This is a genomic window from Paenibacillus sp. HW567, assembly GCF_000374185.1.
GTDB lineage: Bacteria > Bacillota > Bacilli > Paenibacillales > Paenibacillaceae > Paenibacillus_AQ.
This window is the reverse complement of the sequence record NZ_KB910518.1, coordinates 4,679,730-4,910,415: the sequence shown is the minus strand read 5'-3', so window position 1 is coordinate 4,910,415 and position 230,686 is coordinate 4,679,730. Positions and strand designations below refer to the sequence as shown.

Here is a 230,686-nt window from a genome sequence, read left to right as displayed (position 1 = left end):
TCATAACCCTTGCCGATCTCCTCCCAGGCCACTTCCTTGTCACACACTGGACATTTGCGCACATACGACAGCGGACTGCCGCATTCCTTGTGGATATAGCGCAGCGAGATGTCCTTGTCCTCCGTGGCGGAGAACATTTTGACCGGAACATGAACAAGGCCGAAGCTGATCGCTCCTTTCCAAACCGTATGCATGGTTATCGCCTCCTGAGTCTAAGTGCTTTGGCTTAGTATGGGATGGCCGGACCTATTCTAGCCTGATGCATTTTTTGCGCAGGTTGGGAAAAAATAAGCCCGGGGTGTTAAGGATAAACTGCGCAAAATCCCCGCCAGCGGCACACTAGTGAAGTGGAGGAACAGTATGGAAAAAGGATGGAATGACTGGATCGACGCCCTAACGGAGCAGGATATTCCGGCAGAGGTCGTCGATTGGGAGAACATTGTGAAGTCCTCGGATGAAGATGAGCTGGCTGGTGATTCCCGGCACCTTGATGCCGAATCGACCATCGGCGAGCCGCCTGCGGCAAAAGAATAGGGAAACGTGCTGCTCACAAAACTCAAGCGTATGCTTGCGGAGTGAGTTTTGTACGAAGTTATTCATGGAAGTCTATGCTATACAAAACTTTAAGCCTATGCTTCCGAAGTGAGTTTTGTACGAAGTTATTCATGGAAGTCTATGCTATACAAAACTTTAAGGAGACTCAAAAAAATGGACGTACAGCGTGCGAAGGCGATTTACGCCTCCAAGGATATGATTTCCGTGCATCTGGACGGGAAGCCGGTATGGATTGAGCATGTGGATGCTGACAATGGGATGGCAACGGTACAGGTGGGCACCCGGCCAGGCAATACCCACACAGTAGGAGTCGAGCGGCTGGAGGAGCAGGATAGCTGAGCTGTTTTTGTCCGAAGGGCGTTGTTGAAGTAGGGGATTGACGCTAATTGTGTACAGGGACAGTAGACATCCACGCCGCTCGTTCGCGGCACTTCAGACGATGAAGTTGCATAGAAGGCCCTCAATTTGGCTTCGCCCAATTCTAGGCTTGTCTAACCTTGTCCTCTGTTCAGACATGGTTTATTTCAGGATAGAACCGTGCGGACAGTGGAAGACAGAGCGGGAGATAGTTGTACTTTCTGCAGTTAAAAAGCGATATTTTTACGCAGATCAGACTTTAATTGTATTTGCCGCAGCTAAATTTAACTCAAAAGGCACTGCGGAGCAATATGAGATTTTTTAACTGTATGATCTGCAATAAAAACCGCTCTTTCGCTTGCTTCGCCTGATTTAAGTGTAAAGAGTGCAACTAGCATTATCGCTCTGCGCCGGGCAAGCAGCAGCATGCAAAAACCGATTGAGGGGATGTACCCGTTCAATCGGTTTTTTTGTGGCCGCTTTGCAATGCTTCCTCTACTATTAAGCGGGCACAACCGGCAGCTCGGCGCCATCCCGTATAAACACGGGAATCTGCTCCAGCGGGGCTTCCACGCTTAAGGTACAGCCTCCAGCGGTCATCTCGCCGGTATGGACATTGGTCCATACCGCTCCCTCGGGTAAATACACCTTGCGGCTGCGTTCACCGGCATACAGCACAGGGGCTACAAGGAGACCGGGACCGAACATATATTGATCATCGGCTTCCCAGGCTGCAGCATCCTTAGGAAAATCATAAAAAAGCGGGCGCATGGGCGGTGTACCCTTGTCATGGGCTTCCTGCATTAAGCCAGCAATATAAGGACGCAGCCTTTCCCGCATGAAAAGATGCGCCTTCAGGATGTCGTAGGCTTCCTCGCCATAGCTCCAAATCTCGTTATCTGCACCGCTTGGGCAGATCCCTCCGCCGCTTGTGCCCAGCGGCTTGCCGGCATGGTCCTTGCCGCCGTGATCGCGGTCGCCGTGCAGGCGGAAGACGGGGCAGAATACGCCGTACTGGAACCAGCGGATCAGACATTCCCTGAAGCCGGGATCGTCCGGGTTGCCTCCATGAAAGCCGCCGATATCGGTGGTCCACCAGGGAATGCCGGCAATGGACATATTCAGTCCGGCTCTTACCTGAATGCGCAGGGTTTCAAAGTTGGAGGCGATATCGCCCGACCAGGCAAGGGCGCCGTAGCGCTGGCTGCCCGCCCAGGCCGCACGCACCAGATTCATAATATTTGATTGCCCTGAGGCCTGCATGCCCTCATAGAAGGTCCGGCTGTATTGGCTCGGGTACAGGTTGGCCACCTGCTGGCTGGAGCCCAGGTGATAACGGTAAATGTCGTGATCGTAAACGGTGAATTCCGGCTCGGCCTCGTCCAGCCAAAAGATGCGGATGCCTTTGTCATAATAATTGGTGCGGATCACCTTCCAGAGGAATTGTCTGGCTTCGGGATGAGTAGCGTCAAAGATGGAGCATTGGCCCAAAAAGTTGAACTGTGTGCGCACACCGCGGTCACTGCGGACGAGGTAGCCTTTTTCAATCATTTCTTGGTAATTTTCACTTTCGGTCTGAACGGTGGGCCAGACGGAAACCATCAGCTCAATGCCCATCTCTCTAAGTTCCTTCACCATACCCTCGGGGTCCGGCCAGTATTCGGGATCGAATTTCCAGTCTCCCTGGTTGGTCCAATGAAAGAAATCTACCACGATGACCGAAATGGGCAGCTCTCTGCGCTTGTATTCCCGTGCCACCTCCAGCAATTCAGCTTGGGTCTGATACCGCAGCTTGCACTGCCAGAATCCTGTTCCGTACTCCGGCATGACGGGGACAGTTCCGGTCGCCAGGGCGTAAGACTCCTCGATCTCTGCGGGGGTATCTCCGGCCGTAATCCAATAATCAAGCTGTTTGGCTGAGGGGGCGCTCCATTCCGTGATGTTCAGATTGAAATTCACCCGCCCCACCGCCGGATTGTGCCACAGGAAGCCATAGCCCAGACTGGACAGCACAAAAGGCACACTGGTCTGGCTGTTGCGGTGCGTCAGCTCAAGCTGACAGCCTTTGAGGTTGAGGAAGGGCTGCTGATACTGCCCCATGCCAAACAGCTTTTCTTGCGGATCGGATTCCAGGCGCAGCGTCACCTGATAGTCGCTGCTTCCGGGATGCGCTCTCAGCTCATGTCCGGCATATTTGAGCTGATACGTATTTTTGTATTCCCGGAGCAGCACTTCGCCTTTTTGATTATAAAAGGTAATCTGCCCTTCCTTCGTGATCTCGGCCTTAATTTTGCCATTAACGATGCTTGCAGCATCCCGGTCCCAATTGATCGCCGCTTGAACCTTCGGGGCAGGCAGCAGCGCCCAATCATCATCACGCACGATGTCGCAGGATATGCGTACACGCAGGGCATTCTCCCCCCACGGTTCAATCCATAGCTGCTCGGAATCGTACTCCCGGATCAGCCGGGAGCCTTCTTGCTTGAACATTTCCTCAACCTCCATCGCATCATATTATGCTGTATATCTGCGTTTACGCTTGCTTGCAGGCACTTTATAATGGGATTATATATGCTGATCAAGGGTTCTAACATATCGCAAATTACGCATCTATCATACGATATTACGTTTTTGAAAAGAGGGGGTATCGGGATGGCACATTCGGCATCGCAGCAGCAGCATCGGCATAGGCATCGGGAGCATACACATATACCGGACCTTACCTTTCCCATGAACAGCTTTCATATTTGTGAGCCGGAAATGCCGCTGATTCCCCTGCATTGGCATGAGCACCTGGAATGGATGGTGATCCTGAAAGGCAGCTTCCGTGTTCAGGTCGGTTCTGCATCCCGGACTTTGCACGCGGGAGAAGCGGCTTTTGTAAATGTCCGGCAGATTCATGCCGCATTTCCCGAGGAAGAGGGCAGTGAGCTGTATGCGGTCGTCTTCAATGAAGCGCTGCTGCGCAATAGCTCAATGGACAGTACGGAGGCCCGGTACATCGCCCCTTTGCTGAGCGGGAGCAGGAGTCTGCCGGAATTTTATACTTTGGAGATGGCGGCCACCGGTGAAGTTCGGGCCTGCATCGTTGGCATCGTCTCCAGCTTCCGGCTTAAGCAGCAGGGATATGAGCTTTTGGTCAAAGCTGGTCTGCTGGGCGTGCTGGGGCATGCGTTTCAATTGGCGGACGACAGTGAGGCACGCGGCCGGAGCAGCCGTCCGGAGGGCGTGATCCACCCGCTTCTTGTCCATTTGAGCAGCCGTTTCACAGAGGCGTTGACCGTAGGGGAGGCGGCGCAAATCTGCTGCATCAGCCCGAATTACCTATGCTATATTTTCAAAAAAGCCACGGGAAAAACACTGGTGGAGTATATCAACATGCTGCGGATTCATGAGGCGGTTACCCTGCTGCGCAGCGGGGAGGGCTACTCTGTCGAGCAGGTCGGGCACAGGGTGGGCTTTTCAAATTCTACGTATTTCGGGAGAGTGTTCAGAAAATTCAAGGGTATCACACCTGGAGAGTATGCCAGACGTATGGAGCTTGCTGCCAAAACGAATGCTGCTCCTGCGGAGTCGCCGTCATAGCTGACACAGAGGTTGACGGCTGCAGGGTGTACCCCCTATATTGAACTTGTGAAAATGACGAAAAGAGATGATTCTCATGCGCCCTATAGTCCTTGGCGTTTGTTCGGCGCTGTTCTTTGCTGTTACCTTTGTGCTTAACCGGAAAATGGAGCTGGCGGGTGGAAGCTGGGCATGGAGCGCTTCGCTGCGCTATTTATTTACGTTGCCGTTTCTGCTGGCCATTGTGGCTGCACGGGGCAGGCTGAGGCCGTTATTGACCGCCATGAAGGAGCGTCTGTCCTCCTGGCTGCTATGGGGAACAGTAGGGTTTGGCCTGTTTTATGCCCCGATGTGTTTTGCGGCTGCTTATGCTCCCGGCTGGCTGACGGCAGGAACCTGGCAGATTACGATTATCTCCGGTTCGCTGCTTGCCCCCTTCTTCGGACAATGGGTCGACGGGCCTGACGGAAGACTTTACATACGTGGCAAAATCCCTCTGCATGGCCTGGGCCTGTCCCTGATTATCTTAGCGGGTGTGGCGCTGCTTCAGGTGGAGCATGCCCGGCAGCTTGAACCAGGCCAAGTGCTGCTGGGCATAATGCCTGTGCTGCTTGCATCCTTCGCCTATCCGCTCGGAAACCGTAAAATGATGGAGCTGTGCGGCGAGCGGCTGGACGTGTTTCAGCGGATTCTCGGCATGACACTGGCGAGTCTGCCGTTCTGGCTACTGCTTGGGCTGTATGGCCTCGCTGGCAGCGGCCTGCCATCCTCTTCTCAGGTGGGGCAGTCGCTGTTCGTTGCGTTATCCTCGGGAATTGTGGCTACGGTTCTTTTTTTTCGGGCTACAGATATGGTGCGCAGCAGTATGGGAGGACTTGCGGCTGTAGAGGCTACGCAATCCCTGGAGGTGCTGTTCGCTTTGGCAGGTGAAATGCTGATTCTATCTGCACCAGTGCCTTCACTGCTGTCATGGACCGGGATTGCTGTGATTATTATCGGCATGGTTCTGCACAGTATGTTCTCGCAGCGTTATAGCAGTGAAATTTCCGTCCCGTTGAGCACGCCGAACCCCGTCTCTTCGCTTGCAGCCGAAGGCAAGGAGTAGAGCACAGTTGTTGCGGGAAAAGTACCATACCGATATAATTGAAAGTATTGTTACCTTGTAAGGTTGATCCGGTAAGCCATAATCTAAAAGGGTGGTAGTTGCAGCTTGAACAATAACATTGAAACGGTGTTCACTTACCGTTCATATAGCCTGCAGGATACGGAGCTGCTCGCGGCTGAATTGGCCGCCGCCGCAGCGGCAGGCATGGTTATCGGGCTGGACGGCGATTTGGGCGCAGGGAAGACGGCGTTCTCGCAGAGCTTTGCCCGCCATTTGGGGGTGGAGGGGATCGTCAGCAGCCCCACATTCACCATTATCAAGGAATATGAGGGGCGGCTGCCGCTATATCATATGGATGTCTACCGCATCTCGCTTCACGAAGCGGACGAGCTGGGGCTGGACGAGTATTTCTACGGGCAGGGCGTCTGCCTGGTGGAATGGAGCAGTATCATTACGGAGTTGATGCCTGAGCGGCATCTGCATATAAAGCTTGCAACCATCGGACCGCAGGAACGTCTGATTACGGTAACCGGAAGAGGAGAGCCTTACGGTGAGGTGTGCCGGGCTCTGATCCAGAAGTGGGGTAAAGATAATGACGAATCAAAATAAAGAGCCGCGCAAGCGGTTTTTGGCGCTGGATACATCAACGGCTGTCCTTGGGGTAGCCGTAACTGAAGAAGGCAAGCTGCTGCACGAGATGAATGCTTCCGGTGAACGGAATCATTCCGTTCATCTGCTGCCGATTATTGAGCAGGCGCTGCAGGCTACCGCTACTACTCCCGCGATGATCGGCGGAATTGCCGTTGGTGTTGGCCCGGGATCGTATACGGGCACACGCATTGCCGTGACCGCGGCCAAGACATTGGCCTGGGCCTGGAAGGTGCCAGTGGCCGGCGTGTCCAGCCTGCACGCGCTGGCCTGGGGCGGATGGACTGCCGCCCGGGCGCAGGAGGCGGCAGGCGGATTACCGGCAGCGGTTGGAACGTCCGGGCCCGGCCCGGACTGGATTGTACCGCTGCTGGATGCACGCCGGGGACAAGCCTACACCGCGCTGTTCGCTGCGGACGGGGAAGGAGCGCCCCGGCGGCTTGCGCCCGATGCCATCCGGCTGATGGGTGACTGGGTGCCCGATCTAGCTAAGCGGCTGGAGCAGGCAGAAGCTCTAGGCAGGAAGCCGCGTGTCATTTGGTTTGTCGGAGAGACTCAGCTTCACGGCAGTGAGGAGTCCCTTCGCCCGCTGATGAATGCAGGCTATGTGCAGTCTGTGCCTTACGAGCTGGAAGGCCGCTGGGCCGGCTATCTGGGTGAGGAGCGCCTGCAGGCGGGAAGCGACGATCTGCATGCCTTGATCCCGAACTATACTCAGTTATCCGAAGCGGAAGCGAATCTGCGCCGCAGCAGTGAAGGGAGCCTGAACCTCAAATGATGGAATCGGAGCCTGCAAAAGACCAGGGAACGGAGCTTGTTTTCCGCCTGATGAGGCTTGAGGATATTCCCGAAATTCTGATTATTGAGCGGGAAGCCTTCACGATGCCTTGGACGGAAGAAGCCTTCCGTAATGAGCTGACGCATAATCATTTTGCTAAATATATGGTAATGGAGCTGTATGGGCGTATTATCGGCTATGCGGGAATGTGGGCGATTGTCGACGAAGCGCATGTGACGAATATCGCTTTGCTTGCAGCGTACCGGGGACGCAAATGGGGCGACCGGCTGCTGGAGGAGCTGATGAGGACGGCTGCTTTTCTCGGCATGAAGTCCATTACGCTGGAGGTGCGGGTCTCGAACGAGGTGGCCCAGAATTTATACCGCAAAAAAGGCTTCCGGCCGGCAGGCACCCGCAAGGGCTATTATTCGGACAATCGTGAGGATGCGCTTATTATGTGGGCGGATCTGCCCGAGTATGGGGAGCAAGGCAAGATGGAAGGAAGCGTGGATTTGAAATGAAGACAGAAACGGGCGCAAATCAGCCTGATCTTATATTGGCTATTGAAACGAGCTGTGATGAGACTTCGGTTGCGGTCGTAAAAGACGGCAGCGAGGTGCTCGCGAATATTATCTCCAGCCAGATCGAAACGCATCGCGCGTTCGGCGGCGTAGTGCCGGAGGTGGCTTCCCGCAAGCATGTGGAGGTCATTACTCTGGTGATTGAGGAGGCGCTGGAAGCGGCGGGTGTTCAGCCGGAGGAGCTGACGGCGGTTGCGGTAACACAGGGCCCGGGCCTGGTCGGGGCGCTGCTGGTTGGTGTTGTGGCGGCCAAAAGCCTCGCGCTGGCCTGGGGCAAGCCGCTGATCGGCACACATCATATTGCCGGACATATCTATGCTAACCGGCTGGTCAAGGAGCTGCAATATCCTTGCATGACCCTTGTCGTGTCCGGGGGACATACGGAGCTGGTCAATATGCAGCGGGAAGGCGAGTTCCAGATAATCGGCCGCACCCGGGATGATGCCGTGGGCGAAGCCTATGACAAGGTAGCCCGGGCGCTTGGTTTTCCGTATCCGGGCGGTCCCCATGTGGACCGGCTGGCCCATGAAGCGGCTGAAGCTGTGCCGCTTCCGCGCGTCTGGCTGGAGCCGGGTTCGTATGATTTCAGCTTCAGCGGCCTGAAATCGGCCGTGCTGAACGTGGTGAACCAGAGCAAGATGAAGGGACTTACGCCGGATGTGGCCGGGATTGCCCGCGGCTTCCAGGAATCCGTTGTCGAGGTTCTCGTCGAGAAGGCCGTCCGTGCGGTTAGGGCCTGCAAGGCCAAGCAGCTTCTGCTCAGCGGCGGCGTTGCCGCGAACAAAGGGCTGCGTGAAGCGCTGGCCGCCCGCTGCCAGAGGGAGGGGATCGAGCTGATTATTCCGCCACCGGTCTACTGCACCGATAATGCGGCGATGATCGGTGCCGCCGCCTACGTGAAATGGCGGCATAATGGCGGCACACCGCTGGATATGGTGGCCGACCCCGGGTTCTCGCTGGAGAAATGGTCGGTAACGGCCTATTGACAGCTTTTGGAGAAGGCGGGTATAATCAGTTCAATCATTATCTATAATTTGAACAAACGCGATGAATGGAAGCAGTAAGGAACCTCCGGGATTAGAGAGCTGCGGGTGGGTGCAACGCAGTCGAAGGAGACCTGAACTCGTCCGGGAGCGGAGCGGTGGAAGCAGCATGGGCCAGCGGCGGATAAGCGGCTGGATCTTTCGTACACCGTTACGGTTTGCCTCCGTAAGAGGGTAGCCCTGTAAGCGAAGGAAGAACAAGCGATTGCTTCCCATACCTTGCATGGCTGTAGAGTGGATATCATTGGCACAAGCTAAGCGCTGGCTGAACCGTGATGTCAACAAGAGTGGTACCGCGAAGGTTAACAGCCTGTCGTCTCTTGAATGAGATGGCAGGCTTTTTTGCGTAGTTTTTCATAGAGTACACGCAATGAACGGGAGTAGTAAATGATGAAGGTGAACAGAGAGCTGCGGGGTGGTGCGACGCAGTCACCGGAGGCATTGAATCTCGCCCGGGAGCGGAGCGGCGGAAATGCATGGTGTATGCTGCTACGGATGTCCCCGTTAACGGACCCTCATGAAGCACAGCGGTTCAAATGGAACCGGTGCGGCAGCATGGGGAAGAGCTGGGCGCAGCTTGGAGCTTTGCTGTTACAGAAGGCCATGCGTCAAAAAGAGTGGTACCGCGGAGGGGGAACCCGCCGTCTCTTGAATGAGATGGCGGGTTTTTTGCGTTGTTCAGGTGGTGCTTCATAAGCAGGTACTATCCTGAAGAAACGTTTGAGAGTGAAGGCTGTCTGCATAGCCTGCAGATCGTTCACTCTCTACTTGCTGCCGGCAGCAGTGGGCGGGGAATCAGCAGGGCCGCAAGTCGACGTGCGGTGCTGTGCAAGGAACTTGAAGTGACGATGTGAATAGAAGTTAAACACACAATAACTTGCAGGAGGGTGTAACATGATTATTCCGGTAAAAAAACGTATTCAGATTTTCGACACAACGCTGCGTGACGGTGAGCAGGCTCCCGGTGCCAGCCTGACGCCTGAGCAGAAGATCATTCTGGCCTATAAGCTGGCCGAGCTGGGTGTCGATGTGCTGGAACCGGGTTTTCCGGTATCCAGTCCAGGGGATTTTGCTGCGGTAGAGACAATCTCCCGCAAGGTGCAGGGCATGGAAATCTGCGGGTTTGCCCGCGCGGTCAAGGGCGATATTGATGCTGCGGTGCGGGCGACCCGGGATGCGGAGCGGCGGCGCATTCATCTGTTCATTTCGTCTTCAGATATCCATCTGCGCCATCAACTGCGCAAGAGCCGGGCGGAAGTGGTGGCCGTTGCCCGTGAGATGACTGCCTACGCCCGGCAGTTCTGCGAGGTTGTGGAGTTCACCGCTATGGATGCCGCACGGACAGGAATTGATGATCTGATCGAGATGGTCGAGGCGGTCATCGCGGAAGGCGCAACGATCATTAATTTGCCGGATACGGTAGGGTATGCGCTCCCGCAGGAGTACGGGGAGATGTTCCGGCGCGTTCGGCTTGGGGCCAGAGGCGGCGGGCGCGTGAGCTACAGCGCCCATTGCCATAACGATTTGGGTCTTGCTGTAGCCAACAGCCTTGCGGCTATTGAAGGCGGGGCGACCCAAATTGAAGTAACCGTCAATGGCGTGGGGGAGCGTACCGGCAACTGTGCGCTGGAAGAGCTGGTGATGGCGCTGGAGACCCGGGGGGATGCCCTTGGCGCGGAGACGGGAATTGTGCTGGATAAGCTGTACGACACTTCACGGATGGTCAGCGGGGCGATGCACTTTCCGATTGCCTATAACAAGCCCGTTGTTGGCAGAAACGCGTTCCAGCATGAATCGGGGATTCATCAGGACGGGCTGCTGAAGGACCGCAGCACGTATGAGATTATGGACCCGGAGCGGCTGGGCATTCCGCGCAGCATGATCATTCTGGGCAAGCATTCCGGCAGACATGCGCTGAGGGACCGCGCGGCGAAGTATGGCATTGCCCTGAATAGCGCAGAGCTGGATGCGCTGTATGAATCGTTCAAAGAGCTGGCCGACCGCCAAAAGGCCGTCAGCGACGATGAATTGCTGCGGATGGTCAGCAGCACAACCGGCCGTGAGGCCCAGGTCTATGAGCTGGGCGAGGTTCAGGTGCTGGCTGGCAGCGCCCCGCGCCGTGTCGCTGCCGTTACGGTGCGCCACCTGAGAAGCGGCACAGAAACCTCCTATACCAGCACCGGAGACGGGCCGCTTGAGGCGGTGATATCGGCGATCGGACAGGGCATTGCCGAGGAGATAGACTTTGCGGGACTTGAGCTGCATTCGCTGGGCAGCGGCGAGAACGCCCAGGCCGAGGCTGCGGTTATGGTCGAATGGGCAGGGAATAAATTCAGGGGAACCGCCATTCATCAGGATATTGTAATGGCGGCTGGCCTCGCTTATATCGCGGCCTGTAATTCAGCATTGCTTTCCGCTGAAGAGGCTTCCGCTGCCTCAGAATAGACAAATTGCGAGTCCTCGGCCCGGCAGAGGTGAACGGGAAGAGGACTCGGCTATTTCAGCAGCCTTCCGCGAAGTGCTGTTTTTTTGAAAATATAAGCGTATTTATTGGTTTTACGCTATAACTTAACCGTCCTTTTCAGGACGGCGTAGCCGTTTCTACTTGCGTAAAAAAAGCAGCATTTTTTAGCGGCAGCACCTTTTGTCAAGCTGTGGACAACGTTATCCACATATTCTGTCTTCGTTGTGTAAAAAGCGTGTAAAATCAGCAATAACGGCATTTTTTTGGACCCTGGAAACGCAGGTTTACTAATAAACAATTCCTTGTGCGAATTGTGGATAATGTGGATAGTTCCGTGGATAAAAAGTCCTTGACAAGGAAAAGCGTGATTTTACGCATAAAAAAAGGCCGCAGGGGCCTTTTTAAGCAGTGAGTTATGCACGAAAATTGTGGATTTAGTTGTGGATAACTATATATGAACAAATCGGGAACAGTTCAAAAATATTTATTTTACATCTTTACATTATTCGTCAGCAAGGTTTTCCCATTCGCTAAATAAATTTCCAAGCTGATCTTTTTTGAGCTTCAGATCGCTTTCATGCGCTTGAAGTGCGAGATAATCCTGAAAAACCTCGGGTTTGGTCATTTCATCCTCAATATTGGCGATAGCCTCTTCCAGTCCCGCAATGTTCTCTTCAAGCTCAGAGATTCGCCGCAGGCGGTTGCGTTCCTCGCGTTTGGCCTGTTTGTCCGCTTCGTAGGAGAGAGCCGTGCCTTTTTCCGGTGCTGCGGCTTCATTCTCTGCAGTCTTGGTGACCTTGGCAGAGGCAAGCTCGGCTTGCTCTAGGGCAATTGCTTCAAGCTCCTGTTTTTTCTCGATATAGTCATCGTAATTGCCCAGGTATTGATCAATCCCGCCGGGGTGCAGCTCCAGCACGCGTTCCGCCATTTTGTTCAGGAAGTAACGGTCATGGGAGATGAACAGCAGCGTACCTTCAAAATCAATCAGCGCGGACTCCAGCACCTCGCGGCTGACCAGATCCAGGTGGTTGGTGGGCTCATCGAGAATAAGCATATTGGCGCCGCGCAGCATGAGCTTGGAAAGCGCAACCCGCGCTTTTTCACCGCCGCTTAATGCCGCAACCTTCTTCTGAACATCCTCACCGCTGAAGAGAAAATTACCCAGAATCGTGCGGATTCGCGCTTCCTCCAGCATCGGATATTCGCTCCATAGCTCCTCCAGTACCGTATTGCGCGGATTGAGCCGTGTCTGCTCCTGATCGTAATAGGCGATCTTCACTTTCGTTCCCCAGTTTACAGTCCCGGTGGAAGGCTCACGGGTGCCGGTCATGCACTGCAGCAGCGTCGATTTGCCGATGCCGTTCGGGCCGATCAATGCAGCCGTCTCTCCCCGGCGAAGCTCAAAGGAGGCATTCTGGAACAGCGGCGCTTTGTCCTCACTGAAGGATACCGCAACGTTCCGTACCTGCAGCACCTCCTTACCGGACATGAAATCCGGCTCGAAGGAGAAGCTGGCTTTTTTCAAATCGCCCAGCGGCTTGTCGATGCGCTCCATTTTGTCCAGTGCCTTGCGCCGGCTCTGCGCCCGTTTGGTCGTGGAAGCACGTACGATGTTGCGCTGCACGAAGTCCTCCATCCGGGAAATCTCGTCCTGCTGCTTCTCATATTGCTTCAGGCGGATTTCATATTCCGCAGCCTTCAGATCCACATACCGGCTGTAATTGCCTGTGTACCGCCGGGACTGGTGGCGTTCGATTTCAACGATTGTAGTGACCAGACGGTCGAGAAAATAACGGTCATGGGAGACAACCAGGATGCCTCCGGCATAGCTGCGCAGATAATCCTCCAGCCAGGTTAGTGTTTCGATATCGAGATGGTTGGTCGGCTCATCCAGCATGAGCAGATCGGGAGCCTGAAGCAAAATGCGGGCCAGAGCCAGCCGGGTCTTCTGTCCCCCGCTCAGTGTGGAAATAGGCGTATCCGGGGAGAACTCGCCAAAGCCCATGCCGTGCAGGACGCTGCGTATCCGGGTGTTCATTTCATAGCCGCCGTGATCCTTGAACCAATCCGAGCGTTTGGCGTAGCGCTCCAGCACATCCTCGTAACGCTTCGGATCATCCGCCAGCTTAGGGTCGGCAATATCAGCCTCAAGCTGGCGAAGCTCCGCTTCCGCTTCCAGCAGCGGCGCGAATACGGCCAGCATCTCCTCTTGAATGGTTTTGTCCGACTGCAGCCCGCTGTTCTGGGCCAGGTAGCCGACGGTGGTTTCCTTGGATTTATGAATTTGTCCGCTGTCATAGGACATTTCACCTGCGATAATCTGCAGAAAGGTGGATTTGCCAGCCCCGTTGACCCCGACAAGGCCCACCCGTTCCTTCTCGTTAACCTGCAGGCTGATGCCGTCCAGCACACTCTGTATTCCATATGATTTTGTAATTCCTGTCGCTTGAAGAAGCATACCGATGAAACCTCCGCCCTTGCATATTTCACCGTGGCGGATACCGCCCGGCTGTACAAAAAAACCTTATTCTATAGTTTACATGAAAAGCGTTTGCCGCGCGAGGGGACGAACCAGGATCAAGCCAGGGTCCAGCGGAACAGTAATCACGGGAGATAAGGACGGGAGAACGTCATTGTAATGCCATTGTAACGCTTACGAGGAGGAGAATAGCGCTGTATGTTTCCTATAACAACCTTATTTATACAACCTTGGCGAACCGGGGGGAAGAGTGGTAAACTGAGTTTACAAACTATGATAAGCTAGCATATAACGGAAGAGGAGGCGGCTTCGAATGACGGGCAACACTGCGCCGTTGGCCGGACTCAAACGGGAGCTGCGTGCGGAGAGAATTGCTGTCCGTGACAGACTGCCGCAAGAGGAGAGAGCTGCCTTGTCCGCTCTGGCCTGCAAGCATGCCTGGGAATGGCTTGAGATGGAAGGAGCGGCTTCGCTGCTTGCCTATGTGCCTTTCCGTTCCGAGCTGGACTGCCGTCCGCTGGTTACGGAGGCTTGGGCGCAAGGCCGCGAGGTGCGGCTGCCCCGGGTGAATGCAGCAGCCGGAACGATGAGTTTTCATGCGGTACGTTCTTGGGAAGAACTGGAACCGGGAGCCTATGGTATATTAGAACCGTCAGCAGCAGGCGGAGGTTTGCCGGAAACGGATGATCCCCGGCTGCCGGATGTCGTTTTTGTACCTGGACTTGCTTTTGATATCAAGGGTGGCCGGCTTGGCTATGGACGGGGTTATTATGACCGTCTGCGGGCTTCATGGGAGCAGCGCACCCCGCTGTCCGGGAAGTCTCCGGTGTGGATCGGACTGGCGTTCGGAGAGCAGTTGGTTTCTGAAGTACCGATGGATGATCATGATGCCTATATGGATATGCTGATTACGGAAGACGGCATATTTCACTGCCGGAAGGAGCACAATTCATGGAGTTAAGCCATTTCAATGAGCAGGGCCGGGCGCGCATGGTAGATGTGAGCGACAAGGAGGTTACCCACAGGTCAGCTTCGGCGCGGAGCAGTGTGGAGATGGCCCCTGGAACGCTTGCGGCGGTCAAGGCGGGCCGGATCGGCAAAGGAGATGTGCTTGCGGTCGCCCAGGTCGCCGGAATTATGGCCGCCAAAAAAACCGCCGACTGGATTCCAATGTGCCATCCGCTGCCGCTTACCGGTATTGATATCCGCTTCTGGGATAACAGCGAAGATCAGCTATATATAGAAGCAACCGTCAAGACGACCGGAAAGACCGGAGTGGAGATGGAGGCGCTGACCGCCGTTTCGGCGGCTGCTCTGACCGTATATGACATGTGCAAGGCGCTGCAAAAGGACATGATTATCGGCCCGACGCTGCTTGTACATAAGAGCGGAGGCAAAAGTGGAGATTACGCGCTGGAGGATTGAGAACAGCAAGAGGCTCTATACGCGGAAGGCGCTTAATGGCCGCATTCGTGCGGTGTCTATACATAGCACATACAGAGGGAGGGACAACCTATGGCGTGGAGAACAGCAATCCTGACGGCCAGCGACAAGGGGGCCAGGGGCGAACGGGAAGACACGAGCGCCCAGGTTATTCGGGAACTGGTGGAGGAGGAGCTTGGAGGCGAGATTGTCGAATACCGGATCGTGCCCGACGAGCAGGATGAGATTATTGCCGCATTGATTGAATTGACAGATTATTTCCAGGCGGATCTGGTGCTGACCACCGGAGGCACCGAGCTTGCGATCCGTGATGTTACGCCGGAGGCAACACGGCGTGTGATTGAGCGGGAGGTTCCCGGACTCTCCGAGGCTATGCGGAGTACAGTTATACAGAAGAACCGCGCGGTCATGCTGTTCCGCGGCATTTGCGGCATTCGCGGAAGAACGCTGATTGTGAATTTGCCCGGCACGCCGAAGGGTGTGCATGAGAATCTGGCAGCGATCATGGATCAGTTGCCCGAAGCGTTGCTGATGGTAACCGGCCAGTACCGGCAATAGTTGTATCTCCTATTCCGTTATGTCGCAAGGAATTGTCAGTGATCTCTGATGGATGTGTGACATAAGTTATGGTATTATTAATCTACTGTTAACGATATCATGAATGAGCGGACAGAGTGACAAGGAGGAATAACAAATGCTAAATGGGATTGGTGCTCCCGGAATTATTTTGCTGGTCATCCTGGCACTGCTGCTCTTTGGTCCGAACAAGCTGCCTGAGCTGGGCCGTGCCGTCGGACGGACTTTCCGTGAATTCAAGGACGGTGCGCGTGAAATTATCAGCGAGCCTGAAGCTGCCAAGAAGAGCGAAGCGCCAATGCCGGCAGCCCCGCAGACGATGGCGGCAGAACCGCCGCAGGATAAACGTCTGCCGGAATAAATTACATCCTTTTACGCGGGGGCGTTCTCTCAGTGCTGCTTCAGACTGGGGAACGCCTCTTTTTTTAGAAACGGCTCTTAACTCATCAATCTTATTACATAAGCCATCGGGTGGTGTCAGTCATGTCTCAGGAAGCGGAAGAAATGTCAGTGGTGGATCATCTTACGGAGCTGCGCAGAAGGATCATCTACGTGCTGATTGTATTTGTGGCCGGGCTGGTAGGCGGACTGTTCGTCGCCAAGCCCATTTATCTGTATCTGATCAGTGCTGATACGGTGCAGGGCTTCGTCCTGCATGCGTTCTCCTTTTGGGACGGCATCGGGATGTACATGAAAATCGCTATGGCGGTATCTCTGACGGTCTCTGTTCCGTTTATTGTCTATCAATTATGGGCATTCGTCAGCCCCGGACTGCGGCCGGTTGAGCGGAGCGCCGCTCTGCGTTACGTGCCTTATGTGTTCGTTCTTTTTATACTCGGCATTGCGTTTGCCTATTATATTGTGTTCCCTATGGCGCTGTCGTTCACCATCTCGATCACCCGGGGCATGGGACTTGAGGAAACCTATGGCATTGCCCAGTATTTCGGCTTCATGTTCAGTCTCGTCATTCCGCTGGCACTGCTGTTTGAGCTGCCGCTGATTGTTATGTTTCTGACTAAGCTGAGAATTCTCAACCCGCTTCGGTTGCGTAAAATGCGCCGGTACGCTTATTTCGCGCTCGTTTTTATCGCTGTGGTCATCACACCGCCCGATTTCATCTCGGATTTTCTGGTGACGATTCCCCTGCTGATTCTGTATGAATTCAGCGTGTTTCTGTCCGCTTTTGTCTACCGCAAGCAGTTGGCCTTGGACAATGAGCGGGAGGCGCGTTACATCAGGACGGAGTAGTCCCGGTAGGGAGCTTGTCCACGCAAGGGGGCTCCGCCGCCGCGGCCGGTTGCAGCAGTCTGGATTGAATTCTGCCTACGACCAGAAAAGCGGACATCAGCACAAGGAAAAGCACGGCACCTCCCCATAGGTCCAGCAGCAGTCCGCCCATCAGCGGTCCCAGTGCCCTGGAGACCTGCGGTCCCAGGCCGAAAAGGGCAAAAGAGTATCCACGTGCTTCCACAGGCGCAAGCTCGGAGATGGCCTTCTGGATATGTGGTCCATGCAGCATTTCACCTGTAGAGAACATTAGTTCTGTTAACAATAAAACAATCAGCGAAGGTGCAAATCCATATCCCAGGGTTACTCCCGCAAACAGCAGATAGGCGATGCTGAGCATCCGCCGGGCAGTGAAACGGGCAGTCGCTCTGGCAATCCACAATTGCAGCAGAATGACGGTAATTCCGTTGAAGGTGAGCAGAAGGGTGAGTACCGCCTGATAATTGCCGAAATGGGTCTGTAAATGAAAAGGTAGTGTGGAATCAACCTGTGCATACAGAAAGCCAAGAGGTAAATAGCAGAGTGTCAGTAGCAGAATAACCCTAAACTCCGGACTTCTGAAGGAGGACAGGAGTGTTGCTGCGGAGTCTATGCCCGTTGAAGCTGGAGGCGGTACCGTTCCTAGCTTGCTCCACAGTAACAAGGTATACAAGGCCAGAAATAGGGCGGCAAGCCAGAAGACGACATGAATGTTCCAATTGAACAGCATCAGTCCCAGAGCAGGTCCAAGCGCAGCGCCGAAATTAAGCGCCATGTGAAGCAGTGCATAAACCTCCGCCCGCTGCTCCGGCTTCACGATATCGGAAATCTGGGCATTTGCGGCGGGTTGGAACAGAGCGGAGCCAATGCCGTTCAGCATCGAAGCCAAGGCGAAGAAGACCACTCCTTCTGCGATGGCATAACCGGCCATAGATACGGTCTGCAGCAGTAAGGAGACAATCATGACCGGCTTGCGTCCGTAACGGTCGCTGAGATTGCCTCCGTACATTCCAGCAGCTATTCCACACAGAGGCTGTAGAGTAGTAATCAGAATAGGCAGCAGGATAGCACCACCCATTTGGTCATGGAGATATAGGACTAAGAACGGTCGGATCATGAACATCGTCAGTGAGCTTAGCACAGTTCCGGTAAATTGAATCCATACTGCAGGCTCATAGCTTCGGAGAAAGCCCTGGACTGTTGGGCGTTTTTTCATTGGGTGAACTCCTTCCTGGTGCGGTGAGCACAATTGGAGTATACTGACCCTTTTTTAGATCGTAAAATTAAGGTTTATAATACCGTGATTAGTATTTACTAATAGTTAGGCGTGCTCGATTCTTGCCGGAAGGAGAGACTAAGTGACATTACTTCAATTGCAGGTATTCGCTGCCGCAGCGGAGTCCAAGAGCTTCACCAAGGCAGCCGAAATTCTTGCTTTTACCCAATCTGCCGTATCACAGATGATTCGAAGTCTCGAAAAAGAGCTTGGAATCGTCCTATTCCACCGCAGCCACCAGGGGATTGTCCTGACCCGGGACGGGGAAGCCATGCTGAAGCATGCAGGTCTGATCCTACATACCATTCAGCTTATGAAAGAGGAGGCCGCGCTTGCCGGGGAGCTGCAGACGGGAACCCTGCGGATTGGCGCCACGCCTGATATTGCCTGCCGCTTTGTACCGGGGCTGTCTGCTGCGTTCAAACAATCTTTTCCCAGGGTAGAGCTTGTCATATTCGAAGGGGAATCGGAGGAAATCAACAACTGGATCTCCGATGGCATCATAGATATTGGCATCACTATGTTTCCGTCTGCATCATTGTCCACAGTGCCTCTAATCAAAGATGACATGGTCGTGGTTCTGCCGGAGAAGCATGGGCTGGGGGGAGAGGCAGCTTTAAGCTTCGAACAGTTGGGAGATCGCTGCTTTATTATGCCGGGAGATAAGGATTTGCAGAAGCTGCTGGTATCGCATAATTCTTGCTTCAATGTGACGATTGAGGTCAAGGACATCAATACGATTCAGGCCATGGTTCAAGAAAACTTTGGCATTTCCATCCTGCCCAAATTCTATATAACCCGGATGAGCGCCAAGCTGCCCATTATTCCTTTGCAGCCTCCATTATCCCAGGAGGTTGTGCTTGCAATGAGGAACAAAGACTGCATTCCGGCACTGTCCCAGGCTTTTATCAGGACTAGTCTGGATTATGTGCGCGCTCACAGGAAGGATGCAGCCCTGCCCGACAAATAGGGCATATTTTGCCCTCGGGTGGATAGAATGTTAGAGAGTATGGGGCGGACAAGCGCGCAAACCAGATTTTTCCCAAAAACAAATAGGATTTTACGCAAAAGGACTTGAAATCCGGCTTCAAGTTGAGTATCATAAAAATTGTTGTTAGCACTACAGAGTGTTGAGTGCTAACGCTGCTAAGCCGTAACAATCTGCGGTATCCAAATTATGTTTTCAAGGTAAACAACATATTCAAAGGAGGCTATTTTTTCATGATCAAACCATTAGGTGAACGCGTATTGGTAGAACCAAGCGAGCAAGAGCAAACAACTGCTTTCGGGATTGTGCTTCCGGACTCCTCCAAGGAGAAGCCGCAAGAAGGTAAAATCATCGCTGTAGGCAGCGGTGCCCTGAAAGACGGAGTGCGTGTGCCGCTGGAAGTTAAAGAAGGCGACCGTGTGCTGTTCTCAAAATATGCCGGAACTGAAATCAAATACGAAGGCAAAGAATATTTGATTATGAAAGAAAGCGACATCCACGCGATTCTCGACTAATCGGAGAGCCGTTCATAAGTGATAACGAACATACTTATACAAAATTGGCTGATGCTTTCGAAGTGAGTTTTGAACGAAGTCACTCAGGAAGTAACGCTAACAAAACTTTTAGGAGGTTAATTACACAATGGCAAAAGAAATTAAATTCAGTGAAGATGCCCGCCGCGCAATGCTGCGCGGGGTAGATGCTTTGGCGAACGCCGTAAAAGTTACACTTGGACCAAAAGGCCGCAACGTGGTGCTGGAGAAGAAATTCGGCAGCCCGCTGATCACTAACGACGGTGTAACCATCGCCAAAGAAATCGAGCTTGAGGATGCATTCGAGAACATGGGCGCACAGCTCGTTAAAGAAGTAGCCACCAAAACCAACGATGTAGCCGGTGACGGTACTACAACTGCAACTGTTCTGGCTCAAGCCATGATCCGCGAAGGTCTGAAGAATGTAACTGCAGGCGCTAACCCAATGGTTATCCGCAAAGGGATCGACAAAGCGGTTAAAGCTGCTGTAACTGAACTGCAAAGCATCGCTAAACCAATTGAAGATTCCCAAGCCATCGCTCAAGTAGCTGCAATCTCTGCTGCTGACGAAGAAGTGGGCAAGCTGATTGCTGAAGCTATGGAAAAAGTGGGCAAAGACGGCGTTATCACCGTTGAAGAATCCCGCGGCTTCCTGACTGAGCTTGAAGTGGTAGAAGGCATGCAGTTCGACCGCGGCTACATTTCCCCGTACATGATTACTGATACGGACAAAATGGAAGCTGTTCTGGAGAATCCGTACATCCTGATCACTGACAAGAAAATCAGCAGCACACAGGAAATCCTGCCACTGCTTGAGAAGATCGTTCAACAGGCGCGTCCGCTTGTGATCATCGCTGAAGACATCGAAGGCGAAGCTCAAGCCATGCTGATCGTGAACAAGCTGCGCGGAACGTTCAACGCTGTCGCTGTTAAAGCTCCTGGCTTCGGCGACCGCCGTGAAGCTATGCTGCAGGATATCGCTGCTCTGACAGGCGGCCAAGTGATCACTGAGAAGCTTGGACTCGACCTGAAAAGCACTTCTATCGACCAGCTTGGTAACGCCCGTCAAGTGCGCGTAACCAAAGAAAACACTACAATCGTAGACGGAAGCGGCGACAAAGCGGACATCAATGCACGTGTAAGCCAAATCCGTTCCCAATTGGAAGAAACCACTTCCGAATTCGACAAAGAAAAACTGCAGGAGCGTCTGGCTAAACTTGCTGGCGGCGTAGCCGTTGTCAAAGTAGGCGCTGCAACTGAAACCGAGCTTAAAGAGCGTAAGCTGCGCATCGAAGACGCCCTGAACGCAACCCGCGCTGCGGTTGAAGAAGGTATCGTATCCGGTGGGGGTACAGCTCTTGTGAACGTATATAATGCTGTTGCTGCTGTAGAAGTAAGCGGCGACGAAAAAACTGGCGTGAACATCGTACTGCGCGCTCTGGAAGAGCCAGTTCGCACTATTGCTGCCAACGCTGGTCAAGAAGGTTCCGTTATCGTGGACCGCTTGAAAAAAGAAAAAATCGGCATCGGCTACAACGCTGCTACCGATGAATGGGTGAACATGTTCGAAGCAGGGATCGTTGACCCTGCGAAGGTAACCCGGTATGCGCTGCAGAACGCAGCGTCCGTAGCTGCAATGTTCCTGACCACCGAAGCGGTTATCGCTGACAAGCCAGAGCCTGAAAAAGCAGGCGGCATGCCTGATATGGGCGGTATGGGTGGCATGGGCGGCATGATGTAAGACAGCGAAAAACCCTTGCTATAACAAGGGTTTAGCTGTTAGGGGAGGTCATTTCCCCACATTTTCCCCACACGGGGTAACATAATTAGAGGCTTCTCATGAGTTCACTGAACTTGTGGGAAGCTTCTTTTTTCATGGTCTTGGTTACATGTAGGTATACGCTGCGGGTGGTGTCGTCGTCCTTATGACCCAGCCGTTCCATAATCTCCGTCAACCCTACGCCAGCCTCTGCCATTAGGGATGTATGCGTGTGGCGCAGGGAATGGGGAGTCAGCTTCTCATTCAAACCGGCCAGCTTCAGCAGCCGCCTCATGCGGTTCTCTATAGTCTTGATGAACTCCGGGTAGCCGACATTCAGTACATCCGTCTTGGCGAATATGAAATCTCCATCGTGGTAGATCTTTCGGTATTCCATTTTGATTGTATTCTGCTTCGCGCGGTGCTTCTTCAATTCATCAATTACAAGCTTATCCAGATCAATGGTCCGTTTCGAGCTCTTGGTCTTCGGGGTAAGCAGCTCATATTCTCTGGTCCTATTCGTGGGGTTGTAATAGGTTCTGCTGATGTTGACGCTATGCTCTTTCTCATCGAGATCCGACCAGCGAAGCGCACATAATTCCCCGGCGCGCATCCCACTGTAGGCCAGTGTCAAGAAGATCGGGTAATCCTGCTCCAGCCCCTGTTCCTTTGCCGTCTGCAAGAATTTGGCAAGCTGCTCCTTCTCCAGGTACTTGATGGCTGATTCCTCTTGTTCGACTTCCTCCAGTGTCTTCCGGACGCGCGGCACCTTGGCATATAATGTCGGGTTCGTCTTAATCTCATCCAACTCCATAGCCTTAGTGAAGATCATCCGGCCGGTGGTGTGTACGCCGGAGACGGTGTTATCACCTAAGCCTTCTTTCTTCAAGGCGGTGAGGGCTGCTTGATACTTCTTCTTGGTGATGTCCCGCAGTTTAAGATTGCCGAAATATTTCATCAGCTTATCAGATTCATGTTTCCGCACCCGGAGTGAGCTGACCTTTACAGTAGGGCCGTAAATCTCAAGCCACGTCTTAACGAAATCCTTAAACAGGGTATTCTTTTCATCAACATAGCTCCCACGCTCGTATTCGGTCATAAGCTCCGCGCAGGCCTTGATCGCCTCCCGCTTGGTCTTGAAGCCGCCGACTTCCTTTTGCTTCCGCTTATTGGTAACTGGATCGCGCCCGATGTCCAGTGTGAAGGACCAGGTAGCCCCACAGGTGCATTTCTTTCCTTCTTCGCATTTGCAGCCGCGCTTTCTGTAGTAGCCTGCCATGTTATGAGCCTCCTTGTGATCGTTCCGTATTGAGCGATAGAACTGTACATTTCAGAACGTTTGTAGTTGAGGAGTGTATTTGTACCTCTCTGCGTAGTCAGGTTGTAATTCCTGACTATAACGTCACAAATTACGGCTTAAAATGCGTGTTTGGGGGAAACTATCCTCAAGAGTGTGTCGCAAACACGCATGCTGTCTCTATTCGCCTTCAGGAAGAAGCGTGTTTCCCTTCTGAAGCTTCCGCTCAACCTTCTTAACATCTTCGTGCACCGGCAGGTTCTCCGGCATGGTTCCGCCTAATTCCTTAATGGTTTGCCGCACCTTGGCCCCGACATCATAATGAGCGCGGTTAGCGTTATCTTTACCCTGGATATCCTCCCGGCGTATTTTGTCTTCGGCTTGTGTTGCCCGGAAGAGGTTGGCTGCCAGTTCGGTGCTGCCCATGTGATCAAGAATCTTCTGCGATTTTTTGAGGCCTTTGCGGCTGTGGATGCCCTTAGCGTCCAGTCCGCCATATAACCCTTTATACCCGTGATTCTGGAACACGGCGAAATCGACTGTGGTGAGCACGCCAGCCTGATACGCTGCATCTGCCAGTTGGGTATTATGCTTGCGCAGCTCATCCCGCAGCATAACACGCCGCTGCTCTTCTGTGGCTTGCTCAAAGACTTCCTGTTTCCGGGTCTGGACGGCAAAGTATGTTTGACCCAGGGCAACAATCTCCTTGGAGGGGTCGGCGTTCTGTATGATGAGGTAGCAGGCGTAGCGGGATAAGCGATAGTCTTTCAACGGGCGCATAGCTCCTGAACCGATTTGAACCATTTTGCGCACCTGAGCAAAATGGTCATCTTCTAGCTGACCACTATTCCTACATGCTATCTTTGCTTTCTCAATTGTGGATTCAAAATTCCGGAAATTGAGGTATTCCAAAATCAATTGAAGATCTCGGGCAGACCAGTATTCATTGCCGTTCTCATCTTCCTGGCGTGCTTGTTCAAACGGGGTTTCGTGTTCATTAGTTGGCTTGTTCGTCATAATATTTCAGCTCCTTAAGGGATAATAGATAATAGAGTAACACGATTAGGCGTTCTGCATGAGCTATTTTTTCCATTGCGATAGAAGGTGCTTTCGCGTGCAGGGCACGCAAAACCCATCACCACAAGGGAATATTAGGTTTTGTGCGAGCTTCGCACAAAATTGAAACTGTGTGAACATTTTTCTTCACGCGGTGAAGAAAATAAAGATTCACTTGGAAGCACTGATACCCCTATTTTCATTACCCGGCAATGAAGTCGATTCAATATTGTAGTTAATGCCGAGCTTCAGCAAAAACATCAGAAGCCGGACCGACTGTTCACCGAAGCTCGGTGGAAAATTATTTTCAGTCGTCAAGCGACCATAAAGAGAGTTTCGTACGCCGGGCGGACAAAACCATTTTACCAACCGTTGGTGAAAACTATGTCCAAGTAAGATCCAGGCTTTCCGTCACCGCATGACGGAAACGTTCCTCGCCATCTTGGCGATTTTGTACCAGCTTCGCACGGAACTCCTGTTTTGTTCACCGCGTGAACAGAACTACTAAAGATCCTTACAGAGCATTGCAGAGTTTTCACTGCCGGGCAGTAAATACCCTTGACTGCATCCTTAGAGTTTTTGCTGCTCGGTAGCAAAAACTCATTTCGCTTAGTTTTCAGCGCCTAGTGCCGAAAACTCATTCTAGATCTTTAGCCGGCTGCAGCCTTGCATGCATACGTAAAAAATCAACCAAAGGCATTTTCAAATATGCATCATGTTTTCTAAGCACACGTATTAATACCGGTTCTAATGCGTCTGCAATGGCTTGGATGGGATCACCTTCTACGGGAACAAATTCGATTTCAATTTCAGGGCGCTTTCTGGTCTTTCTCGTATTTGTCATGGTTCATAGCTCCTTAATGCAGGATTTATCCCCCATATGCCGAATTATGGTGTGGGAGGTGAATATTCATGTCATTTAGGTTTGATAGACAGCACTTGACCGGTCAGCAAAAAGCAATTGCTACCCAAAGGGACAGAACAAGTGAAGCCATCGGGAAAACTCAGCCCACTAAATCTAAAGTGCAAGAAATGGTCGAATTCATTGGTGAAAATCAAATCTTTGACTTGGTCATTACAAGACATGAGCCTGAGCAGTCGGGATATGGGAATCATAACTCCATGCAAGTAGTCATCGATGGTGGCGGTTATGTTAGCATTCCAGAATTATCTTTTAAAGGTGTTCTTGCCGAAGAAGTCATTGAGTCTGTAGGAGAAAAGCAGGCTAAAATGAAGTTTAATGATAGTGGAAATCCGATACAACTGAGTATTATAAAGCGCCATGTGTGAGCCCCTAACCGGTGCTTTTTCTATGCCTGAATAAAATAAGAAACGTAATTACAGTGAACTATTATCATTTCCTATTTTTCAATCTCACGGTCCAATTTTGGACCATCACCTTATTTGCTTCGCTTTACCTCCCTGTCTTCTGATCGCCCTTCCAGCCATTCAATGAATACGGCTCGTGATACAAACAACCGTCGTCCAACCCGGGCAGCGTGGAAAACTCCTGAATTTAATAAGAGGTACACCTGGTTCTCTCCAATGCCTAAAAACTTTTGAATATCAGCAGGGGAGAGTACCGGCGGCAGAAGATTCTCCGTTCTCGTAATATCGTACCGCGACGATCCTTCCGGTGTAGGAACAGCCACAGGCTCTCCTCGAGGTCTTATATTCACCGTCACCTCGATTTTCATTTCCTTCAGCTCCTGCAGGGCAGCAAACAGTAAATCGGCAGCGGGTGAACTGCTTGTAGCTTCACTGCTCATCGGCCGGCTCTGCGTTGATGTGCTTGTAAAGCACTTCATCAAGATTGGTTGCGATTACTCCATGCTTACGATAGACCTTCATCATTTCATCCCGTACTAAATTCTTCACGATGGCTGCAGACTGCTCTGGTGTAGCAACATTGACAAATTCAACTTTGAAACGTTTCTTCACAGAACTAATCCCCTCCGGATTTATTGTATCGGCAGTCGATCCTTGACCATCCCTTTTAAGAGTTGTTGCAACTGTTGTTTCTCTTCTTCCGTTAAACGAATGCCTTCATAATTCACATCACACATTGCAATTACATAAGCCAAGTCGGTATCTAGTGGCGGAAATTTAGAGTCTTTGATTTCTTTAAGTAGTGCCATTTTCTTTTCATAGGCTTTCTGCTCTTCACTTTTTGGGAGTGATGCAATAATTTCACCGTGATTTCCTGAGAAGTGAAAATTAAAGTACTCTTTGTCTTCTGAAAAATTGAACTTTTCCTGGTTGTGTTCTGCATTCATGACTGAGCTCCTTTATTAATTTCTCGATGATAGGTAAATATAGAGGGCGCGGTTTATGTGTAATTTTACCTATGCTCTATGTAAGGACGGCTGTACAGGGCTTGCAAAGCGTCTCGTGAGGCGTATTAGTATATCGTAGTGATGGAACAGGCTGATTGTAGGGAACAATTCACTTCTCAAGGTCAATTATTGGGCGGCGCTTAATTATTTCCGTGATTTTCACTGTGATGTTCATTCCATACTCGCGCTTTGCTAGATCTTGAATCCCTCGTTCCATCCACTCATTGAGAGGCTTTGTTCCGTTAATCTCCCGTATATTGAAGTGCTTCTCTTTCTTCGTGGGATCAGCTCCTTTATCTTGTATACCTCCTTCTTTGTAACCTTTTTCTTTCATTGGTTGCTGTGCTGGCTGCTCGGGAAAATCCTGCTGGTTTTTATTGTCCTCAATCCCTTGCTGGGTGCGGGGTTCTGATGGTTATTCGGATTTATTTGGGGCAACTCGTCCGTCAGTTAGTGCATCAAGAAAAAGGGTAATTAACTTCCGATCATTCTTGGATAGAGGAATCCTTTTATATGTTAGGTCATCGTTTGTGGATAGAATATACTCTAATTCATCCTCAGATAATTCATGGGCAGTCATCCAAATGTCGCTTGCAAGATCACTCTTGGCTATTGAGTCATTTAAGTTTTTAATTTTTGTAATAATGCTGAGTTTATTATCGTCCTCCGAAAGTTCAATGTGTTTTTCTATAACTTCTCTAATTTGTTGGGGTATAGAATCGTCAGGATTTACTAAGGCACTTTTGTATATCCAGTTTATGTACTCTTCCAAATAAGTGTTTTGCTCCTCTTTTGCAGTCTCAGTTTCATCCTCTGACCTTTTGGGGAGGTGTCCAGCCTCTTCCATCATTTCAATTAAATCTGCTCCTAATGGTTTGTATAGAAGTTTTAAGATATCCGGAGACGGAACACCCTGAACACCTCTTTCTCCTCTTTCAAGTTGAGATAAATAAGAATATGACAATCCGATTTCTTTACCTAATTCTTTAAGTGTAAGGCCTTTTTTCTTTCGAAGACTTCGTAAATATTGACCGAATGATTCAGCGATTTTAAACACGTCCTTTTAAACTAATATTTGAAGCGATTATACAATGAATTGCACTAAATGCGCAATTAATAAAATAAATGTTGCAACAAGCGCAAAAATGAGCTATATTAATTCCACAGGTTGCAACATTAGGAGGTGGAGAAATGAAAATTAGAGTAAAAGATCCAGCACAATTAAATGAACTCATCATGATTAAAGGGTTTTACAAAACAGAGTTTGGCAGAGAGATTGGCATGTCTGGTCCGATGACTACCCAAATCACGAACGGGGATCGCAGCCCATCACCACGTACGGCTAAGCGCATTTGTGAAGTACTTGAATGCGACTGGTCAGAATTATTCGAGATTGTCAAAACGCCGCAGCAAGCAGCCAAGTAACCAGCACCATCACACAATTCATCATTCCCCGCACCACCCGAGTGTAAGCACACCCCGAGGCTCCCGGCCGCTATTCCGTGCTTAGATAATCGGCAAATACAGATTTAGAAGGAGACAAACGATCATGACAACACCAGCCAAGCCCGCTGCCGTCCAGATCCCGGCACATCTGCTCACGGATCGCTACTGGCGCGCATTAAATCACCTGTTCACCCAGCACTGCCTGCTGCAGCGGTACCTGACCACTCAATACTTTGATATGGAAGAAGGTACGGTCGATTCCGCAGCGCTTAAGCGGCTGTCCCGGCCGTGGAGCCAATCGGAGAAATTTATGCTCAACCTGGCGCTGCACTTGTTCAATGAGCGGCTGGCAAAGGTGAACCTTTCCGATATGGACTATCTGGACGAATTTAATAAGCGGCTCGTAATTGAGGCGTTGCGGTCGCGTTTTGGATAATGGCTGTTCCGCCCCTTGTGATAAGTCAGTTATCAGGGGTTAGCTGCTAATTCGCGACGTTCGACAGGCAAAATAAAGATAGGAGGATGAATTAATGCAGTATTCAGCGGAAGAAAGGGAAACGACATGTGTCTATGACTACATCGCTGGTACCTGGACCGTTTATACCTGTGTTCCAACTCATATGACCAAGCTTCGCAAAATAGCTCAACCAATTTGGGAAGAAAAAGACGGCGACCGTGTAACCGCAGCTAAATGGTTGCTCAAGTCTAACCAAGTCAGATTCGCACAAGAGATGGTGTCAAAAATGACCGACGAACAAAAGCAAGCCGCTTCATTGCGTTTGAAGCATTATAACCAAAAACGCGACGATAACGTTGTAAACTAGCACTCATAACTCATATTAGGAAGTGATATAACATGGAACGCAAAGATTTTCCTATTGTCCTTCAAGCAAAACATGTTACGGAGATTCTCGGTGTAGCAAAATCCACTACCTACGAACTGTTCGCCAGTCCAGGATTCCCATTGCTGCAGTTGAATGGCCGGAAGCTGGTTTATAGAGATTCCTTTTTCGAATGGTTGGATGCCAAGCAGAAGGCGGCGCAATGAGCAGGGCAGGGCAGCGATTCATAAGCCTACGCCTGCTGGAGCTGCTAGGGACTCTGACTGCCAAGCGCGTCGAGATGGAGCGAGTTGGTATCCAGCTTGAGCTGATGGCCGACCTGTACGAGAAGATAGGTAACGCCCTGTTTGAACTTAACGGTATTGATCCGGCGCGGGCGAATACGCTTTGGCTCACATTGGAGGATTACCTGTCCGGCCGTATTAAGAATTACGAACTGCTAAGCCTGCTGGTAGGAGCGGCGGCATACTGATATAACTCCACATGGGACAATGCGTGAAGATAAGAGGGATGGTGGTGATGTGGCGCGGCCTAGAAAAGAAGGTATGGATTACTTCTCTCATGATACGGATGCGGTAAATGATGAGAAGATTGAAGCCATGCGGGCAATGTTCGGGAATGACGGTTACGCATTTTATTTTATAATGCTGGAACGTATTTACCGATCAAGTGTGCCGGAGCTGGATCTATCAAAGAAGGTGTTTAAAGCTTCCATAATCGGCAAGTTAATGGTTGACGAGAAAAGGTTCAATCAAATGATGGATGCCGCGTTCGATATTGAGCTCTTTGATCGGCAAGCCTATGAACAGCGAATGGTTATTACCAGCAATGGAATACGTAAGAGATCGCAAGAAGTTCAGCAGCTCCGGGACCGTTGGAGAAAGAAGAAAGACAAGGGGGGCGATAATTCGAATGATGGGGAAGAGGGGCCATAAGTTTTCCCCAGAGAATTCCACGGAGAAAACGGGGGTAGTAATGCCACAAAGTAAAGTAAAGGAAAGAAAAGAAAAGAAAAAAGATATTAAAAGATACATCGATTTTCCAATCGACGATCATGTTTTTCTAAACATTTATAATTCTGAATTCAGAAGAGCGATGAAAAAGGAGCACCCTCAGGTAACAGAGCAACAACTTTTACACATCATGCATCATATTGAATCGCTACAGGAATGGGAAGTGACTGCTGAGGAGTTCAGGGAACAGGTGAGAGATCACTTTGAACATCTGCCTGAGGGTAACAATGGTAGCTTCTTAGCCTTCATTCCATCGTTTATGAGGCGATTTGAAATTCCATATACAGGGTTTGATAAATGGTAATGAGTCACCTCAAAACAAAAAAAAGCTCTCCGCAGCGGGAGAGCAAGAGTCGTATTATCACCCACAAACTATATCACAAAGGGTGATCAGAAGTGAAGATATTAGATAATCTGCCGGCATGTGTAAAGCATGAGATCAGAGCCAAGGTTGAAACTGAGCTTGAGCGATATCGGATGTGGAAATTCATCACTTTCCAGGAGAGAGAAGCCTCCCTTACTGCCGCATTGTCAGATACGCCCAAAGAATTCACTGGCGCTGTAAGTGATCAGACGGGAAATATAGCAACGTACAACGTCGATGAGCGTGAGCGCCGCCGCCAGTTCTGTGAATGGATTGAGTTGGCGGTTAGCAGGCTGCCGCGAAGAGAAAGGCAGATCATTACGGATCGCTACATGCAAAGAGAAACAATCTTTGATTACGTAGTGTTCAATCAACTCCTAGATCCGCCCCTCAGTGAGGTTACTTACTACAAAGTGAAGAACAGGGCAATGGCAATGCTGGTCTTATCACTGAACATAGAGGTTGAAGGGCTGCAGGACATATTCTAACGATCGGAGGCGCGGAAGCTTGAAACAAAGAGTAGTCATGTCAAAGCAGGACGAAGAGCAAATTGTGAAATTCTTATACAAAGCCGGTATTCACATCAATATGGAAATGAAGCTCAAAGGACTGGAAGAGCTGCAGCAAGCAGTGCAGAAGTTGGAGATGACAGAAGCAGAGATCATTACCCGCAAATACTTGGCGCGAGAATCCGACTACACCAGTCACCAGGCAATCTATAAAGACTTGGGGATGAGCCCAGGTTCATACAAGAAGCATCGGCTGAGGGCACTCACTAAGCTAGCTGGGGAGATGGAAATCAGGAAATTCTAGTAAAGGGCTGTTCCTGAAAGGAGGTGTTGAACTTGTCAATGGAGGAGCTGGCTTACCGCTGGCGGCATAATGCCCGTCAGTACAACGTCATAATTCGCAACATTAAGCGGGGGGAGTACAGAAGGTAGGCTTCTATGGTATCTGTTCGAATTTCAGCTTTCGTAACATGCAAAACTTAACTCAAAATCGAAGGAGATAGAGAACGATGGAGCAACGTAAAAGCATGATTGAAATGCAATGGCAAATCACAGAGGGTGGAAGGCTGATTCCTTTCAAGCAGTACTTGGAAGATACCGTCCAAGACCGCATCTCCGCTCATTTGATGGCAAATGAACTGGAGGAGACACTAAGCGCAGCAGCCGCGCCAGATGCGCAATGGACCGATGTTGTCGATTACATCGCTCCTATTGCTGGCTGGGTATTATGTGAGGCGGTGGAGACTGACAGAGAACTGTACAACGAGCTTGTTTATTCTCTTAAAAATGCATTTGTTCGCTTGAGAGATATGTTAACGGTGGAACGGCAGGGTGAGAAGGTGTTTGAACTGGACCGCGATCATGTCGATTTCCTTGATGATCTGGACAGATTCATTCAAACACTCGTTGGAGGCGGATGTGCAGTCAAGAATGTAAACAGTTCAGGTAAAGGACAGTACATCATCACTGTCGGAAAGGCTGAATAAATAAGATTGGGGGAAACGCTATGGATAATACCATTACATTGAATCGGAATTCCACCCGGGCGTATCATTCCAAGTATTTAGCTCAATGTGCCGTGTCAAAAGGCCGGCATATGATTACCTTGCGAGAAGCACGTGAGAATGTAAAGCGATCAACGAAGGAAGCAGCTGTAGCTGCAGGCATCACAGAGCGGACATTGAAGAGATGGGAGATTGACTGCGGGAGAGTTGACGCGTTTGCATTAGGTCGCCTTTGCATATTTTACGGCGTTTCGATGGATCACATTTTTCCAGGTAAAGCAACTGACCTGCTGGCGGCGAGAATGGAGGTAAGCATTGTGGAGAAGAAGACATTTGAAATTGATGACCTAATCGTAGTCTTGAAGCAAATGGGTCGTGATACAACAGAGCTTGAGAATTTCGTTGAAGAGATCAGAAAGAGCAGGGAAGCCGAAACGAAGAACGCCTCCAGTGCGCCAACACAGGAGACGTTAAGTATGTAGCTTATGTAATTGTTTCCCAATGAGGCAATTATACTGCATTTCACTTATAGGTTGCAACTATTAAATTCTATTCAATTATTGTTAGGAGGAATAAGTCTGTGTGCAAAATCAGTCTAGTGGAAAGGGCGAGACCGCCCACATCGATTCTTAGCTGTATTTCGTGTGATTTTCAGTATGAATTACAAGCTCTAGTACCAAGTGAGGGTAAATGTAGCAAGTCGGAAGTGACCAGCTAACTATAAACGAACAGGGAGAGATTAAGCATGTTCAAAAACAAAGATTGGAAAGAATTGATGCAGGAGTTTAAAGATAAAGTTGATAAGCGGGAAGTCTTGATCCAAAGCAATATTGATGGACTTCAGGAGAAAGTCGAGGTCATTAAAGGGAAAATTAAGGACAATGCTGACAAAATGATTGAGGCAGAAATGAATGAGGATACCAATGGATTAGAGAAATTCAAAAAAGAAAATCGTAAACTTCGGCTTGACCTTGAAGAGATCCAGGACTCAATTGCTGGGTATGAAACTCAAATAGGAACTTCTCGAAATTTATTTGTTAAGGACTTGGATAAGATTCGGGATGCTGCTAATAAAGCTGAGGAAGAAAGAATTCGCTGGACCGATGAAATTGTTTCTAAACGGAAGGACTTGGAGTCGGAAATTAAGGAAATTGAGAAACAGATCAGTGAAATTAACAATGAGCTTATATTCAGCAGAGCTGTCACAGAACAATTGGAGTACTCCTCTTATCTTATTTATATTGATCCAAGGTCTAAATCGCTTAAAGACTACGAGAAAAAGAGCTTTATAAATTCTTGGTTGTCAGGTGACAGTTTAGATAGATATTTCAAATAAGATATATAACCGAAATCATATTGGCGCGGTGCTCATAGATTGTACTCTATTTCTAAATCTGAAAGGAATGAACAATGTGGCAACTACCACGGCAGCAATGCTCCGGGATATACAGCAGTTCCAGCAGTGGAAGGCCAAGAACCATGTGAAGCAGGGCAAGGCATACCTGTTTCGTGGAGCTGCGGTCATGACTCGAGGGAAGAAGCGGACCAATAAGGGATAAGCAAAACCAGTTGGATCACGACGCCCGCTGATGATTTTGGGTCCTCCCAGGGCTTCAGAAAGAATGCGGGTGCGCGTGAGCCCGAAAAACGTGCAGATTTTTATTTGAAAATTCACTTCCGTTTCCATTTCGGAAGACTAGAATTACGAAACTGCATGATTTTTCTTCAAATAATGACTTTAAAATGCCATCTTCTGCCTGATCGAAAAAAGCGGAAGTGGCATACTCGCTATTAGCAGGAAGTAACCGGCAGAAAGGAGCGGTTCTTTGAACACTATTCCTCTCACAAACCAAATTCAACTTTTGACTGAATATTCAGAGTACAGGAATGCGCAACTCATCAAGAAAATATCCGGGCTGAACAATGCCAAGGCACAGAAGCTCGTTGAGCGGGAGCTGCCGGAAATACTGGCCCTAAATTTTGTTCAGTTGCAGCAGTGTATCCAGTTACGGAATCAAGTAGCCTTCGAAGGAGCCAATATATTCCGTCAGCAGATACCGGCCAGAGGTGAAATTATATCAATTATGGCTTCGCTGGAGGAGCTGTCCAAGAATCGTATTGCTGCTGCCCTTAACATGGAGCACTTGGCCCAGCAGTACGGAATATTGATTACCGCTAAGATTTTAGGCGATGCGTTAAGCCGCCGTAAGGTGCGTAGGATGATTTCAGATTCCGATCTGGCGTATTTCAGGTCGCTGCCGCAGGATGATCAAATTTCAGTGAAGGTCTTTGTCGAGGCCTTGAAACCAATTCCTATGAGCAGCATCTGAGGTTGAAAATAGGATGGGTTTATTAATTATAGGAATTTCCTATGAAGGGGGTGATGCTAATAAAAATATTTGTAATATCAAAATGAAAAGAGGTGAACATTTATGTCAGGTAAAGAATACCAAATAGCATTTGAGCTAAAAGCAAAGCTTGAGAGTTCGTATACAGGTTCCATGCGAAAGGTGATGGATAATCTCAACAATCTGGAAACCACTGCGCGTGCGATCGAAGGAATCCGTATCTCAGGCGATATGGTACGTCCCCTGCGGGAAGGTTTGCAGGCAGTAGAGCGTGAGTTTGATCAACTGCGCCGCATTCCGCGGATTGATGGCATATTTACGGAGACCGTCAAGGAGCTCAAAGAGGCTGTCAAGGAGTCGCAGCAGTTGAGCCGTAACCTTCAGGAGATCGCTCGCATTCGGATGCCCTCCAACATGTTCGGTAATGACTTGCAGCGCTATACCCGCGACATGCAGGATCTTGAGCGGCGCATGCGGGAGATCAATGACATTCAAAGACCGCAGCCTGGTGATTCTGGCGGCGGCGGTGGAGAGGCTGGGGGCGGAGACAGTTCTGGGGCATGGGCTTTAGACGGAGCTGCTCTTGCTGGTGGTGCCGGTGTTGCAGTTGTTGGTGGGTTAGCCCTCGCTGGGCACGCCGTTTTCTCCTTTTCAGAAGAATATCAGGAGGCTATGAATCAATTGCAGGCGAGTACAAACTCTTCTGCAGAACAGATGAAGGGTTTTAGCGCCATTGCGGAAAACCTGTATAACCAAAACATGGGTGAAGGATTTTATGATGTTGCGGAGAGTATGAGTGCCGTCCGTAAAGTTACTCAACTCACTGGATCTGATCTGGAGTCTACAACCAAAAATGCTATGGTGTATGCCGATGTCTTTAATGAAGATATCTCCGAATCTGTTAAAGCTGCGGATACGATGATGAAGAACTTTGGCATTACATCGACAGAGGCATATAATCTTTTAGCTCAAGGGGCTTCTGGTCCATTATCAAAGAGCATGGACCTGTTGGACACAGCCAATGAATATAGCGTCTATTTTGCAAAATTAGGTTTCTCTGCAAACCAGATGTTCGACACTTTCGCAGCAGGTATGGAAGCTGGGGCATTTTCACTGGATAAAGTGGGAGACGGAATTAAAGAATTTGGTATCCGAACTAAAGATGGGTCGAAAACCTCACTCGAAGCATACAAAGCAATCGGGTTAAATGGTGCTCAAATGACTAAAGAATTTAATGAAGGTGGTAAGACGGCACAGGAGGCTTTCTTGAAGACTGCGAAGGCGATAAAAGCGATCAAAAATCCAGTTGTCGCAAATGCGGTGTCCGTCCAATTGTTCGGAACACAAGCGGAGGACCTTGAGTCGCGAGTAGTTAAGGCAATGACCTCGGCAAAGCGCCAGTTCGACATGACAAAGAATACGATGGAGGAGATCGGCAAGGTCAAATACAATACAATTGGTCAAGCCTTCGGCGGGATCGGCAGAACGTTGCAAACCAGCCTGATCCTCCCAATCTCGAAAAAACTATTACCTATATTTTCAGGACTTGCTGACAAAATGACAGACTGGGTGCCCGCTGTTATGGGGGCGTTCGGTAAAGTTGGGGATGCTGTTTCTGACACCGTTGGAGTGATAAGCAAAATTATATCAAGTGGATTCAGTGATCAGGGCGCAGCGGCATCAATCAATTTTTTAGACAGGATGGGCCTTGACTTCTCCACGGCTACTCAGGTTGTAAATACCGTAAAAAGCATTTTTGGCAGTATCAGTGGAGTTGTTGAGAATGGGAAAAAAATGTTCTCGGGACAGCTTGATATAGCCGGATTGTTTGGCATTACGGGTGGCGATATGAATGGAGTTATCTCTGGCTTTAAAGACATCTTTGGAAATCTCAAAGACTACTTTTCTGACTTTATTGGCAATCTGGTGGGGCTCTGGCCTTCGATTCAAAAAATGTTTGGTTCTGTAATGTCGCTTATTCCCAAACTCCTGCCGATATTTGGAGCTATTGGGAGGGCGGCTGTAACAGGATTTCAGGCAATATACAAGTCGATTATCCCTATAATTACCTATCTATCCAGCATGCTCTGGCCGATTATCAGCAAGATATTCACATTCCTGTCCACTCAGGTATTTCCACGGGTGGCGTCGATGATAGCAGGATTAGTGCCGCCGATTATGGTTGTGGTAGGTAAGGCAGGCGAAATGCTGGGATCAATCGGCACAGCGATAACCCGGGCGTTCTCGGTGGTTAAGCCTGTTTTGGACGCTGTATTTGCGGCCTTTAATTTTATATGGCCCAATATCAAAAATGTCGTAATGAACACTGTCGATTTGATAGGGGGCATCATAAAAGGGCTTCTGAAGTCATTGGGCGGGATCATTGACTTTGTCACTGGTGTATTTTCGGGAAACTGGAGCAAGGCATGGCAAGGTATTAAGGATATCTTCTCAGGCATATTTGACGGCCTTGGAGCAATCCTAACCTTTCCGATTAACGTAGCTATTGACGCTATCAATACAGCTATTCGGGGCATTAACAAAGTGAGTTTTGACGTGCCTGATTGGGTCCCTGGGATCGGCGGGGATACATTTGGGGTAAGCATACCGGAAATTCCAAAACTCGGCGGCTATGCGACTGGTGGTTATGTGGACAGTCCAGAACTGGCTTGGGTTGGTGAAGGTCGTTCGCCGGAGTGGATCATCCCAGAAAATAATTCAGCGAGATCACAGGGGCTTCTACAGGCGGCTAACCGGAGTATGGGCGGCGGAAATGCAAACACCGACAACAGTAAAATGGTGATCAACTATAACCCAACCATCATTATCGAAGGGAATGCTGACAAAGCTACGGTTGATATGGCTGTTAAGGCTGGACATGACGATTTTGACAAGCGTATGAAAGGTTGGAATCAGCAGAAAGCGAGGGTGAGCTTATCCACATGACCTATACCAGGATACAAGGTAAACAATCGAGGGGGAAACCACATGAACAAAAGTCAGCACGAAAAGATTCAAATTGAGTTGAAGGATTATTTAGAGAAAATCCCTAAATCAATAATTTTAGATTTCATCATTAGGGACGCGTTAGCTTCTGGCCGTGATCTTTCAGATATTTTAAACATCCGCTCCCAAGTTCCAAATATCATGAACTCGGTCGATCCTAAATTAACAGAAGGAGATTCATTTATGAGCAAATACACGGAAGAACAACGAATTAAGGACCTGGAGAGCATCCGGACATCTCGTAACGGCCATATCATTGATGCAGCAATTAAGAGCGGGCAGGTCGCGGGACATGCAGCGTTGGAAACAATCAAAGGGAATTATCATCTTACTGATGAAGAGGCCGCAGAAATCGATTCAGCTGTAATGATTGAAGAAGCACACAGGCTTATAGCTAGGCGGAATGGGAATATGCCGCAGGCCCGGGATCGAAATAATCAGCGTCAACCTTATATGTCGGACCGGGAACGGATAGATGCGATTGTAACTGCTGTTAATTGGGATTAAGAAAACGAAGGAGCCTTTGACCGTTAGGGCTCCTTTCCTTATATATTGGTAGTATGAACACCGCATCAATTCTGAACCGAGATTCTTAACTATATCATCACGAAAATCAATTTCTGGATAGTGGGTAGGGTATTTGTACATAAACAGTGCGGAGAAACAGTAATTCCCTATAAATGATTGGGATTATGCACTCTGGCTTTGGTTGGTAGCTTTTTGGTTTTAGTGGAGGATTTTGAGATAAATTGTAGAATAATAAATAATATTACACAGCAGAAAGAGGAGGGGTTAATTTGGACAATGAAGTTATATTGAAGGCAACACATAAAGGTGTTCTAAACATAGCTGATAAAAAATTAAGTTGCGCCGTTCTTGAAGATGGTACACGAATCATTTCAATAGCTGCAGTTTTCAGAGCATTTGGCAGAACTAAGCGAGGCAGATTAAAGGATGAAGTGCGCGTAGCAGATATGCCGGATTTGCCAAGCTTTATTGATGCGAATAACCTTGTTCCTTTTATCAACGATGAATTAAAAGAATTTCTTAAACCAGTTAGTTATATGAATGGGAAAAAGGTATTTCAAGGGTATCGCGCTCAGATAATACCTCTTATGTGCAATGTATATTTGGAAGCAAGGGACCAGAAAAAACTAACAAAGCAGCAGGAACCAATTGCTATTGTCAGTGATATACTTGTCCGAAGCTTGGCGAAAATAGGAATACTGGCCTTAATAGATGAAGCAACTGGTTACCAAGATGTTAGAGAAAGAAATGAACTCCAGAAGATATTAAAGGCATATATTAGCGAAGAACTATTGCCATGGACTAAAAGATTCCCAGATGAATTTTATAAAGAGATTTTTAGATTAAATGGCTGGGCTTATGATCCCGGAAGTATCAGTCGTCCTGGGATTATAGGAAAGTGGACAAATCAATTAGTCTATGAGCAATTACCGTCCGGTGTATTGGAAGAGCTAAAACAAGTGAATCCTCCTAATGAGAAAGGAAATAGAAAAAATAGACATCATCAGCATTTATCATTAGATATTGGTAATTCGCATCTTGAAAAGCAGTTAGTTTCAGTTATCACTCTAATGAATGTTTCTGGTAGTTGGGGAAGATTTATGACTTTATTTAGGAAAAAATATGGAGGACAACAGGAATTCGATTTTGAAGATAACTGATTCATACGAACATTATTCAGTAGTGCCCCTGTTTAATTACATACAAACTATCTTATGAAGGAATCGATAATTAACGGCTTACTTTGGCAGTGTTGAACTGGGAATGATCATTGAGTACTAAAATCAAAGTCCTTTAGAGTTGAAAATATTAATGGTTCGCACCCCGCCAGTAATGATGGGGTGTTTTTCTAACTCTGGGAAGTGTGAGTGCTGTTTTGCTTCGTTGATCGTCTGCGGGGGGACTCTCAGCCGCTCAGCAACTTTAGCTTCAGAGTCTGTTTTTTCAGGACTCCCACCTTCCGGTTGGTTTTTGCCGCCCGGCGGCAGAAACTCATCTCGGAGCACTTCTTTAGCGAACTCCTCTTTTGGCCAGAGATTCCACATCCTCGTTTTACAGTGGGCTCTTTGAGCGCCTTCTTGACCTCCCGCAGCTCCTTGACGGTCATGCTTTCGACCTTCTTGGATTCACCAGTTGAAGGGACGATGTGTTCCTGATCAACGAAATCCGAGCGGTCTACCGATTCGGGAAGTGAGAGCATTTCGAATATTTTGCCGACCTGTATATCTCGCGACGTCGCGAGGTTTCCAAATTAATCAACAGCTTGAATGAATTTCTGTGCCGTTTGATGCGACATATCTATTTCAGATAACCAGGCCATCCATTGCCCATGAGCCAAGTCGTTCTCTTTCACATGCTTCAGCCTCTTGCCGATCTTAAAGGTATTTCTTAGTCAGCAACGAAAACTGCACTTTCCGTGGTACATGCCCTGATTCAGAACGCTCGATGTCGTGCGTTTCAAATGCCACGACGTCGTGACATTCAGAACGGTAGATATCTATCGTTCTAGACCTTATGGAGTTTTGAAAGCAGCAGATCCTAGCTGATTTAGTCGAATGACCTTGCAGGATTTATCTTCCATACGCCGAATTATGGTTGTGGGAGGTGAACAGAGAATGGGTTTTGCAAATATACCGCTGCAATATAAAGTGGAGACTCGACAAGGTTTGGTTTTTCCTAACAACCAAGACGAACTCCAGTTTTTTTTGAATGAACAGTATCGACAAGGCTGGAAGCTGGTCAGCAGTACGCCACAGTATGACAATGGCACCTTCGAGTATACTGTTTATGTGTTTGAGAATATCAAAAAGTAATTGTAGAAGCACCCTAATCGGTGCTTTTTCTATGCCTGCATTCATGAATATTCATGCGAATTATGCACACTTTATGTATGCTCTTGGGGGTGAATTAACCCCCACAAAACTACATACCTTGAGGGGGAGGATTAACCCCCAGTGAGGGGGAGAGTTGTCCCCCAATAGAGGGGGAGAATTAGCCCCCCAAGAAAGAAAGAAAGAAAATCTTAAAGAAATATAAAGATATATATAAGAGATACGTTTTCTCTTATGCATATACAACCGCATATTCGTATGCATAAAGGCTGCTCATAAAAGAGCGGCCTATTTGTATTCCATAGAAAGAAGGTGAGCCATTGAAAAGATTCAGCAATAAGCTCCACGTCATGCTATTGATTGTCCTGATCATTGCAATCAGCCTGGACATAATGAACGGCTGGAAAGAGAAGCAGCTTAATCAGAGGTACGAGGATTCTCTTAAACGATACGAGCAGGCCAATAGGGAATATACCGAGTATCTGGAGAGCACCAAGGCCAGCATTGAGGAAAGAGTTAGGCAGATAGAAGGCGTCACTAATGACTGACATTGATGCGGTGTTAAGGAAGGAATGGGATGAACAGTTCTGCCCAAAGTGTAGATGGAATCTCAAAGGCTCGAAGCCACAGCGGCACTGTACTCATTGCGACTATACAGAAGCAGCCAAGCCTGCAGTAAGGCATGAATGCAATGGCAGACCTTCATCCTGGATGGACGTTCATATTGAATATGACCCAGGGGATAAGGAGTGGGGATTGGTTGTTGACGGTCATTGGTGCAAAACAATCGAATACTGTCCGCATTGTGGTATTCAATTAACTGTAGACAATGACGGAAATACGCCAGAATCTGGCTGAAATCTGGAATTTGGGTCCCTCTGAGACTTAAAAAAGAATGCGGGTGCGCGTGAGCCCGAAAACCATGCAGATTTTATTTTTGGAAATCACTTTCCCTTCCCTTACATGTCGACGTAATATGAGCGCCACTGAAGCCTGTTTCAGCTGCAACTGGATAAAATTACTTCTATTAAATGTAAATAAAACTGCCTTGGAGTAATCTGATAATTTCTACTGTAAATAATGCCGCAAAAAGGAAAGTAAATGAATGGGAAAGGGGAAAGTATTGTTTGTTTTGCATTGAAAGAAGGAAAGCCGACTCCATAAGCCAATTAATAATATAATGAGATAACTACAAGTTTGATTTTTACTGTTGTCATAACTTAAGATTATGGGATGTGGTCAATCTGTTAACTTTGGTGGAGTACATAGCAAAGAGGAAAAAAGAAGATAGTCTCAATGAATTTAACTATGAACTGCAAAGCGAAAATATTAGGATATCTGTGAATTATGTATTTGAATACTATAATGATTATTTGGGCAATAATCCAGAAAATCAGAAAACAATTCTCTATTCCGAGAAGCTTGAAAAGTACCGTCAACAACTCGGACAGTACGAATTCGATACCCAAGAATGGCTGATAAAAATCTTCGACAATCACGGAAATCAAATGAATCGAATTATAACGAACTTTTTAAAACGGCAGGATATGTTCTTGCTATATAATTCAGATAGTGAATTTAGAAGTTTATCATACCAATGCTATTCTCAGCTTATAAAGAAATATCCCTATCTGAGCGATCAGACAGAAATGATTTTCATCTTCATAAAAGAACAGCACAAAATAGAGAGTCAAAAACACCTCCCTGCGGAAAACATTATCATTACTGAAGAAGTTTCACAGTGGATTGATGACATCTGGGAAAGGCATGGAGTTAATCTAATGGCTTTTGCTGAGAAATGGGTTACTGATTTTTGGGATAATCCGAAGCTGTGGCCAACTTCACATAGAAAGAAAAGTAATAATTCGTGGCGTGAGTATGAATATGATTACAAGCAAGCCGGAAACTTGTTTAACCTTGATGCACTTTATAGAAAGATGCCAAAAAAGCCGTATCTAAGAGGGAAAAAGCAGGAACTCGAGACCTTGCTTCTGTACTGTTATCTACAGAATGTAGAGTATGATGAACAATATTGGTCAGAGTATTTATTGAGGGTGTCGTCTTAGGTTTCTTTCCCCACACATTTCCCCACAGGTGCATTTCTAAACAGGGAAATTCAACGGATTAATAGGACTGGAAATGCTGATATATCGGACATTTTCAGATCTTAAATAAGCATAAAACAGCCGAAAACTATGGGCGGCATGATGTAAGACAACTAAAACCCCTTGCTTGAGCAAGGGGCTTTAGTCTTTAGCATCAGCTAAGAGTAACAGTTAGGTAATAAACGATCATTTTAGAGGTTTTTCATGAGTTCTTTGAACTTTTGAGAAGCCTCTTTTTCTTTTGGGTTTATCAAAAAAGGTGTGCAATCCACGATGGGCGGCACACCTTCTACTGATTTTCTGTTTTATTACATATTGACTGCTTTAAGGAAATAAGTGTTCGTCTTTTTGTCCACTTCAAATTCTAGAAAAATACTGAATGAAGATATGAAGAAGCCGGGTAAATCTATTTTATAGCACAGGGTAGTAGAGTTTTCGTATTTTTCAGTCCAGGTTGAATCTACTCTTACATCATTGAGTGTTGCACTCTTTAGAATACCCGCATATTTCGTAATAATCGTACTATCATTGAGTTTGACTTCCCCGGCAATGGTTTTGGCTATATTGTCCTTGGTTCTTTTTTTGTAGCCCATATCATAGTCATTTAAATCATCAATCACATATTTATCCACCAAAGCATTAATACCGGAGTTTGATCCAGAGGTTAAGGCATTTCCGTAAGCTTGGATAAAAGCCAACGCTACTGGTTTATATTTTTCACTTGAAGCTGAGAGATCATGATTGGCAGGCAACGAGAGCACTCCGCTTGGAAGGCTGTTTGGCTGGGAAGCCGGAACACTCGATGTTGGTGCAGTTGGTGCAGTTGGTGCTGCAGTTGCAGTTGGGGTTGTTGTAGTTGATGTTGTTGTAGTTGGCGAAGCGTCGTTGTAAGGTTCTCCGGCAGTGGCACCGCCCGTGGTAATTGCAACTGTTTTACTGCTGCCGTTCCATAGGACTTCTGCATTCATTGCTTCACCGACCGCCTTGGCGGGAAGGTAGGTAGAACCATTGTAGACTAGAGGCGAGATTGTATTTCCATTAGCATCCTTAGGGGTCCAGGAAGAGCCATTCACAGTAAATTTAATATTACTATTAAGGTAAGCTTGTACTAAAGAAACCCCGTTTGAAGCATAGACTCCGACAGCCCCGCATAATAATCCGGTAGCCAAAATGGAAGAGACAAATACTTTTTTTGAAATATGCATAGATGATAATCCTCCTAAAACATTATGTATTATGTTGACCTATTTACTTTGAACTTTAGTATTTCATTTTTTTCCTTTCTATATAATTTATAGTACATTAGTATTATCGACATCTATAATGTTATTTTTAAGGTATGCTTCATATTATCTACATTCAATTAACAATGGTGATAATCACTTATATATCAAGAGCTTTCCGGCCCATAAAAAGAAGAGACCTCTCATAAGTTCTGTGAACTTTTGAAAGGTCTCTTTCTTTAATTATGCCAGTAGGGAAAGAGGTGATCCATCCCGTCCTCTAACGAATAGACCTGTCGTCATCCGCCAGATAATGGTCTTCAAGCTCAATAAATTCAGGAGAACGGTGGGCGGCCATCATGCCGTGATAGCTGATATCGAGGCCCAGTTCTTCCTCTTCCTCGGTTGAGCGGACGTGAACCAGCTTACCGATCAGCTTCAGGCCGCACCAGGTGGTTGCAAATCCCCAACCGGCCAGTACCAGCAGTCCAAGAAGCTGCACGCCGAGCTGATGCCAGCCGCCTCCATAGAACAGTCCTCCATCGGTGGCGAACAAACCTACGGCTATGGTTCCCCAAGCGCCGGACACGGCATGCACCGGAAAGGCGCCCACCGGATCATCAATACGGCGTGCTTCCAGCCAGTTGGTGGCCGCCATCATGAGCAGGCCGGACACAGCGCCGATCAGAATGGCTGCTCCGTCACTGACGAACGCGCAGCCGGCGGTAATTCCCACCAGACCGGCAAGCGAGCCGTTAATAACAGATGGAGCGTCCGAACGCTGATAGCGGAACAAGGTATAAATCAGTGTGATTCCGCCGCCAGCCGCCGCTGACAGCATGGTGGTAATCGCGATGTGCCCGATCCTTACATCGGTAGCGCTTAAGGTGCTTCCGGCGTTAAAGCCGAACCAGCCGAACCAGAGAAGGAAGGCGCCGACGGAAGCGAGCGGCAGGTTGCTCGGCAGGGCAACGGTGCTGTTCCCGGCCTGAGTGAATTTGCCCTTTCTTGGGCCGATGACGATAGCCGCCGCCAGGGCAGAGAATCCGCCAAGCGCATGAATGACCGCGGAGCCGGCGAAGTCCCGCAGACCAAGCTGATTCAGCCAGCCGCCGCCCCAGGCCCAGTGTCCGCCTAAGGGATAGATCAGGCCGGTCATTAGAATGATGTACAGCAGGTAAGCGCGGAAGTTAATCCGCTCGGCAACCGCGCCTGATACGATGGAGATAACCGCAATGGTAAAGGCCGCCTGGAAGAGCCAGAAGGTGTCGATGGAGACAGTGAAATGGAGATTGGAGAGATCACCGCCCAGCAGAAAGCCGCTCGTGCCGACCAAGCCGCCGGCGTCTTTTCCATACATGAGTCCAAATCCGAAAATATAAAAAATCAGCGTTCCTATTGTTATATCGGCGAACACCTTCATGATGATGTTCACGCTGTTCTTGTATCGTACAAAACCGGCCTCCAGCAGGGCAAAACCGCCCTCCATCAGCAAAATCATAGCGGCGCTTAATACGACCCAAATCGTATCCAGTCCTCCGCCCAGCGACTCCAGCGTCAAATTCATTTCTACAATGCCTCCATGCCCCTAATGATTTTGATTTCACGTATAATCTCAGGTGACAGCGGGATCTCTTCCGTTGCCGGGTGAGTGTTCAGAAGCAGCAAGACCTCATTCAATTCCTGAATGCTTCTTTTCATGCTGTCAATTTGTTTAAAACGGTCTTTTACGTGAACTATATATTCTACGGCTGTATGATGGCTCGCCGGATGACCTGCAAACCATTTGCGGATTGGGGAGAGGGATTGGTACATTGCTTCTTCTGCTTGCCTTTTTTGTTCATACTTGTTAATTTTATCTTTGATCGCCCCGATTTCATCCTCTTTCTTGGCCTTGAGGCGTTCGATGAGGTGTATTATTTCTTCTGTAGACAGGCGATAAACAACATTTTGGTATACTTCATCTACAATAATCATGTCAGGTCTCCTTACATGAAAAGTCATAGACTGATTATATGGACAATGTTAATTCAAGTCAACAGGTTTTTACAACCAAGCGCCGTAGCAGGCATTCTGACGGTTTTAAGATCAATTTCTAATAGAAAGGATAATGATTATGACCTACTCACAGATCTCCCATAACTCAGGAAATGCCTCCGAAATTCTCTATTTGGAACAGCAGATTGAGGTCGTCCGGCAAGAGATCAAGCGGGCTAAAGCTGCGGGACTGCAAGAGGAGCTGGACCAGGCGAATAACAAGCTGGATGAACTTGAAGCTGAGCTGGATAAGCTTGCTGATTAGCGTCATAGCCTGGACCAGAGTAGCTTCATTAAACCGAATATAGTCCATCTCGGTCAGTGTATCATCTATTGTCCTTTGTCTGCTGCTTCTATAGGGTTATTCTTGCAAAGCCTTAAATTATGAAATGACAGGAGCGATAGCGACATGGATGCATTAGTCAGAGCATTGCCCCGTAAGTTGACGATTACGATGTGGGACTTTTCCTGGTATACGATGACACTGCCGGGAGAGCCGTATCATGATCTGGCGTCAAGGTTTAAGGAGGCGGTAGAGCGGGGCTATAACACCGTGCGGATTTGCGCGATGCCGTTCATGCTGTTCACGGAACGGGGCGAGAGGCCGGGACCCTTGAAGCTGGGGAATTTAGGGGAAGTGGGACAGCGTACCCGATGGTACAACTGCAAAGGGGGAGCGGAGCTGGACGGACATGCACAGTTGCTGGAGCTGTTCCATCAGGCGAAGGAGCATGGCTGTTATCTTATTCTCTCCTCCTGGGAGTACCAGCAGAGTCCAAGCTTTCTTGAACAACCGGAGCTGCGTGACGAGCTTGCGGCTGTTCACCCGGAAGAACGGTTCATGGCCATCGCCAGATCCATGCATCAGTTGCTCAGCTTTGTGAAAGAGCACGGATATGCCGGACAAATTGCCTATGCCGAGCTGCATAACGAAGTGGAATTCGGACAACTGACCGCAGTGGCCCTGCAAAAAGGCATCCCTGAAACGGCAACGCCGAAGGTTGTGGAAGCCATGAAACCTTATATTGAGGAAGCGATTGCCTTTCTCCGCGAAAAGCACCCGGATGTGCTGATTAGCACCAGCTACACATTGAATGAGGCATACCCGAAAGCGTATGTTGCCCGGAACATGCAGGTGGCCCATTTTCACCTTTATGTAAAAGGCATGCTGGACGAACTAATGGATCTGGCGGGGATCAACGATGAATTTGCGGACTTCCCCAATGCTTTCGTAGAATCCTTGCTTCGGCCGGAAGCGCCTTCATTTGAGGAGTGGAAGCTGCCTCCGGGACAGGAATGGCGGATGGAGGGCAATCCGGTGGGCATGAAGCTCATCTATTTGCATGATTGGGCGGATACAGAGCAATGGGATTTGTTTTTGTATGAGCGATACGGGGCCCATAAGCTTGCTATGCTGCAAAAGATAGATACAAGGTTCGAAGAGGTTGAGGATTTTGCGCGCCATACGGATCTTCCCATCGTTATTGGAGAGGGCTATTTGGGATATACGCCGCTGCATGCCAATTTCGAAGAGGGGCCGGTTGGCAAGTTCATCGCTGAATACGCGCTGCGCAAGGGCATGTCTCTGGGCTTCTGGGGGATGATCCTATGCTCAAATTGGGCTCCGCATCATCCCTTCTGGTCAGATATCGCCTGGCAGCGCAAATGGAATCAATTTATTCTGGATTCGGAGTAGCTGTTGGAAAATCAACGGGCTAGCCCTCTTTTGCGGAGGGCTTTTTCGTATTATTTGGGGTTTTGCCATGTTAAGCAAATGCGACCGAAAAGCATACATTGATAAGTGACTCATTTTGCATATAAATATGGAGAAATTTTGTAGAAAAAGGATTATGATAGTAAGGTGTGAAATTCAAGGTTTTTCTTTGATTATTTTAATATTAAATAGTTAATTTTGTTAGGGGGAATTTATGAGCATGCTACCAGAATCATTTTTAATTTCAGAACTTAAAAGGAAGTCTGAGGAAGTAGAAAAAAATATAAAGTTTGATTATATTGGAAAGTTGAAGTCTTTAAAAGATACCGTTACTCAACAAGTAAGTTATGTGAACGTTTTATTTCCAGAATATACACCGCACGACAATGAATATCATTTTAAGAATTTGTTTAATATTACAGATGATATTTTAGGGGAAAAGATTATTGAAAAATTAAACGTAAATGAACTATTTATTCTTGCGAGTGCTTTGTATGCACATGACTGGGGGATGGCTGTGAGTCCTTCAGAAAAAAATATAATTATGGGGAATAACACGACTAATACCGTTCCTGAAAATATTATTTTATTACAAGATGAAACGCAAAGTTTTCAAGATTTCCTAAAAGAACAAGATTACAAAGGAAAGCCTGATGAAGTCTCAGATGAGTTATGGAGGGAGTATGTCAGAAAAACTCATGCTTTAAGAAGTGGTGTGAGAGTTAATCATTTTTTTAAAGAAAATTCTGGATTGGCAGAAGCAGTAAAAAGAGCATGCGAGGGACATTGGTTGAATTTTCAAGACATACGAAACAATAATATCTACCCTAGAGACTATAGTGTACTATTTTCAATAGTAAATTTAAGAGCAATATCAATTTATGTAAGATTAATTGATTTACTAGACATATCGGAGGATAGAACCCCATATGTTTTATGGAAATTTGTATCCCCTGAAAATGAGTTTTCTAATAACGAATGGTTAAAGCACCGTGCTTTGAGTTCAGTGAAATCTACAGACTACCTGGGAACAAGAATAATAAAAATTGATGGAAAAACAGAGGACCACGAAGTGTATGCATCATTACAAGATTTGAAGCAATGGTGTGACGATCAATTTAGAGATTGTATTGATGTTTTAGCAGAAATGAATGATACGAATCATATCCTAGATATATCTCATATTCATTGGAATATTGTTACGGCGGGGTTTGAACCCAGTTCTATAAAATTTAATTTTGATAGAGAAAGATTATTTGAAATATTGGGAGAACAAATATATGGTGATGATCCATATGTTTTTTTAAGGGAATTGCTTCAAAATAGTGTTGATGCACTAAAATTAAGACAAGCAATTCTAGCTAAAAGAGGGATGACATTAAATGACGGTTTTATTAAAGTTGAAGTGAAAAAGGTAAATGAAAATGAATTGATAATTGTTTGGAATGATAATGGTGTCGGAATGAATGAATACATAATAGCTAATTATTTATCAATTGCAGGGAAAAGTTTTTATAGTAGTAAAGACTTTGATAAGATTGGAATTAAGATGGACGTAATATCAAAATTTGGAATAGGGATATTGAGTTGTTTTACTCTAGCTGAAAAAATTGAAATTACTACATATAGAGAGCCTTATATAGAACCTAATAGTAAGTTAATTAATATTTCAATTCCCGCATACAATAAATATTTTCGTATTAGTAGCAAAACTCCTCAGCTTTATGAAGATGTTAAGCCAGGTACTACGTTTAAAATATTCATATCTTCGAAAAAAAATACCAATCAAAATGATAACTCACCTAAGTTGGAATCAGTATATCAATACTTATCAAAAATCGCGGGATTTGTTGAATTCCCTATTCTAGTAGAAGAAATGAATAAGAAGAAACTCATAATTCATCCAAAAGTTTGCAAAGGAATAAATTTTGAACAAATTAAGTTGAAGTATAGTGATTATGAGGTTGAATATATTGATTTATCGTACAACAAAAGTGTTTTTCTTGCCCAAGACATAAGACATGTAAAAGAATTTTTTTCAGAAGAGGCTTTTTCATTAGACGAAGATGTTGGCATTGATGGAATAGAGGGAGTTATTTCTTTCATAGTACCCAGAGAAGAGAAGGGGAATTTTATTTATGAAGATTACCATGGAACATGGATCGAAGAAGAGCGTAACACTGAAAGAAGGTTAAGTCTTAGAGTTGATAGTAATAAAAATATCATGGAGATTTCCACGAGTTGTAAGATAGATCCTACATGTTCTGTGTATAAAGATGGGATACTAGTTTCTGATGTTATTGATTATGGAGACTTCAAGCAAGGAGCTATAAAGCCTAGAATAATTATTAACGTTAAAGATCCTAAGAATGAAATAAATATATCCAGAACCTTTCTTACTAAAAAGGAGGACATTTCCAAAAGGGTAACTCATAAAGTGTGGGATTTTTTAATTCAGCGTTATCTAACTGAATTTAAACATACGGATCCATTAAGTGCTTATAAGCTCCTCGGCAAAATCATTACAGTCTATGGAGTTAGTGGAAAATATATCTTGGAACATGTTCCGGCAAATAATTTATTCCAACCTATTTTGGGGACGAGAGGAAAGTATATTTTTCTGAGTCTTGAAGAACTTAAAGGTCAGCCTGTATATGATTTATTAGGGATGTCTTCTATGATGGATAGTACATGGTTGAGAAATATTGGTTCTACTGAAAACTATAGGGGGGGTTACAATTCGTGGATTGGTGAAAATATTTTGATTGCCGACAATGAATATGGTACAAATTATTATACTCGTAAAAATGTTGATTTTTTAAGGAAATTTATTAACGAAAATTATTTTTGTGCTCAAGTGGACTTTATAGATTTTGGTTTTGATAATATTATGCCATTAATGCAAAGAAAATGGGTTCTAAATTCAAAATTTGATGATGAACTAACTAACGAACAAATTAATGATGTATTAATGAAAATGAAGGAAATGGAGACTGAAATATCAGAAAAAGAAATTTATATTTTTCACAAGCATATAAGTAGTATTAATAGAAAAATTAATGCTGGAAGTTTTCGATTCTATTATTTTAATTCCTTTAAAGAAAAGTTTGCTTATGGTACATATGCCTATAATTTATCAAATATGAAGTGTAGAAAATTCTTAAGTATACTAGCGCACATATTATTGATTTGTCAATCTAAGGATATATCTCAAGAAAAACTAGGAATGATTAATGATAGCATTGAAAATATTACTTTTTTATATAGAGAGGATGTTATTGCATATACAGAAATAATTTATAGTTGGAAACAATTTCTGAATTCATTAAATAATATGTCAATGTTGAATTTTGAGGTGGAAGAAATAATGCCTTCTGAGGAGGATTTCGTTGAGGGTTCTATAGGATTGGGGGGCAATGGAGCATTTACTATTGATAATTATTTGTGGAAGCGTAGGGGAGAAGGGCTGAATGGAGAGGAATTACCAGATTTCGGTGAGATAGTACATGATTAAGATTGGTTAATTCAGATTATAAAGTTCTTAACGTAAGATAGTGGTCGCATTTTTCTGCTGTTTCTTAAGGTTCTATACAGAAATTAGGCTTTTCGTGAGTCCAATTGAATTCATGAAAAGCCTATTTAATTAAATGTTAAAATACTGACATATAAGCGAGGTGTGCCGGTTGAGCGAAAAGAACAGAACGGAGCTTGCCACCTTTGCGGGCGGCTGCTTTTGGTGCATGATCAAGCCCTTTGACGAACTGCCGGGCATCGTCTCGTTGGTATCCGGGTATACGGGCGGGCACACGGCAAATCCGACTTATGAGGAAGTTGGTACAGAAACGACAGGGCATGTGGAGGCTGTGCAGATTACGTTTGAGCCGGAGCTGTTCCCGTATGAGCGGCTGCTGGACATTTACTGGCAATTGATTGATCCGACCGACAAGGGCGGTCAGTTCATGGACAGGGGCTATTCCTACCGGACGGCGATCTTCGTGCACAGTGAGGAGCAGCGGGAGAAGGCGGAGGCATCCAAGGCGGCGCTTCAGGCGAGTAAAAGATTCAAGGCACCGATTGTGACGGAGATTCTCCCGGCGGGGCCCTTCTATTCGGCGGAAGCACTGCACCAGAATTATTATAAAACCCATCCACTCGATTATAAGCTCTATCTAAAGGGCTCAGGCCGGGATGAATTCCTGGAGAAGCACTGGAACGGCCCTGAGGATCAAAAGCGCTTGCGCGATCAACTGACCCGGCTGCAGTATGAGGTAACGCAGCATAAGGCGACAGAGCCGCCGTATGAGAATGCGTACTGGAATGAATTCCGTGAAGGCGTTTATGTCGATGTAATCAGCGGTGACCCGTTGTTTCAATCGGCGGACAAGTTCGACTCTGCCACCGGCTGGCCCAGTTTCACCGCACCGGTTGCCGAAGGGCTGATCCGGCGGGAAGCCGACTACAGCGGCGGCGAGGTGCGGACCGCGCTGCGCAGCAGGCTGAGCGGGGCATACCTTGGGCATTTATTCTTCGATGGGCCGGAGCCGGCCAAGTTGCATTACCGGGTGAACTCCGCCGCGCTGCGGTTTATTCCGGAGGCGGAGCTGGTAGAGAACGGACTGGAGCGGTATCTATAGTTGTTATATGGACATGGAGGAAAATAATTCCTTATGTCGAATGAGTAGTTGAACGATACTTAAGCCAGGGCTTGAATATCTGCAACTAAACGACAAGGTGGAGAGAATATGATCAAAAGGGTACTGCTGCTATTACTGGCTGCCGTGCTGGCTTCTCCGGTTCTGACTGTGGACGCCAAAGCAGTTTCAGATCTTAGCAATGCCCCGGAGCTGCGCATTAGAGTTGGCAAGATAGCCTATACGAATCCTGCGGTGCCGCTGACAATCTACTGGGCGAAGTATGAGCAGGGGCTGTATAAGACAGTGGCAACTCCAGACGAGGTGAAAACTTATCCGGTGTTTATAGGAGCGTATAAGTATAGAAATGTGCTGTTTGAAAATGATAAAACCATCTATTTTTTGAAGTACACGCAGTACCCTTATGGTGATATCTACAAGCTGGAGATGCCTTCCAAAGCACTAACGCGCTTGACCTTTACAGGCGGAATAGATGGCTTTGCCCTCAAAAATGACAGCCTCTATTATTTTACGGGCAGCATGACTACCGAACCAGGTGTGTACCGGATGCCGCTGGATGGCAAAAAGCCTGCGGTTAAAATCAACCCGGCAATGCTGGACACGGGAGATAAAAGCTATCGTTATTATTTTGGCAGTGCGGATATGTCACTCCCGTATCTTTATTTTCCACTGCTTCGGCAGAAATGGCCTGCTGCAGGAGAACAGTATATTGACCAAGAAGAGGTTGAGCAGGATTTCGAGGAAGCAGTATCTCAATATGAGGTTAACGATTCAGACTATTTGGGAGACAGGGATGCCGATATTTTCATGTTCACTGAGCGGGATGAAGAGAGCGGCAACTCTTATCTGCATTTGTACAACAAGGGCAAAGAGACGGTGCGAAAGGTAAAAGATTGGGTTATCGAGCCGGTGGATATTTTGCATGGCTGGGTTTATTTTACGGTGGATAATGAGGAATCGGATAAAGGGGGATTGTTCGCCATCCGGCCTGACGGATCGGGCTTGCGCCAAGTCGGGAACAGTGACCTGTCAGCCAGCTATTACTTGGGCAGCATAAAAGGGTATTTGGTGTTCGAACATTATAATGAGCTTAAATTAATGATTGTTAAAGAGTAGAACATATCGCTATGGCTGGGACATATAATATTACAGATCCAGTGTTATATAAGATCACATGTCAGATTGACAAATGAGGCCGGCAAGTATATATTCTACTCAGCGATATATAGTTTTTAGTCAACAGAATGTGGCTGGGAGATCAGGAAACGGGCGTTTCCTAGTTTCAGTTGCATTTTTTTTATGCTTTTGGATCAAATCACACCAATTACGCCCAAGAATCGAGGAGAATTACGGTATGGGGGAACCTCTGGCATCATCATTTCCAATTGGTAAATTAGCCATTCTGCTGGCTGTTCTGCAGGAGCATGAATGGAAAAAAGTTGTCGAGCAGGAGCTGGATTCGCGGGATTTCCGCTACACGATTGGCCGGGTGGGTGCCATGGATATGATCAAGGTGATCGCTGCCATTGAGACGGCGGCCAAGAACAATCATATTATTGACGCGAATTCCTACCGTGAAGTTCACTCACTCTATCATGCCATCATTGAGACGATTCAGAGCATTGGACGCGGAATTGTGCAATTCGGTGATATTCTGCGTACGGTGGGGCTTACGTTTGCCATCGTCAGGGGAAACAGATCGGGTGACCGCCCGCATGAAGGGGAATGGATCGCAGTGTGTGCCTACGGTACCATCGGCGCTCCCAAAAAAGGGTTCGAGCATGAAGCCATTGGCTTTGGTTTTAATCATATTTAATGGCAGTAGCTTTTGAAGAAGCGCCTTAACGGATCAAGCCGTAATTTAGTTATTAGTGATATAGAAGCCGGTACCTCTTATTAGGGTATGGGCTTTTTCTATTACTCGTAAAGCAGGTGAGGCTCATGTTAGAAATAGCCAATCAATCCGTAATCATTCATGGGAATTCCTTAACGATTGAGGAAGTTGTCCAGGTAGCCCGTCATTACAAAAATGTGGATCTAGCTGAGGAAAGCTGCCGAAAGGTCAATCATACGCGCAAATATGTGGAGAAGCTCCTGCAGGAGAAAAAAGTAGTGTACGGCTTAACCACAGGCTTCGGAAAATTCAGCGATACGTACATCTCCCCGGAGGATACGAAGGCGCTGCAGCTCAATCTGATTCGCAGCCATAGCTGCGGCATTGGCGCACCGCTGCCCGAGGATGTCGTCCGCGCCATCCTTTTATTAAGAATCAACGCTCTGTCCCTCGGCTATTCCGGCATTCGCCTGGAGGTTATCCGGCTAATGGTGGAAATGCTTAATCGCAACGTAGTACCGGTGATCCCCGAAAAAGGCTCCTTGGGCGCGAGCGGCGACCTGGCTCCACTATCGCATATGGTGCTTGTTCTGATTGGCGAGGGGGAGGCCTATTACCAAGGTCAGCGTATGCCCGGTGCCGGGGCACTGGCGAAGGCGGGGCTTACGCCAATTGTGCTGGAGGCCAAGGAAGGGCTGGCCCTGATCAACGGCACGCAGGTAATGACTGCAGTCGGCACGCTGGCCTGCTGGGATGCGCTGAATCTGGCGAACTGGGCCGATTGCGCAGCAGCGTTGACGTGTGAGGCGCTGCGTGCGGTTAAGGAAGCTTTTGATCCGGCAACGCATATTGTCCGTCCGCATAAAGGGCAGAAGCAGGTGGCCGATAATATCCGTCATTTGACCGCCGGCAGCAGACTCATGACCCATCAGGGGGAACTTAGAGTGCAGGATGCCTATTCGCTGCGCTGTACGCCGCAGGTGCATGGTGCGAGCCGCGATGCTCTGGCTTATATTGCGGAAAAGCTGGAGATTGAGATCAACTCGGCGACGGACAATCCGCTGATCTTCCCTGATGAGGAGAAGGTGATCTCCGGCGGCAACTTCCACGGGCAGCCGATTGCGCTGGCGATGGACCATTTGTCCATCAGCGCTGCGGAGCTGGCGAATATCTCCGAGCGCCGGATTGAGCGGATGGTTAATCCGCATTTGAACGAAGGCCTGCCTCCGTTTCTGGCGAAGAACGGCGGCCTGCAGTCCGGCTTCATGATCGCGCAATATGCGGCGGCGGCTGTGGTGTCGGAGAATAAATCGCTGGCCCATCCCGCCAGTGTGGATTCCATCCCTTCTTCCGGCAACCAGGAGGATCATGTGAGCATGGGCACGATTGGCGCGCGGAAAGCGAAGCAGATTGTGGATAATGCCTATGCCGTACTGGCGATTGAGCTGCTGTGCGGGGCGCAGGCCATCGACTTCAGAAGTCCGCAGCAGCCCGGCCAGGGAACGAAATGGCTGTATGACCGCTGCCGGGAGCAGGTTGCTTTTGTAGATGCGGACCGGGTCCTCTCCGGCGACTTCGCTGTTATTGCGGAGTGGATGAAGGAGCCGGGTGTGCTGGAGGAGTTATTTGCACTTGTGCCTTTTCATACCTATAAAAGCTGAGGTTGAAAAAATAACAAAAGGGTTGGAGTAACGGAGGGGATTTTGGAACTGTAGGAGCGTTAGAGTCCGCCTTTGTCTCCGGATTTCAACTGCTGCAAGCAGTATAAATCAAGAAATCTGGAGACAACAGCGGCCGGAAGTCCAAACATCACCGCAGTTACGACTACAACCGATATGGAAATCCTCAAGTTCAGCTTTCCATCACCTAACCGAAGGGAGATCAACGAATATGAGCATACACGAAGCAAGAGTCGTCCGCGCGCCAAGGGGGAATCAGCTAAATACGAAAGGCTGGGTACAGGAAGCGGCGCTGCGCATGCTGATGAACAATCTCGATCCCGAAGTGGCGGAGCATCCCGCGCGGCTGGTTGTCTATGGCGGAATCGGCAAGGCTGCGCGCAACTGGGAGAGCTTTGATGCTATCGTACACTCGCTGCAAACGCTGGAGGACAACGAGACCCTGCTGATCCAATCCGGCAAGCCGGTGGCCATCTTCCGCACACATCAGGATGCCCCGCGGGTGCTGATTGCGAATTCCAACCTGGTTCCAGCCTGGGCGAACTGGGAGACCTTTCACGAGCTGGACCGGAAAGGGCTGATGATGTACGGGCAAATGACCGCCGGAAGCTGGATTTATATTGGGACGCAAGGAATTGTGCAGGGGACCTATGAGACCTTTGCGGAATGCGCCAGACAGCATTTCGGCGGCACGCTCAAAGGAACGATTACCCTTAGTGCCGGCCTTGGCGGAATGGGTGGCGCGCAGCCGCTGGCCGTAACCATGAACGACGGGGTGTTCATCGGCATTGATGTGGACCGGACCCGGATCGAGAAACGCATCCAGTCCCGGTATTGCGACATCCTGGTTGAGACGCTGGAAGAGGCCTTAGCCAAGGCTGAAGCCGCCAAAAGCGAAGGGCGTCCGCTCTCCATCGGCCTCCTGGGCAATGCGGCGGAGCTGCTGCCGCGCATGCTTGCCCAGGGTTTTGTGCCGGATATCCTGACCGATCAGACCTCGGCCCATGATCCGCTGAACGGGTATATACCGGCCGGGTTTTCCGTTGAGACAGGCCGACAGCTACGGGCAGAGAACCCGCTGGAATACGTTGCCTTGGCGAAAAAGAGCATTGCCCGTCACGTCGAAGCCATGCTTGCATTGCAAAGCAAAGGGGCAGTTACCTTTGACTACGGCAACAACATCCGTCAGGTTGCCTATGATGAAGGCGTACAGCAGGCTTTTGACTTCCCCGGCTTTGTGCCCGCCTATATCCGCCCGCAATTTTGCGAAGGGAAGGGACCCTTCCGCTGGGTGGCGTTGTCCGGCGATCCTGAGGATATTTATAAAACCGATGCTGCGATAATGCGGGAGTTCCCTGAGAATGAAGGTCTGCAGCGCTGGATACGCCTCGCTCAGGAGAAGGTTTCCTTCCAAGGGCTTCCGGCCCGCATTTGCTGGCTTGGTTATGGCGAACGGGCAAGATTTGGCCGGATTATCAATGACATGGTGGCTTCGGGGGAACTGTCTGCACCTATTGTGATTGGCAGGGATCATCTGGACGCGGGGTCGGTGGCTTCTCCGAACCGGGAGACCGAGGCTATGCGGGACGGCAGCGATGCCGTGTCCGACTGGCCGCTCCTGAATGCGATGGTCAATACAGCGGCAGGTGCCAGTTGGGTATCGCTTCACCACGGCGGGGGAGTAGGGATGGGATATTCCCAGCATGCCGGGATGGTGGTTGTGGCAGACGGAACGAAAGAGGCGGAAGCCAGGCTTACGCGGGTGCTGACCTCAGATCCCGGCATGGGGGTTGTCCGCCATGCGGATGCCGGATATCCGCTTGCCGTAGAGACGGCACGGTCCAAAGGAATCCGCATGCCCATGCTGGGCGGGCCGGAAAAGGAGTTATAACATGATCTACATTCATAGCGCAGCCCAGATTGCCACTCTTGCCGGAGCCAGCACAAAGCCGAAAACGGGCAAGGAGATGGAGGAGCTTGATCTGATCGAGGACGGAGGCATCGTCATTGAAGAGGGAGTCTTCACCTTCGTGGGCAGCAGCGAAGAGGCCTGCCGTTATGTGGCGGAGCACTCCGGTGACCGGGAAGTTACAGTACTGTCCGCTGAAGGCAAAACAATCACTCCGGGGCTGATTGATCCCCATACCCATGTCGTGTTTGCCGGTTCAAGAGAGTTTGAGCTGAATATGCGCCTTCAGGGTGCTAAATACATGGATATTTTGAATGCCGGCGGCGGAATTCTCTATTCAACTGAGCGTACCCGTGAAGCGACGGAGGAGCAGTTGATGGCCGAAACCGTGAAACGGCTGGACCGTTTTCTCGAATATGGCGTAACGACCATCGAAGCTAAGAGTGGGTACGGCTTGCGGCTGGAGGAGGAAATGAAGCAGTTGCGGGTAGCGCAGCGTCTGAACGCTTCCCATCCTATAGATTTGGTGTCAACGTTTATGGGCGCTCATGCTGTGCCTGTGGAGTATAAAGGGGACGCGGATGCTTTTGTCCGAACCATTATCGGGGAGATGATCCCGGCGGTGGCCCGGCAGGGCTTGGCGGAGTTCTGCGACGTATTCTGTGAAGAGGGTGTGTTCACCGTGGAGCAGTCCCGGGACATTTTGCTGGCTGGGCAAAAGTGGGGGCTGAAGTCCAAAATCCACGCCGACGAGTTGGTGTCCTACGGTGGAGCGGAGCTGGCGGCTGAGCTTGGAGCCGTATCGGCGGACCATCTGCTGCATGCCTCCGAAGCGGGCATTCAGCAGATGGCAGAGGCCGGGGTGATCGCTGTTCTTCTGCCGGGCACAGCCTTTTTCCTGATGGCCCAGCCTGCCAATGCCCGGGCGATGATCGCTGCCGGAGTCCCTGTCGCATTATCGACGGACCGGAATCCCGGCTCATCGCCAACGGAATCGCTGCCTTTTATTATGAATCTGGCCTGCTTAACGATGAAGATGACACCAGCAGAGGTGCTGGCAGCTTGCACGATCAATGCCGCTCATGCCATTGGCCGGGCCGGCACGATCGGCAGCATCGAAGTCGGCAAGCAGGCCGACCTTGTGATGTTCGACGCACCTAACTATCTCTATTTGCAGTATCACTATGCAGTTAATCTGGTGGATACCGTGCTTAAAAAGGGAGAAGCCGTTATTCAGGGCGGAAGGAGGGTACAGGGATGAATGAGCTGCGGAAGGATGAGCTGCCCTATGATCAACTGCGGATCAATGTTTCCCGGCTTCAGGGCAACCTCCGGGAGTTAGGGCTGTTCGGACTGAATGAGGCTACAGGCGGACTGGATCGCACTACGTTTACTGCGGCTGAGCTTGCCGCGCGGGAATGGCTCAAAGCGGAGCTGCTCCGTTTGCATTTGGCTGTCAGGGTGGATGCAGCGGCAAATATTTGGGCTGTGAGGAAGGGGTCAGGCGAGGTAGACGCCTTGGATGGTTCAGTTGCTCAAGGTAATCCGGACTTGTCAGATGCCTTGGATAGCTCAACAGCTCTAGAGTTTCCGGACGTTACACGTGCTTCGGACAGTTCAGCGAATTCAGTCCATCCAGGCGGCAATTCATTCCCCCATACCTTTGCTGCCACCCTCCCCGTGATCGCGTTCGGCTCCCATATTGATACCGTTCCGAACGGGGGCAAATACGATGGCGCGCTGGGTGTGCTGCTGGCATTGGAGGTCATGGCCGTACTGGAGGAACATAAGGTCGTTACCCGCCACCCTCTGGAGCTGGTGTCCTTCAGTGCTGAGGAGCCGAATCCGTTCGGGCTGTCCACTTTTGGCAGCAGGGCGGTGGCGGGGAAGCTGGGGCAGAAGGACCTTGCGGGTGTCCGCAATAATCAGGGCGAGCTGCTAACAGAGGCGCTGCGCCAGGCGGGCGGTGATCCTGAGCATTTTGATGCTGCGCGGCGGAGGCCGGAGGAGCTGGCGGCTTTTCTCGAGGTTCATATTGAACAAGGAAAAAGACTGCTTGACCGCAATATCCCCGCAGGGGTCGTAACGGCAATAACCGGCATTTACCGTGAAGAGATCACTGTCGTGGGCGAAGCCAATCATGCGGGCACAACCTTGATGGGCGACCGCAAGGATGCGCTGATGGGCGCTTCCGAAATTATGCTGGCCTTTGAAGCCGTCTGCCGGAACCATCCGGCGGATGAAGTGGTGGGCACGATTGGCCGGATCAGCAATGAACCGAATGCGGCGAATATTATCCCGGAAAAGGTCCAATTTCATCTGGAGATCAGAGGGGAGCAGCGCGCACAAATTCAGGAGGTGCTGGAGAACTGGGGGAAGCTTGCCTTGTCCATTGCGGATAGCCGCGGCCTGCGCCTGGAACGCCGCCTGATTCTGGATCAAAACCCTGAGCCGATGGATTCCCTGGTCATTGATTTGTGTGCCGGACAGGCGGCGAAGCTGGATTACAGCAGCCTGAAGCTTGGCAGCATGGCCGGTCACGATGCTACACATATGGCTTCTCTGACGAGAGCGGGAATGCTGTTCGTGCCCAGCCTGGGCGGCAAAAGCCACTGTCCTGAAGAGGAAAGCCGGATTGAGGATATTGAGAAGGTTGGCAACGTATTGCTGCAGTCCATTCTCACACTGGATCAAGAATTGAATCGTTAGGGGGACAAAGTCATTGCGCGATTTATACTCAGCGGATGCGGTGTACACGCAGGGAGAATTTAAGATGAACTACGCTTTACTAGTGGAAAACGGGAAGATTGCGGATGTGGGCGGCCGCGACGAATTAATGCAGCGTTACCCGGATGCCCGGCAGATCCAATGGGAGGGCAAAGCCATCGTGCCCGGCACCGTTAATTCGCACAATCATTCCTTTCAGAGTCTGCTGCGCGGGATTGCAGTCGATAAGCCCTTTCTGGAATGGCGGGATCAGGCGCTGTACCGGTATTCACCGCTTTTGGATGAAGAGGCTATTTATACCGGGGCTTTGCTCGCTTTTGGGGAAATGCTGCGGTACGGAGTGACAACGGTGTGTGATTTCTTCTACGTGCATAACGGCGGCACTGCCTATGACGAAGCAGTCATTCGGGCGGCGGGCGATCTGGGTATTCGCCTGGTTTTTGCCCGCACGATGTACGATTGGGCTGGTGCGCCGCTGTCTTATCGGGAGACGGTGCCCGAAGCGGTGGAGCGTACGCGGTCACTTGCCAAAAAATATCAGGGAAATCCTATGGTCACCATTCACCCGGCACCCCACAGTCCGCATGCGGCTTCGCCGGAGATGATCCAGGCGGGTCACCGGCTGGCGGTGGAGCTGGATACACCCTACCACATCCATGTAGCCGAGGAAATGTTCGAGGTAGAGGAGATTTTGCACGATTACGGGCTTCGGCCTGTGCATTATCTGGACTCGCTGGGTGTGCTCGACGAGCGGATGATTGCGATTCATTTGGTATGGCTGGAGAATTCCGAGATTGAACTGATCGGCCGCAGACGCGGCTCACTGGCGTACTGTCCATCCAGCAACATGTTCCTGGCAGATGGAGTGACCCGGATACCCGATCTGCTTCAGGCAGGGGTCAGAGTGACCCTTGGAACGGACGGGGGCTGCAGCAACAACCGGATCAGCGTGTATGAGGAGATGCGGATGTGTGCGCTTTTGCAAAAAGTCAGCCGCTTGGACGGCACCTGCATCACCGCCGAACAGGTCTACCGGATGGGAACCTCCAGCGCCGGCGACATCCTGCGGATGCCAATCGGGTCGATTGAAGCCGGGCAGCATGCCGATTTTGCCGCACTGGATATGCAGGATCTTTCCCTGGCCCCTAAAAAAGAGCTGTTCGCCAACATGGTATATGCCATGCAGCCCGGAGCCGTAACAACAGTAGTTGTAGGCGGGAAAATCGTCTTCGAGCACGGCAAACTATTAACTGTATCCGAGTCCGCCATCGGTGGACGTGTGGACCGGCTGTTTGAGAAGTGGGATAATCTGGCCTGAGGCTTGGACCTGAGGTCAATGCGAAGAGCAGACGAAGGAGTAGCCGTAAGGGGTGCTTCTTCGTTTTTTGCTGTTCTTTTTCGGTCTCAGGATGGAGGGATAAATCCATCATCAGACGGGTAATGCATACGCCAGTATCCTTTATACTACGGATAAAGCTTGGTAATCCGGCCTACTGAAAATCCGTTCACGTGAGGTGAAGTTGAAAACCATGAATGCAAATCATAATCAACGAATTCTCTATGCGGCTTTCGACGATGAAATTCAATTACCGGTCCTGGATATTACTCATCCCCTTTTCAACGCAAGTATTGATGAACAGGCATATCATTTAAGCTGCCTCAAGTCAGCCCGGAGCATTGAAGCATTAAAGAAGATGCCTGGCTTTATCCGAAACCTCTTTGTGAAAATGTCGAATGTGGACAATTCCTACCTCAGCGGCATGCGTACTTTGCTGTATAAGCTTGGCTCCGGCTTAAGCCGGGAGATAAAATTAGGCTTCCGGGACAAGTGGGCGGTGAAGCAAACCTCTTTCATGGGACTTCGGATCAGGCTGAGGGATTTATGCCGGCTTCAGTCGAAAAATTTGCTGCCTCAGCTCAAGCAATTCCCTGAACGGAATCTTTGCTTCTTCAATATCGCTGGAGGGGCTGCCACCGACAGCATTAACACCCTGATTCTAATTCAGGAATGTGACCCGGAATTACTCAAGAGACGGAAAATTGAGATCAACATCTTAGACATTGATCTCTACGGCCCCAATTATGCTAAACGGTGCATCGACGTTTTGCAGCAGCCCGGGGAGCGCTTCCATGGTCTGGATATTACCCTCAATACTGTTCATTATGACTGGAGCCAACCGGAGGCGCTGCTAAAGCTGAGTTTAGAACGTTCCGGCTGGATTCAGCTCTGTTCATCGGAAGGCGGTCTTTTTGAGTACGGTTCGGATTCAGCTATCATTGAAAATTTAAACCATTTCTTTATCAACTCCCCGGCGGATGCCCGGGTCACGGGTTCATTAATTTTCGACAGGGTGCATGTAAATCCGGGATACCTGGGCTTTACAGAGTTTATTGGCGTGCAAATCCGATATCTTGGGCTTGAGGGGTTGCAGCGAATTTTAACCCAAACCTCGTGGGTATTGGAAGAATCCCATAAAATTGATACGATCTATATTCTATTTACATTGAAGAAAGCGTGGTAACAGGCAGGTTAGTGAAACCACACAGTTTTTGTGACGTATAATCAATATTCAAATTTTTCCCATACGGCTCTTACGGAGGTGAACTTGACTGGAGCATATTTATGATTTGATTCAATTGGCATTCACAATCGCTCTCATCTCTTCTATAGTGTTAATTCCATACACCTATATTTCCTTACAGAAGATACACTGGAATCATGAAATTGCTGCAGCCGGTTCAACTTGGTTTGTGGCTGTCAGACTGTCGCAACCGAGCAGTATTCAGCGGTGGATAGTACGTACCGTCAGACGAAGAGAAGCGCCTGATGAAGACGACGATGGTCCTTCCCTACATTGATATTCCATACTTTCAATTAGGGAGGACAACGATGAAAAAGATTGTATTGCTCCAAAAATGGGCGAAGCCCATTCTCGTTATGTTGATTGGGATTATTCCGATCATTGTGCTCAGCGGGTGTTCGGCAGCAGCCCAATCCAACTCGATTAATGCCGATTCACCAGGGATACTTAACCACTTTTTTATTTATCCCTTTTCACTCTTGATCCAATTCTTTGCGAATGCATTTCACGGAAACTACGGATTATCAATCGTGCTGATGACCTTCATCATCAGACTTGCGATCATGCCGCTTATGATGAATCAAACCAAGAAACAAATGGATATGAAAGAAAAGATGGCCGTCCTTCAGCCGGAGTTAACTGCACTTAAGGAGAAGTATAAGGACGACGTAAGCAGCGATGCAAAAAAACAGCAGCAAGACGAGATGATGCAGCTCTACCAGAAGCATCAATTTAATCCCTTAAACATGGGATGTTTACCAATGCTTCTCCAATGGCCGATCACCCTCGCATTTTACTACGCCCTTGTCGTACCCCAGAGATTGCAGCTCACGATTTTCTGTGGTTCAGCTTGGGCAAAACAGATATGATTTTACCGCTTATTGCCGCTGCAGTGTATTACGTTCAGTTCCGCGTGTCTCAATCCGTTTCAGCGCAGAATCAGCAAAATCAAAATAACCAAATGGCTTTTATCGGATTGTTGTCACCGGTCATGATGGGTATATTTGCTTTTCAGATGCCCGCCGCGTTACCGTTATATTGGGCGGTTGGCGGCATATTCATTATCGTGCAAACAATCTTACTCAATAAATTGTACAAGAAGCCAAATGTAGCGGGTAAAAACCTACCCATCGGTGTAGAAGATTAATAAAGTTGAACCAGTCATACAACAATACTAACAACAAGGCATCCGAGGCGCGACCTCAAATGCCTTGTTTTTTATTAAGATATATACCTTGAATTACGTGCGGACCGGGGGGTAAGCTCTATTTTCACGGGGCCTGAGAGGGAAGGCGTTCAGGTAATCACTAACAAATATGTACCCGGCTATTATAATCGCTCCTTGCCGAAGCAGCATGTGGACCAGTATAGCTCGGGTTTTAAGTTAATTCTTCCTGAATAACGCTGTCAATAAGAAGGATTCACCAAATAATGAGCTAGGTTGTTCGATTTTTTGCATACGTCTAATTTCAATTAATTCAAAGTCCTTAAAGATGGCTTTAATTTTTTCTTCGGTATAACCTAATCCGCCTTTTAGGCTTCGTTGTCGATATACTTCCCAATCCGTCATGTCTGCACCCATGTCTCCTAATGCAAAGCATGTTAAGGCGAAATACCCGCCCGGCTTCAGGCTTTTGATCACCATATTGAGGAAGCTAACTCTACGATGCGGTAAAATATGATGGAAACATCCACTGTCATAAATAAAGTCGTAGATTTCCGACTCAATTTTGAGGTCGAAAATATTTTGGCAAAGAAAATTAATATCAACATTAGCTGTTTTAGCGCGTTCTATTCCCCAGTGTATTGCTTCTTGAGAAATATCTATGGCATCAACGAAGCAACCATGTTTAGCCATATAGATAGCATTTCTACCAGCCCCACAGCCTAATTCAAGAACCCTTCCAGTTAAGATACGTCCTTGATGAAAGTATTGAACTAAGTTTTCATCAGGTGCGGTTACAAAAAAAGGGATGCCTTTATTTCTGTCTGAATAAAATTTATCCCACCACTGTCCTTCTTCTCTAAAGAAGGAGTCAAGCATATTTAGAATATCCTCTACACTATGGATAGATTCAGCAGTAGTCATAGATAATTATTCCTCCTTTTGAATATGCTTTAATCATGAATATTGATGGAGAGACTTGGGTAAGCGGTTGTGAGTTCATTTTTTCGTAAATCCAGTCTGCTACGGTCGAAACCTACTCCAAACAAATCATGTTCCGGCATAAAAGTAACACTTGTACCGGATTCATTAGATATTCCCACTGTCATTAAACCAGACTGAGGAACACCATGCCTATATTCTTGCCGGAAAATCTTGCCGTCACGGCGAATTTCAACTGTGAGTTTCAGTGAAAGTGCATTAACTACTGCAATGCTTATACCCTTTTCGGCTCCAGGAACTTGAAATGGCGCATTACTATTAAACCGATCGACGTCAGTTAGAATAGATTGGACAACTGGTATATCTGTGTCAGGAAGTGCTCCAACAGGTATGCCTCTTCCGTTATCCGTAATAGTGACACTTCCATCACCATGTAGGAAGATGTCAACTTCACTGCACTGTCCTGCTTTATGCTCAAGTATTGAGTTTTCTACAACTGCCCAAAGAAGGTGATGCATATCGAAGTCCTGTTGTGTCCCCAAATACATCCCCGCATTATTACGTGTTTCCATCATGTCGATATAGTCACTGGTATCCAGCAAGTCACCGACAGACGCTAACAACAAAAGAAGCGGAAGGCAACGGTGAGAAGGAAAGGCATACTTTCCACCGGGTTCTTGGACTAATAGATCTGCCCCTAGTAACGCCTTCAGATGATGGTAAAGTTGACCAGTTGTACCCATGTTTAAACGGTCAACAAGTTCTGAGCCAGAAAGAGGTTCATTAAGAACAGATCTTAATATGTCTAATCGTTGCTTATTGCCAAGTGCAGCTAGAACTTTTGCGGCTTTCTCGCTGTTTATTCCAAGTAATTGTTGCATTCGGCGTTCTTGCGGTTCCCATCTAACCCGTTGTCCGTTTAGATAAAGATGACCGGAATAAAAAATAGCACTTGGGTCAATTTCCTCATTAACTGAATCTTTATGTTTAGTCTCAGGAAGATTCATTGCTGGTTTTCGTTCTAAAAGAAACTGATGAACTACTTGTTGAAGGTCCGCCATTTGCTTTTTCAGTAAATCAATTTCACTACTTAAGTCACGAGATACGATTTGGGGTCACCAACCTTTACTTGTAATGTTATTACGGTATTACGTAATTATTATATTACGTAATTAAACGTATGTAAATAAATATGATAATTACATACTCCAGAAAAAGAAAATGACACTTCAAAAAGAAAAAAATCAACATTAAATCCGATAACATCGCTGCCAAAAAGCTTTGCAGGAGAGTCAAACGATATTAGCCGTACGGATGATCATCTGTACGGCTAAAGATGCGTTCCGTCCTCCTCCCCGACTTAAGTCCAGCCGCGGGACCAGTCCGCAGACCATTTTGTTTGCGCTGCAGAAGGAATAAACTTGAAAAAGAGTTGGTTGACGGAAAAATGAGGCTGCCCGATTGGCGGCGGATAATAAGGAGCAGATGATAACGATGCGCAAAACAAGAGTGCTGATTCTCTCGGAGGGATTCGGAAGCGGTCATACTCAGGCTGGTTACGCTCTGGCTGCCGGATTAAAAAAGATGGACCGGAACATTCGAACGAAGGTGATGGAGCTGGGCTCTTTTTTAAATCCTACCGCGGCTCCTTTAATTTTGTCCGCATATCGAACGGCTGTGAATACAAGTCCGGCCCTGGTCGGCATGATGTACCGCATGAAATCTGAAAAGCCGGTCGGTCGCTTCTCCTGGATGGCGCTGCACACAATGTTCTATCATCAAACGGCCCAGATCATAGAACAGTTGCAGCCCGACCTGATCATCTGTACGCATCCCATTCCCAGCGCAATCATTTCCAGGCTGAAGAGGTCCGGCATGGACATTCCGCTCTACACGGTGATTACCGATTATGATGCGCACAGTTCATGGATTACGCCCGGAGTGGATCACTACCTCGTATCCGCGCCGGAAGTGCGCGCTTTACTGATCGAGCGCGGCATTAAGCCGGAAGCTGTTCAGGCGACGGGCATTCCGGTGCACCCCGATTTCTGGAACGTCCGGGACAAACAGACTGTAAGAAAAGAACTGGCCATCAAGGATATGCCTACCGTGTTTGTGATGGGGGGCGGCTGGGGACTGTTATTCAAAGAGGATTTCATTGCCAGGTTTGCCGCCTGGAAGGAGCGTGTGCAGATCGTATGCTGTGTGGGAAGCAACGCTAAACTGGCCGCCAAGCTGCGGAATGATCCCCGTTTTGACCATCCCAACATCATCGTGCTCGGGTATACCCGCGAGATCAGCAAATGGATGGATGCAGCCGACCTGCTGATTACCAAGCCAGGCGGTATGACCTGTACCGAAGGGTTGGTTAAGGGGCTGCCGATGCTGTTTTTTGAATCCCTGCCCGGGCAGGAAACCAAAAACTGCGAATATTTTGTCAAAAGCGGATATGGTGAAGTGCTGGCTTCCGGGGATGCATTGGACATATGGTTCCACCGGGTTGCGGGCGAAAGCGCGGGGAGCAGCGGCTGCGGGAAAGTAAAAAGACTGAATCCGCAGCCTGTCTACAAGCCGGAACGCTGCGCACAGACGGTAATGCAATTGCTGCAGCCGGCATCCGGCTCTGTGCCGGATCATGAACAGATGAAGGAGCCGCGACTGGCCGGACAAATGGCAAATTAATCGGCACCGGATTCTTTCCATTGTATTCATTGCCGTTGACAAAACATTTAACTAGGTTTAGTATTGAAAAAAATTAAAAGCGGCACACCATTAAAAACTTAATAATTCACAAGCTATGATTGCTATGGATCACACTATAGCAGGAGCAGCTTCTGGAGAGACCGTGGAAATTCCACGGCGCCGAAGGGTTCACAATCTCAGGCAAAAGGACAGAAGAGTACTGAATAATTTATTTGTTATTCTGATAATCATCGGAATAGCATATATTATTTGTTATTCTGATGACCCGGAGATTGGAGCGTATCCAATCTCTTTTTTTATTGGCATTTTGGCTTGTTCATTGTTTCACATGGAAGAAATATTGAGGGGGAGCTACACTTGGCACAACAGGAGCTAAAGAGAGATTTAGAGAACCGGCATGTTCAGCTTATTGCAATTGGCGGCACGATTGGCACCGGATTATTTCTGGGATCGGGTAAAGCTATTCAACTGGCGGGGCCGTCCATTATTTTTGCTTATTTAATCGTGGGTATTGCTGTTTTTTTCGTGATGCGGGCGCTAGGGGAGCTCCTGTTGTCTAAAGCGGGATATCAATCTTTTACGGACATTGCCGAAGATTATCTTGGACCGCGCGCAGCGTTTATCACCGGATGGACCTATTGGTTTTGCTGGATCATGACGGCTATGGCTGATATTATCGCTGTCGGGGTATATGTGCAATATTGGTTTGATATCCCGCAATGGATACCTGCTGTCATATGTCTAATTATTTTATTGGGACTAAATCTATTAACGGTAAAAAATTTCGGGGAACTGGAATTCTGGTTTGCGCTAATTAAGGTAGTGACTATCCTCGCATTAATTGCCATTGGGGTTGTTTTGCTGGTCATCGGCTTCAAAACAGATGCAGGAGCGGTTACGCTAAAAAACATTTGGGGTCATGGAGGAATATTTCCGAACGGAATTTCCGGTTTTCTGCTTTCCTTCCAGATGGTTGTGTTTGCCTTTGTGGGTGTGGAATTAGTGGGGGTATCGGCAGCAGAAACAGCTAATCCGGAAAAAAATATTCCATCGGCCATCAATAAAATCCCTTTAAGAATTCTTTTCTTCTACGTTGGGGCAATTATTGCCTTATTATGCATTAATCCGTGGACAGAGCTGAATCCGTCAGAAAGTCCTTTTGTTAAAACATTCAGTTTAGTGGGGATACCGATTGCCGCGGGAATTATTAATTTTGTCGTATTAACTTCAGCCGCTTCCGCTTGTAACAGCGGGATGTTCTCAACAAGCCGGATTCTATATAATTTGGGCAGGAATAACCAGGCTCCAGCCAGTTTTGCAAAGCTGAATAAAAATCATGTACCCAGCAGCGCGTTATTAACATCTACGCTTGTCCTATCCGTGGGAGCTCTATTGAGCAAGCTTATTCCGGGGCAAGCCTTTGGCATCGTGACAACGATCAGTGCCATCTGTTTTATATGGGTGTGGGGTATCGTTCTGATCTGCCATTTACGGTATAAGAGAACGAAGCCGGAATTACAGGCAAAATCGAAATTTAAAGCTCCCTTCACCCCGTTTATTAATTACGTTGTCCTGGCGTTGTTTGCAATCATCCTTATAATCATGCTATTTGCAAAAGATACACGCCCGGCCTTATTGCTGACACCTGTATGGTTTTTTCTTTTATTGGCTTTGTATTCGGTAAATCGAAGAAAGCGGGAAGAGGACCATAAAGCTTCAGTGCAGAGCCGGCAATCCGTGGATGTGTAACTGGGTTACCATGAATTACCACAAAACCATTTTGCGTATGCTTCGTCCAACTGTGTAGGAGTAAATCTATATACAAGGTGATGAACATATGATTAAGCGAAATGCTGCACTTCTGTCTCTGCTAACCCTCACACTCTGTTCCTCCGGCGTTATCCATGCAGATGCCCGGCCGCAGGCCGAAGCCCGGACGATCTCCGTCTATCTGGACGGACAGCGGCTTGAGCCCGGAGTGCCGCCGCTGAACCTGAACGGGACAGTGCTCGTGCCGATGCGCGGATTGTTCGAAGCGCAAGGGGCCAAGCTGATCTGGAACAACGCGGACAAAATCGTCACCGCAACCAAGGCGGATACCACGCTTACCTACCGTATCGGGGCGCTGACTGCGGATTTGAACGGGCGGACACTGAGCGTGGAGGTTCCCGGCCAAATTGCCGGAAATTCGGCATTGATCCCGCTGCGCTTCGTCAGCGAGGCCTTGGGCAGTAAGGTAGACTGGGTGCCGAGCACCCAATCTGTGCAAATCTCCTCCGGGATTACTTATGAAACCTCGATTCTCCGTGGAGTCAACCTGCGCAGCTTGCCGGATGCGAAGAGTAATCCTGTTAGCCCGGAGCTGCTCTCCGCAGGTACGAAGGTGCATGTGGAGAGCGTTGCCGATGCGCTGTGGCTGAAGGTGAGAACCGGAGACAACCAGACAGGCTACATCTCAGCCAAACCGCAATATACCGATTACACCAGCACTTTGCTCGCGGACAAGCAAGCGGAGGCGCTGATTGCTTACGGCAAGACCTTCCTCGGCACACCGTATGAATTCGGCGCTTCAACTGACCAGACCGCAACCTTCGACTGCTCTTCCTTTGTGAAGCGCGTATTCGAGGATATCTTGTCCATTAAGCTCCCCCGCGCATCCTATGATCAGGCGAAGGAGGGCAGGGAGGTAGGGCTGAATGAGCTGCGTCCGGGAGATCTGCTGTTCTTCAGCGCCCGCGGCTTGAACATCGGTCATGTAGCGATATACGCGGGGAACAATCAACTTCTGCATACGTACTCCACGAAACTAAACGTGCATGTAGAGGCCTTCGATGGCCAGTGGAAGAAGCGGTTCGTAACCGCCCGCAGAATTTTATAGGCCAGCACCCAATCAAAAGATGAATACCAAAAGAACCCGGCAGATTCTGCCGGGTTCTTTCACATAAATAAATTGCACGCAAATATGCAATGTGGTATGCTAAAAACGAGTTTTGATTTTTTTATGTATAAAGTCATAAGTATAACATCTTATTTATACCTTAATCTTACCATGCGGATTAGGGGTTTGTCAAATGTTCTTTTTCGTATTCTGAGTAGACTGAAAAGGAGTGTGTTCAGGAGCATGATTAATGCAAATGATTGGCAGCAAGAACAGGAGCGGCTTAATGAGGTTGCAGATAAGCTGCGGTTGAGAATCGCGGAATGGGAACCGGAGGTTGACGGGCTGCGGGATCAGGTAGCGGACATCCGCAAGCGCTTCTGGGAGGAAGTTTCGGTCAACACGAGCACAGACGAAGATTTCGAAGAGACCTTTTACAGTATAAAGCAGCAGGAGGCGTTGTTGTCCGAACGGGAGCGGAGCCACCGGCTGCGGTTGCAGCGCTACAAAAGCATGAAACGGCTGCTGCCGTCCCCCTACTTTGGGCGTATTGATTTTCAGGAAGAGGGAACGGGCTTCAGCGAGCAAATTTATATCGGAGTTTCGTCCTTCTTGGATGCAGATGGTATGAGCTTTCTGGTGTATGACTGGCGGACACCCATTGCAAGTATGTATTACGATCATTCCCCAGGGGAGGCTGCCTATGAAACGCCGGGCGGAACGATTACGGGGGCAATGACGCTGAAGCGGCAATATCAGATTCAGGGCGGTCAGCTCCGGAATGTGTTCGACACAAGCTTAACCATTGGCGACGAGCTGCTTCAGCAGGTGCTTGGCAAGGGAGCAGACTCGCAAATGAGGAGCATCGTGGCGACCATTCAAAAGGAGCAGAACGCCATTATCCGCAACGACAAGAGCCGTATGCTCATTGTGCAGGGGGCGGCCGGCAGCGGAAAGACGTCTGCGGCGTTGCAACGGGTAGCGTATTTATTGTATAAACACCGGGATAAGCTCAGGGCGGACCAGATCGTTCTTTTTTCGCCTAATCCGATGTTTAACAGTTATGTATCCACGGTACTTCCCGAGCTAGGTGAGGAGAACATGCAGCAGACAACCTTTCAGGAATATCTTGAGTACTGGCTTGGGTCGGCGGTGCGGCTGGAGGACCCATTCGAGCAGATCGAATATGTACTGGCGTCAGAATTCTCGCAGGGCTATGAAGCAAGGAGGAGCGGGATGCAGTTCAAGGCGTCCGAAGCCTACTTGCATGACCTCCAGAACTATGCGCTGTGGCTGGAAAAGGAAGGCATGCTATTCCGTAGTATCCGATTCCGGGACCGGGAGCTAATTAGCGTGGAGCAAATGACCTTGCAATTTTACAGCTATGACAGCTCTATCCGCCTGGTTAATCGCATCGGTCTGCTGCAGGAATGGCTGCTGCGGGAGCTGGCTTCGCTGGAGCGGCGGGAGCAGGAGGAGCCCTGGGTTCAGGATGAACTCGATTATCTTGACAATGAGCAATATGCTGAAGCCTATAGTGCGCTGCTTAAGAAGTATCAGCGGGAGGTGGCTGTCTTCGATTTTGCCGAACAGTATGAGGAGCTTTATGGCGAGTTTCGCCAGAAGGAGCTGGGGGAGGAGAATGTCTTCGACTTTGCCATCCAGGAAGAAGAGCTGCTGCGCCGGATGATCGTGAAGGAACACTTCAAACCGCTGAGACGGGATGTGAAGCGGTTCTTGTTCATAGATATGATTGGGCTGTACGATCAGGTGTTCAGTGATGCCGCCTCTTACCGGATAATGACGAACGGGACCGAAGTTCCCGCTGAGTGGCCGGAAATCTGCGAGCAAACGAAAGAGAAGCTGAGCCGGCTTGAGCTGTTCTATGAGGATGCAACTCCGTTCCTTTATTTAAAAGAACTCGTAGAGGGCCGACGGATAAACACGGAGGTGCGGCATCTTTTTGTCGATGAAGGCCAGGATTATTCGCCGTTCCAATACATGTTCCTCAAGCGGCTGTTTCCCCGCGCCCGGATGACAGTGCTCGGTGACTTCGGCCAAGCGATCTTTCCCCAGGCAACGAATCTGCACGAGGCGGAGTCGCCGCTGATCCGGCTGTACGGTGAAGCTGAAACGAGCCTGATCCGCCTTGTCCGAAGCTACCGCTCGACCCGCGAGATTGTGGAGTTTACGAAGCTGCTGCTGCCGGGCGGGGAGATTGTGCCTTTTGACAGGAGCGGCAGGAAGCCGTATCTGTTCAAGACCGCCAGCAGGGAAAAGCGGGCGCTGCGAATCATGGAGGACCTTGCGGCGCTTAAGGCGGAAGGCTTCGACTCCATTGCCGTCATTACGAAAACTGCAGCCGAAAGCCGCGAGGTCTATGAAGCATTGACGGCACAGGGGTGTGGAGAACTGCGGCTAATTACCAAGGAGACGCTCATCTTTGAGAAGGGAACGCTGGTTATCCCCGCTTATCTCGCCAAGGGAGTTGAATTCGACGCCGTGCTGATGTACGATGCCTCTTCGCAGACATATCACCGGGAGAATGAGCGGAAGCTGTTTTATACAGCATGTACTCGGGCCATGCATCGGCTGCTGCTCTATACGACAGGGGAATGGACACCGTACATCCGGGCGTTGGATAAGTCCTTTTACGAGGCGGGTCAATAAAAGATTGACTGATTGTAAGGAGTGAACGGCAGCAGCGCTTACGTTGAATGAGTTAATGAAGAGGCCCCCCTTCATAATGAAGAGGAGCCTCTTAAATTTCATTGCCTTATTGTTAATTGTCCTTCGAGTGTCTTTCCCCAACCTGGAAGTCAGCCTCGTGCTCGAACATATATTTTACGGTCATCGGAGCCTGTCCCGTCAGCTTCTTGAAGTCGTCTGTGAAATTATCCATTTTGCCTAAGCGGATTGCTTCGCCGAAGGTGACCATGCCTTCAGAGGAGAAGGGGGCTTCCGAGTCCTTTTGAAATACACCGTCTGTTGTTCTAGGAACCCCCAGGGCGTCAAAGATTGCATAATTCTCTTCATCCGTGATCGGTTCATAGGTGACGTGATTACCCGTTGCTGCATTTCCAATTTCGATAAAATCGGTGATGGTCATTAATTCAGGACCGTTAATATTCAGCACCGCTTCATGATAAGCGCTTGAGGCCAGTGCGTAGGCTACGGCTTTGGCGCAGTCTTTTCGTGAAATGTAGGCCATCTTACCGTCAGCCTGGTTGTTCTTAAGTGTTCCGCCTGCCTTCACATAAGTGAAGTAATTGGTAATCATGGCTTCCGCGTACTGGGAGTTGCGCAGGGCGATATAGTCCAGTCCGGTGCTGCGGATGTACTCTTCTGTATAAGCATGGTCGATCTTCTCGACGCTTGGATTGGATTCGTCAGCGGCGTTGACGAGCGAAGTGTAGATGATTTGCTGTACTCCGGCTTGTTTCGCGGCATCGACCACATTTTTGTGTGCATGCTGGCGTTTCTCCCCAACAAAAGGCATGGAGATCAAAGCGACTTTATCGGCATTGGCAAAAGCTTCAGCAAGACCGTCCGGTGAATTAAAGTTGGTCACATGCGTTTCAATGCCTTGCCCTGCATACTCTTCAAGAGCTGCCGGATTATAGGCACATAAGATAATTTGGTCTTTGTCCACCAATTCCAATAAATATTTGGCGGCTTGCTGCCCCAGATTGCCGTCCACACCCGTTAACAATAGCTTGCCCATGATTGTCGTCACTCCTTGTTCGATTGATTACACCTCTATAGTATGTGAAAAAAAGAACAAAGTCTAACGCATAAAACTTATGGACCATTGCTATTTCGCATGCCGGATTTGGTGCAGAAAAGACTGCAGTGCCGGATTGGTATTGCTTTTCAGATAGCCTGCTTCGATTTTGAACGTATGATGTGAATCCTCAATCGGGATTAACCGCACTTCTTCCTGAAGATAAGCGAGCGGGTGGTTGTCCGGGAAGAAGCCAATTAGATTTTCGGTGATAATGTAAAATAACTCGGTTTCCACATCATCGGCGGTTCGCAGGATGTTCGGCTGGTAGCCATCTTCAATCGCATGCTGGAGCATCAAATAATAGGAATTGCCGATTGCAGCCGGATTCAGCATGACGAGCGGATATGCATATAATTCATCCTTGGAGATAGATTCGCGGTGGAACAGAGGGTGCTGATTGCTCACCGCTACGCAATACCGGCCGCTGTATAGGGTATAGGTTCGAATCCCCTCTTGTCCTGCAAACTCTGAATCGAAGGCGATGGCAATGTCATAGATGCCTTTTTGCAAATACGCGGCAACATCCTTCAGCAGTACTTTATCCAGTTCAAGCTTAATATCGGGATGGTTTTCCTTAAATGAAGGAATCAGCTTCAGCAGGCTCTGGATATCCGTCATTGCAGCGTATTCAATGCTCAAGACTTGGGTGTTATACTTTTGGAAATTCTCCATATTCGTTCTCATATGAGTATATTGCTTCCAGAGCACCACGGCTTCTCCATAGAATAGCCATCCGGCTTTGGTCGGCTCAATCGGAATTTGTTTTCTGTCAATCAATTGGACGTTGAACTCGTCTTCGAGCGAGGCTATTTGCTGGCTGATCGTTGTCTGCGATACGTAATTCTTTTTTGCGGTTTCCGTAAAATTTCTGCATTCAACGAGATCAATGAAATATTTGATTCTTCTAATATTCATCTGGGGCCTCCGGCTGTACAGGTTAATTTGATTATAGCCTATCTGGATATAGAGGCAAAAACAGTCTATCATATATGCTAAAGACTATTTAATGGATAGCTGACTACAGTTCGTATAAGGAGATTAGATGGATAATTCGATAAATATTCTCGTAGCCGAGGACGACAGTGATATCAGCCGGCTGCTGTGCAATATTATAAGAAAAAGCGGTTACACGCCACAGCCTGCCTTCTCCGGAACGGAGGCGCTGCTCTATCTGGAGCAACGGCAGTGGAGCATGGTACTGCTGGATTTGATGCTGCCGGGGATGACGGGCGAAGAGCTGCTCAAATGGATCCGCTTGCGGGGAGGCGTGCCAGTCATTATCATTTCAGCCAAGGGTGAGCAGCAGACCAAGGTGTCAGCGCTGCGTGGAGGTGCGGATGACTTCATTACGAAGCCTTTCGATATCGAGGAGGTATCGGCACGGATTGATTCCCATCTGCGCCGGTATGCGCAGATTGCTTCGCCGGCTGTGCAGAGCGTGCTTCAGCATAAGGGACTTGTGCTTGACCACGACTCCAAAACGGTGACGGCAGAGGGGGCCGAGGTTGCACTGACCGCCCGGGAGTATAAGATTCTCACACTGCTTCTATCGGCACCGAAAAAGGTATTCACGAAAGCGAATCTATACGAAGGCGTATGGGATGAGCCATACTACGGAGACGATAATACGGTCAACGTCCATATGAGCAATTTGCGGAGCAAGCTTGCGAAGGCTGCGCCCGGCAGCGAATTTATCGAGACGGTATGGGGCATGGGCTACCGGCTAAAGCCTTAAGACATTCTTAAGAATTGGCTTTAGCTCCTCTTAAGTTTTGGTTTCTATACTTGGTCTATCACATAAAGGAGGCCAAGACTGCGATGAGTGAATATGTATTGCAAACGAATCAATTATCTAAGAAGTTCAAAGGCAGCGTAGCGCTGGATAAAGTGAATTTGTCTATCCGCAAAGGCTCTATATATGGCTTTATTGGGCAGAACGGAGCCGGGAAATCGACGCTGATGCGCATCGTTACCGGACTTGCCTTTCCGTCCGAGGGAACGATCGAGCTGTTCGGCGCCAGCGACGAGCGGGCGTTGACCCAGGCCCGTAAGCGGATGGGCTTGATCATCGAGAGCCCCTCGTTGTTCCCCCATATGACTGCCGCCGAGAATCTGGAGGTGAACCGGCTCCTTCGGGGCATCCCCGGCACAGACTGCGTCGCAAGGATGCTGGAATTGGTCAGACTGCAGGGAACAGGCAGGAAGAAAGTGAAGAATTTCTCGCTTGGCATGAAGCAGCGGCTGGGTCTGGCAATTGCCATGCTAAGCGATCCGGAATTCCTAATTCTGGATGAGCCGACCAACGGTCTTGATCCGATGAGCGTTATCGAAATGCGCGAGCTGCTCATGCAGCTCAACCATGAACGGGGGATCACGATTCTGATCTCCAGCCACATTCTGAGCGAGCTGCATTTGCTGGCAAGCCATTACGGCATCATTCATAACGGCAAGTTACTGGAGCAGCTTACTGCACAGGAATTGAATGATAAATGTCAGCAATACGTATATATCAAAGCGGATAATTCGGATAAGGCGGCAACGGTTATCCAGAATAAATTGGGTACCAACGATTTCGAAGTGATGCCGGATGGCGCCATCAAGCTGTATAGCTGCATCGAACAGCCGGGCAAAGTATCGTCGGCGTTATTCTCCGCAGGACTGGAAATTGAGCAGTTCATGCCGATGGGCGAAGACCTGGAGAGCTATTTCATGAAGCGGATCGGGGGTGCCGGGCATGTATAATCTGATCCGATCCGAGCTGTTCAAGCTGCGCAAGGACAGGTCATTCCGGGTGCTGCTGCTCGTAACCGCCGTTCTATCATTGGCATATCCGCTGCTCTACTATTTTGACAATAAATCCAGCGGAGATCCACAGTTCACAGGAGTCGAATTTCTGCTTAAATTTATTGCAGGCAATGCCTATCTGATCAAATTCGGCGTAGCAGCACTGGCCGGATTCTTCATCGCCAGCGAGTATTCGACAGGGGTCATGAAGACGATCGCATCGTCGGGCAATGATAGAGGGCGATTGTTCACCGCCAAGCTGATTGGGTTCTCGGCTGGAGCCATGGCTATCTCTCTGGTATTCCCGATCGTAAGCACGACCGAAGTATCGCTGCTTGCAGGTTTCGGTCATCTGCCGGAGGGGGTTGACGCGTTGTTCATACCGCGGACCCTCGGACTAACCCTGCTGTACACTTCCGGCTATGCGGCGATCGGGGCGCTGTTCACTGCCGTATTCACCGAAAGCGGCAAGACGATTGGCTTCTCGATGATTTTCTTCCTGATGATTGATACAATTTTGGGGGGCTTGGGTGAGTACGTGCCATTCTTTACTACGGTATACGATTATTCTATCTTCAAGCTGCTGGGCGATATCGGCAAGCCCACTATCGACAGCGGCGATCTGCCAGCGCTCCTGCTCGTGCCATTGCTGACGATTGTCGTAGCCGGGCTGCTTGGAATTCTCGTGTTCCGCAGAAAAGAAATTAAATAATAATGAGAGGGGCGGAGGAGATGTGCTTATCATAACGCTCATAGCGGTTACGGTGGCGGGTCTCCTGTTTGCCCGTCTGCTGCTGATGAGGCGGGAGCTGGGGCGGATGACAGAACAACTGAGCCATTATAATAAACGGACAACGGGTAAAAAAATAGACGTGACCCTGTTCGACCGGAGGCTCGAAGCGCTTGCGGGTCAAATTAATCGCCAATCCGACCTCGTCGTCGATGCGGAAGCCCGCAGAAGACGAACGGAGAATGAGCTGCGGCAGGCGGTTGCGAACATTTCCCATGATATCCGTACTCCGCTGACCTCTATATTTGGCTATATACAATTGCTCGAAGATGAGCCAATAACGCCTGAGGAGAAGCTCGAATACCTCACAATCGTTAAGAACCGCACGAGACGGCTTCAAGCGCTATTGAACGATTTCTTTGAGCTGTCGCTAATCGAGTCTTCCGATTATCAGCTTAAAACCGAACGGATCGGAATGACTGTCCTCCTGTCAGACATTCTGGTCGGTTTCTACGATCGGTTCAACGAACGGGACATCACGCCGGACATCCGGCTGCCGCAGGACGCCGTGGTTGTATATGCCGATGAATCAGCCGTGCGGAGGGTTGTTGAGAATCTGTTTATCAATACTGCCAAACATGCGTCCGGCCATGTGGAGATCATCTTCGAACAGCGGGGGAAGACCGCCGAATTGAGGATCGTGAATGAAGCGAAGGAACTATCCGACATGGATGTGAGGCTGCTCTTCGACCGTTTCTATACAGTCGACCGCACCCGATCCGCCCAAGGATCGGGACTTGGTCTGTCCATCGCCAAAAGTCTGATGGAGAAGATGAACGGCACGCTGACAGCGGAGCTGCACGGAGGCAACCTAACGATGATCTGCCGTTGGAAACTGTGATCAGTAAAGTTTATGACAGGATCACTACAAACGCACATTGAAATTTGTTTGATATCAAACTATAATAGGATTATGAAAACCAGAGATGCGATATCATTGATATCAAAGATTAGAGAAAAGGTAAACCGGCTTTTTGTAGAAGAGATGTCCAGTAGCGGCATAGATGGAATTGTAACTTCGCATGGGGACATCATATACGCTCTATACAATAAACCAAAAATGAGTATGGCAGAGATTGCTGACAAGATTGGCAGGGATAAGTCCACCATTACAGCCCTTGTTGACAAATTGGTGAAGCTTGAATATGTGGCAAAAGAGAAGGATACCAAGGATACAAGGGTTGTCTATGTAACTTTAACCAGCAAGGGGGAGGCATTGAAACCCGTATTTGAAGCTATATCAGCAAAGGTTCTGGGTGTTTTTTACCTGCATGTCTCAGAAACTGAAAAGAAAGAACTGACGAGAATTTTAAATAAGATTTATATGAATTTCTAATTTTTTTTAGTTATATAGTTTGATGTCAAACTATATCCCGTGAGGAGGAATAATCATGAAGGATTACACTAAACTATTACCTCAGCATATTGAAAAATATATTGGAGAAAACGATTTGTTTGTAGAAATATTCGGGGGCGGAGCAGAAGCAACTGCACAAAGACCCCCGCTTCTATTCGTGCATGGCGCTTATACGGGAAGCTGGATGTGGAGCAAGTACATTCCCCATTTTGTAAATGGGGGGTGGAAATGCTACGTAATGAATATGAGAAGTCATTACAAAAGCAGGGCGATGGACATGACGAAGGTAACCTTCGAGGATTATTTGGAGGATATTAAGGAGGCTATTGCCGAGTGCAATGAACCTCCAATAGTCATCGCGTTCAGCATGGGTGGAATACTCAGTCAAAAGCTGGCTGAGACAGTTAAGCTCGCCGGGCTGGTATTAATTGATACCAGTATAAGCAAGGAAGTAAATGAAATCGTGCCATATAAAGAAACAGTTGAAATTACATCCTCCACCATATTGCCAGCCCCAGTACGGGAAGAACATTCAAGCATTGATGAATCGACGGATGATATTGCTTTTCAAAAGAAGTATTTGTCGATGGAATCATTAAAAGCAATGCGTGCTTGTGGTTGTTGGCTCAGAGGAACAAAGGGAATCTCCATAAATAGCCGCCTGATTACTTGCCCGTGCCTGGTGATTAAAGCAATATTGGAAGAGGATGATGAAAAAAGAGGCAGAGGGACCGCGGAACAATTCAATGCCGAGTATACTGGACTGCCCAACACAACTCATACTGGCCTGCTTGTAGGGCAAAGGTATATGGAGGCAGCAGATAGAATAATAGATTGGTTGCAACGGTTTTGAAAATCGGGTCCTGGGAGGAGGTGCGAACCCTTGCACATAAGAACGCTGACTGCCGCTGACGCGGAGATCTACCGGGAGCTCCGGCTGCTGTCGCTGCGGAAATCCCCGGAAGCTTTTCTCAGCTCCTATGAGTCGGAGTCGAAGCTATCCATCGTTACCACTAGAATTAGGCTGGAGCCGTCGGACGATCGTTTCACTCTGGGCGCTTTTGACGATAAGGAGAAGCTTGTGGGCATGGTAACCTTTTTCCGCGAGAACAGGCCCAAAATCAATCATAAAGCACATGTATATTCCGTATATGTTCATCCCGATGCCCGGAAGCAGGGGCTGGGCCGCTTGCTGATGCTGGAGCTGATTAGCCGGGCCAAGGTGATGCCGGGGCTGGAAATCCTTACGCTGACCTTAACCTCCACCAATCTTCCCGCCAAAAAGCTGTATGAATCGCTCGGTTTCATCTGTTATGGAACGGAGCCGAAGGCAATGAAGCTGGGGGAGGCATATCTGGACGAGGACTTGATGACCCTGCCGCTGTCGCCAGAGCTGTAGACGTTTGGAAAATACAGGCATAATTACCGCTCCCGCAAGCATAAGCTTGGTCTATACGACCTGTCCGCAAAAGGGGTTGAAGACTTGGCAACTGCGCTTCTGGGGAGCTTTTTATCGGCTATGGCTACGGTGCTTGGAGTGGTTCCCATTCTGTTTGTCAGAAGATTATCCGAGCTATGGAAGGATGTGCTGGTCGCCTTCACCGCCGGAATTATGGTATCCGCGTCGACCTTCGGCTTAATGCCGCAGGCCATCAAGGAATCGGGAATCATCGGGCTTACCCTTGGGCTGATTACCGGTGTGCTGCTGCTTGATCTGATCGAGAATAATATCCCGCATATTGATGTCGAGAATAAACCGGGTTACGCCAATATGGATTCCAAAGCGCTGCTTGTGTTGATTGCGCTGTTCATTCATAACATTCCCGAAGGGCTTAGTACAGGCTTCAGCTATGCCAGTGAGCAGACGAGCCTTGGACCTATGGTGGCAATTGCCATCGGGGCGCAAAATATGCCGGAAGGCCTCATTCTGGCTGTCTTTCTGATGAACTCCCGGGCTACACGCCGAAAAGCGCTGTCTATGGCTGCGCTAACCGGCCTCATGGAGATGGTGTCGGCGGTGATTGGCTATTTTACAGCCAGCTATGTGCAGAATGTAGTCGGTTACGGTCTGGCTTTTGCCGCAGGCGCGATGCTCTTCATCGTCTACAAGGAGCTGATCCCTGAGAGCCACGGACACGGATATGAACGCCCCTCAACGTATTCATTTATCTTCGGTCTGCTGGCGATGGTGTATATTACGCAAGTGTTTGGGTGAGGATGGGCGGAAAATGATAAAAGAGGCTGCTCCTGAACTGTTATGATCTAACAGTTACAGAAACAGCCTCTTCGCCATGTATATTCTTACCGGTGCTGCGCATACCGGTTGCTCTTGCTGGCAGCACGAACAGCAGCCAGCTCTGCCGGAGAGAGCGGGGCGGCTTCAGCCGCCGCCGCATTCAGCCGAAGCTGCTCCAGGCTGCCCGCGCCCGGGATGATGGCGGCGACTGCCGGGTTCGCCAGCGGATAATGCAGCGCCGTCTCCGTCAGGGTGCGGGAGCCGGAGGTCTGATGGAGAAGCTGCTCATGCAGATTTGCCAGTTCTTCGCTGCTGTAGCCAAGATACTCCCGGTTAGCTTTACTGGCGCCATGTTCGGTTAATATGCCGCTTGCCAGTGGTCCCCGGGCGATCACACTGATGCCCTTCTGCTCCAGCAGGGGCAGAACCTCTTCCTCGGGGCGCCGGTCCAGGATGCTGTACTGGCTCATGACACTGACAATATTGGAACGGGAGACGTATTCCCTGATTACATTCGGGCGGATGGAGGAGATGCCGTAATAGCGGATTAGTCCTTCTTGCTTCAACTCCTCGAAGGCTTCAATGGTCTCGTCAATCGGGTCCTCGATGGTACCGCCGTGCAACTGGTACAGGTCGATATAATCCGTCTGCAGTCTGCGCAGGCTCTCTTTTATTGCCGATTTAATATAGGCCCTGGAAGGGTCCCAAGTCCAGCCCTCCTGTCCGGGAGCTCTGCGGTTGCCGACTTTGGTGGCGAGGATAACATCCGCCCGGCGTCGGCGCAGTGCCTGCCCGATGATCTCTTCATTCCGTCCGCTATCATAGAGATCGGCGGTATCCAGAAAGTTGACGCCCCGCTCAAGCGCCTCATGAATAATTGGAATGGCCTTAGCCCCGTCAGTCCCCAGGGACATGCAGCCGAGACCCATAGTACTCACGTATAACTCGGAATTTCCTAAACGGTTCTTGTTCATCGGCGTTCCTCCGTCACTTTTCCCCTATTAATAAATTATTCAAGTTCACCTTATATAGTTTTGTGTACATTATAGCATTCCCGCAGCAAAAGACGGCAATAGAGCGCCCCTACAGCTTGCTTGGTAGCCGTGGGGACGCTATTGCCGTCTTTGTGTGTGTATGTGTTCAGCTTATCCCCGCAAAATGGACTCGATTTGCTCCAGCTCTTCCGCGCTCAGCTCCGGTGCGTTCAAGGAGGCTACGGCATCCTCGATCTGGCTGACCTTGCTCGCGCCGATCAGGGCCGAAGTGACTTTACCGCCGCGAAGCACCCACGATAAGGCGAGCTGTGACATCTTCTGCCCGCGTGAAGCAGCCAGCTCATTCAGCTTGCTTACCTTGCCGATGACCTCGGCGGTAATTTCCTTCTCGGAGAGGAACACGCTTGGTCCGGCCGCACGGGAATCAGGGGTGATTCCGTTCAGGTAGCGGTCGGTCAGGATGCCTTTTTGCAGCGGGGAGAAGGCGATGGTGCCGATGCCTTCCTCAGCCAGCACATCCTGCAGCCCGTCCTCGATCCAGCGTGACATCATGGAATAATTCGGCTGATGGATCAGGCAAGGCGTGCCGAGGCGGCGGAGAATCTGCGCCGCTTCCCGCGCTTCCTCGGCCTTATAATTGGAGATGCCGACATACAGCGCTTTGCCCTGGCGCACAAGCAGATCCAGCGCGGCCATTGTTTCTTCCAGCGGTGTATTCGGGTCCGGGCGGTGATGATAAAAAATATCCACATAGTCCAGCCCCATCCGCTTCAGGCTCTGGTCGAGACTGGAGACAAGATATTTCTTCGAGCCCCAATCACCGTAGGGTCCCGGCCACATGTAATAGCCGGCTTTGCTGGAGATGATCAGCTCGTCGCGGTAGGCGGCGAAGTCTTTTTGGAGAATTTGCCCAAAGCTCTCTTCGGCAGAACCTGCGGGCGGGCCGTAGTTGTTGGCAAGGTCGAAGTGGGTAATACCGAGATCGAAGGCGCGTCTGATCATGGCACGGCCGTTCTCGAACACATCGTTGCCGCCGAAATTATGCCACAGCCCAAGCGAGATCGCCGGGAGAAGCAGGCCGCTGCGGCCGGTACGGTTGTATTTCATATTCGCATAACGTTCAGGATTAGCGTTGTACATTTTTTTACCTCCTAAGAGTTTGGTTAGCGATTACCCCATTGCGTTACTTCCTGCATTGACTTCGTACAAACCGGCATCGTGAGCATTCGCTTAAGTAAGCAAATGGTTCACCAAGTTACTTCTTGCAAAACTAGTAGATCGTCAGACTCTGCATGCTGGAGTTCAAACGATGCTCCGCCAAATGGAGCAGGGCGTAGAGATCACGCTGGCGGCGTATCAGGCCTCGCGAACAGAGTCATCTCCTGATTGGATGAGTCTGCCCATTTTGTAGCGGACTGAGCCGCTCTTATTTCTACTGGAGGTCCTTTTTCCGCGAGTGAACGGACTCCAGCGCCTTTATGGGCGGACATTCACCCCAAATCTACCTGACGAAGAGGTGATAAGTGCCCGACGAATCCCTCTCTCCCCAAACCGCGATGGCTCTATCTAAGCCACAGATTTAGAACTCCTACTGGCACTGGCATCGTAACATAGACTTAAGTTTTTGTAAGCGTGATCATTGCCGAATAGAGAGAGGAGCGCCCAGCTCTCTAGTATTGCCGGATTCCAGCAGTTGAATCATCGTGAGTCATGTGAAAGTACGGGTTGCTTATGCTCCGGGTCACGCTCTTATTGTAGCGGATAGGCGGCGGCAAACGTATGTCAGCAAGGAAGATTTTTATAGAACAATGTCGTTATTGGCGTGGCGGATGCGGTATTCCTTGGGAGAGCAGCCCTTGACCTTCTTGAACATGCGCGAAAAAAGCAGCGGGTCCTGATAGCCGACAGAACGTGATATTTCACCAATCGTACAGCTCGTGTCCGTCAGCAGCTCGCATGCTTTGGCGATACGGAAGTTGAGCAGATATTGCTGCGGCGGCAGGCCAACGGTCTTTTTGAACAACGCGGATAAATATTTGCGGTCAAGCTTCAGGGAGGAGGACATCATCTCCACGGTGACATTTTCACAGTAATGGGCATGCAGGTAGTGGAGACATTGCTCGACGTAGAGGCTCTTTTGACGTGGAATAGGGATAATATCCGCCGCCGCCGGAACCGTGCGCAGCAGCAGACCAAAGAACTCATACATCATAGCTTTCAGCGGAAAATCAAGGCTGTCCGTGTTGTCTGCCGCAAGGGTAAGCCGGTCGTACAGGGTGGGCATAAGCTGATCATCCATCGGGAAGACGGGGTGCTCAGGCGTGAGAGAGGTTTTGGACAGCAGGTACCCCATTTCTTCTCCCGTAAAAGCAATCCACGAATACGTCCAGGGCTGATCCGTATCCGCTGCATAATGGGTAACGATATGTGGATAAGTCAGGAAGGCCTGTCCAGGCTGCAAAATGTGGGTTTCTTCACCGACAGCCACTTTGCCGGTACCTTCATGGATGAAGTGGATTTTGTAGATGTCGCGCACGCCGGGGCCAACGCTATGTCCGGGAGCACACTGCTCACGTCCCCAATAATGCAGATGCAGATCGGGATTGCCCCGGAAGGGGCGTTCTGGATTATATTTGAATATGGCCATGCTTCAGCCTCTTTTCATTTACCCCTATTATACAATAGAATCATCAAGGCTGATGAACCCAAACGCTGCCATTCTAATCAAAGGGCGGTAGTGAATTGATCGGGCAACAGGACACTGTATGTCGGGCAGGTGCAAAGTCCGCAAAAAGCCCCGGCCCCCGGGCAGAGGATGGGACTTGATGGAAGGAGCAGCAGGTGGAGCGGGACGGGAAGGGACTTGGCGGGGAATGGTTACAACGCAGAAGGATTGTGAGTGGGGAGAGTAACTTTTTTTGAGGGGGCTTTAGGCTTCTAAATTAAGCTTCCATTCTGAGCATAACCAGCTCTTCCACCGGCTCGCCGTTCACCAGATGCTCTTCAACAATCCGCGCCACATCGTCTGTAGTCACATTGTAATACCAGATGCCGTCGGGATACACAATCACAAACGGTCCGTTGCCGCACAGTCCGAGACAGCTTGTTTTATTGAGTTTGACCGTTTTATTGATGCCGCGCTCTACGAGCTGTTCCTTGAATTCCTGCATAACCTCTTCCACATCCTGATTGTTGCAGTGCTCGCTGCAGCAGAACAGCAGGTGTTTCTTAAGCACCTTCAAGCGCATATTCATCGCTGTGCCTCCTTGTTAATGTGAATATTGTTTACACATCTTACGAGGAGTATAGTCTCTTTTGCAGCTTCTGTAATGGGGTTGTGCGCAATGTTCCTAAAGGCTTAACAAATGGAAAAAAACCATGAAATTGGCGTTAGATTACCTGACTCTTGTCCGGGAGTTTTGATGAAAATGTGTCTTGATTCGAGGTGGAGCGTAGGGGGAAAATAGCAAAGGGTTCCCGCGTCTTGCAGTGGACGTGTGGGAACCCTTTGCTAAATTTTCTGGATGGAACCAGCCGCTTAAAGTACAGAGTAACCGTTTCTGCGTGTATGCACAGCTTCAGCGGAGCTGGATCAGATCAGCGCTGCATTCTGATGGCTGGCAGCCACCTGCGGGATTTCCTTGCCCGGCAGAAAATGAATGCTGCGGATGTAACGGATGGTGCGGCTCTGCGCCCGCATAATGACAGAATGGGTCTCGGCGCGGTCCTTGCCGATGAAGCGGACTCCGTTCAGGAACTCGCCGGAGGTTACCCCGGTCGCCGCGAAGATAACGTCGCCGGTGCCGACCATATCCTCCATCGACAGCACGCGGGTCGGATTGTCCAGCCCCATCATCAAGCAGCGCTGCAGCTCGAGGGGACCCTCCGGCAGCAGCTTGCCTTGCAGCTCCCCGCCGAGGCATTTCAGCGCAGCGGCCGCGAGCACGCCTTCGGGCGCTCCGCCGGAGCCCATGTACAGATCGACCTCGCTGTCCGGCAGCGCCGCCGCGATAGCTCCGGCCACATCGCCGTGGCCGATCAGCTTGACGCGCACGCCGAGCCTGCGCAGGCTGGCGATCAGCTTCTCATGCCGCTTGCGGTCCAGCACCATCACCGTCAGCTCGGAGAGCGCTTTGCCGGTGATGAGGCTGGCCTTGCGCAGCGTGACCTCAGCCGGGTCTTCGATGCTGAGCCTGCCGGCCAGCTCGGGTCCGCAGGCCAGCTTCTCCATGTAAATGTCGGGCGCATGCAGCAAGCTGCCCCGGTCCGCAATAGCGATAACCGACTGGGCATTGTGCAGACCGCAGGCCACCACCTCCGTGCCTTCCAGCGGATCAACGGCGACATCGACCGAAGGGCCGTTCCGGTTGCCGACGCGCTCCCCGATATAGAGCATCGGCGCTTCATCCATCTCGCCTTCGCCGATGACCACAGTCCCGTCAATGGAGACGGAATCAAACATGGAACGGATGGCAGTCGTGGCTGCATCATCCGCAGCATTTTTATCGCCCCGGCCAATCCAGCGGGCGGAGGATAAGGCGCCCAATTCAGTTACCCGTACAATTTCCAGTGCCAATTCGCGTTCCATTATGATTTCCCTCCAGTATGTTTTTTGTATCTTATGGAGAATCGGAAATATGCCCCATAATAATGCCTGCTGTTTCTTCAATGGCTTTGTTGGTGATATCAATGACCGGACACCCTAGTTTGGCGAACAGCGCCGCAGCGTATTCCATTTCCTCCGTGATGCGTTCCAGACTGGCGTACTGCGAGCCAGCCGGGAGACCGAGTTGCTTGAGCCGCTCTGAGCGGATGGTCAGCATGTACTCGGGTTTCATGGTAAGTCCGATCAGCCGGTTCGGCGGCAGGCTCATGAGCTGCTGGGGCGGACCGATCTCCGGGACAATCGGGTAGTTTACGACCTTTTTGCCCCGGTGGGCCAGGAAAATGCTGAGCGGAGTCTTGGAGGTGCGCGACATGCCCAGCAGCACAATATCCGCCTTCAGCATTGCGCCAAGATCACGCCCGTCGTCACAGGCAACGGTGAATTCAATCGCCTCGATCCGGCGGAAATAGTCTTCGTCGAGCTGGTGCAGCAGCCCGGGCCGCGCCTGCGGCGCATCGTCGAAGGTGTCAATGAAGGCTTGCATCATCGGGCCCATAATATCAACAATCCGCAGGTCGAGGCGCACCGCTTCCTCACGGATCATCTCCCGAAGCTCGGGCTGAACCAGCGTATAGGCGACAAAACCTTGCAACTGTGCAGTCTCCTCCATCAGCTTCCGCAATTCGTCTTCATGTCTTACATTGCCGTATCTTCTGATTGTGACGCGCTGATTCTGGAATTGGTGGATGACGGCCTGCACAACAGCCTCCGCTGTATCCCCTATAGAATCAGAGCAAATCGTAATGAAATGTGAGGATGGCTCCATGCTTTTTGAATTCCTCCCGTTATCCTTTGGCTTCAAGATCGAGGAGAAGTTTGACGATGGAAGTTTTGGTCAGCCGGCCTACCACATCCAGCCGCAGGCCCGCATCTTCCCCAGCACCGGGAATAACCACCGGCAAACTGTCTACCTCATGAAAAATCATTTTTTGCGCGGCATCAAGCACCGTATCTTCGGGAGAAACCGTCACCACCTTGGGCTGGCGGGTCATCACCATGCTCACGGGCATGGACACCGCGCCGGGATTGCCCAGCGTAACCTTCAAAAAATCCTTGCGTGAAGCCACGCCGGTCAGCTTGCCCTCGCCATCGCAGATGATCAGTGTGCCTACATCCTGCAGGAACAGCGTAACTACGGCATCCTGAATCGTTGTAGTTTCGCGGATGATGATCGGAATGCTCTGAATGTCCTTGACCCTGGTTTCCTGCAGCAGATAGCCGTTGCCAAGGCGTTCTGAAGCTTTTTTACCGGGAAAATATCCGACCTTGGGTTTGGCGTCAATGTACTCCAGCATAACGAGCACGGACAAGTCCGAGCGGATCGTCGGCTTGCTGAGGTTGAGCTGTTCCGCAATTTGCTCGGCGGTAATCGGCGCTCTTTTTTTCACAATATCAATAATTTGCAGTTGACGGGATGTCAGTTCGATCACAGGTTCCCTCCACTTTCCGAGTACATTCAGGCTGCCTTTCTTGAGAAAAGGAGCACCGTGCGCGGATTCCCCCTCTCATTCATACGTCTTAATAGGATTTATAACCCTTAACTTGCTTATATAATACGCAATAATAATCGTGAATGCAATATATAATACGTCATATATAATTATTTTGTGAAAAATAGACGGGTTCCGCACTTAGCGGGCAGCCTGTGCTCCGGTTGAGGATTAGCCGTTGCCGAGCTTAGGGGGAATGCTGCGCGTTTCGAAGACTGGGGACTTTATTTGTAAAAGAGTACTTTACTGTCGTCGCGGCGGACACCGCAGTCCGGAAGGCTGCTCGATAGCGCCGCCCCTCGGCGCGCAAGCCAACACAACGGCAGAAACGCCGTTGTTGGAGGGACCGTGGGTAGTTTGCGCGGAAATAACGGCAGAAACGCCGTTGTTGGAGGGACTGTGGCTAGTTAGCGCGGAAGTAACGGCAGAAACGCCGTTGTTGGAGGGACTGTGGGTAGTTTGCGCGGAAGTAACGGCAGAAACGCCGTTGTTGGAGGGACCGTGGTTGTTTTGCGCGGAATTAACGGCAGAAGTGCCGCTGTTGGAGGGGCCGTGGGTAGTTTGCGCGAAAATAACGGCAGAAACGCCGTTGTTGGAGGGACCGTGGGTAGTTTGCGCGGAAGTAACGGCAGAAACGCCGTTGTTGAAGGGACCGTGGGTAGTTTGCGCGGAAGTAACGGCAGAAACGCCGTTGTTGGAGGGACTGTGGGTAGTTTGCGCGGAAGTAACGGCAGAAACGCCGTTGTTGGAGGGACTGTGGGTAGTTTGCGCGGAAGTAGCGGCAGAAACGCCGTTGTTGAAGGGACCGTGGGTAGTTTGCGCGGAAGTAACGGCAGAAATGCCGTTGTTGAAGGGACCGTGGGTAGTTTGCGCGGAAGTAACGGCAAAAACGCCGTTGTTAGAGGGACTGTGGGTAGTTTGCGCGAAAATAACGGCAGAAACGCCGTTGTTGAAGGGACCGTGGTTAGTCTGCGCGGAAGTAACGGCAGAACTGCCGTTGTTAGCGCGAACCCCAGAGGTACTATACTGGCCTTTACACCATCCCCCTCGGGCCCGCGCCAATCTCAGCCCGGCAGGCCTACAAAATTTGCTTCCGCGGATAAGTCCCATCTGCCGCCGACTGTGCCTGCGGGGTGCTCCGCTTTGGTTTGAGCAGCAGTTGCTTCAGTGCGCCAGCGTTAACTAGAATGGTGCCGGCAATGATGGTGAACACGCCAAGCACAGTAATCCAGGTAACAGTCTCCCCGTAGAACAGGAAACCTACACCTACCGCAATCGGCGGGGAGATGTATAGCCAGGTGGACGGAAAGACGGGATTGGTCTTTGCAACCAGCCAGTAGAACAGCGTATGCGCAACCATGGAGCCGACAACCGTCAGGTAGAGCAGGGAGCCGGCTGTTTTGAAGGACAGAAACACCTCAGGCTGCACTTTTTCCGTGAACAGGGACAGAATGAACAACAACACTCCCCCATGCATCATCTGTGCGGCATTCAGGGCAACGGGCGACTCGCTTTTTAAAGTGGTGGTAACTTTTTTGGAATAGATCGCTCCCGCCGCGTAGCCGCATTCGCCGATCAGAATAACACCGCAGCCGATGAGCCATAGAGGAGAGACATCTACTGCAAGGCCCGGCAGAACCAGCAGCAATACGCCGGTGAAGCCGATGATGCAGCCGATCAGCGAGTAGGCGGGAGCTTTTTGCCGGAGAAAAGCGGTCTGCATCAGCAGAATCATCATCGGACCGGTAGCCGACAGCACGGCGGCGAACCCCGAGGAGACATATTGCTCGGACCAATACAGCGCGGAGAATGTTCCGAAGGTCAAAGCGGCGCCGGTGAGGAGCATTTCTTTGCGCAGGAGCAGGGCGAAGCTGGCTTTGCCTCTAATGACCATGAAGAGGAAGAGAACGGCACCCGCCATGAAAAAACGCAACCCCGCCGAGAAAAAAGGAGGCGCACCGGCGTCCACGCCGATTTTGATAGCCAGGAAGGTGGTGCCAAAAATAAGACAGACGAGCGAATAAGCGAGCATAATCATGTTCAGTTCCCCTTTGTGATGGTGTGTGGCAATCGGTTGAAGTATTTTGTTAATCATCATATAGGGTGGTGGACAGAACAGATTATAGGTAACAGAACAGTTGAGATGCGATATGGTGTACAATAGGTCCATGAAGAAGCTGATGGAGACGGAAATTGGATCTAGCTGTTAGCGCAAGCATGGTGGAGGGAGCGGCAGACTTATGAAAAAAGCGGCAGGTGCAGAACAGAGCAACCCCTTGTTCCGCCAGGTGTACCAGCACATGGAGAACCGGATGGAGCGCGGGGAATGGAAGGCCCATGATAAGCTGCCGTCGATCCGGCTGCTGGCCGAGGAGCTGAAGGTCCATAGGCTTACGGTATTCAAGGCTTACCGGGAGCTGACCGAGGATGGCAAGGTGTATGTAAAAGACAAATCCGGCTATTATGTGGCCCAAGGCGGGGGAACGGCGGACAAGACGGGTGAGGGAGCGAATGTAGCTTCATACGTGCTGGCGAATCCGATGTCCGATATTCAGCGCATGCCCGCAAGCTATCAGTTCTCGCAGGCGCTGATTGATCCGGGGCTGCTGCCCAATTTATTCCTGTCCGAGTATGTAAAAAAAGTATTCGACCTCTACCCGAAGGTGATGGGAACCTATTCCTCCGTGCAGGGGGATGAGGAGCTTCGGGAGACGCTTAGCCGTCATTTTCAGAAGCAGCACCGGCTGCAGCTATCGCCGCGCGAACTGCTGATTACCTCGGGCGGGCAGCAGGCGATCAATCTGATCGCGGGCATTGTGCTCGGTCCGATGGATGCTGTGCTGGTGGAGCGGCCGACGTACAGCGTGGCTATGGATATTTTTCGGCGCCTTGGGGCGCGGCTGGTGCCGGTGGAGATTACCCCGCAGGGCTATAATCTGCAGCAGGTCGAAGAACTGATGCGCAGTCACCGGCCGCGGATGTTCTACATGAATCCGACACATCACAATCCGACCGGCTACACGGTTCCGGCGCAGCAGCGCAAGCTACTGGTCGAATTGGCAGAACGCTACCGCTGCCTGCTGGTGGAGGATGATCCGTTCCGCGATATGTATTTCGAGGAGGAGCCGCCACCGCCTTTTTTTGCCTATGATACGGAGGGCTGGGTGATCTATATCGGCAGCTTCAGCAAATATGTCGCCCCGGGCCTGCGAATCTGCGCAGTGGGCTGCCGTTATCCATTTATGGAGCGGCTGATTACCGCCAAATCGCTGGCGGACAACGGCACGCCGATTCTGAATCAGAAAATCTTCCTGCATTATTACACCACGCCGCGCCTGCAGCAGCATCTCGGCAAGCTGCGGATCGCGCTCCAGGTGTACAAGGAGATCATGGAGGAGGAGCTGGCTGCCACGGGCTGGGAATGGACGCCGCCGCAAGGCGGGCTGAACCTGTGGGTGAAGCTGCCGGAGCATATTTCTGCCGCCGCGCTGCTTGCCCGCTGTATGGAAGAGTCCATTTCCTTTGTCCCGGGAGAAATTCTCGATCCGCTGGGGGACATGAAGTCCTGGCTGCGCCTCAGCTACTCCTTCGCCAGCGAAAATGTGCTGCGCGAAGGGGTGCGCCGTCTTGCGGCGCTCGCGCGGGAGTTTTGACAGGGTGGCAGCGTTGTGCATCGCAGGCGTGGACGGAGCGTAAAGGGTGCAAAGCACCTAAGCCCCCAAGCCCCCAAGCTCCTAAGTCCCCAAGCACCCGAGCCCCCAAGCGCCCAAGTCCCTAACCATCCCCCCAATAAAAGCTTGAAGCCAATTCTACTGCACTCTGTGCAGCAGAATCAGGCAAAATAGGGGCTAAAAGCGATTCTACTGCACTCTGTGCAGCAGAATTCCGGAATACAGCCAATTTGCGAGGGTTGCTCGAAAATCTATTGTACAAAATACATCAGAAGCTATATTTACAACATGTAATGTTCAATCTAATGTATCAAATACAATAGACATTCATGCCGCTCGTTCGCGGCACTTCAGACGATGAAATTTCATAGAAGGCCCTCAATTTGGCTTCGCCAAATTCGCGGCTTCCATAACAATGTCCTCTGTGCGGACATCGTTATTTCGGATAGATTAGCAATACAGACTGAATCAGAAGCTCTTTCAGAAGCTTAAGTGTACTTTGTACAACTATATTGCTCAATTCTGCGCCCAACAGGACTTTAATTGTATTCTGTGCAACTAGAATCACCTAAACTCAGGCGTATGGCGATATTTCGGCGTATTAGTTGCAGAACTGCAATTAAAAGTAATATTAGTCTTCAAATGCTGATTTTAAGTGTACGGAGTGCAATTAAGCAGTGGGAGAGCAGGGAGAGTGGGGGGAGCCGTCAGTTTTTCACAATTGAAATTCACTAGGTGTCCTCCTAGCCTATCCGCGCCCCAACTCGCCACGCCCCAACTCGCCACGCCCCAACTCGCCACGCCCCAACTCGCCACGCCCCCGCTCATCCACGCCCCAACTCATCCACTCCCCAACCCGCCCCCGCTCCCAAGCACTTGGATTCCCCATCCCCAATGTACAGCGCCCCCTAAATCCAAAGGTCCCAAGGGACGAATGTGCGCATCTGAAAAAGTAAGATTTTTCATCCATTTTACAAACTTTGTATATATCATACTCTGTTTAACATTAGATAGATTTCCAGAAAATATCCCCCTAATATTTTTACTCTAGTATGAGGTAGTAAAACAAACTTAAGGAGGGTATATATGAGTTCTCAGAAAAAGAATAGATTCAAGACTGCGTTGACCGTAACTGCGGCAGGTGCGCTTTTGGCTACGGGTGTAGTGAGTACACAGCCTGCAAAACAGGCAGAAGCAGCGACCTCACAGACGAAGAATGTTGTTCTCTTTGTCGGGGATGGCATGGGGACGGCAGCACGCAATGCGATTCGGCTGGCAACGGTAGGCGAAAAAGGCAAATTGGCTATGGACGATATGCCTTACGTGGGTTTGATTCATACGAGCTCTACAGTACCTGTTACAGATTCGGCTGCATCAGCCACGGCATATGCCAGTGGGGTGAAAACATATAACGGCGCAATCGGCATGGATCCCGACAAAAAATCGGTTGCCACCATTGCGGAATACGCTAAAAATGCCGGTAAATCCACAGGCGTGGTAACAACCAGCCAGATTACGGATGCTACAGGTGCCGCATTTGGCGCACACGTGGAAGACCGCTCGAAGCAAAGCGACATCGCGCTGCAGCTTTTGACAAAGAGCAAAGTGGATGTACTGCTTGGCGGCGGCGAGGATTTCTGGTATCCGGCAGGAGAAGCAGGCAAGTTCCCGGACGCACCGGCTGAAGATCCTTCGGAGAAGAGCAAGGGAACACAGGGCAATCTGGTTGAAAAAGCAAAATCGCTTGGATACAACTACGTATCGACCAAGGACGGTCTGAAGCAGGCCAAGAGCGGCAAGCTGCTCGGACTGTTCGCCAACGAGGAAATGTTCCAGCAGAATGAAGAAGGCAAAGGGGATATCTATAGCCCGGTAGTTTCTCTCGCAGAGATGACCCAGAAGGCGATTGACACGCTGTCAACGAACAAAAAGGGTTTTTTCCTGATGGTAGAGGAAGAAGGCACAGATGAATTTGCCCACAAAAACAATGCCAAAATGACGATCAAATCCGGCCAGGAGCTGGATAAAGCGGTTCAGGTCGCCAAAACTTTCGCCAAAAAGAACCCCGACACCCTGGTCCTGGTGCTTGCCGATCATGAAACCGGCGGACTTTCCATTGAACCGGTAGACGCTGAGGATGAATCGGGAGATGGCATCTCCAAAGAGGACGGTCCTTTTGCAATTGCCAATTCCAAAGCTAACTTTGTTGTGGATTGGACAACCTCCGGCCATACTGCAGTTGATATTCCGGTTACCGCTATGGGCAAAAACGCCCAGCTCTTCACTGGAGTGTTTGAGAACACTGCCGTGTTCGACAAGCTCATGCAGGCTTATGGCTTCAAAGTGAAAAAATAATAGGGCAATTGAGAGGAGAAATGACCTCTCTTGCCTATGGGCTGGCCGGAATTCCGGCCGGCTTTTCTTTTTCAATACATACTCCATAGAAGCTGGACAAAAGAACTGCCAGAAGGCAGGAGTGGCGGAGGGGAAGTCTGGATACTTACGGGGCGGTAGCGGCCTAAGCCAAATTTGTTAATTCTAAAGTCCAGTTTATCCGGCACCTGACCATAATTGACAGTCTGCCAAGCAATCGCGAACAGATTGCAGGGGAGGTAAGCTTGAGGAATTGCTAGGATCGGGCACATGAAAAACGCCTTCACAGTTCAAGCTGCGAAGGCGTTTTTTCGTGTGCGTTACACCCAGCCGAACAAGCGGGCTGCCTGTGCAACGGCAAAGGTTACGGAAATGGCAATGGCAAGCGGAATGACGGCGGAGAGCACCGCCCATTTCATGCTGCGGGTCTCCTTGTAGATATTTATAAGCGTGGTGCCGCAAGGATAGTGAAGCAGGGAGAAGAGCATCATATTAAGCGCGGTCAGCCAGGTCCAGCCGTGACTTACGAAGATGTCTTTGATGCTGCCGAGACCATCGACATCAACCATTGCACCGGAGGACATGTACCCCATGAGCAGAATCGGCAGCACAATTTCATTGGCCGGCAGCCCCAGGATAAAGGCCATAATAATGAAGCCGTCCAGCCCGAGCAGCCCGGCAAAAGGATCAAAGAAAGCCGCCATATGATTAAGTACGCTGTCCCCGCCAATGAATACGTTGCCGAGAATCCAGGTGATGATTCCCGCAGGAGCGGCAACAACGATGGCCCGGGTCAGCACGTTCAGGGATTTTTCCTTGGAGGAGATAAGTATGGTCTTCCAGATTTGCGGGCGGCGGTATGGCGGAAGCTCCAGAGTATAATGGGTAGGCACTCCCCGCAGCGCGGTCTTTGACATGACCCAGGAGACGGTCAAGGTAACAATTATGCCGATTAGCACGATTCCCATCAGTACAAGGGCCGTAGACAAAGTACGTAGTGCACCTGCGGCAGCACCTCCTACCATGAATAGGGAGGAGAGCAGAATCAGCGTCGGCCAGCGCCCGTTGCAGGGAACAAAGTTATTCGTCAGAATGGCCAGCATCCGTTCCCGGGGCGATTCGATAATGCGGGTGGAGAGAATGGCGGCAGCATTGCAGCCAAAGCCCATCGACATCGTTAAGGCTTGCTTGCCGTGGCCGCCCGATTTTTTGAACAGCCGGTCCATGTTAAAAGCCACGCGCGGCAGATAGCCGAAATTCTCCAGCAGCGCGAACACCGGGAAGAAAATCATCATGGGCGGCAGCATGACGCTGATAACCCAGGAGGTTCCACGGTACAGTCCCAGCACGAGCACGCCATGCAGCCAGGAGGGAGCGTTCAGCGCTTCAAACCCGGCGGTCAGATAACCCCCGATCCAGCCGAAAAGGGAAGCCAGCCAGCCCGAAGGGTAGTTCGCTCCGGCAATCGTAATCCAGAATACCAGACCGAGTCCGGCAAGCATAATGGGGAAACCCCAGATTTTGGAGGTAACGATATTGTCCAGCTTATAAGTGCTGGTGAGCTTCTTTTGGTCCTGATAGGCAACGGCATCACGGCAAATGCCCGCCGACACCCCATAAATGCCGCTGACGATCTCATCGCGGATCGCGCCCTTGTCCGCCAGCCTCTTCGCTGCCGACAGCAGGGAATCCATAGCGTCCGTTCCTTTAATGGCATGCGGTGACTCCATGATTTACAACCTCCTTTGCTCCGGGAATAGGTTTGCGGTTCATATTGGCCTTGAGTGAGGCGAGCAGGCTGTCGTCACCGTCCAGTAGCCGCAGGGCAATCCAGCGCGCCGGATATTTGGAACCAAACGTCTGCTCCACGACAGGAGCAAGCTCGGTTATGCTCTGTTCGATCTCATCGCTGTAGGCGATGCGCAGCGGCGGTGCTGTGAATGCTCCGGTGGCAACACGCTCAATCTGGTCCAGCAGCGCTTCGATGCCGATTTTGTTCCGGGCCGAAATCGCCACAACGGGCACACCCAGCCGCTTCGCGATGGCCTTGAGATTGATGGTGATGCCCAGCCTCCGGGCCTCATCAATCAGGTTGATGCAGATGACGGTCCGCCCGGTAATCTCCAGCACCTGTAATGCAAGATTGAGATTGCGCTCCAGCGAAGTTGCGTCCAGTACCACTAGCGTCACATCCGGCTGCTCGAAAATAATATAATCCCGCGCGGCCTCCTCATCGGCAGAATTGGAGTACAGTGAATAAGTGCCGGGAAGGTCAACCGCCCGGTAGGTGTGGTCCTTGTGTGTGAACCCGCCTTCGGCCGTGATGACGGTTTTGCCCGCCCAGTTGCCCGTGTGCTGGCGCAGGCCGGTCAGCAGGTTGAAGAGCGTGCTTTTTCCGGTATTGGGGTTGCCTGCAAACGCGACAGTAAATTGACTCATCCTTCTCCACCTCCAATGATTTCTCCGTAGATCAGCGAACTTTCTTCCCGGCGCAGGGCAATAGTCGTATTGCTTACCCGAAAAGCCGTAGGGTCTCCGAGCGGGCTGCGCCGCAGAACCTCAACGGCATTGCCGACCACAAATCCGAGATCGAGCAGTCTTCTCCGCAGCACCCCCTGCACGTCGATGCCTGTGATCACCAGCTTGTTGCCGTTCAGCGCTTCAGACAACGGAATAGAAGCTCCAGTCATAACATCTCCTTCTTTCGTATATGGGTTAGTATAATTATGCATTAGGGATAGATTCTTGTACTCTTCCACAATAGTAGTATACGTGAATAATTTTGTCCTAGCAACAAAAAAGTTTCCTTAGGGAAAAATATTTTGCGGAGATCTGGATGAAGTGGAGGTATGGGCGTTGCTGGAGGCTGTGAGGAGGGGGATTGTGGGAGTTACAAAACAAGGTGGATTATGGGACTTGTGGAGTTGGAGTAAAGAGAGGATAAGGGGTGGAGGAGTAGCTGAAGGTACTGGAGTAATATGATGGAAAAAGGGGGCGGAGCCGAGGAACAACGGCAGAACTGCCGCTGTTGGAGTGCCGCTGGCAGGAACGGGGTGGAACAACGGCAAAAGCGCCGTTGTTGGAGTGTCGCTGGCAGGAACGGGGTGTAACAACGGCAAAAGCGCCGTTGTTGGAGTGTCGCTGGCAGGAACGGGGTGGAACAACGGCAGAACTGCCGTTGTTGGAGTGCCAGTGGCAGGAACGGGGTGGAACAACGGCAGAACTGCCGTTGTTGGAGTGTCGGTGGCAGGAACGGGGTGGAACAACGGCAAAAGCGCCGTTGTTGGAGTGTCGCTGGCAGGAACGGAGTGGAACAACGGCATAATTGCCGTTGTTGGAGTGCCAGTGGCAGGAACGGGGTGGAACAACGGCAGAACTGCCGTTGTTGGAGTGCCAGTGGCAGGAACGGGGTGGAACAACGGCAAAAGCGCCGCTGTTGGAGTGCCGCTGGCAGGAACGGGGGGGAACAACGGCAGAACTGCCGCTGTTGGAGTGCCAGTGGCAGGAACGGGGTGGAACAACGGCAAAAGTGCCGTTGTTGGAGTGCTGCTGGCAGGAACGGGGTGTAACAACGGCAAAAGTGCCGTTGTTGGAGTGCTGCCAGCGGGAACCGCAGCCCGCGCAGCCGGAAATGGCACAACCAACGAAAAAACCGTCGTTGGTTGTGCCTGTGTACACGCGGCCGTGCTCCGCGTACATCTCTCAAGACCGGTACTTTTCCCTCAGAGTACCTGTTTTTCTTTCCAGAGCCAGCTCCGCTTTTTCAGCGCTCCAGCCCTGCTCCCTCAAAGCTCCACTTCGCCAGCTAGCTCAAGCTGCATGGCCTATCCACGTCCCTGCTCTACCAGGGGCCTACCTACTCCCCGCTGCTAAATTCAAGGGTGCGGCCGGTCTCGACCAGCGTTTTGATGTTGCTTAGGATCTGCCACCAGGCACTGTCGCTGGCCGCATAGAAGGGGTCGTCCGGATGCCAGCCGTCGTGGGTCAGCGTCAGCTTGGTGCAGCCGCCAGCGGGCTTGAGCCGCCAGGTGATGCGGGATTCATAAGGTTCTCCCCCCTTAAGGTAGGAAGGGCCGACCTTGTGTATGAAGCTCAAGACTTGCTCAGGAATATACTCCAGAAGTGTGCCGTAGACATGGACGGTTCCATCGCCCTCTGCCCCCGGACCGACATATTCCAGCAGTTCTCCCCGCTTGAAGCTGGAACGGATCACGCAGCCGTAATAGATTTGCTTAACTTGCTCCGGAGCAATCAGGCTCTGCCACACCTGCGCCGGGGTACCGCCAACATAGAACTCATATTTCAATTCTTTCATCTTAATCATTCATATTCCTCCCTGAAGGTGTCTTCACCTCTATCTTCACCCTGTCTACACTATACAAAAGGATCACTGACAGCTACGGTCAGTGATCCTGGGGAAGCGGATTATTTCGAATAATGTGCTGCAATATCTGTGGCTACGGCAGCGATTTTCTGCTTCAAGGCTGCCGGTTCAACGATGGTCAGCGACCTCCCGTAAGGCAGGAGGAAGTAAGGGGCGTAGCTATTTACAGCGGCTTCGTCCAGCAGAAACCGCGCCGCTTCACTGCTGCGCTGCTCCAGTGTGTGGCCGAACAGCCAATGGCTGCAGAGTTCATTTAATACTCTCTCTGGAGCCTCAATGACAACGGAAATCAGCTCTTCTGTTTTGTCCTGATCCGGCAGCAGGCCCTGCAGCAGAAATTCCCGCGCCGAGAAGCCGGCGGGGCGGAGGAAGCTTGCGCCTGTCCGCTGCAGCCTGGCGATCCGGTCCACCCGAAAGCTGCGAATCTGCTGGCGCAGATGGCAGAAGCCCGCGAAGTACCACTGGCCCTTCCACAGCACCAGCCCGTAGGGATCAACGCAACGGAAGGAAGGCGCATCGCCGTTGCCTTTGCGGTACTCCATCTCCAGCGTCAAGCTGCCCGAAGTAGAGCTCTCAAGCTCGCCCAGGAGATGCTCAAGCGGTGCGGCCGGTGAATGCAGCGTCTCCAGGCCGCTGCCTTGGCGCTCCATCTGCGATTGCTGTTCGGCGTTGCTGTACCGCTTGAGCTTGGCAAGCGCACCGTCAAGGGCCTCCACATAAGGATACCCGCTTCCCCGGGCGAACGCGGAGGCCTGTACAAGCGCCCGCCGTTCCCCGTCGTCGAAGAAGAGCGGTGCGGCGCTGAAATGCTCCGGCAGGCTATAGCCGCCGCCCGGACCGGCGTCCGCAATCAAGGGAACGCCGCTGGCGCATAGCGCGTCAATATAGCGGTAGATCGAGCGCACGCTTAGCTCCAGCTCCTCCGCCAGCTCTGCGGCGGTTCTTCTGCGTTGCTTCAGCATCCACAGAATGGACAACATCTGGTCGGCTTTGGCCATATTCTAGCGGGTCCCTCCTGTGTTAGACCATCATTTTCTTCAGACTGTGAATATAACGTGATCTAACAATGATAAAATAAATGGTTTGAGCGGTTAAAAATGCAGCTACCGTAACCAGAATCGGCACGGTGACATTACGGATGTTGACTTGGTACAGCACTGTGCGGATGACTACAAGCGTTTGTATGGCAGCGACAAGAATGGGAATGTAGAACAGCAACGCGATCTGGCAGGTGGCCGAAGATGACATTTCTCTGCCGCTCAGACCGATTTTTGACAGGCCATGGTACATTCTCATATCTGCGTTCAGCTCCGTATGCAGCTTGAAATAGAGAAAGCTGGCGGACGAGAGCGAGAAAATCAAAGCGATAAAGATTCCAATAAAGCTCAGCATGGAGGTGCTCTGCTTGGAAGCCATATAGTTATCTGCCCGGGCGGTGATTGAGGTATTCCAGTCGTCCACCTTGGTATTTCTGTCCTGGCTCCAATTCACCAGCTTGCTTGAAATGACAGCCTCGGGTGCACCTGCTTTCGGCAGTGAGTCGCCCCACGCCGGGATGGTATAGAAATAATTCTCCACCAGGGCGGAGCCGCTCAGCGTGGACGCAGCTTGTTCATATAAACGGTCACTTACAATCAATACCGTCTGAGCATACTGGCCGAAAGGCATCACATCCGGCTTCTGCACCTGCTTCAGCGTAAGCTGTTGTCCGTTCAATCCGGGTAAGGCTACCTTCTGGCCGGCATCATAGGTAAAAGATATAAAATGCGGATTGATAAGCAGATCCGCCTCATCATCCGCCACAGGAGGCAGCCGGGGATAATCCATCAGATCCGCCAGCTTATTAAAACGGGAGAGCGGAAGCAATTCGATGCCGTTCAGCTTGTCCTTGCCCTCGGATTTGATGGAACTGCGGAGGAACTGGACCGAGTTCTCTGTATACTGAACGCCTGATTTGTTCAGCGTGCTGCGGATTTCCTGCAGCCCGGCGTCAGCCTCTGCCCCATTATAAATCTTATAGGAAATTGCAAAGGAATTATTGATATAAGCTGATCTGTTCGCCTGGTTGATCGACAGCAGGAATCCGGCGGACATACAGGCCAGCGAGGTAACGACAGTGACTAGAAACAGCATCCGCGCGTTGTCCTTGATCTTATAGCTCATTTCGGAGACCCATAGCAGATTGGTCCCGCGCCATAGCCTTTTCCGGCTTTTTTTCAAGAGGCGCATGCCCAGCACAGACAGTTGCGAATAGAAAAGATAAGTGCCGGGAATCCCGGTAAAAGCTGCTGCCAGCAGATTGGAGGGAGACAACGGGCTATTGAGGGCAATAACACCAGCGGTCAACAGGGCCAGCCCAAGAATCGACAGCAGCCAAGAGACCTTGGGCTCCTTCTTCGGCTTGACGCTGCCCTTCAGCAGCTCAAGCACCTGGTTTTTGCGGATGAACAGCAGGGTGAAGACCGAACTAACCAGGAAAAGGGCAATAAAACAAACAGAAGTAAGAACCATCGCCTTCACCGGCCAATAAAAGGGCAGCTTGTCAATGCCGATCACAGTGGTGCTGAGCAGCAGGAACAGCTTGGACAGCAGCATTCCTCCGGCCATCCCGCTCACAATTGACAGCAGGCCGATCAGCATATTTTCCAGCAGAATCAGCCGGTTGATCTGCCCCGGACGTGCGCCAAGGATCGTCAGAATCCCAAATTCCAGATTGCGCGATTTAAGAAAGGCGCTGCTCGAGTAGAGCACGAAGAAGAAAGCAAAGATGAACACGATGTATGAAGCAATCTTCATGCCGGCGGCCGAATTTGCTCCCATTGCTACAGACGCAACTCCCGGATGATAAATAAACACCGAATAGGAAAAGAATATCATAACCATAAAGGCGCTGCTCAGAAAAAAGGCCATGTACGCGCGCGCATTGCGCCGCACATTGTTAAACGCGAATTGAGGAAAGCTCATGGCCGTTCCCTCCCCAGAATGAAAGTGTGTCGATAATCTTCTGGAAGAAGGCCTGGCGGTTGTCTCCACGATGAATTTCCGCCGCCAGCTTGCCGTCCTTGATGAAGACGATACGGTGGCAATAGCTCGCCGCCAGCGGATCATGCGTAACCAGCATCAGTGTGGTGCCTTCCCTGCGGTTGATATCCTCCAGCGATTCCATCACAATCCGCGAGGAATTGGAATCCAGCGCACCGGTAGGCTCATCGGCCAGCAGAATTGCCGGCTCCGAGATGATCGCCCGGGCAATGGCTGTCCGCTGGCGCTGCCCGCCGGAAATTTCGTAGGTCCGCTTGTTCAGAATATCCTTGATATTCAGGCGGGCCGCCACCTTCCCCAGCAGGGCGTCCATTTCGGCCAGCTTGCGGTTGTCGAGGGTCAGAGGCAAAACAATATTTTCCGCCACAGTCAAGGTCTCCAGCAGATTAAAGTCCTGGAACACAAAGCCGAGCTGTCTGCGGCGAAACAGGGCCAGCTCCTTCTTCTTCATCCGATAGGGATTGCTCCCGCCGATCTTTACCTCGCCCGAGGAGGGCTGGTCAATCGTGGAGACCATGTTGAGCAGAGTGGTTTTGCCGCTGCCCGAAGGTCCCATAACCCCGACGAACTCACCTTGCTCGATACTGAGATGAATATCGGTGAGAGCCTGTGTATGCACTTTGCCGGGATATACTTTATTCAGAGCGGTAACCTCAAGTACATTCATTCTATTCATTCCTTCCTGCCGGAAACGAGGGGTGTCATTCTTGTTATCAGGCCGCCGTTTCCGCTTCTGTTACCGAGTTTACAGGAAGAGCACCGGGGGTGCTATGGTTTTACCTTAACATTACCTTACAGCGTGTTTAAGGTTACGTTCGTACTTAAGCGGAGTGCTTAGACCGTCTACGCAGGAGGATGGAAACCGCCAGAAGCAGGGGAATGCCCGCCTGAAATATCGGATCAATCTTAAGGCTTGGTCCCAAGCCGATGGCAATGTGCTGCGTATAGTCTCTCTCCAGAAAGGAGGCGCCATAAATGACCGCACCCACGGGAAAACACCACCATTTTGCCGATTTCCCGGTCAGCTCTGCCACTGCTTTAACCGAACAATAGAAGAATAACATCATCTTGATCAGCAGGCCGATGAAGAGCTGAATCGTAACCAGAATGTCAAGGCGCTCGATAAACTTCAGAATGGATAGGGTGCGTACCGCTTTTAAAAAGGGCAATTCGCTGAATCCCGCCACCGTCGGTCCCAGGACTGCAACGTTGAGGACATTCATGAAAATCAGAAAAATGCTGATCAGAATATAAGCGGTGATGGTGTTTTTTACAGGTACACCGGGCGTATCCCACAAGGACCACAGCATTAGGAACACAATCATTTGGCCGAAGGGAAAAGAAACAACCTCCGGCAGCGCGGCCTGTATAACCGGCAGCAGTCCGTCATCCAGAACAGGGGTCAGGCGGCTGAAGTCCAAGGAACCCATGATGCCAAGCAGCAAAATTAGCAGAACATAAAAGAAAAGCAGCAGCGGCAAAAGAACCTCCGGCAGGAGAAAGATAACTTCGGCCCCTTTCCATATGGCATATAACGCAATGGATATAAAAATCAGCATGGTGATAGCCATCGGGGTCTTCGGCAGCAGCGACATCGCCGTCAGCTCGCCTAAATCGCGGACATTGCGCATGGACTCGTAGGCAAAATAAAGGCTGTAGATTCCGCCGAGAGCGGAGCCGGCAATACGCCCCAAATGAGCTTGAAGCATGCCGATAAGGCTGGAATCCGGAGAACGCTGCTGAATCCACATCAGGAGCAGAAGCAGAATGAAGCCGGCTGCAGAGCCGATGCACATGACCAGCCAGGAATCCTGCTTGGCTTTGCTGCCAAGCAGAAACAGCGGCGTGCTGCCGATCTCAAACAGCATGATCATAAACGAGAATTGCAGGGCAGACACCTGATCTTTTTTTTGCATAAGCGGGGTTCAGCCTCCTAACCATTTGATAATTGCCCTGCCGGCAGGCTGGAAGAATGCAATATACAGGGTAGACACCCCTATATGTGGAGCTCCGGTAATGCCTGAAATGTTAACATAGGCACAGTAGAGCATAATGCAGCCGAACCATAGCCTGTGGCCCCTGCGGCCCTTTCCGTTCAGCAGGGTGCAGCCCCGCCAGTAAGCGAGACCATAAAGCCCAAGAATGACAGCTATTTTCATAGGGCCAGCTCCTTTATTTCTTGTGAACTGATTCGAAGGATTTGCTGCTGAGGCCCGTCCGTACAATTTTCATTGAGACATGGGGGCGGATTTCGATATTCTGGAACACGGTGTCCCAGCTCTTATCGTTCTGAATTTGCTTCCAGCGCTTGCGGTCGCTGCGGTGAATTTTCACTGCAAAGCCAGTGACATCAGCCCCAAGCTCCCGAACCTTCGTCCAGGAATTGTTGACAAACCCCAGCACCTGCTGCTCAATGGATTGTTCCATTTCCGTAATGGAGGCACGGTTATTCAGATCCATGACACTTCCAATCTCGAAGAGCGTTCCGCTTCCTTTAATATCCACATCCATGATGTAATGGTCCTTTTCCCATTTGGGATGAACGGAGGTGGTTGAATGCTGGAGTAGAAAAGAGGCATCGGCCTTGTTGCTTGTACCAGGGCGGGAAGGGAACGCGATCGTAGTGCTTTTTATTTTATCCGTCAGAAACGTTAAGCCGAAGGCTTGCTGCTGCGTCAGCCAGCCTATCAGCTTTTCACCCTTCAGTACGCCTAGCCTGCCTAGAGCCAGACGTGAGGGCAGATCGGTACGGGTGGTTTCATCGGACTTATTCATAATTTCATTCCCGGTAAGCAGAATCTCGGGAAGGATCGCGCTCCCCGAATCCGAAGAAAGACCCATTGCCAGCTCAAACATCCGGGTCCCGGGGTAATAAGAGAGCAGCCGGGATTCCTGCTCAATCATCAACTGGATACCGGCTCCCTGATTCTTGGTCATCTGCATAAGCTGATCCAGAATATTGCCGGCCTCGCCTTTAGCAATAAATACATATACCGTTTCCCGGGCATCCTGCTCGCGGAGAAACATATCAATTAATTGATTCACACCGTGCCTGGCCAGGCCTTCTCCCAGTACGGTAATTCTGGAGTGGGAGAAGAACATTTCACGTGTGCTGGTCAGATTGGTTTTTTCAATAGCTTCCATTATCGTTCTACCCTTCACTGTAAAGGTAATAAACGGAGGAGAGCTTGTGCTTCCGCTTGTACTGCCCCCCATGCCGCTCGCCCCGGAGGAGGGGGTGATTACCTGATAGGTAGCCTTCCACTGCCCATCTTCCCAATCGTATGCCGAACCGGAAACAATACCGAGCGCAGTAAGCTCCCGGTCATCCCAGCATCCGCTGAGCAGCGTCGACAAGAGGGGGAGACATAGCAGCAGGCATAGTGCTTTTTTCCACAAGCTCATGTTCTCAGCCCCTTTTCGATCCGGATTTATGTAACCGGTTCAGCAACAATGCCCCGAGTGGAACAAACACATTGAACAGGTAGAAGACCAGAAAATGTCCTTCCTTGTTGTAGAGATTTAATTTGGACGAGCTCTGCCAGGTATACAGGCATTCCAAAGCGATCACCAGACCCAGCGCACCGATAAATGGCTTGCTGCTGTTCACCCGAAAGGTTTGCTTGAAGCACTCTACGGTAACAAACAGAAAAATGGAGAACTTGAGGTAGAAGGAAAGCACCCAGTAGGAGATAAAGAGAATATCCAAATTCTCTACGAAGTTTCCAATATGGACGATACTGATGGCTAAAAATCCCGGATAAGCGCTAAGCTTGATTAAATCCGCTCCAAATACCATCAGCGTCAGAACCAAGACAAACATCATCATTCCCAAGAATAGAAGAATGCCGGTCCAGCCTATAATGCGGGCTTTCTGCGGATTTTTGAGATAAGGGGCCAGGAACAGCAGCACGCTCACTTCAGAGATCAATGCAACGCTTGCGGTACTGCCTAGTGTCAATTCCGCCAGAGAGTGGTCAAATACCGGCAGCAGATGATGTACATTCATTTCATTGGACAAACCGAATATGGCCAGCGGCACAAAGAACAGAAACAGCAGGATGACGAGGATATTTACCCTGGCAATGGCTTCAAGGCCTTGTCTGACTATATAAATGCTGATGAACACGATCAGGAGGGTCATCACTGTGACAGGGGTGTTGATGAGAACATAATCCTTAATGAAATTCACGAATTCACGCAGGATCACCGACGTAGCATCCAGATAGAACTGCAGCATGAAGAGGCCAAGGATAGTGGCGATGAGGGGGGAGCTTTTCTCCCCGATCCAGTCCAGAAAGGGTGCACCTTTATTATGCCGGATGGCTGTACCGACAATTGCGGCAATGCCAAGCCCGGCCAGGGCCGACAAAAGAAGGGCCAGCGGCGAGTCTTGCTCCGCATAGCTGCTGATGGACAACGGAAGCACGATAACAGCAGTCGGCAGGATTATACTGGCGACCAGCATGGCTGCCTGGGTGGTGCCGATTTTTCCGTTCAAGCCGGATTCTCTCCTTTCGGGTTTTGGTCTGATCCTTGTCTGCGCGTTTCTTTTCCCAAATTGGTCTTGGGGCGCAAAGTCATATTCCACAGAGGAACGCGGACGAATACATCCTTCAGGTAGCGGGGAACCATTGGTGCGACCGGGGAAAGGTAGGGTACGCCAAAAGAGCGCATCCCCGCCATATGAATCAGCAGCACCAACAAAAAGGACATGATCCCGAACAGGCCGAGTGTCGCGGCAATAAGCATCATGATAAATCGGATTAAACGGATTGAGTTGGCGATGGCCAGAGACGGAATCACGAAATTGGAGATGGCGGTAAAAGAAACGACAATAACCATAGCCGCGCTGACGAGACCGGCCTGAACTGCGGACTGGCCCAGCACCAGCGCGCCAACAATCGAAATGGCCGGACCGATGGTCCGCGGCATGCGGACCCCGGCTTCACGCAGCACATCGAAGGTCAGCTCCATCAGCAGCGCCTCCACAAGCGCCGGCAGCGGCACACCTTTACGCTGGGCGGCGAGGCTGATCAGCAGGGTGGTCGGCAGCATTTCCTGGTGAAAGGTGGTGACGGCGATATATATCGCCGGCAGCAGCATGGATACGAAGAATGCCGAGTACCGGATTAGCCGCAGGAAAGAGGAGATATCATAACGCTGATAATAGTCCTCGCTGGATTGAAAAAAGTTGAAGAAGGTAGAAGGCGCCAACAGCGCAAAGGGAGTACCGTCAATAATGATCCCGATCTGCCCTTCCAGAATCCCTCCCGCAAGCGCATCCGGGCGCTCTGTGTTCTGGATAGTCGGAAAGGGTGTCAGCCCCCCGTCCTGGATGAACTCCTCAATATAATTGCTCTCCAGAATACTGTCCGTATTGATCGCATTCAGCCGCCGGCGGACCTCTGCAAGCACCTGCTCGCTGGCAATGCCATGCAGATACACAAGGGCAATGCCGGTTTGGGTGCGCTGTCCGATTTTATACTCTTCGATTCTGAGATCAGAGGTTTTGAGTCTGCGCCGCAGCATAGCGGTTCCTGTTCGCAGGTTCTCCGTGAAGCCCTCCTTGGGACCGCGGATGACGCCCTGCGAGGTCGGCTCATTGATGCTTCGTTTCTCCCAGCCCGAGGTATCGGCAGCCAGAGCTGTCTGTAGTCCGTTGAACAAGATGAGCGTGTAGCCGTCAAACAGCATGGGCAACAGAGCCTTTAATGTTTTTGCTTCTTTCACGCCCCCAACCGGCAGCATTTGATCCTTAATCATGCTGTAGGCATCTTCGGGAGTAATGTAGGTGCGTTTCAGAGTCGCCTTTTCCATCAAAGGCTGCAGGACCGCCTGATTGACCATGTCCGCATTGACCAACCCGTCAATATATATAAAAGCCAGGGAGAGCGAGCTTAGCGGTTCATTCGTGAATCTGCGGAATACAACGTCTGAGCTCTGGCCAATCAGCCTGCTTATTTCCTGCAAATTGACCTCCAGTGACAAATCAAGAGGCAGCGGCGCAGGCAAGGTCTCCTCTTCGGGATCACTTGTGCTCTTGCGGGCAATTTGCTGCTTTTTTGGCATCGTAACGCCTCCGTTCTGCTGCAATCTGGGTGCTCTGGGGATATTATCCCCTGACCTCTGATTCCTTATTCTGGCTGCAGAGCAGCGTTATCTTCATTTCCAGCACAAAAAGGCCATCCCGAAGCCACCCGGCCCCTGAGCTAACCTTTTGTTCAAATATGCTGTTTGCTAGACCGGCTCCGCCTGCTCCCTCAGGCTGGATGCCGCGCTAAAAGTAATCCGCACCGTGGTCCCCTCGCCCGGACGGGATGCCAGCTCAACCTTATGGCCGAGCCGGCTGCAAATCTCCCGGACCAAATAAAGGCCCATTCCGGTCGATTCATGATATTGCCGTCCGCGCTCACCGGTGAAATATGGATTGAATACCCGCTTCAGGTCTTCAGAGGAGATGCCGATGCCCTCGTCTTGAATGCTAAGAACGATTTCCTTATCTGTGCGCTGTGCGGAGACAGTAACGGTCTTGCCCGAACCGGAGGTATAGTTCACCGCATTGACCAGGAGTTGTGTCAGCATGAACATCAGCCATTTGGCATCACTGTACACTATGAGTTCGGCATCCACCCGGATGTCCGCCTTAATTCCGCGGCGGATGAACAGCTTGCGGTTCTCCGCGACCGTTTCGCCCACGATTCTGCGCAGCGGCAGGGCCTCCGCCTGGAAGTCCTCCGCAAACCTCTCCAGCCGGGAGGTGTAAATGACCATTTCCAGCCCCTTGCGCAGCCGTTCCAGCTCCTCCTGGATGCTGGCCGCTTCCTTCTCGTCCAGATCCTGAAGTGTAAGCTGGATCACGGAGAGCGGCGTCTTCATCTGGTGTACCCAGCGGTTGATGAAGACAATATGCTGATCCATCCGGCGGATATGCTCCTGGAGCTGCTCCTGGTAGTGGCGGTGGGTAAGCTGCAGCGCTTCTTCCACCGCTTCGGGGAGCGGTGCATCGCCGAGTGGCGCGGGCAGCTCTCCGGGAGCGGCGTCTGGATGGCTTAGACGGTTATACAGCTTGTAGTGCTCGACATACCGGTACGCCAGATAGATAAGAAGAACTGCGGCACTAAGTGCCATTCCATACAGGATGATAGATAAAGGTCTGGATTCTCCCGACAGATAGTACAGGACCGGAACCAGAAGCATCTGTACCAGGTAGAAGAGCAGCAGCGGCCGCTGGTCTTTGAGGAACAGCTTCATGGGGGGTCTCCGGGAAGGCTTATCCGGTAGCCCGCCCCTCGAACCGTCTCTACAATCTCTCCCAGCCCCAGCTCCTTGAGCTTCCGCCGAACCCGGGTAATGTAGACGTTCAGTGTATTATCATCAATAAAATGCTGATCCTTCCACATCAGATCCAGCAGTTGTTCGCGGGTGACAACCCGCCCTTCCTTCAGCAGCAGTGCCTCGAGGAGAACCGATTCCTTCTGGGTTAGCTCGGCAGACTGTCCTGCATACTGGATCATATAGCGTTCAGCAAAAAGCGTAAGACCGCCTGTCTGCAGCTTCCGCTCCTCCTGGGTTTGGGCATAGGAGCCGTAGGCTCTGCGCAGATGGCTGCGGATTTTGGCCAGCACCACCTCGTATTGAAAAGGCTTGGTGATATAATCGTCGCCGCCGTTCTCCAGCGCCATCACCTGATCCATGCCGCTGTCGCGTGCCGAAATGAACAGAATGGGGCAAAGCGAGGATTTGCGAAGCTGGCGGCACCAATAGAATCCGTCGAATCTCGGGAGATTGACATCCAGCAGCACCAGACTGGGGGCGGCTTGCTCGAACGTCTCCAGCACCCTGTTGAAATCCTCCACAGCCACCGTATGAAATTCGTATTTTGACAGATAGGCGCCGAGCAGGTCAGCCAGCTTGGCATCGTCCTCAACAATCAGGATGGTTTCCATATTCTCACTCCTTTGTCCTGCTCTACAGTAACATGCTCAAGGGAAATCTTGCAAAAATATTCATAACCAAAAAGCCTCCATGCCGGATTGGAAGGTCCGTTTCATGGAGGCTTGCTGCTCTTGATGCCGTTATTTGGTTTTGACCACCAGCGCGTTGCTGATCAGCCGTCCCGGCGTGGTCAGATATTTGCCGCTGTAGAACAGGCCGCTGGAAGCACCGCCATCCAGGTTCATCGCCTGATATGCTCCGGCCTGCTTCATAATCTGGGCGAGCTGCGGAATCGTGGCTCCGCCGGAGGTCAGGAGGATCAGCTTATGGTCGCGTGTCAGGCCAAGCGCGCTGCGGGAGCCGCCGCCTGTTAGAATTTTGGGGTCTCTGAAGCCTTCGCCGGCAACATTCAGCGCTACCTTGCCGTCAACCAGCAGCCGGGGACCGGCCTGAAGCGCTCCGACAACAGAACCGGAGTTGAAGCGGTCCCTGAATTGATTCCCCGGGATCAGTTCCGCGAGAAGATTGCTGTCGTAAGCAAACACTGTCCGCTTGTCGGCGGGACTGTCCTTCAGCATTTTCCCGCCGCTGATAATATATCCGTACGGAACCTTGTAGGACCCGTTTGTATATGCGTTAAAATATGTGCCGTTAATGGCGGCTACAGCGCCGCTGCGTTTGGCAATACTGCCGAGCGCTTCCGTGTTGCCGACCGTGTTGCCGGCGAGGACAACATCCAGCTTAAGGGAAGGGTGGAGCAGGGACACCGTTACCGTCTGTACGGAAAAGGATCTGCCGCCCACTCTATAGGTGTGCTTAGCATTTACCACCGCCGGAGTGCTTGACTGAATAAGCGTACCGCTTAACACAGGTAAAGTGGCTGCGGCATCACCGGCGGCAAGGGTGAGTGACGCGGCAGTGCTGTTCCACTTCAGCCCAATTCCCAGTGTCTTGCTGACAAGGGACAAGGGGACATATGTAGTTCCGTTGCTGCTGAAAGGCCGCTCGCTCAGCATGGCAGCTTCGCCATTGACCGAGGCCGCCGCTTGACCCGGAGTCAGAACCAGGGAGGAGTCGCCTTTTGTAATCTGAATCTGTTTGCCGGCGGCATCCACTCCTGCCTGGATGCCGGCAAAGCCGTTCAGGAACCGCAGCGGGATGAAGGAGTGATTGTCCTTATCGACATAGACGGCTGTTTTGGGCGCTGCCGCCGCGGCTGCGCTGGATTGCACCAGGGGTAGAACGGAAAGCATGGTGAAGAAGGCCAGAAAGAGTGCAGACATTTTTTTCATTGTAAACAGAATCTCCTTTTACTTGTGGCAGAAATTTCAAGCTTTCTTATCATATAACTGTGTGCCCAAAATCGTCAATTGCCCCGCTCTGCAATATTGTTTATTACAAAGTGCAAGCTTTCAGTATGCATCTGCTGCGCCGATGGTTTATAATTCTCGAATATGCTCATAAATTACAGCTCAGCTTGTGAAATATCTTGATCTATAAAGGCGGGTTAGCAAATGACAACGATAGGCTTAATCAGACATGGGAGTACAGCTTGGAATAAAGAAGGCCGGATACAGGGCAATACGAATAACCCTCTGGATGAAGAGGGGCTGCGCCAGGCGGCGGCTATTGCGGAACGTCTGAGCGGGGAGAAGTGGGATTATATTTACTCAAGCGACCTGCTGAGGGCCGTTCAGACAGCGGAGGTTATTGCAGCCCGTCTGGGTCTTCCATTAGCGGGACAGCTCCCGGGAATGCGGGAGATGTACGGCGGAATGATTGAGGGGACTACCGAAAGCGAACGTGTGGAGCGGTGGGGCAGCGAGTGGAGGTCTATGGACTTGGGACTGGAAAGCAACGAATCGGGCCAGCTCAGGGGCAGTCAGGCAATCGAAGAAATTACTGCACGGCATCCCGGCAAAAGAATACTTGTCGTCAGCCACGGCGCCATTCTGCGCAGCAGCCTTAGAGGGCTTGTTCCCGGGCTGGACGTAAGTAAGTTCCTGGAGAACACTTCCATTACCCGTATTGTCAAGGGAGACGGTGCGTGGACCTGTGAGCTGTACAATTGCGTAGAGCATATGAAAGGCTAAATTACAGGATGATTTCTACAATAAAAGCGGCAGCCCCCCGCACTTTCTATGTCGGAAGCCGCCGATCCTGCCGATAATAAGCGTAATGGGTGTTCAGATTATGTTAAGGAAGTGCGAATGAACAATGGAAGCGCGAAATTATATACTGGCTGTATTCTCGGTGCTTTTCGCAGCATTGACTGTCTATAGTATTTTCTTTCTGGCACGGAGGTTCGGCGGCAGAACATTACAAGCTAAGGCTATGCTCACGGTCTTTATGGTTCTTATTGCCGGTGCGGGGCTGTACGTGATGCACTTTCTGGGGCTGCAGTCTCTGCCGGAGCTTGAATCTGACGAGGGCAGCGCCCCTCTTGCCCTGGTGATTTATACCCTGACTCTTGCAGGGATGATGTACCTGATCTTCCGGCTGCGCCAGCTACTCGCGGAGAGAGAGCAACTGAAGGAACTGGCCTACCGGGATACCTTAACGGGACTGCTGAACAAGAACGGAATGGATCACTTCTGGGATCATTGCAAGCCAAACGAGCAGCTCGCCGTGTTATTTCTCGATCTGAACCGTTTCAAGGCCATTAACGATACGCTTGGACATCATGTGGGTGATTTGCTGCTACAGGCTGTTGGCAGCAGCTTGAATCAATTCTCAAGCAAAGGCAAGCGCCATATCTTCCGGATCGGCGGGGACGAATTTGTGATCATCGCCAAGCGCATCAGCCGCAAGGAAGTAGAGCAGCTTGCGCTGCGGATTCTGGAGAGCACGACCCGGAACTACAAGCTGGAGCGGCATGAATTGTTCGTCTCGGCCAGCATTGGGATCACTATGAGTCATGGCCGAATTGACCGGCAGCGCCTGCTGAAAGAGGCGGATTCAGCTATGTACAATGCGAAGCAGCTAGGGCAGGGACGTTATTCCGTGCATAAGCAGGAACAGAATCCCCAGCAGATCAAGCTGGTCAGCAGATCCAAAGCCAACTAAAGAACCGGCCACCCGCCAGCGCAATAATCTGCGCACGGGTGGCCGGTTGTTTTTATACAAGATGAGAATTTAGAAACGGATGTCGCCTCTTCCAGAGGACGGTAAAGCCGTTTCTTCTTGTTGTTCACGAAGTTTGTGATTTTCTTTCGTTGTAGATAAGGTCGGCATCGTCCGTATGGTGATAGAGTTTAGGAACAACGGCAGAAATGCCGTTGTTAAAGCCACGATGGACAGTTAGCGTAGGAACAACAGCAGAAATGCCGTTGTTAAAGCCACGGTGACAGATTAGCGCAGGAACAACAGCAAAAATGCCGTTGTTAAAGCCACGGTGGCAGATTAGCGCAGGAACAACAGCAAAAATGCCGTTGTTAAAGCCGCAGTGGCAAGTTCGCGTATAAACAACGGCAAAAATGCCGTTGTTAAAGCTGCGTCCGCCGTTTTTTTCTTACGCTTTATTAGAATGAACGGTGTCCATGGCTCTGGCGCGTCCCCTCATCAGGAACAGGCACAGCAAGGCAAAGGCCATGCTGACGGTTGCCGCATAGAACAGAATGGAGTAATCCGTGAGATCAATGAGCAGTCCCAGCAGGGGCGGGGAGCTGATTGCTGCAAGCGACGAGACCAGATAATACAGGCCTGTACGCGTGCCGATGCTCTCCTCGCCTCCGGTAGCCACGACATAAGGATAGGAATTAATATTGATGCAGGCCCAGAACATTCCTCCAAGCAGCAGCAGGCCGCGGAGAACAAGAATATGCTCTGCGAGCCCCACCAGGGAGAACACCACCATCAGTCCGCAGACACCGGTGATAATGACCTTTTTCTTCCCGAACCGTCCTCCCAGCCAGCCGCTCGGAATCGCGAATAGCACGAACGCCAGGGAAAAGAAGGTCAGCGAGAAGGAGGCGTCTTTTTCACTGAGCCCGAGATGATGTTTGCCGTATAGGGTGAACAGGGTCTCTACGCCCTGATAAGCCACGAACCAGAAGAAAATCGCTGCCAGCAGAAATACGGTCGTTCGGTCAAGCTGCTTCTTAAGGGAGATCCGCGATGGCTTGGCAAGCGGGCGACCGCTGCCCTCAGGCAGCATTTTACCCTCAGTATCAGATCTTCCCGCCACCTTATTTATGCCATCCCGGTCCTCCTTGATAAAATGCGAGACAATGAACAGGCAGAGCAGTGTAATCAACCCGGCCACGACGAACGGCAGCACCGGACTGGCAGCATAGAGGTACGAACCGACGCCAAAAGCCAGAATCGAGCCGACACCGCCCATGAAGTTAATCAGGCCGTTGGCCTTCGTGCGCCGGGCATCCGGGGTAATGTCCGGCATCAGCGCAACGGTCGGTGAACGGTACAGGCTCATGGCCAGGTTCATCAGCATCATGAACAAGAGCAGGGTGAACAGTCCGGTATGCAGCGGAATCAGCATCGTCAGCACAGCGGCCAGCGGCATTCCGAACATCAGATAAGGCATTCTGCGTCCGAAGCGGGTTACCGTCCGGTCACTCCGGTTGCCGATCCACGGCTGCAGAAACAGCGCAAAATAATTGTCGATGGTCATCATGAAGCTGATTAGAGCTACGCTGTGCACATACTTTTCGAGAAAAAATGGAACAAACGCGTTATACAAGCTCCACGTAATACTAATGCTGAAAAAGCCGAAGCCGAGCAGCCAGACTTTTTTCACGCCATCACACTCCCTTGGCTGCCAGCAGTCCGGCCAGCACATCCGGGTAATCGGTAATAATCCCCGAGGCTCCGGCCTCGATTAAGGCTTTCATACGCTCAGGCTCATTAACCGTCCAAGGATGATATACGATGCCATGCTCTGCCGCCTCAGTGACAAACTCCGGCAGCACGGCGTAATGATAAGCATGCAGCGCATCGGCTTGCAGGGAAGCTGCATAATCCCAAGGCCGGTATAACCCTTCTCCATATAAAATACCGGTGCGGATCTCCGGTGCCAGCGACTTGCAGTGGGCGAGCGAATAATGGTTGAAGCTCGACAGCACAACACGTTCACTCATGCCGTATTCCCGCACAGCGGCGATGACCTTTTCCTCCATGCCTGGGTAGAAGAACATACCATTTTTCAGCTCAATATTGAGGATGGTGTCCCGATCTTTCAGCAAATCGAGCAGCTCTTCCAGAGCGGGAATGCGTTCTCCCGTAAATTCAGCGCCGAACCAGGAACCGGCATCCAGCTCCAGTGCTTCACTCAGCGTCTTGTCCTTCACATATCCGCTGCCATTCGTCGTACGTTTCAGGTTTTCATCGTGAATGAGCACCAGTCCCCCGTCGCTGGTCATCTGTACGTCGGTTTCAATGCCTGTTGCGCCAAGCTCAAGACCCTTGCGGAATGCTGCCATCGTATTCTCCGGGCAAACTGCGGATGCGCCGCGATGCGCAAAATTAATAATGTGGTTCATGTCATTCATTCCTCCGCTTATAATTTTCTTACGCCCGAGCAAGTGCGGGCTTTCTTAGTTTCTATTCCACACCACAACAAGAAACCCTGTCCGCGGGAGGCGAAAGGGCGCTGATTGAAGCAAATTTAACGTTGTCCTGATGCTGATTTAACAAAAAACTGCAGGAGCATAGGGTGAGCTAGCAGATTCTCAGACTCTGCATATTGGAATTCAAGCGATGCTCCGCTACATGGATAAGAGCCGTAGAGATCATGTTTGAAGGCGTATCAGGCCCCGCAGACAGAGTCATTTCCTTGTCGGAAGGAAGAGTCTGCAATGTGTTACGGACTGAGTCGCTCTTATTTCCACTGGAAGTCCTTTTTACGCAAGTGAACGGACTCCAGCGCCGTTAGGGCCGGACATTCACCCCCAATATACCTGCCGAAGAGGTAATAAGCGCTTTATGGTCCGCTAGCTCGGCTAAATGTATCTACTTCGGGAAAGTAACGGCTTTACGGTCCATAAGGAACAGGAGGATGGATACGATGAATCCCTCCCTCCCTCTCTCTCTCCCCACACCATAAAGGCCCCGTCCTAAGCCACAGGTTTGTACTAGGCTGAAACAATTTCGCGGAGCATCTCATGCACGTGATGAGCTTCAGAGAAAGCTTGGGAGTAGGCAGAGTCGCATTTTTTGGCGGGTGACAGCTCCGGCAGGAACGGAATGGACAGAACAGGGGTATCGGCGTTGTCCAGATAGATTTTTAGTGTGAGCTCATTGATCTCCTCGGTGCTGTCCGCACTATAAGCCGTTCCCGTTGCGCCTGCTTTTGCAGCCATATCGTTATGCTGTCTGACCCCGCTGCTCGTGATCCGGCTCGTTTTGCTGACCTTGGTGAGTGTCAGCGCATTCTCCACAATTTCCGACCCGAGTATAGCTTCAAAAGTATACAGGGCTGCTGTTGCTTCCTCCAGTCCGCCGGGGCAATACTTGCCTACTGCCAGTTTTTTACCGGCTTCATCCAGTGCGATCACATGGGACTTGTCGGGTGTAATATACTGCTCGGGAAAATTGAAGCTTACGGCCGCCCCGGCATGGGTCAGCTTGCTGCGGCGGGAAGGCTTCGAAGATATTTTCATCTGCATTACCGCGGCTGCCAGCAGCAGGATAACTCCCAGTATGGCGAACATGTACATCAGGAATATGAGCATTTACATGCCTCCTAAAAGTTTTGTGAGCATAGCATCCATGAATCAGCATCGAGCAAAACTGGCTCCGGAAGCATAAGCTTAAGTTTTGTGAGCATAGGCATCCATGAATCAGCATCGAGCAAAACTGGCTTCGGAAGCCTATGCTTAAGTTTTGTGAGCGTAGGCTTCCTCTATTAATAGTTATGCCGGAGACGTGAACAAATACATAGACTGCGCCTGGTCTGGTTATATATTATTTTTTTATTCCGCAGGAAGGGAACAAATTAAAGAGGATAAGGGGATATCGGCGATGATTGTGGATACACTGGAGCATTTGCTGGAGAATGATAACGCTTACGGAGAGAAGATTCAGAGAGGGCTGCAATTTCTGCGCCATACTGATTTTTCCGGGCAGGCCGCGGGGCGCCACGATGTAAACGAGGAAATGTTCTACTTCATTAATGAGTATGAAACCAAGGACGCTGATCAATGCTTCTGGGAAGCGCACAGAGTAAATCTGGATCTGCATTACATTCTGGAAGGCACAGAACGAATCGGCTACGCCGCTGTTGAACAGCTTCATGTTAGAGATGAATACAGCGCCGAGAAGGATGCGGTTTTCTTCACCGGGGCACTGGAATCGGCTGTGACTGCCGGCCCGGGAGCGCTCGTAGTCTGCTATCCGCAGGATGGTCATATGACAGGGATTGAGGCCGGGAGGATAGAGGCGGTCCGGAAGGTTGTAATGAAGATTAAGCTTTGATTGATCTGGCAAACAGAAGATTAAGTTTCAACCGCAGCTCCGGGGAATGTTTGGACTTCCGGCCGCTGTTATGATTGAATTTCCTGATTTAAACCGCTAGGAGCGGTAGAAATTCAACCATAAAGGCGGACGCATTCGCTCCTCCAGTTCCAAACTTCCCCTCCGCTGCTTCGACCGGTATAAATTTCTTTAAAAAAGAACCATCAAAGGAGCCGGGGGGCTCTTTTTGTATTTATACGAACATATGTGCTATGATATCGAGAGATATCTTGAAATTCCGGTCAATGTGGCCAATGATCTTGTTCGATAAAATAATTGTAAGTAGAACTGAGTTCAATTAGGTAAACGGGTGGTGATCAGCCTTGATTATTAGCGCCAGCAGAAGAACGGATATTCCTGCTTTTTTCGGGGATTGGTTCATGAGAAGGATTGAGGAGGGTTATTTTTACAGAGTTAATCCTTTCAATTCTAATCAGGTAAGCTCTTTGGGCTTAAAGCCTGAAGATGTAGATGTTATCGTCTTTTGGACCAAGAACCCCAACCCTTTCATGAAGCATCTGAAGATTCTTGATGAAAGAGGCTATAAATACTACTTTCAGTACACATTAAATGATTACCCGCCCCAGTTTGAACCCAACTTGCCACCGATCCAGAGCAGGGTGCAGTATTTCAAGAAGCTCAGCCGCCAGATTGGGGCCAACAGGGTCATTTGGAGGTATGATCCAATCATCATTAGCAGTATAACGCCGATAAATGATCATCTCGAACGTTTTGAATCACTGGCCCGGCAGTTGGAGTCATATACTCACAGGCTGGTAATCAGCTTTATGGATTTTTATGGGAAGACGGAGAATAGAATCAAGAAATTGCAGAACAATCATCAGATCATCTTCACAGATATTACCGCTTCAGAATATCGTGAGCAGTTGGTAGACATGGCTGGAAAGATTAGCCGGATTGGCAGACGTTATGGCCTTGAGGTTCAGACATGCGCTGAGGCTGTGGACCTTGAAGACTGTGGGGTTGAGTATGGGAGCTGTATTGACAAGGAGCTTATCTCCCGTGAGTTTCAATTGGACCTTAAGTCAGCAAAGGATAAAAATCAACGCGGCTCCTGTTTATGCACAGCGTCTGTCGATGTTGGGATGTACAATACCTGTAAGTTTAATTGTATGTATTGTTATGCGGTACAAAGTGAACAGGCAGTTACCAAAACGTTGCAGCACCATGATCCGTCCAGCCCCTCTTTCCTTTATCAATATGACTCTTCTTTTCCAAAGCCGTCAAAACAAGTGGATTAATGGAATAATAGAGTGCTGACCTCCGGTTGGCACTTTTTTTAATTCCCCCGCAACGATTCCGGCGTATAATTAAATGAATGATTCGTAGAAGGAGCCGCGTTTATGAATATCTATCTCGAATTTCCGGATGTGGATAAGCATTTTCCTTTCCGCAGCTTTATTTGTGGAGGGGATGAGCTGTGTTATCCGCATTGGCACAAGGAAATCGAAATTATTTATGTCACCAAAGGAAATCTAAATCTGGGAATTAATGATACCCCTATCCGTATGGAGCAGGGTGAGGTTCAGTTTATTAACGGCGGGGATGTGCATTATTTTCTCGCTTCGCCCGAAAGTGAGCGGGTCGTGATTCAATTTGATCTGAATCTGTTTCAGGAGGCTGCTGCCCCGGGCGGCACTGACTACTCCCTGCGGGATATTTTTACGGCAATGGAGTACTCTAGTTCTGATTGGCCCGAGGCCGTTTCTGCCAAGGTTATTGGTCTTATCGAGAGTATTTACGGGGAGGACACCCATCGCCGCGAAGGGTATGCCTATCTGATCAAGGCGAGGATGTTCGAGCTGCTGACTGTTATTATGCGGGAGATTCCGCAGAGCAGAGTCAAACGTCTGCCCAAATTTTCGGAGGATACGCTGACCCAGTCCAGAGAAACGCTGGAGCGGCTGGAGCGGATTTTTGCCTATGTGGAGCAGCATTACCGGGAGGCGATTACGCTGAATGAGGTGGCCCGGTATATGGGCTTCAGCCCGTATTATTTCACGAAGCTGTTCAAGCGGAATACGGGAATGACCTTTGTCGCTTTCTTGAATGAATACCGGCTGAACAAAGCAAAATGGATCCTGCTGAACGAAGATCTCCCAATGTCCGCCGTAGCCGAAGCCGCAGGGTTTGGCAGTGTGAAGACCTTTCATCATTACTTCAAGGGGGCGACGGGAATTTCTCCGCTCAGATACCATAAGACAATATTCAGGAATAATAGGGCAAGATTGCAGGAAGAAAGCAGTCCAGCAGGTTTGTAAGATAGAGGTATCAAACCAATAGTTGGAGGTAGCAGAACATGACTTTGAAAGTTGGAATTATCGGCTGCGGCGGTATCGCGAACGGCAAACATATGCCTGCCTTGCAAAAGGTAGAGGGTGCGGAGATGGTTGCGTTTTGCGATATCGTTCCTGAACGTGCCGAGCTGGCGCGGGCTGCATTTGGAAATGAAAGCGCTGTGGTATATACCGATTATCAAGAGCTGCTAAAAGATACAAGCATAGATGTGATTCATGTATGTACGCCAAATATCTCCCATGCGGAGATTTCCATCGCTGCGATGGAGGCCGGCAAGCATGTGATGTGCGAGAAGCCAATGGCCAAGACTACAGCAGAAGCACAGGCGATGATCGACGCGTCCAAGCGGACGGGAAAGAAGCTGACCATTGGCTATCAGAACCGTTTCAGAGCCGATTCGGCTTACTTGCATACCGTATGCGAGAATAATGGGCTGGGGGAAATTTATTACGCCAAAGCCAAGGCCATCCGCCGCCGCGCGGTACCGACCTGGGGCGTATTTCTGGATGAGGAGGCGCAAGGCGGCGGGCCGCTGATCGACATTGGTACCCATGCCCTCGACCTGACCCTGTGGATGATGGACAATTACAAGCCCAAATATGCTGTGGGTAACGCGTATCATAAGCTGTCCGGGCGCAAGAACGCCGCGAATGCCTGGGGCCCGTGGGACCCGGAGAAATTCACCGTTGAGGATTCCGCAATTGGTTTTATTACGATGGAGAACGGGGCGAGCATTGTCCTTGAAGCCAGTTGGGCGCTGAATACGCTGGATGTCGGTGAAGCCAAGACTGTGCTGTGCGGTACGGAAGGCGGGGCGGATATGGAGAAGGGCCTGCGTATCAACGGTGAAGAATATGGGAAAACGTATGAAAAGCACATCGGTCTGGATGCGGCCGGCGTAGACTTTTACGATGGCTCGGGAGATGATCCTGCTGTGCTGGAAGCGGCGTCATGGATCGGCTGCATTGTAAAGGACACCGAGCCGGTAGTGAAACCGGAGCAGGCTTTGGTGGTCACCCGTATTCTGGAGGCGATTTACAAATCGTCCGAGACGGGAATGCCTGTATTTTTTGACTAAAAAAAGAGAACCGGGAGTGTGTTCATAGTGACTAGAGTAACCGTATGGAATGAGTATCGTCATGAACGCCAGGAAGAGAGAATCCGCCAGGTCTATCCGCAGGGAATTCATACGCAGCTTGCGTCCTTCCTAAGTGCGGCCGGGCTGGACACGGCAACAGCAACGCTGGATGAACCGGAGCACGGGTTGACGCAGGAAGTGCTGAACAATACGGATGTGCTGGTATGGTGGGGGCATGTGGCCCATCAGGAGGTGAGCGACGAGATTGTGAACCGTATCCATCAGCGTGTGCTGCAGGGAATGGGGCTTGTTGTGCTGCATTCAGGCCACATGTCCAAAATCTTCATCAAGCTGATGGGCACAAGCTGTGATCTGAAATGGCGCGAAGCAGGGGAAAAAGAACGCCTGTGGGTAATGGAGCCAAGCCACCCGATTGCCGCAGGCATCGGAGAGTATATCGACCTGGAGCAGGAAGAGATGTATGGGGCGCACTTTGATGTTCCGGCACCGGAGTCGCTGATCTTTGTCGGCTGGTTCGAGGGCGGGAATGTGTTCCCGAGCGGCTCTACCTATCGGCGGGGGAACGGGAAAATCTTTTATTTTCAGCCTGGACATGAATCTCATCCGACGTATTACAACAAAGAAATCCAGCAGGTCATTATCAACGGCGTGAACTGGTGTGCGGGGGCGAAGGGGGATTACCCTGTGTATGGGCATTCCGAGGCGCTTGAGCCGATCAAAGCAAAGGTGGGAAAATAAATGAAGTTAGGTGTATTTGATCCCGTATTTGGCAGTCTCAGCCTTGATGAGATGCTGGACAAAATTGCAGCGGCAGGCCTGAACGCAGTGGAGATCGGCTCAGGGGGCAATCCCGGCAATCCGCACTGTCCTACGGATGAGCTGCTGGCCAGCGAAGCGGCACGGAAGGAATATTTAGAGAAATTCACAAAGCGCGGCATTATGATCAGCGCCTTCAGTTGCCATAATAACCCGATTTCGCCGGACAAGGAAGAAGCCCGCCAAGGGGACGAAATTCTGCGCAAATCCATTAAGCTGGCTTCGCTGATGGGCGTTGCCGTCGTCAACACCTTCTCCGGTACAGCCGGAGACAGCGAGGAGGCCCAAGCGCCGAACTGGCCCGTTACGCCTTGGCCTACCGTGTACAGCGATATTCTGACCTGGCAGTGGGAGCATAAGCTGATTCCTTATTGGAAGGAAATTGCCCAGCTTGCGGAAGAGCATGGCGTGAAGATTGGCATCGAGCTGCACGGCGGCTTCCTGTGCCATACTCCGTATACCATCCTCAAGCTCAGAGAAGCCACAGGTCCGGCTATCGGTGCGAATCTGGACCCAAGCCATCTGTGGTGGCAAGGCATTGATCCCGTGGGTGCGATCAAGATTCTCGGCAAGGCCGGAGCGATTCACCATTTCCATGCCAAGGACACGTACCTGGATCAGGACAACATCAATATGTACGGGCTGACCGATATGCAGCCTTACGGGGAAGTGCAGACCCGGGCGTGGACCTTCCGTTCCGTCGGCTGCGGACACAGTATCTCCGTCTGGTCGGATATCATGAGCGCGCTGCGCACCTACGGCTATGATTATGTGGTGAGCATCGAGCATGAAGATCCGCTGATGTCCGTGGATGAAGGCTTTTACCGCGCCGTTACCAATCTCCAGTCGATCCTGATCCGCGAGCAGCCGCTGGACATGTGGTGGGCGTAAGGAGCTGGTTACGGCCCTCCAGTATTTAACGAAAGAACTTGCCAGTCCCTGTAATCCTGTGGCAGCATCATCAGCTTTACCTGTCAAAAGCCATCACTTTCCTGTGACATTCACAGCCGGTGATGGTTTTTTTTGATGCTTGTAATAGAACACGGTGCCGGTCTTGCTGCCATTATGGGAGATGGCGTACTCCGGGATTATGCCCGCCTTCACGAAGCCCCGTGACTGGTACAGCAGGTTCGAGGGATCGCCTTCACGCGTATCCAGCACCAGCAGGGTCCGGCCGTTCGCAGCCGCTGCCTGCTCCGCAGTGTCCATCAGCATTCCGGCAATGCCTTTGCGGCGGTGCTGCGGATGCACCATCAGCTTCGCGATTTCCGCCCGGTGCGCACCGTTCGGCTTGGATACAGAGTGGAGCTGCACAGTTCCCACAATGGTACCACGCTCAAAAGCTGCCCAGAGCAGCACACCCGGTCCATGCACTCCCCGCCAGTAAGCCGAAGCATCCTCTATAGTCAGTGGAGGCAGGAAGCCGATAGAAGCGCCGTCCTCAACTACATCTATAAGCAGTTTACTTAATTGCTGCAGGATTTCCGGTTGTAATTCTTCCAGCAGCGAGATGGTTATATTCTGGTTCATCGGAAATTCCTCCTCTTATGTACGCATTATTTTATTATACCTGTGTAATGAAAAGTTACAAACTCAATATTAAAATGCCATTTTAATGGCATATGTGTGTTAACTATAAAGTCATATCTATCAAGGGATTTCCTGTCGGAATGTTCTTCCTCCCGGGCTGATGCAAAAAATTAACGGTTCATTTCCCCATGCAGCGCAGCGCATAATCTATTATACTAAATGAAAATTTGTCCGGAGGAAGTGAAGCGGATGATGCGGCGTTGGAACAATTTAACTTACCAGAGCAAGCTGCTGCTCGCCTTTTTCCTGTTAGGTATTATCCCGTCGATTGTGATAGGAACGATGGCATACCTGAAATCCGTGGACACGCTGGAGTCAAGGGTGAACGAGGATTTGGGTGTCATTGCCGGACAGTTGAACGAGGCGATTCAGCGGCAGGTGGAGGATGTGGACCGCTTCAGCACCTTTCCGTATTTTACACCGGAGATCTTTCAGATTCTGAATCAGCCCTATGTCCCCCGTGATCAATGGGGCTACCGGGAGCTTGAAACCCAGCGGCAGTTTGCCAAGCTGCTTGTGACTTATCCTTCGATTTTTTCCACGATTCAAGGTCTGATCTTCTACAGCACCAAAGGCAATGTGTACGGCTACAGGGTCAGTGACCGTTCCTCCATCAATGAAGCGGTCAGTCCGGTGGAGGAGGAATGGTACAAGGAAACACTCAGCAGAGACGGAGGTGTTGTTATTTCCGGGCTGCGCCAGGAGCGGCAGTTCAACAGTGCGCCGTTTGCGACCATTACAGCGTCCCGGCTGCTGCTGAATGATGATTTTAGTCCGGCGGGGGTTGTAGCTGTCGATATCCGGCCCGATTTCATGGATAAGATTGTCCGCTCCTTCCAGCTCAAGAGCATGCATGTCATAGTGGCAGATGAGAAAGGGAAGTTGATCTATTCCACGCGGTCTGCCGATAACCAGCGTTTCCTCAGTGCAGTGGCAGAGCAGTCTGCCCGGAAGGATTCAATGCGCGGGGTGATCACAGTCCCTGAACTGGGAGACGGCCTTACGGCGGCTACCGGCGTATACGCCTACAGCGAATATTTGGGCTGGACCAGCTATTTGCTGATTGACCGTGAGGAGCTGCTGGGTGACGCCAACGTGATCCGCAATTTTACGATCGTTCTGGTAGTGATATCTACTGCGGCTGCCGCGATTCTGTCCCTGCTGCTGGCCCGGAACCTGTCCCGTCCGATCCGCAGCCTGATCTCTTCGATGCGTGATGTGGAACGGGGACTGTTCGTAGCCCCGGCTGCTCCGCCCATCAAAGGTGAGATCGGCCAGTTGCATCTCAGCTACGTCACAATGGTGAAGCGGCTGGATATGCTCATTCAATCCATTGAAGAGAAGGAGCGGCAGAAGCGGGAAGCGGAGCTGTATGCGCTAAGGGCGAGGATTGCGCCGCATTTTCTGTACAACACGATTAACTCGATCCGTATGCTTGCCGTTCTACAGCAGTCTGAAGGGATAGCCAGGCTGCTGCAGTCACTGAACAAGCTGCTGCATGCCAACATGAAGCTGGACAGTGAACTGGTGCCGCTGTCGGCGGAGCTGGAACTGCTGCATCATTATGTGCGGCTCATGGAGCTGCGGTACACGAACCGGTTCCGGGTGGAATGGAGAATTGAAGAGCATACGGAGCAGACAATGGTCCCGCCGATGATTCTGCAGCCGCTGATGGAAAATGCGATTTTTCACGGTTCCTTCGATGTGGACGGCCCGCTGTTGATTGAGGTTAGCGCCTCTTTTGCGAAGAACGGGGAGGAACTGCTGATTACGATTGCCGATAATGGGCATGGCATACCGCCTGAAGTTCTGAATACCCTGAATGGGGCAACCCTGCAGCATACCGCTAAGCATTCAAGTAAAAGCATTGGGGTAGCCAACGTGCGCGACCGCATCCATCTAAGATTCGGCTCCCCGTATACGCTTTTGCTGGTAAGTGAGCCGGGTCAGGGAACCCGGGCCGAGCTGAATTTGCCCTGTAAGGCTGGGGGAACAGCCCCTGCCATGAATGGAGGAATGAAGTGATGTGGAATCTGCTTGTGGTGGAAGATGAGACAATTGTGAGGCTGGGGCTGCGGTATATGCTGGATTGGGACAGACTGGGGATCAACTGGAAGGCCGAGGCGGCCAATGGCCAGGAGGCGCTCAAGGCGCTGGACCGGGAGGACATTCATATCGTATTGACGGATATCCGCATGCCCGGAATGGACGGACTGGAGCTGGCGCGCAGAATTAAGGAGCAGTACGGCGGGGTGCAGATCATCTTCTTCAGCAGCTTTGAGGATTTTCCTTATGTCAAAGAAGCTGTCCGCATTGGTGTGGTCGATTATCTGCATAAGCCGACGATGGACGCCGAAGAGATTGCTGCCGCCTTGAAGAAAGCGGTGGCGGCGCTGGAGCAGTTTCATCAGGAAGCTGTTCCGCAAGGGCATACGGACAAGGACCGCGACCAATTTGTGCAACTGCTGCTGGCGGCGGCGGAGCTGCCGCCAGACTGGGCTGAACGCTGGCAGCGTTTGGGACTTGAAGCCATCTATGGGCAGGGGTATCAGTTGGCGGTGCTGCGTATGGCGGATAACGGGGCGGCGGAGCCGCAGACCACATTGGCCCGCTTTATGTCCTTCCGTTATTTTTTGGAGGAGTACACCTCCCGGGAGTGGGGCGGGATTCTGCTCAGCCGTGAGCATCAAGAGCTGGTGTGGCTGCTGCCGCTGGACGGAGGGAAGGCGGAGGCCGGGGCAATGCAGGCGTATTTGGGCCAACTGGAGCAGAGCTTGTTCAAGATGCTCGGAATCCGTCTGGCTTACTCGTACAGCAGGGTCCACCGCAAGGCAGAAGAGCTGCTGGAGGCTTACAGGGGGGCTGCGTCCGGTGAACTGGTGGGCGGCGGGAAGCTAAGCGGAATTATCCGTCTGGCTACAGCCTATATTGACGAGCATCTGCTGGAGGATGTAACCCTGGCTCGTACAGCAGAGCAGATTCATGTCAGCGTCAGCCATCTGAGCCGCCTGTTCCTCAAGGAGACCGGGCAGCATTTCAACGAGTATGTGACCGCCAAAAAAATGCTGCTGGCCCGCAAGCTGCTGCGGGACAGCAACCGCAAGGTATACGAGGTGGCAGAGGAGCTGGGTTACGCCAACCCGCATTATTTCAGCAAATTGTTCAAAGATGACACAGGGGTGACACCGCTTGAATTCCGCAATCAATAGAACAAATTCGTACGGAAAAGCAAAAAAAGTTATGCAGAAAGCAGATTTCGTCTAGTTATTGGCTCAGTGAGTAGAGGGAGGCATTAAATTAAGCAATTAATAGCTGCAAAGCAGCAAATTACACTGGTAGTTTACCTCACACATAAAAGGTACGATGAACTGGAGGAATTCACTTTATGTCAGGGAGGCTAACATATGAGAAGAAAAGGCGGGTTCTGGTGGTTGTCGGTATTGTGTCTTGGATTATTGATCATTCTAGCAGGCTGCGGCAGCAATAACGCGGCGACGACTAACAATTCCGGTGCAGCTAGTTCAGGCGGCAATGCAGCGGCGGGCGAGAAGGAGCCGGTGGTGCTGAAGCTGACAACATGGAATCCGATCAGCCAGACTGTAGTTGATAAATTCCAGGAGAAATACCCGTACATCACGATAGAGCATGACAAGGTATATGATCAATTCCGCGAAATCATCCGCACCCGGATTGTTTCCCAGGCAGATATGGATATGCTCTGGCTGTTTCCCAACCAGGTGGCTGAATTCTCCAAGGAGAATGTGCTGATGGACATTACCGGCAGCCCTTGGCTCAGCAACTACCTCGAAGCAGCGGTGAAGCTCGGTACAGTGGACGGCAAAACCTATGGCGTTCCATATAACAGCCAGCCGATTGTCATGTTCTATAACAAAACCCTGTTTGATTCCCTCGGTCTTGCGATCCCTACCAATTGGGAAGAGCTGATGGATGTGAGTGAAAAGATCAAAGCCAGCGGTACTGCACCTATGGTCATCGGCAGCAAGGACGGCTGGGCGACACAGTTCATTACAACCTCCCAGTTCGGTTTGTATCAGCATGATAATCCGGATGTCTTCGCACAACTGGCAAGCGGCAATAAGAAGTGGACCGATCCTGAATTTAAGGGCTATTTCGACGGTATGAAGGAGCTTTCGGATAAGGGCTATCTGCTGGAAAATTCCGTCGGCCTCAGCTATGACCAGGTCGCACAGGTCTTCAAAGAAGGCAAGGCGGCTATGTGGCCGATGGGCGAGTGGGGCTACAGCGAAAACTTTGATGCAGACTTCTCCGCCTTCGAACTTGGCGCCTTTCCGATCCCGGTTAACCGTGGCGACCAGCCGCTGGTAACGAACCTTGTCTCCGACAACCTGCTGGTTGGCGTCTCGTGGAGCAAGCACCAGGAAGAGATCAAGCTGTTCATGGAATTCGTGGCTGATCCGGAAATGGCGAAGATCTGGTCGGATGAAACGAAGCAGGCGGTAACGGTAAAAGGCGGAACCTCAGAAACCTACAGTCCGCTGGCAGCTTCCCTCCAGCCGCTGATCGACGCCAGTGAAGCGCAAATCTTCCCGAGCATGACTTCCTCCATCGAGCCGGTAATGTTCCCGATCTTCCAGCAGATTCTGCTGAAGCAGGACGTGGATACGGCCAAACTGCTGGAGCAAATGCAGACAGCGCAGGATAAGGATATTTAACACTTATGCGCAAGCTGGCAATGGACTCAAATAGAAACCGCTAAAAAGCGAAAGCTCAGAAAAAGAATGACGCTGTCTTTCGCTTAGGTTTCTTTTTTTTACCCAAATTGGGGGTACGGATGGAGGCAAACCATGAAATTTATGAATTTCCGCAATTATGTGCTGTTTATTGCACCGGCGCTGCTGATCTATCTGCTGTTTTTTGCCGGACCGATCTTCAGCGGCTTGTATTATGGCTTCACCGATTGGAACGGGTTCTCGTTCAAGGCCGACTGGGTCGGGCTGGAGAACTTCCGCGAGGCTTTCCGTGATCCGCTGCTGCTGACCGCACTGAAGAATATGGCGATTCTCTCTGCCGTGGTCATTGTGCTGCAGCATACCGCTTCCATCCTGCTGGCCGTGCTGCTGGACCAGAAGCTGAAAGGCATTGTGTGGATGCGGGCGATTATTTTCTTCCCTGTTATTCTGAACACCGTCGTTATCGGGTACGTGTGGAGCTATATGTACGCGCCGATGGTCGGGTTTCTGCCGAAGTTTTTTGCCGCAGTCGGGCTGGATGGCCTGGCAGGACTGGACTGGCTTGGTGATCCCAAGCTGGCCATTTATGCGATTGCACTCGTGATGGTCTGGCAGTATACAGGCTACTCGATGATGATTTATTTGGCTGGACTACAATCCGTATCGGGTGAAATATATGAGGCTTCGAGCATTGACGGAGCAGGTCCGTGGAATAAGTTCTGGAGAGTGACTCTGCCGCTGCTGATCCCTTCGATTATTGTGAACACCGTTCTATCGGTAATCGGCTGTATGAAAATGTTCGAGCATGTCTTCATCATGACGCAAGGCGGGCCGGCGAACTCCACGCAGACCTTCGGCATTATGATCTACCAGTATGCCTTCAAAACCTCGCAAATGGGCTATGGCACCGCGATGGCGATGATTCTGTCGGTGATGATTCTTGCGGTAACCTTCGTACAGATTAAGCTGCTCAGCCGTCTGGAGGTGGCGAATTGACAACTACACTGCAGAAAACCTCAATCTACACCGTGCTGATTATCGCGCTCATCATCGTGCTTGTGCCTATGGCTGTTCTGGTCTCTGTCTCGCTGCAGACGCCATCAACGATTAATCCGCTCAGTCTTCCGAAGGACCCGCAGTGGAGCAATTACACAGAAGCCTTCCGCACCGGGAATCTGCTGCCGTATTTCGGGAACAGCATCCTGGTGCTGGTGATGACCACCGCTGCTGCGATCGGTGTCTCGGTGCTGGCCGCATACGGCCTGCATCACGGTAAACGCTACAAATCGGAGGCGATGTCGACCTTTTTCCTGATGGGACTCATCCTTCCGGCTTTTTCCGGAACAATTCCGGCTTTTCTGGTCCTGAGGCAGGTTCATCTGCTGAACACGCATATCGGACTGTCCCTGATCCAGATTGCCTCCGGGCTGGCCCTGCCGATCTTTCTCTATGTGAATTTCTTCAAGACTGTGCCAAGCGAGATCGAAGAGGCTGCGCTGGTTGATGGCTGCGGACCCTGGCGGACGTTTATCCGGATTATTTTCCCGCTGACACTGCCGATTACGGCAACCTGCATTATTGTGGTGGCGATCAATTCCTGGAATGACTTCTTCAATCCGCTGGTCTACTTGTCATCGCCGGAAATGCGGACCCTGCCTGTCGGTCTTATGGCCTTCAAAAGCCAATACAATACGAACTGGCCGCAAATGTTCGCCGGAGCCGCGCTTGTGGCCCTGCCGATTATCATTCTGTACTTGTTCGTGCAGCGTTTTATTATCAAAGGCCTGGTAGGCGGCGCTGTCAAAGGATAGAAGGCTGAGCATATATAAGAGGTGAAAAGTGGATGAACAAGGAAGCGGAGCGCATAATTCCCTATCAAGGGTTAGTGGTTTCCTGCCAGGCGCTGCCGGATGAGCCGCTGTATGGAAGCCATCATATGATGGCTATGGCTATGGCAGCGAAGGAAGCCGGAGCGGCGGGCATCCGGGCTGGCGGGCTGGAGGATATCCGGGCCATTAAGGAGGCTGTGGGCCTGCCGCTGATCGGACTGGTAAAAATACAGCATGAGAACAGCGGGGTTTACATTACGCCAACGCTTGAGGATGCGCTGGCCATACATGCGGCCGGAGCGGATATTGTGGCGGTTGACGGCACGGGCCGTCCCCGTCCGGACGGGCGTTCACTTGCCGAAACCATCGCCGGACTGAAGCGCGCCGGAGCCGCCGTGATGGCGGACATTGCCACCTTTGAGGAGGGGGTGCTGGCAGCGGAGTGGGGAGCAGACTACGTCTCGACCACGCTGTGCGGCTACACCCGCGAAACGGCAGGAACGCCGCTGCCGAATCTTGCTCTGCTGGAGCGGCTGGCTGCTGTGCTGGATGTGCCCGTTGTTGCCGAGGGAGGAATTTCCCGTCCTGAGCAGGCGGCTGAGGCACTGCGGCTGGGAGCAGCGTTTGTTGTGGTCGGCTCGGCCATCACCCGGCCGCAGTGGATTGCTGCCCGCTATGTACAGGCGATGCGGCATACGGGTTCCCGGGAAGCCGGAGAGACCGAACGATGAGCCGGTATTATATTGGCGCCGACATTGGCGGAACGGGCATTAAGGCTGCATTGATCGGTGAGGACGGCGGCATAGCCGCCCGCCGGAGTACGCCTACCCCCGTCAGCGAAGGTGCGAACGGCATTCTGCATGCCCTGAAGGGCATCATTGCTGAGCTGATGGCAGAGGGGCCGGAGGTAGGCGGCATCGGCATCGGTACTGCCGGACGGGTGGACCCGGAGGAAGGGGTGGTGCTGTACGCGACTGACAATCTTCCCGGCTGGACCGGTATGCGGCTGGCAGCGGAGATTGAAGCCGGGTTCGGGCTTCCTGCCGCCGTGCTAAACGATGCGAACGCCGCTGCGCTGGGCGAAGGCTGGCTGGGCGCAGCTTCGGGGCTTGCGGATTACGCGATGCTGACACTGGGTACAGGCGTAGGCGGAGCGCTCGTTCACCGGGAGGAGCCGATTTCCGGCAAGCAGGGTGCAGCCGGTGAATTCGGACATATGGTGCTGTACCCGGGCGGGATTCCCTGTAGCTGCGGCCAGAGGGGCTGCATCGAGCATTATTTGTCCGGCCGCGCGCTGAACCGTCTGGCGGCCGGTGCGGACGGAAGCTGGGACAGCCGTAAGCTGCTGGCGGCCTTTGCCGCAGGCGACCAGCGGGCGGCTGCGGTTATGGATGTGTATCTGAACGATTTGAGTTTGACGATGCATAATATCCAGTCGTTTTTAGATCCGGGGGCCATTATCCTTGGCGGGGGCGTTGCTGAATCCCACCCGTTATGGTGGGCAGTCTGGATGGAGAGATTGGCTGAAACGTCACCGTTGTCCTTCAACGTGCTGCCTGCCAGGCTGGGCAATGAAGCCGGGATGATAGGTGCGGCACGGACGATCATGATGAGGAGGAAGTAGAAGATGCTGCTGGAGGTCATAGCAACAACGGTGGCTGACGCTGTCATTGCCGAGGGTTACGGAGCGGACCGGATCGAGCTGATTACCGCCATCCGTGAGGGCGGACTTACGCCCAGCCTCGGGCTGATTGAAGGGGTGCGGGAAGCAGTCGGCATTCCGGTAAGAGTGATGGTGCGGCCGCATGCCCGCTCATTCCGTTACGATGAGGCCGACGCTAAGACGATGCTGCGGGACATCCGCCATATTGCCGGCATAGGCGGATTATCCCTTGTTATGGGGATGCTCCGTCCGGACGGGACAGTTGACGAAGAGCTGCTTAAGCGTCTACTGCAGGCGGCGGATGGGCTTGAGGTTACGTTTCACCGCGCCTTTGACGAGGCTGCCGATCAGCTTGCGGCACTGGAGACAGTCTCGCGTTACCCGCAGATTACCGATATTCTGACCTCCGGCGGGCACAATACCGCACCGGAGGGTGCTGAGCGGATCGCTGATCTTGAGCGGCTGTCCTCCATTTCCTCCGTCAATATTCTTGCGGGCAGTGGCTTAACCGCAGAGGGATTAAGTGATTTCATTACACGTACCTCCGTAAGCCGGGTGCACTTCGGCTCCGCTGTCAGGGAAGACGGAAACCCGCTGAAGCCCATTGATCCGGCAAGGCTGCAGGTAATCCGCAGTATTCTGAATTCAGGGAAGAGGTGAGCATCGTGTCAAAGTCAAAGCTGCATGAATTGCGCAAGGAGAAGAAGCTGGAGATCCAAAACACTGTGGACAACGGGCCGTTCCAGGCCAATTGGGAGTCGCTGGGCGCCTATTCCGTTCCCCGGTGGTACGAGGATGCAAAATTCGGGATTTTTATCCACTGGGGAGTCTATTCCGTGCCCGCCTTCGGGACAGAGTGGTACGCGCGCAATATGTATAGAGAAGGTACCGAGGTGTATGAGCATCATCTTAGAACCTACGGGCCCCCGGACGAATTCGGCTATAAGGATTTCATCCCCCGGTTCACGGCGGAGAAATTCGATGCCGAGGAATGGGCGGCCTTGTTCAAACGGGCGGGTGCTGCATTTGTGGTGCCTGTCGCCGAGCATCATGACGGCTTCGCCATGTATGATTGTCCCTATTCGGAATGGACCGCTGCCCAAATGGGTCCCCAAAGGGATGTGATCGGTGAACTGGGCGAGGCCGTCCGGCGCCACTATATGACCTTTGGGGTATCGAGCCATCGCGCAGAGAATTGGTGGTATTACAATGGCGGCCGTCAGCTTCCTTCCGATGTGCAGGACCCCAAATATGCCGGCCTGTACGGTCCGGCGCAGCCTTGCTATGGCGATCCGGCGTACCCGCTGCCGATTCTGCCGCCGAATGAGGAGTTTCTCGATGATTGGCTGGTCCGTACCTGCGACCTGATTGACCGTTATGGCCCGCAACTGGTCTATTTTGACTGGTGGATTGAACAGCCCGTATTTAAGCCCTATCTGCAAAAGCTGGCCGCGTACTACTACAATAAGGCCGCCGAATGGGGCCAGGGGGCAGTCATCAACTACAAGTTCGATGCCTTTGCAGAAGGGACTGCCGTATATGACATGGAACGCGGACAACTGGCAGACATCCATCCGGCGCTGTGGCAGACCTGTACCTCCGTCGGGGAAACCGCCTGGTGCCATATTGCTGACCACAAATACAAAACCTCGGGAGCGATTCTGGGTGATCTGGTGGACATCGTCAGCAAAAATGGCGTGCTGCTGCTGAATGTCGGGCCGCGCGCAGACGGTACGATTCCCGAAGAGGAGCAGCGGCTGCTGCTGGAGGTGGGAGATTGGCTGGCGGTTAACGGTGAAGCGATTTACGGCACCCGCCCATGGAAGGTATACGGCGAGGGGCCGACCCGGGTGGTCAGCGGTACGTTCAACGATACGAAGCGCAGCCCGTTCACCCCGCAGGATGTGCGCTTCACTGCCCGGGGGGAGCAACTGCTCTACGCGGCTATTATGGGGTGGCCGGAGAACGGAACCTCTGTGATCGAAACCTTGGGCAGCCGCTCGAAGCTGCTTGCGGGTGAAATTCTGAAGGTGGAGCTGCTGGGCAGCACCGGAGAGCTGAAGTGGAGCCGTGAAGGTGAAGGGCTGATTGTGCAGTTGCCGGACAGCGTACGGGAGCGCGGCATCTCCGTGCTGCGGATTGAATATGCTGTTGTTGAAATGGCCAGATAACACGCCAGAACACCGCGGCTGAATCAGAGACTATTTTGCACAGATATGGCGGCCGTCTAATATTGAAGACAGCGCGGCTAGCCCTTTCTGCGCTGTGATTGTACTTTATACAGTAGACATCCATGCCGCTCGTTCGCGGCACTTCAGACGATGAGAGTTCATAGAAGACCCTCAATTTGGCTTCCATAACAATGTCCTCTGTTCGGACATCGTTATTTCAGGATAGATTGCTCCTTAATTTCCAACGAGACGCAATCTGCTGTATTTCGTGCAATAGTTTTCCGGATTTCGGATCAAAAGTACATTTTTCAATAGATTCTAATGTATAGAGTGCAGTAGAATCCGCCTTCTGTTTGAATTAGAGATCATCTGCTGCAGAAAATGCAATAGAAATTCATGCTGCCTGGGTTAGAACTTGTCCCGCTGGACTGCAGCTCTCCCTGACACCGGCTGCTTCTGTGTAACCCGGGTTGTGCTCAGGCGCTGCCCTGCTGTCCGCCAAGGAGCCGGGGCAGCAGAGTCAGCAGCCTCTCCCGGGTCATGGCGTCCCCGTAGTTCCACCTGCCTCCATCGAGCAGGTAGACATGGCCCTTGCGGACGGCGGGCAGGCTGCTCCAGAGCGGACTTGCCAGCAGCAGTTCCATAGCTGCCCGGGAGTCTTCACGCTGCGGGATGAGCATGAAGATGCGGTCTCCCGCATAGGTGTGGAGCTTCGCGGGGTCAACCTCCGCGAAGCCCAGCTCCTGATCCAGAATGGCCTGGATTTCCGCTGTCGGCTGCAAGCCGCCAGGGGCATACAGGGCACTGGATAACCCGGACATTCCCATGGCGAACAGATGGTTGCCATGGTCGTAGAACAGTGCGGAAGCGGTCTCGCCCGGCTGGAGGATACCGCTGTAAAGACGCTGCCACATGGCGGCGTTCTTGGCATTATAGGACTGAAGCCAGGCTTCGGCTTCATGCTGCTTGCCCAGCCAGCTTCCCAGAATCCGCATGCGGCGCTCAAGGGGCGCGAACGAATCGAAGGTGAGCGTGGGGGCGACACCGGAGATGCGCTTATAGAGCTTTTCATCAGGATTCGCGACAATAATGAGGTCGGGATTCAAGGAATGGGCCAACTTCGGGTCCAGCGGGAATCCGACATTGGCAAGCTTTTTGATTCGGTGCTTATAGACGCTGTTCTGCGAGAAGGACTCATCTCCTCCAACAGGCTTTACCCCCAGTGCGAGCAGGTCGCCCAGGGTCTCGCCGTGGTAGACAATCCTTCTCGGACGCTCAGGAATGTCTACGAGATGGCCTGTCCAGTCTGTGACCGTCAGCTTCGGGCGCTGCGCCCCGGCGAATTGTCCCGGCGTCACTCCGGTTGTCTGACGGAAGCGGCGGCTGAAATAATATTCATCGGCAAAGCCCACCAGCCGGGCAATTTCCCGCAGGGGTTCGGCAGATTCCAGGAGATAAATCTTCGAATGGCTGATGCGCAGCTCGGTCAGGTATTCCAGAGGCCGCTTGCCGGTGAGCTTTTGAAAGATCGGAGTGTACTGCCACAGCGAGACGTTGGCCAGCTCCGCCAGTTGCTTCACAGTGATGCTCTCCCTATAGTGCTCCTGCAAATATTGGACGGTGCTTTCTACAGATTGCGCGGGGCTTGGCGACTGCCGGGAAGAATAGTTGTGCTCAAAAAGCAGCAGCAGCAGCTCCTGAAACCGCAATTGCTGCCTGAAATGCTGCACGTCATCCCCTTGGCTGTCCCTCGCGGAGAGCAAATCTTCCGCCAGCCGGACTACCCTTGAAAAGGGGTGGACGATCAGTTCACATCTGCCGGAGAGCAAGTCCTGTCTATAGAATTCAGGGGATTCTCCCGTCCGAATGGCTGAAAATGAAATCAGATAATAGTATAGCGGCATCTCCGGATTCTCTAGGCAGTAGGAGGCTCCGGGAGCCAGCAGCCAGCATTTGTCCGAGCTTAGCGGGACAGATTCGCCGTTGATGTTAAGCTGTCCGCAGCCGCTTGTAATTACAAGCAGCGTATGCTGCTGTACGGTCTGCGGCACAGCGCTGGAATCCGGTGCTTGGATCAATAGCCCGATCTCATCGAGCTGAAACAGCAGCGAGTGGAGAGGGGCAGGGAGAGATTGGCGCACGGAGCTTCTCCTTTCGTAAGTGAGAATAATTATCAATGATTAATATTGTAACCAAAACAAAGAAGCTAATCAACAGACGTTGATTAGCTTCTTGCGCTGATAAGGAATGGGACGTATGCTTAGCCTGCTTACCGCATTCCGTCTGCTTTCCCGAAGGCTTCAATATCGCAGACAACAACACCAGCCTACTTATTCAGCAGCCGAGGAATCTCACCCAGCAGCCATTCTCTTGTGGTGGCATCGCTTGAGGTTTTCATGATGTCCTGTGTGTAGACATAGCCGTTTTTGACGGCGGGCAGGCTTTTCCAAACAGGGCTTGCCAATAATTTCTCTGTCGATTGTTTGGCTTCATCGGCTACAGGGGTCAGGATGAAGATCCGGTCGCCTGCGTATTGCCCGATCACTTCCATAGAGATTTCCTGGAAGCCTTTTCCTTCATCCAGCACCTTTTGAATGGCCGGAGTCGGCTTGAACCCGTTCTCGCCATACAGCACCTGCGAAAGCCCGGTGGTCGCCATTACAAATAACCGGTTCCCGGGATAATAAGTGAAGACCGATGCCGTCTCCCCTTGCTTCAAACCGGCGGACTTAAGCTGCTTCCACATCGCTTCCTCGCCCGTCTTATATTGCGCCAGCCAAGCTTCCGCTTCCTTCGTCTTGCCGAGAATACCGCCGATCTCCATCATACGCTCCTCCAGCGGGGCGAAGGTATTGAAGATAATGGTCGGCGCGATTTTAGACAAAGCCTCGAAGTCGGCCTCATCTGTTCCCGCATAGATAATCAGGTCAGGCTGCAGCTCCAGAGTCTTCTCCAGATTGATCGGGAATCCGACATCCTCCACACCTTGCAGCTTGTCTTCATAGACCTGATCTTCGCCCATTGATAGCGGGTATCCAATCGCCTGCACACCCAGTGCGAGCAGATCGCCATAGGTTTCTCCCGAGAAGATCACCCGCTTGGGTTGAACCGGGATTTCCACAGTATGTCCCACGTAATCCTTATATGTGCGCATCTCTGCAGCCGCTTCCGTATTGCCGCCGGTTGGTCCGGCAGAAGGCGATGCAACTGCGGCGGCATTGCTGCCGGCTTGGGTTGCCGCTGGCTCAGCAGCCGGTGTTTTCTCAGATGTGCCGCAGGCGAGCAGCAGCGTGGCCATCAGGAAGATGACGCATAATACGGCGAAAGGCTGTCTTGTTGTTCTCATGAAATCTATACCTCCAGAACCAATAATGATAATCATTCTCGATGAACAAGAAATATCATAAAATAAAGTCACCCGTTACTCAATGGACAAAATGGAATAGCGGATTTGCTTTTGTGCAAGCTGCATTTTTCAGGGCGAAAAATAAAACTTCGACAACTTTCAGAATAGATTCAGTTTCGGTTGCTATGATGCATTCAGCCTGCTGATTTCCCGGGAGGGGCAGGGTCTGCCCAGAGGGCCGGACATCCAATTATACATAAGCAATAAATTGAGCTTAAATCGTTGTTATATGAAGTAAAATAAGGCTTTTACACCTAATTTTCAAGTTGGGTTATGTCGATAAGAGGATGAAATCATAATTCAGCTAGGAGGGTGACAGATTGAAGAAAAACAGCTTGAACCGATTCTTTGTGCTGGTAATGTCGATGCTTCTCGTATTTGGAAATGGCGGATTGGCTATGGCCGGTACAGCCGTTACAGTCTCCAAAATCGTGCTGAGTGCAAATGAGCTCTCACTTGCCATCGAAGACACACAGGCCTTGACCGCAACTGCGGTCTATTCAGACAGCACCTCGGGGGATGTGACCGTAAACAGCGACTGGTCCAGCGATAAGCCATCCGTTGCTTCGGTCTATAATGGCATAATCACCGCGAAGGCGGAGGGAACGGCAACTATCGTGGCGGTGTATACACACAGCGACGGGACGAAGTTCTCCCAAGCGGCTACCGTTACGGTTACGAAAAAGGTCAAGGCGTTGACTCAGAATGTGCAGAGTTTGGATCTCCGCAAGGGCGAATCGGGCAGCATTATTTTGACAGCAACCTTTTCTGACAATAGCACGGATGCCACCGTGGCTGACAAGGCCGTCTGGAGCAGCAGCGATACTGCGGTTGCCACTGTCGTCAACGGAAAAGTCAAAGGCATTTCTTCCGGTACGGCCACGATCACGGGGATATACGGCAAAAAAACAATTATCGTTGCAGTAAACGTAGAGGTAGCCAAGCGGATTACGGTGGACAAGCCGGAGCTTGCGCTTTTGCTGAAGGACAGCTCGCCTGTTGTGCTCACTGCTACTTTTCAGGATGGCACACAGGAGAATGTAACCGCACTTGCCACATGGTCCTCCAGTGATGAGTCCGTTGCGGACGTGCTCAAAGGCGTCATTACCGGCTATAAGCAGGGAACGGCGGTGATCACGGCCAAATACGGCACCAAAACGACCACTATCCAGGTGACAGTGGATCAGACCAGCAAGCTCACAGTGGATGATCAGAACGTGTTCCTGAAGCCGGAAGAGGAGCAGCAGCTCAAGCTGACGGCGGTGTATCCCGATGGAGCCACCAAGGATGTCACAAGCACGGCCATCTGGAGCTCCAGCGATTCCAGCATTGCTTATGTGTATAAAGGCAAAGTCTACGGCTACACAGCCGGAACGGCAACCATTACGGGAACCTACGGCGACAAATCTGTGCAAGTGAATGTGGATGTTGCAGTAGCGCGTTATCTCGATCTCAGTGAAGAGCAGCTTAGCCTGAAGACAGGCTCAACGCATACGCTGACCCTAACGGCGACCTACGCCGACGGCAGCACCGAGGATGTAACCTCCCAGGCGACATGGAGCTCAAGCAATGAACTAGTTGCCTATGTCAAAAAGGGAGCCATCACGACGTACAAACTGGCGGGAACAGCAACAATCAGCGCTTCCTACGGCACCCTTGAGACCACCCTTGAGGTTGAAGTGGGCGCTGTGAACAAGCTTGTCGCCAGTGACGACAGCGTATTCCTGCAATCGGGAAAAACGAAGCAGCTTACACTGACTGCCGTTGCCGGAGACGGCTCATCGTCCGATGTGACAAACAGTGCGGTATGGGCCTCTGCCGACAAGAGCATTGCCTTGGTCAGCAAAGGATTAATTACGGGCTACTCCGTGGGCACGACGACGATTACGGGAACCTATAACGGTGTGAAGGCAACGGTTACCGTGGATATCGGAACGGCAAGGCACCTTGCCTTAAGCGAGACGAACCTGAATTTGGCGGTGAATGCCACGAAGGCCATTACATTGACGGCCACCTTTGCCGATGGAACTACCGCAGATGTGACCAATAAGGCAACATGGAGCTCCAGCGATGAGGCGGTAGCTTTTGTGTCCAAAGGCAGTATTACCACTTACAGCGAAGGGAATGCAACGATCACTGCGAGCTACGGCTCGAAGAATGTAACCGTAACTGCCACTGTAGGCAAAAGCAATAAGCTTCGCATAGACGATGACAGTGTATTCCTTAGGCTGAACCAAACGCAGCAGTTAGTGCTGACCGCGCTGGACGCGGAAGGTATCTCCAGTGTGGTAACAAATGAAGCGGTGTGGACCACGGCAGATGAGAATGTGGCTACTGCTGTCAAAGGTTTGATTACAGGCTACAAGTCGGGAACTACCACGGTGACTGCGGCATACGGAGGCAAGACTGTTACGGTTACCGTAAATGTTGAAACGGCCTCCCGGCTAAATGTCACCATCAGCAAGCTGAACCTCGGCGTAGACCAGAGCAAATCTGTGACGGTAATGGCCAGCTATAAGGATGGAACCTCACAGGATGTGACGGACGATGCGGTATGGAGCTCGGATCATTCCGACATCGCTGATGCAAGTGACGGCACGATTACCGCTTATGCTACAGGCAGCGCAGTGATCACCGTCTCTTATGGCGGGAAGACCGCGACCATCAAGGTAACGGCGGGAACACCGGAGAAGCTGACGCTGCAGGCGAAGACGGTAGAGCTTCAGGAGGATGAGACCTATCAGGTTATAGCAACCGGCGGGTACAGTGACGGCACGGACAAAACCTTGGCGGACGAGGTGGAATGGAGCACCAGTGATGCGAAGATTGCCACGGTCGAAGATGGGCTGATTACCGGTGTCGGCGTCGGTACAGCAGTGATTACGGCTAAAGTAGGCACGGTAAAAGCGGCGATTACAGTCAATGTCGGCCTGGTCGATGAGCTTGCGGCGAGTGTGAGCCTAATGACGATGTCCGCCGGAGACAAACAGCAAATCACGCTGACCGCTACCGACTCATCAGGTGCAGAGAGCAATGTGACCGCAGATGCAGAGTGGAGCTCGTCCAAGGCCACGATAGCAACCGTGAAGAAGGGCCTGGTGACTGGCGTTTTGAAAGGCAAGACGACAATTACCGCTTCCTACGGAGGCCAGAAGATCACAATCAACGTTGAAGTGGATCAAGTGTCGAAGATTGAAGCTTCCGTGACCAACCTGGCGATGAAATCCGGCGATACAGCCCGCGCAACAGTAACCATTACCTTCAGTGACGGTACAACGAAAGATGTTACTGACAAAGCGGAGTGGAAAAGCGGCAGCTACACAATCGTCACGGTGACCAAAGGTTCGGTCAAAGCGGCAGGTTACGGCAAATCCTACGTGAGCGCAGCCTATGGCGGCAAAACCGTTAAAATCCCCGTCACAGTAGATGTGCTGAAATATCTGGAGGTCAGCCAGATGAATCTGACGCTGACTGAGGGCCAATCCGTGCAGCTAACGGCAACAGCTACCTTTGAAGACGGCAGTGAGTCGGATGTCTCCAAAAGCGCGGTGTGGTCATCGTCCAAGGAGCTTATAGCCACCGGGAAGAATGGGCTGATTAAAGCGAACGGCACAGGCTCAGCTTATATCTCGGTGAAATACGGCGGCAAGACCGTCAAAATTAAAGTGACTGTGAAATAGCAGAGTTGTTCGCTTGGGTTTTCTTTCATTAAAAAAGGCGCTCGCCGCATTCTCCAAACTTGGAGGGTGCGGTGTTTTTTTGCTTGGAAATAATCAATTGCATTTTATACAGTAGATCGCAGCGATTATTCAGCAAAAACGGGTTCTGTTGTATTTGGTACAGCAGATTTTAGCTGAGATGCAGCAAAGTGCAACAGAATTGAAAATCCACGGTGCTGCGCCTAATTCAATTGCAGAAAGTACAGTAGAAGAGTTGGCGGGACCTGGATTGCTGAAGCGGTATAGTTTCAATACAGAATTTGATATTAACATATTGATAATATCACAGAACCGTGCTAAGATTATGTTAATAACAAATTGTTAATAACAAAAACAATAGGAGGTTTTGTCCATGTTCGGATTCAGATTTGTGAAATTCCAGCCCAGCGATTATGTGCTCAAGGTGAAGAACGGCAAGGTTGTCCGCGAGGGAGTGGGGCTTTCCTTTCACTATTATGTGCCTACGACTTCGGTTGTTGTGGTTCCGGTATCCTCGATTGATGTTCCGTTCATGTTCGAAGAGATTACGAATGATTATCAGACGGTGACAGTGCAGGGGCAGCTCACCTACCGGATTGTTGACTACCGCAAGACTACGCAGATTCTGAACTATACCTATAATTTGCGGAAAAACACGTATTTGTCCGATGATCCCGGCAAGCTGGCCCAGCGCGTAATCAATGTCGCCAAGGTGCTGACCAAGAAGCAGTTAGAGCAGTTGCCGCTGCGGGAGGCGATCCAGTCCAGCGAACGCCTGGCGAAGACCATCACGCAGGAAATCGAACGGAATGCGGAGATTGAGAAGCTGGGCATTGAGCTGATGGGACTGTCCATTCTGGCTATCGTCCCGAATAAGGAAACATTGCGTGCCTTGGAAGCACAGGCCAGAGAGGAGATTCTCCGCAGCGCCGACAATGCGCTCTATGAACGCCGCAATGCTTCGATTGAACAGGAGCGCCGTGTGAAGGAAAATGAGCTGAATACGGAGATTGCCGTGGAGGCGAAGAAAAAGCAGATCCGCGAAACCCAGCTCGACGCCGAGCGTTCGGTGAAGCAGAAGCAGAATGCGATGAAGGAGGAGCAGCTCAGCTTCGATACCGCGCTTGAAGAGAAGAAGCAGGAACTGATCGGGCTGACGGTAGCTAACCAAAGAGCCGAGGCGGATGCCAAAGCCTATGAGCTGTCGGCGGTAATGAATTCACTGCAGGGTGTAGCCCCAGGTGTGCTGCAGGCACTGACCAATGTTGGCATGAAGCCGGATAAGCTGATTGCAATCGCCTTCCAGGAGCTGGCGGAAAATGCCGGAAAAATCGGCCAGTTGAACATTACACCGGATCTTCTTCAAGGAATCATGGCCGGTTCCGGATCGTCGGGAAGCGGCGCGGGGGCGAATAAAGGAGCGGGCGGACGATGAACAACAGAACTACTGAGAATAAAATCATCCTGATTAAGCGCAAGACCCGTCTTGAAGAGCTGGTAGTCCGCTACAATACCATCCAGCAGGCGCAGTTCTATATTGAACGGCTGGGCGCCGATTTCAGTGATTATATCAGCGAGGATTTTCATTACCGGAAGGCTGTGGAGACTGCGGTTATTGAGCTGGGCGCGGTGGGCCGGGTGCAACTGCTGGAGCGGCAGCATGTGCCGAACTTCATCTTTGGGGATCAGGATACGGTGGTCGTGCTGGGACAGGACGGACTTGTAGCTAATACGCTAAAATACCTGCATGAGCAGCCCCTGATCGGGGTAAATCCCGATCCCGGACGCTGGGACGGTGTGCTGCTGCCGTTCACCGTCAATGATCTGCGGACGCTTGTGCCGGAGGTGTTCCGGGGGCAGCGCCAGGTGCGCGAGGTCACGCTTGCCAAGGCGCAGCTTAACGACGGGCAAAGCCTCTATGGCGTCAATGATTTATTCATTGGCCGCAAAACCCATGTCTCCGCCCGCTATCAGGTGGAGCTGAACGGCGTCGCTGAGCAGCAATCCTCCAGCGGCATTATCGTCTCCACCGGTATGGGCTCTACCGGCTGGCTCAGAAGCGTGCTCGCCGGAGCTGCGGGCATATCCCGCAGCGCGGCGCAGCTTCAGATGACGGGCATTGCGGCCGATTCCCGACAGGCCGCGGGGCAAGCTGCCGGAAGAGATGGTCGTGCGCCTTCAGGAGGTCTGCCTGCAAATCCCGCGACTGACGGTACATTCGGGGAGCAGCGGCTGGACTGGGATCATCCGCGCCTGATCTTTACGGTCCGGGAGCCATTTCCCAGCCGGACCACCTCTGCCGGTCTGGTCTTCGGAGAGATCAGCAGCCGTGCCCCGTTGAAGATTACCTCCCAGATGCCGGAGGATGGAGTCATCTTCAGCGACGGCGTCGAGAGTGACTTTCTGGAGTTCAACTCCGGCGTCGAAGCGACAATTCGCCTGGCCGAGAAGCGCGGTCGGCTGGTGGTGTAATGAACGCTCCAGCCTGAACAAACAGAAAAGCGGCCACCCCTGCAGAATAATCTGCAAGAATAGCCGCCCCGGAGAGTTCTACTGCTGGAAGCTGCGTCCTTGATTCATTGGCGAGCCGTAGGATGAGCCGGATAATGGGGAAGTGTGCATCGGCTGCTGCTGCCCATACGAGGAATTAAAGCTTGAATTAAAGCCCTGATTGACAGGATTGTAGCTTTGCCCCCCTGTATTGTAAGTCGGCATACCCGGATTATAGCTGGTTGTCATGGAGCTTTGCTCCATTTGTCTAGTGATTTGAGAGATGTGCTGGAGCTGCTGCATCGCAGTCTGATGCCCCTGAAGCGACTGCTGAATCATCTGGATGGCTTTTTGGCTATGCTGGCTAAGCTCCTGAAGCTTGGCGGCATGCTGCTGCTCTTGCTGAAGGAGCTGCTGATAATTCTGCGTACCCTGCTGGGTCTGGTTCACAAGCTGCTGGATGATTTGGTCGCATTGGTTGATCTGACTGGAAATCGTTGAGTTCAAAGTATTGTTCCTCCTAGACAGGCTCGATTTTGTCATGCGCCCTTATTATCTGTGAAGAAGCCGTTTAATATTCATGCAATCACATGACCGGGAGGACGGGTTCAAGCAGAAAGGAGCAAGCCGTACTGAAACTTTTGCCGCCTTATTTCGTTTAATAAAAAGGTGATTTCCAGAATCGCCCATTACTTGGAGGTGGGGCAGCATGAATCTGCTGGGTCAATTTTTTAGAACAAAGGGCTTTTTGGCGCGAAGCCTGGCGGTGACATTTGCATTTGTATTTTTGCTTACGGTTAGTTTCACAGGAGCAATTCCGGTATCGGCGGCATCGTCCTCAGATCTGATTATTGTCAACAAAAAAACGAACACGCTGGGCTATTTCAGCGGCGGCAAGCTGGTCCGAAGCTTTCCGGTTGCCACAGGCAAAAACAAAAGTCTAACGCCTGAAGGCCGCTTCAAAATTGTAGTCAAGATCAAAAACAGACCTTACTATAAGGAGAAGATCCCCGGTGGCGATCCGGCCAATCCGCTCGGCGACCGCTGGCTGGGGCTGGAAGTGAACGGTACCCAAGGCACAACGTATGCCATTCACGGCAATAATAATGAATCTTCCATCGGTAAATATGTCAGTGCGGGCTGTATCCGCATGCATAATGATGACATTCACTGGCTGTATCCGAAAGTCGCCAAGAATACAACCGTGGTAATCACCTCTTCAGCGCTCAGCATGGAGAGTCTTGCTGTCAATAGCGGATACTCGCTAGGCTCAACAACAATTGCCGGTTCGTTCGTCATTGACGGCAAAGCCGTGAAGCTGAAGGATGAATTCGTGCTGGAGAATTCGCGTGTTTTTGTTCCGCTGAAAGAATCCGTGGCCCTGCTGGGAGGCACGCTGCAGCAAGATCCCGGAACCGGTTCGCTAATCATCACCATAGGGAACCGCACAGCGGTGCATAAGCCGCTGACCAATCAAGCCACAGTAAACGGCACAACCGTAGCCATCACTGCTTCTAAAAATGTGAATAACCGCCTGTATCTCCCGCTCGGAAGTCTGACAGATTTGTTCGGGCTACAGTTTAAGTGGAGCAAGCAGAAGTCCACGGTAACATTCTAGGACTCATTTGTATTTTATCCTCTCACCGCAGCAGGTGCAGTGCCTGCGCGGTCTTTTTATGATGGAAGGAATTGCAGGATAAATATTGAAGTTATAGAAAGAAAGCAGGGGAGAGGAAGGGGGACAGAGAGCTTATGCCGATAGATTTTCACAACAGCAGCAACAAATGGAGCTATACTTCACGGACGGCTGAGGACCAGTGGATTAAGATGGTTGAGGAGTATACCCGGCTGAGCGGCAAGCGGGTTCTTGATTTGGGCTGCGGCGGCGGCATCTATTCCAAGGCACTGGCTGTGGCGGGAGCGGAGCAGGTGACGGCAATGGATTTCTCCCAAGAAATGCTGGAGGCTGATCTATTGAATCGTACCGGACGGTCGATCCTGCATGAGCTGTCAGATGATGAACTCGCTGAGCTGACCGGTTTCATCAAGGCAAGGCTGAGCCAACTGCGGCACATTGAAGAAAAGGACAGATGGACGGTCTGGATTGCCGGGAAAAGGTGAGGCCGGAGCATTGAGACTGATTTTTGGGAGAGATGGATATTAGAATCCGGATTATTGGAAGCTGCGGAAGCGGCAAATCCTATATTGCCAAAGAGCTGTCCAGACGTTACGGGATACCATGCTACGAAACCGATAATTTTGTATGGGACAGAAGTATTGAAAATTGCAGGAACTCAGTGGAAGTCAGGGATACCCGATTAGCGGAAGCTGTGGCCTCCAGCGAATGGATTATCGAAGGGGTTCACTACAAATGGGGGAGCGAGAGCTTCCGGCAGGCCGATGTGATTTTTCTGATCAACCCGGGCAGAGTAGTCCGGGATTTGCGGGTGGTGGGAAGATTCGTCAAGACAAGGCTGGGCCGGGAGCAGGGGAATTACAAGCAAACCTTTAAGAATCTCTATGTGATGCTGTTTGAATGGAACCGTGGCTTTGACCGGGAGGGGGTGCCGGAAATTATGAGGCTGACGGAGCCATTTGCGGAAAAGCTAATTATTGTGAAGAACAATCAGGAAATTGTGCAACACATCCGCCGATATGTTAATTCCGGTGAAGCCGAAGCGCGCGTTTTGCGTTAGAGGAGAGGTGAAGCAGGGTGGGAAAGCTGGTAACCTTTGTGCTGGAAATATTCAGGCTATTATTCTTGCTGGCTCTGACGATGATTGTTTTGGGCGGTTTGGAGCAAGGGCTGTTTAAGCTGCTGTACGATAGGACATTATATCCTGGAAGCGCGGGTATCGGGAATTTTATTGTATTTTTTGTGCTGTACCGTAATTATTGGCAGTTCAAAGGCTGGTTCCAATCGGATAAAAATCAGAAGCTGGGAATGTCCTTGACTGCAAGCTTGACGTTTCTTTCGCTGCTGTTGATTCTGTTGCCTTTTGGTGTACCGGTTCTAGGCTAGTGCTTCTGTCCAATGGTCAACTTTTGGTATAACTGTTCTTGACCTTGTTACTTGGGATAGGGTTCTTTATACTTTGGGTAATATTGCATTTCGGACAAATACGGAGGTTCACCCAAACCGATGAATAACTAACACGATTCCTTGTCAAAAGACCCTTTTACTTGTGATGTGCATATTTGCACAAGCCACGGGACGCCCTGAAAAATAAGACTTTATTTGCTGAGCGCTATAAAGTTTCTGTTTGGGGTGTACGGTCAGGGGATACGTGTGTCGATTGGGGAACTTGCGATGCTTGTTACATATGAAAGCAGCTTGTATATTGACGGCTTGCCCTGCCATTAAGCGGGGAAGTGCGGTCCGCAGCGCTGTTTCACGGCATCTCCCTCCTTCATACATGTTATGCCGCAGGCCGCCCGCTGCGGTTTTTTTGTATTGTTACATTGAAGCGGAGGAATGGATATGACCTTGATCAAAGTTAAAAATATACGCAAAGAATGGAACGGCATCCCGCTGTTTGCGGATGTCTCCTTTGAAATATTCGAGGGAGAACGCGTTCTGCTGTTCGGGCGCAACGGGATTGGCAAGACGACATTGCTGCAGGGACTGCTCGGCCGGTACTCCTTCGAGGGAGGGACTGTTGCTTACGGGCTTCCGACTGAGGAATGGGGCGTGCTGGACCAGCAACTGGATATCCGCTCTGACGTCAGCGCGCTGGAGTATGTGCTGTCCGGCTCGGCAGAGGCGGCAGCTCTTAAGCGCAGATTGGAAGAACTGAGCCGCAGACTTCAAGAGTCGGACGGCGGAGATGCAGCCGCAGTAGGCGAATACGGAGAAGTGTACGAACACTATCTGCAATTGGACGGCTATGGCTGGGAGGCCAAGGCGGAGAAGTGTCTTAACCAACTGAAGCTTCATCCGGCGGAGTGGAGCCTGCCGTACCGCCAGCTCAGCGGCGGACAGAAAACGCGGGTCCAGCTTGCCGCGCTGCTTGCCCGCCAGCCGAAGCTTCTGGTGCTGGATGAGCCGACGAATCATCTGGATGAGGCGACGATGATATGGCTGGAGGAATGGGTGCGGAATTATCCCGGCACGGTACTATACGTGTCCCATGACCGCACCTTTATTGACCGGACGGCCACGGCAGTACTGGAGCTAAGTTCCCACGGTTGCCGCCGCTATCCGGGAGCCTACAAACAGTATCGCGAACAGAAGGAAGTGGAAGCGCGTACGCTGGCTGTGCAATTCAAGAAACAGGAACAGGAGAAGGAAAAGCTGCTGGAGAGCATCAGACGGTACGCCGAATGGTTCCAGCAGGCACATCGCGCTGCGGGACAGAATGACTTCCTGCGCGCAAAGTCGAAGAAAAATGTCTCCCGCCTCCATGCCAAGGAGGCCAGCCTGGAACGGCTTCAGATGAACCGTGTGGAGCTTCCGCAGGCCGCGCCCAAGCTGAGCATGAAGCTGGAAAGCGAAGATTTCCAGGGCGATACGCTGGCAGCTATGAGCGGCATTCGCTGTGCTTATGGCAGCGGTCCTGATCTGCTGGAGAACTTCCATCTTACCTTGCGGCGCGGCGACCGCCTGGCGGTGCTGGGGCCAAACGGTGCCGGCAAGTCCACACTGCTTAAGCTGATCGCAGGAATCATAGAGCCTGCTGGCGGCGAGCTGCGTCTGCATCCCCGGACGAAGGTGGGGTATTTTGCCCAGGAGCTGGATGATCTGCCCCTGGCTTCAACAATTCTGGACAGTCTGCTGGAGCTGCCGGGTATGACACAGACCGAGGCGCGGACGATTCTGGGCTGCTTCATGTTCCCCCGGGAGGATGTGTTCAAGCGGATTGGAGATTTAAGTCTTGGTGAGAAATGCCGGGTAGCCTTTCTGCGGCTGTACTTCGGCAGGGCTAATCTGCTGGTGCTGGATGAGCCGACCAATTATCTGGATATCGACACCCGGGAGCGTGTGGAGGAAGCCCTCGCCGCCTATCCCGGCGGACTGGTTATCGTCTCGCATGACCGTTATCTGCACACTAAAGTAGCCAGCAGGCTGCTGTTGCTGGAACGCGGGCGGGAGCCGCAATTCTATCCGGGCACCTATGAGGAGTACGCCGCCAAGGAGCGCAGCACCGTGCTGACTCCAGAAGAGCAGTCCCGCGAAGGTGAGCTGCAGGTACTGGAGCTGCGGCTGGCCCGGCTTATGCACAGTGAGTCCAGCGGGTCGGAAGCAGCGAACCGCGAGCTGATGGCGGAAATTGTGAGTCTGCAGCGGGCGATCCGCGAGCTGCGATAGACGCGAATTCGGTTGCGGTGGGCCGCAAGCAACGGCAAAACTGCCGTTGCTTGCGATTATTTGCTGACCGAGGGTTGTTGATTTCCCTGATGCGTCGATAAATCCATAGGTTGCTTCTATGATGGCGGCATTAATGAAAAAAAGCCACGTGGCTCTTAATGAGTTACTTCAATAATGTTTATTGAAAAATATTCCACAAAATGGCGTTTAACAATAGTTAAAATCATAGGCTCAAGGATCTGTCCTATTGGACTTGGAAGGGATGCAGAAGGTTGCGTTTTGGGATTCGATTCACGAAACTCAAACACTTTAATAAAAGGTCGCCTTTGCTACACAAACGGAAGCGGGATATACGGTCTTCCAAGGATTAAAAGGTTCAGGAAAATCACGCCATAGATTGAATTTATATTCCATTAATGATATTGTCGAAGAGTAAAAATTGGTATAAAATTCTATAGAAAGGATATAATAATATTTTTTGTCTGATTAGTATTATTAAATTATACTGGAGGCAGATGAATGAAGAATACTATAAAGAAATCTTTTTTATTGTTTAGTGCTGCAGCATTTCTATTTGGAGCAACGGGTCTCACGCAGGTGGGGGCGAAGGATTCCTCTGATTCCACCTTTGAGAGTTATATCTCAGATAACCAATTAACCAGATCCCAAGTTCAACAAAAGTTGACAAACAATCTTAATGAGATTGAGACATATATGGAAACTCAAGGAACAACCGTTTTAAATGAATTAATCAAAGAAAAAGAAAGACTTGAGAAGGATCTTGAGAATGAAGCTAGCGAAAGTGAAAAGAGTAAATTGGCAGATTTAATTGCGGGCTATGATACGAACATCACTGAATATGAAAATTATATTTCCCAACAAAATTCAAGCAAAGGTGGATTCTCGACCGCCGGGGCAACTGATCCCGTGCTGTCACCCGCAGTAAGTTCAGTAATTGCCTTTTTTAATTTGAAAGGTTACCTGTTGGCTTCAGAGTTATTAACTTATGCCAAACAATCTTCAATTGGCGGCTCTTATACTCCATACTATAAAAGTCAAGCAAATGGAACTGCTGAATTGGCAAGACTTAGAACTACTCAATCCGGCTCTGGTAGCGGAGCCTTTTCAAAAGGGTCAAGCACTAAAGACAATGATTTATATTATGCCATTCATAATTATAATTACAATTGGCGTAATGGTACTGTTAGTATTACAGATAGATATGATTATGCTGTTAACCCTGAATATCAAGGTATAGCTGGGACTGCTGTAAATACAATGTACCTTGCTCAACAATCGGGAGTAATTGTACCCTATACAGTAGTAATGAATTTCTAAATACCATGAATATGAATTAGAAGTTTACTCATGCACAATCAGTTTTTCAGATTGTGCATGAGTTGTTTTACGTGTATGAGATATTCAAACTCCACCCTTACTATTAAATAATAGAAATTGAGGATATGAGATGAAAAACACAAAAAAAATTATTATTGGATTAGTTACCTTAATAATTTTATTAGCAGTGTTTTATGGAGGTTATTTTAAAAATAATAAAGAAATAGAATTTTTCAACGAAAAGTTTGGAATACAGCTACCCAAAGAAAGCGAAACTATATTTAGTAATACATCATATGGAGCATTGGGCGATGGGTATCGGTTATATATCTATCAAGTCACTTCTGAGAGTATGAAAGCTATAGCGGAAAAGGGCCGCGCGAATTATTGGTCTGAACTTCCAATACCTTCAGATTTCACAACTTCATTCTCCAAGAAGATCAGGGCGATCACAGATGAGACAACATCCAAGCTAATACCTCTTGATGCCGCCCGGGGATACTATATGATAAGAAATAACCAAACGAATGCTTCAATTACAGGGACTAATGTATTTGATTCCAGCTTCGACAACGTAATGATTGGAATTATGGATCTTGATAATAATAGAATTTATTTATTGTCGTATAACATGTGAGCGATATCTTGATGTTTGCTACAAATGTTGTTCTCATCTCCTCAAAAAAAGGGATATCCCAGCAACCAGTTCATGACTTGTGGGGCATCCGGAAGCCTTCGAATATCTAAATTTCTGCCTTCTAGGAGACTTATCGTTGCTCAGCTTCGCAGACCATAATTCTTCGACATGATTGCCGGCAAGGTGACTTTTTCCTTTCCTATGTAAGCAGTATTCTGCCCCGCTCCCAGCGAAATAGTTTCATTATCCCAGTAGATGGTTACCGTCTTGTCCGCATCATCCCACTGCACAGTAATTTCCGGGATATGCTGCACGACGTTCAATGGAACCATTGTTATCCTCTGGGAAATGTACTGATCGAGTGCCGGACAGAGCTATAGAAAGAGAGATACATAAGTTGGCGTTTCGGATAGCTTTTTTCATTTACCTAATCCCCCTGGAAGTTATATACAATCATAGACGCAGAAATATACAATAAGTTACAGGTCAATGGAGGATAATTGAATATTTTGGCGAAATAAATAGATTAATACAGCCTGTAGCCCGGTTCGGACAAAGTATGTCTGCGCCGGGTTGTTTGCTGAACTACACGTGGAAAACACGTAATCTATGAGGGAGGCACTCTCAAATGCGAATGAAGGAAATCAGAATTATGGCAATGCTGCTGCTTCTGTTCAGTCTGGCAGTACCGGTGCAGTCGACTTCGGCGGCGTCCAAAAATGTGAAGATTAAAGTTACTCTGGTCAGCGCTGAGCTGACGGAGAACAATCATGTAGGGAATGAATGGTACACTGTGGCCAATGCCAACGGTAAAGAGATCGCCGAAGGCGACTCTGTAGTTCTGACTCTGAAATCAACGGACAGCGTGAAGCTTACGGCGTACGCGGAAGAACAGGACAAGATCCCGGATTCGGCAAGTGAAGCAGCTTCGGTCAAGGTATCAAATATCACCAAAACCACCACCAAAGCTCTGAAAGTGACCGTAGTCGAGAACCGGGGACGGTATTCCGGCAACACGGCTACGTGGAAATTCACTTTTAGTCTAAAGAAGCAATAAGTCAATTGAAGGAACTGTTAACAGCGAAGAGGGATATATAGCCGGTTCAGCCTACCTCCAGAACGGACTTCATGAACTCCTTCAGCGCAGAAGGCTCGCCTTGCTCAGTCCATTGCCGCAGCGCACGGTCCTGTCTCTTCATATATAATTCAAGCTTCTCCTTGAGCTGTCTGTCAAAAGCCTCCGGCTGCCCGGTTCTCTCCGCCTGGAGTCTCATGATCATTAGCGGCCAGTGGTCGCCGCTTACGCCATAGCCGTGCTCGGGATAACGCTTCGCCAGCTCCAGCGCGGAGGAGAGCGGCTGCCCGGCGGCCAATTCCGCCGCAAGGTATCTGCCAATAAAGCGGTGGCTGCTGTCGTCAGCCAGAGCCAGGGCAAACTGCTGCCGTGCTTCCGTTAATTTGCCCTGAACCATCAGTGCGGAGGCGTTGATGGATTGCATATAAGAGTTCGCTTCTTCCGGGCGAAGCTCAAGTGAGCGGTGATAATACTTGTTATAATTCTCCCAGTCCGATTGATTATAATAGTGTTGTGCCAGTGAAAAGGCATAATTTTCATTCGGACGAAGCTCTACCAGCCTCCTCAAAAGAGGTATCGCTGCTTCCTCCGCTTGTTTATCTTTTATAAAAGAAGCTTTTGCGGTTAGAATGTGGGTCAGCATCTTTAGGGCATGGGTGTCCTGAGGATCTGCGGCATAATCCTGGCGGTAGGCCGCCAGGGCCTCTTCGAGCTTCTTGTCCGCCACAAGCCGGTCGGCAGCGGTAAGCGTGCGTGATTTTAAATAGAAGAAGGGCAGATTGCCCAAGGTGTCTTCATTCAACCGGTAGCCGTTGCTGCGGGTAATCACCTGTCCTGATGCATCATAGGCTTCAACGCTCCACGAGAAGCGGCTGTTCGGATCGGCGAAGCCAAGCAGCGATGACGGATCAATGGATTGCCAATCCTCTCCGCTACTGCCGTAGGAGAACCCGCCGCTGTCATATAGCTCCTCTGTCGGTATAGAAACCTCATTGCCAGGAACATGCTCCCGGATGATGGAACTGAAGGAATTGCCGGCATCTGCCCAGACCGTACCGCTAAGGCTGTAATAAGCCGCGTCTTTGACAGGCTCCCACTTGAAATGGACAGAGGGGCCGGTGATTACTTGCGAATTGACAGGCAATTTCAGCTCCAGCAGGGGCTGGAGGACGATGTTATTGGTTAATGTATCTCCTGCCTTGATTTCAATCCAGTCCTCATATTGTACCGGCCAGGTCCAGCCGTCGATCTGCTCGAAGCTGAGGCCAAGCTGGAGCTGGTAGAACCCGGGAATGATCCCGGAAAACTGAAAATGCCCTTGCGCATCCGTAACGATCTGATAGGGCTCGGAATCATACATTACAGAATGGTAGACCTCGCTTTCTGCGCGGAGAAAGACACCCGCCCTGGCAATTGGAGTTCCGTCGCTTCGCATAAGCGTTCCCGACAGGGAAGCCGGGGAATGAACCCCTAATTCTTGAGCGGACTTCAGTGCACTCTGAAGCGCGATAAGCTGCTCTTCGGTGCCGTCAAGCTTCTTGTTCATCTCGTTCAGGTCCCCCCGGTATTTCTCCAGAGCCAGGTTCACCAGGTTTAGAGCTTCAGTGCTCTTGCCCTCCTCAAACAGCAACCGGGCTCCAAGCCAATCGGAACGTGCGTCTAGCGCTGCTTCATTGTAGTGAGCAGGGGAATCGGCCTGTTTAAGCAGGGCGCTGGCCGCTGCAAAGCTGCCGGTGTTCAGCGCCCGTTCTGCCCGAAGCAGCGTAATCTGCCATGCCATTGAGGAACTGCTGCTTACCCGCTCTACCGCCGCCGCAAGCACTTCTTCTCCCTTATCCGCTGTGCCAATGGCATCATATTCATAGAGCAATTGTTTGATGGCACTGATCATATAGCTGTCCGTGGGACCGTTCAGGATATACTCCCGCAGCAGCCGGATTTTGTCTCCGGGCAGCAGTGGGGAGGGAGGCTCTTCATTGTTGTCCCGGGTCCACTGGCTGCCCGAAGCACCAATGTATACGTTGAAATGGTAAAGGGGAGTTGCATTGCCGGGCTCAATGACCGCGGTACGGATCAGGTCCATACGTTTGCTGCCGGTAACGGCATCCAGACTGTTCAGAAGCTTTGCCCGCGCATGTTCAGATGCGGAGGCAGATAAGCTATTTTCCTTACTGTTCACGGCTGTAAAGGACGGCAGCATGACTCCTATTATGCCGAGCAGAGACAGCGGGAGCAGCACAAACAGCAGCAGATGTTTGACTTTTATTCTAACGGTCATGCCGTTTCACCGCCTGTTCATAGAGATCTTTCCGGTACGTATTGCCTCCGGCCTCAATTAATTCCCGTTTGTCCGGCTGCGGACTGGTCAGTAGTTCTCTAATTCCGCTGTGCGGAGCATAGAGAATAACCGCTCCTGCCATGAGGATGGCTGCACATGCACCTAGTGGTCTAAGGGGAATCACAAGCTCCATGTTCCACAGTGCCCGCAGACGCGCAATAAGAGTCCGGGGGTGGGTCTGCCGCAGAACCCGTTCCCGGCCGCTGAAGGTTAGCGGACACAGCTCTTCATCCAGCCGTTGTTTGATTTGCTCACGTTCGGAATTCACTCGAAATGCCCCTCCTTCTCCAATCGCTGTTTCAATAACATCCGTCCTCTGGCCAGACGGGATTTTACGGTATTCTCGGGCGCAGCCAGTTGCACGGCAATTTCCCTAATATTCATCTCATGAAAATAGTATAGGGTCAGACATTCCCTGTAGATATAATCCAGACTTCTTACGGCTTCAGCCAGCCGGACATTGTTCCACTCCACCATGAAAAGCTCCTCCGCTCCGGCAGTGGCCCCGGCCATTTCTTCTGCCCAGCTTCCGCTCTCTGCCGAGGGGAAAATGCTGCGCCAGCTCCAGGTCCGCGTCTTCATCCGGCAGCGGCTCACGGTTATAGATATCAGCCAGGCTTGCAGCCGGTCCGGCTCCTGAAGCTGGCTGATTTTTGCATAGGCTTGAACGAATGTATCCTGCACAGCCTCTTCAGCGGACTGCTGATCCTTGAGCAGCAGCCAGGCCGTCCTAAGCAGCATGTCACCGTACCGGTCCATCAACAGGCGGAGAGCACTTTCATCCTTGGCCTTAATTCTCTCTATAATATCCAGACAAAGCTCCCCTCCCTTTACTAATAAGATGCGTGCTGGAGGATAATGGTTGCGTTTATCAGGAAATTAATGCCGTTTCGCATGTGGTATTAACAATGGAACATTGCAAGGGTTGGGCAAAACAAAATATCCCTGAAAAATAAATTTTGTTATTGCATTTTTTAGTATTTAAAAATGAAGGGTTTCTGTATCCTTTTGTCGAAATATGGAACTATTCGTAGTTTATTTGCCGCTCATCATAGAATTTAATCCATTATTTGGAGGCAGCGATCATGACAAGAGGCTTGAAAGGTTCCAGGCATTTCCTGATGGGGATGTTGTGTCTGGTTATTATTGGTATTTTATTATTGCGCCCGGCGGATTTACAGGCTGCAGGCTCCGCACCTGACACATTTACGGCCAAAAGCTATACAAATTTGCCTTCGGGCGCAATGTCGGGGATGGCATACGGCAACAATGTGTATATCGCTGTCGGATACTACGGGGCAATCATCAAGTCGGCTGACGCGGAAACTTGGGAGAATGTAAAAACCAAAGCCGACATCAATTACACAGGAGTGACGGCTCCCGGGTCATTTACATTTAATGGCGTAGCCTATGGAAATGGTCTATTTGTAGTGTCCGGAAGTGAAGGGGTAATATTGACCTCGCCGGACGGAATTACGTGGACGCAGCGCACATCCAATGTAAGCACCGGGATATCGAAAGTAGAGTACCTCACCTTTAAAGGAAGCGGTGCCTTTTATGCGACAACACAGGGGAAGCTGCTGACCTCGCCGAATGGAATAACTTGGACCACCGTCGTTCCTGCGGGAGTAGACTCTACGATTTGGTTAACCCAAGTTACAACTGGCAATGGCGGTTCCAGATTAGCCGTGGGGGGCAGTAATGGGAAAATTTATTCTACCACCGACGGTACAACCTGGACCAATGCGCAGCCTTCAACCGCTGGCGTACCGTCTTCCGGAACAAATATGCTGACCTGGATGAACGACCGCTACTATATTTCCGATCCGGCGGCATATATTTGGACCTCGACGGATTTATCCACCTTTACACTGATGGGACCTCCATTTAAGCAAAATTCCTCACAATACAATAACCAGATGTTCAATGGTTTTTATGATGGTTCGAATTACTATTTGTTCGGCTTTGAAAATCCATACTATGGCGCGGTGTACACATCAGCGAATGGAACCACATGGAGCATGCAGCCGTTCAAAAATTATTTCGTTACGCAGTTTTCGAAATATGTGAACGGAAAGTATTTCCGCCTGGGGAATGAAGGGATGCTTGTCTCCTCGAATGGCTCCGATTGGAGCTATAAATGGGGCGGGACGTTTACTGACATTGTTCATGGCAGCGGATCACAGTATATTGCTGTAGGAAAAGAAGGTGCTGACGGAGCAATCTGGACTTCAAGCGACCTGACTGCCTGGAACAAAGTGACGTTGTCCTCAAGGCTTGCAGGATTTACGGCAGCCGCCTACGGCAATAACAAATATGTGGCTATCGGCGAAGGGGCTCAAACCCAAACGGCGCTGGCCACCTCGAATGACGGAGCTACCTGGACCGTACAAAATACCTTAAATGATTCGACCTCCATAACGGATATTGCTTTTGGCAGTGGGAAATTTGTTGCGGTCGGATCAGGTTCGGGTTCGGCTCCCAAAATAAAAACATCCGCGGACGGCATTACCTGGCATGAGCCTGCTCTGCCCGCACAATCTATAGACGCAGTGTATTCGGTTGCGTACACCAATAATCAATTCATTGCGCTGGGATATGGCTATGATGCCCAAGGCAATGTGGATGCTTCCAGCATTTGGACGTCTGCGGATGGGGAAACCTGGGTCAACCGGTCCAGTGCGTATCCGAACCAGCAAGACATCTTAAATAATGTTCTATATGACGGAAGCAAGTATATTCTGACCGGTTATGATTCATCAACCTACAAAATGTTCTCCCGTACAAGTGATGATCTAACTTCGTGGAGCGCTCCAACGGTAACAGATGCTTTTACCTCTTATTCAACAACGGCAATGCTCGGTCAAAAGGGCAATAACGTCTATATGATAGTAACTGACAACAATTATGCTCCGGCGATTTATTATACCAATGATCACGGCTCAACCTGGCAGGATGCCGGAGTCGATATGTCAGGCATTGATTCAAATGCAATCTATTCACTGATGGAAGTAAATGGTGAGGTCCTGATCTCTGGCAACTCGCAGTTGGTAATGACTACTGCAGGAGCTATGGCGCAAGTCGATGCGCCAACCGCAAGCCCAGCCGGAGGCGCGGTAGCGTCCGGCACCACCGTAACGCTGAGCACGGCAACGAGCGGAGCGACGATCTACTACACGACAGATGGCAGCACGCCGACCAGCGGCAGTACGGTCTACAGCGCGCCGATCCCGTTGACGAGCGCGAAGACGATTAAGGCCATCGCCGTGAAAGCGGGGATGACAGACAGCACCGTGTTGAGCGAAGCGTACACAATCGCGACGCAACAGAATAGTACTATTACTCCGTTAAGTGCCAGCTACGATAAAAACGCGGCTAACCAGGCTGACGTGACAACAGCGCTGACGCTTAACGGCAATACGCTTATCAGTATTTCAAACGGTGTGGCTTACCTTTCGTTGGGAACGGATTACACCGTGACTGGCAGCACGGTGACAATCAAGAAGGAATTTTTGGCCACTCTGGTTGAGGGGACCACTAGCCTAACCTTCAGCTTCAGCGCGGGAGCCGCGCAAACGCTGACGATCACCGTGACTGACACAACGATGCCGCTTCCTGGCGCACCATTGCTGCAGTCTGCTTTTGCAGGCAATGGAGAGATCAGCTTGTTCTGGACTCCGGTGGACGGGTCAACGGGGTACAAAATATTCCAGAGACTAGCATCCGCCGCTTATGGCAGTGAAATTGCCACTGTTGGGGGTTCGGTCTACAGCTATACAGCGACTGGGCTAAACAATGGAACACCATATTATTTTGTGGTCAAAGCAACCAATCCGGAAGGTGACAGCGCGGCCTCTAATGAACGAAGTGCAACTCCAATCACGGTTCCAGGGGCGCCGACAGGTGTAACTGCCAGCTCCGGGAACGGGCAAGCGGTGGTCTCTTTTACAGCCCCTGAAAATAATGGAGGCAGTGCAATCACGGGGTATGAGGTTACATCCTCACCTGGCAATGTTGTCGCTGTTGGAACCGGCAGTCCAATTACAATGTCAGGGCTGGTCAATGGAACGACTTATACATTTACAGTAAAAGCGATCAATAGCGCAGGCAGCAGTGCCGCATCCGCTTTGTCAAACGCTGTAACACCAAGTGCTCCTTCCGGTGGCGATGGGGGCACTCCAACTACTGGGCCTGTGATAACACCAACACCGGTACCGACACCAACACCGGAATCAACACCAACACCAGTAGCGGTACCAGCACCAGTAGCAACATCAACACCAGCGGACAACGGGTTCAATATTCTTGTGAACGGTAAGCTGGAAAATGCGGGAATAGTAACTAACGCCGTAGTAAACGGGCAGACGGTTATGACCGTAGCGGTTGACCAGACCAAGCTGGAAGAGAGGCTCGCTGCTGAAGGCCAAGGCGCGTTGATTACGATTCCGGTTAATACAAGTGCAGATGTTGTCATAGGCTTGTTGGACGGACAGATGGTCAAGAGTATGGATGAGAAGCAGGCGGTGCTGGAGTTGAAAAGAGGAAATACAACCTACACCCTGCCTGCCCGCCAAATCAATATTGATGACATTTCAAAACAACTGGGAGTCTCGGCTACGCTGAAGGATATAACCATTCAGATTGAAATCGCCACTCCAGCAGAAGGTACATTAAGAACCGTGGAAAATTCGGCTGCGAAGGGAGAATTCACGCTTGTGGCTCCTCCGCTTAATTTCGTGGTACGGGCTCTGTATGGCAATAACACAATCGAATTGTCTAAATTCAACGCCTATGTAGAGCGGATGATTGCTCTTCCGGACGGCGTGGACCCTAACAGAATTACAACCGGGGTTGTGGTTGAACCGGACGGTTCGGTAAGACATGTGCCTACCAAGGTGACTACGATTGACCAGAAGTATTATGCAAAAGTGAACAGCCTGACCAACAGCACCTACTCCATAATCTGGCATCCGCTTGAATTCAAGGATGTATCCGGCCACTGGGCCAAGGATATCGTGAATAATATGGGATCGCGTATGATTATTGACGGTACAGGAAATGGCATGTTCACACCGGATGCGGATATTACGCGGGCTGAATTCGCTGCAATTATTGTACGCGGACTTGGCCTGAAGCTGGAGAACAACGCAGCGCCATTCACCGACGTGAAGGCTTCGGATTGGTACAGCGGTGCAGTTCAGACAGCCTACGCATTCAACTTGATTAACGGGTTCGAGGATGGAACCTTCCGTCCGTCGGACAGGATTACCCGGGAACAGGCGATGACGATCATTGCCAAAGCGATGAAGATCACCGCGCTAAAAGATAAGCTTCCGGGCAAAGCAGCAGATGAGCTGCTGAGTCCGTTCACGGATGCCGGCAGTGTATCACAGTGGGCGGCAAGCAGTGCTGCTGATAGTATCGAGGCCGGCATTGTATCCGGCAGAAGTGCTACTAAGCTGGCTCCTCAGGCGTATATCACAAGAGCTGAAGTTGCCGCGATCATCCAAAGATTGCTGCAGAAGTCCAATCTGATTTAAAGGGAACACTCTGTTTCGCCCATGCCCCCCGGCTGCGCAACTTTAGCGGCCAGGGGGCTTTTTTTACGTTATCCATAGGCATTCGCCGCTATCGTTTACCGAACCCGCTCCTGCTATAATACTTTCATAGACTTATCCCTGGAAAAGAGGTCCGGCTATGCTTCTTGAATTTAACGAAAGCGAATATAAGGTCATTGCAGGCGGAATTGCGCTGGAGCTGCTGCCCAAGGAATTCGCGCTTTTGCAGTTTTTATACCGCAACAGAGGGCGCACGTTCAGCCGGGAGCAACTGCTGGATAACGTGTGGCCCTTGGAGTATCCGGTAGAGCGGACGGTAGATGACCATATTTACCGGCTGCGCAAAAAGCTCCGCGGGCTTGGCAGTCTGGACATCAGAACCGTCCGCGGCTTCGGCTACAGCCTGACGCTGCCGGGCTCACCCGCAGGGGTGGCGCTGAACCCGACAGCAAACGACCCGGAGCTGCGCGAGACGATGCGCGAAGTGTTCTCCAGGTTCCATGTATACGGTCAAGGCAGGTCCATGCTGACGCTGGCACGGCAGCAGGACACCCTTGGCTACGAGCTTGACCCGCATTATGCTATGGTCATCCATTTTTTGCAGGGAGATTTGGACTGGCTGCTGCATACGGAAGAGGTTCCGCTTGCGGAAAGGCTTTTTTATCTGATTCTATTCTATATTTTCTCCGGCGATCCCAAGATCAAGCTTCACTTCTGCGAGGAGGTAATCTCCCGGAAAATACTGCTCCCTCACTACCAGCTTGAACTGGAGATTCTGACTATTCTGGATTTGTTCACCCTTGCGGGAGAACCGGAGCGGGCGCTTGCGCGTCTGAAATGGTCGTATCAGGTAATTGCTGAGCGCGAATACGAGAATTTCATTCCAGTGACCAAGATTACGGAGCTTTTTGTGCATCTGGTGGCGGGAACCGGAGATGAGGAGCTTGAACGGATGGACAGAGAGATTGAAACGATCCTGCATGAGAAGCCTTTCCTGCGGGAAATCGGGAGCTATAAGGTTGTAAAAGGGCTCTGGCATTCACAGCGCGGACAATCGCGGGAGGCGGAGAAGCTGCTGGATGAAGGCTTGCAGGTGCTGGAGATGTCGGGATTCGTTCCGCTAAGACTCTACGCACTGTACAGAATTGTTCACTTTTGCCGTATGTTTCCGCCCCAGACGGCTTTGCAGCGTAAATATGACAACCTGTTTGTTTCCGCGCTGGAGCAATCCGGGGTGAACCGGTTAGCTCAGCCATTGGAAGCCATCCTCCAGCGCCTGCTTCAGACCCCCTGATATTTCTCTGACAATTCTCCGGTACAGTTGGAGCAGAACGAAGATAGCTATATGATTCTGACTGTACTTGGAGGAATTGGAGGAATGTAAGATGGAGGCTTCAACCAAGCAGGCGGCCAGCCTGCTGTACAACAAAGTATACATGCGTGTGTACAGCGCCTTCGCCACGGCAACCTTTGGCGATTGGTTCGACACCCTGGCCATTCAGGTGCTTGTCGGCTACCGCTGGCAGGTCAGTCCGCTGATGCTGGCACTGATTCCGGTATCTATCGCGCTGCCCAGCATCCTGCTTGGCTCTGTTGCCGGGGTAGCCGCCGACCGGCTGAACAAGCTGAAGCTGATGCGGAGCTGCGATTTGCTTACGGCATTCCTGACCGTACTGGTGTTGTTTGCGCCGAATATGCTCTGGCTGCTGCCCCTGCTGGCGCTGCGCTCCGCGATCTCCACGCTGAATGTGCCTGCCCAGCAGTCGCTGACCCGCAGTATTGTCAGGGAGGATCAACTGCTGCAGGCGGCCTCCCTGAACGGGATTGTGAACCAGGGCTCCAAAATTGCCGGCCCCTTGCTCGGCGGCGTGGCGCTTACGCTGCTTACTCCGCAGTGGTGTATTTTATTAAACGCCCTGCTGCGGGTCGGCTCCTATCTGCTGCTGCTCTCTGTAAAGAGCATTCGCACAGAAGAAGAGAGCGAGACGGTGGCAGCGCAGGAAGAACGGGTGCCGCTTCGTACAATGTGGAAGGAGGGCTGGAGCTTCATGCTGCGCAGCCGCCTGCTGCTGCATACCCTGCTGTTCGGATTCGCCGGAGCGCTGGCGATTCAGATCGTTGATTTTCAGTTCACCAGCCTGTTCCGTGTGCTCTCGCCGGCCAATGAATCCTTGCTCGGCTGGATGGTGGCTGCGTCCGGGGTCGGTGCTGTACTAATCATTATTCTATTGAACAGGCTGAACCCGGGAACGGGGTATGGCTGGAGACTCGGAATGGGTTATGTGCTGATTGGCGGACCTATTGCAGGTCTCGGGCTGCTCCAGCCGGGTGCATCGGCCTTGTGGGTGCTGCTGTTCGGATTCATACTGGGCATTGGGAATGGGATGTTTTTTGTGACCTTCAATTATTGCCTGCAAAAGGAAACCCCTCCCCACATGACCGGACGTGTATTCGGCATCCAAAGCACGGTGCTTGGCGCCGTGATGATTGCAGCCCCTCTGCTGGGAGGGCTCTTCGTAGAGCTTGCCGGACCTGGCCGTATTTTTGTGAATTTCGGAATGGTCCAGGTGCTTCTTGGACTGGTCGGCATCATGTTCGGGCGGGTACTGTGGCCGGTGGTGAAGACGGAGCGTACTGACGTTGCACAGCCCCAGCCTTCTGAAGAAGCAGAGGCGGGGCTGGAGCAGCACGGGTAGATTTTTCAGAGAGTAATTGCAGTTTGTACAGTAAGAATGACCTTACAGAACCGAAAAATACCTTTTATTGCACTTCGTGCAGCTATAAAACCTATTTTTGCTTAATAATTGGGTTTTCGCGGAATTTTATGGTATGAAATACATTTAAAGCTCCGCAAGCCGCTATTTTAAGGGATATAGCTGTACAGAGTACATATAGCAGCCGTGAGGGGATAGCTGGTGCTGATATGTAATTTCTGCCGTTTACAAGCAATCTAGCAAGCGCTTCTGCTAAGCCCAAGCGGGCTTTTTTTATCAGATGGAGGAGTCTGGGTGGTCCAGGCGAATGGGTAAGAGGGAAGGGCATGCCGCAGAGATGGATTTTTGCAGAAGGACACACGTTAAGGAGGCTCTTATGGCAACTGTTATTTATATGGTACGGCATGGCGAATCCATCAAAACCTCAGGCAATGAAAGGTCGCGCGGGCTGTCGGCTCTCGGGGAAAAGGATGCGCGGAGAGTGACGGAGCGATTGCGGAAGGAAGGCATACATACGCTGTACAGCAGCCCCTATATCCGGGCGGTTGACACGATTGCCGGATTGGCGGAGGAGCTTGGACAAGAGGTCCGTATCGTCGAAGACCTGAAAGAAAGATGCTGGAGTGATGATGACCGGACGCTGCCGGATCATGAATTGTATCCCTATCTGGAGCAAATGTTCGCGGAGCCGGACTTTGTGCTCTCGGGTGGCGGCGAATCCAACAATGACTGCAAGACCCGGGCCGTACAAGCGCTGAAGAAGATCCTGCACCAGCACAAGGACGAAAAAATAGTCATCGGCACCCACGGCATGGTGATGACGCTGATGATGAATCACTTTGCCGGGGAATATGGACTGGACTTTCTGCTTCAGACCTCCAAGCCGGATATTTACCGGATGGAATTTACAGGCGAAAAGCTGGTTCAGGTAGAGAGACTGCTGCTTATCGAGTGATGTTCAAAGTGCAAATCTCAGGCGCATGAGGCCAAGGTTATGATGGCGGCCCCATGCGCCTGTTCTTTATTTACCGGATTGCACAGGAACGATGAACTTGGTCTCATGCAGCTTCAGATGCGAATCATATGCGCCGACATTGAACTGAACCGCAGCGGCTTTCTGATCATAGAACGCATACACCCAGGTTGCATGTTGTACGCTTTTGCCGGATTCAACATTGATGGCGCGGTCTTCGCCGGGAACGACTAAAGTATAATGAGACCCGTCTGCCGTATTATCGGGGTTCTTAGCATCATTCAGGTAAAAGTTTGCTTTGGAAAAGGCCAACGGCTCGCTTCCGGCCGGACGGAGGTTCTTATAGCTGTAATCGACGATCAGCACCTGCTTGGCCGGCTTGTTGCCGTCATCTTCACGGGCACGGAGCGGAGTCTCACGGATTGAATTCACTGTAAATTCCCATTCACCGTTCAACTTCCACGTCTCACCGGCAGGATACACCTTGGCAGGTGGGGCTGTAGAAGCAGGGACAGGGGCAATAGATTTGGAAGCAGAGGCTGGGGAAGTAGCGAGCACTGTTGTCAGGCCGCCAATCAGCAGACAGGCCGATAATAGACCGGCAGCAGTTGTTTTCTTTATGTTCATGATGGATTCAATCCTTTCTTCAATCGCCAATTTGCTAAAATAATTAGTTGGGGATGGCAGCGCCAGCTTTTGTTCTTCCATGTGAATCAAGGTGCGCGTTTAATCTGCACGGGATTACAATCTATTCACATTTTGTAGCCCGGCTACAACTGGTAAAATCGCACCGTATTGGCGGTCAAATGAGCCTCCGCCTCAGCGATAGAGTATCCGTGCAGCCCGCCCCATGCGGCGGCAACGTCATGAACCATCCCCGGATGAGTAGGGTGTCCGGTAAACGGCCCCTCGAACGGCCAAGGCCCGTCCGTCTCGGCCATCACCAGTTCGGGCGGATATCGCCGCGCCAGCTCCTGGATCTCCGGCTCATATAGAATGTCCGGGGTGAAGGAGATGTAATAGCCGCGCTGTATCATCCGGGCGACCGCTTCCTCCGGCCCTTTGAACCAATGGAAATGAGCCTTTGTAATACCGTGTTTCTCCAGCAGATCGCAGACGGTCAGGGCATCCTCGTACACGGCATGCAGCACCACCGGCTTGTCCAGACGGGCGGCGAGCGCAAGCAGAGCATCAAGAATCTTGAGATAAGGCTCCATGTCAAAAGCTTCACCTCTTGCCAGCGCCTCGGCCCGTAAATAGTAAGGCAGACCGATTTCGCCCACAGCAATCATGTCTCCCGCATGCTGTCCGATCCACTCCAGCAGCACTGTAAGCTCAGCTTCCGCCGGAACCGGCTGCTCGGGATGGAAGCCGTAGGCTGGCTTCACCCGCCCCAGTGCCTGTGCGGCGATGCCTTGTGTGCGGATGCAGGAGTCCAGGTTCATCGAGACCGCAATCAGCGCTTCGATAGCCTGCCCCGGCAGTTCTTGCAGCATAACCTTCAACTCTTCATCCTTATATTGATCAAGATGAATATGGGCATCAATCATGGGATCGTACTCCTTTGCGCTTCGCTCTGAGTTGTCCTACTTCTCCACGTACTGCTTGGTGGTATCATCTGGTTCGAATGTTATCGTATCCAGCACCATTCCTGTGCTGCCTGGCTTGTAGATCAGCTTGAGTGTGCCTATGCTCTCCTGCATTCCAACATTTACGCTCGTTTCCGCCTTCAGTTGTCCATTCTCTACATTATAATAAGTAACCGCTCCAATTCCTGCCTTGGTGCCGAAGTAATTGAGTCCGCCGTCCCCGGCGCGGCCAGGAAGTCTTAAAGTAACCTTCGATGGAGAAGCGCCTGCAAGCTCAAGCCGGACCAGCACATCGTTAGGATCAAGCGAAATTGTGGAGGATACGGCAGCATTGGCGGCTTTTTCCGCAGCAGGCACCGCAAGCTCCTTCCACTGCTCCGGCTTGACCACATGGACCTCCTGCTGGACGACTCCGGTTCCTGTGCCAAGGGTGAAGATCACTGTAGCTTCCGGCTTCCCGTCGTTATCTACATCGGCATAGATCAGCTCCGGCGGATAACTGACAAGTCGCGGCGCTTCCCATGCGAAGCTGTGCTTCCTGCCGTTTACATCAAGGATGAAGCCTTTGTATGTACCGCCATCCTTCAGTGAGGAAAATAGCTTGACCTTACTGGCGTTGCCTGCTGCAACCGCAAGCGGCTCTTTGGGAATCCGTACGGTTGTACTGACATCTCCAGACATGAAGGATACTTCTTTTCCAGAAGCTGACATCTTTGGTTCGGCCCCGGTGAGCTGCTCCACTGTCCTGGCAGGAATATACACGTGCCCTCCCCTCAAAAGAGCAGGACCTTCCTGTACGTCCTCATAACTGCCGTCCGTCTGCGTATAGCTGACTTGCATCGCTGCGCTGCCGGGTGTAAGGGCCGTTTGGGAACTATTAGTGGTTAGGGTGAGTTTTTTGAGCGTGTTATTCCATTTCAGTTCAACCGGATAATATTCCGGCAGCGCCCTTGCGGGAACGTACAAGAGCCCTGCGGAAGTGAAGGGATGGAGCTGAGGGAGCACTGCTTGTCCGTCTATTGTTAGCGTGAGCGGTGCGTCGGCAGAAATCGTATCTATATCGGGTGCTGCCGCACATCCGGCAATGAGCAGGGCGAGTGCGGAAGCAGCTAGAATTTTTTTCACAGAATAACCTCCAGAGTCTATAAGTCCAATCTGTTCAATTATACTGTAAAACATCCGCTCCGGGGCCAAATTCTGTTAACGATAAGAAGACAAGTCTGTTACATTTGTGTTGTCACACATGACAATGACCCGCAGAGAAGGACGCTAGTGCTGTCCTTGCCTGCGGGTCATTGTAGGATTATGCTTCATTTTATACAGAACGCTTCATTGCCGAAGCGGGTGTTGCAGAGCCGAAGGTGTCATTTTGATTCTTTTTGCCGAAGAGCTTGCGCAGGTATGGCAGCACCCAGTAATCCAAGCCGATCTTGCCGGCATTGGCGGCAGAGACAACGATAATAAATTCCATGAGCAGAAGCTGCACGTTGGTGCTGATCGTACCCGAGAGCAGGTAGGAAGCATTCATTACAAGTCCCATCAATGCAGCGAAGGTAGTGAATGTACCCAGGATCAGCCCGAGTCCTACAAGAAACTCACCATAAGGAATAAGAACATTGAAGAAGCTCACATTCGGCAGCGCGGCATGCTGTAGAAAGTTGGCCCACCAGGCCTGTACAGAGGCATCTTCACCGACACTCTTGGCAATGGCTCCTTTGAGGAAGCCCGAAGCATCAAAGCCTCCGGTCAGCTTGTGCCAGCCAGCCTCAATCCATTGGTAACCTACGTAAATGCGGACTATAGTGAGCAGCACCATTGCTGCCTTATTGTTGCGGAACCAGTTGTTGAACATTATCTCCACTCCTCCAGGTTTCTCTTTGTTTGTGTTATCGGATGATCATCTTCGACACCTTCATGATAAGTGAAAAATTTCACAACAGGTGTGATAAATGTCACAAAAATCAAAGAAAATTTTATATAAAACTAATTTTTTAGTTAAAATTCACAGAATGTACATTGCTCGTCTGATTTTGATTTTTAGGATTTGAAAAGGAAGGGGGTTGACACATATTTTGTATAAATTTAACATGGGAGAATGAATGAAAATAATATTTTAGCTACTATCGGTCATCTTCACCGGCGTGGGAACAAGTTTATTGAGCGTGAACTTAAGAGACATAATCTTCATGGCATAGCGCCTTCACACGGAGACATTCTGTATCAGTTGTTTGCCCGGGAAGACATTACGATGAACCAGCTTTCCTGTTCCATTGATAAGGACAAGTCCACAATCACGGTATTGGTAGATAAATTAGTGCGTCTCGAATACGTGAAACGGGAGCAGGACCAGATGGACGGACGGATTTTTCGCTTGTCGCTTACTCCCAAGGGCCGGGAGCTTCAGCCGATATTTGAGGAGATCTCAGGAACATTGCTGGCAGCAGTCTATGAGGAGTTCGCACCGGAGGAGAAGGAGCAACTGGTTACGTTGCTTGCGAAGATTAAGCTGTGAAGAATCCGGCTTGAAGGAGTGAATCGGATAAGTAACATTAGAAGACTTTCCATAAAGGGAGGTCTTGTTTTTTTGTGATGTGCCCCCCGCCCAAAATAAATCGAACGAAAATAACGCTTCCTGCCAATACATAGTGTAAGCCAGAAGGGGGAATGACGGATGGAGAATACAGCAGAATATTCGCGGCTCATTGCGCTCACGCTAGCCGGCAGCCGTGAAGCGTATGGTGAGTTATATGAAGCGACTGTTCGCGATGTCTACAGAACCGTGCGTTTCCTCGTTTCCGAGCCTTCCGATGCTGACGATGTGGTACAGGAAATCTATATTGAGCTGCACCGCTCGCTTGGGCAGTATGACGGGATGCGGGACTTCAGGCCTTGGCTGATGGGACTGGTCATGCGGCAGATTCAGGCTTACCGGCGAAAGGGCTGGAGGCATTTCAGAATTATGCAGAAAGCGGAGCAGACCAGCCTGGTCATAGAAAATGATTTCGCCGGCGAGGTCATCGACCGCCTATCCAGCCGTGCTCTGCTCGACAAGGTAAACCGGTTGCCTTACAAGCTGAAGCAGGTTATTATTCTGCATTACCTGGAGGAGTGCTCCCAGGAAGAGATTGCCGCAATACTGAATATCCCGCTTGGAACTGTCAAATCCCGAATTCATGCTGCGCTGCAGAAGCTGCGCCGGAAGCATAAGGCTGACACTATTAGAATAGGGAAGGTGGAGGATCTGCATGAGTCTTGAGGAGAACCTGCGGCAGACGCTACTGGATGAAGCTGAAGGCTGGAGCGCCCCACCGGAACTGAAGGGGAAGATCCTGGAGCGGATCACACCCGGACAAGGGGGAAGACATATGAAGAAATGGCTAGTAGCTACAATAATAGCAGCATCGCTTATCATCCCGACCGGAGTCTATGCCGGATACAATTATTTGGCCGATTCTATGTATGGTTCAAAGGATAGCTTTATTCAAAACGCAGGCACACCTGAGCAGTATGAGGAGCTTGAAGCTAAGCTGCAGCAGGCACAGATGAGCCTGAACGAGGAGGATTTCAGCGCACTAACCTCCTTGCTGCACGAGCTTGGCGGCCTCAATCTGAAAATTGCCGATAAGGACGGCAGCCTTCACCCCGAGAAGCTAAGCGCCGCTGATCGGGAGCGTTATAACAAGCTGACAGCAGAGCTTGAGCCTTATTTTGCCAAATTAGATAAAGCTGGAGGAGCAAAAGCGCCGGTAGAACAGTTGAACGCGGGTGATTTCTGGGATCAGCAGCTTGCCAAAGCGCAGCAAACCTTCAGCGGGGATGAACTGGCAGAGGTCGAGCAATTAATCGGCAGGCTGAAGGATATGAATGCCAAAGTCACGGACCCGGATGGCAGCATTCATATGGATCGTCTGTCAGACGCAGATAAGAAAATCCAGGAGCAGCTTATCGAACAGCTTAATCCGTATCTGAACAAGCTGGGAATCTCGCTCCAACCCAGCTCTTAACTATTCCAGATATTCAAGACAAAGCAAAGCCACCGGAGAAGGATTATCCTTGTTTTCCGGTGGCTTTTATTATTCTGTACTGCATCCCTGTTGATATCTTCAAGTTTTACATAACCTTCTAAAATACCTAAAGGAGGTTTTGCGGATGAATAATTTGGTAATCATTCAGAGGCGCATTGAAGCGGAGCGCAGGAAGCTGAATGAGATGGAAACAATCTATGGGCTGCTTCACCCGAAGGTGATCAAGCAATCCATGAAGCTGGACGAATTAATCAATGAATATACAAGAGAAGAGTCGCTACACTCCAGTCCCTTCGAATGCTAACGCAAGCAGCTTGTCAACGAATGCCCCATCCAGTGTATCCCCTGTAATCAGAAGCCGGTAAAATATCGGTCCATACATCAGATCAATACAACAAGCAATATCCAGACTCTCTTTTAGTTCCCCCCGGGTCACACCACGTTCCAGTAACTGTCTGGCCTCTTGACGGCGCGGTGCGAAGAATCTCGTCCGGTAAGCCTCGGCAAGGCCGGCATCGAATTGTCCCTCGCCAATCAGCTCGGTAATCACCTTTCCTTCACGGCTGCACAGAAAACGGGTCAGATTCGTCGCATGTATTCTAATATCCTCCTGCACTGAGCCTGTGTCCGGCACTGGAAGTCTGGCAGAAGCGGCGGACAAGTAGCCGTCCATGACTACGGCCGCTTTGTTAGGCCACCATTTATAGATGGTCGCCTTGCTGACCTTAGCCCGTTCTGCAATTTTCTCTACAGTCACCGCTCCAAATCCGGCCTCAAGCAGCAAATCATAAGAAGCCGCAAGAATGGAAGCCTCCGCTTCATTATTTCGTGGACGTCCTCTTTTTTTATCCATATAAATTCCCTCCTGATCGAATATGCCATTGGGTCAAACCGGATCACTAAAGAAACTATACGTTCATTATACAAAAGATTGCATCAGGTTAGCCAGTCTGACAAAGGATTAGCTGTAGAAGGTAAACAGTCAAATAAATTATTTGTATTAGCCTATTTACAAAACTGTACGTTCAGTATATTATAAGATCATAATTAATAAACCAAACGTTCAGTATTTAAAGGTGAAGGGTGGAATTTTCTATGAATCAGGTCAATCAAGTGAACCATGAGAACCGTGCAAAGGAGCGCGCGGAAAGTAACCCCACTCCCGGCTGGATCACTTTTCTGCTGGCGGCCTCCTGCGGACTTATTGTAGCTAATCTGTACTATGCCCAGACGCTGGTGGGACCGATCAGCGAGGCTACACATCTCTCCTCCGGTGCAGCAGGTCTAATTGTAACCCTGACACAGATCGGCTATGTAATTGGTCTGTTGTTTGTGGTTCCGCTAAGCGATATTATTGAAAATCGCCGTTTGACGGTAGCCTCGCTGCTTGTCGTGTTCGTTGCCCTGGTTGTGGCTACAATGGCCCCTAATGCGCCGATCTTTCTGGCAGCCGCTTTGTTCATCGGTCTCGGCTCTGTTGCCGCGCAGGTTCTGGTGCCCTATGCCTCCTATTTGGCTGCTGAAGAGCATCGCGGACGCGTGGTGGGCAATGTGATGAGCGGCCTGCTGCTCGGTATTATGTTCGCCCGCCCGCTGGCAAGCTTTGTCTCCGGCCTCTGGGGCTGGCATGCGATCTTTGCTATATCCGCTGTAGGAACTGCAATGTTGACTCTGCTGCTATCCCGCGTTCTTCCCAAACGCCAGCCTGTGCCTACGATGAACTACAGCGGACTGATTCGTTCCCTGGGAACTCTTCTGAAGAACACTCCAGTGCTGCGCCGCCGGGCGATTTATCAAGCCAGTCTGTTCGGAACCTTCAGCTTGTTCTGGACGACCGTTTCCTTGCGGCTGGCGGATACGTATCATCTGACCCAGCAGGGCATTGCCCTGTTTGCTCTGGCCGGTGTAGCTGGGGCAGTCGCTGCTCCAATCGCCGGAAGATGGGCTGACCGGGGCTGGACGAGACGGCTGACGGGGCTTGCGTTTATGCTTGCGACTGCTGCTTTTTTAATCGCTTATCTGTTTCAGAATGATTCCAGAGTCACTCTCGGGCTGCTGGTTCTGGCAGCAATTCTGCTGGATATGGGCGTTTCGGGTAATTTGGTGCTTGGCCAACGGGCGATTTATTCACTTGGCAGCGAAGCGAGAGGCCGCTTGAACGGGCTGTTTATGGCGATTTTCTTCATCGGCGGAGCCATTGGCTCCTCCCTGGGGGGCTGGGCATATGCTTACAGCGGCTGGGGGTTGACCACCCTGATCGGAATGGCGCTGCCGATCATGGCATTCCTGTACTATTTAACGGAGCGTAAATAAGCGTAAAGGTTGTGTTGTTCGAAGAAGTGCCCCGGCAGGCTGCATGAGCCAGTCTGCCGGGGCACTTCTTTTGTGCGAGACAATCTATAATACTAATGTAATGAAACTGCAAATCCTGCGTATTAGCTGGAGTAAAATTACTTGGCCAAGTGAAATTATGCAGGAAAGGAGAGCTTGAAGGATGCAAGAGCGCGCATTGTTACAATCTTTTAGGCAAAAGAGTATTAAGGAAGAGACAGCTACTGATACCGCCGCAGAGACAGATAGGCTATTTACAACGATTTTTGAAACGTACTATACAAGAATATTTAACTACACCGCTTATCGCGTCAGTTGCCGTTATACGGCCGAGGATCTGACCAGTCTGGTCTTCGAAAAGACATTGTCCAAGCTGCATAGCTACTCCCCGGATAAAGCACCGCTGGAGGTATGGCTGTTTGCCATAGCCCGAAATGTAGTGAACGATTATTACCGGAGCTTGAAGCGAACCCGCTTCTTCCCCCTGGAGATGATCCGGGAACTGGTTTCGAGCAGACAGGTGCCGGAGGAGCAACTGCTGGAGGGAGAGCGAAGCGGCCAGTTGAGCCGTGCGCTGGATACCCTGAGTGCGAAAGAACGCAATATTGTGGCGCTGAAATTCGGGGCAGATCTGAAGAATAAGGAAATTTCCAGTCTCACAGGGATTTCCGAGAGCAACGTCGGCGTCATCCTTTACCGCAGCATGCGAAAACTAAAATCTGAAATAGGGAGTGTGGAGCGGCTGTGAATACCAAAGATACGGTAGAAAGATTCTCCAGGGATATCGACGGAGGCCTTCATCATAAGGAACCCGATCAGTGGGACGGTTCACCGGAATATCTTGAGCTGCTGGAGCTGAGCAAGACTCTGGCCGGCAAGGATTTCAGCAGCGCTTCCCCAAGGGCGGCCGTTCTCTCCAAGGTACGGAACCGGAACCATTTCGAACAGGAGGACAGAAAAATGAAAATTAGACAGAGCCTCAAACGACCGGCCATGATCCTGGCCTCTATTCTGGTGGCAGGGGTGCTGAGTGTGACCTTCGTTAAACCATCCTTTGCCCAGGAGATGCTGGACAGAGTGCTGCAGACGATCAATTTGGGGAACATCATTGTGAGCGTAGATGAGCCCGAGCAGGCTCCAGAGTTTCCAGAGGCGCTTAAGGGCAAGCTTTTTGACAAGGACGGCAATAGGATAACCTCTTATACAGAGAAGCTTGATAAGGTCTATAACGCCGATGGAGAGCAGATTGTTAACTTTGACGGCGATAAGCTGATTACGAAGAGCGAACAGGAAAAGCTCGATAAGGAAGCAGCGGAGAACGTGTTCGTTGCGAAGGAGCAGGCGGAGCTGGATAAATACGCACTTTTCAAGGTCAAGCTGCCGGAATATTTGCCGGAAGGGTTTGCTTTTGACCGGGGAGAATTTTATACCTCTGCGGAAGGAGCAGTAAACGGCAAGTATCTTAATTTGTACTTCACCAGTAAGAAGGAAGGCCAGAAGATTTCGATGCAACTGCGCTACTCCGATGAAGAAACGGCTTATGAAATGTCAACCAGCGGCAAGCTGGAAAAAGTGCAAGTGAACGGCAATGATGCTGTAATGATGAACGATAGCAACCTCGATTGGGAGGCGGACGGTGTGCTGTATAGCATCAACACCCGCGGCCTGGACCGGGCCGAAGTGCTGAAGATCGCTGAGTCTATCCGCTGATAAGCGAATAGAAAGAGTGTAGAGCCTTAATCTATGACCCGTAAGCAGGAAACTTTGAAAAAAGCGGCCTGCTTGCGGGTTATTATCGTCTAGATGCCCAAGCTCTCTGGATATCTATTAACCTATTGGAAAAAAAATCCGATACTGATAAGGATCACATCAACAAAATGATGAAAAAGATTGGGGAAGCACATGGCGTCAACGAAGCTAATATTTAATGCAGATGAGGTCGAACGCCTGCGAACGAAGATAGGCCAGGTGAGCCAGGACACGAATCTGCTGTACATGCAACTAAAAGGCCAAGCCAACAACTGGGGCGGCATTCCATTGGGACAAGACCTGGTGCAAGCTCAGGTGCTCATTAACGAATTAACGGTGGAGGCAGAAAAGCTTGAAGATATCATCCGTCAAGCTGTAAAGGGTGTCCAAGGTCTCCAGGAGGAGAACAAACGGCAGGCAAGCCAGCTCACCCAGCAGTTCAGCCTCTTTGCAGGCATGTTCGGAAGTTTCGGGGGGAACGGAAGCCAAGGAAGGTTTTCGGTTCCAACCTTTGCGCAGAAGGCAGCGACGAAACTGATCTCCTCCATTGCTGCCCTAACAGGCCGGGATGAGCTGGATAGCGATCCAATGGTGAGGAATCTTCGGGACATCCTCCAAAAATCCGGTTTGGGGACCATCGAGGGGATAGCTGCGCAAAGCAAACTAAACGATATCTATGAAGCACGGAATCTGATCGCGAAGGCGCAGACGGCCTACGATGTATATCAGGCATTTGGAAATCAAACGCAAATGGATGCGATGCACAAGCTGGCGGAAGAAGCACGCAAGAGGCTGGAATCTCTGGGCGTTAGTAAGGTTCAATATGAGGGGGGGAAAGATCTAAGCGCGCACTTCAAGCAGCCGGCGGTGAAGGCGTGTGACTATGATCCGTCAATTACGACTAGTAGCGTACCGCTAGTACAGAATGAAGCGTACCAACTCCTGCTGCGGACAGCGATGGAGAAGGGGGACAAAGGCAATTGGGCGAAAGAGCAACTGGAAGGTATCCATGCTACAATGAAACAAATGATCGCCACCGGGGTTAATTTGGGTGTGCATGTGATGACGAACCAAGGTGCAGAAGCTTGGGGAGACGTTGCTAAATTAACTTCTTCAATCGCCCAATTAGGAAGATATAATCTGTTTGTAAACAAAGAGTCAGACGAAAACAAGAACGATCCCGAGGAGTCAAAAAACGCCTTCTTTAAATCGCTGGACAGCTTCAAAGAGATTGGGACAGGTTTTGTGGATAGGTTAAGAGCCCGTGCGGATCAGGCGACAGATTCCCCGTATGACTTTTTCAATTGGCTGACGTTAGGGATAACAGGCGATCTTCCCACTGCGGTGTATGAGGGAGCAAAAGACCGGTCCGACCATATGTTTGATTCGACAGAGAAGTTTGCGGATTGGTTGACACTGGGGACCGTGGAGATGGCAAAGGGAGCATTCAATCCCGAAGAAGCCTGGTCAGCCGACCATTGGTTAAACAGTCTGGGAATGGTGACATTGTTGTATGGTCCTGTAGAAGAGTCCTTGCTGTCTACAGGTGGTGGAATACTGAAGCCAAAGCTTCCAAAAGGTCCAGTACAAGAGTTTAAGTTTCCTGGGCAATCGCCACAATTCAGTACAAATGAAGGATTACAATTCAGGATTGACGATATTCAGACGGATACAAAGTCACTACCAAAGACACCTGTGCAAATCAATTTCGATAATGAGATGGAAATACTCCGTAAAGAAAAGGGCGGGAGGATTGTTGAGGGGACGGGTAAAGCAAATCTAAAAAATATAGATGACTTTATAAATGGGAATAAGAAATTTGATGAAGTAATTGAAGATTATGCAAAAATATACAAAGAACAAGTGGATTTAAACAAACCTTGGTCTTGGGATGATACTATCCCTGGTGGGGATAGCTTGTCTGCTGCTCAAAAAAGAAAGATAAAAGAAATGGCAGTAGCAAATGGACATATTCCAGAAATAAAGGTTACAAAAATTGATGGAATGAAATATGGATTTGCTGATTTTGCAAGTGCAGGTGTAGTTGAAGAAACTGTTCAGCTACCAGAAAGATTTTGGGAGTTATCTGATAAAGAATAGTTTAAGTGGTTAGATGAGCAGATAGGTGGTACGAGAAAAGGAATGACATGGCATCATAAGGAAATTCCTGGTAAAATGGAGCTTGTTCCATTTGGTATTCACAACATTACACCTCACAATGGCGGGCGGACGGCAGGTATGTGGGCTGACGCTCCGAGATAATATTTTTTAGGAGGTAGAGAAAATGGAAGTTAAGGATGAAACTATAATATATCCATTGCCGGATGATGTTCTGCTGACTGAAAAAGAAAACAAGTGGAGAATTAAATTGCCGGATGAATATAAAGAATTTATAAAAAAATCTAATGGTGCTTCTCCTGTAAAAGATAGTTTTATATGTAACAACCATAGTTATGCAGTTGATAGGTTTTTAAGTATCTTGAAGGTAACTGGGGAGAGGGATGATGAATTCTACGATATAGGAGTAGTTAGAACTCAGTTAGATGAAAGAATTGTTTCAGACGAAAACTTAGTAGGTACTGAGTTATTGCCAATAGCTGTTCTATTTGCAGGCGACTTTGTATGTTTAGACTATAGAAATACTGATAAAACAGAGCCATCTGTTTGCGTTTGGAATCATGAAGAATCTTCAGATTTAGATCCTGTAACTTATTTTACAAGTAACAGCTTTGATGAGTTTTTAAATATGTTAACCGAATGAGTCTTGCAAAATTTTGTTTACGCCTTTTTGCTTCCTTCAAGGATGGGGCTACCCCGTGCCGAATGAACTAATTATTTAATCAATAACACATACAACCCATGTAATACCCGTATAAAGATTTCGTCATTACATTAAGCAGCTCGATTATGGTCTACCACCATGATTGGTCTGTTTTTTTATTATGCTCATTTTGAAATTAGCAATAAATGTCCTGTGCCGGATGGAAGCGATTAATATAATAAAGGTAATCGTTGCAACGAGGAAGTGAAGCGCTTGAGTCAGGGTTATATAGAACATTTGCAGAAGGTCATTGATTACATTGAAGAGAATCTGAAAGGACCGGTTTCCATTGAGGAGTGTGCGCAGCTCTCGGGGTTCTCCAAATTTCATTTTCACCGGATATTTGGCATTTACCTTGATGTCACTCTGATGGAGTATGTCCGCAAGAGGCGGCTCGGCTACGCGATGCTGGATGTTATGCACGGCACAAGAATTCTGGACATAGCGCTGGACTACGGCTACAGCTCAGAGCGGGCGTTCAGCAGAGCCTTTCAGCAGGAATTCGGCCAATTGCCCAGCAGGTGCAGAACCGCAAGGTATGCGTTGCCGCCCAAGCCGGTGCTGAAGGAACAAATCAAGCAATTCCAAGGAGGATTTCTGATGGATTATTTAAGTGAGGTTACGATTGGCAGCTTGGAAGCAATGAAGGTAGTGAGCGGGGTTCGGATCAGCGATAACCCGGAAGATGAAGTAATCCGCTTTGTAACCGAATGGGCAGAAAAGGCAGGGGTACAGCCTGGGGCAAGACGTTTTGGTTTTGATGTCCCTGTCGAGGGTGAGGATCAGGAGAAGGGGCTGCGGGGTTACGAATATTGGGTAACGGTAGAGGAACAGCCTGCGGTTCTGGAAACCGGGCTTGTGTACAAGCATGTGGAGGGCTGCAAATACGCAATGCTGCGGATTACTGAGCCGATGGTCGATCCTTTCGAGCGTATTCCGCTGGGCTGGAAGAAGCTCGCCGATTGGGTGAACAGCAGAGGTTACAGAACCTCCTGTGAGCAGGAACGCTTCTGGCTGGAGGAGGAGCTGAAGAACGGTGAAGCGGTCTGCATGGACCTTTATTTCCCCATAGAATAGGAAGAAGCATCTACAATGGAAGGAGGTCCCGGCAACCTGAGATGGTTGCCGGGACCTCCTTGTATGTTACTCCACCTTGAAGGTTGCGGCTGCATTTGCCAAATCCTTGGTGAGCTGATCAATGGTTTCAACCATTTCAGCTAACTGGCGGACAGTAGCGGACTGCTCCATCATTGTAGCAGTTACTTCCTCCACCGAAGCGGAGACCTCTTCGCCTGTAGCTGAGAGACTTTGCGCCGACTCCAGAACGCCGTCCTTGTCCTTCTGCATATGGGCAACCTCGTCAGCCATAGCTTTTATTTGATCCGTAATGTTCGTGATTTTCTCCAGGATGGTCTGGAATGCTTCCTGAGTCTGCGCTACAAGCTGATCCTGCATCGCCGAAATGTTGTTGATTTCCATCACGCTGTCATTATTCTCAGCTACAAACGCCAGATTCTGCTGAATAATGGAATAGATTTCACTTGATTGCTTCGAGCTTTGCTCAGCGAGCTTCCGAATCTCGGAGGCAACTACTGCAAAACCCCGGCCATGCTCTCCGGCTCTCGAAGCTTCGATAGATGCATTAAGGGCAAGCAGGTTGGTCTGATTGGCAATCTGGCTGATTGCACCGGTAATATGGCTGATGCTGTTGGAGCTTTCTTGCAGCTTGACGGTGATGGCGGAGATTTTTTGAACCTCCTGTTCGTTCTTGTCACTGATCTCAATCAAATTCTCGACCACCTGGTTGCTCGTATGGAAGACCTCAATAATCTCCTCTGCCCTTTCCCTAACGGCTTGGGCCTTGCTGTTCATCTCCGCAAATTTCTCACCGAATCCATAGAACTTATCAACGATATGTTCAGTGTCATTGGACTGCAGCTCCATCGCCTGGGCAATGCCCATAGAGGTTACGGAGGTTTCATCAATAGAGCGGGCAGTCTGCTTGGAGGTTTCCTCAAGCTCATTGGTGCTTGTGTGGAGCACATGGATGGAGTTGTTCATATTGGTGATTAGCGCTTTATTTTGCCGGACCATGCTATTGAAGCTGTCAGCCAGGTCCTTGAACTCGCTTTTATATTTCCCGTCGGCTTCTACGGTCAGATCACCCTGGGCCAAAGTCTTGAACAGTTTTGTTAACTTAACGATGGGAGTCGTAATTGAACGGGATAACAATAGTCCAAAGCCGACGGCAACAAGCAGCGCCAGAACCGTAATCAGCAGCACCTTATTCAGCATATCGTTCACAGGCCGTTTGATATCGCTATAGGAATCGGTAACAGAAATTGTAAGATCTGCATTTGGAATTTTACTGAGTCTCAAATAATCTTCAGCGGTGTCCACCGTTTGCGTTGCCAGATCACCGGAAGCGCGAACAGCCAGCAATGCCTTCATTTGCGGACTGTCTACGCCGCTTTGCCCAACCTTGGACGCATCGGTTGAATGATACAGGAGAATTCCGCTCCGGCTAAGCACCTCGATCTGACCTCTGCCGTTGATTTTAATGTCGCCCAGTTTATCGACAAAGAAGCTGCTGTCTACAGTCATGGCGAACACGCCCAATATCTTACCGTCTAAATCTTTGATGGGCTGGGCAAAAACAATCAATATTTTCTCATTGGTTTTAGACTTGACCGCATCGCTGATGAACGAGGCCCCTTTTATCGTTTTCAAATAGTATTCACGGTCGGATCTGGACTGTCCGATGGATTCAGTGTTTGTTCCTGCAACAATAGTTCCTTTGGTATCGAGAACGAGCATCGAGTCAGTGCCCCGTGCTCCTTGTATGCTATCCTTCAGGATTGTATTGGCTTTGTTCAAATATGGATTTTCTGAGGAAAAGAACCCCTGATCCGGCAGAGTTCCTTCTGCTCTAAGCCTCAATAGCTCCTTAAAGGTGTTATGTACAGAAATCACATAAGAAGTCTGTTCCTGGAGCTGCATTGCTGTCCACAGCCCTTCACTGATGCGGTCGCTGTTGGCGTTAATCTCGTCCTTGCTTTTTCTGAGCAGTAAATCGGAGGAGAATAAATACACCGTAACTGATGTCGCCAGAAGCACCGCAGCAACAAGCAAGCTCAATAAAGCCGGAAGCTTAACCTTCAAAGAAACGTTCCTGATTTTGTTCAATAGTTCGTTAGTTGTTCTCATGTAGTTAAGTCTCCCCTATGATATATGTCATCCGAAAGCGGATCTGTTAAATTATCGGCAAACCGACACATATTTTTAATGCTAAATATTTAACAGTTCTCACGCCTATCCGATATAGAAAATAAGTTTCAGACATCACGATGCAAAAAGGGTAACACTGCAATGAATCTCCATAACAAAAAAATGAAGTCTCGCAAATCAGAATGCTTTTGAGCAAGAGAGCATTCCGAAATTCTCAGTATAATTTGGTAGGACAGAAATAGCTTTGAGAGTCCGCCTTTTTGCGGGCTCCTTGTATGCTATAACTCTTGTCCCTGATCCAATGTTGCTCTTATGCTATAATGTTCAAAAAAATGCAGTAATAGGGGAGCTGTTAAGCTTTGATAAGCCAAAATGAGACTGATATTGAACAATTGCTGGAATCTCTGAAACTATCATTGCCGCTAGTGCAGCGGTTATTTCCGATTGATGTCATGTTCGCCTTGGCGGATAAGGAGAAGTTTATCTATTACCTCCCTGGAACGGAGCTGGATATTCGCGTTCAAGAGGGCATGCCGGTCCCGCCAAGCGGCGGAATCCGGAAGGCGCTCGAGACGGGAGAAGAGGTCAGTGCCAATATTCCGAAGGAAATCTACGGCTGGCCCTTCAAATCCTCCTCCATACCCATTCATGGGGAGGGCGGGGAGATTACCGGGGTTTTTACGATTGGCATCAGCTTAAGCAATCAAGAAACGTTAAGTTATGCGGCGAATACCCTGGCGACTACCTCTGAAGAGATCAGCATGACCTCCGAAGAAATTGCAGGGACTGCCACCGATTTGGCGAATACCGTAAGCGAGCTTAAGGTGCTCGGCCAGAAGGTTGTGGAAGAGCTGCATAAGACGGATGAGATTCTGGAGTTCATTACCAAAGTGGCGGACAACTCCAACCTGCTGGGCCTCAACGCCGCCATTGAAGCTGCGCATGCTGCCGAGCATGGACGCGGCTTCGGCATCGTTGCGCAGGAGATCCGCAAAATGTCCGTCTCCAGCGCAGCCTCAGCCAAGGAAATCGCCGGTATCCTGGAGCGGATCAAGATGAACATTACCCGGATGGATGCAACGCTGCTGGATTGTCTGGGGCAGAGCGAGCGCCAGGCGGCAGCGACGGAGGAAATAACAGCCTCCATGCAGCAGCTTGCCGCTTCCGCCGTGGAGATTGAGAAGATTGCGCGGTTGATATAGAAGAGAGGAGGCCGACGATATCTATACGATTTTGCAGGAGCCTGTGGGGGAGACTTACCGTGCCCTGGTACACCTGGCGATGGAAGCTTGCGATACGTTTATCCTGGTCAAGCGGGATCAAATGGAACTGGAGCCTGAAGGTTATGACCTGCTGGAACGCCTCCAGCCCTATTTCATCGAAACCAGAAAGGCTGACCATTGGCCGGGAACACGGTTGTTCGGGCATTATGCGGAAATTCATTATTTTCATTGTTCCCCGGATGCAGCAGATCTTCTTCTTGCCTGCTCAACGGGACTGTATTCCTGGGTGCAGCCAAGGGTGCCGGACGATCTTTGCTTTCTGAAAGGTGAGGAGCCTTGGCTGATTAATACCGCGCATGAGCACATGAGCAGCTTGGATACAGAAGTGGAAGAAGAACTTGTCCGATTGGAAAAAAGCGGTCTGCTGATCCGTGACTTATCCCTATTTAATTGGTCCTGGTAAACGTTCATATGAGTTGGTTGGTAGCTTAAGCCTGCGCCCTGCGCAGGCTTTTTGCTGCTGCCTTGACAGCCATGATAATCCTTCATGCTTGTCATGCCCGTCTGCATATTGCAGGCAAGTCCCTCATAGACATGTACTAATCAATGCTTTTCAAAACAGGTTAAGGGGATGATGTCATGCGCCGGATAACATGGGTACTCGCAATCATTATGAGCGTGACCCTGGTGCTCGCGGGGTGCGGGAAGAAGGATGCCGCTTCCGTGGTCAAGGATTTGAACAATGTGTCTGACAAGCTGGAGAGCAAGCAGGGGGCTTACCAGGGCTCAGGCACAATGACGCTGTACACCGGCGAGCAGCCGCAGGAGTATAGGGTAGAGGTATGGTACAAGAATCCTTCCTACTACCGGATCAGCCTGTCGAACCTCCAGAAGGATGTTACGCAAATTGTGCTGCGCAATGATGAGGGCGTATTCGTGCTTACACCAAGCCTTGGCAAAAGCTTCCGCTTCCAGAGTGACTGGCCCGACAACCAAGGCCAGGTCTATCTGTACCAGACGCTGCTCCGGGGCATAGTTGCCGACAACAACCGCCAGTTTGTGGAGGACGGAGACAATTATGTGTTTGAGGTAGCCGCGAATTATCAGAGCAGCGCACTGGTCCGCCAGAAGATCTGGCTCGCCAAAAAAACCTATGAGCCGAAGCAGGTGCAGGTCTCCGATTCCGAAGCCAAGGTTGTGGTCAACGTGAAGTTCGACAGCTTCAAGTTCGATCCGGAATTCACCAAGGATTCTTTTGATATGCAAAAGAATATGACCGCCGGCACTCCGTCCAAAAGCACGGTAGCCGAGGTTGACGAGAACGGCAATTTGGTAGACGCACCGGAGAGTGGAGAACAGGCCAATCAGCCGGCAACTGCCGAGCTTGGCGACTTCGGAATTATTGAGCCGGGTTATATTCCGGCCGGTGTACAGCTCAAAGACTCCAATAAAATCGAAGCCAGCAAGGATCACTCCGTGCTCCTCCGCTATGACGGAACTTACCAGTACACAATCATCGAAGCCCGGCCGCTCGACCGTGCTGTATCGCTGGCTCCGGGGACACTTATTGATCTTGGATTCACCGCAGGGGTTCTGACCGGCGACGAGCAGCAGACGCTGACCTGGATGAGCGATGGTGTAGAGTACCGGATTACGAGCGCAAATCTTCCTGTGAACGAAATGATGCAAATTGCCGCTTCTATGGAGGAACAATCGGGTAAGTAAATATCAGTAGGCGGATACTGCGCATAGTGGGAGCCTTTCCTCTACATGCAGTATCCGTTTTGCTAAATAAAAGGGAGAATATGCTCCATAAGGTACCTTTGGAGGATCAGCAGCAGGATAGCCCGCTCACATTGACAGTCGCCTTCCATTAGCATTACCATTGACAGTAAGACATCAGATCTATAAGATGCCGCAGAGATGATTTACTACAATGTTAGAAGGTGACTCGGAAGTGCAAGTAAGCTATCGACCCACAGTAGCCGAGATTAATCTCGATGATCTGCGTGCCAATTACGAGGCCTTTCGTTCGGTATTGCCGGCGGAGACCAAGTTCATGGGATGCGTCAAAGCAAATGCGTACGGCCACGGAGCAGTGGAGGTGGCCCGGGAGCTGGAACGGCTCGGGGCGGATTATGTAAGTGTCGCTTTTTTGGATGAGGCATTGGAGCTGCGTCAGGCGGGAATACTAATTCCTATTCTGGTGCTGGGCTACACCTCCCCGGAAGGGATAGCCGCTGCCTGGAAGAACCATGTAACCGTGACACTGTTCACACCGGAGGTGCTGGAGGCGGTAAGGCAGCTTCCTGTTGATCCGGAGCACCGGCTGAAGGTGCACATCAAGATTGACAGCGGGATGGGACGGCTGGGGCTTTTTCCGGCTGACGCTCCCGATTTCATCGAAGAAGTGCATTCTGTAGCGCAGGCGGAGCTGGAGGGCATGTTCACACATTTTGCCAAAGCAGACGAAGAAGACAAAAGCTATACACTGATGCAGTACCGACGGTTCATGAGCGTGGCCGAAACGCTTCGGGACAGAAATATAGAAATCCCGATCATACATACGGGCAATAGCGCTACGGCCATTGATACACCTTTTCTATCCAGCAATATGGTGCGTGTAGGCATAAGCTTGTACGGTTTGTATCCCTCAACGGAGGTGAACCGCGAGCTGGTGAATTTACACCCGGTAATGAAGCTGAAGACGCAGGTAGTTTATGTCAAAACCCTGCCGCCGGGCTCCGGCATCAGCTACGGCACCCGGTACTTCACAGACAGGGAAGAGATCATTGCAACGCTTCCTGTGGGGTACGCTGACGGATATTCCCGCATGCTAACGGGCAAAGCGGAGGTGTTAATACGCGGACGCCGCGTTCCTGTCGTCGGAACCATCTGCATGGACCAGTGTATGGTAACGCTCGAATCTTTCGCTGAAGAAGCGGAACAAATCAAAGCTGGCGAAGAGGTTGTACTCATCGGCCGCCAAGGCTCCGTGTCCATCACGGCAGATGAACTGGCTCTCCATCTTGGAACGATCCACTATGAGGTAATCTGTATGCTGGCTCACCGTGTACCCCGCGTGTATGTGCGCGAAGGTGCTGCTTCAAGCCTGGTGAATCCGTTGCTGCAGGCCTAATCCCCGTGCCGTGTGACTTGTGCAGGAATTGAATAGGAGGATAATACCGTATAGGCTATGTGACTTATGGTCTATACGAACCGCCATTTCTAGTTTATAATGGGATGCAGCATACTTGATATACTGGCGGCATATATTCTTTGTATAAAATTCCTTGTATAATGCAACACTGGAACACAAGGGTAGAAGGTTTGTGGGGGTGGAAGAGAAGGTGGCCAATTTGCAGAACACCAAAAGAATCATGATCAGCTTGCCCGATCATCTCTTGCAGGAAGTGGATGGAATCGTCCAATTAGAGAACTCCAACCGGAGTGAATTGATCAGGCAGGCCATGAAGCTGTACTTAAGCGAACGGAGAAAACGCACCATCCGGGAGTCGATGCAGCGTGGCTACATGGAAATGGCTAAGATTAATTTGACCATGGCATGCGAGGCTTTTCTCGCGGAGGAAGATGCAGACAGCACTCTTGGCCGCTTAGTAAGCGGGGTGTAGATATTGATCGTAAAACGCGGCGACGTTTTTTTTGCCGATCTTTCGCCGGTGGTGGGTTCAGAACAGGGCGGAGTACGGCCGGTACTGGTCATTCAGAACGACATTGGCAATCGCTTCAGCCCGACGGTAATTGTGGCAGCCATCACTGCCCAGATTCAGAAGGCTAAACTGCCCACGCATGTGGAGATTGATGCGGCTGCCCACGGCTTTGACCGGGACTCCGTCATCCTGCTGGAGCAGGTTCGGACCATTGACAAACAACGCTTAACGGATAAGATCACCCACCTGGATGATGAAACGATGAAGCTGGTGGATGATTCGCTGCAAATCAGTCTGGGTCTGATTGATTTTTGAGCCAGGCAGACTATAGATCACAGATCGTGTAATAAGAGGCACACCGGATAAGCCGGTGTGCCTCTTTGAGTGGAACAGACCTGGAAAGTCTATATCAGTTGAACTAAAGAAAATATAAAAAGGGCCGAAGGGACGGAGGGGAAGTTTGGAACTGTAGGAACGGTAGCGACCGCCTGAGAGTTTTCCGTAGGAAAGCTGGCATCGTAAGCATAAGCTGTCTGCGGATTTTCACCGCGAAGAGCGGTAACAATCAAGAAATCTGCAGACGGGCAGCGGCCGGAAGTCCAAACATTCCCCGCAGTTACGACCAGACCTAGTATGAAAATCTATAGTTCAACTGGTATAACAATCAATTGGAATTTAAGCAATAGCCATGCTATAATTAGACCGGTCGGTCGGTTTAGAAGGGGGCGGTCATGATAAAAGGACGTTCTGACGGAGAAGAAACGAAGAAACGAATTGTACAGAAGGCTTCGCAGCTTTTTGTACAGAAGGGCTACGGAGCGGTAACGATGAACGAGGTCTGTTCGGCGGCCAAGGTCAGCAAAGGGAGCCTATACCACCATTTTCCCAGCAAGGATGAGCTGTTTCTGTATGTGATGGAAGAGGATTTGGTGCACTGGCTCTCGGAGTGGGAACAGAAGAAAAGTCTCACCAGCGGCGACGAGGAGCGATTCTATGCACTTGGGGAACACTACGCGAATGATTACCAGAATCCGCTGATTCAGGCGCTTGAGGAATATTCGAGATCCAGAACCCATTCCGCTGAGGTGTATGAGCGTCTTGCGCGGCTCCATGAATCCGCCTCGAAAGCTTGCCGCGATCTTCTGCAGGAGAGTATGGATTCCGGGTATCTGATCAAGGGTAACCTGAACAATTATCTCATTGTGGTGGTCGGCCTGCTGGACGGGGTCGGCAGAATCTGCGAGATTATGTCCATTGACAAAGGGCCTGAGGAAATCATGAATTATTACCGGGAAGCAATAGGACTGCTGCTGCAGGGCATACGTGCCCGGTAGAGCATTTCAGTATATCAAGCTTATGCAGATGAGCGGCGCTGTTCTTTTCACAGAGGGTGCCGGTGCTTCTGCTTGCTGTGTGTAATTAGACCGGATGGTCGGTCTTACAGATGTATAAAGAATTAGTTTTGAAATACGGAGGGTTATACAAATGACTTTACTTCTTAGAAACAGGGGCGCGATGCTGCTCCTTATGCTGAATATTTTTCTGACGTTTACGGGTATCGGACTGGTTGTTCCGATTATGCCTACTTATATGAATGAGCTGCATATCGGAGGCAGTGTCGTCGGTCTGCTGGTGGCAGCCTTCTCGCTGACCCAATTGATCGTCTCCCCTTTTGCGGGCGGGCTGTCCGATAAGATGGGCCGTAAGAAAATCATTGTCGGCGGGCTGGTTGTATTTGCACTGTCGGAGCTGCTGTTTGGTCTGGCTCATTCCACCTGGATGCTGTTTGCCGCCAGAATGCTCGGCGGTGTCGGAGCGGCAATGATTATGCCTGCGGTCATGGCATATGTAGCGGATACGACTTCTATGGAGGAACGGGCCAAAGGCATGGGGCTGATCAACGCGGCGATTACTACCGGATTTATTATCGGACCGGGAATCGGCGGGTATCTGGCTGAGCTTGGCATTCGTGTTCCGTTCTTCACCGCCGCCGCAGTAGCGGCGCTTGTTGCCGTGGTGTCTGTGATCGTATTGCCTGAATCGCGCTCAAATGCACAGCTTGCCACGGCGAGGTCCAGTCAGGAAAATAAGGAAAGCCTTGGCGCTCAGCTTATGCGTTCTTACCGTGAGCCTTATTTCTTCGGACTCTTGATTGTTTTTGTGCTGTCCTTTGGGCTTGCTAACTATGAAACAGTATTCGGCTTGTTTGTGGATCACAAGTTTGGGTTCAGTCCGAAGGATATTGCTTTTGTCCTGACCTTTGGCTCGATTTCGGGAGCAGTGATTCAGATTACGGCTTTCAGTTGGATTCTGAAGCGTTTCGGTGAGAATAGGGTGATCTCGGTATCTCTGCTTGTCTCGGGCCTGTTCATCTTCCTGACATTGCTTGTGCATGGCTACTGGGCTATCGTCACCGTGACCTTCATTGTGTTCTTGTCCATGGATATTCTGCGTCCCGCTGTCGGTACCCAGCTCTCGAAGCTGGCCGATGAATCACAACAGGGCTTCGTTATGGGAATGAACTCCGCATATACCAGTCTCGGCAATATTGCGGGGCCTATCGTTGCCGGGGTCCTGTTCGACCTGGATGTCAATTTCCCTTATGTGATCGCGGCAATTGTTCTCGTCATCTGCTTCCTGATGTCGCTGGGCTCAAGAAAACGGATGGGCCGTTCGGGTGTGCAGATGAAGGGTTAAACGGCTGTACCTGCGCGGACTTTGGTGACGGGTCAATCTGTGATACTATTTCAGGTAGGGATTATTTGAACACAGATTGTGTACGGAAAGAGGGATTGCATTGACGGTGGATACGAATCAAGCAGATAAGGCCGCTGAGGAAGCGCTGGCCCGGCAGGAGCAGGAAACGATCATCCAGGCAATAGCCAAGGAGCTTGGGATCAGCCTGAAGCAGGTGCGGACAACGGTAGGGCTGTTGGATGAGGGGAACACGATTCCCTTCATCGCCCGGTACCGCAAAGAAATGACCGGTGAGCTGGATGAGAATAGGCTGCGCGATATTGAAGAGCGGTTAGGCTATCTGCGCAATTTGGGCGACCGCAAGAAGGATGTGCTCCGCAGCATTGAGGAGCAGGGCAAGCTGACGAAGGAGCTGCAGGAGCAGATTCTGAAGGCGGTGAAGCTCCAGGAAGTGGAGGACTTGTACCGTCCGTTCCGCCAGAAACGCAAGACACGCGCCAGTGTTGCCAAGGAGAAGGGTCTGGAGCCGCTTGCGGATTGGGTGATGGAGCAGCGCCGTCAGGGGGAGCCGCTTCAGGAAGCGGCAAAATATGTGGATGCGGACAAAGGTGTTGAGAGCGCAGAGCTGGCGCTTCAAGGCGCGATGGATATCATCGCCGAGAATATTGCCGATGATCCTGTGATCCGCTCCTGGGTCCGCCAGTATACAGCCAGCCAAGGCGTGCTGGTCTCGGAAGCCAAGGATACGGAGCAGGAGAGCGTCTACGAGAACTACTATAATTACCGTGAACCGGTACATAAAATGCCGCCGCACCGCATTCTTGCCATCAACCGCGGCGAGCGGGAGAATGTGCTGAAGGTCGGCATAGAGGTGACTGCCGATAAGATTCACGCCTTTATCCTGCGGAAGCTGGTTAAGGGTCCATCTCCGGTCAAAGAGCTGCTGGAAGATGTGACCGGGGATGCCTACAAGCGGCTGATCGCGCCTTCCGTGGAGCGCGAGGTGCGCGGGGAGATGACGGAAAAGGGGGAGACGCAAGCGATTTCCATCTTCTCCGGAAATCTGCGCAGCCTGCTGCTGCAGCCGCCGGTGAAGGGTCGGAGCGTCCTTGGCGTCGACCCGGCCTACCGCACCGGCTGCAAGCTGGCCGTGGTGGACGACACCGGCAAGCTGCTGGAGGTGGCGGTCACTTACCCGACGCCGCCGAACAACAAGAAGCGTGAGGCGGCGGCGAAGTTCAAAGAGCTGATTGCCAAGTATGGCATCCAGCTCATTGTCATTGGCAACGGCACCGGCTCGCGGGAGACGGAGCAGTTCACCGCCGAGGTCATCGCAGAGATCGGCGACCCGGGCCTGGCGTACCTCATTGTCAATGAGGCCGGAGCCAGTGTGTATTCCGCCTCCAAGCTGGCGCAGGAGGAGTTCCCGGACCTGGATGTGGCGGAGCGCAGCGCCGCCTCCATCGCCCGCCGCGTGCAGGACCCGCTCGCGGAGCTGGTGAAGATCGACCCGAAGGCGATTGGGGTCGGGCAGTATCAGCATGACGTGTCCCAGAAGCATCTGGAGGAGAGTCTTAAGGGTGTCGTAGAGTCGGCGGTCAACCATGTTGGCGTTGACGTGAATACAGCATCAGCATCCCTGCTGTCTTATGTTGCCGGGGTCAATGCGACGATTGCCAAGAATATCGTCAAGTTCCGCGAGGAGAACGGCAAGTTCACCACGCGCAAGCAGTTGCAGAAGGTGCCGCGCCTGGGCGCCAAATCCTACGAGCAGTGCATCGGCTTCCTGCGCATCCCGGGCGGCAACAATACGCTGGACCGGACGCCGATCCACCCGGAATCCTATCCGGTGGTGGACCGCCTGTTCCTTGAGCTGGGGCTGGATGTCGCTGCGCTTGGCAGCAGGGAGGTGGCCCAGCAGCTTCAGGCGCAGGACGCCGCCGAGCTGGCTGTGAAGCTGGAGGTCGGCGTGCCTACGCTGCGCGACATCCTGGAGAGCCTGCAGCGTCCGGGCCGCGATCCGCGCGAGGAGCTGCCGCAGCCGATCTTCCGCACAGATGTGCTGAAGATCGAGGACCTGGTTCCCGGCATGGAGATGCAGGGAACCGTACGGAATGTAATTGATTTCGGCGCCTTCGTCGATATCGGCATCAAGAACGACGGGCTGGTGCACATTTCCCAGCTCAGCGGCAGCTTCGTGAAGCATCCGATGGACGTTGTCTCTGTAGGAGACAACGTTACCGTCTGGGTGCTGGGCGTTGACCTCAAGAAAGGCCGGGTCAGCCTGACCATGCGCCAGCCGCGCGAGTAGTACATGAAACGGAGCCATCTGCCGGGAAGACCTGGCAGATGGCTTTTTGTTGAGGAAAAAGATACTTTTCGTTTTATTGTAGAAAAGGTATGTGCGAGTCCACCATCGGAGCTAAATCTGTGGGTGAGGTCATACCCTCAGGGGTTAGTGAAGAGAAACCGCAGCAGCGAAGCCGGCTCCTTGCGGACCTGAGAGCCGTTATTTTCAAGAAAACGCCACTTGTTGCGGCTTAACGGACCGACAGGCGCTTAGGGTCTCTCCAAGGAACGTTTAGGCGCGAAATATTCGATCATAAGGCCTGTGGTGTCCGTAACTTACCTAAGCCGTGACTCTCACTCGAATTAAGCGCACCACAGTCCGTAACGCCGAGACAAACATCAATTTAATAACGAATCCCCTCTGGGAAGGGGACACCTGAGGGAGGATCGCTCCACACCTTCCGTCCTTCGGGCATCCGACGCCCCTACTCCACCATTCTAAATCTGACGCGCTACTAGTAGCCGACTTACTTAGATACTAACTGCACAAATGCCGTTGTTGGAGAGACCGTGGTTAGTTTGCGCGGAGTAGCGGCAGAAACGCCGTTGTTTGGAGGGAGCGTGGTTAGTTTGCGCGGAAGCAACGGCAGAAACGCCGTTGTTGTAGGGACCGTGGTTAGTTTGTGTGAAAGTAGCGGCAGAAACGCCGTTGTTGTAGGGAGCGTGGTTAGTTTGCGCGGAAGCAACAGCAGAAACGCCGTTGTTGTAGGGATCGTGGTTAGTTTGCACGGAAGTAGCGGCAGAAACGCCGTTGCTGGAGGGATCGTGGTTAGTTTGCGCGGAAGTAGCGGCAGAAACGCCGTTGTTGTAGGGACCTTGGGTAATTTGCGCGGAAGTAGCAGCAGAAACGCCGTTGTTGGAGGACCGTGGTTAGTTTGCGCGAAAGTAGCGGCAGAAACGCCGTTGTTGTAAGGATCGTGGTTAGTTTGCGCGGAAGTAGCGGCAGAAACGCCGTTGTTGTAGGGACCTTGGGTAATTCGTGCGGAAGCAACGGCAGAAACGCCGTTGTTGTAGGGAGCGTGGTTAGTTTGCGCGGAAGTAGCGGCAGAAACGCCGTTGTTGAAGGGAGCGTGGGTAATTTGTGCAGAAGCAACGGCAGAAACGCCGTTGCTGAAATCCCCAACGGTCAATTTTCTTCTGCACGCTGCCAGCCTACTTGATGTACTAAATAGTTATAATCATTTTTCATCTACCTGAGCTTCGCTCACTCATGCTATGATTTGGAAAAATATAGATAGGTGGGTACCGACTATTGAGTGAAATGGTTATTCGGAATTTTGAGCAGGCGGACATGCCGGCGCTTGGGGAGTTTTATAATGCGGTGACTTCAAGCGGGCAGGCGATCTTTTGGTGGGTGGGCGAAGAAGCGAATTGGGTGAATGTGTTTTGCGCTTTTGAAGGCAAGCAGATGGTCGCCAAAGGCCAGGTTGAGGTGTTCAATATTATTCCAGAGGCAAATGCGCCGGAGTGCAAGCATAAGCTGTTCATCAATCTGAAAGCTGCACCCGGCAGGGAAGAGGATACGGCGTTGCTGGATGGGGTCTATAGCCTGCTGCTCGCCCGGGCCTGTGAAATGAAGATAACCTTGCCGGACAGTCACAGCACATTGTTATGTGTGGGGAATTATGCGGCGGAGACAGGTTACCACCGGTACTTTCAAGAGCGGGGGTATCGGCCACTGCACAATCTGTACAGCATGGAGCGGGACTTGTCGGAGCCTATTGCGGAGCAGGCTCTTGCTGAAGGCCTGAACTGCATACATTGGAGTATGGAGACCCGCGAGGAGCAGGACCTGTATTTGAAGCTGGAATCCGAGGTGTGGCCGGATGCTCCGCTTGGAGTGGAGCGGCTTGCCGAGTATCGGGAGCATCCGCTGTGGACTGCGATGATTGCCCGCGATGCAGCAGGGACGGTTGTCGGGAGTGTGATGGTCTGGCAGGAGGACGAGGGCGGGGTTATAGAGGATGTGTTCGTCAGGGAAGCCTGGAGAAGACGCGGCATTGCCAGCTTTTTGCTTGCTGAAGCCTTGAAATATTTGCAGGGACATGGGCTCGGCACTGCATCGCTGGTAGCCCGGACGGACAATGACTCTGCGCTGACCCTCTATACTTCTGCCGGATTTCAGACCGCAAGTGAAGAAGCCAGATATTACGTCGAGCTTAAGTAAGCCTCCAACTAGCGCATTCTGGTCAATACAACGATAACAAGCCTCCCGTTTAATCACAGCCTGAAGCTGTATTAGCGGGAGGTTTTCTTTTGAAATATAGGGCAAAGCCGTTTCTAATTGGTCAAGTGCACAATGCATTTCGTCCGATCATCAATATTTTTTATATAGGGCAGCCTTTATACTGAAAGCGTGTTCAACAAGAGCTATAGGGGGCTGTACAATGGAAGGGTTAACAATAGGTTGTACGGGGCATTGGCGGGACTGGCGCTTGCGATCATTCTGATCCTGAGAAAGCTGAATCCGGTCTACGCGTTATTCCTGGGAGCCATCGTAGGTGCGCTGATTGGCGGGGCCAATCTGGAACAGACGGTCAGCATACTTGTAAGCGGTACGCAAAGTGTCATGGGCACGGTCCTGCGCGTGCTTGCCGCCGGTGTACTCGCCGGGGTGATGATGGAATCGGGGGCGGCTGAGACGATAGCCCAGGCCATCGTAAAAAAATTCGGCGGCAGCAAAGCCATTCTTGCGCTTGCCCTGGCCACGATGATTATTACAGCGGTCGGCGTATTTATACCGGTGGCCGTTCTGATAGTGGCGCCAATCGCTTTATCTGTAGGCAACAAAATGGGAATTTCAAAAACAGCGCTGCTGCTGGCACTCTCCGGCGGCGGGAAGGCGGGGAATATCATCTCGCCCAATCCCAACACGATTGCGGCAGCGCGGGGGTTCGATCTCGATCTGAGCCATGTGATGCTGGCCGGCTTCATTCCGGCGGTGTGCGGACTGATTGTAACCGTTATCGTAGCTTCTCTTCTGAAAAATAAAGGTGTGAAGGTGCTTGACGAGGAAGCAGTATACAACGAAATCGACACCTCCAAATATCCTCCGCTCGGCAAGGCTATCGTGGCACCGCTGGTTGCCGTCATCCTGCTGATGATCAACCCGATTGGTTCGTTCACGGGAATTGAGGTTCTGTCCAGCATCAAGGTCGATGCGCTGTATATTCTGCCGCTGGCCGGCATTATTGGTCTCTTGGCTATGGGGCAGGGGAATAAAATTCTGGCGTTCACCTCATCCGGTCTGAATAAAATGACGGCGACAGTGCTGATTCTGCTCGGCGCGGGCGGAATTGCCGGACTGATTGCCGCTTCCGACTTGTCCACCCAGATCGTCAGCCTGATTCAGGCGGCGGGGATTTCGGGAACCTTCCTGGCACCGATTTCCGGTATTCTGATGGCGGCGGCAACCGGCTCTACCTCGACAGGCGTTATTTTGGCGACAGGTTCGTTTGGACAAGCGATTCTGAATATGGGCACGGCGCCGCTTGCCGCAGCAGTCATGGTGCACACCGGGGCAACCGTTATCGACTCTCTGCCGCAGGGCAATTACTTCCATGTCACAGCGGATAGCATGAAAATGTCGATCAAGCAGCGGATGGGGCTGATCCCTTATGAAGCAATTGTAGGCGGAACGATGGCGGTTGCCGCGACGATCATATACGGTTTTTTGTTATAGGATTCAAGATTTATAGGGCTTGGTTCTAACATTTGGTATGGGGTGAGGATATGAGAGAGAAAGAGAAAACATTTGTACTGGCACCGGACTCCTTTAAAGAGAGCATGACTGCCAAAGAAGTGTGTATTGCGATGGAAAAAGGACTGCGAAAGGTCTATCCGGCGGCTAACTACATTCATGTGCCGATGGCTGATGGCGGGGAGGGAACCGTACAGTCGCTGGTCGATGCTTCAGGTGGAGAGATTCATTATAAAGAGGTGACCGGACCGCTCGGACAAAAGATTACCGCGACATACGGCATTCTTGGCGGCGGGCAGACTGCGGCGATTGAGATGGCTTCCGCAAGCGGCATCCATCTGGTGACCAAGGAAACCCGGAACCCCCTGATTACAACAACATACGGCACCGGAGAATTGATCCGGGAATGTCTAGATAGGGGCATCCGCAAGATTATTATCGGCATCGGCGGCAGTGCGACGAATGACGGCGGCACAGGCATGGCCGAAGCGCTTGGAGCCAGATTTCTGGATGAGGCGGGAGCGGAGCTTCCCCGTGGCGGCGGCAGCCTGGACAGACTGGCCCGGATAGACGTTTCTTCGCTGGACGAACGCCTGCAGCATGTGCAAATGGTTGTGGCCTGCGATGTGACGAACCCGCTGTGCGGAGAGCAGGGAGCTTCTCGGGTGTTCGGCCCGCAAAAAGGGGCAACGCCGGAGATGGTGCAAAAGCTGGACGATAATCTTGCCCATTATGCAGGGATCGTGAAGCAGCAGCTTCACAAGGATGTATCTGAATTGCCTGGTGCGGGTGCCGCCGGAGGCTTGGGCGCGGGGCTTTTGATCTTTACGCAGGCGGTGCTGCAGAAGGGAATCGAGATTGTGATCGAAAATACCGGCCTGAAGGAAAAGCTGGCAGGCGCTGATATGGTGTTCACCGGCGAAGGCGGCATTGACTTCCAGACGAAGTTCGGGAAGACGCCCTACGGTGTCGCCCGCGCTGCCAAAGCCAGCGGACAAAAGGTCATTGCCATCGCCGGTTACATCGGTGCGGGAATTGACGTCCTGTATGAGGAGGGCTTTACGGCGATCTTTGGCATCGTTCCAGGGGCTTCTGACCTGGAGAAGCTGCTGGTTGAGGGACCGCAGAACGTTGAGCGGACCTGTGAGAATATTGCGCGCATTCTGAAGCTAAGCGAATAGAGCATAAGAAGCGGCCCGGGAGCATTTTCTCAGGGCCGCTTCTTATATGGGGCTGCCATGTATATTATTGGATGTTCGAGATGAGGATATCCATTAGCCCGGAAGACGCATATCCACTCGCCTTAATTCGCCCGTTCTGCTGGCATCATCACTTGTAAAGCGCCAGCAAGCCGTGCGTCAGCTCGAAAAGCTGCAGCAGATTGCGAGGATCTTTGCCGGTGAGGGTCTGAATCCGCTTCAGGCGGTATTGCAGCGTATTGCGGTGAATATTCAGGTCGTCGGCGGTGTGGGAGACACTGCAATTATGATTAATGAAGCTTCTAAGCGTCTCAATCATATCCACGGCATCCTCCAGCTTGGCGGTGCTGCTCTGGTTGCTCGTCAGATTGGCGTGGCTCAGCTTTACCAGAAACTCTGATTCTCCAAAAGCTGCAACCTGTGAAGCCGGCTTCAGCGCCAGCAGGACATTCATGGACGATTTGGCCTGGCGGTAGCTTTCGGAGATACTGGCCTCCTGCCTGCCTACTGCGATCAGTACCCGGGGCCGGTTCTGCAAAAGCTGGCGGATCAGCGGCCCGGGGTCGCCTGTATTTTGAATAATCAGCAGATGCGTGTCTTCATCAATAGCGAAGCTGGGATAACGCAGCAGCAGCTTGTCCGCGTCCTCTTCGGCGCTGAAATGCTTGATATACAGCACGATGCTTTTTAGAAGCAGGTCGATTTGATAGGGTGCGGCTTCTTTTCTCAGCTTTTGGGAGTATGTCCCCTGATGGTTCAGCAGCAGCTCCAGCAAAGCTTTTTTGCGGCTGGCTTCATGGGCCTGATGCTCCAGGCTGTTGCGCTGCTCAATCAGCAGGCTTACGGTGGTTCTTACAATATTGCAGAAGGGGCGGACCTCGTCCGGATTCCCGGAAATGCCGATCACCCCGACACGGGTGTGGCCGATGACAATCGGCTCATTGGTGCCTTTTTTCTCGAAGCGGCTGTCCTCCCGGACCTCAACCCTTTTGCCCGTGGACAGTGCCTTGACCGCTCCCGGATGAACCGTGCCTACCCGTTCCTTTCGGCCGCTGCCGATAATGATGCCGTCTGCATTCATGATATTAATATTGTAAGGAATGTCCATCATCATTTTATCCACAATTTCCTGGGCCTGACTCTCGGATAGCTGAACCAAATCAAGGTCCTCCTTTAGCAATTCATATACAGTTGTGCATCTGAACAAAAGTATAACGGATTCTCTCACTGCTGTCAGGGAATTCGCAAATTCCAGTTATTTGCCATAATCTGCAACCTTACACAGATTTACAGCGTCTAAGCAAGGGAGTATAGGGAGAGGAGGAGGATTTACTTGACTGTTGCAAAAGCATTCGAGCGTTCCGCCCTTGTAGCTGTCATGCTGGTCCTTGCGGCCTGCAACTCAGCACCTGATGCGGCACCGGAAGCAACGCTTACACCAGAACAGACGCAGGGGCAAGCTGAAGTTAAGCCATCACCAAGTTCGTCGCCAGCTCCGTCAGAACCGGCAGAAAGTCCACCGCCGGAGGCGGAGCCACAGGAAGCGCCGGATGAAGGGGCACCACCTACAGCTCTGGAAGCGGCAACCACAGTGATGCGGGCGCTCAAGAACGGTAACATGGATACACTCGCATCCTGGGTGCATAGGGACAAAGGGATCCGATTTTCACCCTATGCCTATGTTGACACCACAACAGATCCGGTATTTACCGCCGATGAGCTGAAAGGTCTGATGCAAAATCCTAAACAGTACGTATGGGGCCAATATGCCGGTTCAGGCGAGGCCATAAAGCTGACATTTGCTGAATACTACAAACAGTTTGTATATGATGCCGATTTTTTTAATGATGCGGAAAAGGCTCTGAACAAGGGGCTGGGGCAAGGAACGACAGTCAACAATATCAATGAAGTCTACCCCAGAGACGGCTACGACTTCGTCGAATATCACATCTCCGGCGTCGATCCTTCCGCTGAAGGCATGGACTGGCGCAGCCTGCGGCTCGTTTTTGAACGGATCGGGCAGGACCGCGCTCTCGTAGGCATTGTCCATGACCAGTGGACGCCGTAAAAGAACAGAAGACGGACGCACCGCTGGCTGATTCCAGTGGCTGTGTCCGTTTTTTATGTGTGCTGCTCAATTGGCTGCACTTAAGACTAAGCACATTCGGCTTCGTGGGGATTAGGTGGAAAAAGTAACACTAATTCGACCATATAAGCTGTATCGTGAGATTTAAGTGGAAAAAGTAAAACTAATATTTTTGTAGCGTGCGGATTAGGGCTAGTTTTGCCGTATTCCGATAAATTAAGCGCATACATTCCACCTAAATTGCTGAAACGAACGAAATTCATTAAATTAGTTGGAGAAAATCCACTATAGAGCAAAACATGAAATCCCTGGGAGGTTCGCACCCTTGCTGCAGAAGCAGAAGGTAGATTCGATCGAGGATGGTTACAGAGTAATTCCCCGTGTGGGAGCGTGGATTGAAACGCAAGATAAAGACGTATGAGTCAAAGCTCTGGCTTGTCGCTCATCGTGACGAAGTGAGTGGGCTGAAAAGGTCCCTCCGAAGGAGCGTATCCTGAGGTACTTTAATAACAAAACCAGTCCAACACTGAGGTATCGGACTGGTTTTGTTATTTTATATAAACTTTAAGTTAATCAACATTAGCTGAATTTCTATTCATAACGCTTAAATATTTCTATAAGTATATTTTTGGCCATTTCAGTATCCTTAGAGTCACGCCGTCTTAACATATGTGTGATCTCTTTAAGGTGCTTTTCTGAATCTGTAAATTCCCCATCCACTTGAACATATGTGAAGAGTTGATGAACTCCAACCTCCAATGCATTGGCTATTTTTTCTATATTTTTCAAAGAGATATTCCGTTCTGCTCGCTCGATAAAGCCAATATAGCTTGAGTTAAAGCCTGCTTTTTCAGCAAGTGATTCTTGGGAAAGTCCCCTTAATTTACGAATATCTCTAATACGTGAACCAACTAATTTTAGAATATCGGACATGATTACACCTCTCTCTCCTTATAAGTCTAGACAAAGGTGTATCTATATTTAACTTACTGATAATATGTTTATTGAAATAAAAACTACTATATAGTAATATTCAATATATGATTATTACCTATTGTAAGGAATAATATACTTTTTTTTGTTCTAGATTCATTCAGTGCTTATTTTTCATAAGGAGAGTTGAACATGGATCACGCCTCTTTAAACTCCGATTTGGACAAACGTCTATCTTCAGTTATGGACGGTAGAAAAAACAATAAAATTTCTGGCTACATTAATGACTGCCATATTTCTGCTTATTACCACATGCGATTAGCCTGGATGCTGCGTAGTCACTATCAATTCAAGATTTGCTTCATTTTATGTGATTGGGCGCTGAGTGAGCTCATTAGAGCATTATATGCATGGGAGCATAACGAATTTTGCGCTATAAATGGTTTATCAATGTTGGAGCAGTTAGAGTTATTGCATACTGATTCTAATTCCGGCCTTGACATCATTATTTTCCGGGGGACGATGCAATCTCTGGCGGAACTAGAAGAACTACCTCACATTCAGTCTCTAAAGTCATCTGACGTTGACAAATTACTCTTTAATACCGAAGATATTTTGTGCCGCTTGTCAGCAAGAATCTTCGCTGATTCAACCAAGCAATATCAAAGAGTCAGGGATATGGAGAAGAGGTATTGAAAAGGCTCCTAAATTCCGTAGGACACGTAAAAAGGCCGCGCCCCCATAGGAAGCACGGTCTTTTTGGAGTGCGCCCGGCATGGGCGTCATCTCCGGGGTGAAGCCGAACGGGGTTAGTAAAAGCCCTACCGTTAACTGCTTTACTTAGTACTGTATTTCTGGAGTACTTCTTTCTTATCCAGCAGAAGGTAGATTCGGTCCAGGATGGTTACCATCTCGGCTCTTGTAATTGGTGCAAGGGGTCTGAAATAACCATTGGCATTGGCGGTGATGATCCCCTGAGATTGCATACTTGCAATGGCAGATGCCTGTACTGATGAAACATCGTCATTCATGTAGCGGACCCCGTCTTTTTCAACATTAAAAAGGATTGGGAACACCTTTTCATTCGTATTCGTTGCAGCCCCGGTAGAAGCACTGTAACGTCCATCCGTACTTCTATACTGTTCAAAATCTTTTTCATTAGTAAATTGTTTGACCGGGATATCCTTGAGCCCTTTCAATGATTTGAATTTTTCGTCGCCGCTCATTTCTGTGATTAGCTCTTGATCGAAAAAGGAGTATAGCATATTCGTGAGGGAAAGACGGGTAATTCGTGCCTCTGGCTTAAAAATAAACTTCCCCGAGTCGTTTACTGAAATCGCTCCGCCCCAATTAAAGGTATAGTCGTAGATCGCAGATATCTCCTTATAAGCCCAATAATTCTTCGGAACATCAGGGTAGCCGAGAATCTTCTCATAACCTGTTGCCTTCAGGTTTGGTCTGTACTTATCGAAAAGACGGTAAACCATGACCGTAAACTCCGCTTTGGTAACCGTTCCTTCAGGTCTAAACGTTCCGTCCGGATACCCCTTGAGTATGTCATTATCATCCATAAAATTGATGGACTGCATAGCCCATGCATACTTCTCTTCATTTATGTCGGTATACCTAGTTTCAGCATGAGCAGTGGGAGCAAGGATAGAGCCGAGAAGCATAATGATTATTACTAAGCTTGTCAAAGTTTGTTTATACATGGTTGTCCTCCAAAAGTAGTGTATGTATTGTCATCTCAGATTTGTTTTTTCCTTTGAAAGGTATCACCGGGAGGCATAAATTGTCAATCGGTAAAATAAATACTCATAAGTCATGGGAAATGTTGCCGAAAATGAATAATGCCCTTCCGGCTTCCGGTTAGGAAGCGAAAGGGCTGTTAATTTCCCGTTATTTCAATCGCGGCTTATATCCCGCTGGAAGCAGGCGGTGATGTGGTGGTGGACAAAGACTTGGATACTGCCGTATAGCCTTCCGGCAGATACGTTACTGCGGTGGCTTGGGAGATGACCTGCGGGTACATTTGGCCGGGGGCAGGTTTGGTTACGGTGAAATAAATGACCGCTGTTTTGTTCTTGCCGAACTCAATCCGTTCGATGGAGAGTCCATAACCGGGATTAGGCAGATTGCTTACGGTCAGTGTAGCTTTGTTTACGCCGTCGCCAGCTTTTTCGAGAGTGACTGCAGCCTCGTAAGCATAGGACGGAGCGGTGCTGCTGTCATCCGGTTGAATTACTGTTGCAGCAAATTTTACAGCATCGTAAATCCAAACCGCGGCTTCAGCGCGGGTAACGGCATCATTGGGGCGGAAGGTGTTATTTTTCTCCAGCGTCACCAAATGTGTGTTCACCAGAATCTGCAGGCTGTTCATTTCCGCTGTAGCCAGCTTACTGCCATCTGAGATGTTGGCGTACATCATCGTTACCGGGAAATTCCCCTTGCTCTGCAAAGCCTGAGTCAGCAAATGCGCGAACTGGATACGTGTCATCACAGCATTCGGATCGACAGTCTTGTCCAGAGACAAGCCGTTTTGCTTCGCAGTCAGGAAGGCGGGGGCATACCACGCTTTATCCTTCACTTTGTCAAAATAACTGCTTGCTGCATTTGAGCTGCCGCCGTCAGATGCCTGCGGGGACAACTGTAGTCCGCTGACGATAAACTGGATGCCTTGAGCAAACGTAAGCTTCGATTTTGGGGCAAATCTATCGCTGGTCACTCCATTTATAACTCCTTTTTGATGCAATTCGTTAATTTTTGACTCGGCAGGATTGCCCTTTAAATCGGTAAAAGCAAAAGCAGATACTCCAAAAGACATACTTGCTGCCAGAATACCGCACGCCAGAGTTATTTTTTTCGCGCTCGTCTGGAAAGATTTCTTCTTCATTGTGCCTCACCTCTTATCCTCTTAGATGGCGGAATGCCGCAAAATGTTGCAGATTCGCACAAATTAAATGTAATGTAGAATGGTAGCGCTATTATCATGATTTTAGTTTGCGACAGGAGAACATAGATGATTCAGCAGCAGGGGATGGAGCGGATCAATGTGGGGATTTTTGCCCACGTCGATGCGGGGAAGACCACAACAACGGAGCATATTCTATATGAGAGCGGCCGCATTAAGGCGGTTGGGAGTGTGGACAGCGGAACGGCGTTGACCGATTCGATGGAAGTGGAGCGGCAGCGGGGGATTTCCGTGCGGGCGGCGCTGGCCTCTTTTACCTGGAAAGGTGTACAGATGAACCTGGTCGATACGCCGGGGCATGTCGATTTTCTGTCCGAGGTGGAGCGTTCCTTACGGGTGATGGACTGCGCGGTGCTGGTTCTGTCGGCGGTTGAAGGAGTGCAGGCCCAGAGCGAGATGATCTGGAATGCGCTGCGCAGGCTGGGGATTCCGACGCTGATTTTTGTGAATAAAATGGACCGGGTCGGTGCGGACCCTGCGGCTGTACTGGCACAGGCCCGTACTTACTTGTCCGGTGATATTATTCCGGTTCAGCAGCCGCTTGGCCGGGAGCAGGAGTACACTGGTGCTGTGGATTTATGGAAGCAAGAGGCAGAGGCTGCGGCGCGGACGGAGATGCTGGAAGCGTTGGCTGAACGGGATGAGGAGCTGCTTGAGCTATATATGTCCGGCGCTCCGCTGGATTTGACGATGTGGAAAGACCAGATGAAGGCCAAAGCAGCCGCAGGTACGGTATTCCCGCTCATCTATGGCGTGGCGGCCAAAGGGCTCGGCATTCCGGCGCTGCTGGACGCGATGACGGATTATTTTCCCCGTGCCGGAGGAGACCCGGAATTGCCGGTGTCCGGCATTGTGTATAACATTCAGCGTGACAAAAGCATGGGCCGCATGGCCTTCGTCCGCCTGTATAATGGCATCATTCGCAACCGGGATGCGGTTTTGAATTATTCGCAGGAGGAGCAGGGCAAGGTAACCCAGATCCGCAAGGTCGAAGGCGGGCGCACGGAGGATGTCGGGGCGCTGGAAGCCGGGGATATCGCCGTGATTTACGGCCTTTCCGGGGTGAGAATCGGCGATGTGCTGGGTTGCCCGGACGCTGTTCCTGAGGAGGCGAAGCTGGCTGTGCCGCTGTTGACCGTGCGTGTGCATTGGACCACGGATATGGAGGATCACAAGGTCATCGGAGCACTTCAGGAGCTGGCAGACGAAGATCCGCTGCTGGATACCCAGTGGCTGCAGGACGAGCGGGAGCTGCATATTAAGGTCATGGGCCCGATTCAACTGGAGATTCTCGACAGTGTGCTGGAGAGTCGTTACGGTCTCAAAGTCACCTTCGGCCAGCCCTCAGTCATTTACAAGGAAACGCCAAGCCGCACGGGCGAGGGCTATGTCGCCTACCTGATGCCCAAGCCGTGCTGGGCCATTCTGCGGTTCAAGATTGAACCGGGGCCGCCGGGGAGCGGTCTGGTATATGAATCGCTGGTACGCAGCTCCGATCTGCTGCCGCAATACCAGAACGAAACCGCCCGCCGTGTGCCGGAAGCATTGCAGCAGGGCTTATACGGCTGGGAGGTTACAGACCTCAAGGTAACACTGACCGAGGGGGAGCATCATGTGTGGCATACCCATCCGCTGGATTTTGCGGTGGCTACGCCAATGGCTATCATGGACGGGCTGTACCGGATCGGCACCAAGCTGCTGGAGCCGATTCTTCAGGTGCGCATTGTTGTCCCCGAAGAGAACGGCGGACGCGTCATGAACGATCTGGTGCAGATGCGCGGCACCTTCGAGCCGCCTGTCCTGCAAGGCGGGCGGATGATTATCGAAGGACGGCTGCCGCTGGCAACGTCGCTTGACTATCCTGTGAGCTTAAGCTCCTACACGAAGGGGCGCAGCACGTTCACTTCTTTTTTCGCCGGATATGAGGAATGCCCTTCAGACGTCAGAGCCGAGCGCACCCGCAGGGGCGTCAATCCGCTGGATCAGGCCAGATATATCCTCAGTGTGCGCAAGGCGCTGCAGGGGTAATCACGGTAGGCAAGCTGGGAGAAAGAGGCCGGAATGCTTCGGGTCCTTATCCTATAAGATGAGATATTTTGAAAAGGAATACGAAGGCGAACAGGTTGTGAGCAACTATAATTCGAAAAAATAGATATTACTTGCTTGTTGCTGGATAGAGTACAATAAACTGTGTACCAGAATCTGGAGGGCAACTTTGTGGTGCGAATGTATAGCGCACATAAAATCCCCGGGTCCTTCGCACCAAAGTTCTTACATTATTTGTATGATATTTAGATGGATTTGTTTATTCATCTAAGAATTAAGCGTATTTTTTGCATGTTATAAGGATTTTCATCCTTTTTTTGGTCGAAAATCGGTGTCGCTCCCTGTGTGGGAGCGTGGATTGAAATCTTAAAAAGCCTGCTGACCGGGAATACAGTGCTGGTCGCTCCCTGTGTGGGAGCGTGGATTGAAATCCTTATGATCGGCTGAATGCTACTCGAAAGACCAAACGTCGCTCCCTGTGTGGGAGCGTGGATTGAAATCAGATGAGTACAGCAAAATGACTGCGCCGTACCTGGTCGCTCCCTGTGTGGGAGCGTGGATTGAAATTTGCTGCTCAAGTTCTTTGCGCAGTACCGCTTCCGCGTCGCTCCCTGTGTGGGAGCGTGGATTGAAATATCATCGGCGCGTATGCTGCCGTCACTGCTTTGGTCGCTCCCTGTGTGGGAGCGTGGATTGAAATCATATTTCTTGCGTATTTCTTCATTTCTGGCATGTCGCTCCCTGTGTGGGAGCGTGGATTGAAATTGGTTATGCGTACATTGTTCTGGATATCGGGCAGCGTCGCTCCCTGTGTGGGAGCGTGGATTGAAATTGTCGGGATGATAATTGCACGGGCGGGGGAAATGGTCGCTCCCTGTGTGGGAGCGTGGATTGAAATACTTGGTCGATCAGGTTGCGGCTGGCTGACCTGGTCGCTCCCTATGTGGGAGCGTGGATTGAAATGGCCTCCAACTGGTCCATGAACTTTGCGGCAGCTCGTCGCTCCCTATGTGGGAGCGTGGATTGAAATATAGCACCCATTGCTTCGAACAGCATCCTAACGGTCGCTCCCTATGTGGGAGCGTGGATTGAAATTAAATACATACTGGGTTCCAAAACCCCGCCGAATCAGTCGCTCCCTATGTGGGAGCGTGGATTGAAATTTCCTGCTGATCGCTGTCCGCGCTGCGGTTTAGAAGTCGCTCCCTATGTGGGAGCGTGGATTGAAATCGGCACGGGGAACAATTCGAACTTCTGCTACAGGTCGCTCCCTATGTGGGAGCGTGGATTGAAATAGCAACATCACGGACTTTGAGCCAGAGGAGATCGGGTCGCTCCCTATGTGGGAGCGTGGATTGAAATAATATAAACAGTGCGCACCCGTATAACATCACGTTCGTCGCTCCCTATGTGGGAGCGTGGATTGAAATACCAAGCTATACGACCTGCTGAACAAGACGACGGTCGCTCCCTATGTGGGAGGGTGGATTGAAATCTGCCCTGCGGGATTATCTGCTGCAGTGTACGGTCGCTCCCTATGTGGGAGCGTGGATTGAAATCCGCCATATGCGTCCGGTCACGATATCCGCAATAGTCGCTCCCTATGTGGGAGCGTGGATTGAAATTGAACGCTGGCGGCGGTCACGCCTCGTCTATTGCGTCGCTCCCTATGTGGGAGCGTGGATTGAAATATTACCTGGTCGATGATTCGGATAAAGAATCCCCGCCGTCGCTCCCTATGTGGGAGCGTGGATTGAAATTACACGCAACATCAAGACGGTAGCCAAAGCGGAAGTCGCTCCCTATGTGGGAGCGTGGATTGAAATCGCGAGATTGTACGCAACAACCGGCCCCTCTGCCGTGTCGCTCCCTATGTGGGAGCGTGGATTGAAATACCATATGGAAGTCCTTCCGCAATACGGAACTGACCGTCGCTCCCTATGTGGGAGCGTGGATTGAAATAATTGAAGGGCAACGAACCAGGCTAATCAGCTATGCTGTCGCTCCCTATGTGGGAGCGTGGATTGAAATATTTCGTTCCAAAGGAACGCTCCTATTGTTGGTATGGTCGCTCCCTATGTGGGAGCGTGGATTGAAATATTTCGTTCCAAAGGAACGCTCCTATTGTTGGTATGGTCGCTCCCTATGCGGGAGCGTGAATTGAAATTCCACGCACTCCGGCCCCGGCTGCTCTCGGCTATGTCGCCTCCTACGCGCGAGCGTAATTTGAATGCCTACATGCACTTCTTTTTTCGCCGGATATGAGGGATGCCCTTCGGACGTCAGAGCAGGGTGTACCCGCCGGGGCGTCAATCCGCTATCAGACCAGATACATTCTCAGTGTGCGTAAGACGCCGTATGGGTAAGCATGAGGAGGGAATCTAGTGGGTAGAGCGGAGTTTCAGGTGTTAGTTATATTCCATCCTAAAAAGAGAAGGGGAAGGCTACTGGCAATGGATCGCGGGTGGAGGAGAAGGGAACGAAAGCATTGTTCAAGCTGCAAAAAGGGAAGCCTTTGAAGAAGCAGGAATCAACCCGGATTGTAATTTTTTTGAAATTAGATTCGTTAGCTATGGTTCCCATCACTCATTTTGAAACATTTAGGAATCGGACAGATATATTTGTTATACCGGAGTACTGCTTTGGAGTAAATGTCCATGATGAAATACAGCTTTCGGCTGAACATACTGAGTATCGTTGGGTAGATTTTGAAACGGCAATGCACCTATTAAAATGGGATAGTAATAAAACAGCGTTGTGGGAGCTAGATGCAAGATTATCAAGGAGTATTTGTACGCCGGACAAACGATTTTGAATGCGGAGGCAACAAAGTGAAGACGATAATCTACCTGATCCGCCATGCGGAATCGCCATATGCAGAGGGGCAGGAGCGGGCCAGAGGACTGTCGGAACAAGGGAAGGCGGATGCCGAACGGATCAGGTCCATTTTGCACAAAAAGCCGATTAATCTGTTGTTCTCCAGCCCTTATGCAAGGGCCATCCACACCCTCCAGCCTTTGGCCGATGAGATGCAGAAAGAAATTGTTCTTCTGGAAAATCTGCGGGAACGCGGGATTGGAAATATAGCAGATATGAGTTTTGTCGATGCCAAACGGTGCGTATATGAGGATTTTTTTTGTGCTTTTGAGGGCGGAGAGTCCAGCTCAGAAGCCCAGGCAAGGGGAACTCGAGAACTGAAGCTTTTATTGGAAAAGTATGCAGGCAGCACTCTGGCCATCGGCACGCACGGTGACATTATGACGCTGATGATGAATTATTTTGATCCTCGGTATGGCTTTGAGTTCTGGCAATCTACAACGATGCCGGATATCTACAGATTGAAATTTGTGGGCATGGAGTTGGTAAAGGTTACGAGGGAGTGGAAGAGCTAGTCGGAGGCGTGAAATTTTAAAAGTAAATAGTTATAATTAGAAAAAGCCTGTTGCTGGATACGGTAAAATAGACTGTGAGCTACCACTTGGATATTCTCTTTTTATAAGGATACCTGGATAAAGTTAATTGTTTAACTTTGTGGTGCGAATGTGTAGCGCACATAAAATCCCCGGGTCCTTCGCACCTGATTTATTACATTATTTGTATTAAAATTGAGCGTGATGGTTTATTGTTCAAAGATTTGAGTGAGTTTTTAATATAAAAAAAAGGTTTTAATCCTTTTTTTAGTTGGAAATCGCTGTCGCTCCCCATACGGGAGCGTGGATTGAAATTCTGGAAGCTTCCAACTCTTTCTGTGTCCGCTCACGTCGCTCCCCATACGGGAGCGTGGATTGAAATCGAAACATGCGCAGCAAGAGCTAGGGGGAGACGCGTCGCTCCCCATACGGGAGCGTGGATTGAAATACCTCCAGATTTATATATTACATTGCGAATGGTTGGTCGCTCCCCATACGGGAGCGTGGATTGAAATTGTTCCCATACATAGCTGGATAGCTCTATGCTGACGTCGCTCCCCATACGGGAGCGTGGATTGAAATATGTTGGTGAATAATATTCAACGATCCGTGTGTAAGTCGCTCCCCATACGGGAGCGTGGATTGAAATTCACTGGTACACCAGTAATAAACCATACGTGGAGACGTCGCTCCCCATACGGGAGCGTGGATTGAAATACTCATTTGCCCCATACCTCCTTATGGCAAGGCTTGTCGCTCCCCATACGGGAGCGTGGATTGAAATAGAAATGTGGGCCGTTGTAACCACGTCCTTTCTCGTTGTCGCTCCCCATACGGGAGCGTGGATTGAAATCCAAAGAATGGCGATGACAACTCCATTCTATATGGGTCGCTCCCCATACGGGAGCGTGGATTGAAATTGCTGCATCATCTTGTCGGTGATACCTGTCATTTGGTTGCTCCCCATACGGGAGCGTGGATTGAAATCTGGACAAGATTTGGAGGCGGGGCTGATGGCTACGTCGCTCCCCATACGGGAGCGTGGATTGAAATTGGATCATATGCGGGGGGGGGGGATATAACTTCCACTCCGTCGCTCCCCATACGGGAGCGTGGATTTTTTAGAATATGAAACAGCCCCCCCTGTACCTATCCAAGTGTGGCATGATCTTACAACATGAGAATTCTCGGGTTTTGTCCGTTTTGTACTGGAATCTTGGTCAGAACACCCTTTAGGGTGTTTTTTTCTTGGAGCCAATAACCAGGATGTGCTAACATAATTCAATTGAGGATTACGAGTGGGTCTTCTATTTACATAAGAATATAGACTGCTAAGGAAAAGAGATGGAAGCTTATGGAGCATAAACAACAGTTGTGGACAAAAGCCTATATTATAGCATTAGTCACTTCAATCGGCATTAACTTAAACCGTAATTTTCTAATGTCGACATTATCAATTTATTCTAAGCAAATCACCTCGTCTGATGCGTATACCGGGTTAATGACCGGAGTCTTCACACTCGCTGCTCTGGCAGTCCGGCTATTTGTCGGCAAAATGCTGGATACCATCGGTCGAAAAAAAGTGCTGATCACCGGACTCGGCCTGACCATCGCTGTAGCGATCGGCTATTGCCTGACAGACCAGATTGTTCCTTTGCTTGTGCTCAGAGCTATAGATGGGGTTGCTTTTGGAATCACATCCACGGCTATTGCCACGGTTATCACAGACATTATCCCCGAGAGCCGCTTATTGGAGGGAATTGGGTACTCAGGCGTTGTGGCTACTATTACTGCTGCATTAGGGCCGTCTATTGCTTTAATGGTTGTAGGGGAGAGCTATCAGCAATTTTCCTCGTTGTTCATCCTATGTCTCGCTGTATCAGCTCTTACCCTGACAGGTTCCTTCAGCCTGCCTTATGTAAAGCCGGATGGTCGAATATCAAAAGAAGGAATACCTGCTGAGAACAAGCTACCCGAAAAGACTTTTACCCTAAGCCTAATGATTTCTGTCCTGCTGCTGTTTCTGGTGTCATCCGGGCAAAGTGTATATATATCTTTCGCAGCACTTTATGGCATTAGTCTGGGATTTAGCCAAGTTGGGCTATTCTTTACTGCCAATGCAATCGGGATGCTTTTGTCCAGACTGTTTGCCAGCCGGGTGGTCGATAAAATGGGCAGCAACAGAGTGATTTTTATCAGTTTGTTCAGCTTCTCCGGATGTCTGCTGGCTACGGCGTTTCTTTCATCGAACCTTATTTTTATCCTTATAGGCTTTATCAGCGGAATCGTTGTTGGTATTCTGCTCCCCTTGCTCAATGTACGTATTATTTCGGGTGTCGCCCAGTCATCCCGAGGCAGAGCCAACGCTATGTATTATGCCGGGCTTGATTTAGGGTATGGCCTGGGTTCAATTCTGTGGGGGGCAGTTGCGCTCCATTATGGCTATTCAACGATTTATGTATTGGCGGCCTGTGTAGTTCTCATGGCGTTACTCATTTTTATTGGATACAAGAGAGCTGATGCATGAAATCTGGAAAGTAAAAAGTTATGTATCGCTGTCGCTCTCCCTGCGGGAGCTGCAACGCTTATCAGATTCTTTATAGGGTACAGGGGAAAGGGGGCTTTCCCCGATGTATCCGCCCACGTTAATGACAAAAATTTCAAGACAAGCGTAATTACGTTCCCCATCATTTATCCCTCCTTAACAAGCACTTAATTTATCATGAAAATTTTTGAGCTATAGGCATATGCCGTGCTTGATCTAGGTTGTAGTCCATAGACTGTTGTCGAGATATTATTCAAGGAGGTTATCCATATTCATGGAAACGAATTATCAACAAGTCGCATGGAACTGTATGAATAAATACGTTGGTGTAACAACAACTGATGGTCAATCTCACGATGGGTTTATTGCTCATGTTGATCAGGACTACATTACGCTTGCTATTCCCACGAACGAAATGATTGGACAAATGAACGGAATGCCCGCCAGAGAAGCTACGTATAGACAATTTGGCTTTTTTCCAGGGTTTTTTCCACGCCGCCGCTTTTTTCCAAGACGCATACCATTTGGTGCAGTTACCGGGTTGTTCTTGCTTCCGTTCTTCATTTGACCTGATTTAATGGTCGCTCCCTATGCGGGAGCATGGGGATGTAACTCATACTTTCAAGCATTGCTATATAGTAACTTTAGCCAAACAGTCCATACTACAAAAAGCACCGTACTTTCGCCCATCGAGAAGTTCGGTGCTTTTTATCTATCCCTGCTTATACTTTGCGACGTACTTCAAATAAATCGTTATGACTGAGATCAAAGTAAAGACATAACTTCATTATCAACGCCGCTGAAATTTTCTTCTTTTCCATAGTAGTGTTATGCATTAGTTCCATAATTGTAGTTCTTCGGTGTCCGATCTCTTTGGATAATTTTAATACAGATATACCGTGCTCTTTTAAAATATTGTCTAGTTTGCAGTGAAGTGTGTATTCGTTAAAGTCCATTTTGATCCTCCGGCGATTCGGAATTAGTTACACTTTATAAATATCCTTGAGAGTAGACAACGGAGGAAGCCACATGTCCAAATCCCGCCCCCCAAACTTAGCACCCAAGCTATTCTTGATATCACTAAAAAAACTTGGTCTGGCTAGAGTTAGATGAATCACAGAATGCAATCATCTTACTGATGCGTTCGGACGTAAATGGCAAACCATTGGTTGTCATGTTACAGATGCGATAAAAGTTTTATAATGGGGGGAATATCCGCCGTGGACATCAATCATAGATACAGCGCTGTATAACCCGGATATTACCATAAGAGAAATCGAAAATCATTTAAATACATCAGTGTGATTTAACCAATTTCAGCTTTTCAGCATATGTACAATATAAATCCGATTGAAGCTCTTTCCAGATTTTATTTGGAAAATGTAGATACGTTGGACTATTGGGAGTGGGCATAAGCTGGAGGCTCGGCTGAGCTAGCCATAAATTTCAGAAATGAGAATCCTAATCTAACTTTGATTGAAGCTATAGAAAAAGCAGAGAGGGTGCAAGGAATCACAAAGGTGCATCAATGACACATCTACCTACCAGCACCTTTTCCTATGAATAGGGATACATAGCCAAAATGGAGACAAAAATATTGATTTTGCAAATCACGTTAACCGGGCATCAGCTTCCCTTTGTAATTATGTATACATCATGAAGTTTGGGGAATGAAGCTGTTGTTAGTAGAAAGTACTTCTTGCTTGATGCGTAATGACGTACAATAAATGATGTACCAACATTTGGAGGCCAAGAAGAGATTTTTGGACATAGACTATCGTTAACGTCTGGTGCGAATGTATAGCGCCCATGAAATCCCCGGGTCCTCCGCACCAGATTTATTACATTATTTGTATAAAAATCAAGCGAGTTTATCTATTCATTTAAGCTATAAGCTTTTTTCTTGCTTGTTATAAGGGTTTTCATCCTTTTTTTAGTTGAAAATCGCTGTCGCTCCCTATGCGGGAGCGTGGATTGAAATACATATCCGAAGCAACCTATCGCAGACGCAAGCGCAGGTCGCTCCCTATGCGGGAGCGTGGATTGAAATACTGGGGTGGGCTCCGAGTTTGGCACGCTGACCGGTCGCTCCCTATGCGGGAGCGTGGATTGAAATAACAACCGGAAGCAATTGTTGTTCGACAAGCTGCACGTCGCTCCCTATGCGGGAGCGTGGATTGAAATAATTGCGATTTTGGTTATTGCCTTCGTCTATTTAGTCGCTCCCTATGCGGGAGCGTGGATTGAAATTCCCAAGTCCAATCATATTTGTAGAGCTTAAGGTTGGTCGCTCCCTATGCGGGAGCGTGGATTGAAATGATTAACACATGATCAAGTTCCAAGTGGGGGAAAGTGTCGCTCCCTATGCGGGAGCGTGGATTGAAATTCTTCCATCTTGTGCACTACGCGCTTAATGGAGTCGTCGCTCCCTATGCGGGAGCGTGGATTGAAATTAAACAGCAATTCTCGCTCGGTTTCTGCAGCTTCAGTCGCTCCCTATGCGGGAGGGTGGATTGGAATCCTTCATCCTCTCTATTGGTTAAGCTCCCTACGTGTGCTCACTACGTGGGAGCGTATCTACGCAAAAATAGACAGCAAGTTCTCTAGTCACTCCCAATGGCGCGAGCGTAGATTGGAAATCCTAACGCGTCATTGGTAATCTTACTTTAAGCCGTTCCTCCTTTAGAACGTGAAATGAATTTGCATCTTCACCCATCTAAACGTCATAGCCCACATCTTACTAACAAGAAGTGGGCTATTGACGTTTGCGGGGTTGGACGAAATTTGTAAAATTATGTTTGAATATTCTCCGAATAGTGTCGTTTTTCCATAAATAACTGTTATTATGGAGAAGGAGATGTCCCCCTTATATGGAATATTTTTATTTGCTACTTATTACCTATGCTTCAGAAGAATGCATTTTCTAGAGGAGGAGAGGAATGGAGTACATTGCTCACATTAGGGATAGTGATAAAAAAGTGCAGCCTGTTGCTGAGCATCTACTGGAGGTACGATTCCTAGCGGAAAGGTATGGTAAAAAGCTAAGGATTAGCCATATTGCGGGACTCGCTGGGATGCTTCATGACCTGGGCAAGTATACAGAAGAATTCAGAAATTACATAATGCAAGCCGTTTACCATCCTGAGGCACCACCAAAAAGAGGCAGCGTAGATCATTCAACTGCGGGTGGGAAGCTTTTGTTCGAACAATTTCACAATCTCCCGAAAGACCTCTCCAACAAAGAGGATCATATGTATAAAATGATTCTGGCCGAAGTTGTAGGTAATGCGATTATCTCACATCATTCGTATCTCCAGGATTTTCTGAATCCAGATTCTGAATCGAATTATTTACACCGTGTTCGGGACAAACATCTTGAAGAATTTGAACGATCCAAGAGCAGCTTCTATCAACTCGTGATGGGAGAAGCTGAATTTCAACAATACGTAGACGAGGCTGCAACGGAGCTGGAACAATTCTTCAGCGTAGATTTTTCAACAACCAAGGAACTAAAATTAATGTTTCTGACGAAATATATTTTTAGTGCTCTGGTGGATGCTGACCGGACCAACACCCGTTGTTTTGAAGAAAATCAGCCGGATGAGACTGTGAATCACCAGGAGTTATTTACTCTTTATTATGAAAGACTGATGGCCAAGGTCGATTCCTTCCAAGAACATGAAAATGCTCATTCTCCTATTAATCTGTTAAGGAAGGAAATGTCGGATCAATGTGAGCAATTTGCATATAAGCCATCCGGGATTTACACCCTGTCCATACCCACTGGCGGGGGCAAGACATTAGCGAGTTTGAGATACGCCCTGAAGCATGCTCTGCTGAAAGAGAAAAAACATATCATTTATGTTGTCCCTTACACTACGATCATTGAGCAGAATGCTAATGAAGTACGCACAATTCTCCAGGATAAAGTACATATTCTGGAACATCATTCGAATGTGGTTGAGGCAGAGAACGAGGACGATGAATACGAAGAGGGAGTGCCAAATCTGCGTCAAAAGATAAAGCTAGCCAAGGATAACTGGGACGCCCCGATTATTTTTACAACGATGGTGCAGTTCTTGAATGTGTTCTACGCAGACGGAAGCCGTAATATCCGCAGACTTCATAATTTAAGCGAGTCGGTCATTATCTTTGATGAAGTGCAGAAGGTTCCGGTCAGATGCGTGTCTTTATTTAATCAAGCGCTGAATTTTCTCAAGACTTATGCTGAATCAAGTATTGTACTTTGTACGGCAACACAACCTGAATTGGATTACGTGCGAAATAGACTGGAGATTGAATCGGAAGCTGAAATGATTCATGATCTGGATCATGTCATTGAGGCTTTTAAGCGGGTGGAGATCGTTGACCGGGCAACGGTTGAACAATTTGATAACGGCAAGCTGGCGGATTTTATCCTGTCTCAGATGCAGGAAGTGAATAGTGTACTGGTCATATTAAATACCAAATCTGTTGTGAAAGCATTATATAAAAGTCTAAAAGAGCAAATCCCGTCTACTCCGGTCTATCATTTAAGTACATCTATGTGTGCGGCACACCGTAATCAGATATTGCAAGAAGTGAAGAAGCTTCTGGAGGATAAAAAACAGGTTATATGCATCAGTACGCAGCTTATCGAAGCGGGGGTTGATGTCAGCTTCCAGTGTGTGATCCGTTCGTTAGCAGGACTTGATTCCATAGCTCAGGCGGCGGGCAGATGCAATCGGCATGGTGAAGCTCAGATACGTCAGGTATTTGTAATTAATCATGTGGAAGAGAATCTGAAGCATCTGAAGGAAATCAGGATAGGCAAAGAGATTTCCAGAAAAATTCTAGTAGATCTAAATCGTGATCCTTCCTCGCATGGAGGGCAAATCTTATCTGTGCAAGCGATGGAGAAATATTTCAAGGGATTTTATACAGAGCTTGCTTCAAGTCTTAACTATTCCATTCCCAAGCTGGGCAAGGAAATGACAACATTGCTGTCATGCAGCAGGAAAGAGAATACGTATTATCAAGCTTACTATAACCAGCATAAAGCGGCCTTGCCTTTGTTTTTGGTCAATAGCTATAAGACCGCAGCCGAGCACTTTCAGGTGATTGATAATCTGACAACTACAATGCTTGTTCCCTTTGGAGATGGGCCTGAAGAGGGTAAGGATATCATTGCGGATCTGAACGGGCAGCAGAGCATACCTGATCTGACGCGCTTATTGCGTAAAGCTCAACAATATACAATTAACATCTACAGTTATGAGAAAGAACTGTTAAGCAAAAGCGGCTCCCTGGTTGCTTACCTGGATGGCAAGGTACTTGCTTTGAAAGAAGGAGCTTATCATAACGAGTATGGTCTTAATCTGGAAAATGATAGTCCGCTTGATCTGTACATGTTCTAACGTAATAAGAACCTATCTCTAAGAGAGGGATTTCTAATGAAGAATACTGAAAGGAGGAAAATATGAGAAATTCAATAGAATTCAAAGTTTATGGCAAGTATGCACTATTCACAGACCCCTTAACCAAGTTAGGCGGGGAAAAATTGACCTACAGTGTACCGAGCTACCAGGCTCTTAAGGGAATTGTAGAAAGTGTGTACTGGAAACCTACGCTCATTATGATTGTGGATGAGGTTCGTGTCCTGAACGCCATCCGTATGGAGTCCAAGGGGATTCGCCCGATAGATTACGGAGGAGGTAATACACTCGCCAACTACACTTACCTGAAGGACCCTGCTTACGAGGTGCGCGCTCATTTTGAATTCAACATGAACCGCCCTGATCTTGCGCATGACCGCAACGAGAATAAGCACCATAACGTATTAAAACGCTCTTTGCAGGCTGGAGGGCGGCGTGATATTTTCCTGGGCGCGAGAGAATGTCAGGCTTATGTAGAGCCTTGTGTCTTTGGTAAGGAACGGGGATTCTATGATAATTACGGTGACATTCATCTTGGGAGCATGGTGCATGGCATCAACTATCCAGACGAAACTGGCAGAGACGAAATGGAAGTGCGGTTATGGAGTCCGGTAATGAAGGATGGAATTATACGTTTTATCAGGCCGGAGGAATGTACTCAGGTCCGCAAGATTGCCGAGATGAAACCAAAGCTGTTCAATGAATCGAATCTCCAGTCAGCGGAGGAACTGCTTGCGCAAATAGAAGCGGAGGAGAAGGCATGAGCTGGTTGTTGAATTTATATGAAACTTATCAATCTAATCAGGACTGTGTGGGTGTACCCGAGATTAAATACAATGACCGCGAATTCACTCTGCTGCCCGTATCTCACACTACGCAGAATGCGCATATCGAAGTTGAGATTACAGAGAATGGTGAATTCCATTCCGCGTCAGTGATAGAGAAAGGCGATAGCAGCACCTTGATCCCATGTACAGAAGAGTCTTCCAGCCGGGCGGGTTCCAAGGTTGCCCCCTATCCACTCCATGATAAGCTCAGTTATGTGGCCGGGGACTTTCTTGCTTATGGCGGGAAGATTAAGAAAGAAGAGCCTTTTGCGGAGTATATCAAGAACTTGGGTGAGTGGGCGGATTCTCCTTATGCCTCTGCCAAAGTAAAAATTATCTATAGCTATTTGAATAAACGACAGCTTATCCGGGATTTAGTGAATAACAAAATAGTATTCCTTGATGCAGATGGTCAGCTTATTGATAAATGGGACAAGAAATTTGAAGATTTGCATGGAGAGAAACCACCCATATTCTCATTGGTTCCAGGTGAACAAGAGAGTGCATTCATCAGGTTCAATGTTTATTCACCGGACAAGGAACTGACCAAAGTATGGAAGGACCCTGAAATGTATGATTCATTTGTGCATTATTATAGTCATTTATTAGGTAAGGATGATTACTGCTATGTAACCGGAAAGATGCTCCCAAGTACAGAAAGGCACGCGAACAAAATCAGAAATGCAGCGGATAAGGCGAAGCTCATCTCCTCCAATGATACCAGCGGATTTACATTCCGTGGGCGTTTCACGCAGAGCAGTGATGCTGCCAGTATCAGCTACGAGGTCTCTCAGAAAGCACATAACGCCTTGAAGTGGCTGATTAACCGGCAGGGTAAAATCATCGACCAGCGTGTATTTCTCGTCTGGGGTAACGACGATCTTAATATTCCTGACCCTACTGAGGATTTCTTCTCCCTTGATCTGGAACCCATTGCAACCAAAGAACGAAAAAGTTATACCCATCAGGAGTTTGCGGGTGAAGTGGCTAAGGCGATGGAAGGCTATAGAAACAAGCTTTCTTCTGAATACAAATCGGATGTGAATATTCTTGTCCTTGATTCTGCAACTACCGGACGATTGGCCGTACTTTATTACCGAAATATGGACAAGCAGCTTTATTTAGATAAATTGGTTCATTGGCATTCAACCTGCTCATGGCTGCACCGGTATCGTAAAGATACACAGGATAATTGGGCTGAATTCTACGGAGCGCCAGCCACAAAGGATATTGCCTTCGCCGCATACGGTCCCAAAGCCAATGAAAAGGTTGTAAAGGGATTGATGGAACGTATTCTTCCCTGCATCGTCGATGGGCATAATATTCCGCAGGACATTGTACGGAGTGCTTTTTACCGGGCTTCCAATCCTGCATCCATGGAGAAGTGGGAGTGGGAGAAAACACTCAGTATTACATGCGCCTTGATTAATAAGAAGGAGGAAATGAATGTGGCCTTAGATACAGAAGTAGATGACCGCAGTTATTTATTTGGAAGATTGCTAGCTATTGCCGACGTGTTAGAGAGAAGAGCGCTTGATTCCGATGAGAAGCGTTCAACCAATGCCATTCGTTATATGAATGCATTCTCCCAGCATCCGGAGAGAACCTGGAACACGATTCAGAAGTGCTTGCAGCCGCATCAGGCAAGACTTGGAACACAATTAAGATATTATTCGAGCCTGATTGATGAGGTGGCTTCAAGAATTCCATTCGACCAATTCAATAATAAACCGCTATCCGGGAAGTATTTATTAGGCTATTACAGTCAGAGACATGAACTCTATCAGAAGAAAAATAAGAACAACGATTCCACTCAAGTATCTGACAATGAGGAGAGATAAACATGACTACTTTAGATCATAAAATTGATTTCGCTGTTATTGTATCTGTTACGAAAGCCAACCCTAACGGCGATCCTCTCAATGGGAACCGTCCTCGGCAAAATTATGATGGTTACGGTGAAATTTCAGATGTTGCGTTGAAACGGAAAATTAGAAATCGTCTGCAAGATATGGGAGAGTCTATTTTTGTACAGTCCAATGACCGGAAGACCGATTCATTCAGCAGTTTAAGAGAGCGTGCGGATGCGAATGTAGAATTGGATAAGATTTTAAAAGCAAAAGTAAGCTCAAACGATGAATTTGCCCGGATTGCATGTCAGGAATGGCTCGATGTTCGGAGTTTTGGCCAGGTTTTTGCCTTCAAAGCAGACAAAGGAGCCGGGGTATCTGTGGGAGTAAGAGGTCCCGTCTCCATCCATACAGCGACAAGTGTAAGCCCCATTGATATTACAAGTATGCAAATTACCAAAAGTGTAAATTCCGAGCCTGGGAAAGACAGAGGTTCCGACACTATGGGGATGAAGCATCGCGTAGATTTTGGGGTGTATGTATTCTATGGAAGCATTAATACACAGTTAGCTGAGAAAACAGGATTCTCCAATGAGGATGCGGAGAAAATCAAACAGGTGCTTATCACGCTATTCGAAAATGATGCTTCTGCAGCCAGACCCGACGGAAGCATGGAAGTACATAAAGTGTACTGGTGGGAGCACAACTCCAAGCTAGGCCAGTATTCATCAGCTAAAGTTCATCGTTCGTTAGCGGTCGCTCCTAAGATTGAAGAGCCTAGAGCAATAGGCGATTATGAAGTGGTTTTAACTGAGCTGGAAGGACTTAGCGCTGAGGTTATTGATGGCCTATAGTGAAGAAGACGGTGAATTAATGCTCTCTGGCATACAGCATTTTCAATTTTGCAAACGACAGTGGGCATTAATTCATATTGAACAACAGTGGGAAGAAAATGTGCGGACCATAGAGGGACAGCATCTGCATAGGAATGCGGACCAGCCTTTTACACGGGAGAAGCGGGGCGACAAAATTATTGTTCGTGCAATGCCGGTGAAGTCCCGGGAACTGAACATCAGTGGAATTTGTGATGTGGTAGAGTTTATACAAGATTCCAGCGGGGTTGAGATCAGCGGCGCCGATGGTAAGTATGTTGCTTATCCGGTTGAATACAAACGTGGCAAACCCAAAACAAGCAATGAAGATATTGTGCAATTAGCCGCGCAGGCCATGTGCCTTGAAGAAATGCTGCTGTGTGAAGTGCCAACAGGATATATTTTCTATAATGAGATCAAACACCGGATTGAAGTGCCACTTACTGCGGAACTGAAGGCCAATGTGAAGACAATGGTAGAAGAAATGCAGAGCTATTATAGCCGCAGACATACTCCCAAAGTGAAGACAGGCCCCTTTTGCAAAAGCTGCTCTCTTCAACATGTTTGTTTGCCTAAATTAATGAATAAGCAGACTGTAAAAAGTTATGTTGAAGGGAAAATCCGGGAATGAAGAAACTTCTGAATACACTATACATCACCCAGCCGTCAGTTTATTTATCACTGGATGGGGATAATATTGTGCTCTTGAAAGAGGAAGAGAAGCTGGGCAGATTTCCACTGCATAACCTGGAATCCATTGTAGCTTTTGGATACACGGGAGCAAGTCCGGCGCTGATGGGCTATTGTGCAGATAGTAACATCTCTTTGCTATTCTTAACAATGAACGGAAGATTTCTGGCTAGAGTAACAGGGCAGAGCCGGGGAAATGTAGTACTCCGCAAGAAGCAATATATCTTGTCTGAAGATGAGATTCGTTCAGCTAAGATAGCCCGAAATTTTATTATCGGCAAAATCTATAACCACAAATGGATGCTGGAAAGAATGACAAGAGATTATCCGCTGCGGGTAAATGTTGAGGATTTCAAAGAAACTTCTAAGCAGTTATCCTCCTTAATCCTTGAGGTAAGAACCTGTGAGCAATTAGACAGATTAAGAGGGCTGGAAGGGCAAGCTGCCATTTCGTATAACAGAATGTTTGACCAGATGATTTTGCAGCAAAAAGAGGACTTTTATTTTCACTCCCGTTCCCGCAGACCTCCGTTAGATAATGTAAACGCCATGTTATCCTTTGCGTATACTCTGCTGGCACATGATACGGCCTCCGCCTTGGAGGCTGTTGGATTGGATGCCTATGTGGGTTTTCTGCATCGGGACCGTCCGGGGCGAGTTTCGTTGGCGCTGGATGTTATGGAGGAATTACGGGGTGTTTTCGCAGATAAGTTTGTTCTGTCGTTAATTAACAAAAAGCTAGTGAATAAAGCTGACTTTCTCAAGAAAGAAAACGGAGCTGTGATCATGACCGATGAGGCGAGAAAGAAGTTTCTGGCCGCTTGGCAGAGCAAAAAGCAAGAAACGATCACGCATCCGTATTTGGGAGAGAAAATCCAATGGGGGCTAGTTCCCCATGCCCAAGCTTTGTTATTGGCCCGTCATTTGCGCAATGATTTGGACGAGTATCCTCCGTTCTTATGGAAGTAGGTGTATAGGATGTTGGTGCTGATTACGTACGATGTAAGCACCCTAAGCAGTGAAGGTCAGAGTCGGCTGCGTAAAGTCTCGAAAACATGCCAAAATTATGGACAGCGGGTCCAGAATTCTGTTTTTGAATGTGTCGTAGATGCAGCACAATTCGCTGAATTAAAGATAAAGCTCAAGGCAATTATTGATCCCAATGAAGACAGCTTGAGATTTTATCAACTGGGCAACAATCACAAAAATAAAGTAGAACATGTGGGTATCAAAGAATCCATTGACCTGGAGGGACCTTTAATTTTGTAGTGCGAATGTATAGCGCCCATGAAATCCCCGGGTCCTTCGCACCAACTTTATTACATTATTTGTAATAAAGTGTTCGATATTAAGCTATCTTCGCTTTTTTATTTGAGAACCAAGTGGATATTCGCCATAATAAAAGGGCTTTTATACTTTTTATGGTTAAAAATCGCTGTCGCTCCCTATGTGGGAGCGTGGATTGAAATCTTGTGATTTACATCGCCATACAGGCCGGGGGCTGTCGCTCCCTATGTGGGAGCGTGGATTGAAATATTCGTCAGGTAAAACCAGATTGCTGGTGTATCTGTCGCTCCCTATGTGGGAGCGTGGATTGAAATCTTTGGATCATACTGAAGCACTGGCTGCTGAGTAATCGTCGCTCCCTATGTGGGAGCGTGGATTGAAATCATGAGTACCCTCCTTATTTGAATAGGATCAGCAAAAGTCGCTCCCTATGTGGGAGCGTGGATTGAAATGTCTTAATGCATCTGTGATTTCCGGTTGAAATTCGTCGCTCCCTATGTGGGAGCGTGGATTGAAATACCTGTATCAGTAGATTGCCCTCTGTACTTATGTCGCTCCCTATGTGGGAGCGTGGATTGAAATGGAAAGAGATTGTCGTTTACCTGAATACGTTACAAGTCGCTCCCTATGTGGGAGCGTGGATTGAAATAGCGTAATCAAGGGCCTGCTTATAGGACTCGGTGTCGCTCCCTATGTGGGAGCGTGGATTGAAATCATTGCATCACGGCAAGTGGGTACTTCCGTATACGTCGCTCCCTATGTGGGAGCGTGGATTGAAATAGAAGAGTTGCTTATTGATATACTTCCGCATTTAGGTCGCTCCCTATGTGGGAGCGTGGATTGAAATAATATACAGTTTGACCGATACTGACAGCGAAATAGGTCGCTCCCTATGTGGGAGCGTGGATTGAAATAAAGTAATGAAGCGAATTGCAGATGGTTTGAATTCGTCGCTCCCTATGTGGGAGCGTGGATTGAAATCCGATTGTTCAAAAGGGACAACAGGAGGGACATCGTCGCTCCCTATGTGGGAGCGTGGATTGAAATATACCCCATAAGCTTTATATGATACATCGTGTTAGAGTCGCTCCCTATGTGGGAGCGTGGATTGAAATAGACACCAAAGGCGCAGACCGAACAGCCAAGGTTGTCGCTCCCTATGTGGGAGCGTGGATTGAAATACCTCCATCTGGACAAAGAAAAAGAGTACAGCCAGTGGGTCGCTCCCTATGTGGGAGCGTGGATTGAAATGCTGCTTGATCCACTACTCAGTCAACAAACATACACGTCGCTCCCTATGTGGGAGCGTGGATTGAAATAGTCAGTATCCCCGTACCGACAAGCTAAAAGACTGTCGCTCCCTATGTGGGAGCGTGGATTGAAATGTGTCAGCGCCGAGGCGAGCGATATCAACGCCCATACGTCGCTCCCTATGTGGGAGCGTGGATTGAAATAATCCAAACATGGAAGAAGGCGTGGACGATATGCTTGTCGCTCCCTATGTGGGAGCGTGGATTGAAATATCTGACGGCTACGAGGTTGGTATTGCAGTTTGTAGTCGCTCCCTATGTGGGAGTGTGGATTGAAATTTTGCTACCGAGTACGCACTCAAGCAGCGGAAGGTCGCTCCCTGTACGGGAGCGTGGATTGAAATTTATATGGCGGAGGAGTTTCACTTGGATTATAGCGTCGCTCCATGTACGGGAGCGTGGATTGAAATAACACGCCGGGGGTAGCGCTGGCGCTGACAATGGTCGCTCCCTGTACGGGAGCGTGGATTGAAATCTTGCGCGTGATTCCCGATCACGCAACAGCACGATCGTCGCTCCCTACGCGGGAGCGCGGATTGAAATGCACTAGCAAGAGAAACATAGGCTGCAATCAATCGTCGTTCCCTATGTGGGAGCGACGATTGAAGTTTTTGAAGCTAGCTCAATCTAATTGATCAAGAGGAGTCGTTAGATTATTGATCGACTAAAAGTTTGTTAAGATTAATACCATCCTTCAACCCTTGTTTATACATTAACGTTTCCGCTATGCCCTGAAGTAAAGTGGTGCTTGTATCATAATTTTGAAGAAGTTGTTTATAATCTTTGGGGAGAAAAGAAATCAACTCTACAAATAGCTGATTGCATTCCTGTATTAATTGTTTATATTCGTTTGAATTAGACAATATTGAGTGAGCTGTATACTCCATACGAATGGAAAGAAACTGGTCAAAAGCTTGTTCCAGGTTAGCCATGAATGCTTCCTTTCACGAAAAAAATAAAGTAAATGTATAAATTAAATTATATAGTGACATCACTTAGATGTCAATGTGAATCTATAATCGTTTATTTCACAATGCTACAATAATGACATCACTTTTAGGGAGTACTAAACATATGGCAACCGATAAAAGAGTGTTCACGTTAAGGTTGAAAGATGAAAATTTCGTAAAAATAAAATATATTGCGGAGAAGAATAAGCGTTCTATTGCTATGCAGATTGAGTACCTAATCGAACAACATATAGAGCAGTTTGAAAAGGATAAGGGAATCATTAGGACGGAAGAGTAAAGTAGCTTTGCGTAAAAGAGAGTGACCTCCAGAATCACGCTAAATCTGAGGGTCATTCTTTTTTGTATTTATCTGATAGCTGCTTTTTCAACCTATAATGAAGCCAGTAGATTGACCACACGAAGAACATAGACTTTATCTTGTTATTATTTTTAGCATCGATGTCAGGAAATCAACACTCACTACTCTCAGTGTGGAGAATTAATCAAAATTATCTTCCACTTGCTCGTAATAGCGGGAGCTGTTAAAAAAGTGCGAACCTAAAGCTCACACGAAATTCCTAGCAGGTTCGCACTTCTTGCTGTAGAAGGGATTTGAGGGTTTTTGGAGAATGTTTTCTAAGAGAATTTTCCCAATTTAAGAGGTTCGCACTTTTATTGCTTTAAGCCCTTACATAGTAAGGAGTTCGAGGCGAACTGTCGCTTCCCCTGCGGGAGCGTGGATTGAAATTCTGGAGATGGTAAACCCATAGACATCAACGATGTCGCTCTCTATGCGGGAGCGTGGATTGAAATAAAGCACGTACGGGTAATGTAAATGTTGGCAAGGCGGTCGCTCCCTCCCTATATGGGAGTAAGGATTGAACAGTGATTGAAAGTGATGCTCTATACTTGGCTGGCCGTGCCCCTCCCCCACACAAGAGCGCATTTCGAGCCCTTATGCTATAATGTCAAGTGGAACGTTTTTCCGCTCTATATGTACAGTATTTTTCCGCTCCCTATATAGAGCGCGGATTGAAATACATCCGAGCTTAAACTACGAAGTATCAATTCCCCTCCTTATCATGGTAAAATATTGTGACTTGTGCAGTTACAGTCTACTCTATATTCAGCAGGTGACCGTTTTGAGATTACGAGATTTCATTGGCGCTTCGGGTACCTCGGCCTATCGGCAGGAGAAGTGGATCAAACGTTTTTTGCAGATATATTGGCTCGTGATTGCCTTTCATTTCATAGCGCAACTGGGCTCGTTTTTATTTCTCCCCTATGATAGGACGGCGTATGATTTTTATCTTAACGTGCTGCTGTATCCTACCCTGTTAATGGGGGCGGTTGTGGCCGTGACCCAAGTGATGGATTATAGCGGCTCCAAATATTCGATCCTCTCCCTTTTTTTGGCGGGTACGGTTATTGCCATGATGATTATCCATCTGAACATGGATATCCGCATTATTGGGGCGCTGATGCTGTTGCCGATTTTTGCATCGGCGATTTTTTATAGACTGGATTTAACCTGGTATACGTTTGCGCTGCAGGCGATAGCCTTTTTTGTGCTGTATCGGTGGGATTATTGGTTTAAGTTTTTTTTAAGCTCGTTTGACCTGATTGCCATTCCGTTATTTCTGGTGATGGGTACATTGATCGCAAGCATTATCATCATCAACGGGCGTGAGCTTGTAAGTGATCTGGAGACGACGCTGACGGCCAAGCAGGATTTGCTGATTGAGAATGCGATCATACGCAAGCTGTCGACAACGGATGCTCTGACGGATCTCTATAATCATATATCCTTCCACGAATTCTACGATAAGGCAATGGAATACGGGGATCAAGGCGCACCGTTTCATCTGGCCCTGATTGATATTGATAACTTTAAAATGATTAATGACAAATATGGACACCGGACAGGGGATATTATTCTGGCCAGGGTGGGTAAGGTAATCCGGGAGATGATTTCACCGGCGGATATTGCTGCCCGTTATGGCGGCGAGGAATTTGCGATTCTGCTCTTTGAGAAGACCTTTGAAGAGGCGGCTGAGCTGACGGAAAAGATCCGCCTGCGGCTCTCGGACACCCCACACGAGGAAATGGCGGGCGGGGTGGTCACAGTCAGTATCGGGCTTGGGAGCTACGCCAAAGGGACAAGCAAAGAGAAACTGTTCGAGGAAGTGGATGCTTTGCTCTATACCGCCAAACGCTCCGGCAAAAACAAATTGATGGCCCTGGCCCACCAGGTATAACTTACACACAGTGCATCGAGGCTTTGAACGTTGATTTATTCTCCAGTGGTGCTTCCCTTACCGCCTGCTTTTTTCCGCGCCCGAAAACGGCGGACCTTCATCAGATTGCCGCAGAGCTTATCATCGCAGTAGCGCTTGGAGCGGTTGCGGGTGTCATCGTAATAGACCCAGAGGCAGTCGGGATTCTCGCATATGCGGAAGCGTGAAGTTTCTTTCTCAAGTACGGCAGCGGCAAAAGAGGACGTTATCTCCGCCATGACCTGCCCCCAATCCGATCGCTGCGGCAGGAGGGAAAGCTCCGCTTTACCCTCACCATTCCAGACAATTTGCCTGATCACTGGCCCTTGGCTCATATATACATTCAACTGCTCCAGCACAGTTTTGTCCGGGGCATGCCCCTGTACCAGCTTCTGCACCTCAGCCCACAGCAAGCCGCGGAGCTGCTGCAATTGCTCCAGCTCCGCCGGCTCCGGCGGCAGTGCAGCGGGCAACGAACGCTGCTTCAGCCAGTCCGCAAGCCAGTCCGGCTCCTCCAGCTTGTCCCGGTCTTTACTGCGGTCGCCAGTCCGCCAATCCCTCCAGTAGCTGTTAATGAAATCGTCCCACAGCATGTTCGATTCCTCCGTTTATTTCATAGCTCTTTTTTTTGATTGTAACAGTTAAAAATCACTTTTGCTAGTTACTTGAACCGTGTCAGGAATTATGCTACATTTTCAGTGTAACTATTATTGGTGATGCTAAGTCGTTACCGAATTTGAGATTGTTTTTTTGGCGAATTGACATCAATTTGAGACTGCATTCACCAAACTCATAGGAGGTACAATATGCAAAATAAGATCAGTGAAGTTTTGCTTCAAAACTGGGATTATGTTATGGATATCGAGGATTGGTCGCCGCCGCTTAGCACTGCACTGGAAGGTGTGAACAGCGATCAGGCGGGCTGGAAGCCGCAGGGTGTGGCTGGGAACAGCATTTGGGAGACGGTTAACCATCTAACCTATTACAAGGAACATCTGCTGAACAAGCTCAAAGGACTGCCTCAGTTGCCGCCTCCCGAGAGCAATGATGCTACTTTTACAGTTGCGGAGAGTGGGGAGGAAGCATGGGAGCAGGCGGTGGCTAAGCTGAAGAGTGTTCACGCTTCATTACGCGAGGTCATTGAGGCGTTGGAAGAAGGTGCATATGACTGGGGCGGCTCGGGGCATGCTCCGGGTGAAGAAGTGATGAGCCTCATTCTGCATGATGCCTACCATACCGGCCAAATTGTGCTGGTCCGCAAGCTGCAAGGGTCCTGGCCAACGAACCGGAGCTTTTAACTAAAATCACGGCGAGCTTCAAGGTGGGTCAGCGAACGCAATAGCGCTATCTCCGCATCTCCGGGGCAGCAGCCGACATAACAAAACCCATCCCGGCTTCATCGAGCGGGATGGGTTTTGTTATGCAGATACCTATACTTCCCGCTTAATGGAGTCACGGGATTCGGCGGAATTGCGGTAAAAGAACCAGCATTCATTGAGCAGCTTGATCTGACGGCGGTCCTTCTTGTAATAAGCCTTCATGAGCTGATGGCAGAGCCACTGCGGCAAGGGTACCCCTCCTCTGGCATGCTAACGTAAGATAGCATATGGGAGAAGTCGCCCAAAGGTGCGGCGGCAGCGCTTGATTTGAGGTAGCAGATCTCCGCTTTCCGTATCCTAAGGAAGAGGTCTACAGTACGCCTTCTTCTTCCTCTTCGTACCATTGCTCAAGCTGGGCCTGCAGCGCGCGGATTTCCGTCAGCAGCGAGATGAGCGGGTAGCTGCTCTCCTGAATGGAGGCAAAGGCCCGCTCCAGCCGGTTGATATAAGCCAGCCCGGATTCCAGCGAGTGCTCCTCGCGCAGCAGTTCCAGAGAATCGCATTCTGCAACTGCCAGCGGCAGGTCCGGCACATTATCCGCCGTCAGCTTGTCAATCTCTTTATTGAGGCGCAGATTGAGTGCGCTGAGCTGATACGCATATTCCTCCGGCATTTCCACGAATTGCAGTTCCTGATGCTGCTGCAAAATTACATACCGCATTTTCGGCATAAGACATTCTCCCTCCGTACTTGTCTTCCTTCTTGACAGTGTAGCCCATGGGCAAGTTACAATTCAAGTAGAGAGTTGAATTCCTGTGGAGAGGACTTGTGAGATTAACGATGATAAGTATGAGCAATGAAGAGCTGCAGCAGTGGATCGAACAGGTGTCGCAGATCAGCTTCGGCGTGCCGTTCCGGCATAAAGCCAGTTTTAACAGCAGGCTGAGCACAACGGGCGGGCGGTATTTTACCAAAAGCCATAACATAGAGATCAATCCCAGGCAGCTAGAGATGTTCGGACGCGAAGAAACCGAGCGGATCATTAAGCATGAGCTGTGCCATTACCATCTGCATCTGGCGAAGAGAGGGTATATGCACCGGGATGCCGATTTTAAAAAGCTGCTGGCTATGGTCGGCGGCAGCCGCTTTTGCCAGACCCTTCCTGGAGCGCAGGCCCGCAAGCCGCAGCCTTACCGGTACAAGCTCGTCTGCACCGCTTGTTCAACCGAATATTTGCGCAAGCGCAAAGCCGATCCGAAACGCTACCGTTGCGGCAACTGTGCCGGCAAGCTCAAGCTGGTCCCGCTGGAAGAAGGAAAAGGCAAGGCTACTTAATTACAAGACCGAGAAGTCCGGCGAAGGAAGCTGCCTGTTCAGATGAGATGATGCAGCCTGCAAGATCCCCGATATCGACATGCAGACCGGTGAACTGGCAATCGCTGAGGTCGATTTCTTTTAGCTTGCAGCCCGCAAATGTAGCCTGGTCAATATCGCATCCCGAAAATTCTACGTTGCTCATGTTGGCCTGATAATAATCGCTGCTGACCAGCCGGCAGTTTGCAAATGCCGTTCCTTTGAACGTGCCAAGGCGGAAGCTGGCGAAATCCCCGATAGAGTCCACTATTCTGACATTCTGAAACCGCCCCCTGCTGAAGTCCGTCCCAGTCAATTTACAGCTCCGAAACTCCGTCCGATGCACAAAAGCCCCGCTGAAGTTCACGTTCGACAAATCGCAATTTTCAAAAATTACATCCGTAAGCTCAATAGCCTCCAGGCTGGATTCCGTAATCGTCACATTCCTGAAAATCACCTTTTCGAAGGAGACTCTGACGGCTTCCTGATATTCAATAAGACTGTCGCTGATAATGCAGTTGGTGAACTCCTCTTTGGATTGCAGGGCGTGCACTTGCTGCGGGAGCAGGGCGGCAGGCTCGGGGATTTTGGGCAAATCAATTTTCTTCTTCATCTATGTATGCCTCCATGTGATCCATTTTTGCGGAATTATTTCAGTTGTCCCATTCCGAGATTGACCCGATAATTGCCGTACTCCAGCAGTTGGTCCAGAAAAGCGTTCAGCTCCTCCTGATCTCTCAAGCGCACGCGCATCCAGTAGCAGCCTTCTCCGCTGACACGATGCAGCTCGGCTACACCGCTGTGATTCTGTGCGAACTTTTGAAATGGGGGATGGGCCGCATTTGAGCTCAAAAACACTGTGATAAACGCATGAATATCCAGCCCGACCTTCAGGGGGTTCCAGCGCACGGTATAGCCTTCAATAATCTCCAGCTCCCGCATTCTGCGGATTCGCGCGCCCACAGCCTGACCTGTCATGTGTACAAGCTCTCCGATGTCCTTGTGGCTCCGCGTCGAATCCTCTATAAGATACTGCAGGATGCGGTAATCTGTATCGTCTATCAAGTATGGAGTCATCTTCATAAAATCCTTTCCGGGTGAAAGTAGAACAGGCTAATCTCTTTCGCCGCACAATGTATTCTTGAGCGAGGGGTGTCTATAATTGATTGTAGCAGAAGACAGCAAGAAGAAAGAGGTGTTTCTGATGAAAATCCAACTCATCCGCAATGCGGCCCTGTGGCTGGAATACGGCGGCGTTACTTTTCTGATCGACCCTATGCTCAGCGAAAAAGAGGCCAACCCGCCGATTGTGAATACGGAGAATCAACGCAGAAATCCGCTCGTAGCTTTGCCGGGACCGGCTGAGCAGTGGCTTGCACCGGATGCAGTTCTGGTTACACATCTTCACCAGGACCATTGGGATCAGGCGGCAGTGTCACTCTTGTCCCATGAGCTTCCCGTGTTATGCCAGGACGGAGATGGAGAGACTATTGCGGCGCAGGCATTCAAGCATATTTCTGTGGTTGATGACAGCGAGGAGCTGCAATTTCAGGGAGTGACCCTGAAGCGGACCGGCGGCCAGCATGGAACGGGAGAGATCGGGAAGCTTATGGGCAAGGTGTCCGGTTTTGTTTTTCGGGCCGAAGGAGAGCCGACCTTGTATCTGGCGGGAGACACGATTTGGTGTGAGGAAGTCAAGCAAGCCCTGGATGAGCACACTCCTGAAGTAGTCGTAGTCAATGCCGGTGGAGCACAGTTCTTAACCGGGGGACATATTACGATGAACGAGCAGGATGTTGTGGAGCTGTGCCGCTATCTCCCGTCAGCTTCCGTTATTGCTGTTCATATGGAAGCCATTAACCATTGTCTGGTCACCCGTGCGCAGCTTAAGGGGCGGCTGGAGCAAGAGGGGTTACTGGAGCGTGTCACGCTTCCTCTGGATGGGGAATGGTGTTAGGGATATACTGAAAACGTTATCTAAATATAATTCTTATGCTTGACTAGACCAGAAAATCATGATAAATTATTCCTTGTTCACGTAATGTTCCCTGATAGCTCAGTTGGTAGAGCACTCGACTGTTAATCGAGTTGTCACAGGTTCGAGTCCTGTTCGGGGAGCCATTTTTTTGGAGAGATACCCAAGTGGCTATAAGGGGACCCTCTGCTAAGGGGTTAGACTGCGTAAGTGGTGCGAGGGTTCGAATCCCTCTCTCTCCGTTGAAATACTTCCCTGTTAGGGATGAGAACCCTCAGTGGTTCGTTGGAGCATAAGCTTCGTTAGCAATACATCGCAATCTCTCACGAAGTGAGAGTATCCCTCTCTCTCCGTTGAAAAAACTCCCTTGTTAGGGATGAGAAAACTAACTATTTAATACAAGAAGAGCTTCCAGGTGAAGCTCTTTTTTTGTTGCAGGTAGATTAGCGTCGTCCGCAGGGCGACAGTGTTGGGAACAACGGCAGAAATGCCGTTGTTGAAGCCGAAGTGGCAGGTTAGAGCAGGAACAACGGCAGAAATGCCGTTGTTGAAGCCGAAGTGGCAGGTTAGCACAGGAACAACGGCAGAAATGCCGTTGTTGAAGCCGAAGTGGCAGGTTAGCACAGGAACAACGGCAGAAATGCCGTTGTTGAAGCCGCGCCCCTCCCGCACATTTAATTAATGATTTAATGCGTTAAAGAGACAAATGTTATATGAATTGCGATAAAGTGAAGCATTGTGATAAAAAAGGAAAAAAGCGCACAGAAAGCATATACTTTGAAATCCTCTGATTTTCTCCGGTTATCTTCGAATTTCTCCTTGCTGACGATTATTTATTACGCGAATCTATCGTGATTATGTTATGTAAAGTTACACAAATTCCGAATTTTATATTACGCCCCAAGTTTTTTGGTGACGAGATTATGGGGATGTGTTAGTATAAATGACATAAAAATGAAATTGAATAAAAAGAATCCAAGGAAGAAGAAGGGGTATTATGGATATTTATAGGAAGAGGGGATGGCGATGGAGTATTTCATTCAACAATTAATTAACGGGATTTCCGTAGGCAGCATTTATGCTCTGATCGCCCTTGGGTACACGATGGTCTACGGTATTATCAAGCTGATCAATTTTGCGCATGGCGATGTATTTATGGTGGGTTCTTTTATCGGATTATACAGCGCGGGATATCTGGCAAATGCAGGTTTGCCCCCGGTGGTCGTCCTGCTGCTGTCGCTTGTCATTTCGATGACGATCAGCGCGCTGCTGGGCATCACAATTGAAAGGCTGGCCTATAAGCCGCTTCGCAAGTCGACGCGTATCGCAGCATTGATTACGGCGATCGGCGTATCCTTTTTACTGGAGTATACCGGAGTACTTATCCTTGGACCGCAGGCTAAAGGCTTCCCGGATATTATGGAGAAGAAGCAATACACCTTATTCGGCTCATCCATTCAAGTGGAATCGAATCAAGTCATGATTCTTCTAACAACGATAATTCTTATGATTCTTCTGCAATACATTGTCCATTACACCAAAACCGGCAAAGCGATGCGGGCGGTATCGTTCGATGTGGAAGCGGCCCGTCTGATGGGGATCAACGTGGACCGTACCATTTCGGCTACCTTTGCTATCGGCTCGGCGCTTGCAGCGGCAGCAGGCGTGATCTTCGGTATGACCTATAACACGGTTGATCCTTTGATGGGCGTAATGCCAGGCCTTAAAGCTTTTGTAGCTGCGGTTCTTGGCGGAATCGGAAGCATCCCGGGAGCGCTTGTAGGCGGATTGCTGCTAGGAACGGTAGAGACGGAAATTTCATCACTCGGATTTTCCTCCTGGCGTGACGGTGTGGCTTTTGCCGTGCTGATCCTGATTCTTATCTTTAGACCCTCCGGGCTGTTCGGCAAGAATGTCCGGGAGAAAGTATAGGAGGCGATCGGCGTGAAAAAGCTGAACAAAAATTTCTGGGTCGGCATTATTGTTGCCCTCGCGTTCTATGGCATCGTACAAGTTCTGCTAACAACAGGAATTCTTAGTGATGTGAACAGATCTACGCTGCTATTGATCGGTGTTAATATCATGCTTGCGGTATCGCTCAATTTGATTACAGGGATTACCGGACAGTTCTCCATCGGTCATGCAGGGTTTATGTCAGTGGGGGCGTACACCTCGGCTATCCTGACGCTGGATTACAACGTTCCATTTATTGCGGCAATTATTGCGGGCGGGCTGCTGGCAGCAGTGTTTGGGGTCTTGATCGGCATGCCTACACTGCGGCTCAATGGCGACTATCTGGCGATTGCCACCCTTGGGTTCGGCGAGATTATCCGCATCATTATGCTGAACACGGAATACGTAGGCGGGGCTTCCGGGCTTAGCGGCATTCCGGCCAAAACCACATGGACTCTGCTGTTCCTGTTCACGCTGATTACTGTTGTTGTGATCAATAACTTTATCAGGTCTACCCACGGCCGGGCTTGTATTGCGATCCGCGAGAATGAAATTGCCGCCGAGGCTATGGGAATTAATACGACACGCTACAAAATTATCGCTTTTACCATCGGCGCTTTGTTCGCGGGTATTGCTGGCGGATTGTCTGCGCATACGTTCTATGTCATTACCCCGGGGAGCTTTAACTTCCTGAAGTCCTTTGAAATCATCGTTATGGTTGTGCTCGGAGGGCTCGGCAGTACCGCTGGCTCCATCGTAGGTGCGGTATTCGTTACCCTGCTGTACACCTATCTGCGTGAATTCCCGGAATGGCGGATGATTATTTATTCCATTGTGCTGATCCTGATGATGATCTTCCGTCCAAGCGGCCTGCTTGGCCGGACTAAATTTTCGCTGGGCAGGTTCGGTAAAAAGGAGGCAGAGTCCAATGACGCAATCAAAGGCAGCAGTGCTTCTTGATGTTAAGGAGGCTAGCCGATCTTTTGGCGGGCTTAAAGCGCTGTGTGAAGTTTCCCTTCATATTGACCGGGGCGAGCTGATTGGCCTGATCGGGCCTAACGGTGCTGGGAAAACAACGCTGTTCAATTTACTGACCGGCGTATACCCTCCCTCTACAGGCAGCATCATCCTTAACAACGAATCTATCGGCGGTATGAAGCCCTATAAGATTAACCATAAGGGAGCCGCACGTACCTTTCAGAACATTCGGCTGTTCACATCAATGACCGTACTGGAAAATGTCAAAATTGCCTTTCACCAGCATGCCGGACACTCCCTCCTCACCTCCATGCTCCGGCTGCCGAAGCATTTCAAGGAAGAGGATGAAATTACGCGGAAGGCTATGGATATTCTGAAAATATTCAATCTTGCCGAACAAAGCGAAGAGGTTGCCAGCAATCTCAGCTATGGGAATCAGCGGCGTCTTGAAATCGCCCGGGCGCTGGCCGCCGGTCCCAGACTGCTATTGCTTGATGAGCCGGCTGCGGGCATGAACCCGAATGAAACGCGTGATCTGATGAACCTGATTGCCTGGATTCGTAAGGAATTTGACCTTACCATTCTCCTGATTGAGCACGATATGTCGCTTGTGATGGGAGTCTGCGACCGGATTTATGTGCTCGACCGCGGCATGCTGATTGCAGAGGGGACGCCTCTGGAGATCCGCAGCAATCCCA

At 50.2% G+C, this 230,686-nt stretch carries 216 protein-coding genes, 2 tRNA genes, 4 pseudogenes, 4 CRISPR repeat arrays, 1 riboswitch and 2 other annotated features (2 of these 229 only partly in view); of the genes and pseudogenes, 148 read left to right on the top strand and 74 right to left on the bottom strand.

All coding sequences use genetic code 11. The features are described from left to right. Window positions 1–194 carry the start of a non-homologous end joining protein Ku gene (gene ku, locus B212_RS0121845; RefSeq protein WP_019913237.1) on the bottom strand. Its footprint begins 781 nt before the window's first position, so only the first 194 of its 975 coding nucleotides appear in the window; the start codon lies at window positions 192–194; its stop codon lies off the left edge, out of view. Window positions 195–360: 166 nt separating this feature from the next. Here ku and B212_RS34660 point away from each other — a divergent pair, with 166 nt between their 5' ends. Together B212_RS34660 and B212_RS0121835 are read left to right on the top strand one after the other, a co-directional pair. Continuing rightward, window positions 361–534, top strand: a complete 174-nt coding sequence (locus B212_RS34660; protein ID WP_019913236.1) for a hypothetical protein — start codon at window positions 361–363, stop codon at window positions 532–534. Window positions 535–708: 174 nt separating this feature from the next. After that, complete coding sequence (locus B212_RS0121835; RefSeq protein ID WP_019913235.1) at window positions 709–894, top strand: H-type small acid-soluble spore protein; 186 nt, start codon at window positions 709–711, stop codon at window positions 892–894. Between the two features lie 519 nt (window positions 895–1,413). Here B212_RS0121835 and B212_RS0121825 read toward each other — a convergent pair. Next, complete coding sequence (locus B212_RS0121825) at window positions 1,414–3,402, bottom strand: glycoside hydrolase family 31 protein (RefSeq protein ID WP_019913231.1); 1,989 nt, start codon at window positions 3,400–3,402, stop codon at window positions 1,414–1,416. A 162-nt stretch (window positions 3,403–3,564) separates the two neighbouring features. Here B212_RS0121825 and B212_RS0121820 point away from each other — a divergent pair, with 162 nt between their 5' ends. From B212_RS0121820 to B212_RS0121785, 7 genes are all read left to right on the top strand, one after another. After that, window positions 3,565–4,497, top strand: coding sequence for a helix-turn-helix domain-containing protein (locus B212_RS0121820; protein ID WP_019913229.1), 933 nt, complete (start codon window positions 3,565–3,567; stop codon window positions 4,495–4,497). 76 nt (window positions 4,498–4,573) lie between these two features. Next, window positions 4,574–5,581 (top strand): DMT family transporter, encoded by a 1,008-nt coding sequence (locus B212_RS0121815; RefSeq protein ID WP_019913228.1) that lies wholly within the window; start codon window positions 4,574–4,576, stop codon window positions 5,579–5,581. 105 nt (window positions 5,582–5,686) lie between these two features. Beyond that, the gene (tsaE, locus tag B212_RS0121810) at window positions 5,687–6,190 is read left to right on the top strand and encodes a tRNA (adenosine(37)-N6)-threonylcarbamoyltransferase complex ATPase subunit type 1 TsaE (RefSeq protein WP_019913227.1); all 504 of its coding nucleotides are present in this window, start codon (window positions 5,687–5,689) and stop codon (window positions 6,188–6,190) included. After that, window positions 6,174–7,007, top strand: a complete 834-nt coding sequence (tsaB, locus tag B212_RS0121805; RefSeq protein ID WP_019913226.1) for a tRNA (adenosine(37)-N6)-threonylcarbamoyltransferase complex dimerization subunit type 1 TsaB — start codon at window positions 6,174–6,176, stop codon at window positions 7,005–7,007. Before tsaE ends, tsaB begins: the two co-directional genes overlap by 17 nt. Continuing rightward, window positions 7,004–7,528, top strand: a complete 525-nt coding sequence (gene rimI, locus B212_RS0121800) for a ribosomal protein S18-alanine N-acetyltransferase (protein ID WP_019913225.1) — start codon at window positions 7,004–7,006, stop codon at window positions 7,526–7,528. Before tsaB ends, rimI begins: the two co-directional genes overlap by 4 nt. Then, window positions 7,525–8,574, top strand: coding sequence for a tRNA (adenosine(37)-N6)-threonylcarbamoyltransferase complex transferase subunit TsaD (gene tsaD / locus B212_RS0121795; protein WP_019913224.1), 1,050 nt, complete (start codon window positions 7,525–7,527; stop codon window positions 8,572–8,574). The genes rimI and tsaD overlap by 4 nt, the downstream gene beginning before the upstream one ends. 52 nt (window positions 8,575–8,626) lie before the next feature. Next, window positions 8,627–8,955, top strand: a binding site (T-box leader). Between the two features lie 37 nt (window positions 8,956–8,992). Then, window positions 8,993–9,283: a binding site (T-box leader), on the top strand. Window positions 9,284–9,525: 242 nt separating this feature from the next. Beyond that, window positions 9,526–11,076: a 2-isopropylmalate synthase gene (locus B212_RS0121785; protein ID WP_019913222.1), complete on the top strand. Its 1,551-nt coding sequence runs from the start codon at window positions 9,526–9,528 to the stop codon at window positions 11,074–11,076. Between the two features lie 521 nt (window positions 11,077–11,597). Here B212_RS0121785 and B212_RS0121780 read toward each other — a convergent pair. Then, the gene (locus B212_RS0121780) at window positions 11,598–13,553 is read right to left on the bottom strand and encodes an ABC-F family ATP-binding cassette domain-containing protein (protein ID WP_019913221.1); all 1,956 of its coding nucleotides are present in this window, start codon (window positions 13,551–13,553) and stop codon (window positions 11,598–11,600) included. 334 nt (window positions 13,554–13,887) lie between these two features. Here B212_RS0121780 and B212_RS32150 point away from each other — a divergent pair, with 334 nt between their 5' ends. The 5 genes from B212_RS32150 to tatC all read left to right on the top strand — a co-directional run bounded on the left by B212_RS32150 (window position 13,888) and on the right by tatC (window position 16,841). Next, entirely contained in the window at window positions 13,888–14,535 is a 648-nt protein-coding gene (locus tag B212_RS32150) for a 5-formyltetrahydrofolate cyclo-ligase (protein ID WP_019913220.1), read from the top strand. Further along, a complete protein-coding gene (gene moaC, locus B212_RS0121770; RefSeq protein ID WP_019913219.1) occupies window positions 14,526–14,999 on the top strand; it encodes a cyclic pyranopterin monophosphate synthase MoaC in 474 nt (157 codons plus the stop codon). The genes B212_RS32150 and moaC overlap by 10 nt, the downstream gene beginning before the upstream one ends. A 90-nt stretch (window positions 15,000–15,089) precedes the next feature. Then, window positions 15,090–15,575: a MogA/MoaB family molybdenum cofactor biosynthesis protein gene (locus tag B212_RS0121765; protein ID WP_019913218.1), complete on the top strand. Its 486-nt coding sequence runs from the start codon at window positions 15,090–15,092 to the stop codon at window positions 15,573–15,575. Between the two features lie 136 nt (window positions 15,576–15,711). After that, window positions 15,712–15,954 (top strand): twin-arginine translocase TatA/TatE family subunit, encoded by a 243-nt coding sequence (tatA, locus tag B212_RS0121760; protein WP_019913217.1) that lies wholly within the window; start codon window positions 15,712–15,714, stop codon window positions 15,952–15,954. Window positions 15,955–16,076: 122 nt separating this feature from the next. Beyond that, the gene (gene tatC, locus B212_RS0121755; protein WP_019913216.1) at window positions 16,077–16,841 is read left to right on the top strand and encodes a twin-arginine translocase subunit TatC; all 765 of its coding nucleotides are present in this window, start codon (window positions 16,077–16,079) and stop codon (window positions 16,839–16,841) included. On the opposite strand, the gene B212_RS32145 is transcribed toward tatC, so the two are convergent. Next, the gene (locus B212_RS32145) at window positions 16,828–18,075 is read right to left on the bottom strand and encodes an MFS transporter (RefSeq protein ID WP_019913214.1); all 1,248 of its coding nucleotides are present in this window, start codon (window positions 18,073–18,075) and stop codon (window positions 16,828–16,830) included. The genes tatC and B212_RS32145 overlap by 14 nt on opposite strands. Before the next feature lie 142 nt (window positions 18,076–18,217). Here B212_RS32145 and B212_RS0121745 point away from each other — a divergent pair, with 142 nt between their 5' ends. From B212_RS0121745 to groL, 3 genes are all read left to right on the top strand, one after another. Further along, complete coding sequence (locus B212_RS0121745; protein WP_019913212.1) at window positions 18,218–19,105, top strand: LysR family transcriptional regulator; 888 nt, start codon at window positions 18,218–18,220, stop codon at window positions 19,103–19,105. A 251-nt stretch (window positions 19,106–19,356) separates the two neighbouring features. Next, complete coding sequence (groES, locus tag B212_RS0121740) at window positions 19,357–19,638, top strand: co-chaperone GroES (protein ID WP_019913211.1); 282 nt, start codon at window positions 19,357–19,359, stop codon at window positions 19,636–19,638. A 127-nt stretch (window positions 19,639–19,765) separates the two neighbouring features. After that, window positions 19,766–21,397: a chaperonin GroEL gene (gene groL / locus B212_RS0121735; RefSeq protein WP_019913210.1), complete on the top strand. Its 1,632-nt coding sequence runs from the start codon at window positions 19,766–19,768 to the stop codon at window positions 21,395–21,397. Between the two features lie 85 nt (window positions 21,398–21,482). On the opposite strand, the gene B212_RS0121730 is transcribed toward groL, so the two are convergent. The 3 genes from B212_RS0121730 to B212_RS0121720 form a co-directional block, all read right to left on the bottom strand. Further along, window positions 21,483–22,694 carry a site-specific integrase gene (locus tag B212_RS0121730; protein WP_019913209.1) on the bottom strand — a complete coding sequence of 404 codons (1,212 nt, stop codon included), beginning with the start codon at window positions 22,692–22,694 and terminating at the stop codon, window positions 21,483–21,485. Window positions 22,695–22,892: 198 nt separating this feature from the next. Continuing rightward, window positions 22,893–23,729 (bottom strand): DNA damage-inducible protein D, encoded by an 837-nt coding sequence (gene dinD, locus B212_RS0121725; RefSeq protein WP_019913208.1) that lies wholly within the window; start codon window positions 23,727–23,729, stop codon window positions 22,893–22,895. A 676-nt stretch (window positions 23,730–24,405) separates the two neighbouring features. Beyond that, window positions 24,406–24,612: a hypothetical protein gene (locus B212_RS0121720; RefSeq protein WP_019913207.1), complete on the bottom strand. Its 207-nt coding sequence runs from the start codon at window positions 24,610–24,612 to the stop codon at window positions 24,406–24,408. A gap of 68 nt (window positions 24,613–24,680) precedes the next feature. On the opposite strand from B212_RS0121720, the gene B212_RS0121715 reads away from it, so the two are divergent. Further along, window positions 24,681–25,058 carry a hypothetical protein gene (locus tag B212_RS0121715; protein ID WP_019913206.1) on the top strand — a complete coding sequence of 126 codons (378 nt, stop codon included), beginning with the start codon at window positions 24,681–24,683 and terminating at the stop codon, window positions 25,056–25,058. A 110-nt stretch (window positions 25,059–25,168) separates the two neighbouring features. Here the strand turns inward: B212_RS0121715 and B212_RS35815 are convergent, their stop codons facing one another. The 5 genes from B212_RS35815 to B212_RS33330 all read right to left on the bottom strand — a co-directional run bounded on the left by B212_RS35815 (window position 25,169) and on the right by B212_RS33330 (window position 27,161). Continuing rightward, window positions 25,169–25,537, bottom strand: a complete 369-nt coding sequence (locus B212_RS35815; protein WP_332258082.1) for a helix-turn-helix domain-containing protein — start codon at window positions 25,535–25,537, stop codon at window positions 25,169–25,171. Then, window positions 25,527–25,709 (bottom strand): hypothetical protein, encoded by a 183-nt coding sequence (locus tag B212_RS0121705; protein WP_019913201.1) that lies wholly within the window; start codon window positions 25,707–25,709, stop codon window positions 25,527–25,529. Before B212_RS0121705 ends, B212_RS35815 begins: the two co-directional genes overlap by 11 nt. 20 nt (window positions 25,710–25,729) lie before the next feature. Further along, a complete protein-coding gene (locus tag B212_RS0121700; RefSeq protein ID WP_019913200.1) occupies window positions 25,730–26,044 on the bottom strand; it encodes a hypothetical protein in 315 nt (104 codons plus the stop codon). A gap of 169 nt (window positions 26,045–26,213) precedes the next feature. Then, the gene (locus B212_RS0121695) at window positions 26,214–26,438 is read right to left on the bottom strand and encodes a hypothetical protein (RefSeq protein WP_019913199.1); all 225 of its coding nucleotides are present in this window, start codon (window positions 26,436–26,438) and stop codon (window positions 26,214–26,216) included. Window positions 26,439–26,519: 81 nt separating this feature from the next. Next, entirely contained in the window at window positions 26,520–27,161 is a 642-nt protein-coding gene (locus B212_RS33330) for a helix-turn-helix domain-containing protein (protein WP_019913198.1), read from the bottom strand. Between the two features lie 134 nt (window positions 27,162–27,295). Here B212_RS33330 and B212_RS0121685 point away from each other — a divergent pair, with 134 nt between their 5' ends. The 17 genes from B212_RS0121685 (at window position 27,296) to B212_RS0121600 (ending at window position 38,324) form a co-directional block, all read left to right on the top strand. Then, window positions 27,296–27,529 (top strand): helix-turn-helix domain-containing protein, encoded by a 234-nt coding sequence (locus tag B212_RS0121685; protein WP_019913197.1) that lies wholly within the window; start codon window positions 27,296–27,298, stop codon window positions 27,527–27,529. 124 nt (window positions 27,530–27,653) lie between these two features. After that, window positions 27,654–27,986: a hypothetical protein gene (locus B212_RS0121680; protein WP_019913196.1), complete on the top strand. Its 333-nt coding sequence runs from the start codon at window positions 27,654–27,656 to the stop codon at window positions 27,984–27,986. A gap of 94 nt (window positions 27,987–28,080) precedes the next feature. Continuing rightward, the gene (locus B212_RS0121675) at window positions 28,081–28,374 is read left to right on the top strand and encodes a hypothetical protein (RefSeq protein WP_019913195.1); all 294 of its coding nucleotides are present in this window, start codon (window positions 28,081–28,083) and stop codon (window positions 28,372–28,374) included. A 32-nt stretch (window positions 28,375–28,406) separates the two neighbouring features. Beyond that, window positions 28,407–28,598 carry a hypothetical protein gene (locus tag B212_RS0121670; protein ID WP_019913194.1) on the top strand — a complete coding sequence of 64 codons (192 nt, stop codon included), beginning with the start codon at window positions 28,407–28,409 and terminating at the stop codon, window positions 28,596–28,598. Next, on the top strand, window positions 28,595–28,864 hold the full coding sequence (locus B212_RS0121665; RefSeq protein ID WP_019913193.1) for a hypothetical protein: 270 nt from the start codon (window positions 28,595–28,597) through the stop codon (window positions 28,862–28,864). The genes B212_RS0121670 and B212_RS0121665 overlap by 4 nt, the downstream gene beginning before the upstream one ends. Before the next feature lie 19 nt (window positions 28,865–28,883). Continuing rightward, a complete protein-coding gene (locus tag B212_RS0121660) occupies window positions 28,884–29,327 on the top strand; it encodes a DUF4373 domain-containing protein (RefSeq protein WP_019913192.1) in 444 nt (147 codons plus the stop codon). After that, window positions 29,305–29,709, top strand: a complete 405-nt coding sequence (locus tag B212_RS0121655) for a hypothetical protein (RefSeq protein ID WP_019913191.1) — start codon at window positions 29,305–29,307, stop codon at window positions 29,707–29,709. The genes B212_RS0121660 and B212_RS0121655 overlap by 23 nt, the downstream gene beginning before the upstream one ends. A 92-nt stretch (window positions 29,710–29,801) precedes the next feature. Beyond that, window positions 29,802–30,257: an ArpU family phage packaging/lysis transcriptional regulator gene (locus B212_RS32130; RefSeq protein WP_019913190.1), complete on the top strand. Its 456-nt coding sequence runs from the start codon at window positions 29,802–29,804 to the stop codon at window positions 30,255–30,257. 19 nt (window positions 30,258–30,276) lie between these two features. Continuing rightward, complete coding sequence (locus B212_RS0121645) at window positions 30,277–30,582, top strand: hypothetical protein (RefSeq protein WP_019913189.1); 306 nt, start codon at window positions 30,277–30,279, stop codon at window positions 30,580–30,582. A gap of 205 nt (window positions 30,583–30,787) precedes the next feature. Next, a complete protein-coding gene (locus B212_RS0121635) occupies window positions 30,788–31,264 on the top strand; it encodes a hypothetical protein (RefSeq protein WP_019913187.1) in 477 nt (158 codons plus the stop codon). A 20-nt stretch (window positions 31,265–31,284) separates the two neighbouring features. Further along, window positions 31,285–31,764: a helix-turn-helix domain-containing protein gene (locus tag B212_RS32125; protein ID WP_019913186.1), complete on the top strand. Its 480-nt coding sequence runs from the start codon at window positions 31,285–31,287 to the stop codon at window positions 31,762–31,764. Between the two features lie 263 nt (window positions 31,765–32,027). Then, window positions 32,028–32,618, top strand: a complete 591-nt coding sequence (locus tag B212_RS0121625) for a hypothetical protein (RefSeq protein ID WP_019913185.1) — start codon at window positions 32,028–32,030, stop codon at window positions 32,616–32,618. A 76-nt stretch (window positions 32,619–32,694) separates the two neighbouring features. Then, window positions 32,695–32,841, top strand: a complete 147-nt coding sequence (locus B212_RS34655; protein ID WP_019913184.1) for a hypothetical protein — start codon at window positions 32,695–32,697, stop codon at window positions 32,839–32,841. Between the two features lie 267 nt (window positions 32,842–33,108). Continuing rightward, window positions 33,109–33,612 carry a hypothetical protein gene (locus tag B212_RS0121615; protein ID WP_019913183.1) on the top strand — a complete coding sequence of 168 codons (504 nt, stop codon included), beginning with the start codon at window positions 33,109–33,111 and terminating at the stop codon, window positions 33,610–33,612. Window positions 33,613–33,714: 102 nt separating this feature from the next. After that, the gene (locus B212_RS32120; RefSeq protein ID WP_019913182.1) at window positions 33,715–36,576 is read left to right on the top strand and encodes a phage tail tape measure protein; all 2,862 of its coding nucleotides are present in this window, start codon (window positions 33,715–33,717) and stop codon (window positions 36,574–36,576) included. Between the two features lie 42 nt (window positions 36,577–36,618). Beyond that, window positions 36,619–37,143: a hypothetical protein gene (locus B212_RS0121605; protein WP_019913181.1), complete on the top strand. Its 525-nt coding sequence runs from the start codon at window positions 36,619–36,621 to the stop codon at window positions 37,141–37,143. Between the two features lie 290 nt (window positions 37,144–37,433). Next, window positions 37,434–38,324 (top strand): P63C domain-containing protein, encoded by an 891-nt coding sequence (locus B212_RS0121600; RefSeq protein WP_019913180.1) that lies wholly within the window; start codon window positions 37,434–37,436, stop codon window positions 38,322–38,324. 245 nt (window positions 38,325–38,569) lie between these two features. On the opposite strand, the gene B212_RS35510 is transcribed toward B212_RS0121600, so the two are convergent. Both B212_RS35510 and B212_RS35505 read right to left on the bottom strand, forming a co-directional pair. Beyond that, window positions 38,570–38,770, bottom strand: coding sequence for a hypothetical protein (locus tag B212_RS35510; RefSeq protein WP_019913179.1), 201 nt, complete (start codon window positions 38,768–38,770; stop codon window positions 38,570–38,572). A 144-nt stretch (window positions 38,771–38,914) separates the two neighbouring features. Then, window positions 38,915–39,043, bottom strand: a pseudogene (locus tag B212_RS35505) (DUF3102 domain-containing protein); the annotation flags it as partial. A gap of 235 nt (window positions 39,044–39,278) precedes the next feature. Here B212_RS35505 and B212_RS0121585 point away from each other — a divergent pair. From B212_RS0121585 to B212_RS0121575, 4 genes are all read left to right on the top strand, one after another. Further along, window positions 39,279–39,476, top strand: coding sequence for a hypothetical protein (locus tag B212_RS0121585; RefSeq protein ID WP_019913177.1), 198 nt, complete (start codon window positions 39,279–39,281; stop codon window positions 39,474–39,476). A gap of 338 nt (window positions 39,477–39,814) precedes the next feature. Then, on the top strand, window positions 39,815–40,042 hold the full coding sequence (locus B212_RS0121580; protein ID WP_019913176.1) for a hypothetical protein: 228 nt from the start codon (window positions 39,815–39,817) through the stop codon (window positions 40,040–40,042). Then, the gene (locus B212_RS32110) at window positions 40,035–40,352 is read left to right on the top strand and encodes a hypothetical protein (protein WP_036668402.1); all 318 of its coding nucleotides are present in this window, start codon (window positions 40,035–40,037) and stop codon (window positions 40,350–40,352) included. Before B212_RS0121580 ends, B212_RS32110 begins: the two co-directional genes overlap by 8 nt. Window positions 40,353–40,729: 377 nt before the next feature. Further along, entirely contained in the window at window positions 40,730–41,560 is an 831-nt protein-coding gene (locus B212_RS0121575; protein WP_019913175.1) for a hypothetical protein, read from the top strand. Between the two features lie 347 nt (window positions 41,561–41,907). Here B212_RS0121575 and B212_RS33320 read toward each other — a convergent pair whose 3' ends face one another. From B212_RS33320 to B212_RS0121560, 3 genes are all read right to left on the bottom strand, one after another. After that, window positions 41,908–42,804 carry a stalk domain-containing protein gene (locus tag B212_RS33320; protein ID WP_019913174.1) on the bottom strand — a complete coding sequence of 299 codons (897 nt, stop codon included), beginning with the start codon at window positions 42,802–42,804 and terminating at the stop codon, window positions 41,908–41,910. Between the two features lie 298 nt (window positions 42,805–43,102). Further along, window positions 43,103–44,389, bottom strand: coding sequence for an ammonium transporter (locus B212_RS0121565; protein ID WP_019913173.1), 1,287 nt, complete (start codon window positions 44,387–44,389; stop codon window positions 43,103–43,105). Window positions 44,390–44,391: 2 nt separating this feature from the next. Next, on the bottom strand, window positions 44,392–44,799 hold the full coding sequence (locus B212_RS0121560) for a hypothetical protein (RefSeq protein ID WP_019913172.1): 408 nt from the start codon (window positions 44,797–44,799) through the stop codon (window positions 44,392–44,394). Between the two features lie 139 nt (window positions 44,800–44,938). Here B212_RS0121560 and B212_RS0121555 point away from each other — a divergent pair, with 139 nt between their 5' ends. The 14 genes from B212_RS0121555 (at window position 44,939) to B212_RS35500 (ending at window position 63,103) form a co-directional block, all read left to right on the top strand. Beyond that, window positions 44,939–45,124, top strand: a complete 186-nt coding sequence (locus tag B212_RS0121555; protein WP_019913169.1) for a hypothetical protein — start codon at window positions 44,939–44,941, stop codon at window positions 45,122–45,124. A 144-nt stretch (window positions 45,125–45,268) separates the two neighbouring features. Then, window positions 45,269–46,555 carry a cellulase-like family protein gene (locus tag B212_RS0121550; protein ID WP_019913168.1) on the top strand — a complete coding sequence of 429 codons (1,287 nt, stop codon included), beginning with the start codon at window positions 45,269–45,271 and terminating at the stop codon, window positions 46,553–46,555. A 232-nt stretch (window positions 46,556–46,787) separates the two neighbouring features. After that, window positions 46,788–50,087, top strand: a complete 3,300-nt coding sequence (locus B212_RS0121545) for an HD domain-containing protein (RefSeq protein ID WP_019913167.1) — start codon at window positions 46,788–46,790, stop codon at window positions 50,085–50,087. Window positions 50,088–50,256: 169 nt separating this feature from the next. Then, a complete protein-coding gene (gene msrA / locus B212_RS0121540; protein WP_019913166.1) occupies window positions 50,257–51,207 on the top strand; it encodes a peptide-methionine (S)-S-oxide reductase MsrA in 951 nt (316 codons plus the stop codon). Window positions 51,208–51,315: 108 nt separating this feature from the next. Beyond that, window positions 51,316–52,341, top strand: coding sequence for a hypothetical protein (locus B212_RS0121535; RefSeq protein WP_019913165.1), 1,026 nt, complete (start codon window positions 51,316–51,318; stop codon window positions 52,339–52,341). A gap of 238 nt (window positions 52,342–52,579) precedes the next feature. Continuing rightward, window positions 52,580–53,041: a hut operon transcriptional regulator HutP gene (gene hutP, locus B212_RS0121530; protein ID WP_019913164.1), complete on the top strand. Its 462-nt coding sequence runs from the start codon at window positions 52,580–52,582 to the stop codon at window positions 53,039–53,041. 125 nt (window positions 53,042–53,166) lie between these two features. After that, window positions 53,167–54,720, top strand: coding sequence for a histidine ammonia-lyase (gene hutH / locus B212_RS0121525; RefSeq protein ID WP_019913162.1), 1,554 nt, complete (start codon window positions 53,167–53,169; stop codon window positions 54,718–54,720). A gap of 229 nt (window positions 54,721–54,949) precedes the next feature. Next, on the top strand, window positions 54,950–56,629 hold the full coding sequence (gene hutU, locus B212_RS0121520) for a urocanate hydratase (protein WP_019913161.1): 1,680 nt from the start codon (window positions 54,950–54,952) through the stop codon (window positions 56,627–56,629). A gap of 1 nt (window position 56,630) precedes the next feature. After that, window positions 56,631–57,908 carry an imidazolonepropionase gene (gene hutI / locus B212_RS0121515; RefSeq protein ID WP_019913160.1) on the top strand — a complete coding sequence of 426 codons (1,278 nt, stop codon included), beginning with the start codon at window positions 56,631–56,633 and terminating at the stop codon, window positions 57,906–57,908. Next, complete coding sequence (locus B212_RS0121510) at window positions 57,905–59,356, top strand: hydantoinase/carbamoylase family amidase (RefSeq protein ID WP_019913159.1); 1,452 nt, start codon at window positions 57,905–57,907, stop codon at window positions 59,354–59,356. Before hutI ends, B212_RS0121510 begins: the two co-directional genes overlap by 4 nt. A 13-nt stretch (window positions 59,357–59,369) precedes the next feature. Further along, complete coding sequence (locus B212_RS0121505; protein ID WP_019913158.1) at window positions 59,370–60,692, top strand: amidohydrolase family protein; 1,323 nt, start codon at window positions 59,370–59,372, stop codon at window positions 60,690–60,692. Between the two features lie 211 nt (window positions 60,693–60,903). Continuing rightward, window positions 60,904–61,896 carry a hypothetical protein gene (locus tag B212_RS0121500; protein ID WP_019913157.1) on the top strand — a complete coding sequence of 331 codons (993 nt, stop codon included), beginning with the start codon at window positions 60,904–60,906 and terminating at the stop codon, window positions 61,894–61,896. A gap of 368 nt (window positions 61,897–62,264) precedes the next feature. Next, window positions 62,265–62,825 (top strand): membrane protein insertase YidC, encoded by a 561-nt coding sequence (gene yidC, locus B212_RS32100; protein WP_232231500.1) that lies wholly within the window; start codon window positions 62,265–62,267, stop codon window positions 62,823–62,825. Beyond that, window positions 62,807–63,103 (top strand): YidC/Oxa1 family membrane protein insertase, encoded by a 297-nt coding sequence (locus B212_RS35500; RefSeq protein WP_232231499.1) that lies wholly within the window; start codon window positions 62,807–62,809, stop codon window positions 63,101–63,103. The genes yidC and B212_RS35500 overlap by 19 nt, the downstream gene beginning before the upstream one ends. Before the next feature lie 237 nt (window positions 63,104–63,340). On the opposite strand, the gene B212_RS0121490 is transcribed toward B212_RS35500, so the two are convergent. Both B212_RS0121490 and B212_RS0121485 read right to left on the bottom strand, forming a co-directional pair. Next, a complete protein-coding gene (locus tag B212_RS0121490; protein WP_019913156.1) occupies window positions 63,341–64,045 on the bottom strand; it encodes a class I SAM-dependent methyltransferase in 705 nt (234 codons plus the stop codon). Window positions 64,046–64,074: 29 nt separating this feature from the next. Beyond that, complete coding sequence (locus B212_RS0121485) at window positions 64,075–65,124, bottom strand: ATP-binding protein (RefSeq protein WP_019913155.1); 1,050 nt, start codon at window positions 65,122–65,124, stop codon at window positions 64,075–64,077. A gap of 433 nt (window positions 65,125–65,557) precedes the next feature. Here B212_RS0121485 and B212_RS0121480 point away from each other — a divergent pair, with 433 nt between their 5' ends. The 4 genes from B212_RS0121480 to helD all read left to right on the top strand — a co-directional run bounded on the left by B212_RS0121480 (window position 65,558) and on the right by helD (window position 72,314). After that, window positions 65,558–66,745, top strand: coding sequence for a UDP-N-acetylglucosamine--LPS N-acetylglucosamine transferase (locus B212_RS0121480; RefSeq protein ID WP_036669833.1), 1,188 nt, complete (start codon window positions 65,558–65,560; stop codon window positions 66,743–66,745). Window positions 66,746–66,887: 142 nt separating this feature from the next. Next, window positions 66,888–66,968: riboswitch (glycine riboswitch) on the top strand. A gap of 155 nt (window positions 66,969–67,123) precedes the next feature. Next, window positions 67,124–68,515 carry an amino acid permease gene (locus B212_RS0121475; RefSeq protein ID WP_019913152.1) on the top strand — a complete coding sequence of 464 codons (1,392 nt, stop codon included), beginning with the start codon at window positions 67,124–67,126 and terminating at the stop codon, window positions 68,513–68,515. A gap of 88 nt (window positions 68,516–68,603) precedes the next feature. Then, entirely contained in the window at window positions 68,604–69,644 is a 1,041-nt protein-coding gene (locus B212_RS0121470; RefSeq protein ID WP_019913151.1) for a C40 family peptidase, read from the top strand. A 243-nt stretch (window positions 69,645–69,887) separates the two neighbouring features. Beyond that, window positions 69,888–72,314: an RNA polymerase recycling motor HelD gene (gene helD, locus B212_RS0121465; RefSeq protein ID WP_019913150.1), complete on the top strand. Its 2,427-nt coding sequence runs from the start codon at window positions 69,888–69,890 to the stop codon at window positions 72,312–72,314. A 112-nt stretch (window positions 72,315–72,426) separates the two neighbouring features. On the opposite strand, the gene B212_RS0121460 is transcribed toward helD, so the two are convergent. Both B212_RS0121460 and B212_RS0121455 read right to left on the bottom strand, forming a co-directional pair. Beyond that, window positions 72,427–73,368 (bottom strand): NAD(P)H-binding protein, encoded by a 942-nt coding sequence (locus tag B212_RS0121460; protein WP_019913149.1) that lies wholly within the window; start codon window positions 73,366–73,368, stop codon window positions 72,427–72,429. Window positions 73,369–73,458: 90 nt separating this feature from the next. Beyond that, window positions 73,459–74,346 carry a LysR family transcriptional regulator gene (locus B212_RS0121455; RefSeq protein ID WP_019913148.1) on the bottom strand — a complete coding sequence of 296 codons (888 nt, stop codon included), beginning with the start codon at window positions 74,344–74,346 and terminating at the stop codon, window positions 73,459–73,461. 127 nt (window positions 74,347–74,473) lie between these two features. Between B212_RS0121455 and B212_RS0121450 the strand changes: the two genes are divergently transcribed. From B212_RS0121450 to B212_RS0121415, 8 genes are all read left to right on the top strand, one after another. Next, window positions 74,474–75,166 (top strand): response regulator transcription factor, encoded by a 693-nt coding sequence (locus B212_RS0121450; protein WP_019913146.1) that lies wholly within the window; start codon window positions 74,474–74,476, stop codon window positions 75,164–75,166. An 83-nt stretch (window positions 75,167–75,249) separates the two neighbouring features. Then, window positions 75,250–76,173, top strand: a complete 924-nt coding sequence (locus tag B212_RS0121445; protein ID WP_019913145.1) for an ATP-binding cassette domain-containing protein — start codon at window positions 75,250–75,252, stop codon at window positions 76,171–76,173. Further along, window positions 76,166–76,927, top strand: coding sequence for an ABC transporter permease (locus B212_RS0121440; protein WP_019913143.1), 762 nt, complete (start codon window positions 76,166–76,168; stop codon window positions 76,925–76,927). The genes B212_RS0121445 and B212_RS0121440 overlap by 8 nt, the downstream gene beginning before the upstream one ends. Window positions 76,928–76,949: 22 nt before the next feature. Further along, complete coding sequence (locus B212_RS0121435; RefSeq protein WP_019913142.1) at window positions 76,950–77,846, top strand: sensor histidine kinase; 897 nt, start codon at window positions 76,950–76,952, stop codon at window positions 77,844–77,846. Window positions 77,847–77,918: 72 nt separating this feature from the next. Continuing rightward, window positions 77,919–78,341 carry a MarR family winged helix-turn-helix transcriptional regulator gene (locus B212_RS0121430; RefSeq protein WP_028530978.1) on the top strand — a complete coding sequence of 141 codons (423 nt, stop codon included), beginning with the start codon at window positions 77,919–77,921 and terminating at the stop codon, window positions 78,339–78,341. 55 nt (window positions 78,342–78,396) lie between these two features. After that, window positions 78,397–79,215 carry an alpha/beta hydrolase gene (locus B212_RS0121425; RefSeq protein WP_019913138.1) on the top strand — a complete coding sequence of 273 codons (819 nt, stop codon included), beginning with the start codon at window positions 78,397–78,399 and terminating at the stop codon, window positions 79,213–79,215. 30 nt (window positions 79,216–79,245) lie between these two features. Continuing rightward, window positions 79,246–79,761 carry a GNAT family N-acetyltransferase gene (locus B212_RS0121420; RefSeq protein WP_019913137.1) on the top strand — a complete coding sequence of 172 codons (516 nt, stop codon included), beginning with the start codon at window positions 79,246–79,248 and terminating at the stop codon, window positions 79,759–79,761. An 84-nt stretch (window positions 79,762–79,845) separates the two neighbouring features. Continuing rightward, window positions 79,846–80,577, top strand: coding sequence for a ZIP family metal transporter (locus tag B212_RS0121415; RefSeq protein ID WP_019913136.1), 732 nt, complete (start codon window positions 79,846–79,848; stop codon window positions 80,575–80,577). Window positions 80,578–80,663: 86 nt separating this feature from the next. Here the strand turns inward: B212_RS0121415 and B212_RS0121410 are convergent, their stop codons facing one another. From B212_RS0121410 to B212_RS0121380, 7 genes are all read right to left on the bottom strand, one after another. Next, window positions 80,664–81,572: an aldo/keto reductase gene (locus B212_RS0121410; RefSeq protein WP_019913135.1), complete on the bottom strand. Its 909-nt coding sequence runs from the start codon at window positions 81,570–81,572 to the stop codon at window positions 80,664–80,666. Between the two features lie 171 nt (window positions 81,573–81,743). Then, window positions 81,744–82,733, bottom strand: coding sequence for an aldo/keto reductase (locus B212_RS0121405; RefSeq protein ID WP_019913134.1), 990 nt, complete (start codon window positions 82,731–82,733; stop codon window positions 81,744–81,746). A gap of 658 nt (window positions 82,734–83,391) precedes the next feature. Then, the gene (locus B212_RS0121400; RefSeq protein WP_019913132.1) at window positions 83,392–84,240 is read right to left on the bottom strand and encodes an AraC family transcriptional regulator; all 849 of its coding nucleotides are present in this window, start codon (window positions 84,238–84,240) and stop codon (window positions 83,392–83,394) included. A 295-nt stretch (window positions 84,241–84,535) separates the two neighbouring features. After that, window positions 84,536–84,847 (bottom strand): (2Fe-2S) ferredoxin domain-containing protein, encoded by a 312-nt coding sequence (locus tag B212_RS0121395; RefSeq protein ID WP_019913131.1) that lies wholly within the window; start codon window positions 84,845–84,847, stop codon window positions 84,536–84,538. Window positions 84,848–85,185: 338 nt separating this feature from the next. After that, complete coding sequence (glpX, locus tag B212_RS0121390; protein WP_019913130.1) at window positions 85,186–86,181, bottom strand: class II fructose-bisphosphatase; 996 nt, start codon at window positions 86,179–86,181, stop codon at window positions 85,186–85,188. 31 nt (window positions 86,182–86,212) lie between these two features. Next, window positions 86,213–87,025: a pyruvate, water dikinase regulatory protein gene (locus B212_RS0121385; RefSeq protein WP_019913129.1), complete on the bottom strand. Its 813-nt coding sequence runs from the start codon at window positions 87,023–87,025 to the stop codon at window positions 86,213–86,215. A 19-nt stretch (window positions 87,026–87,044) separates the two neighbouring features. Beyond that, window positions 87,045–87,689: a helix-turn-helix transcriptional regulator gene (locus B212_RS0121380; RefSeq protein ID WP_019913128.1), complete on the bottom strand. Its 645-nt coding sequence runs from the start codon at window positions 87,687–87,689 to the stop codon at window positions 87,045–87,047. A 256-nt stretch (window positions 87,690–87,945) separates the two neighbouring features. Here B212_RS0121380 and B212_RS35085 point away from each other — a divergent pair, with 256 nt between their 5' ends. Continuing rightward, window positions 87,946–88,935 carry a hypothetical protein gene (locus B212_RS35085; protein ID WP_198015879.1) on the top strand — a complete coding sequence of 330 codons (990 nt, stop codon included), beginning with the start codon at window positions 87,946–87,948 and terminating at the stop codon, window positions 88,933–88,935. Here B212_RS35085 and B212_RS0121375 read toward each other — a convergent pair. After that, on the bottom strand, window positions 88,828–89,787 hold the full coding sequence (locus tag B212_RS0121375) for a DMT family transporter (RefSeq protein WP_019913127.1): 960 nt from the start codon (window positions 89,785–89,787) through the stop codon (window positions 88,828–88,830). The genes B212_RS35085 and B212_RS0121375 overlap by 108 nt on opposite strands. Before the next feature lie 202 nt (window positions 89,788–89,989). Between B212_RS0121375 and B212_RS0121370 the strand changes: the two genes are divergently transcribed. Together B212_RS0121370 and B212_RS0121360 are read left to right on the top strand one after the other, a co-directional pair. Beyond that, entirely contained in the window at window positions 89,990–91,402 is a 1,413-nt protein-coding gene (locus B212_RS0121370; protein WP_019913126.1) for an aminotransferase-like domain-containing protein, read from the top strand. A gap of 1,104 nt (window positions 91,403–92,506) precedes the next feature. Then, complete coding sequence (locus B212_RS0121360) at window positions 92,507–93,775, top strand: alkaline phosphatase (protein ID WP_019913124.1); 1,269 nt, start codon at window positions 92,507–92,509, stop codon at window positions 93,773–93,775. Between the two features lie 338 nt (window positions 93,776–94,113). Here B212_RS0121360 and B212_RS0121355 read toward each other — a convergent pair whose 3' ends face one another. The 3 genes from B212_RS0121355 to B212_RS0121345 are packed head-to-tail and all read right to left on the bottom strand — an operon-like array spanning window position 94,114 to window position 96,483. Further along, window positions 94,114–95,523: a nucleoside recognition domain-containing protein gene (locus tag B212_RS0121355; protein WP_019913123.1), complete on the bottom strand. Its 1,410-nt coding sequence runs from the start codon at window positions 95,521–95,523 to the stop codon at window positions 94,114–94,116. Continuing rightward, window positions 95,501–96,232: a FeoB small GTPase domain-containing protein gene (locus B212_RS0121350; protein WP_019913122.1), complete on the bottom strand. Its 732-nt coding sequence runs from the start codon at window positions 96,230–96,232 to the stop codon at window positions 95,501–95,503. The genes B212_RS0121355 and B212_RS0121350 overlap by 23 nt, the downstream gene beginning before the upstream one ends. Further along, on the bottom strand, window positions 96,229–96,483 hold the full coding sequence (locus tag B212_RS0121345; RefSeq protein WP_019913121.1) for a FeoA family protein: 255 nt from the start codon (window positions 96,481–96,483) through the stop codon (window positions 96,229–96,231). The genes B212_RS0121350 and B212_RS0121345 overlap by 4 nt, the downstream gene beginning before the upstream one ends. 343 nt (window positions 96,484–96,826) lie before the next feature. Between B212_RS0121345 and B212_RS0121340 the strand changes: the two genes are divergently transcribed. Beyond that, a complete protein-coding gene (locus tag B212_RS0121340) occupies window positions 96,827–97,666 on the top strand; it encodes a hypothetical protein (RefSeq protein WP_019913120.1) in 840 nt (279 codons plus the stop codon). On the opposite strand, the gene B212_RS0121335 is transcribed toward B212_RS0121340, so the two are convergent. The 12 genes from B212_RS0121335 to B212_RS0121280 form a co-directional block, all read right to left on the bottom strand. Then, complete coding sequence (locus B212_RS0121335) at window positions 97,650–98,108, bottom strand: SRPBCC domain-containing protein (protein ID WP_028530977.1); 459 nt, start codon at window positions 98,106–98,108, stop codon at window positions 97,650–97,652. The two genes, B212_RS0121340 and B212_RS0121335, sit on opposite strands and share 17 nt — an antisense overlap. Before the next feature lie 110 nt (window positions 98,109–98,218). After that, window positions 98,219–99,175 carry a helix-turn-helix transcriptional regulator gene (locus tag B212_RS0121330; protein ID WP_019913118.1) on the bottom strand — a complete coding sequence of 319 codons (957 nt, stop codon included), beginning with the start codon at window positions 99,173–99,175 and terminating at the stop codon, window positions 98,219–98,221. Window positions 99,176–99,197: 22 nt separating this feature from the next. Further along, a complete protein-coding gene (locus B212_RS0121325; protein WP_019913116.1) occupies window positions 99,198–101,141 on the bottom strand; it encodes an FtsX-like permease family protein in 1,944 nt (647 codons plus the stop codon). Continuing rightward, a complete protein-coding gene (locus B212_RS0121320) occupies window positions 101,116–101,886 on the bottom strand; it encodes an ABC transporter ATP-binding protein (protein WP_019913115.1) in 771 nt (256 codons plus the stop codon). The genes B212_RS0121325 and B212_RS0121320 overlap by 26 nt, the downstream gene beginning before the upstream one ends. A gap of 154 nt (window positions 101,887–102,040) precedes the next feature. Then, on the bottom strand, window positions 102,041–103,135 hold the full coding sequence (locus tag B212_RS0121315) for a GerAB/ArcD/ProY family transporter (RefSeq protein WP_019913114.1): 1,095 nt from the start codon (window positions 103,133–103,135) through the stop codon (window positions 102,041–102,043). Window positions 103,136–103,144: 9 nt separating this feature from the next. After that, window positions 103,145–103,378 (bottom strand): hypothetical protein, encoded by a 234-nt coding sequence (locus B212_RS0121310; RefSeq protein ID WP_019913113.1) that lies wholly within the window; start codon window positions 103,376–103,378, stop codon window positions 103,145–103,147. A 13-nt stretch (window positions 103,379–103,391) separates the two neighbouring features. Next, window positions 103,392–104,624, bottom strand: a complete 1,233-nt coding sequence (locus B212_RS0121305) for a Ger(x)C family spore germination protein (protein ID WP_019913112.1) — start codon at window positions 104,622–104,624, stop codon at window positions 103,392–103,394. Window positions 104,625–104,628: 4 nt separating this feature from the next. Further along, window positions 104,629–105,720, bottom strand: a complete 1,092-nt coding sequence (locus B212_RS0121300) for a GerAB/ArcD/ProY family transporter (RefSeq protein WP_019913111.1) — start codon at window positions 105,718–105,720, stop codon at window positions 104,629–104,631. Continuing rightward, a complete protein-coding gene (locus tag B212_RS0121295) occupies window positions 105,717–107,291 on the bottom strand; it encodes a spore germination protein (RefSeq protein WP_019913110.1) in 1,575 nt (524 codons plus the stop codon). The genes B212_RS0121300 and B212_RS0121295 overlap by 4 nt, the downstream gene beginning before the upstream one ends. A 168-nt stretch (window positions 107,292–107,459) precedes the next feature. Further along, entirely contained in the window at window positions 107,460–108,473 is a 1,014-nt protein-coding gene (locus tag B212_RS0121290) for a sensor histidine kinase (protein ID WP_019913109.1), read from the bottom strand. Further along, entirely contained in the window at window positions 108,470–109,168 is a 699-nt protein-coding gene (locus B212_RS0121285; protein ID WP_019913108.1) for a response regulator transcription factor, read from the bottom strand. The genes B212_RS0121290 and B212_RS0121285 overlap by 4 nt, the downstream gene beginning before the upstream one ends. Window positions 109,169–109,297: 129 nt before the next feature. Continuing rightward, window positions 109,298–110,449 (bottom strand): phosphodiester glycosidase family protein, encoded by a 1,152-nt coding sequence (locus B212_RS0121280; protein WP_019913107.1) that lies wholly within the window; start codon window positions 110,447–110,449, stop codon window positions 109,298–109,300. Window positions 110,450–110,671: 222 nt separating this feature from the next. Between B212_RS0121280 and B212_RS0121275 the strand changes: the two genes are divergently transcribed. Next, window positions 110,672–111,250, top strand: a complete 579-nt coding sequence (locus B212_RS0121275; RefSeq protein ID WP_019913106.1) for a histidine phosphatase family protein — start codon at window positions 110,672–110,674, stop codon at window positions 111,248–111,250. A 124-nt stretch (window positions 111,251–111,374) separates the two neighbouring features. Then, entirely contained in the window at window positions 111,375–112,223 is an 849-nt protein-coding gene (locus tag B212_RS32095) for a GGDEF domain-containing protein (protein ID WP_019913105.1), read from the top strand. 445 nt (window positions 112,224–112,668) lie between these two features. Here the strand turns inward: B212_RS32095 and B212_RS0121265 are convergent, their stop codons facing one another. From B212_RS0121265 to B212_RS0121255, 3 genes are all read right to left on the bottom strand, one after another. Further along, on the bottom strand, window positions 112,669–113,913 hold the full coding sequence (locus tag B212_RS0121265; RefSeq protein ID WP_019913104.1) for an SLC45 family MFS transporter: 1,245 nt from the start codon (window positions 113,911–113,913) through the stop codon (window positions 112,669–112,671). Between the two features lie 4 nt (window positions 113,914–113,917). Next, window positions 113,918–114,655 (bottom strand): glycerophosphodiester phosphodiesterase, encoded by a 738-nt coding sequence (locus B212_RS0121260; protein WP_019913103.1) that lies wholly within the window; start codon window positions 114,653–114,655, stop codon window positions 113,918–113,920. A 591-nt stretch (window positions 114,656–115,246) separates the two neighbouring features. Further along, entirely contained in the window at window positions 115,247–115,846 is a 600-nt protein-coding gene (locus B212_RS0121255; RefSeq protein WP_019913101.1) for a hypothetical protein, read from the bottom strand. A 289-nt stretch (window positions 115,847–116,135) separates the two neighbouring features. Here B212_RS0121255 and B212_RS0121250 point away from each other — a divergent pair, with 289 nt between their 5' ends. From B212_RS0121250 to B212_RS0121225, 6 genes are all read left to right on the top strand, one after another. After that, window positions 116,136–116,588: a YhcH/YjgK/YiaL family protein gene (locus B212_RS0121250; RefSeq protein WP_019913100.1), complete on the top strand. Its 453-nt coding sequence runs from the start codon at window positions 116,136–116,138 to the stop codon at window positions 116,586–116,588. A gap of 362 nt (window positions 116,589–116,950) precedes the next feature. Beyond that, window positions 116,951–117,889 carry a DUF1848 domain-containing protein gene (locus tag B212_RS0121245; RefSeq protein WP_019913098.1) on the top strand — a complete coding sequence of 313 codons (939 nt, stop codon included), beginning with the start codon at window positions 116,951–116,953 and terminating at the stop codon, window positions 117,887–117,889. Window positions 117,890–117,991: 102 nt separating this feature from the next. Continuing rightward, entirely contained in the window at window positions 117,992–118,909 is a 918-nt protein-coding gene (locus tag B212_RS0121240; protein WP_019913097.1) for an AraC family transcriptional regulator, read from the top strand. Window positions 118,910–118,947: 38 nt separating this feature from the next. After that, entirely contained in the window at window positions 118,948–120,024 is a 1,077-nt protein-coding gene (locus B212_RS0121235; RefSeq protein ID WP_019913096.1) for a Gfo/Idh/MocA family protein, read from the top strand. Between the two features lie 27 nt (window positions 120,025–120,051). Continuing rightward, window positions 120,052–120,783 (top strand): ThuA domain-containing protein, encoded by a 732-nt coding sequence (locus tag B212_RS0121230; protein ID WP_019913095.1) that lies wholly within the window; start codon window positions 120,052–120,054, stop codon window positions 120,781–120,783. Further along, entirely contained in the window at window positions 120,784–121,752 is a 969-nt protein-coding gene (locus B212_RS0121225; RefSeq protein ID WP_019913075.1) for a sugar phosphate isomerase/epimerase family protein, read from the top strand. A 93-nt stretch (window positions 121,753–121,845) separates the two neighbouring features. On the opposite strand, the gene B212_RS0121220 is transcribed toward B212_RS0121225, so the two are convergent. Then, window positions 121,846–122,391, bottom strand: a complete 546-nt coding sequence (locus B212_RS0121220) for a GNAT family N-acetyltransferase (protein WP_019913074.1) — start codon at window positions 122,389–122,391, stop codon at window positions 121,846–121,848. Between the two features lie 249 nt (window positions 122,392–122,640). Between B212_RS0121220 and B212_RS0121215 the strand changes: the two genes are divergently transcribed. The 9 genes from B212_RS0121215 to B212_RS0121175 all read left to right on the top strand — a co-directional run bounded on the left by B212_RS0121215 (window position 122,641) and on the right by B212_RS0121175 (window position 132,826). Next, window positions 122,641–124,476 (top strand): cache domain-containing sensor histidine kinase, encoded by a 1,836-nt coding sequence (locus B212_RS0121215; protein ID WP_019913072.1) that lies wholly within the window; start codon window positions 122,641–122,643, stop codon window positions 124,474–124,476. Further along, entirely contained in the window at window positions 124,476–125,660 is a 1,185-nt protein-coding gene (locus tag B212_RS0121210; RefSeq protein WP_019913071.1) for a response regulator transcription factor, read from the top strand. The genes B212_RS0121215 and B212_RS0121210 overlap by 1 nt, the downstream gene beginning before the upstream one ends. A gap of 195 nt (window positions 125,661–125,855) precedes the next feature. Continuing rightward, a complete protein-coding gene (locus B212_RS0121205; RefSeq protein ID WP_019913070.1) occupies window positions 125,856–127,145 on the top strand; it encodes an ABC transporter substrate-binding protein in 1,290 nt (429 codons plus the stop codon). A gap of 132 nt (window positions 127,146–127,277) precedes the next feature. Beyond that, on the top strand, window positions 127,278–128,159 hold the full coding sequence (locus B212_RS0121200) for a carbohydrate ABC transporter permease (RefSeq protein WP_019913069.1): 882 nt from the start codon (window positions 127,278–127,280) through the stop codon (window positions 128,157–128,159). Further along, window positions 128,156–128,974, top strand: a complete 819-nt coding sequence (locus B212_RS0121195; RefSeq protein WP_019913068.1) for a carbohydrate ABC transporter permease — start codon at window positions 128,156–128,158, stop codon at window positions 128,972–128,974. Before B212_RS0121200 ends, B212_RS0121195 begins: the two co-directional genes overlap by 4 nt. Before the next feature lie 32 nt (window positions 128,975–129,006). Continuing rightward, complete coding sequence (locus B212_RS0121190) at window positions 129,007–129,723, top strand: N-acetylmannosamine-6-phosphate 2-epimerase (RefSeq protein ID WP_019913067.1); 717 nt, start codon at window positions 129,007–129,009, stop codon at window positions 129,721–129,723. Next, window positions 129,720–130,616, top strand: coding sequence for an ROK family protein (locus B212_RS0121185; RefSeq protein ID WP_019913066.1), 897 nt, complete (start codon window positions 129,720–129,722; stop codon window positions 130,614–130,616). Before B212_RS0121190 ends, B212_RS0121185 begins: the two co-directional genes overlap by 4 nt. A 3-nt stretch (window positions 130,617–130,619) precedes the next feature. Next, window positions 130,620–131,315 carry a copper homeostasis protein CutC gene (locus B212_RS0121180; RefSeq protein WP_019913065.1) on the top strand — a complete coding sequence of 232 codons (696 nt, stop codon included), beginning with the start codon at window positions 130,620–130,622 and terminating at the stop codon, window positions 131,313–131,315. A gap of 5 nt (window positions 131,316–131,320) precedes the next feature. After that, on the top strand, window positions 131,321–132,826 hold the full coding sequence (locus tag B212_RS0121175) for an alpha-L-fucosidase (RefSeq protein ID WP_019913064.1): 1,506 nt from the start codon (window positions 131,321–131,323) through the stop codon (window positions 132,824–132,826). Window positions 132,827–133,302: 476 nt separating this feature from the next. Here the strand turns inward: B212_RS0121175 and B212_RS32090 are convergent, their stop codons facing one another. Beyond that, entirely contained in the window at window positions 133,303–134,967 is a 1,665-nt protein-coding gene (locus B212_RS32090; protein ID WP_019913063.1) for an AraC family transcriptional regulator, read from the bottom strand. A gap of 185 nt (window positions 134,968–135,152) precedes the next feature. Continuing rightward, a complete protein-coding gene (locus B212_RS0121165; RefSeq protein ID WP_019913062.1) occupies window positions 135,153–136,172 on the bottom strand; it encodes an ABC transporter substrate-binding protein in 1,020 nt (339 codons plus the stop codon). 380 nt (window positions 136,173–136,552) lie between these two features. On the opposite strand from B212_RS0121165, the gene B212_RS32085 reads away from it, so the two are divergent. The 3 genes from B212_RS32085 to B212_RS0121145 all read left to right on the top strand — a co-directional run bounded on the left by B212_RS32085 (window position 136,553) and on the right by B212_RS0121145 (window position 142,402). Then, the gene (locus B212_RS32085; RefSeq protein ID WP_020647590.1) at window positions 136,553–139,912 is read left to right on the top strand and encodes an Ig-like domain-containing protein; all 3,360 of its coding nucleotides are present in this window, start codon (window positions 136,553–136,555) and stop codon (window positions 139,910–139,912) included. A gap of 391 nt (window positions 139,913–140,303) precedes the next feature. After that, window positions 140,304–141,365: an SPFH domain-containing protein gene (locus B212_RS0121150; RefSeq protein ID WP_019913061.1), complete on the top strand. Its 1,062-nt coding sequence runs from the start codon at window positions 140,304–140,306 to the stop codon at window positions 141,363–141,365. Further along, window positions 141,362–142,402: a hypothetical protein gene (locus tag B212_RS0121145; protein WP_019913060.1), complete on the top strand. Its 1,041-nt coding sequence runs from the start codon at window positions 141,362–141,364 to the stop codon at window positions 142,400–142,402. Before B212_RS0121150 ends, B212_RS0121145 begins: the two co-directional genes overlap by 4 nt. Before the next feature lie 78 nt (window positions 142,403–142,480). On the opposite strand, the gene B212_RS33970 is transcribed toward B212_RS0121145, so the two are convergent. Then, complete coding sequence (locus B212_RS33970; RefSeq protein ID WP_232231498.1) at window positions 142,481–142,927, bottom strand: hypothetical protein; 447 nt, start codon at window positions 142,925–142,927, stop codon at window positions 142,481–142,483. 202 nt (window positions 142,928–143,129) lie between these two features. On the opposite strand from B212_RS33970, the gene B212_RS35770 reads away from it, so the two are divergent. From B212_RS35770 to B212_RS0121100, 7 genes are all read left to right on the top strand, one after another. Then, window positions 143,130–144,038, top strand: a complete 909-nt coding sequence (locus B212_RS35770; RefSeq protein ID WP_019913057.1) for a L,D-transpeptidase family protein — start codon at window positions 143,130–143,132, stop codon at window positions 144,036–144,038. Window positions 144,039–144,172: 134 nt separating this feature from the next. After that, window positions 144,173–144,541: a class I SAM-dependent methyltransferase gene (locus B212_RS0121125; RefSeq protein WP_019913055.1), complete on the top strand. Its 369-nt coding sequence runs from the start codon at window positions 144,173–144,175 to the stop codon at window positions 144,539–144,541. Window positions 144,542–144,573: 32 nt separating this feature from the next. After that, on the top strand, window positions 144,574–145,116 hold the full coding sequence (locus B212_RS0121120) for a hypothetical protein (protein ID WP_019913053.1): 543 nt from the start codon (window positions 144,574–144,576) through the stop codon (window positions 145,114–145,116). Window positions 145,117–145,133: 17 nt separating this feature from the next. Next, window positions 145,134–145,442: a hypothetical protein gene (locus B212_RS32080; RefSeq protein WP_019913051.1), complete on the top strand. Its 309-nt coding sequence runs from the start codon at window positions 145,134–145,136 to the stop codon at window positions 145,440–145,442. 459 nt (window positions 145,443–145,901) lie between these two features. Then, complete coding sequence (gene abc-f / locus B212_RS0121110; protein ID WP_019913050.1) at window positions 145,902–147,728, top strand: ribosomal protection-like ABC-F family protein; 1,827 nt, start codon at window positions 145,902–145,904, stop codon at window positions 147,726–147,728. A 519-nt stretch (window positions 147,729–148,247) separates the two neighbouring features. Further along, entirely contained in the window at window positions 148,248–149,066 is an 819-nt protein-coding gene (locus B212_RS32075) for a hypothetical protein (protein ID WP_019913049.1), read from the top strand. Window positions 149,067–149,196: 130 nt separating this feature from the next. Continuing rightward, entirely contained in the window at window positions 149,197–149,703 is a 507-nt protein-coding gene (locus B212_RS0121100; RefSeq protein ID WP_019913048.1) for a hypothetical protein, read from the top strand. 140 nt (window positions 149,704–149,843) lie between these two features. On the opposite strand, the gene B212_RS0121095 is transcribed toward B212_RS0121100, so the two are convergent. Then, window positions 149,844–150,053, bottom strand: coding sequence for a stalk domain-containing protein (locus B212_RS0121095; protein WP_442950121.1), 210 nt, complete (start codon window positions 150,051–150,053; stop codon window positions 149,844–149,846). A 278-nt stretch (window positions 150,054–150,331) separates the two neighbouring features. On the opposite strand from B212_RS0121095, the gene B212_RS0121090 reads away from it, so the two are divergent. Further along, window positions 150,332–150,760, top strand: a complete 429-nt coding sequence (locus B212_RS0121090; protein ID WP_019913046.1) for a hypothetical protein — start codon at window positions 150,332–150,334, stop codon at window positions 150,758–150,760. A 46-nt stretch (window positions 150,761–150,806) separates the two neighbouring features. Here the strand turns inward: B212_RS0121090 and B212_RS0121085 are convergent, their stop codons facing one another. The 3 genes from B212_RS0121085 to B212_RS0121075 are packed head-to-tail and all read right to left on the bottom strand — an operon-like array spanning window position 150,807 to window position 153,923. Further along, complete coding sequence (locus tag B212_RS0121085; RefSeq protein ID WP_019913045.1) at window positions 150,807–153,056, bottom strand: carboxypeptidase-like regulatory domain-containing protein; 2,250 nt, start codon at window positions 153,054–153,056, stop codon at window positions 150,807–150,809. Then, window positions 153,046–153,384, bottom strand: a complete 339-nt coding sequence (locus B212_RS0121080) for a hypothetical protein (protein ID WP_019913044.1) — start codon at window positions 153,382–153,384, stop codon at window positions 153,046–153,048. Before B212_RS0121080 ends, B212_RS0121085 begins: the two co-directional genes overlap by 11 nt. Continuing rightward, window positions 153,381–153,923: an RNA polymerase sigma factor gene (locus tag B212_RS0121075; protein WP_442950120.1), complete on the bottom strand. Its 543-nt coding sequence runs from the start codon at window positions 153,921–153,923 to the stop codon at window positions 153,381–153,383. The genes B212_RS0121080 and B212_RS0121075 overlap by 4 nt, the downstream gene beginning before the upstream one ends. A gap of 278 nt (window positions 153,924–154,201) precedes the next feature. Between B212_RS0121075 and B212_RS33315 the strand changes: the two genes are divergently transcribed. The 4 genes from B212_RS33315 to B212_RS0121055 all read left to right on the top strand — a co-directional run bounded on the left by B212_RS33315 (window position 154,202) and on the right by B212_RS0121055 (window position 162,343). Further along, window positions 154,202–158,656, top strand: a complete 4,455-nt coding sequence (locus B212_RS33315) for an S-layer homology domain-containing protein (RefSeq protein WP_019913041.1) — start codon at window positions 154,202–154,204, stop codon at window positions 158,654–158,656. Window positions 158,657–158,813: 157 nt separating this feature from the next. Then, window positions 158,814–159,968: a winged helix-turn-helix domain-containing protein gene (locus tag B212_RS0121065; RefSeq protein WP_019913040.1), complete on the top strand. Its 1,155-nt coding sequence runs from the start codon at window positions 158,814–158,816 to the stop codon at window positions 159,966–159,968. A 91-nt stretch (window positions 159,969–160,059) separates the two neighbouring features. Next, complete coding sequence (locus tag B212_RS0121060; protein ID WP_019913039.1) at window positions 160,060–161,370, top strand: MFS transporter; 1,311 nt, start codon at window positions 160,060–160,062, stop codon at window positions 161,368–161,370. Window positions 161,371–161,764: 394 nt separating this feature from the next. After that, complete coding sequence (locus B212_RS0121055; protein WP_019913038.1) at window positions 161,765–162,343, top strand: histidine phosphatase family protein; 579 nt, start codon at window positions 161,765–161,767, stop codon at window positions 162,341–162,343. 66 nt (window positions 162,344–162,409) lie between these two features. Here B212_RS0121055 and B212_RS32065 read toward each other — a convergent pair whose 3' ends face one another. The 4 genes from B212_RS32065 to B212_RS0121035 all read right to left on the bottom strand — a co-directional run bounded on the left by B212_RS32065 (window position 162,410) and on the right by B212_RS0121035 (window position 165,802). Continuing rightward, a complete protein-coding gene (locus B212_RS32065) occupies window positions 162,410–162,988 on the bottom strand; it encodes a hypothetical protein (protein ID WP_198015878.1) in 579 nt (192 codons plus the stop codon). 143 nt (window positions 162,989–163,131) lie between these two features. Then, window positions 163,132–163,911: a TatD family hydrolase gene (locus B212_RS0121045; RefSeq protein ID WP_019913036.1), complete on the bottom strand. Its 780-nt coding sequence runs from the start codon at window positions 163,909–163,911 to the stop codon at window positions 163,132–163,134. 36 nt (window positions 163,912–163,947) lie between these two features. Beyond that, on the bottom strand, window positions 163,948–165,075 hold the full coding sequence (locus tag B212_RS0121040) for a stalk domain-containing protein (protein WP_019913035.1): 1,128 nt from the start codon (window positions 165,073–165,075) through the stop codon (window positions 163,948–163,950). A 190-nt stretch (window positions 165,076–165,265) separates the two neighbouring features. Further along, window positions 165,266–165,802, bottom strand: a complete 537-nt coding sequence (locus tag B212_RS0121035) for a DoxX family protein (RefSeq protein ID WP_019913034.1) — start codon at window positions 165,800–165,802, stop codon at window positions 165,266–165,268. A gap of 243 nt (window positions 165,803–166,045) precedes the next feature. Here B212_RS0121035 and B212_RS0121030 point away from each other — a divergent pair, with 243 nt between their 5' ends. From B212_RS0121030 to B212_RS0121015, 4 genes are all read left to right on the top strand, one after another. Beyond that, window positions 166,046–166,462: a MarR family winged helix-turn-helix transcriptional regulator gene (locus tag B212_RS0121030; RefSeq protein ID WP_019913033.1), complete on the top strand. Its 417-nt coding sequence runs from the start codon at window positions 166,046–166,048 to the stop codon at window positions 166,460–166,462. 159 nt (window positions 166,463–166,621) lie between these two features. Further along, window positions 166,622–167,206, top strand: coding sequence for a sigma-70 family RNA polymerase sigma factor (locus tag B212_RS0121025; protein ID WP_019913032.1), 585 nt, complete (start codon window positions 166,622–166,624; stop codon window positions 167,204–167,206). Beyond that, window positions 167,196–167,954, top strand: coding sequence for a DUF3600 domain-containing protein (locus B212_RS0121020; RefSeq protein WP_019913031.1), 759 nt, complete (start codon window positions 167,196–167,198; stop codon window positions 167,952–167,954). Before B212_RS0121025 ends, B212_RS0121020 begins: the two co-directional genes overlap by 11 nt. Window positions 167,955–168,099: 145 nt before the next feature. After that, window positions 168,100–168,279 carry an aspartyl-phosphate phosphatase Spo0E family protein gene (locus B212_RS0121015; protein WP_019913029.1) on the top strand — a complete coding sequence of 60 codons (180 nt, stop codon included), beginning with the start codon at window positions 168,100–168,102 and terminating at the stop codon, window positions 168,277–168,279. Here the strand turns inward: B212_RS0121015 and B212_RS0121010 are convergent. Further along, entirely contained in the window at window positions 168,253–168,828 is a 576-nt protein-coding gene (locus B212_RS0121010; RefSeq protein ID WP_019913028.1) for a TetR/AcrR family transcriptional regulator, read from the bottom strand. The genes B212_RS0121015 and B212_RS0121010 overlap by 27 nt on opposite strands. Before the next feature lie 242 nt (window positions 168,829–169,070). Between B212_RS0121010 and B212_RS0121005 the strand changes: the two genes are divergently transcribed. The 7 genes from B212_RS0121005 (at window position 169,071) to B212_RS33310 (ending at window position 175,953) form a co-directional block, all read left to right on the top strand. Beyond that, window positions 169,071–170,288 (top strand): MFS transporter, encoded by a 1,218-nt coding sequence (locus B212_RS0121005; RefSeq protein ID WP_019913027.1) that lies wholly within the window; start codon window positions 169,071–169,073, stop codon window positions 170,286–170,288. A gap of 181 nt (window positions 170,289–170,469) precedes the next feature. Next, window positions 170,470–171,054 carry a sigma-70 family RNA polymerase sigma factor gene (locus B212_RS0121000; RefSeq protein WP_019913026.1) on the top strand — a complete coding sequence of 195 codons (585 nt, stop codon included), beginning with the start codon at window positions 170,470–170,472 and terminating at the stop codon, window positions 171,052–171,054. Next, window positions 171,051–172,016: a DUF4367 domain-containing protein gene (locus tag B212_RS0120995; protein ID WP_019913024.1), complete on the top strand. Its 966-nt coding sequence runs from the start codon at window positions 171,051–171,053 to the stop codon at window positions 172,014–172,016. The genes B212_RS0121000 and B212_RS0120995 overlap by 4 nt, the downstream gene beginning before the upstream one ends. Window positions 172,017–172,208: 192 nt before the next feature. Then, a complete protein-coding gene (locus B212_RS35485) occupies window positions 172,209–174,155 on the top strand; it encodes a hypothetical protein (protein WP_019913023.1) in 1,947 nt (648 codons plus the stop codon). Window positions 174,156–174,176: 21 nt separating this feature from the next. Next, a complete protein-coding gene (locus tag B212_RS35765; RefSeq protein ID WP_269637019.1) occupies window positions 174,177–174,317 on the top strand; it encodes an HNH endonuclease signature motif containing protein in 141 nt (46 codons plus the stop codon). Window positions 174,318–174,339: 22 nt separating this feature from the next. Beyond that, the gene (locus B212_RS0120985; protein WP_019913022.1) at window positions 174,340–174,816 is read left to right on the top strand and encodes an SMI1/KNR4 family protein; all 477 of its coding nucleotides are present in this window, start codon (window positions 174,340–174,342) and stop codon (window positions 174,814–174,816) included. A 273-nt stretch (window positions 174,817–175,089) separates the two neighbouring features. Beyond that, the gene (locus tag B212_RS33310) at window positions 175,090–175,953 is read left to right on the top strand and encodes a helix-turn-helix domain-containing protein (protein ID WP_019913021.1); all 864 of its coding nucleotides are present in this window, start codon (window positions 175,090–175,092) and stop codon (window positions 175,951–175,953) included. Between the two features lie 66 nt (window positions 175,954–176,019). On the opposite strand, the gene B212_RS0120975 is transcribed toward B212_RS33310, so the two are convergent. Beyond that, window positions 176,020–178,083: a methyl-accepting chemotaxis protein gene (locus B212_RS0120975; protein ID WP_019913020.1), complete on the bottom strand. Its 2,064-nt coding sequence runs from the start codon at window positions 178,081–178,083 to the stop codon at window positions 176,020–176,022. Window positions 178,084–178,463: 380 nt separating this feature from the next. Between B212_RS0120975 and B212_RS35760 the strand changes: the two genes are divergently transcribed. From B212_RS35760 to B212_RS0120930, 9 genes are all read left to right on the top strand, one after another. Further along, complete coding sequence (locus B212_RS35760) at window positions 178,464–179,306, top strand: methyl-accepting chemotaxis protein (RefSeq protein WP_019913019.1); 843 nt, start codon at window positions 178,464–178,466, stop codon at window positions 179,304–179,306. Between the two features lie 43 nt (window positions 179,307–179,349). Then, window positions 179,350–179,790: a hypothetical protein gene (locus B212_RS0120965; RefSeq protein WP_198015877.1), complete on the top strand. Its 441-nt coding sequence runs from the start codon at window positions 179,350–179,352 to the stop codon at window positions 179,788–179,790. Window positions 179,791–179,966: 176 nt separating this feature from the next. After that, the gene (locus B212_RS0120960; RefSeq protein ID WP_019913016.1) at window positions 179,967–181,052 is read left to right on the top strand and encodes a LolA family protein; all 1,086 of its coding nucleotides are present in this window, start codon (window positions 179,967–179,969) and stop codon (window positions 181,050–181,052) included. Window positions 181,053–181,284: 232 nt separating this feature from the next. Continuing rightward, a complete protein-coding gene (gene alr / locus B212_RS0120955) occupies window positions 181,285–182,466 on the top strand; it encodes an alanine racemase (RefSeq protein WP_019913015.1) in 1,182 nt (393 codons plus the stop codon). Between the two features lie 211 nt (window positions 182,467–182,677). After that, window positions 182,678–182,959, top strand: a complete 282-nt coding sequence (locus B212_RS0120950) for a CopG family ribbon-helix-helix protein (RefSeq protein WP_028530971.1) — start codon at window positions 182,678–182,680, stop codon at window positions 182,957–182,959. Window positions 182,960–182,962: 3 nt separating this feature from the next. Continuing rightward, window positions 182,963–183,313, top strand: coding sequence for a type II toxin-antitoxin system PemK/MazF family toxin (locus B212_RS0120945; RefSeq protein WP_019913013.1), 351 nt, complete (start codon window positions 182,963–182,965; stop codon window positions 183,311–183,313). A gap of 416 nt (window positions 183,314–183,729) precedes the next feature. Then, the gene (locus B212_RS0120940; protein WP_019913012.1) at window positions 183,730–184,332 is read left to right on the top strand and encodes a TetR/AcrR family transcriptional regulator; all 603 of its coding nucleotides are present in this window, start codon (window positions 183,730–183,732) and stop codon (window positions 184,330–184,332) included. 151 nt (window positions 184,333–184,483) lie between these two features. Beyond that, entirely contained in the window at window positions 184,484–185,695 is a 1,212-nt protein-coding gene (locus B212_RS0120935) for an MFS transporter (RefSeq protein ID WP_019913010.1), read from the top strand. Between the two features lie 145 nt (window positions 185,696–185,840). Continuing rightward, window positions 185,841–188,006 (top strand): Tex family protein, encoded by a 2,166-nt coding sequence (locus B212_RS0120930; protein WP_232231568.1) that lies wholly within the window; start codon window positions 185,841–185,843, stop codon window positions 188,004–188,006. Between the two features lie 505 nt (window positions 188,007–188,511). Here the strand turns inward: B212_RS0120930 and B212_RS34640 are convergent. Further along, entirely contained in the window at window positions 188,512–189,174 is a 663-nt protein-coding gene (locus tag B212_RS34640; RefSeq protein WP_156830175.1) for a hypothetical protein, read from the bottom strand. A 131-nt stretch (window positions 189,175–189,305) separates the two neighbouring features. Between B212_RS34640 and B212_RS0120925 the strand changes: the two genes are divergently transcribed. The 3 genes and pseudogenes from B212_RS0120925 (at window position 189,306) to B212_RS0120915 (ending at window position 192,925) form a co-directional block, all read left to right on the top strand. Continuing rightward, a complete protein-coding gene (locus B212_RS0120925) occupies window positions 189,306–190,211 on the top strand; it encodes a GNAT family N-acetyltransferase (RefSeq protein ID WP_036669801.1) in 906 nt (301 codons plus the stop codon). A gap of 220 nt (window positions 190,212–190,431) precedes the next feature. Further along, window positions 190,432–191,726: pseudogene (locus B212_RS0120920) on the top strand (GntP family permease). A gap of 50 nt (window positions 191,727–191,776) precedes the next feature. Then, complete coding sequence (locus B212_RS0120915) at window positions 191,777–192,925, top strand: glycerate kinase family protein (RefSeq protein ID WP_019913005.1); 1,149 nt, start codon at window positions 191,777–191,779, stop codon at window positions 192,923–192,925. 148 nt (window positions 192,926–193,073) lie between these two features. Here the strand turns inward: B212_RS0120915 and B212_RS0120910 are convergent, their stop codons facing one another. Further along, the gene (locus B212_RS0120910) at window positions 193,074–194,102 is read right to left on the bottom strand and encodes a CdaR family transcriptional regulator (protein ID WP_019913004.1); all 1,029 of its coding nucleotides are present in this window, start codon (window positions 194,100–194,102) and stop codon (window positions 193,074–193,076) included. Window positions 194,103–194,276: 174 nt separating this feature from the next. Here B212_RS0120910 and B212_RS0120905 point away from each other — a divergent pair, with 174 nt between their 5' ends. After that, the gene (locus B212_RS0120905) at window positions 194,277–195,011 is read left to right on the top strand and encodes a hypothetical protein (RefSeq protein ID WP_019913003.1); all 735 of its coding nucleotides are present in this window, start codon (window positions 194,277–194,279) and stop codon (window positions 195,009–195,011) included. A gap of 609 nt (window positions 195,012–195,620) precedes the next feature. Here the strand turns inward: B212_RS0120905 and B212_RS0120895 are convergent. Further along, window positions 195,621–195,962 carry a helix-turn-helix domain-containing protein gene (locus B212_RS0120895; RefSeq protein ID WP_019913001.1) on the bottom strand — a complete coding sequence of 114 codons (342 nt, stop codon included), beginning with the start codon at window positions 195,960–195,962 and terminating at the stop codon, window positions 195,621–195,623. A 192-nt stretch (window positions 195,963–196,154) separates the two neighbouring features. Between B212_RS0120895 and B212_RS32050 the strand changes: the two genes are divergently transcribed. Next, window positions 196,155–196,658, top strand: a complete 504-nt coding sequence (locus B212_RS32050; RefSeq protein WP_019913000.1) for a hypothetical protein — start codon at window positions 196,155–196,157, stop codon at window positions 196,656–196,658. 140 nt (window positions 196,659–196,798) lie between these two features. Here the strand turns inward: B212_RS32050 and B212_RS32045 are convergent, their stop codons facing one another. Together B212_RS32045 and B212_RS32040 are read right to left on the bottom strand one after the other, a co-directional pair. After that, a complete protein-coding gene (locus B212_RS32045; RefSeq protein WP_019912999.1) occupies window positions 196,799–197,674 on the bottom strand; it encodes an S-layer homology domain-containing protein in 876 nt (291 codons plus the stop codon). A 203-nt stretch (window positions 197,675–197,877) separates the two neighbouring features. Further along, the gene (locus B212_RS32040; protein ID WP_019912998.1) at window positions 197,878–198,855 is read right to left on the bottom strand and encodes an S-layer homology domain-containing protein; all 978 of its coding nucleotides are present in this window, start codon (window positions 198,853–198,855) and stop codon (window positions 197,878–197,880) included. 126 nt (window positions 198,856–198,981) lie between these two features. On the opposite strand from B212_RS32040, the gene B212_RS0120875 reads away from it, so the two are divergent. From B212_RS0120875 to B212_RS0120855, 5 genes and pseudogenes are all read left to right on the top strand, one after another. Further along, complete coding sequence (locus tag B212_RS0120875; RefSeq protein WP_019912996.1) at window positions 198,982–200,961, top strand: GTP-binding protein; 1,980 nt, start codon at window positions 198,982–198,984, stop codon at window positions 200,959–200,961. A 351-nt stretch (window positions 200,962–201,312) separates the two neighbouring features. Beyond that, window positions 201,313–203,146: direct repeats of the CRISPR family, unit length 32 nt; unit sequence GTCGCTCCCTATGTGGGAGCGTGGATTGAAAT. Between the two features lie 254 nt (window positions 203,147–203,400). Continuing rightward, a pseudogene (locus tag B212_RS35465) lies at window positions 203,401–203,794 on the top strand (NUDIX hydrolase). A gap of 16 nt (window positions 203,795–203,810) precedes the next feature. Further along, window positions 203,811–204,371, top strand: coding sequence for a histidine phosphatase family protein (locus B212_RS0120865; RefSeq protein WP_019912995.1), 561 nt, complete (start codon window positions 203,811–203,813; stop codon window positions 204,369–204,371). Between the two features lie 301 nt (window positions 204,372–204,672). Beyond that, window positions 204,673–205,513: a CRISPR direct-repeat array (repeat unit 32 nt; unit sequence GTCGCTCCCCATACGGGAGCGTGGATTGAAAT). Between the two features lie 224 nt (window positions 205,514–205,737). Beyond that, window positions 205,738–206,916, top strand: a pseudogene (locus B212_RS0120860) (MFS transporter); the annotation flags it as partial. Between the two features lie 292 nt (window positions 206,917–207,208). After that, entirely contained in the window at window positions 207,209–207,502 is a 294-nt protein-coding gene (locus B212_RS0120855) for a hypothetical protein (protein WP_019912991.1), read from the top strand. Between the two features lie 154 nt (window positions 207,503–207,656). On the opposite strand, the gene B212_RS0120850 is transcribed toward B212_RS0120855, so the two are convergent. Next, on the bottom strand, window positions 207,657–207,890 hold the full coding sequence (locus B212_RS0120850) for a helix-turn-helix domain-containing protein (protein ID WP_019912990.1): 234 nt from the start codon (window positions 207,888–207,890) through the stop codon (window positions 207,657–207,659). A gap of 993 nt (window positions 207,891–208,883) precedes the next feature. Further along, a CRISPR array of direct repeats spans window positions 208,884–209,454; the repeat unit is 32 nt; unit sequence GTCGCTCCCTATGCGGGAGCGTGGATTGAAAT. Window positions 209,455–209,873: 419 nt separating this feature from the next. On the opposite strand from B212_RS0120850, the gene B212_RS0120845 reads away from it, so the two are divergent. The 7 genes from B212_RS0120845 (at window position 209,874) to cas2 (ending at window position 217,856) form a co-directional block, all read left to right on the top strand. After that, window positions 209,874–212,330, top strand: a complete 2,457-nt coding sequence (locus B212_RS0120845) for a CRISPR-associated helicase/endonuclease Cas3 (protein ID WP_019912989.1) — start codon at window positions 209,874–209,876, stop codon at window positions 212,328–212,330. Between the two features lie 62 nt (window positions 212,331–212,392). Beyond that, a complete protein-coding gene (cas5c, locus tag B212_RS0120840) occupies window positions 212,393–213,112 on the top strand; it encodes a type I-C CRISPR-associated protein Cas5c (RefSeq protein ID WP_019912988.1) in 720 nt (239 codons plus the stop codon). Continuing rightward, complete coding sequence (gene cas8c, locus B212_RS0120835; protein WP_019912987.1) at window positions 213,109–215,016, top strand: type I-C CRISPR-associated protein Cas8c/Csd1; 1,908 nt, start codon at window positions 213,109–213,111, stop codon at window positions 215,014–215,016. The genes cas5c and cas8c overlap by 4 nt, the downstream gene beginning before the upstream one ends. 2 nt (window positions 215,017–215,018) lie before the next feature. After that, window positions 215,019–215,879, top strand: a complete 861-nt coding sequence (cas7c, locus tag B212_RS0120830; protein ID WP_019912986.1) for a type I-C CRISPR-associated protein Cas7/Csd2 — start codon at window positions 215,019–215,021, stop codon at window positions 215,877–215,879. Next, a complete protein-coding gene (gene cas4 / locus B212_RS0120825; RefSeq protein WP_019912985.1) occupies window positions 215,869–216,528 on the top strand; it encodes a CRISPR-associated protein Cas4 in 660 nt (219 codons plus the stop codon). The genes cas7c and cas4 overlap by 11 nt, the downstream gene beginning before the upstream one ends. Continuing rightward, window positions 216,525–217,556, top strand: a complete 1,032-nt coding sequence (gene cas1c, locus B212_RS0120820; protein ID WP_019912984.1) for a type I-C CRISPR-associated endonuclease Cas1c — start codon at window positions 216,525–216,527, stop codon at window positions 217,554–217,556. The genes cas4 and cas1c overlap by 4 nt, the downstream gene beginning before the upstream one ends. 9 nt (window positions 217,557–217,565) lie before the next feature. Continuing rightward, window positions 217,566–217,856 (top strand): CRISPR-associated endonuclease Cas2, encoded by a 291-nt coding sequence (gene cas2, locus B212_RS0120815; RefSeq protein ID WP_019912983.1) that lies wholly within the window; start codon window positions 217,566–217,568, stop codon window positions 217,854–217,856. A 168-nt stretch (window positions 217,857–218,024) separates the two neighbouring features. Next, a CRISPR array of direct repeats spans window positions 218,025–219,793; the repeat unit is 32 nt; unit sequence GTCGCTCCCTATGTGGGAGCGTGGATTGAAAT. Window positions 219,794–219,837: 44 nt separating this feature from the next. Here cas2 and B212_RS0120810 read toward each other — a convergent pair. Beyond that, window positions 219,838–220,116, bottom strand: a complete 279-nt coding sequence (locus tag B212_RS0120810) for a hypothetical protein (protein ID WP_019912982.1) — start codon at window positions 220,114–220,116, stop codon at window positions 219,838–219,840. Window positions 220,117–220,258: 142 nt separating this feature from the next. On the opposite strand from B212_RS0120810, the gene B212_RS34635 reads away from it, so the two are divergent. Together B212_RS34635 and B212_RS0120800 are read left to right on the top strand one after the other, a co-directional pair. Further along, window positions 220,259–220,432 (top strand): hypothetical protein, encoded by a 174-nt coding sequence (locus B212_RS34635; RefSeq protein ID WP_019912979.1) that lies wholly within the window; start codon window positions 220,259–220,261, stop codon window positions 220,430–220,432. A gap of 916 nt (window positions 220,433–221,348) precedes the next feature. Beyond that, window positions 221,349–222,392, top strand: coding sequence for a diguanylate cyclase (locus B212_RS0120800; protein ID WP_019912978.1), 1,044 nt, complete (start codon window positions 221,349–221,351; stop codon window positions 222,390–222,392). Between the two features lie 35 nt (window positions 222,393–222,427). On the opposite strand, the gene B212_RS0120795 is transcribed toward B212_RS0120800, so the two are convergent. Then, window positions 222,428–223,003 carry a CGNR zinc finger domain-containing protein gene (locus tag B212_RS0120795; protein WP_019912977.1) on the bottom strand — a complete coding sequence of 192 codons (576 nt, stop codon included), beginning with the start codon at window positions 223,001–223,003 and terminating at the stop codon, window positions 222,428–222,430. A 213-nt stretch (window positions 223,004–223,216) separates the two neighbouring features. On the opposite strand from B212_RS0120795, the gene B212_RS0120790 reads away from it, so the two are divergent. Then, window positions 223,217–223,708: a DinB family protein gene (locus B212_RS0120790; RefSeq protein ID WP_019912976.1), complete on the top strand. Its 492-nt coding sequence runs from the start codon at window positions 223,217–223,219 to the stop codon at window positions 223,706–223,708. A 132-nt stretch (window positions 223,709–223,840) separates the two neighbouring features. Here the strand turns inward: B212_RS0120790 and cmpA are convergent, their stop codons facing one another. Further along, complete coding sequence (gene cmpA, locus B212_RS33960; protein ID WP_019912975.1) at window positions 223,841–223,978, bottom strand: cortex morphogenetic protein CmpA; 138 nt, start codon at window positions 223,976–223,978, stop codon at window positions 223,841–223,843. A gap of 121 nt (window positions 223,979–224,099) precedes the next feature. Continuing rightward, the gene (locus B212_RS0120780; protein WP_019912974.1) at window positions 224,100–224,459 is read right to left on the bottom strand and encodes a hypothetical protein; all 360 of its coding nucleotides are present in this window, start codon (window positions 224,457–224,459) and stop codon (window positions 224,100–224,102) included. A 119-nt stretch (window positions 224,460–224,578) separates the two neighbouring features. On the opposite strand from B212_RS0120780, the gene B212_RS0120775 reads away from it, so the two are divergent. Continuing rightward, window positions 224,579–225,064, top strand: a complete 486-nt coding sequence (locus B212_RS0120775; protein WP_019912973.1) for a SprT family protein — start codon at window positions 224,579–224,581, stop codon at window positions 225,062–225,064. Here the strand turns inward: B212_RS0120775 and B212_RS0120770 are convergent. Together B212_RS0120770 and B212_RS0120765 are read right to left on the bottom strand one after the other, a co-directional pair. Then, a complete protein-coding gene (locus B212_RS0120770) occupies window positions 225,057–225,695 on the bottom strand; it encodes a pentapeptide repeat-containing protein (RefSeq protein WP_019912972.1) in 639 nt (212 codons plus the stop codon). The two genes, B212_RS0120775 and B212_RS0120770, sit on opposite strands and share 8 nt — an antisense overlap. A gap of 35 nt (window positions 225,696–225,730) precedes the next feature. Continuing rightward, a complete protein-coding gene (locus B212_RS0120765) occupies window positions 225,731–226,159 on the bottom strand; it encodes an Lrp/AsnC family transcriptional regulator (protein WP_028530967.1) in 429 nt (142 codons plus the stop codon). 127 nt (window positions 226,160–226,286) lie between these two features. On the opposite strand from B212_RS0120765, the gene B212_RS0120760 reads away from it, so the two are divergent. The 3 genes from B212_RS0120760 to B212_RS0120750 all read left to right on the top strand — a co-directional run bounded on the left by B212_RS0120760 (window position 226,287) and on the right by B212_RS0120750 (window position 227,299). After that, the gene (locus B212_RS0120760) at window positions 226,287–227,039 is read left to right on the top strand and encodes an MBL fold metallo-hydrolase (protein ID WP_028530966.1); all 753 of its coding nucleotides are present in this window, start codon (window positions 226,287–226,289) and stop codon (window positions 227,037–227,039) included. Window positions 227,040–227,127: 88 nt separating this feature from the next. Beyond that, window positions 227,128–227,203: transfer RNA gene (locus tag B212_RS0120755), tRNA-Asn, on the top strand. A 7-nt stretch (window positions 227,204–227,210) separates the two neighbouring features. After that, window positions 227,211–227,299: transfer RNA gene (locus B212_RS0120750), tRNA-Ser, on the top strand. A 151-nt stretch (window positions 227,300–227,450) separates the two neighbouring features. Here B212_RS0120750 and B212_RS0120745 read toward each other — a convergent pair. Continuing rightward, the gene (locus B212_RS0120745; protein ID WP_019912968.1) at window positions 227,451–227,729 is read right to left on the bottom strand and encodes a hypothetical protein; all 279 of its coding nucleotides are present in this window, start codon (window positions 227,727–227,729) and stop codon (window positions 227,451–227,453) included. Window positions 227,730–228,083: 354 nt separating this feature from the next. Between B212_RS0120745 and B212_RS0120740 the strand changes: the two genes are divergently transcribed. The 3 genes in view from B212_RS0120740 to B212_RS0120730 are tightly spaced (at most 12 nt apart) and all read left to right on the top strand, a layout consistent with a single transcriptional unit that may run on beyond the window. Then, window positions 228,084–228,989, top strand: coding sequence for a branched-chain amino acid ABC transporter permease (locus tag B212_RS0120740; protein ID WP_019912967.1), 906 nt, complete (start codon window positions 228,084–228,086; stop codon window positions 228,987–228,989). Between the two features lie 12 nt (window positions 228,990–229,001). Beyond that, window positions 229,002–229,970: a branched-chain amino acid ABC transporter permease gene (locus tag B212_RS0120735; RefSeq protein ID WP_019912966.1), complete on the top strand. Its 969-nt coding sequence runs from the start codon at window positions 229,002–229,004 to the stop codon at window positions 229,968–229,970. Beyond that, window positions 229,939–230,686 carry the 5' portion of an ABC transporter ATP-binding protein gene (locus tag B212_RS0120730; protein ID WP_019912965.1) on the top strand. Its footprint extends 35 nt past the window's final position, so the window shows 748 of its 783 coding nt (coding positions 1–748); the start codon lies at window positions 229,939–229,941; its stop codon lies beyond the right edge, outside the window. The genes B212_RS0120735 and B212_RS0120730 overlap by 32 nt, the downstream gene beginning before the upstream one ends.

Coding starts and splice junctions, on each gene's coding strand:
- rimI (WP_019913225.1), top strand. CDS start 7,004: ATGATGGAATCGGAGCCTGCAAAAGACCAGGGAACGGAGCTTGTTTTC.
- B212_RS0120770 (WP_019912972.1), bottom strand. CDS start 225,695: ATGAAGAAGAAAATTGATTTGCCCAAAATCCCCGAGCCTGCCGCCCTG.
- groES (WP_019913211.1), top strand. CDS start 19,357: ATGATCAAACCATTAGGTGAACGCGTATTGGTAGAACCAAGCGAGCAA.
- B212_RS0121450 (WP_019913146.1), top strand. CDS start 74,474: ATGGATAATTCGATAAATATTCTCGTAGCCGAGGACGACAGTGATATC.
- B212_RS0120810 (WP_019912982.1), bottom strand. CDS start 220,116: ATGGCTAACCTGGAACAAGCTTTTGACCAGTTTCTTTCCATTCGTATG.
- B212_RS0121185 (WP_019913066.1), top strand. CDS start 129,720: ATGAGCCGGTATTATATTGGCGCCGACATTGGCGGAACGGGCATTAAG.
- B212_RS0121335 (WP_028530977.1), bottom strand. CDS start 98,108: ATGAAAGAATTGAAATATGAGTTCTATGTTGGCGGTACCCCGGCGCAG.
- B212_RS0121410 (WP_019913135.1), bottom strand. CDS start 81,572: ATGAACAAGAACCGTTTAGGAAATTCCGAGTTATACGTGAGTACTATG.
- B212_RS0120960 (WP_019913016.1), top strand. CDS start 179,967: ATGCGCCGGATAACATGGGTACTCGCAATCATTATGAGCGTGACCCTG.
- B212_RS32050 (WP_019913000.1), top strand. CDS start 196,155: ATGGATCACGCCTCTTTAAACTCCGATTTGGACAAACGTCTATCTTCA.
- B212_RS0121385 (WP_019913129.1), bottom strand. CDS start 87,025: ATGGAGCCATCCTCACATTTCATTACGATTTGCTCTGATTCTATAGGG.
- B212_RS0121560 (WP_019913172.1), bottom strand. CDS start 44,799: ATGATTATTGTAGATGAAGTATACCAAAATGTTGTTTATCGCCTGTCT.
- B212_RS33315 (WP_019913041.1), top strand. CDS start 154,202: ATGACAAGAGGCTTGAAAGGTTCCAGGCATTTCCTGATGGGGATGTTG.
- B212_RS0121180 (WP_019913065.1), top strand. CDS start 130,620: ATGCTGCTGGAGGTCATAGCAACAACGGTGGCTGACGCTGTCATTGCC.
- B212_RS0120855 (WP_019912991.1), top strand. CDS start 207,209: ATGGAAACGAATTATCAACAAGTCGCATGGAACTGTATGAATAAATAC.
- B212_RS0120915 (WP_019913005.1), top strand. CDS start 191,777: ATGAGAGAGAAAGAGAAAACATTTGTACTGGCACCGGACTCCTTTAAA.
- B212_RS0121355 (WP_019913123.1), bottom strand. CDS start 95,523: ATGGAGTCACCGCATGCCATTAAAGGAACGGACGCTATGGATTCCCTG.
- B212_RS0121785 (WP_019913222.1), top strand. CDS start 9,526: ATGATTATTCCGGTAAAAAAACGTATTCAGATTTTCGACACAACGCTG.
- B212_RS0121825 (WP_019913231.1), bottom strand. CDS start 3,402: ATGTTCAAGCAAGAAGGCTCCCGGCTGATCCGGGAGTACGATTCCGAG.
- hutP (WP_019913164.1), top strand. CDS start 52,580: ATGGGGGAACCTCTGGCATCATCATTTCCAATTGGTAAATTAGCCATT.
- B212_RS0121060 (WP_019913039.1), top strand. CDS start 160,060: ATGGAGGCTTCAACCAAGCAGGCGGCCAGCCTGCTGTACAACAAAGTA.
- B212_RS0121150 (WP_019913061.1), top strand. CDS start 140,304: ATGTTCGGATTCAGATTTGTGAAATTCCAGCCCAGCGATTATGTGCTC.
- B212_RS0120780 (WP_019912974.1), bottom strand. CDS start 224,459: ATGCCGAAAATGCGGTATGTAATTTTGCAGCAGCATCAGGAACTGCAA.
- tsaD (WP_019913224.1), top strand. CDS start 7,525: ATGAAGACAGAAACGGGCGCAAATCAGCCTGATCTTATATTGGCTATT.
- B212_RS0121470 (WP_019913151.1), top strand. CDS start 68,604: ATGATTAAGCGAAATGCTGCACTTCTGTCTCTGCTAACCCTCACACTC.
- B212_RS0121120 (WP_019913053.1), top strand. CDS start 144,574: ATGGATATTAGAATCCGGATTATTGGAAGCTGCGGAAGCGGCAAATCC.
- B212_RS0121305 (WP_019913112.1), bottom strand. CDS start 104,624: ATGAGCTTGTGGAAAAAAGCACTATGCCTGCTGCTATGTCTCCCCCTC.
- hutH (WP_019913162.1), top strand. CDS start 53,167: ATGTTAGAAATAGCCAATCAATCCGTAATCATTCATGGGAATTCCTTA.
- B212_RS34660 (WP_019913236.1), top strand. CDS start 361: ATGGAAAAAGGATGGAATGACTGGATCGACGCCCTAACGGAGCAGGAT.
- tatC (WP_019913216.1), top strand. CDS start 16,077: ATGTCTCAGGAAGCGGAAGAAATGTCAGTGGTGGATCATCTTACGGAG.
- tatA (WP_019913217.1), top strand. CDS start 15,712: ATGCTAAATGGGATTGGTGCTCCCGGAATTATTTTGCTGGTCATCCTG.
- B212_RS0121200 (WP_019913069.1), top strand. CDS start 127,278: ATGAAATTTATGAATTTCCGCAATTATGTGCTGTTTATTGCACCGGCG.
- B212_RS0120790 (WP_019912976.1), top strand. CDS start 223,217: ATGCAAAATAAGATCAGTGAAGTTTTGCTTCAAAACTGGGATTATGTT.
- B212_RS0121400 (WP_019913132.1), bottom strand. CDS start 84,240: ATGGCCATATTCAAATATAATCCAGAACGCCCCTTCCGGGGCAATCCC.
- B212_RS32065 (WP_198015878.1), bottom strand. CDS start 162,988: ATGAACATAAAGAAAACAACTGCTGCCGGTCTATTATCGGCCTGTCTG.
- B212_RS0120765 (WP_028530967.1), bottom strand. CDS start 226,159: ATGACTCCATACTTGATAGACGATACAGATTACCGCATCCTGCAGTAT.
- B212_RS32040 (WP_019912998.1), bottom strand. CDS start 198,855: ATGAAGAAGAAATCTTTCCAGACGAGCGCGAAAAAAATAACTCTGGCG.
- B212_RS32110 (WP_036668402.1), top strand. CDS start 40,035: ATGACTGACATTGATGCGGTGTTAAGGAAGGAATGGGATGAACAGTTC.
- hutI (WP_019913160.1), top strand. CDS start 56,631: ATGATCTACATTCATAGCGCAGCCCAGATTGCCACTCTTGCCGGAGCC.
- B212_RS0120795 (WP_019912977.1), bottom strand. CDS start 223,003: ATGCTGTGGGACGATTTCATTAACAGCTACTGGAGGGATTGGCGGACT.
- B212_RS0121295 (WP_019913110.1), bottom strand. CDS start 107,291: ATGCCAAAAAAGCAGCAAATTGCCCGCAAGAGCACAAGTGATCCCGAA.
- B212_RS0120875 (WP_019912996.1), top strand. CDS start 198,982: ATGATTCAGCAGCAGGGGATGGAGCGGATCAATGTGGGGATTTTTGCC.
- B212_RS0121480 (WP_036669833.1), top strand. CDS start 65,558: ATGCGCAAAACAAGAGTGCTGATTCTCTCGGAGGGATTCGGAAGCGGT.
- B212_RS0121290 (WP_019913109.1), bottom strand. CDS start 108,473: ATGAAGCTGTTCCTCAAAGACCAGCGGCCGCTGCTGCTCTTCTACCTG.
- B212_RS0121035 (WP_019913034.1), bottom strand. CDS start 165,802: ATGTTCAACAACTGGTTCCGCAACAATAAGGCAGCAATGGTGCTGCTC.
- B212_RS0121235 (WP_019913096.1), top strand. CDS start 118,948: ATGACTTTGAAAGTTGGAATTATCGGCTGCGGCGGTATCGCGAACGGC.
- B212_RS0120740 (WP_019912967.1), top strand. CDS start 228,084: ATGGAGTATTTCATTCAACAATTAATTAACGGGATTTCCGTAGGCAGC.
- B212_RS0121375 (WP_019913127.1), bottom strand. CDS start 89,787: ATGATTATGCTCGCTTATTCGCTCGTCTGTCTTATTTTTGGCACCACC.
- B212_RS0121835 (WP_019913235.1), top strand. CDS start 709: ATGGACGTACAGCGTGCGAAGGCGATTTACGCCTCCAAGGATATGATT.
- B212_RS0120850 (WP_019912990.1), bottom strand. CDS start 207,890: ATGGACTTTAACGAATACACACTTCACTGCAAACTAGACAATATTTTA.
- B212_RS0121635 (WP_019913187.1), top strand. CDS start 30,788: ATGGAGCAACGTAAAAGCATGATTGAAATGCAATGGCAAATCACAGAG.
- B212_RS0121585 (WP_019913177.1), top strand. CDS start 39,279: ATGGGTTTTGCAAATATACCGCTGCAATATAAAGTGGAGACTCGACAA.
- B212_RS0121360 (WP_019913124.1), top strand. CDS start 92,507: ATGAGTTCTCAGAAAAAGAATAGATTCAAGACTGCGTTGACCGTAACT.
- B212_RS0121685 (WP_019913197.1), top strand. CDS start 27,296: ATGAAAATTAGAGTAAAAGATCCAGCACAATTAAATGAACTCATCATG.
- B212_RS0121000 (WP_019913026.1), top strand. CDS start 170,470: ATGCAAGAGCGCGCATTGTTACAATCTTTTAGGCAAAAGAGTATTAAG.
- B212_RS0121485 (WP_019913155.1), bottom strand. CDS start 65,124: ATGGCGGACCTTCAACAAGTAGTTCATCAGTTTCTTTTAGAACGAAAA.
- B212_RS0121015 (WP_019913029.1), top strand. CDS start 168,100: ATGAATAATTTGGTAATCATTCAGAGGCGCATTGAAGCGGAGCGCAGG.
- B212_RS0121370 (WP_019913126.1), top strand. CDS start 89,990: ATGAAAAAAGCGGCAGGTGCAGAACAGAGCAACCCCTTGTTCCGCCAG.
- cas8c (WP_019912987.1), top strand. CDS start 213,109: ATGAGCTGGTTGTTGAATTTATATGAAACTTATCAATCTAATCAGGAC.
- B212_RS0120985 (WP_019913022.1), top strand. CDS start 174,340: ATGGAAGTTAAGGATGAAACTATAATATATCCATTGCCGGATGATGTT.
- cas5c (WP_019912988.1), top strand. CDS start 212,393: ATGAGAAATTCAATAGAATTCAAAGTTTATGGCAAGTATGCACTATTC.
- B212_RS35770 (WP_019913057.1), top strand. CDS start 143,130: ATGAATCTGCTGGGTCAATTTTTTAGAACAAAGGGCTTTTTGGCGCGA.
- helD (WP_019913150.1), top strand. CDS start 69,888: ATGATTAATGCAAATGATTGGCAGCAAGAACAGGAGCGGCTTAATGAG.
- dinD (WP_019913208.1), bottom strand. CDS start 23,729: ATGACGAACAAGCCAACTAATGAACACGAAACCCCGTTTGAACAAGCA.
- cas4 (WP_019912985.1), top strand. CDS start 215,869: ATGGCCTATAGTGAAGAAGACGGTGAATTAATGCTCTCTGGCATACAG.
- B212_RS0121445 (WP_019913145.1), top strand. CDS start 75,250: ATGAGTGAATATGTATTGCAAACGAATCAATTATCTAAGAAGTTCAAA.
- B212_RS0121250 (WP_019913100.1), top strand. CDS start 116,136: ATGATTGTGGATACACTGGAGCATTTGCTGGAGAATGATAACGCTTAC.
- B212_RS0121780 (WP_019913221.1), bottom strand. CDS start 13,553: ATGCTTCTTCAAGCGACAGGAATTACAAAATCATATGGAATACAGAGT.
- B212_RS0121055 (WP_019913038.1), top strand. CDS start 161,765: ATGGCAACTGTTATTTATATGGTACGGCATGGCGAATCCATCAAAACC.
- B212_RS0121730 (WP_019913209.1), bottom strand. CDS start 22,694: ATGGCAGGCTACTACAGAAAGCGCGGCTGCAAATGCGAAGAAGGAAAG.
- B212_RS0121345 (WP_019913121.1), bottom strand. CDS start 96,483: ATGACTGGAGCTTCTATTCCGTTGTCTGAAGCGCTGAACGGCAACAAG.
- B212_RS0121165 (WP_019913062.1), bottom strand. CDS start 136,172: ATGAGAACAACAAGACAGCCTTTCGCCGTATTATGCGTCATCTTCCTG.
- B212_RS0121220 (WP_019913074.1), bottom strand. CDS start 122,391: ATGAACCAGAATATAACCATCTCGCTGCTGGAAGAATTACAACCGGAA.
- B212_RS0120925 (WP_036669801.1), top strand. CDS start 189,306: ATGGTTATTCGGAATTTTGAGCAGGCGGACATGCCGGCGCTTGGGGAG.
- B212_RS0121555 (WP_019913169.1), top strand. CDS start 44,939: ATGACCTACTCACAGATCTCCCATAACTCAGGAAATGCCTCCGAAATT.
- B212_RS0121085 (WP_019913045.1), bottom strand. CDS start 153,056: ATGACCGTTAGAATAAAAGTCAAACATCTGCTGCTGTTTGTGCTGCTC.
- B212_RS0121005 (WP_019913027.1), top strand. CDS start 169,071: ATGAATCAGGTCAATCAAGTGAACCATGAGAACCGTGCAAAGGAGCGC.
- B212_RS0121010 (WP_019913028.1), bottom strand. CDS start 168,828: ATGGATAAAAAAAGAGGACGTCCACGAAATAATGAAGCGGAGGCTTCC.
- cas7c (WP_019912986.1), top strand. CDS start 215,019: ATGACTACTTTAGATCATAAAATTGATTTCGCTGTTATTGTATCTGTT.
- moaC (WP_019913219.1), top strand. CDS start 14,526: ATGGAGTTAAGCCATTTCAATGAGCAGGGCCGGGCGCGCATGGTAGAT.
- B212_RS32075 (WP_019913049.1), top strand. CDS start 148,248: ATGAAGAATACTATAAAGAAATCTTTTTTATTGTTTAGTGCTGCAGCA.
- B212_RS0121310 (WP_019913113.1), bottom strand. CDS start 103,378: ATGAAAATAGCTGTCATTCTTGGGCTTTATGGTCTCGCTTACTGGCGG.
- B212_RS0121545 (WP_019913167.1), top strand. CDS start 46,788: ATGAGCATGCTACCAGAATCATTTTTAATTTCAGAACTTAAAAGGAAG.
- B212_RS0121670 (WP_019913194.1), top strand. CDS start 28,407: ATGGAACGCAAAGATTTTCCTATTGTCCTTCAAGCAAAACATGTTACG.
- B212_RS32095 (WP_019913105.1), top strand. CDS start 111,375: ATGGAAGCGCGAAATTATATACTGGCTGTATTCTCGGTGCTTTTCGCA.
- B212_RS0121700 (WP_019913200.1), bottom strand. CDS start 26,044: ATGAATGCAGAACACAACCAGGAAAAGTTCAATTTTTCAGAAGACAAA.
- B212_RS0121255 (WP_019913101.1), bottom strand. CDS start 115,846: ATGCTCATATTCCTGATGTACATGTTCGCCATACTGGGAGTTATCCTG.
- B212_RS0120935 (WP_019913010.1), top strand. CDS start 184,484: ATGACTTTACTTCTTAGAAACAGGGGCGCGATGCTGCTCCTTATGCTG.
- groL (WP_019913210.1), top strand. CDS start 19,766: ATGGCAAAAGAAATTAAATTCAGTGAAGATGCCCGCCGCGCAATGCTG.
- B212_RS0121455 (WP_019913148.1), bottom strand. CDS start 74,346: ATGAATATTAGAAGAATCAAATATTTCATTGATCTCGTTGAATGCAGA.
- B212_RS0121225 (WP_019913075.1), top strand. CDS start 120,784: ATGAAGTTAGGTGTATTTGATCCCGTATTTGGCAGTCTCAGCCTTGAT.
- B212_RS35085 (WP_198015879.1), top strand. CDS start 87,946: ATGCTGCGCGTTTCGAAGACTGGGGACTTTATTTGTAAAAGAGTACTT.
- B212_RS0121490 (WP_019913156.1), bottom strand. CDS start 64,045: ATGACTACTGCTGAATCTATCCATAGTGTAGAGGATATTCTAAATATG.
- B212_RS35485 (WP_019913023.1), top strand. CDS start 172,209: ATGGCGTCAACGAAGCTAATATTTAATGCAGATGAGGTCGAACGCCTG.
- B212_RS0121145 (WP_019913060.1), top strand. CDS start 141,362: ATGAACAACAGAACTACTGAGAATAAAATCATCCTGATTAAGCGCAAG.
- abc-f (WP_019913050.1), top strand. CDS start 145,902: ATGACCTTGATCAAAGTTAAAAATATACGCAAAGAATGGAACGGCATC.
- B212_RS33320 (WP_019913174.1), bottom strand. CDS start 42,804: ATGCATATTTCAAAAAAAGTATTTGTCTCTTCCATTTTGGCTACCGGA.
- B212_RS0121720 (WP_019913207.1), bottom strand. CDS start 24,612: ATGACAAATACGAGAAAGACCAGAAAGCGCCCTGAAATTGAAATCGAA.
- B212_RS0121715 (WP_019913206.1), top strand. CDS start 24,681: ATGTCATTTAGGTTTGATAGACAGCACTTGACCGGTCAGCAAAAAGCA.
- B212_RS0120760 (WP_028530966.1), top strand. CDS start 226,287: ATGAAAATCCAACTCATCCGCAATGCGGCCCTGTGGCTGGAATACGGC.
- B212_RS0121330 (WP_019913118.1), bottom strand. CDS start 99,175: ATGGCCAAAGCCGACCAGATGTTGTCCATTCTGTGGATGCTGAAGCAA.
- B212_RS0121565 (WP_019913173.1), bottom strand. CDS start 44,389: ATGAATTTGACGCTGGAGTCGCTGGGCGGAGGACTGGATACGATTTGG.
- B212_RS0121065 (WP_019913040.1), top strand. CDS start 158,814: ATGCTTCTTGAATTTAACGAAAGCGAATATAAGGTCATTGCAGGCGGA.
- B212_RS0121680 (WP_019913196.1), top strand. CDS start 27,654: ATGACAACACCAGCCAAGCCCGCTGCCGTCCAGATCCCGGCACATCTG.
- B212_RS0121765 (WP_019913218.1), top strand. CDS start 15,090: ATGGCGTGGAGAACAGCAATCCTGACGGCCAGCGACAAGGGGGCCAGG.
- B212_RS0120895 (WP_019913001.1), bottom strand. CDS start 195,962: ATGTCCGATATTCTAAAATTAGTTGGTTCACGTATTAGAGATATTCGT.
- B212_RS0120940 (WP_019913012.1), top strand. CDS start 183,730: ATGATAAAAGGACGTTCTGACGGAGAAGAAACGAAGAAACGAATTGTA.
- B212_RS0121655 (WP_019913191.1), top strand. CDS start 29,305: ATGATGGGGAAGAGGGGCCATAAGTTTTCCCCAGAGAATTCCACGGAG.
- B212_RS0121205 (WP_019913070.1), top strand. CDS start 125,856: ATGAGAAGAAAAGGCGGGTTCTGGTGGTTGTCGGTATTGTGTCTTGGA.
- B212_RS32120 (WP_019913182.1), top strand. CDS start 33,715: ATGTCAGGTAAAGAATACCAAATAGCATTTGAGCTAAAAGCAAAGCTT.
- glpX (WP_019913130.1), bottom strand. CDS start 86,181: ATGGAACGCGAATTGGCACTGGAAATTGTACGGGTAACTGAATTGGGC.
- B212_RS0121125 (WP_019913055.1), top strand. CDS start 144,173: ATGCCGATAGATTTTCACAACAGCAGCAACAAATGGAGCTATACTTCA.
- B212_RS0121025 (WP_019913032.1), top strand. CDS start 166,622: ATGGAGAATACAGCAGAATATTCGCGGCTCATTGCGCTCACGCTAGCC.
- B212_RS0121625 (WP_019913185.1), top strand. CDS start 32,028: ATGTTCAAAAACAAAGATTGGAAAGAATTGATGCAGGAGTTTAAAGAT.
- B212_RS34635 (WP_019912979.1), top strand. CDS start 220,259: ATGGCAACCGATAAAAGAGTGTTCACGTTAAGGTTGAAAGATGAAAAT.
- B212_RS32145 (WP_019913214.1), bottom strand. CDS start 18,075: ATGAAAAAACGCCCAACAGTCCAGGGCTTTCTCCGAAGCTATGAGCCT.
- cas2 (WP_019912983.1), top strand. CDS start 217,566: ATGTTGGTGCTGATTACGTACGATGTAAGCACCCTAAGCAGTGAAGGT.
- B212_RS32125 (WP_019913186.1), top strand. CDS start 31,285: ATGGATAATACCATTACATTGAATCGGAATTCCACCCGGGCGTATCAT.
- B212_RS0121660 (WP_019913192.1), top strand. CDS start 28,884: ATGCGTGAAGATAAGAGGGATGGTGGTGATGTGGCGCGGCCTAGAAAA.
- B212_RS0121430 (WP_028530978.1), top strand. CDS start 77,919: ATGAAAACCAGAGATGCGATATCATTGATATCAAAGATTAGAGAAAAG.
- B212_RS0121460 (WP_019913149.1), bottom strand. CDS start 73,368: ATGGGCAAGCTATTGTTAACGGGTGTGGACGGCAATCTGGGGCAGCAA.
- B212_RS0121260 (WP_019913103.1), bottom strand. CDS start 114,655: ATGAACCACATTATTAATTTTGCGCATCGCGGCGCATCCGCAGTTTGC.
- B212_RS0121820 (WP_019913229.1), top strand. CDS start 3,565: ATGGCACATTCGGCATCGCAGCAGCAGCATCGGCATAGGCATCGGGAG.
- cas1c (WP_019912984.1), top strand. CDS start 216,525: ATGAAGAAACTTCTGAATACACTATACATCACCCAGCCGTCAGTTTAT.
- B212_RS0121395 (WP_019913131.1), bottom strand. CDS start 84,847: ATGAATATGCGCTTGAAGGTGCTTAAGAAACACCTGCTGTTCTGCTGC.
- B212_RS0121425 (WP_019913138.1), top strand. CDS start 78,397: ATGAAGGATTACACTAAACTATTACCTCAGCATATTGAAAAATATATT.
- B212_RS0121280 (WP_019913107.1), bottom strand. CDS start 110,449: ATGAAAAAAATGTCTGCACTCTTTCTGGCCTTCTTCACCATGCTTTCC.
- tsaB (WP_019913226.1), top strand. CDS start 6,174: ATGACGAATCAAAATAAAGAGCCGCGCAAGCGGTTTTTGGCGCTGGAT.
- B212_RS32045 (WP_019912999.1), bottom strand. CDS start 197,674: ATGTATAAACAAACTTTGACAAGCTTAGTAATAATCATTATGCTTCTC.
- B212_RS0121285 (WP_019913108.1), bottom strand. CDS start 109,168: ATGGAAACCATCCTGATTGTTGAGGACGATGCCAAGCTGGCTGACCTG.
- B212_RS0121500 (WP_019913157.1), top strand. CDS start 60,904: ATGAATGCAAATCATAATCAACGAATTCTCTATGCGGCTTTCGACGAT.
- B212_RS0121030 (WP_019913033.1), top strand. CDS start 166,046: ATGAATGAAAATAATATTTTAGCTACTATCGGTCATCTTCACCGGCGT.
- B212_RS0121315 (WP_019913114.1), bottom strand. CDS start 103,135: ATGCAAAAAAAAGATCAGGTGTCTGCCCTGCAATTCTCGTTTATGATC.
- B212_RS0120845 (WP_019912989.1), top strand. CDS start 209,874: ATGGAGTACATTGCTCACATTAGGGATAGTGATAAAAAAGTGCAGCCT.
- B212_RS35510 (WP_019913179.1), bottom strand. CDS start 38,770: ATGACCGTCAAGGAGCTGCGGGAGGTCAAGAAGGCGCTCAAAGAGCCC.
- B212_RS0121605 (WP_019913181.1), top strand. CDS start 36,619: ATGAACAAAAGTCAGCACGAAAAGATTCAAATTGAGTTGAAGGATTAT.
- B212_RS0121510 (WP_019913159.1), top strand. CDS start 57,905: ATGAATGAGCTGCGGAAGGATGAGCTGCCCTATGATCAACTGCGGATC.
- B212_RS0121320 (WP_019913115.1), bottom strand. CDS start 101,886: ATGAATGTACTTGAGGTTACCGCTCTGAATAAAGTATATCCCGGCAAA.
- B212_RS0121815 (WP_019913228.1), top strand. CDS start 4,574: ATGCGCCCTATAGTCCTTGGCGTTTGTTCGGCGCTGTTCTTTGCTGTT.
- B212_RS0120775 (WP_019912973.1), top strand. CDS start 224,579: ATGAGCAATGAAGAGCTGCAGCAGTGGATCGAACAGGTGTCGCAGATC.
- B212_RS0121535 (WP_019913165.1), top strand. CDS start 51,316: ATGATCAAAAGGGTACTGCTGCTATTACTGGCTGCCGTGCTGGCTTCT.
- hutU (WP_019913161.1), top strand. CDS start 54,950: ATGAGCATACACGAAGCAAGAGTCGTCCGCGCGCCAAGGGGGAATCAG.
- B212_RS0121325 (WP_019913116.1), bottom strand. CDS start 101,141: ATGAGCTTTCCTCAATTCGCGTTTAACAATGTGCGGCGCAATGCGCGC.
- B212_RS0121405 (WP_019913134.1), bottom strand. CDS start 82,733: ATGTACAACGCTAATCCTGAACGTTATGCGAATATGAAATACAACCGT.
- B212_RS0121100 (WP_019913048.1), top strand. CDS start 149,197: ATGAAAAACACAAAAAAAATTATTATTGGATTAGTTACCTTAATAATT.
- B212_RS0121695 (WP_019913199.1), bottom strand. CDS start 26,438: ATGAAAGAAAAAGGTTACAAAGAAGGAGGTATACAAGATAAAGGAGCT.
- B212_RS32150 (WP_019913220.1), top strand. CDS start 13,888: ATGACGGGCAACACTGCGCCGTTGGCCGGACTCAAACGGGAGCTGCGT.
- B212_RS0121215 (WP_019913072.1), top strand. CDS start 122,641: ATGATGCGGCGTTGGAACAATTTAACTTACCAGAGCAAGCTGCTGCTC.
- B212_RS0121275 (WP_019913106.1), top strand. CDS start 110,672: ATGACAACGATAGGCTTAATCAGACATGGGAGTACAGCTTGGAATAAA.
- B212_RS0121665 (WP_019913193.1), top strand. CDS start 28,595: ATGAGCAGGGCAGGGCAGCGATTCATAAGCCTACGCCTGCTGGAGCTG.
- B212_RS0121190 (WP_019913067.1), top strand. CDS start 129,007: ATGAACAAGGAAGCGGAGCGCATAATTCCCTATCAAGGGTTAGTGGTT.
- B212_RS0121350 (WP_019913122.1), bottom strand. CDS start 96,232: ATGAGTCAATTTACTGTCGCGTTTGCAGGCAACCCCAATACCGGAAAA.
- B212_RS35815 (WP_332258082.1), bottom strand. CDS start 25,537: ATGAGCAGTGAAGCTACAAGCAGTTCACCCGCTGCCGATTTACTGTTT.
- B212_RS0121045 (WP_019913036.1), bottom strand. CDS start 163,911: ATGATTGATGCCCATATTCATCTTGATCAATATAAGGATGAAGAGTTG.
- B212_RS0121240 (WP_019913097.1), top strand. CDS start 117,992: ATGAATATCTATCTCGAATTTCCGGATGTGGATAAGCATTTTCCTTTC.
- B212_RS0121440 (WP_019913143.1), top strand. CDS start 76,166: ATGTATAATCTGATCCGATCCGAGCTGTTCAAGCTGCGCAAGGACAGG.
- B212_RS0121550 (WP_019913168.1), top strand. CDS start 45,269: ATGGATGCATTAGTCAGAGCATTGCCCCGTAAGTTGACGATTACGATG.
- B212_RS0121675 (WP_019913195.1), top strand. CDS start 28,081: ATGCAGTATTCAGCGGAAGAAAGGGAAACGACATGTGTCTATGACTAC.
- B212_RS0121020 (WP_019913031.1), top strand. CDS start 167,196: ATGAGTCTTGAGGAGAACCTGCGGCAGACGCTACTGGATGAAGCTGAA.
- B212_RS0121090 (WP_019913046.1), top strand. CDS start 150,332: ATGCGAATGAAGGAAATCAGAATTATGGCAATGCTGCTGCTTCTGTTC.
- B212_RS0121210 (WP_019913071.1), top strand. CDS start 124,476: ATGTGGAATCTGCTTGTGGTGGAAGATGAGACAATTGTGAGGCTGGGG.
- B212_RS0120975 (WP_019913020.1), bottom strand. CDS start 178,083: ATGAGAACAACTAACGAACTATTGAACAAAATCAGGAACGTTTCTTTG.
- yidC (WP_232231500.1), top strand. CDS start 62,265: ATGAAAAAGATTGTATTGCTCCAAAAATGGGCGAAGCCCATTCTCGTT.